Here is a 230,686-nt window from a genome sequence, read left to right on the forward strand (position 1 = left end):
TAAAATCAAAGAAAAAGCGAATCATATTATAAAAAATATAGATGAATATTAACGAAGAAATAAATATAATTTGGTTAAAACGAGATCTACGTTTACAAGATAATGAGGCGATTTTTAATGCCTTAAAAACAAACAAACGCACCTTATTTTTATATGTTTTTGAGAAATCTTTACTTGCCGATCCTCATTATTCAGAGCGTCATTGGAACTTTATAAAACAATCTATCAAAGATTTAAATGAAGATTTAATAGAGTTTAACACAAAAGTATTGTGTGTAACATCAGAAGTGGTAACAACGTGTAATCAACTCTTGAACTATTATAAAATTGATACGGTTTTTTCGCATCAAGAAACAGGATTATTAATTACATACACCCGAGATAAAGATTTTACAAGATATTGTAGAAACAATTCAATAAATTGGATAGAAAACAATAATAACGGAGTGCTAAGAGGTTTATTAAATAGAAATGATTGGTTTGATAAATGGGATGAATACATGTATCAAACTCCTTTTGAATATCGATTAGAAAGCCAAAACTTTTTGTCTATTGATGAAATTAAAAAACTAGAAAGAGCCTTTTTTGTAACGGATTTAGAAACAACTAAAGATAAGATTTTTCAAAAAGGAGGAACTAAAATGGCATGGAAATATGCCAATAGTTTTTTTGAAACACGGCATCAAAATTATATGTTTCACATTTCTAAACCAGCGCTGTCTCGAGAAAGTTCTAGTAGATTATCGCCTTATATAGCCTGGGGAAACATTTCTATTCGTCAAGTTTTTCAAAAAGCATTGGCCTATAAAAATGATTCAAATAAAAGACATTTAGGTGCTTTTATTTCGAGATTGCGCTGGCAAGCCCATTTTATTCAAAAGTTTGAAATGGAGCACACCATGGAAGAAGCAAGCGTAAATAAAGGTTACCATAAGCTAAAAAAAAGTGTTTCTAAAAAATATCAAATAGCTTGGAAAGAAGGGCAAACCGGTTTCCCTTTAGTAGATGCGAGTATGCGCTGTTTAAATGAAACAGGCTACTTAAACTTTAGAATGCGTTCGATGTTAGTTTCCTTTTTTACTCATATTTTATGGCAACCTTGGCAAGATGCTACCCATCATTTATCACAAAATTTTTTAGATTTTGAACCTGGTATTCATTTTCCGCAAATGCAAATGCAAGCAGCCGAAACGGGTATTAATAACATCAGAATTTACAATCCTACAAAAAACAGTATTGAGCATGATGCCGATGCTACTTTTATCAAAAAATGGGTTCCTGAATTGGCACAACTTTCTACACCATTCATTCATGAACCCTATTTAATGACTCCGCTAGATCAGCAGTTTAGCAATTTTGAATTAGGTACAGATTACCCAAAGCCTATTGTAGATATTAAGTTAACGCGAAAGAAAGCAAGCGATATTCTCTACAAAATGAGACAAGATCCTGAGGTGCTTTTAGAAAATAAAAGAATCTTAAACAAGCATACAATTTCTGACAGGAATAAAATGTTAAGAAACGAATAGTATTGCTGCCACTTAACGCTCATTGATGTATCTCATAATCTTTTGTTAATTATTGTTTATACTTATAACAGATAAGCTAAACAAAATTTCTTTTTTGTATCTTTGAATATGATTTTTAACACAACACACGCAAACAAAGATGCCAAAGTCACCATTACTGACTTAGTAGGTGAATCTTACTCTTTTATAGAAGCTATAAAGATGAAAGGAGTTGGCTCTAAAAGAATGGTAATTGAGGATGTTAGCCCTGGTTTTAAAAATATTTTAAATAGTGTTTCTGATATTAATTATGGTAATATAGAAATCAGAAAAAAAGGGATTATCGTTCATATTACAAAAGGATTAAAAAATTATAGTTGGGCACTACCTTTTTATCAACTGCATATCTATAAAACCAACGGATACAGTATTCACGGTCAAGGAAACTTTGTTAGATTTAAAGCGAATAAATTACTGAAAGAAAACAAAAAGTTTCTCGACAAACTATTAGATTTAAAAATAGAGAATGAAACCAACTATTCATTTTATGACGCTTTAAATTAAATTTATTTATGGAGAAATTAGATAGTATCGCTGTAGATAGAATTATAGAAATGGCTTGGGAAGACAGAACCACTTTCGAATCGATTCAGTTTCAATTTGGTTTAAAAGAGCAAGAAGTCATCGATTTGATGAGAAAAGAAATGAAGCGCAGCAGCTTTAGAATGTGGAGAGAACGAGTACAAGGAAGAAAAACAAAACATGAAAAACTAAGAACTTTTGAAAAAGGAAGATTTAAATGTTCAAGGCAAAAATCAATATCGAACAACGCTATTTCTAAACGGTAATCTAAAAACAAAGATCCACATAAAGAAGAAAAATATATAATTATAAATAACGCCAAAAAATTAAAGTATGGAATTAGTAAATAGGGCATTAGAGTTTGAGACTAGAAAAAAGAGATTTCCAACCACTAGCGATCGTATTATGGCTGCTAGAGAAGCAAAAGAATTGATTTTAAGTTTAAATGAAATCTATAAAAAAAATAAAGATGCTAAAATCATGGACATCATGAAGCGTTTAACCGTTATAAAACAACGAATTGAAAAGCGTTTAAAGGGAAAACCACTCACTGCATAATATATGCATATTTTTCTTGGAATTCTAACTTTTATAATTATATTCGAAAATTAGAAAAAATAGAGAAATAAAGAATGGAATTATTAGAAAGAGCGTTGGAATTTGAACATAGAAAATTTTCATTTAAAACAACGAGTGATAGAATTTTAGCATCTAGAGAAGTAAAAGCTCTAATTTTAGAGCTAAATGAAGTATATAAATTAGAAAAAGATCCAGAAATTATGGATCAAATGAAGCGTTTAACTGCTGTAAAGCAAAAAATTGAAAAACGCTTGAAAGGAAGACGATAAACACAAATATGAAGAAAATAGTAGTAATAGGAGGTAGTAAAGGAATTGGTAAAGCAATTATAACATCTTTAATCGAGGAAAATAAAGTAATCAACATCAGTAGATCAGATACTTTAGAACCTCATCAAAATCTTACTCATTTTTCTTTAGACATTCTTCTAGATGATTTACCTCAAATAGAAGAAATAGACAGTCTTATTTATTGCCCAGGAAGTATTAATTTAAAACCAATTGCAAGATTAAAACTAGAAGATTTCAGAAACGACTTCGAAATTAATGTAATTGGTGCTGTAAAAGCAATACAACATTTTTTACCTTCTCTTAAAAAAGGGAATAAGCCCTCTGTAATATTATTTAGTACCGTTGCGGCAAAATTAGGAATGCCTTTTCATGCAAGTGTTGCCGCTGCAAAATCTGCAGTTGAAGGACTTACAAAATCTTTAGGCGCAGAATTAGCACCTTCAATCCGTGTTAATGCCATTGCTCCTACGGTAACAAATACCGATTTAGCATCTAAATTATTAAGGAATGATAGAATGATAGAAAATATCACAGAACGTCATCCTTTAAAAAAATACTTACAACCTGAAGAAGTTGCAGACATGGCTACTTTTTTAATATCTGATAAAGCTGCATCAATTTCAGGTCAAATTTTTGAACTAGATTGCGGAATTGTAAGTTTTAAAATTTAACTAAAATTTTACCAATGACAAATCTTTACGATATAAAAATCAATAGCTTACAGGGTAAAGCTATTGATTTATCAGACTATAAAAATAAATACTTACTATTTGTAAATGTGGCTTCTAAATGTGGTTTTACACCGCAGTACAAAGAGTTAGAAACATTGCATAAAACCTATAAAGATACGCTAGTCGTTATTGGCGTTCCTTGCAATCAATTCGGAAAACAAGAACCTGGGACTTCTGATGAAATTGAAGAATTTTGTCAAGTAAATTACGGAGTTTCTTTCTTAATCACAGAAAAAGTGGATGTTAAAGGGCAAAATCAACATCCTTTATATACTTGGTTAACTTCTAAGAGTTTCAACAATAAAAAAAGTTCGTCCGTAAAATGGAACTTTCAAAAATATTTGGTTTCTCCTGAAGGAAAATTAATTGATTATTACTTTTCAATTACAAAACCACTAAGTTCTAAAATTACAAAACACTTAAAATAAAACAAATGTTTGGTCTATTTAAAAAGAAATCTGAAGTAGAAAAACTTCAAGAAAAATATAAAAAATTAATGGAAGAAGGTTTTAAACTCCAATCTATTAATAGAAGCGATAGTGATCAGAAATATTTAGAAGCCGACAATATTTTAAAAAAAATTGAGGCTTTAAACAAATCATAACGTAGTTATGAAAAATGGAAAACTCATTGTTCTATTTCTCATTATTAATTTTGGAGGATTAGCCATTGGAAATTGGCTAATGCAAAATGGCCCGATGACAGATTGGTACATCAATTTAAACAAAGCTCCTTGGACACCGCCAGGTTGGGTTTTTGGTGCGGCTTGGACGTTGATTATGATTTGTTTTTCTATCTATTTAACAAAACTATTTAGTGTAGAGAATACGAAAAAAATGAAAATTATTTTTCTAATTCAGTTTATATTAAATGTCAGTTGGAACTATCTTTTCTTTAATCAACACTTCGTTTTATTGGGGTTGATTGGTATTACTTTATTGACTTCACTCCTATTTATATACTTCTTTAAATGGAGTCATAACGTTAGCAATTACAAGTATTTATTAATACCCTACATGTTTTGGTTGTGCATTGCAACCTCTTTAAATCTCTATATTTTAGTGCATAATTAAAATGAAAATATACACACTTCATAAATCGCAAAAATTACCCATCACATTAGACCAAGCTTGGGAATTTTTATCAAATCCAAAAAATTTAAAAATAATTACACCCGATTATATGAGTTTTGATATCGTTTCCACGATTGATAGACCTCTTTATACAGGTCAGATTATTCAATATATTGTGACTCCCTTACTCGGAATTAAAACAAAATGGGTTTCAGAAATTACACACATAGAAGATAAAAAATATTTTGTTGATGAGCAGATGTATGGTCCTTATGCCCTTTGGCATCATAAGCATTTTATCAAAGAAATTGAGGGTGGCGTAGAAATGGAAGACATTATCGATTACAAAGTGCCCTTAGGAATTTTTGGGCAAATGGTGCATCCTTTTTTAGTAAAACCTAAATTAGAAGAAATCTTTGCTTACAGGCAAACAAAACTAGAAGCACTTTTTGGAGCATACAAAAAGTAATTAAAAATCTTATATTTTGCCACAGGTTCACGAATTTAAATCTTTAAAAAGATTTTTTAAGCTGTTAATTTGCGGCATCATTATATACAACCAGCAAACTAAAAAATAAAAACTATGAAAATTACTATAAATATTTTTTGGTTTAGACGAGATCTGCGCTTACATGATAATTGTGGTTTATATCATGCATTAACTTCAGATAAAAATGTACTTCCTATTTTTATTTTTGATGAAGACATTCTAAACAAACTTCCAAAAGATGATGCTAGAGTTACTTTTCTGCATCAAGAATTAGAAAACATACACAAACAACTTTTACACATCAATAGTGGCATCTCAATTTTTCATGGAAAGCCCCTGAACATTTTTAATGAATTATCAAAAAAATACCACATAGAAACTGTTTTCACAAATCATGATTACGAACCCTATGCCATTCAAAGAGATCTGGAAATTAAAGAATTTTTAACCTCAAAAAAAATAATTTTCAAAACCTATAAAGATCAGGTAATTTTTGAAAGAAATGAAATTGTAAAAAAAGATGGAACTGCCTATAAAGTATATACTCCGTTTTCAAAAAAATGGATAGAAGCGTTTCAATTTAAAGGAATTCAATTTTATCCTTCGGAAGATAATTTAGAGAATTTTATTAAAAATGAGCCTCATCCTATTTTAACTTTAGAAGAAATTGGTTTTACGGAATCTTCGATAAAGGTAGCATCTTACACCGTTTCTCCGAAACTGATTAATGCATACGAAGAAACCAGAAATTTCCCAGCAAAAGATGCTACATCAAAATTAGGTACGCATTTAAGATTTGGGACCGTTAGTGTTCGAGAAATGGTAGATAAAGCTTCGAAAAGCAACAATATCACTTTTTTAAAAGAACTTATTTGGCGTGAATTTTTCATGCAAATTTTATGGCATTTTCCGTATACCACAAAAAACAGTTTTAAACCTCAATATGATAGAATTATATGGAGAAATAATGAACAAGAGTTTAAAGCTTGGTGCCAAGGAAAAACAGGATATCCTTTAGTAGATGCGGGTATGAGAGAATTAAACCAAACTGGTTTTATGCACAATAGGGTTAGAATGTTGGTAGGTAGTTTTCTTTGCAAACACCTTTTAATTGACTGGAGATGGGGAGAAGCTTATTTTGCAGAAAAATTACACGATTATGAGCAATCTAGTAACGTTGGTAATTGGCAATGGGTGGCAGGCACAGGTGTGGATGCATCTCCTTATTTTAGAATTTTTAATCCTACTACACAAATTCAAAAGTTTGATAAAAGTTTAGAATACATTAAAAAATGGGTTCCAGAATTTCAAGAATTCACTTATTGTAAGGAAATTGTTGATCATAAATTTGCTCGAGAACGCTGTTTAAAAGTATACAAAGAGGCTGTGAAATAATTTCTGCCTTATTGTTTAAAAATAAGTCGTTTTTAATTTGCTCAACTTCAATTTTTATATTTTATTTGCACACCTTAAATAAAAGCCGATGTAGCTCAGCTGGCTAGAGCAGCTGATTTGTAATCAGCAGGTCGTGGGTTCGAGTCCCTCCATCGGCTCTTCTTTTTAAAAGTCTCAAAAAAATATTTTTTTTTGAGACTTTTTTCTTTTACCAAAAGCACGCACCTAATGGAGCATCCAAGCTATGGTTTCATTAAAAATTTTAAAATATATTTTCCAAAATATGGAAACCCGCAAAATAAAGATATTTAATCCATGTATATTGCGCATTTATTCCATTTTAGACCTATAATGCCACAATAAATCATTTCTTTTTTGCTTACTATTTTTAAAAAATAACCGTAACGAAAGCTGCGCTAGTTCTTTTTTAATTTCAATTTATCAAAAAATAATTCAATTTATTTACAAGGCGTAATAAATCTAAATTAACATGAAACGTGCAACAAGATTTTTAAAAAACCATTTAAAATAAGGCAACCAAAAATATCCCTTTCTTTTATCGAGCATTTTAAAAAAAAGGTGGCAAATAAAAGCAAACTATATAAATTAAGCTTGGTTACTCTGATGCTCTTAATGGCATAGAATTTATAAAAAATGTAATCCTGAATGAATTTTCAATGGTGTATATTTCTTACAATCATTAAACGTGCTTTGAATTGTTATAAATGTGTTTCTTCTTTTTAAAGATATTTTTTTAATCCTAACAACATAGAATTTCCATGATCAAAAATTTATTTTTAACAGTATTATTAGTCCTTTTTAATTTTAACTATTTCTCTTATACAAAAATTGAAAAGGAGAAAAATTACGTAAAAGTAGATCATCAGAAAAAAGTACATTATCAGAAATATAAAAGTGATTTAAAAATTCTGACATGGAATATTCAAAACCTCGGAAGAACCAAAAACAACCAAGAAATACATACAATGGCTCAAATCATCAAAAACTATGATATTGTTGGTATTCAAGAAATTACAGCTAAAGATCCCGCAGGTGCGCAAGCTGTAGCTAGAATAGCAGATGCCTTAAATAGGTTAGGAAATAAATGGGATTATACAATCAGCAACCCCACTAAAAGTCCCTCTAGTTATATCAGTGAACGTTATGCTTTTATTTGGAAAACTTCAAAATTAAAGCTTTTAAAAAAAGCTGCTCTAGATGCTAGTTTAGAAAATGTTATCGAAAGAGAACCTTATTTGGCGCAATTTGAAATCAAAAAAAATAAAAAAGTATTTTATTTTATCAATATTCATGCACGGGTTTACAGTAAAAATCCAGAAATGGAAATTGCTTATTTTAAGAAATATCCTAAAAAATTAAACACAGATGCTTTTATAATTCTAGGTGATTTTAACCTGAATGAAAAACATAATGTTTGGAATCCTTTATATAAAAAAGGATTCCAACCCGCTATCAAAAATACTGCAACAACCTTAAAACGAAAGTGCAAAAATGGTCAATATTTGAATCATCCGATAGATAATATTTACTTTAATAGTCATAAAATGAAACGGGTAAATTCAGGGATTATCGACTTTGTAAATGGATGTACAAATCTATATAATGCAAGATTCATCTCAGATCATTTGCCCGTTTTTTTAGAAGTTATGATTCCATAACCTCTCAACTTTATTTTTATAATACACACCTTTTTTCCGCTGATAGCATGTTTGAAGTTTACACAAAATGAATTCTTGAAATTTTTATTTGATGACAGATTGAAAATTATGCTCAGGAATGCTTCTTAAAAACATGCTTATTTATATCTAAATAAAACTATTAAAAACTAAGTTTCAGCCTTATGCAATCTAACTAATTTTATTTATCTTGCAGAGTTACTAAAATTATTGATAAAACTTTACTGTATCTATAATTTTTACTCAATTTGAATACATAAAATTAGAAATTCATGCCCAAGAAAGTTATAAAAGATATTTTACAAGGAACTTTAGACGATTCTGTGCAACAAATATCTGGGCAAGATGCTGCCTTTTTATATGCAGAATCTCCAACAAGTCCCATGCATATAGCAACCTTAACCATTGTAGATGGGGCTTTAAAATTTGAAGATTTTAAAGACATCGTTGCCTCTAAACTTCATTTAATTCCGAAATTTAGAAAACGCCTTTTAAATGTGCCCATGAATTTAGATTATCCGTATTGGGTTGATGATCCTAACTTTGATATTGATTTACACATTAATAGGCTCAAACTACCCGATCCTTCAGACTGGAGTACATTAAGAGAGATGACCTCATCAATTTTTAGCAATTCTTTAGATTTAAGAAGACCCTTGTGGTCTATTAGTTTTATTGAAGGTTTAGATGCTGTTTCTCAAGTACCAAAAGGATCTGTAGCCATTGTTACAAAAGTACATCATGTAATGATCGATGGCAGTTCTGGAGTAGGAATAATGGGACTTTTGTTTGATAAAAGCATTGAGGATAAAGACAAGGAAATAGCAAAACCAAAACCTTTTGAGCCAGAAGCATTGCCCGATGAACTAAGTCTGTTATTTAGAAGTTCACAAGCATTTTTTAAAGATCCTTTAAAAGCCCCAAAATTAATTGGTAACACGGCTTTTTCGTTTCTTAAAGGACAGGTAAAATGGAAATTAAATACTAAAAAATCAATTTCTAGAAGCAAGTATTCTGTTCCCAATACAATTTTCAATAAATCCGTTTCACCAAAAAGAACCTGGGGTACCGCTATTTTATCTTTCGAAAGAATTAACACCCTTCGTAAAATGATGAACGTTAGTATTAACGATATAATTTTAGCCATTTGCGCAGGAGGAATTCGAAAATATTTAGAAGAAAGAGAAAAATTACCAGTGCAACCTTTAGTAGCAAATGTGCCGATTTCTATTCGTAAAAAAGATGATAACCAATCTATGAATAATCAGATTTCTAACATGTTTGTTAGAATTGCAACGCATATAAAAGATCCTATTGAGCGTTTAGAATACATTCAAGAACAAACCAACGTAGGTAAAACAAAACACAAAGCTGTGGGTGCAAAAGCTCTTTCTAAAATGGCGGATGCGGTGCCTTTTGGTTTGGCAAATTTAGCCGCTGGCTTATATAGCAAATACAATATTAAGGAATTTCACAGACCTCCTTTTAATGTAACGATTACAAACGTTCCCGGACCACAAAAACCTTTATATTTAAGAGGTCATAAAATTCTATCCATATTTGGTTTAACTCCTGTTTTAGATGGTTTTGGCTTGATTATTGCAGCTTTTAGTTACAATGGTTTGGTTTCTTTAACCACCACTTCAGATGCGCGCACGATGCCAGATGCCGATAAATTTTCTAGATATATAAGAGAATCTGCCAACGAATTAGAGAAAGTTATTATAGAACGAGGACAACAAAAAAACACTGCTAAAGTGCAACAAATGAAGAGCACCACATTTTTTAATGCCTTAAAAAAGTATATAAATGAAGATGAAATTATACGAAAACAACATATTGGTTTGTATGATTTTCAATTAAATGCAGGAGATAGTGTCGTAAATTATCAACTTGATATTTCAGAAGAAACAACCAGTATTAGAAAGAAAAAAACAACAAAGCCTTTCGTAAAAATAGAAATTAAAGACGAAAATTTAAACAACCTTTACCAAAAGAAATTGCTGTTAGATGAGGTGATCATTCAAGGAAGAATAAAGATTACAGGAACTAAAAAGAACTCGGATAAATTCTTAAAATTATTCACAAAATTTCTTGAAAATAATTAATGAGTTTTGAAACGAATACATATCAATCTTTTGATGGTGAAACTATTTTTTATTACAAATGGCCTGCCAATAAAAAGAAATCTTTAAAAGGACTTGTTCAAATTTCTCATGGTGTTGGAGAGCATGCCGGTAGATATCAATCTATGGCTAAACTCCTTCAAAAAAAAGGATATGAAGTATATGCAAATGATCATCGCATTCATGGATTATCTGCAAAAAATGAAGATCATTTGGGTTTTTATGATGGTGATGATTATTTTTCTGATGCTATTGCTGATATGCGAAAGTTAACAGCAATTATCAAAAAAGAGCATCCGAATAAAAAAATAATCCTTTTTGGTCATAGCATGGGTTCCTTATTAAGTAGAGAATATGTTACGATGTATGGAGAAGATGTAGCCGCTTTAATTTTATCTGGAACTGCTAGTTTTTTTAGAGGTACAGGAGCCATTGGTTTAGTAAGTGCTCAATTTTTCAGCAAATTAAATGGAAGACATAGAAGTAACGAAATTTTAAAAAATCTGTTTTTTAATCAATTTAATAAAAAATTTAAACCCAATAGAACCAGAGTAGATTGGATTAGTAGAGATGAATATGAAGTAGATCTATTTGAAGCGGATCCTTTAAGAATTGAAGATTTTTCTTTGAGTGTTTTTTTAGATATTTTAAAAGGAAGTAAAAAAGTAAATACACCCTTAACTTTTAAAAATACCCCTCAAGATTTACCTATTTATATTTTTTCTGGTGATAAAGATCCTGTAGGAGAAATGGGAAAAGGCGTGAAAAAGGTGGCAGCAAACTATAAAAAAGCAGGCATTAAAAACCTTACTTTAAAATTATATGAAGGTGGCAGACATGAAATGCTGAACGAAGTGAATAAAAAAGAAGTTGAAAAAGATGTTTTAAATTGGTTACAAAAAACAATTCAAGCTTAAACTAAAATGGAAAAAAACAAAACATTATATAAAACTTTTACGGAGTTAGCCCTCAAAGTAGTTTTATCGAAAGGCATGGATTTGTCAGAAGCAAAAAAAGTGGTCATCCAGAAATTTGAAAATCATCCTTTTGAAAAAATGATTATTGGGCTTATAGATGATAAAGAATTGAATGAGAAGAATGTGAACACTCTATTATATGATTGTATTTCTGTTTGTGAAGATTTTGGCCCCGATAGAGATTATATAACCTTAGAGATTGTGCTTAGTCGCATAAATGACATTCCTACTCGAAAAAAAGGAACTAATGAAGTATCAGAAAAGGTATTAAAAAAATTCGTAGATTTTGTGGAGGTCATTAATAGAAGAATAGACGCTCCCCCACTTTTTAATATGGTTTTAGAAGGAAGATCTATTATTGAATGGATGTCAATTTTTAGTATTTATCCCATTATACCAAAACATAAAGCTAGTAAAAATAGACCTGTTTTATTAATGCCTCCTTATCTTGGAAACGATTTATCTACAACATTTGTTAGAAAATATTTAAAATCCGTAGGCTTTAAAACCTATAAATGGGATTTAGGAGTTAATACCATAAATTCAAAATCTTTGCCTAAACTCATTGAGAAATTAGACGATATTTACGAAAAACACCAAGAAAAAGTGAGTCTAGTTGGCTGGAGTGGTGGTGGTATTTTTGCAAAAATAATAGCCAATAGATATCCTGAAAAAGTAGAACAATTGGTTACCATTGGATCTCCTGTTTGGGGTGTAAAAAACATGAAAACACCACTCATAAAAATTTTAGAATTTTTACGTGGTAAACATCTAAAAGAAAGAAATGCAAAGTTTTTAAAAGAACTAGAAATGATTCCTGAAGTTCCTATCACCTGCATTTATACAAAAACTGATGGTTTATTACCTTGGAAACACTGTATGGAAGCTGAAACACTTAGAAATGACATTCAAAATATAGAAGTTTTTGGTAGTCATTGTGGTATGGGTGCAAATGCATCCGTTTTATTAACGGTTGCCAATTCATTAAATGCAAATATTACGGGCAAAAAACCTCAAGGATTTATACCAAAAATCGAATCTTTATTTTTTCCAGAATTCTGGGAGCAAAAAGGATTTTCAAAATTTACAAACCTTTTTTTAATGAAGTATGGAGCATAATTTAAAAAATATTATAGACAATCCTAAATTTCAAGAAGAATTAGCATCGATTGCCCAAGAGCATTCATTGGATGTTTTGGATGTTCAAAAAGAAGGTGCAGCATGCATTTCAGAATTGTATTCGCAACAGCATCCCATTGCAAATATGTTATCTATAAAAGGGTTTCAATTTATGATGTCTAAAGCGTACAATAACAAGATAGATATTGATCCGCAAGAAATAAAAAAGCTCATGAAATTAATGCGACAAAATTCAGTTGCATTTATTTTAACGCACAAAACCTATTTAGATACAGTTGTTTTAGTAACTACTTTAGCACGCTACGGAATGCCAATTCCGTATACTTTTGGTGGTATTAATTTGGCGTTTCCTGGATTTAAACAATTAGGAAAAAACTCAGGTTTAATTTTTATCCGAAGAAGTTTTAAAGATGATCTGGTATACAAGACCGCTTTAAGACATTATATTTCTTGTATCATAGAAAATGGCGATCATTTAACCTGGAATATCGAGGGAACTCGTTCAAGAACAGGTAAGATTGTGTATCCGCAAATGGGGATTTTAAAATACATCATGAAAGGTGCACAAGAAAGCACTAGAAATATAAAATATGTACCTGTTTCTATTGTTTATGATCTAATTCCTGATGTAAAACAAATGACGGAAGAAGGCAAAGGAAAAGAGAAAAAATCTGAAGACATCAAGGCTTTTTTAAACTATTTTAAAAAATTAGGACATGAATATGGTAAAGCCGCCATCCGTTTTGGAGAACCTGTGGAGCCTGGCGAACATCAAAATGCTATTATTCCAGATATTGAAGAAGATAGTTATTCTGATAAAAACACTTTACCTCGTTTTGCTTTTGAATTGATTCATAAAGCCAATATGATTACGCCTGTAACGACCGTTTCTTTAGTTTGCAACGTGTTGCTCAACAATTTTGCACTGACTAAAAAAGAGATTGAAACTGACGTCATTAAATTGATGAATTACATTGAGCAACGAAAAAAAGATGTTTTAATTGAGCGTGGAAAAAGTATTAGCGCCTCCGTTCAAAAAGCTTTAAACTTATTAAAAAGCTCTGGCATTGTTCAAAAAAATAAAGCAGGTTATAAAACCCAATATAGTTTGGCGCCAGCAGAATTTTTATCAGCAACTTATTATGCAAATATGGCTGCTGCACATTTGTATCATAGAGCGTTTATAGAAATGGCTTTGGTGAAAATTAAAGATAAAAAAACCAATAGAATTTTATCTTTTTGGGAGGAAATAATGCGTTTAAGAAATCTATTTAAATTCGAATTTTTCTACACGAACAAACCCCAATTTAGCTCTGAAATTGAAGCAGAATTAAATTTATTTGATAAAAACTGGAGGGCTATTATAAGTGATCCGGAAGGAGATATTGAAAACTTATTATTAAAACAAGAATTATTTGTTTCTAAAGGATTGTTGCTTATTTACCTAGAATCTAACAAAGTAGTGTGCCACACCTTAAGTACTTGGGATTTAGAGGATGAATTTTCGGACAGCGAATTTATAGAACTTTGTCTTTTTAAAGGAAAAGAATTGCATTGGCAAAATAGAATTAGCAGAGTAGACAGCGTTTCTAAACCCTTTTTAGTAAGCGCTTTACGATTGGCAAAAAATAGTAAACTTACACCTATTGATAAAAAAATCGATTTTAAAGAATTAGATGTTTGGATGCATTTATTAGACAACCTAACCGAGCGTCTTTACTTTTTACAAAAATTAGAATTGGTCAGAGTCAAAAAAAATGTCAATGAAAATTCTGATAAAAATGAAATGGTTCCGGGTGCAGAATTAGAAAGTATTTCTACAGAAATCTCAAAAGATGAAGAAGGACCACATATTGCTGCTTTTTTCGACTTAGACAGAACAATTATTAATGATTTTTCTGCAAAACAGTTTATTAAATCTCGTTTATTAAGCGGCAAATCGACGCCACAAGAATTACTCTCTCAATTTGCCACTGTTGTTGCCTATGCTATTGGTAATAGAGATTTTGAGACGCTTACTAAAATATCCGCTTTGGGCGTAAAAGGCATTAAAGAAAAGCAATTTATAGATTTAGGAGAAGAAATTTATCAAGAACATTTGGCTTCCACAATTTACCCCGAATCAAGAACATTAATTGCATCGCATTTAGAAAAAGGACATCAAGTGGTTATTATTTCTGCAGCCACTCGGTATCAAGTTACACCCGTTGCCAATGCATTAGGAATTAAAAACATTTTCTGTACCGAAATGGAAGTGCAGAAAGGAAAATTTACAGGCGTTATTTCAGAAATGTGTTGGTCGGAAGGAAAAGCAAGAGCCGGACGTACCTTTGCAAAATCAAATACTATTGACCTTTCTAAAAGTTTCTTTTACACGGATAGTATCGATGATTATCCTTTGTTAGAAATTATTGGAAAACCTATTGCCACAAATCCTGATAATAAGCTCTCTCAACTAGCGTTCGAAAACAATTGGCCAATTCTTCGTTTTAAAGAAAACACAAGAAAACCTCTAGTTAACGGGTTAAGAACCGGTTTAGCTGCTGCTAGTTTGTACCCATCTGCATTAAAAGGCATTCTTAAAGGTGTCTTATCCATGTCTCATAAAGAAGGGGTAAATACAACCATCTCAAGCATTGGAGATTTAGGTACTAAATTAGCCGGTTTAGATATTAATATCAAAGGAAAACACAATTTAAAAGACCATAGACCCGCAGTTTTTTGCTTTAACCATCAATCTTCTGCCGACTTTTTTATTATTTTAAAATTATTAAGAAAAGACGTTACAGGAATTGCTAAAAAAGAATTAGAAATGACTCCTTTCGGTCCAGTATTCAAAGCCATGGGAGCAATTTTTATTGATCGATCAAACAAAAATAAAGCCCTAGCATCTATGAAAAATGCTACTGAAATTCTTAAAAACGGTACTTCTGTTGCCATTGCTCCAGAAGGCACCAGAAGTGGCAGTAAAAAATTGGGTGAGTTTAAAAAAGGCGCCTTTCATTTAGCCATGAAAGCCGGAGTACCCATTGTACCAATCGTTATTAAAAATGCTTACATGGCGATGCCAAAAGGCAGTAAAATATTTAAACCTACCCATATAGAAGTGGTTGTTTTAGACCCTGTTGATACCTCAGAATGGAGACCAAAACATCTAAATTCTTATGTTGAAAAAGTAAGAAACTTATTTGTAAAAGAATTAGAAAATTAATAAAACGATACGTATGAAACTAAAAGTTGGATTATTAGGAGGTGGTTCTTGGGGAACAACAGTAGCGTCTTTAACAGCAAAAAATAGTTCGACCATAATTTGGGCTAGAGATGCACATACTGTCAAAGAAATCAACGAACAGCATACCAACGAAAAGTATTTGCCCAACGCAAAACTAACCCCTTCTTTAAAGGCATCAAACTCCATTAAAGAAACGGTTAAAGAGGCAGATGTAATTGTCATGGGAGTTCCTGCTCAAAGTTTTAGAAAAGTTTTAGAAGAAGCTAAACCACATATTAGGCCCTGGGTTCCTATTATTAATTTGGCAAAAGGATTAGAAATTAGTTCTAAAATGCGGATGACAGAAATTGTGAATGAAATAATGCCAGGACATCCTGCAGGGGTTTTAACAGGTCCTAATTTAGCAAAAGAAATTCATTTTGGAAATGCCGCTGCTGCCGTAATTGCTATGGTAGACAAAACCATTGCAACCGAATTACAAGCTGTTTTTAGCTCAGGTTTATTTCGAGTGTATACAAATTCTGATGTTATTGGTTGTGAATTAGGAGGTGCGTTAAAAAACATTATCGCAATTGCAACAGGAATGGGCGATGGTGCTGATGCAGGTGATAATACGCGAGCTGCCATTATTACAAGAGGATTGGCTGAATTAACAAGACTAGGCATTGCTATGGGCGGTAAAAAAAGCACGTTTTCCGGATTAGCAGGAATGGGCGATTTAGTGGCCACTTGTTCTAGCGCCAAAAGTAGAAATCATCATGTTGGTTTTCAATTAGGACGCGGAAAAAGTTTAGAGCAAATTATTGAAGAGATGAATGAAGTTGCCGAAGGTGTAAAAACGGCTAAAGTAGTCATGGAATTGGCAAAAGACTATAAGGTTGATATGCCAATATCAAAAGAAATTTATAAAGTTTTATACGAAGGTAACACGGTTAGCGATGCATTTAAAGGCTTAATAAGATACGAAATAGGTTCTGAACAAGAACCAGGATAAAATAAAATCATGACAAAAAAACAAGAACAAACAGCCTCTTTTATGGTTCGTTTTCATCAACAAATATTTGAAGAAAATGGCGAATCTAAAATTCAATGGCGTGGCAAAATTTCTCATGTACAAGAGGGCGATGAAAAACGGTTTTCAGATTTTAATGATGCGCTAAATTTTATGCAAACTAAATTAGCTGCATTAACCGAAGCCGCAACCGAGCACGAAACATCAGAAAAACAAGAGAGCATTATTGATAAAAGTCTTTCTATGTGGAAAACCATAAAAGATGTAGGACCAAAAGTTTTGAGAGATACACTGAAAGACCCCAAAAAACAATTTACACATTTACAAGATGAAATTCAGGATAAAATAAGTGTTTTTAGTGAAGAGATTTCAGAAAAAGTACATATCAACGAATGGAGAAATGCCTCAAGATCAGATTTTAATAAAATTCAGCATCAAATAGAAAGCCTATCCACGGAAATTAAAAAACTTTCTACAAAAATGGATACTCTCAATAAAAAGTAGTAATACTATGTCTAATTTCCTTCAACAATTAAAAGACTTACAAATCTTTCAAGAAAATGCACAAATTCGCATTGAAACGTTAGGTAATTTTTGTGTTTGGAGACATCAACAAAAAATAGACAGCAAAGAATGGGGACGAGATAAAACCATACAATTATTACAATATTTTGTTTCCAACAGACAAAGAAATGCACTTCATAAAGAAAAAATTATGGATGGTTTATGGGAAGATTGGAATGATCGTGATTTTAAAGTTGCCTTGCACGGTATTAACAAGACATTAGAACCAGAAAGAGCTTCTAGAACTGAACCTATGTATATTTTAAGACAAGGTGTTAGTTATCAAATTGATTTAGAAAAAGTATGGATTGATGTAGAAGTTTTAGAAAAATATATCATTATTGGTAATGAAACATATACAAATAATCATGAAATTGCAAAAATAGCCTATAAAACAGCCATCAATTTATACAAAGGTTCTTATTTACCCAATAGAATTTATGAAGATTGGACATCCGAGGAACGAGAAAAAACACAACTGTTAATTTTAGGAGCTTATATTACGTTGGCAGAAATTCTGATTGATAAAAATCCGTTAGAAAGCATCCGTTTAGCGCAAAAAGCACTCGCAATTGACGCTGCTTGGGAAGATGCTTATCGAATACAAATGAAAGCATACATTGCAAAAGGCAACAGACCACAAGCCATAAAAACTTATATGAAGTGTGAAGTTATTTTAGAAGAAGAATATGGAATTTCTCCTTTGCCAGAAACAAAAAAACTTTTGAAGCATATAGAGGCGATTCAATAAAAAAGATCTTTAAAGTTTTAAATGATGAACCTCCAAAAGACCTCTAAAGACCTCTAAAGACCTTAAAATGGCTGACTAAATTCGTTTTTATGTCCGTTATATTTCAGTAAAGAACAAAACTGTAACGCATATACTATAGTCTCACTCCTTATTGTATATGAAGAAAATATAGATTCAATTTATAAGCAATATCATCAATACGTACAATTAATCCTATTACAAAGTTCATTTTAAAGTTGTGTTCCTTTCAAAAGGAATTTATACCAATTCAGTATTGCAACCCATCTGCAACTGCTGTTTCTTATGTTTGTATCATAATTCAAAAAAAAAGTCAAAAAAGATGAAAACAATTACAAAACAGCACATAAAAAACAACGCATTAAAAATGAATCAAATGGCCTTAGAAACCACTGAAAAAGTAGTTCTTAAAAGCATTGATAAAGTAGAATAATTACAAAAATTTACATCAAAATCGATAAAAAAGACATTGAACTTTTCTGAAAAGCAACAAGAAAACATCTTTAATACATTAGAAAAAAATAAAAAAAATATTTCGAAAAGTCTGCATAAAACTTTCGGTTTTTTTAGCAAAAACTAACTTGTAACTCATTTGCAACTTGCATGTTGTAAGTTTGTACTATTAAAATTAAATAATTTAAAAAACACTATATATTATGGCAACTAAAAAGTCGAAATCAAAAAAAGAAGATACATTAGGAAAAGCAAAAGCAATCGTTAAAAAAATTAATAGCGATTTAATTGATGCTTCTTTCAATGCAATTGAAAGTACTGTAAAAACAGGTGAAAAATGGCAAAAACTAACTGCCAAATTAGTAAAAAAGACAGAACCCTTAACCAAACACCAAATAAAAATGGTTGTGGATACTGCCGAATCTATTAAAGGTCAGTTAGAAAACAGCACGGAGCGCTTAAAAACATTGGTAGGTTATGATCCAAAAATGCTAGATAATGCTAAGAAAATGGTTACTGAAAATCCTTTAGTTGAAAAAGCTGAAGAAATGAAAGAGAAATTTGAAAAAGAAGTATCAAGTAATAAATTAGTGAAGAAGGCAGAAAAAATGTCTAAAAAACTAAAAAAGAATATTTCTTCTACCCTTGACGAAGCAAAAGAAAAACTAGAAGATTATGCAGAAGACGCATTAGATTCTATCAATGAAAAATTAGATAAAAAAGCACCTAAAAAGGAAAAAAAGTCAAAAAAAACTAAGAAAGCTAAAAAATCTAATAAAAAGAAGGCAGTTAAAAAAGAAGAAATGCCTGCAGAAAAAGAAGCAATCATTGCGGATCAAGCAGAGGAAGCACCACAAAAAGCAGCAGTAACGGCAGAAACAACTGAAGAAACAATCGAAGAAACAATCGAAGAAACAATTCAAGTTCCTAAAACAGAAGTTAAAGACAATTTAAAAGTGATTAAAGGAGTTGGCCCAGTTTTAGAAAAATCATTAAATGATTTAAATATTACGGCTTATGATCAAATTGCAAAAATGACAATTGAAGATTTAACTAAGTTACTAAATGATGCCGGAATCAATGCGAAAATATATGATTTAGCAGGTTGGAAAGCGCAAGCAACACTAGCTTTAGAAGGAGATATGGAAGCTGTTAAAAATTGGGAGAAAAAATAAAAAATTCAATTATTAAAAAATACAATCATGAAAACAAAAAAAATAGAAACCAAGAAAATCACAGATAAAGTAAACACAGCCATGCACACTGCAAAAAAAACAATGGCAGACGCAAATGAGTATGCTTTACACACTACAGAAGAAATCGTTTCAGAAACCATAACCATCGCAAGTCAATGGCAAAAAGTAACAGAAAAAGCTTTAAAAGGTGGTGTTCAATTATTAGATAATCAGCAAAATTTAATTTTAGACACCTTAGAGATGTATAAAGATCATTTTGTAAAGGGTAAAAAAAGATTTAGCAAAATATTTGCATAACACTCCCCCTTATTTTAAAGAAAAACCAAGTTAAATTTTAACTTGGTTTTTTGTTTTTATACAGCTTGTTTTTCTTTGAACCACAAAAGGTTTCGTATTTTTGTTGCATAATACTCTAACATGAATAAACAGAAAAATAGTTCCAAAATAGACATTCTTACTCTTTACATGGATTTGGTTTCCGAACAGAAAATAAAACCATTGGATGTTGAAGATTTTTGTGAGCAAGTCCATTTAGACGAACATAATTTTTACCAACATTTTAAGTCCTTAAAGAAAGTAGAAAAAACTATTTTTAATGAACTTTTTAAAAATTCTTTAGAAGTATTAAATGAAAGCGAAGAATTTATTTCTTTTGATGGAAAAAATAAATTATTAAGTCTTTATTTCACATTTTTTGAAAACTTAACGCTCAATAGAGCTTATGTAGAAGTGGTTTTAAAAGGATGTAAAAATCAACTAAAATCATATAAGACACTCAGTACTTTAAAGAAAAGTTTTTTATTATTTGTAGATAGTTTAGAATTATCTGAAAGTATTTTACCGATCGACGGTTTAGAAAAAATACAAACAAATGCAATTAGTTATGCCGCTTGGATTCAGTTGCTGGCAACTATAAAATTTTGGTTAGATGATACGTCTGAATCTTTTGAAAAGACAGATATTTTTATAGAAAAATCAATCAACACCAGCTTTGAATTAATAGAAAATAAATTCCTTAAAAATGCTTTTGATTTTGGAAAATTTATATATACAGAAAAATTTCAAAAAAAGCACTAAACACTTATGAAAAAAGCCAGTAAAATTCCGATTACGAAAATTCAGCGTGCATCAAAGCTCGTAAAAACAGGTGCAAAAGTAGGTGTAAATTACCTAAAATATTATGGTGATAAAATTACCAATACTGAAGAACATGCAAGAGAAAAATTAAACAAATCGAATGCAGAAGACATTTACGAAAGCTTAAAAGATTTAAAAGGAAGTCCTTTAAAAGTTGCACAAATGTTAAGCATGGAAAAAAGTATCTTACCAAGAGCCTATGTAGAGAAATTTTCTTTGGCACAGTTTTCTGTCCCTCCTCTATCGGAAGCTTTGGTTTTAAAAACCTTTAAAAAGAGTTTTGGGAAATTCCCGTCAGAAATTTATGAAAAATTTGATGTAAAAGCATACAACGCAGCAAGTATTGGTCAAGTGCACAAAGCAGAAAAAGATGGCAAAAATTTAGCCGTTAAAATTCAATACCCTGGGGTTTCCGATAGTATAAAGTCTGATTTAGCCTTGTTAAAACCTTTTGTTATCAGAATGTTTAACATGAAAGGTAAAACATCGGATGAGTATTTCTTTGAAGTACAAGACAAATTACTTGAAGAAACCGATTATATATTAGAAATAGAACAAAGTCAGGAAATTGTAGACGCTTGTTCTCACATTCCAAATCTTATTTTCCCAAACTATTACCCAACCTTATCATCCAAACAAATTATTACTATGGATTGGATGACAGGAATTCATTTATCCGAATATACAGCAGCGAATACCAATCAAGAAGAGTCTAATAAAATAGGCCAAGCCTTATGGGATTTTTTTATGTTTCAAATTCATAATTTAAAGAAAGTACACGCAGATCCTCATCCAGGAAATTTTTTAGTCTCAGAAGATGGTAAGTTAATTGCCTTAGATTTTGGTTGTATGAAAACCATTCCTTTATCATTTTACACGCCCTATTTTGTCTTGGCAAAAAAGGAAACACTAGCCGATAAAAAGCTTTTTGAAGAAAAAATGTTCGAATTAGAAATTTTAAGAAAAGACGATAGTAAAGAAGAATATGAGTTTTTCAGCGATATGTTTCATGAAATGCTTTCTATTTTTACACAACCTTTTCATGTTGAAACCTTTGATTTTTCTGACGCCGAATTTTTTGGGAAAATAGCAGAATTTGGCGAGCGCTATTCTAAAAACACAGAATTAAGATCTTACAATGCCAGTAGAGGCTCAAAACATTTTATTTATATGAATAGAACATTTTTTGGCTTGTATAATTTGATGTTTGATTTAAAAGCAAAAGATATAAAAATTAATAATTTTATTAATTTGTAAAATCTTTATTACTTTAGTGGCATAATTACCAAAAATCAATCAATCTATATGTTAATTATTGGAATTGCAGGCGGAACAGGTAGTGGAAAAACAACTGTTGTAAATCAAATTGTTAAACAATTGCCATTCGATGAAGTATGCGTAATATCACAAGATTCATATTACAAAGAAACCACCAATCTTTCTTATGTAGAAAGAGCTAAAATAAATTTCGATCACCCAAGAGCCATTGATTTTGAGCTGTTGATAGAACATTTAAAAGCATTAAAAAAAGAAAAAGTAATTAAACAACCTGTATATTCGTTTGTAACACACAATAGAACTCAAGATTTTATAAAAACACACCCTCGAAAGGTAGTAATTGTAGAAGGAATCCTCATTTTTAATAGTGAAGAATTGCGGAATTTATTCGATATAAAAATCTTTGTGCATGCAGAAACAGATGAGCGATTAATACGAAGAGTGCGACGCGATATTACCGAAAGAGGAAGAGATATTGATGAAGTTTTAAACCGTTACCAATCAACATTAAAACCGATGCATCAGCAATTTATAGAGCCCACAAAAAACTTTGCCGATATTATCATTCCGAATGATAGACATAATACTGTTGCCATTGATATTGTACGAAGTGTTATAAATGAACGTCTGTAAATGAGCTCTTTAAAAAATTTAAAGAAAAGTCGAGTTTTTAAAATTCTTACAAATACGTTTGTAATGATTTTAATTCCGTTTATTGTATGGATGCTTTTTTTTGATGAAAATTCATTCTTAATTCATAGAAAATTTAATAAAGAAATCGAGGAATTAGAAAGTACCATTTCATTTTATAAAAATAAGATTGAACAAGATAAAGAAACCATCAAAAAATTAGAAGATTCCGCAGAATTAGAACGTTTTGCACGGGAAAAGTATTTGATGAAAAAAGAAAACGAAAATATTTATATTATTGAATTTGATACCCTAAAATAATGAGCAAATTTCTATTTGATGATTTCGAACCTATATCAGCTGCTGCTTGGAAACAAAAAATTCAAGCAGATTTAAAAGGTGCAGATTATAACAAAACGTTACTTTGGCAAACCGAAGAAGGAATTGTTGTAAAACCTTTTTACACCAAAGAAGACAGATCAAATGGCAAAATAAACGTACCAAAAAATGGGTTTAACATTTGTCAAACTCTTTTTATTGATGATGAAAAAATAGTAAATTCTTTAGCGGTAGATGCCCTAAAAAGAGGAGCTATGGCGCTTCATTTTAAAGCTGATAAAAAATTCGATTATCAAAAAATTTTAAAGAATATTGATATACAGAAAACAACACTTTATTTTCAGTTTTCTTTTTTAGATGCTGCTTTTCAAATAGAACTTTCAAAATTTTGTAATTCAGAAAATGTATTTTTTCAAACAGATATTATTGGCAATTTAGCGGAAAATGGCAATTGGTTCATTGGCCTTAAAGAAGACTTTAAACAACTAGAACCTGTTATAGAATCTACTAAAAATTGTATTTCAGTTTCTGGCGATTTATATCAAAATGCGGGCGCAACCATTGCACAAGAATTAGCATACACGCTAGCACATGCCAATGAATATCTTCATCATTTTGGAAAAGAGGTTGCCTCTAAAATTAGCTTTAAATTTTCAGTAGGCAGCAATTACTTTTTCGAAATTGCCAAATTAAGAGCTTTCAGAATCTTATGGGAAACGCTTTTAAACGAATATGAGTTAAAACATAGTGAAGCCCATATTTTTACACAACCAAGCTTACGGAATAAAACATTGTATGACTATAATGTTAATATGTTGCGAACAACTTCTGAATCGATGAGTGCAATTTTAGGGGGCTCCAATGCGGTTTCGTCTATTTCTTATGATGCAGTTTATCACAAATCGAACGAGTTTGGCGAACGAATTGCAAGAAATCAACTTTTAATACTAAAAGAGGAAAGTTATTTGCAAAAAGCTCAAAGTTTTGCAGAGGGTTCTTATTACATCGAAGCGATTACAAATCAATTGGCAGAAAAAGCTTTAGAAATTTTTAAACAAACAGAAAAAGCTGGAGGCTTTTTACATCAATTGAAAGCCGGCACTATTCAAAAGAAAATTATTGAAAGTGCATCAATCGAAGAAAAAAAATTAACTGCTAAAAAAATCGTTTTATTAGGCACCAATATGCAAACTAATAAAAATGACAAAATGCAACACGATATTGAGTTATTTCCTTTTGTAAAACAAAGAAATATAAAAACTTTAATTGTGCCCATTAACAGAAAACGCCTTTCTGAAAACATAGAAAAAGAACGATTAGCCCAAGAAAATGTCTAGAAAATCCTTTGAAAATATCAAACTTAAAAGCGCTACAAAAGAGCCCAAAAAAGCCTTTAAACATGAAGACTTTGTAGCAGGAATTGCCCCAAATTTAAGAGGTCCCTATTCTACAATGTATGTGAGAAGACCTTGGACAATTCGGCAATATGCCGGTTTTTCTACCGCTGAAGAAAGTAACGCTTTTTATAGAAGAAATTTAGAAGCAGGCCAAAAAGGATTGTCTGTTGCTTTTGATTTAGCAACGCACCGAGGCTATGATTCTGATCATGAACGTGTGCAAGGAGATGTTGGTAAAGCAGGGGTTGCTATCGATTCCGTAGAAGACATGAAAGTTTTGTTTGACCAAATTCCTCTTGATAAAATGTCGGTTTCTATGACCATGAATGGTGCCGTTTTACCCATTTTAGCCTTTTATATTGTGGCAGCAGAAGAACAAGGCGTTGCTGCTGAACAACTATCAGGAACGATTCAAAATGATATTTTGAAGGAATTCATGGTGCGGAACACCTACATCTATCCTCCTGCCCCATCGATGAAAATTATTGCAGATATTTTTGAGTATACTAGTGAAAATATGCCGAAATTTAATTCGATTTCTATTTCTGGATATCACATGCAAGAAGCAGGAGCTACGGCAGAAATTGAATTGGCATATACGCTTGCCGACGGTCTGGAATACATAAAAAAAGGAATTGAGGCAGGCATGGATATTGATACTTTTGCACCAAGATTATCTTTCTTTTGGGCTATTGGCATGGATCATTTTGCAGAAATTGCTAAAATGCGTGCTGCCAGAATGTTGTGGGCAAAAATAGTAAAACAATTCAACCCCAAAAACCCCAAATCTTTAGCGTTAAGAACACATTGTCAAACTAGTGGTTGGTCTTTAACAGAACAAGATCCGTTTAATAATGTAGCAAGAACCACCATAGAAGCTATGGCTGCGGCTTTTGGCGGTACTCAAAGTTTACACACCAATGCCCTAGACGAAGCGATTGCTTTGCCCACTGAATTCTCAGCAAGAATTGCGCGAAATACACAAATATATTTACAGGAAGAAACATACATTACGAAAACTGTAGATCCTTGGGCGGGAAGTTATCATGTAGAGCAATTAACCGAAGATATTGCCAACAAAGCATGGCAATTAATGAATGAAGTTGCTGAATTAGGAGGCATGACCAAAGCCATTGAAAAAGGGATTCCGAAAATGAGAATTGAGGAAGCTGCAGCTAAAAAACAAGCAAAAATTGATAGCGGAAGAGATGTCATTGTTGGCGTAAACAAATACCAACTAAAACAAGAAGATCCGTTACATATTTTAGAAGTGGATAATGAAGCGGTTAGAAAATCGCAAATTGAAAGATTAGAGAAGCTAAAATCTGAAAGAAATCATCAAGAAGTTAAAAAATGTTTAGTAGCTTTAACCAATGCTGCAAAATCTGGCAAAGAAAATCTTTTAAGTTTAGCGGTAAAAGCTGCGAAAAACAGAGCTACTTTAGGTGAAATTTCTGATGCTCTTGAAGTTGTATTTGACAGACACAAAGCAGTGCATAAAACCATTTCTGGCGTGTATAGTAAAGAAATTAAAGACGATAAATTATTTAAAAAAGCAGCAGAATTAGCAGATAAATTTGCTGAATTAGAAGGCAGGCGTCCAAGAATTATGATTGCCAAATTAGGTCAAGATGGTCATGATCGAGGGGCTAAAGTAGTTGCTACAGGGTATGCCGATTTAGGTTTTGATGTGGATATTGGGCCTCTTTTTCAAACACCACAAGAAGCCACCAAACAGGCTGTAGAAAATGATGTGCATATTTTAGGGATTTCTTCATTGGCAGCAGGTCATAAAACGTTAGTTCCGCAAGTAGTTGCAGAGCTAAAAAAACATGGTCGAGAAGATATTATGGTGATTGTAGGTGGCGTAATTCCTGCGCAAGATTATCAATATTTATTCGATGCTGGAGCTGTGGGTATTTATGGACCCGGAACAAAAATTGCGCAAGCCGCCATTGAATTGATTACTATTTTGATTGATAGTGTTGTGGAGTAAGTTGGTTTGTTTCTATTTTTTCTCACAACTTCGCCAACGCTGGATATAATGAACTTGTGCTCAACTTGATTGAGTATTAAAACTCGGTATATCCGTAACGAGTTGTTTTTCATTGAAAATGAGATTGAATTGTTGAATTAACTGCTTTTCTATGAGAATCTCACCCTAAAAACACACTAAATGTAATAATAGATAGTTTTAAATCTATCTATTTTAGATATATTTGCAATGTTAAGAAAATAATATAGCAATGTTAAACCTTATTCCGACAGTAAAAATCATTGAACGTCTTCGCTATGAAAATCCGTGGTGGATCACCAAAGAGATTCCGAATACATACAGCTCCATGTCTAAGAGGTTATATTTTGATCTGTTTTATCCATTTGTAATTGAAAGGAGTATAAACAGAGCTTTAGTCCTGATGGGACCTAGAAGGGTAGGAAAAACAATCATGTTATTTCATTGTATTGAAAACTTACTAGAAGAAGGAACAAATCCTCATAAACTATTCTTTATAGGGATTGACAACCCAATCTATGTTCATTTAAGTTTGGAGGATATTTTAACGCTCTGCAAAGATTCTTTGAACCTTGAAAATCTTGATGATTGTTATGTCTTTTTTGATGAAATACAATACTTGAAAGACTGGGAAAGGCACTTAAAAGTATTGGTTGACTCCTATCCTAACACCAAATTCATTGTTTCTGGCTCGGCAGCCGCAGCTTTAAAATGGCATAGTACGGAAAGTGGAGCTGGCAGATTTACTGATTTCCTTTTACCCCCATTGACATTTCAAGAATATATTCATTTAAAAAAATTAGATCATTTAATTTTTGAAGGTGATATTCAATACGGAAATAAGGATATAAAATATTGTCTAACTCACGATACAAAAGCATTGAATAAAGAATTCGTCCATTATTTAAATTTTGGAGGATATCCAGAGGTTGTTTTGTCAGAAAAAATACAAGGCGATATGGGTAGATATGTAAAAAGCGATATTGTAGACAAAGTTCTACTTAGAGACTTACCAAGCTTGTACGGAATCAAAGATGTACAAGAATTAAACAGATTTTTTACCTATATCGCGTATAATACTGGCAATGAATTTTCATACGAGACAATGTCTAGAGAAAGTGGTATTCAAAAAGATACGTTAAAAAAATACTTAGAATACTTAGAAGCTGCTTTTCTGATTAAGGTGTTAAACAAGGTCGGAGTGAATGCAAAAAGATTAAAAAGAATCACAAGTTTCAAAGTATATCTTACAAATCCTTCTCTACGTACTGCGCTATTTTCTCCAATAAGTGAAACAGACCAAGAAATGGGAAACATGGTGGAAACAGCTATTCTTTCACAATGGATGCATCTGGAGGAATTAGATTTAACCTATGCTAGATGGAAAGATGGTAGAAATGAAGGTGAAGTAGATCTTGTTTTAGTAGATGACAAAAGTTATAAGCCTGTTTGGGGAGTAGAAATAAAATGGAGTAATCGATATTTTGATAAACCTCAAGAATTGAAAAGTTTGATTAAATTTTGCGAAACGAATAAATTTGAATCAGCTGTTGTTACTTCAATTGATCAATTAGGAATGAAAGAAATACTAGGGTTAAAATTTACTTTTATACCTTCTTCAATCTATGCTTACAATATTGGAGAAATTACCCTAAAAATGAAAAATAAAAACTAATAACACGAAAGAATAACACGTTATATTGCACATAGTAACCTGCGGGATGCTTAGAAAGCATTTATTAACCTTTAGCAAAAACAAAAATTCCCCTATCTTTTAATTTTTTAAATATTGTTTTCATTTTCATTATATTTGGGAAAACAACTTCCCATGAAAAACATTCTCATTAAAAAGCTATCGCTAGTATTGTTATTTTTTGTCGTTTGTAATGTACAAAGTCAAAAACTTTCCAAAAACAAAAAAGCATTAATCCAATCCGTAGAAAAGCACAAACAAGCTCTTATTAAAATTAGTGATGCTATTTGGAGTGCTGCAGAAACCGCGTTTGAAGAAACAAAATCCGCAGAAATACTAGCCAGCTATGCAGAAAAACAAGGTTTTACGTTAGAAAGAGGCGTTGCAAATATCCCCACTGCTTTTGTAGCAACGTATGGTTCTGGTGCTCCTGTAATAAGTGTTCTTGGTGAATTTGATGCTTTGCCAAGTCTTTCTCAAGATACAAAACCCACAAAATCTCCACTCAAAGAAGGAAATCCTGGTCATGGTTGTGGACATAATTTATTTGGTGCTGGTAGTTTGGGTGCTGCTATAGCGATTAAAGAGTTAATTGAAGCTGGAAAAATAAAAGGAACTGTCAAGTTTTTTGGAACACCATCCGAAGAAAAATTCTTTGGTAAAATTTGGATGGTTGAAGCGGGACTTTGGGATGATGTTGATGTAAATATAAGCTGGCATCCTTTTGCAGTTACAGAAGCGGATGTACAAAGTACTTTAGCCTTAGTTGATTTTAAAGTCGAGTTTTTTGGTCAAGCTTCTCATGCGGCTGCAGATCCATGGAATGGTAGATCTGCTTCTGATGCTTTAGAATTATATACTTCAGGAATTAACTATTACAGAGAACACGTAAAACCGACGGTTAGAATGCATTACCACATTCAAGATGGAGGTCAAGTAGTAAATGTAGTTCCAGATTATTCAAGATTATGGGTAAGGGTAAGAGACACCAAACGTGAGGGTTTAATGCCTGTATATGAACGCGTCATGAAAATGGCGGAAGGAGCTGCAATCATGGCAAATGTTGATCATAAAGTATCATTAATTTCAGGAATTTATGAAGTTTTGGTAAATCGTGAAGGAGGAAAAATATTGCAAGAAAACTTAGAATTATTAGGTCCTATTACTTATTCTGAAGATGAAATTGCGTTTGGTAAAAAGATTCAAGAAGCTACCCAAAAACCATTAATTGGTATGGACAGTAAAATTACTTCTCTAAAAGAAACTTCAGAAAATCCTGGTGGAGGCTCTACAGATGTTGGTGATGTAAGTTGGAATGTACCCAACATCAACCTAAAAGTTACCGTTGCTCCAAAAGATACACCTTGGCATTCTTGGGCTGTTGTAGCTTGTGGTGGCATGAGTATTGGTCATAAAGGGATGATATACTCATCAAAAGCAATGTCTATGACCATGTTAGATTTATTTGAAAATCCTGATTTAGTTCAGAAAGTAAAAGATGAATATAAAGAACGTAAAGGAAATGTTGTGTATAAGCCTATTATTCCTGAAGGTTTGCCTCCAATTCCTACCCAAAAGAAATAAACTTTACAGTGAAACATGCAGTTCTTATGTCGATTTAAGTGATTGATATCGCTTAAATAAATTGAATAATTTTTTGATTCTTAGAGATTAAAAACTAATTATTGTAGCCTTCGTTAAGATCATTTTTTTTATAAAAATTCAGCAAAAAAAACGATTTATTGTGGTATTATATAACTAAAATAGGGTTCGCAATAATAACTATCAAATCCAAAATAAGGCACTTACTTTGGTGTGCTCAAAAGAAGCCCACTCTGCAAGATCAAATTTCTGAAATAAGCAATTTTTACTGCCGATTTTTGAAGTTATAAAAGCATCGTTTTCAATTAAAGCAGGATTTAAATATACTTAAACACAAAAAATCTAATTTCTAAAATCTATAGCTTTCATAATTTGAAATTATTGTCACAAAATAGGCCTTTTTCTTGGCTTATATCTAAAAAAATATTTTGAAGGCTATGTGTTACTTTTTAGCGGTCTAGAAAGAAAAAAAATATGATTTTCTATTGCTATAAATTAAAACAAAAACTGCTAATAGATATTTGGATCCGAATTTCTTAGTAAAACCCTTCCTCTTTTACATCCTAATTTTTAACAATTCTTAACAGGAAAAAACAACTGCTATGTACGGAATTTTGTTCCTTTTATCCTTAAATTTGCATCACTTTAAAAAGCAACAAATTAAGGATGAAAAAATTATTTAATTTCCTATATTCAACTCGTTTAATGGCCGTATTATTTATTCTTTTTGCAGCAGCAATGGGGGTGGCAACTTTTATAGAAAATGATTATGGTACACAAACTTCGAAAGCTTTAGTGTATAACTCCTGGTGGTTTGAAGCAATTATGGTTTTTTTCGTCATTAATTTTGTTGGAAATATCTTTAGATATCGCCTGCATAAAAAAGAGAAATGGCCTGTTTTAATGTTCCATTTATCGTTTATATTTATTATCCTCGGTGCCGCAGTAACCAGATATATGGGATATGAAGGGATTATGTTAATTAATGAAGGAGAGACCACAAATACCTTTTTATCGGAAACAACTTATGTAAATGTTATTGTTGATAATAATGAGCTTCAAAAAACCAAACATGAACCTATTTTATTAAGTGCTTGGGGTACAAACTCTTGGTCTTATGCTGATAATTTTAAAGGAAAAGAATATAAGGTTGAATTGGTAGATTATATTCCGTGGGCAGAGAAAAAATTAGTTGAAGATAAAAATGGTGTTGAATATTTATTTCTAGTAGAATCCTCAAGTGGGAATCGACATGAGCACTATATTAAAGCGGGAACTGTAGAGAATATTCACAATATTTTAGTAGGCTATGAAACTACAGACCAAAATGCATCGATTAATATTTTTAAACGAAATGGTTCTTTAAAAATTTTAGCAAAATCTCAAGGTAGTTTTCAAGTCATGGCAACGCAAGAAAAAGGTTCATTGGCAAAAGATAGCATTCAGGATTTTAAATTGCGTTCTTTATACAATGTTGCCGGATTACCTTTTGTAGTGCCTCAATATCCTAGTAAAGGAATTATGAAAACCATGAGTGGCCCCAAAGATGACCAGAAATTAGATGTGATTGTTTTGGATATCACTACCCAGGGTGAAACCAAAAAAGTGGAGCTGACCGGAGGGAAATTCAATAGTGATAATGCCAAAGAATTTACCGTTGATGGATTGAATTTTAGAATGTGGTATGGTGCTAAAACGCTAAACGCACCTTTTAGCATAAAGCTAAACGATTTTCAGTTAGAAAAATATCCTGGATCAGAAAGCGCTGCATCTTTTGCCAGTGAAATTACAGTAATTGATGGAGAAGAAAAGTTTGACTATCGAATTTTTATGAATCATATTTTAGATCATAAAGGCTATAAATTTTTTCAGGCAAGTTATGATTTATCTGGTGAAGTAGAACAAACGCACCTTTCTGTAAACCACGATTGGTGGGGAACTTTTATTACGTACTTAGGCTATTCTCTTTTATATACAGGGATGATTACCATCTTTTTTGCAAAATATACACGTTTTGATGCGCTCAAAAATTCATTAAGAAAAATCAGAAAAAAGAAACGAAGCCTGTCTATTTTAGCAGCTATCGCTATGTCTTCTTTGATTTATGGGCAAGATGCTAATCACGACCATAGTGATCCTAATCACACACATGAAACTACTGAAACTCAAAATAAGCAACAAAATAACAACCACACAGAAATAAGAATTACAGACCGCCAAATAGATTCTATTTTAAAATCAAATTTAGTTTCTTTAGAACACGCAGAAAGTTTTAACAAACTAGTGATTCAAGATGGTGGTGGTCGTATGAAACCTGCCCACACTTTTGCATCAGAATTGGTAAGAAAAGTAAGTCAGACAGAAACCTTACACGACATGAAACCTAGTCAGGTTTTATTATCAATCATAGAAAACCCAAGACTTTGGTATGAAGTACCAGCTGTTTATTTAGAGAAAAAAAACACACAAATAAGAAAAGAATTAGGGCTGCCAGAAACGGCAAAATATGCTCGTTTGTCAGATTTTTTCACAGACAGAGCTGCTTATAAAATAAGAGAACAAGTTGCTGAAGCTCAAAAGAAAAACGTTAAAAATAATTTTGAAAAAGATTTGATTAAAATCGACAGACGTGTTGGTTTATTGTATAGTGCTATTGCGGGCGGAATTTTAAAAATTTATCCCATTCCGAATGATGATAATAATACTTGGGTTTCACAACCAGAAACCTTAATGACAACAGGTTTTAAAGCACAAGATTCTATTTTTGTTCGAAAATCTTTACCACTTTATGTACAATTATTGCAAACTGCAAAAAGAACTAATGATTACACAAAAGCAGACCAAATTTTAGAAGGTATTAAAAAATATCAAAAGCAATTTGGCGCAGAAGTATACCCTACAGACAAACAAATAGCACTAGAAATAGCCTATAATAAATATAATGTATTTACAAAATTAGTTCGTTATTATGGTTTTGCAAGTTTGTTATTAATTGTTTTTGTAATTACACAAATATTCAGCACCAAAAAATGGATACATTATGTGGTAAAAACGCTCATTGGTTTAGTCATTGGGCTTTTTATTTTACATACTTTAGGGTTAATTAGCAGATGGTATATTAGTGGCAATGCACCTTGGAGTAATGCTTACGAATCTATTATTTATGTGGGTTGGGCTACCATGCTATTTGGTTTTTACCTGGGTAGAAAATCTGCGTTAACCATTGCTGCTACTACGTTTGTAACCTCCATAATTTTGTTTACGGCAAGTATGAATTGGTTAGATCCAGAGATTGCCAACTTACAACCTGTTTTAAACTCATGGTGGTTAATGGTGCACGTTTCTATTATTGTAGCCAGTTACGGCCCGTTAACCTTAGGAATGATTCTTGGTATTTTTGCACTTTTCTTAATCCTATTTACTACTGAAAAGAACAAAAATAAAATGGATATCAACATTAAAGAAATCACCATAATTAATGAAATGGCAGTTACTGTTGGTCTCGTAATGCTTACCATCGGTAACTTTTTAGGAGGTATGTGGGCCAATGAAAGTTGGGGACGTTATTGGGGATGGGATCCTAAAGAAACTTGGGCATTAATCTCTATTATGATTTATGCTTTTGTATTGCATATGCGCTTAATTCCTGGTTTACGTGGACGATATACCTTTAACCTATGGACCATCATTGCCTATTTTTCAATTATGATGACGTATTTCGGAGTTAATTTCTACTTATCAGGATTGCATTCTTATGCCAGCGGAGATAAAGTAATTACGCCATCTGCCGTCTATTATTCTATTGCTTTTGTAGCTATTTTAGGTACCTTTTCTTGGATAAAATTTAAAAAATATTATAAAAAGTAATTGCTCAACACAAAATTTCAAAAAAGAAATTTCACTCGAAGTGACAGCAAAATTTAGAAAGAAAATGTACTTTTGCATTTCAACTTTAAAAAAGACTTCATGTTTCATAAAAATATAAAATTAATTCTAGCAGGCCTAATTACAGTTTGGGCTGTGTATCAATTTAGTCAAGGAAATATTATGAACGGAATTTCCATTTTGCTTTTAGCGGGAATCTTTGTCTTATTATATTTTAAAAATGAATTTATTTTACTTGCTTTTTTACAATTGCGAAAACAAAATTTTGACGGCGCTAAAAAATGGTTATCCTACATAAAAAAACCAGAGGATGCTCTAATTGTAAAGCAACAAGGGTATTATAATTATTTACACGGAATTATGTTAAGTCAGACAAACATGACGCAAGCTGAAAAGTTTTTGCGCAAGGCAGTACGATTAGGACTTTCTATGGATCATGATTTGGCAATGGCAAAATTACAATTGGCAGGAATTGCCATGACCAAAAGACGCAAGCGTGAAGCTACTAATTTAATGACAGAAGCAAAAAAACTAGATAAAAATGGCATGCTAAAAGAACAAATTCAAATGATGAAACAGCAGATGAAAAAAATCTAGTACTTTGTTCTTTATTGATATAAAAAAAATCCGCTTTCAGCGGATTTTTTAGTTTCTATATTTATATATTTTACCAAATCTTGCCAAAGACACAATATAGTTTACCCTCCTGTATCATTTTAAAAATTACGAGTATTATTTTAACTTTGTTAACGATAAATCTTCGTTATATTGTACAATAAATAACCCTTTATTTTCGGAAATACGCTCACTATTTCTATAATCAAATTTTGTTTCTACCCGCATAGACATCCCTTCATTTAAAGTGGATTTCAAATCATTGCCCGAAGCCAATCTTATTAAAACATCATAGGTAATATCAAATCCTTTTGTTGCGTAAAATGACGGTAAAGCTTTGTTTCTTTTTAGGTATTGTTTTCTAAAAACTCTCGAGTTTAAAGCAGTCTCATCCACAAAATCGTTGCTTACATAGGTAAAACCTATTTTAGCCAGCTTTCTATTGTCTATTTTATCATAGATGGCCCCTTTATCAAAAGTAAAAACTTTTACAGAAGTTTCTTCTGGCAAACTAATTAAACTATTGATTACATCAGAGACAATTACATTATTATCCGTTGCAATCACTACCCAATTTTTGGTATTTGGTGTTAGAATTTTTAAAAATCGATCTTTCTCTATATACCCTTCTTCCGGTGATAAAACGTGCACTGTCTTTACAATTGTATCTGCCTCTATTTTTGCCTCTAAAGCCTTTTTTATAAGTTTGCTCGTTTGTATATTTTCTGATTGATCATCACTCACAATGATCACGTTGCCACTTCCAAAATTCTCATTGATATATCTTTCTAGCTCTTCTCTAAAAACTTTTTTATCTGGTGAAGTCTTTACAATATTTGAAGCTGAAAATTCAGATTGACTTTTAGAATACACAGGGAAAACAACCGGAATAGTAACGTTTGCCGCTACCGTCTTTAATTCCTCTGAATACAAGGGTCCAATAACAACATCGTTATTGTTTAAATCATTTTCTGAAACAATATTCATAATATCATTTGTATTTCTATCTCCAGTATCAAAAACATTCAATTCGATAGACACCCCCTGTTTTCGTAGGGAATCTATCGCTAATTCTGCCCCTAAATAGAAATCTGTTGCAATATTCACCAAAGTAGCATTTCTTGTAAAAATTTCTTTTAAAGTAAGCGTATCACTGCTATATTTATAGGTTTTAAAAGGCAATAATAAAGCTGCTTTTAAGTTTGTATTTGGGGCAATATAATCACTATAAAAAAGTTCATCGGTGCTAATTTTAGCAGGAATTTTCTTAATTTTTAAAATCATTCCTAATTTTAAACCTAGTGATAATTCAGGATTTAAGAGTAATAATTCTCCTCTAGAAACTCCAAGTTTTTTATTCAGACCATAAAAAGTATCTCCTTTTTTAACTTCGTACACAACAAACTTTTCTTTTAACTCCTCTAAAAGACGCTCTGACTCATCTAATTCATTGCTATCGGAAACTGAGTCTAAAACAGTTACTTTGGTTTTATTGGTACCCTTATCTCTATAATTTTTGAGTTTGTTTTGAGGAACAACAATAAAAGAATTTGGTATTGGATCCCCTGAAACATCAGGATTCAAACGAATTAAATCAGGCGTATTCATGTCTAACTTTTTAGCAATTTTACGCATTGTATCTCCTTGCTCTACCTTATATTGAATATATCTTTTTTGTTGACCACAAGAAACTGTGAACGTTAAAATACACAGAAAAATAAAAAATTTTAAATGCTTCATATATGCTATTCCCATTCTATAGTTGCAGGTGGTTTAGAGCTAATATCATACACAACTCGGTTGACACCTTTTACCTGATTTATTATTTTATTTGATGTTTTTTGCAAAAATTTATACGGTAAATCTACCCAATCTGCCGTCATTCCATCGGTACTTTCAACGGCTCTTAAAGCCACTACTTTTTCGTAGGTTCTTTCATCACCCATCACGCCTACAGAATTTACGGGTAACAACATAGCGCCCGCTTGCCAAACACCATCATATAAACCATCTTCTTTTAATCCGTTGATAAAAATAGCATCTACTTCTTGTAAAATACGTACTTTTTCTGCGGTAATATCTCCTAAGATTCTAATTCCTAAACCGGGCCCAGGAAAAGGATGACGTCCTAACAATTCTGGATCAATTCCTAGAGATGCCCCTACTCTTCGTACCTCGTCTTTAAAAATCATCCGTAAAGGTTCCACAATTTTCAGTTTCATAAAATCTGGCAAACCGCCCACATTATGATGACTTTTTATGGTTGCAGAAGGGCCGCCGTTTACCGAAACGGATTCAATAACATCGGGATAAATGGTACCTTGTGCCAACCATTTTACGTCTTCAATATGATGCGCTTCATCATCAAAAACTTCAATAAAAGCATTTCCGATGGCTTTTCTTTTCTTTTCTGGGTCTGTAATTCCTTCCAAAGCTTTCAAAAAACGTTCGGAAGCATCTACACCTTTCACGTTTAAACCCATCCCCTCATATTGTGCTAAGACGTTTTCAAACTCATTTTTGCGCAATAAACCATTGTTTACAAAAATACAGAATAAATTTTCTCCAATCGCTTTGTTTAATAAAACCGCTGCCACCGTAGAATCTACGCCACCAGAAAGTCCTAAAACAACTTTATCTTTTCCTACTTTTCTTCTTAGTTCATCCACGGTACTTTCCACGAAAGAATCTGGCGTCCAAGTTTGTGCCACTTTTGCGATATCAATTAAGAAATTTTCTAATAATTGTTTCCCATCTTTAGAATGATATACTTCTGGATGAAACTGAATCCCGAAAGTTTCTTCTCCTTCAATTTTATAGGCCGCATTTTCTACATCGGCAGTACTTGCTAGTAGAATTCCGTTTGTTGGTAAATGTTTTATGGTATCGGAATGGCTCATCCAAACTTGACTGCCTTCAGAAATATTTTTAAAGAAAACTTCATCACTCTTTATATAAGATAAATTTGCTCTTCCGTATTCTCTGGTATTCGAAGGTGCCACTTTTCCGCCAGAAAAATGAGCTAGATATTGCGCTCCATAACAAACGGAAAGTAACGGTTTTTTACCTCTGATTTTAGATAAATCTGGGTGTAATACCGATTCACCTCTTACAGAATTCGGACTTCCAGAAAGGATTACTGCCTTAAAATCTTCTAACTGTTCTGGTATTTTATGATACGGATGAATTTCGCAATAAATATTTAACTCTCTCACTCTCCTAGCAATTAATTGCGTGTATTGAGAACCAAAATCTAAAATAAGTACGTTGTGTTGTTGCATGCGCAAAAATAGTATTTCAGATTAAATTTTTAAGCCTGAAATTTATATTTTTTAAATAAATTAGAATTCGTAAGTATTCGAGAGAATTCGCAGCGCATATATCATTTAAAAATTTAAAAACTATGAATACCCTAATTTAACAAAATAAATCCATGACAACCCTAGCTTTTTGCAGCTTTTAAAATTAAAATTACTTCAAAAATCTCAGCATGCACATTTATATTATCAACCCCTTTATCATTTGAAATTGTAGTGTATTTCTGAACTCATTGGTGAACTTGCAAAGATAAACCCAGAACCGTGCACTTTCACTTTTCACCTTTTCAACTTTAATATTTATAAACAATAGCATTGATATTCATTCCTGCCCCCACAGACGCCAACATAATCACATCGCCTTTGTGAACCTCTTGATTTTTAATTTTCCCTTTTAAAACCAAATCTAATAAAGTAGGCACGGTGGCTACCGAACTATTTCCTAATTTATGAATGCTCATCGGCATAATTCCTTCAGGAACTGATTTTTTAAATAACCTATAAAAACGCTTTACAATGGCTTCATCCATTTTTTCATTGGCTTGATGGATAAATATTTTCTTCACATCTTCAATTTTAAGTCCGCTTTTATCTAGCGCCAGTTTCATGGCTTTCGGAACATTTGTAATGGCAAACTCATAAATTTTACGTCCATACATTTTAATATAGCGTATATTCTGATCTTTTTCTTTATTAAAAGAAGTTCCATAATGCAAGAAATAGGCCTCTTCTTTTGCAAACGTTTGTGTTGCATGACTTAAAATACCTGAATCTTTTTCGGTCGTTTTTTCAACAATACAAGCCCCCGCTCCATCACTAAAAATCATCGAATCTCGATCGTGTCTATCCACCACTCTAGAGAGCGTTTCTGCGCCAATAATTAAACATTTCTTGGCGATTCCTGCCTTGATAAAGACTTGTGCTTGGATGACACCTTCAATCCAACCAGGGCAACCAAATAAAAGGTCATACGCCACACAATTCGGGTTTTCAATTCCCAATCTATATTTAACTCTTGTGGCCAAACTGGGCAACATATCACCTTGAATGGCACCTTGTTTTACATCCCCAAAATTGTGTGCAAAAATAATATAATCTAATTCCTCTGGATTTATTTTGGCATCTTCAATAGCTTTTTGAGCAGCAAAAAAAGCCAAGTCTGAAGTGTTATATTCTTTAATTGCGTAGCGTCTTTCTTCTATCCCTGTAATTTCTTTGAATTTTTGAATAATAAATTCATTATCCGCAGACAAAGCAGTGCCGTCTGCGTCTAAAAAAATTTCTTCTAAAAAAGCAGCATTTTCCTTTTTTAAAGAAGGTATAAAAGTTCCTGTTCCCGTAATTTTTGAAGCGCTCATTTTTAAATTTTAATACGTTGATTTGATTAAAATTACAATTTTTGATTCAAAAAAGTATTTTAAAAACGGATTAAAACGAAAGTCAAAAACGTTCTTTGTCAATTTACTTTTTATATAGCTTCATTTTTAACTGCATGATTGTTGCGATAGACAGCGCTCTAGCTTTCATTCTCTCAGAATTTTCTCCTTTAAAAAAAGCATCAATTGTATTCGAAAAATACGATATCCAAATCGTAAAATGTTCTTTTTTAAACTTGACAAAAGCATTTTTATGCCAATGTTTTTGCATTACATTTTGTTGATACCGGTTTCCATCAAACAAAATATCCTCCCAAAAATCTGTGATAATTTCTAAATGATGTTCCAATTGATTTTCTTTGACAATTTCTTCAAAAAAAGGAATCATTTTTTCATCCATTAATAACAAATCGTAAAAATTTGTGATAACTACTTTAATGTCTTTTCTTGAGGAAATGTCTGGTTTCATTATATAATAGGTTTTTCTATAAAAACCTCTCGTAAAACTACGTTTTTTACTTTCAATCAAAATGCATTTTGATTTCAGTAATGCTCGAGGGGGAACATAAAATCTAGTTATAAATAAGAACTATCAAAAGAGAAAGGGAGCAAAGAATCTAAAGAGGCTGTTTTTATAATTTCACCAACCTCTCCCATAAACAAAACCGAAAAATGTTGTTTTTGTTTGATTTCATACTCCGACAAAGATTGTCTACAAGCTCCGCAAGGTCCCACAGGTTTATCCACTGTATGTATCGATGAACTTGCAGAAATAGCCAATTGTAAAATTTTGACATTCGGATACTCTGAACCTGCCTTCCAGATCGCAACCCGCTCTGCACACATTCCTGAAGGATACGCCGCATTTTCTTGATTATTTCCGGTTACAATTTCATTATTTTCTAATAACAAAGCAGCGCCAACATAAAATTTAGAATAGGGAGCATACGCTTTTTTTCTAGCTTCTACTGCTCTATTCATCAACATGCTATCTTCAGAAGAAAGCTCTGAAATATCGTTATAAACCATTGCTGGTGTTGCTATTTGAATTTTCCTCATGGTAAAGTCGTCAAAAAAAGCAGCCTTTTAAGACTGCTTATATATTTTTATAAATTTACTAAAAATTTATCACTTTTAATAATTATCATAAATTTCTCCTAAGTCAAAAGATAAAGAAAAACGGAGCGAATTTTCTAAAGGATTGTTCACATCCGAAGAATTCATTAAATAAGACAAATCTACATTTAGCGCATTCGTTTTAAAACCAGCTCCTAAGGTAAAATATTGCCTATTTCCTTTGTCTACACTTTCATGAAAATACCCACCTCTTAAGGCAAAAGCATTGTTGTATAAATATTCTGCACCAAGCGCATAGGTTACTTCACTTAATTCTTCACTAAATCCTCCTGGAGCATCACCAAAAGAGCTAAAAATTCCTTGAATCCAACCTTGATCTGCGTTCGCATCTGTGCCATCTTCCTGAATATCTGGCGTTGGCACTAATAGTTTTGTGAATTCAACATTGGTAGAAATAATATTATAATCATCTAAAATAAAATCAAAACCACCACCAAATTTCAAATTCGTAGGAATAAAGTCTTCCTCACCTGGGGTATACGAAACTTTAGGACCTACATTAGAAATATTGAAACCTATTCTATAGCGTCCATTAAAATTACCGTAATTTTCTTCATAAGACTGGTAATATCCAGAGACATCTACCGCAAAAGAATTGATGGGCTGCAAAGTATTTGCTGCCGTATTGTTAAACGCTAAATTAGAGCGGATATATTTTAAAGAAACCCCCATAGAAAAGGTTTCACTTAATTTTAAAGCATAAGAACCAGTGGCTACAAATTCATTTGGGTTAATGGTACCCAAAGAGGTTCCTGAATTGTCTGTTAAATCTATTTGCCCTAATGAAAAATACTTAAAATCTGCACCCCAAGCAGCGTTTTCACTAAACCTATTAATGTAAGAACCACTTCCTACAAAAATATCATCGGTTAAATTTCGTAACCACGGAGAATATGTTAATCCTGCTTTAATTTGGCGATCACTAAACGCAATTTTTGCTGGATTGTGAAATAATGAAAAAGCATCTGCTGAAGTCGCAACCCCCATATCCCCCATTCCTCCTGCTCTAGCATCGGGTACAATAAGTAAAAAAGGAGTCGCTGTGGTAATCGCGTTTGCCTGTGCATTTATTTTTAAACTTACAAAAGCACAAAGTGCTATAAAAAATCCTATTTTTTTCATTCTTTGTTATTCTAATTTATTTTACAAATATGCGCTTTTTATTGAAGTATTACTAATTTTTCGTACTTCTCTGAGACCAAATTATTGGCTGTAGAAGTTACTTTTAATTTATAAACATATACCCCTTTCCCAATCTTATTACCAAAATCATCTAAACCATTCCAAGTAATATTTCTTGATAAATTCCCTGTGGTCTGTACATTTTTATTGATGGTTTTTACTAATTTTCCAGAAACCGTAAATATTTGAACTTGCACCTCCAATGGCTCATTCGGCTTATTATGTTGAAACCAAAACTCGGTATAATTTACAAAAGGATTGGGATAATTTAAAACATTTTCTAAATTCAAAATAGCATCGCTGACCACCACAAAATTTAACGTGGTTTCTGAAGAGTTATTGTAAGTATCCCAAGCTTTAATTTTTAAGGTATGCGGGCCAACTTCTAAATCTCTTAATCGATACGTTACTTTACCTTTTGTAAAATCGTTTAATTCTGTTTGATAAAAATCATTTAAGATAATAGGGTTCGAGGTATCTCCATCTAAAATACCCACAATATCGTGATCTACCGCAGTGATAGAGGTATTAATTCCGTTTGAATCAGATAAAGAGGCAATTAAATTTGGAGAGGTATTTGTGTTCCCGCCATCGATAAAAGATTCATCATTCATAAACAATCGAATTTCGGGTCCCACGATATCTTCGGGTGCATTTTCATTAATTCCTCCTACAACAATATCAAAATTATAACCCGCCTTATCCGTTTCTCCATTTTCGGCGTAAAAACTTAATTTTCCTTTTCCGAAAGCCACTTTAATATCTTTTGGCACCACAAAATCAAAACTAAATTGTCCGTTTTCTACGGTAGATTTTCCCCTAAACAATTTACTATCTTGCGTATCAAAAGTCATCACAACGCCAAAACCATCATTATCTAGAGTATTTTTATCAATTAATTTATCGAAAACAGTGGTAGAAAGTGTCCCATTAAAATTGGTTAAAATAGCATCTAAATCATCGGTAACAACACCTTCAAACTTTACTTTAGACAAGGCTTTTATGGTATCTAGAGATTGTGTAATCGCAACATCATTCATTTTGGTAATCCGAACATTGGGTTTTGGAATTGCCAATTTCATTGCAGGATCTCCAAAATGGTAAATAAAGAATTTTTGTGTACTCGCAAATTGATTTTTAGCTATTTTTAAAGACTCGGCAATGGAATAATCTTCGTTATTAAAAGCCAATAAAACTCTAATTAACTGCTCGTTAAAACGTTGTCCTGTAGAAATAAAAACTTCTCTTGTTGTTGTGATCATGCTGGCAGCGCCACCTGTTTTGCTTTTAAAAGTAAGCTCTCCTGCGGTAATTCTATTCGGATTATCGAATCTAGAAAAATCGCAAGTCACAGTAATGAGCAATGGTAGCGTATTCGGATTCGTAAAAGATTGTATTTGTGGTACATCTAAAATTCTTTCTGATGCAAAACCATCTTCTCCTCCATGACCAAAATAATCAAAAACTAAAGTTCCTTTTTCAATGGCGTTTGTGATGGCTTTATTCACTTCCGGGTAGCGTTCTCCTCCCGAAGAATTTTGCTGCACAAAAGCATCTACATATATTTTATTGACATTAAAGATAGGTTTGTTATTTCTAATTTCATCAGCAATAGATTCTACGCCTTGCTCAATAACTTCTTCGCCCACAACATCAATATCGTCTGCTAATAAGGTAATGGTATTTCGCCAATCTCCAATCGCTTCTTTCTGGTAATAGGATAAAATTTTATCAACAACATTCGTTGCTTCAGAAATTGTAGAAACGGGAATTCTACTAGAAACAACATCAATGGTATGTGCACTAGACATCGTACCTTCATTGTCATCTAACATCACAAAAAAGTCGTCTGTAACCCAAGAACTTGCCAAATTAAAACTATTGGTAGATAATTTTACCGGAACAATGTTATTATTTCCTTGAATTCTGTCTTTGTAATCGTAAGAAGAATCACCAAAAAAACAAACATATTGTAGTTTTGTTTCTGCGGATGAATTTGTTGTATACACATGTTTTAAAAAGTCTCGAATTCCTGTAATATCCTTAGAACCCGAAGAAAACTCGTTATAAATTTCCTCTAATAAAACAACCTTTGTAGTGAATTTAGAATTTGTTTGATGGTAATCTGCCAATCTTTGTGCTTCACCAGAAAGTTCTGAATTTGTAATAACGATATAATTGATATCTTTTAAAGCATGTAAATCTTGATTTTTAATTTTGGAATTTTGCACCGTTTCTGGGATGTAAAAATTAGCATCATCTAGAATTATATATTCTTTTAATGTACCTCCCGTATCTGTAAACGAAAAATCATTGGTGGTTGCCTGGTTTGCGATACGCTGCGGTGCAATAGGATTGGAAACGTCCCAAACCTGAAAAGCTGTAGCACCGTTTTCTATTTGATAGGTTACGACACCTGGAGATGTTGCTTGTTCAAAGCTTCGAAACGAAAATTGAAAATCACGAAAACTTAACTGTTTTTTGCCAATAATTTCTATAAAATCTAAAAATGCATTTGCTGAAGGATTCCCATTATTATTATACGTAATAGAAACCGCAATATTTTCTGAGCTATTGAGTTGGTCTGCTGCGCGCTCTATGGCAAAGGCTTTGGTTAAAGAACTTGGGTTTACCGCAGGGTAATTGATAGAAAAAACCGCTTGGTTATTTACTTTCACTTCCATAGACGAAGAAACCACCGAATTAGAAACCCCTCGCACTTTGATCTTTATATTTTGATTCGCAACCGCATTCTGAAATGGTATGTTAAAATTTTGTGTGTTTTCTATATTAAAATCTTGATTAAAAAACCATTGCGTTCCTGCTGCCAGCATACTTTTTTCTTCTTTTTCATAAAAAGTAAAATCATCAAAAACCGTTATTTGTGGGGCAGTATTTCCGGTTACTAGCGGTTTTTGTTGAATTCTTTTTCCATCAACATCATTCACGGTGATAAAATAATAGGCTTTATCTGAATAAATATTTTGCCGATGTTTAGCGGTATTCCCAGATACATCAACCTCCCAATCATGCGGACCCTTGGCGTAAAACAGTATAAAATCATTTGCATCAAAAGAACCATCGCCCTCTCCTTCTATATAGATTGCATTTTCTTGTAAATCATCATATCTAAAATTGCTATTTAAAACAGGCAATAATTGCCCGCCATTGCCATAAACATGAATCTTTTTTGGATTTAATCCGTTGGTAGAAATCCCAATTTGTTGCAATAAGCTTCGATCTATTTTAAACACACCTGTAGTATCTATAGAGAATTGATACCAATTGCCAGAAGCCAGCACAGAACTAGTAACTTGGGCAGTGCTTACTTGTAAGAAAAATCCGAATAAGAATAGTAAAAACTGTTTTTTCATTATATCTTCAAATAACGCAAATAAAATTTAGATATTTTACGGTAAACAAATATAAAGTATACTAAAATAAAAATAGAATCGTTTTGAAACTAAGTAGAAAAACGGATCCGTTAAAAATTTATATTTTTCTTGTAAGAAAATATATTTGTTGTAAATTGCATCCTTATTTAAACACACATATCAATTTTAAATTACAGAATGAAAAAGATATTTAAAATAACTTTAGTAGCCTTAACCATTTTATTATTGGCAAACTGCAAGAGATCAAATAAAAGCACATCTAGCTTAACAGGTTTATCTTTTAATGACCCCAAAAATGGTAATTATATTAGAGGTAATTCCTTTAATGATCAAGAACCACCATTAGGTATGGTGGGGGTAGAAGGAGGTTCTTTTACAATGGGACAAGTACAAGATGATGTGATGTTTGATTGGAACACGACTCCTATAAAAATGCATGTACGTTCTTTTTATATGGATGAAGCTGAAGTTTCTAACTCTGAATATTTTTTATATGTACAATATATGAAAGATGTTTTTCCGCCATCAGAAGAAAAATACAAACATATTTATACTTCCGTTTTACCAGACACCTTGGTTTGGAGAAAAAGTCTAGGAAATACCGATATTTTATCAGAAAACTATCTTCGCCACCCAGCGTATGCAGATTATCCTGTTGTAGGTGTAAGTTGGTTACAAGCAAATGAATATTGTAAATGGCGTACCAATGCCGTCAACTTAAAAACATTGATTGACAAAGGGCATATTAAGAATATATTTGAAATGGATTCTATAAAACCTTTTTTTGATACAGATGTCTTTCTAACAGATGCTTCTAAATTGTTCGATGGAGATTCTACCGTATACAAAAAAGGCGTTGGAAGAACTATAAGAGCAAAAGGAGAAGCAAGAGCTGGTAAAGATGATTTTGAAGGTAGAAAAATAAGTAATGCCGATGGTATTTTAGCACAGCGTTTTAGGCTTCCTACCGAAGCTGAATGGGAATTTGCTGCCAAGGCGAATATTGAAAATAGAGAATACAATAATATTAGAGGTAGAAAAAAATATGCTTGGAATGGTAAATATTCGAGATCTAAAAGTAGAAGATTTAGAGGAGATCATCTCGCCAATTTTAAACAAGGACCTGGAGGTTATAGTGGTTTATCTGGCTGGAGTTCAGACGGTGCTGACATTCCTAATAAAATAAAGTCATATCCTCCTAATGCATTTGGTTTGTATGACATGTCTGGTAATGTTGCAGAATGGGTAGCCGATGTTTACAGACCTATTATTGATAGTGAAGCCAATGATTTTAATTATTTTAGAGGTAATATTTTTACAAAAAAGATGATTGACGCAGAAGGTAACGTGGTTATTGCTGCTAATGATGAAGAAGCGCAAGTAGAATATGATACCTTACCAAATGGTAAAATTATACCAAAGCAATTACCAAATACGATAAAATATATTCCTATTACCAAAGATGATACTACCTTAAGAAGAAATTTTATGGTCGCTGATAACTCTAATCTTGGAGATGGTGATTTAAACTCTTCTCGTTTTTATGAAATGGATGAAGATCAATTAGAGGAGAAAAACAGAATGTACAATTCTCCAAAAAAGCCAACGAAAGAAGTAGATCCTGAAACCGGTGCTGTTACTTTAGTGAATGATACCAAAGAAAGAACGACTTTAATCAGTAATCAAACGAGAGTTTATAAAGGTGGCTCATGGTCTGATAGAGAATATTGGTTAGATCCAGCTCAAAGAAGGTATTTACCAGAATATATGGCAACAAACTTTATTGGGTTTAGATGTGTATCTGACAAAGTTGGTCCTATGGGAACTGGCAAAAAAAATGCTCGAAGCTTAATTCGATAATATAAAATTTTACAGATTATAGCCTCATTATTTCTTGATAATGGGGCTTTTTTATAGGCAAAAAATGAAAATAGCAACGCTTTACCAACTTTATACATACCATTTAATGGTAGATACGGATACTAGAAAAATAAGAAAGAATACCTTATTTTTTGCCCTAAAGGGAGAGCATTTTAACGGGAATCAATTTGCAGAAAAAGCATTAGAGTTAGGAGCTTCGTATGCGATTGTAGATGAAGAAAAGTATACAACCCACACCAATATTATTTTGGTTGATAATGTATTACAAACACTGCAAGCATTAGCCAATTATCATAGAAAGCAATTAAACATTCCTATGATTGGTCTTACGGGTAGTAATGGAAAAACCACCACCAAAGAATTGATACAGCTTGTTTTGAGTAAAAAATATAACACGATTGCTACTCAAGGCAATTTAAACAATCATATCGGAGTGCCCCTAACCCTGCTCTCCATGAAACCAGAGCACGAAGTAGCTGTCGTAGAAATGGGCGCAAATCATCAAAAGGAAATTGAATTTTTATGTGGTATTTGTGAACCTGATTTTGGATACATCACAAATTTTGGAAAAGCACATTTAGAAGGTTTTGGGGGTGTTGAAGGGGTCATCAAAGGAAAAAGTGAACTCTATACGTTCTTACAGCAACATTCTAAGATTGCCTTTATCAACCCAGATGATCCCATTCAAGTTGAAAAAACCAAACACATACAATCTGTTTCTTTTAATACAGAATATATTCGATTTTTAGGAGTCAATCCATTTGTCGAAGTATCCTATAAAAACATGCGTATTCAGAGCAATTTAATTGGCGCATACAATTTTACCAATATTGCAGGGGCCATCACGATTGGTACCTATTTTAAAGTACCCCAAGAAGCCATTAAAGAAGCCATCGAAAATTATGTATCAACGAATAATCGTTCTCAAATCATTGAAACAAAAAAGAATACAATTATTTTAGATGCTTATAATGCAAATCCGTCAAGTATGCGGGCAGCCTTAGAAAGTTTTGCTGCTCTAAAATCCGACCCAAAAGTAATTATTTTGGGTGATATGTTCGAGCTTGGTAACGATGCTGCTTTTGAGCATCAAGAAATTGTGAACTTAGCGCATGCTTATAATTTTAAACATCAATATTTTGTGGGCGAAAATTTTTATCAAACAAAAACTACAGAAAATCGATTTAAAAATTATGAGGATTTCGAAGCATTTATAAAACAACATCCGATAGACAATGCCACAATTTTAGTAAAAGGTTCTAGAGGGATGCATTTAGAAAGAGTTCTAGCGCTTATTGATTAATCTTTTTTCTATGATATTCTAATAAATTATCAATAGGTCTTTGAATTACGTCTGTAACTTCTAAATGATTCTTTTTTGCTATTTTCTCTAAAATTTCTCTAAAGTAAAAAGCAATCGAGCCGATAAAGTATAATGGTGTTGCTGCTGTTTTTTTGAATGGTAAAATTCGGTACTTAAAGAATTCTTGAAAACCCTTTTCAATCATGCATTTGATGTATTCCTCTTCTTTAAAATCGAACATAAATTTTGCAAAAGAAGCTAAATACCTATTTGGATTCGCTGTTCGATATAAATTTTGCTTGATATCATCAACATCTAAATTAAAATCTTCCTCAAATTTTTTGGCAATATGTGGGGGCATTGTATTGTAAAAATAGGCTCTGAGTAAAAGCTTCCCAAAATAATTACCACTGGCTTCATCCATCAGCATATATCCCAAAGACGCCGTTTTCATGTGCACCTTTTCTCCGTCCCAATAGCAGCTGTTGGAGCCCGTTCCTAAAATACAGACAATTGCTGGATCTGCACCTGTAGCAGCATATACGGCACCTAACATGTCTTCTGCCACCTGTACTTTTGCATGGACAAAAATAGTCTGTAAAATATTTTTAAGAATTTCTAAAGGCTTCGGAGTGCCGCATCCAGCTCCATAGAAATAGATTTCCGTCACTTCATCTTTTACTTTGACCAACGGGAAAACGTGTACAATTCTATCTTCTAATTCCTCTTCAGGAATCACCGCAGGATTCAACCCTAACGTTCTTACCCTAAACGCCTCACTTTGATCCCTGTTGATCGCAATCCAATCTGCTTTGGTAGAACCTCCGTCTGCAATTAAAATCATAACTCCTATTTTAGTTTCAAAGATATCGCAAGAAAACTGGGTATACAAATCTATTCTTTACTGCAATTGTTTTCTCCTCAACATTTAGAAGATATTATTTGTCAGTTTGAGACCCAAGAAAAAAATTTTTACAAGCGTAGAAGATGACGTAAATTGGTTTTAAATATACTGAATTGCCAAATAATCGTAAAATATAAGTAACTTTAACCGACCTTTAAATCACTGAAAAACAATTATTTAATAAAAACGTCAATAATAATCCAGGTGTCAGTTCGAGTAATTTCAATTTTTCATTGAAATTGTATCGAGAACTCATCGGAATTGTATCGAGAACCTATATGCACAAAACAATCTTTTGATTTAGCATTCATAAAAATGAGACTGCTTCGTTATTAGCAAACGTAAGAGTACTAAACTTTGTGTGCGCTTCTTTATACGACTTCTCCTTTGGTCGAAGTGACAAGTTTGCAGGTTATATTGCTTGTTTATTTTTCTTTTATTCTAATTTCTTTTCCATTGATAAAAAGAAACAAAAATCTAGACTTACTTTTTCGCTATGCGAGTTACCTACAACCAAAATATATTTTGGTTTTGGTAGTCTTGAATTCTACAAGTGATTTCACTGTCGTGTCCAGACTTATTATTGAGTTCCCCAATCAAGTTGAGGACAAGCTTTGGACACTTAGCCGTTGCATCCCTTTTGAATTCCTACGAAAAATAAAATAGGTCGAGTTTAGATTTTAATTACCCTTTCTTTTAATAACAGAGCTAGGCTTGGAACGTCAAAAAACCCTAAACATCATTACGACAGAGGTATGATTGCAATCTTTTAAATTCCTTCTAAAAACAAAATTTTTTAGGTTTTAGATTCTGATTTTTAAAGTAAATCCAGGTGTCAGTTCGAGTGATTTCAATTTTTCATTGAAATTGTATCGAAAACATTTTAGAAGTAAAGAAATAAATAGAAATTAAAAGCTTCTCGATACAAAATTTCTGAAAAAGAAATTTCACTCGAAGTGACAATAGGTTTATATTGGAGTGTCTACCTTTGGTGTCAGTTCGAGTGATTTCAATTTTTCATTGAAATTGTATCGAGAACTCATTGAAATTGTATCGAGAACATTTTAGAAGTAAAGAAATAAATAGAAATTAAAAGCTTCTCGATACAAAATTTCCGAAAAAGAAATTTCACTCGAAGTGACAATAGGTTTATATTGGAGTGTCTACCTTTGGTGTCAGTTCGAGTGATTTCAATTTTTCATTGAAATTGTATCGAGAACTCATTGAAATTGTATCGAGAACATTTTAGAAGTAAAGAAATAAATAGAAATTAAAAGCTTCTCGATACAAAATTTCCGAAAAAGAAATTTCACTCGAAGTGACAATAGGTTTATATTGGAGTGTCTACCTTTGGTGTCAGTTCGAGTGATTTCAATTTTTCATTGAAATTGTATCGAGAACTCATTGAAATTGTATCGAGAACTCATTGAAATTGTATCGAGAACATTTTAGAAGTAAAGAAATAAATAGAAATTAAAAGCTTCTCGATACAAAATTTCCGAAAAAGAAATTTCACTCGAAGTGACAATAGGTTTATAATTTATTAAGAATGATTATATTCGATGTCAGTTCGAGTGATTTCAATTTTTCATTGAAATTGTATCGAGAACTCATTGAAATTGTATCGAGAACATTTTAGAAGTAAAGAAATAAATAGAAATTAAAAGCTTCTCGATACAAAATTTCTCAAAAAAAATTTCACTCGAAGTGACAATCGGTTTATTAAGACTGATTACACACCCTGTCAGTCCGATGTCAGTTCGAGACCCAAGAAAAAAAATTTTACAAGCGTAGAAGATGACGTAAATTGGTTTTAAATATACTGAATTGCAAAATAATCGTAAAAATACAAGTAACTTTAACCGACCTTTAAATAACTGAAAAACAATTTATTTAATAAAAACGTCAATGGTAGGTCGAAAATTGGAGTTTAATTTTCTAATTTATTGAAGGGAAATACGGGTAGCAATTTCATATTCATCAAAAAGGTTCTTTAAATTGATTACTCTGTTATACACTAAGACATAGCGTTCTTTTTTTATGTTTTTACTTTTTGCTTGACCAAAAAGTAACAAAAAGTCAAGACTTACTTTTATTTTACTTGAATTCTACAAGTGATTTCACTATCGTGTCCAGACCGCTGCGCTATTTGGACACTTAGCCGTTGCATCCCTTTTGAATTGCTACGAAAAATAAAATAGGTCGGGGTTTGGAGTTTAATTACCCCTTCTTTTAATAACAGTGCTAGGCTTGGAACGTCAAAAAACCCTAAACATCATTACGACAGAGGTATGATTGCAATCTTTTAAATTCCTTCTAAAAACAAAATTTTTTAGGTTTTAGATTCTGATTTTTAAAGTAAATCCAGGTGTCAGTTCGAGTGATTTCAATTTTTCATTGAAATTGTATCGAGAACTCATTGAAATTGTATCGAGAACATTTTAGAAGTAAAGAAGTAAATAGAAATTAAAAGCTTCTCGATACAAAATTTCTCAAAAAGAAATTTCACTCGAAGTGACAATAGGTTTATTAAGACTGATTACACACCCTGTCAGTTCGAGTGATTTCAATTTTTCATTGAAATTGTATCGAGAACTCATTGAAATTGTATCGAGAACATTTTAGAAGTAAAGAAATAAATAGAAATTAAAAGCTTCTCGATACAAAATTTCTGAAAAAGAAATTTCACTCGAAGTGACAATCGGTTTATTAAGACTGATTACACACCCTGTCAGTTCGAGACCCAAGAAAAAAATTTTTACAAGCGTAGAAGATGGCGTAAATTGGTTTTAAATATACTGAATTGCCAAATAATCGTAAAATACAAGTAACTTTAACCGACCTTTAAATCACTGAAAAACAATCATTTAATAAAAACGTCAATGGTAGGTCGAAAATTGGAGTTTAATTTTCTAATTTATTGAAGGGAAATACGGGTAGCAATTTCATATTCATCAAAAAGGTTCTTTAAATTGATTGCTCTGTTATACACTAAGACATAGCGTTCTTTTTTTATGTTTTTACTTTTTGCTTGACCAAAAAGTAACAAAAAGTCAAGACTTACTTTTATTTTACTTGAATTCTACAAGTGATTTCACTATCGTGTCCAGACCGCTGCGCTATTTGGACACTTAGCCGTTGCATCCCTTTTGAATTGCTACGAAAAATAAAATAGGTCGGGGTTTGGAGTTTAATTACCCCTTCTTTTAATAACAGTGCTAGGCTTGGAACGTCAAAAAACCCTAAACATCATTACGACAGAGGTATGATTGCAATCTTTTAAATTCCTTCTAAAAACAAAATTTTTTAGGTTTTAGATTCTGATTTTTAAAGTAAATCCAGGTGTCAGTTCGAGTGATTTCAATTTTTCATTGAAATTGTATCGAGAACTTGTTGAAATTGTATCGAGAACTCATTGAAATTGTATCGAGAACATTTTAGAAGTAAAGAAATAAATAGAAATTAAAAGCTTCTCGATACAAAATTTATGAAAAAGAAATTTCACTCGAAGTGACATTAGGTTTCGACTGCGGGCAACCTGACATCCAGGTCTAAAGGTTTTTTCCATAAACCGCTCCGTTTAAAGTGCGCTATGCTTTTATAGTATCCCAAGAAAAGTTGTAAATTTACAAGAAATTTCAAAACATGTTCTTTTTCAAGAAAAAGCAAATTCCATTACATCAATTTTTCCCTGAAGGATATGTCGATCTGCATTCCCATCTGCTTCCCGGTATTGACGACGGCGCTAAAAATATGGATGAAACCATCGCTTTGCTTCTGAAAATGTCTTCTTATGGGATCAAACATTTTATCACCACGCCCCATGTGTTGGGGAATGTGTACCCGAATACACCAAAAATTATACAGCAGCAATTACAATTGGTTCAGGATGAGTTATTTAAAAGAAATCTAACGGACCTTTCTATTACGGCAGCTGCCGAATATATGATAGATGAAAGATTTATGGAGATTTTAGAAAAAGAGCCCCTATTAACCCTTAAAGACAATTTAGTATTGGTAGAAATGTCTTACTACAGCCCGCCATTGCAGCTCTATGACGTACTCTTTCAATTACAACTAAAAGGATACAAGCCCATTTTAGCGCATCCTGAGCGCTATTTCTCCTACCATCACGACTTTCAAACTTATTACAAACTAAAGAATGCTGGATGTCTATTTCAATTAAATTTATTGTCCTTAACCGAGCATTATGGCAAATATGTTCAAAACATTGCTAAAAAATTACTTCAAGAAAATCTATATGATTTTGTAGGAAGTGACACGCACCATCTAAACCATTTAGAAGTATTACCCAAAATAGGAACTCAAAAGAATTTAAAACGTATTGAGCACTTATTATTGAATAACAAAAAGTTTCTGAAATAAGTAATAAAGAATTTCTTGAAACGAACTATTTAGATTCCCGTTACCCAATCTAGTTGAGCATAAATTTCACGGGAATGAAAATTTCAACGGAAACCCCAACGCGGCCCATCGAGGAATTCTTTCCGATTAAAATTTCGAATATATCGTATGGCTATTACTAATAAGTGAGTTTTATTAAAATATTCTTTTATACCAAGGTTTCTTGGTTTCCACTCCATAACCGTAACCATAACCAGCTCCATAACCATAACCATAACCATAGCCATAACCATAACCGTAGCCATACCCTTTTTTCGTATTGGTGTCGTTTAAAACCATGGTCATATTTGGTAGCTTTTTCTCTTCATAAAGCGTTTGAGCAAACTTTATAGCAGTCTTTTCTGAGTAATTCGCTCTTGACACATATATGGTCATATCTGAATCTTTAGCCAATAGCAAAGTATCTGAAACTAAATTTACAGGTGCTGTATCAATAATTACAAAATCATACTCCTTTTTAAGGGTATCTATCAATTCTTTTACCTTACTACTTAATAATAATTCTGCAGGGTTTGGTGGAATCACTCCCGAAGAAATAATATCCAACCCTTTAATATCTGGAGTGGAGAATTTAATATCATTGATAGAGACATCATTATTTGTAATATAATTAGTCACCCCTTTTCTTTCCGGAAGTCCTAAATATTTGGATATTTTCGGTGCTCTCAAGTCCAAACCTACTAAAATTACTTTTTTCTTCGATAAAGCAATCGCGGCAGCTACATTCAGTGCAATAAAAGACTTCCCTTCTCCACTGGTTGTAGAGGTTACTAAAATAGCTTTCCCCACACTTTCTGAGGCATCCGGTAATATAAAATCTAAATTGGTTCGAATCAATCTAAAAGATTCTGCCGCATCTGTTCTTGCATGTTCTTCTATCACCACTTTCGCATCGGTTTTAGAATGTGGAATTTCTCCGATAAAAGGAATATTGGATACATCTTCAATATCCTTTCGTGAATGTACCTTGCTATTTAACAAGCTTTGTATAAAAATAACACCAAAAGGAATTAAAAAACAGAACACCATTGCTCCTAATTTTATTTTTCTCCTATCCGGTGAAACCTCAGATCCATTGCTATAGGCATAATCAATAATTTTTGCGTTGGATACCGTAACCGCTAAGGATATGGCTGTTTCTTCCTTTTTGGTTAATAAGTAAGAATATAATTCTGAATAGATTAATTTCCTTCGTTCTATATCAATCATTTCCCTCTCGATAACAGGAATATCCGCAATTTTACTATTCGTCCTTTTTGCTTCCAACTCTAATTCATTCAATTGAATTTCCAATGATTTTTTTAAATTCCCAAGGCTCGCTAATAAATTTTTCTTTAGCGTTGTAATTTGAGTTTTTATTTCAATTAATCGAGGATTAAGAACTCCCGCTGTAATCTCTAAGTTATTTTTTTCCAACACCAATGCATTGTAACTCGAAATTGAGGCAGCTATGCCTGCATCTGTAAAGCCAAAATTATTGGGCAGAACCTCATTTTCTTGAGACTCTTTGGTTAGTTTTTTCTGAATCCAACTTGCCAAACTTAATTGACTTTCAAGTCCCATAATCATTTGATTGTTGCTCGCTAACGCACCAAGCACCATAGCGCCTTCTGATGATAATTCTGTAATCCCAAACTTTGTTTTATAATCCTTCACCTCATCTTGCGCAATCGCCAAATACTCTCCTACACTCCGCAATCGTTCCTCAATGAAAAGCTTTGTTTTTTCCGATACGATACTTTTATCTTTGATGGCATCTATATTATACTGATTTACCAATTCATCTAGAATAGCGATTGCCTTTTCTTTTTCTGTATCTGTTAACTCTAAACTCAAAATACTTGAGTTTTCACTTATTGAACTAATCTTTATTCTTTGCTTTAAACTATTAACAACCTTTGCTCTACTTCTTATTTTAATGGTCACAACTTGATCCATAAAAGAATTACTATAATTCTTCGTTTTCACCAATTTAAAGGTTCCAATACCCGCTGTTATTTGTTGATTGAATGTAGCATTCTTAACGGGTTCCAAATCAGGACTTAAAAATTGAATTTCATTAGTTTCTTTTAAAGAAACTAAAAAAGTAGTATCTCTATCGCGTGCATACCTATTTTGAATGAATTGCAGCCTAAAAGGTAGGTTTGTATAAAGCTGAGTTGTCTTTACCTTCCCTTCGCTAAAATAAGTAATATCCAATTGTAAGCTATCTACAACATATCCTATAATTTTTCGTGATTTTAATATTTCTATTTCATTAGCAGTATTGTTGGCAGAAGCACTTCCTATAATCCCTAAATCTCCAAAAGCCTTCAATTCGGTTGAAATTCCAGATTTATTATTATCCTTGATTAGGATGGAGGCAGAAGCCTTATATGTGGGGTTTTGATATCTTAGGTAAAGAGAAGACCCAGAATATGCAATGATTAAAGAGAGCACAAACCAAATCCAATGAACAATATATTTTTGTAATTCCTCTCTAAGGTTTATGAGCGTATTTGGCTCTTCATTACTCGCGATGTATTCTTTATTTTCTTGCATTTTTTTTATCTACTTAATTGATTAATTAAAAGCGCAAAAAGACTCACTATGGATAAATAAAAAGTCACATTTGAGTTTGCAGATGCCGATTGAATGCTCGCATAATTAGGTTCCACATACACCACATCATTTTGTTGCAAGTAATATACCGGAGAGGTAAATATATTTTTGGACAGTAAATCCACACGATATTGGATTTTCTGACCGTTTTCCTCTCGCTGCACCAAAATATTATTTCTTATTGCTGTAAGATTCAAATCTCCCGCTAAAGCGATGGCTTCCAAAATGGTGATTCTTTCATTGGGTACTGGATAACTTCCGGGTCCTTTTACATCACCTAAAACAGTTACCTTATAATTTGAAATTCGGATATTGATGTTTGGATTTAACACATAATCGGGTGCTAATTTATTTTTTAAAAATTGAATCAATTCATCTCGGGATAGCCCACCTACTTTTAATTTTCCTAATACCGGAAAATCGATTTCCCCATTCGTATCTACCAAATAATCTAGTTGCGAAGACCCTACTCCTAAGGAACCAACACCCGCTGTTATATTAAAAGGCGCCACTGCTGCTGTATTGATTGCGGTAATCGAAATCTGCAACAAATCATCAGGTTTAATGATGGTTTTATAACTATTAGAAACCTTTGCTTGGTCTATCTCATCATTTTGAAAATATATGATCTTTTTTTTAGAAACACAATTCGACAAGAAAACAATACTAAAAAAAACAACAAATACATTTTTTAAAAGACACTTCATACTTATTTTTTTGCGAAAATACTATAAAAAGTTGAGGGTTAACCAACTTTATCTAGCTTTTCGAATTTAGAATTATTAGAAAGAAACTCTGGAACCATTTCCTTCAACATTGTTACAATCTCTACGTTACTTAATTTATTTATTTTAAGGACCAACTCTTGAAGCAGTTCTAAAATTGCAGTGGTATTCACCTGTTGTGTTTTTGCAATCATAATCTTTTCGTGGTAGGTTTTTACAGTGTTTTCTCCTGCCGCCAAGAGTTCTTCATATAACTTTTCACCAGGCCGCAATCCTGTAATTTTAATATCAATATCTTCAGGGTATTTTAAGCCAGATAAAGAAATCATGCGCTTTGCCATCTCATAAATCTTTACCGACTTCCCCATGTCAAAAATATAAATTTCACCACCCACTCCCATCGTTCCTGCTTCTAAAACCAATCTACACGCCTCCGGTATGGTCATAAAATAGCGCGTAATGTCTTTATGAGTCACCGTTAAAGGGCCACCATGCTCAATTTGTCTTTTAAATAGCGGAATTACAGATCCATTAGAGCCTAAAACGTTTCCAAAGCGCGTCGTTGTAAACTTTGTGACTTCTTGATGTTTGCTGACACAACTAATATACATTTCTGCCACCCTTTTTGTTGCCCCCATTACATTGGTCGGGTTCACAGCCTTGTCTGTAGAGACCATCACAAAACGATCTACCTTGTATTGTATGGCTAAATCGGCAATATTTTTTGTTCCTAGAACATTCACTTTAACGGCTTCGTAAGGACTATCTTCCATTAAAGGCACATGCTTATACGCAGCCGCATGAAACACTTTTTCAGGACGGTACTCTTCGAATATTTCACGCATCCTATTTTTGTCTCTTACATCGGCTACTAAAGCCACAAAATCCGTCATGCCATTTTGAAACAACTCTTGTTGTAAATCATAGAGATCGGATTCTGCCTGATCTACCAAAATCAAGTGTTTTAAAGTGTATGATGCTAATTGTCTTGAAATTTCACTCCCTATAGAGCCAGCAGCTCCCGTTACTAAAATCACCTTGTCGTTTACTTCTTTTTTTACAATCGGATTGTCAATTAAAATTTGTTTTCGATCCAACAAATCATCAATATTTACTTGTTTTATTTGGTTTGCTTGTAAATTTCCATCAATCCATGTTGCCAATGGCGGTACAATCTTAATGGCAACCTTTAATTGTAAAAGCTTGTCCGTAATTTCTAATAATCGTCCTGCTTTTAATTTTTGAGTGGAGATAATTACCTCCGCAATATCATATTTTTCAATAAATTCTTTATCAATATTTTTAGAATCATAAATTCTAATACGATCAATCTTCTTATTAATTTTATTTGAATCGTCATCAATAAATCCTAAAACAGCATAGTTATTGTTTCGATCCCTGTTTAAGGCGCCATAGGTGATAATACCTGCTTCGCCTGCACCAAAAATTAAGACGTTTTTTATCACACCGATTTCTGTTGAAACAACTTCATAAAAAGCTTTAAAAACATATCGACTGAATATGAGTGTAAAAACACAGAGTAAATAATGAATTAAAAGGATTGATTTTGGAATGGTAAACCCTGGATATATTTTAAAAAGCTGGTTCACCAAGATGATGAAAATCATAGAAGTCGTAAAAATCGTTACCCCTAAAAACACGTTAAAGGCATCTCTAGTTCCTGTATGTCTTATAATCCCCTTATAAGATCCCACTGCTAGAAAACTGAAAAGCGCTACAACAAATACCAATGGTAGTTGAGTTATAAAACTTTCCATATTAAAGTTAAAACTAATATTGAATCGAATGGAGTATGCCAATACAAATGAAATACACACCAATAAAACATCAAAACATAGGACTAACCATTTTGAAGCGTACTTGTTTAAGGTTTTTAAGAAAAGTTTTCTTACCATTGTATTTTTTTGCAAACTTACAATAATTTTTGAATTGATGTCCGTATTCTTTCTCGGTCTGCATCTGATAAATTAGATCCTGATGGCAAACAAAGCCCATTTTGAAACAAATTCTCAGAAATATCGGTTCCGTAAAAAGCACATTCGCTAAAGATGGGTTGCAAATGCATGGGTTTCCAAAGTGGCCTAGACTCAATATTATCTTTTAACAATGCTATTCTTAATTTTTCGCTAGTAAAAGGAGCTGTTTCGGTCTCAAAAAGGATACAACTCAACCAATGGTTTGAAAAATAGTCATTTGTAGGCTCTTCAAAAACGCGTATGCCCTGAACATTTTTAAAAATATCTTTGTAAAATTGATGCATCTTTCTTCTTAAGGCGATATGAGCAGGCAACACCGCCATTTGTCCTCTACCAATGCCCGCTACAATATTACTCATTCTGTAATTATAACCAATTTGGGAGTGCTGATAATGGGGCGCCTCATCACGCGCTTGGGTTGCTAAAAAAATTGCTTTTTGTTTGGCTTCTATGGTATTACAAACAAGTGCCCCACCTCCTGAGGTAGTGATAATTTTGTTTCCATTAAAGGACAAAACCCCAAAATCACCAAAAGTACCGCAATTTTTACCTTTATAGGTAGCCCCTAAAGCTTCTGCCGCATCTTCTAGTATCGGAATTTCATATTTTTTTGAGATGGCTACAATTTCATCAACTTTTGCAGGCATCCCGTACAAATGCACCAAGATGATTGCTTTTGGCTTGTTCCCCAATGCCATTCGGTCTTTAATCGCTTCTTCTAAAAATACCGGACACATATTCCAAGTATCTTTTTCGCTATCGATAAAAATAGGAGTGGCTCCTTGGTATGCTATTGGGTTTGCAGAAGCAGAAAAAGTCATGCTTTGGCATAGCACCTCATCGCCTGCTTTTACACCCAACAAAATTAACCCTAAATGAATAGCAGCCGTGCCAGAAGACAAGGCACCTACTTCTTTTTCGGTCTGTAAAAACTGTTTTAAATCAGTCTCAAAACCAGTAACGTTAGGTCCTAAGGGTGCGATCCAGTTATGATCAAATGCTTCTTGAATATAGGTTAATTCATTGCCCCCCATATGTGGAGAGGAAAGCCAAATTTTAGATTGCTGCATTCGAATTATTTTTTTTTTTTTGCAAAGATACGATTTTGAATGAATTGAATTCTAATTTAAATAAAATATGATTTCAAGAGATAAAAATTTATCAAGAAATATATACTTATAAATTTTAATTTTTAGCTCATTTAAAATCAGTTGTTGCATAATTTATCCGTTGTCAGTTCGAGTGATTTCAATTTTTCATTGAAATTGTATCGAGAACTCATTGAAATTGTATCGAGAACATTTTAGAAGTAAGGAAGTAAATAGAAATTAAAAGCTTCTCGATACAAAATTTCTGAAAAAGAAATTTCACTCGAAGTGACAATAGGTTTATCAAGAATGATCATATTCGTTGTCAGTTCGAGACCCAAGAAAAAAATTTTTACAAGCGTAGAAGATGACGTAAATTGGTTTTAAATATACTGAATTGCAAAATAATCGTAAAAATACAAGTAACTTTAACCGACCTTTAAATCACTGAAAAACAATTATTTAATAAAAACATCAATGGTAGTGATTCCGATTTTTCATCGGAATTGTATCGAGAACTCATTGAAATTGTATCGAGAACCTATTATATTCTAAAAAACAATCTTTTGATTTAGCATATCCAAAAAAGAGATTGCTTCGTTATTAACAATGACGGTTCTAGGGGCAGCACGCCATTGCGAAAGAGGCACGATTGAAGCAATCTTTTAGTTTAAAAAACCCTAATAATGTTTTTACATAAACAAGTTAAAAGTATATTTTTCTTTTATTTTTCTTTTCTTTTCCATTGATGAAAAGAAACAAAAATCTAGGCTTACTTTTTCGCTATGCGAGTTACCTACAACCAAAATATATTTTGGTTTTGGTAGTCTTGAATTCTACAAGTGATTTCACTATCGTGTCCAGACCGCTGCGCTCTTTGGACACTTAGCCGTTGCATCCCTTTTGAATTCTACGAAAAATAAAATAAGTCGAAAATTGGAGTTTAATTTTCTAATTTATTGAAGGGAAATACGGGCAGCAATTTCATATTCATCAAAAAGGTTCTTTAAATTGATTGCTCTGTTATACACTAAGACATAGCGTTCTTTTTTTATGTTTTTACTTTTTGCTTGACCAAAAAGTAACAAAAAGTCAAGACTTACTTTTATTTTACTTGAATTCTACAAGTGATTTCACTATCGTGTCCAGACTTATTATTGAGTTCCCCAATCAAGTTGAGGACAAGCTTTGGACACTTAGCCGTTGCATCCCTTTTGAATTGCTACGAAAAATAAAATAGGTCGGGGTTTGGAGTTTAATTACCCTTTCTTTTAATAACAGTGCTAGGCTTGGAACGTCAAAAAAACCTAAACATCATTACGACAGAGGTATGATTGCAATCTTTTAAATTCCTTCTAAAAACAAAAGTATTTAGGTTTTAGATTCTGATTTTTAAAGTAAATCCAGATGTCAGTTCGAGTGATTTCAATTTTTCATTGAAATTGTATCGAGAACTCATTGAAATTGTATCGAGAGCATTTTAGAAGTAAGGAAGTAAATAGAAATTAAAAGCTTCTCGATACAAAATTTATATTCTCGATATAATTTATTCTTATTTTAATCGAATAAATCACTCGAATTGGAAGAAATTTCACTCGAAGTGACAATAGGTTTATTAAGAATGATCATATTCTTTGTCAGTTCGAGTGATTTCAATTTTTCATTGAAATTGTATCGAGCACCTATATACCAAAAAACAATCTTTTGATTTAGCATATCTAAAAACGGGATTACTTCGTTATTAGCAATGACGGCTCTAGGGGGGCAGCACGCCATTGCGAAAGAGGCACGATTGAAGCAATCTTTTAGTTTAAAAAACCCTAATAATGTTTTTACATAAACTAGTCAAAAATATATTTTTCTTTTATTCTTCTTTTCTTTTCCATTGATGAATACTGAATCTAGCTCAGCACAGGCTTCACCAAAAAGTCAAGACTTACTTTTATTTTTCTTAAATTCTACAAGTGATTTCACTATCGTGTCCAGACCGCTGCGCTCTTTGGTCACTTAGCCGTTGCATCCCTTTTGAATTCTTACGAAAAATAAAATAGGTCGAGTTTAGATTTCGATTTTTAAAGTAAATCCAAGTGTCAGTTCGAGTGATTTCAATTTTTCATTGAAATTGTATCGAGAACTCATTGAAATTGTATCGAGAACTCATCGGAATTGTATCGAGAACCTTTTAGAAGTAAGGAAGTAAATAGAAATTAAAAGCTTCTCGATACAAAATTTCTGAAAAAGAAATTTCACTCGAAGTGACAATAGGTTTATTAAGAATGATCATATTCTTTGTCAGTTCGAGTGATTCCGATTTTTCATCGGAATTGTATCGAGAACTCATTGAAATTGTATCGAGAACTCATCGGAATTGTATCGAGAACCTAGATAGCAAAAAACAATCTTTTGATTTAGCATACCTAAAAATGGGATTGCTTCGTTATTAGCAATGACGGTTCCAGGGACAGCACGTCATTGCGAAAGAGGCACGATTGAAGCAATCTTTTAGTTTAAAAAACCCTAATAATGTTTTTACATAAACTAGTCAAAAGTATATTTTTCTTTTATTCTTCTTTTCTTTTCCATTGATGAAAAGAAACAAAAATCTAGACTTAATTTTATTTTACTTGAATTCTACAAGCGATTTCACTTTCGTGTCCAGACCGCTGCGCTCTTTGGACACTTAGCCGTTGCATCTCTTTTGAATTCTTACGAAAAATAAAATAGGTCGGAGTTTGGAGTTTAAATTTATAATGTCATGGCGAAGAGGTGCGTCGTAGCAATCTTATAATAATCAAAAAGGTTTTGTAAATAGATGGCTCGATCCATCGATTAAATGTAATGTTCTTTTTTTTATTTTTACTTTTTGCTTGACCAAAAAGTAACAAAAAGTCAAGACTTACTTTTATTTTACTTGAATTCTACAAGTGATTTCACTATCGTGTCCAGACTTATTATTGAGTTCCCCAATCAAGTTGAGGACAAGCTTTGGACACTTAGCCGTTGCATCCCTTTTGAATTCCTACGAAAAATAAAATAGGTCGGGGTTTGGAGTTTAAATTTCTAATGTCATCGCGAAGAGGTGCGTCGTGGCAATCTTATAATAATCAAAAAGGTTTTGTAAATAGATGGCTCGATCCATTGATTAAATGTAATGTTCTTTTTTTATGTTTTTACTTTTTGCTTGACCAAAAAGTAACAAAAACTCAAGACTTACTTTTATTTTTCTTGAATTCTACAAGTGATTTCACTATCGTGTCCAGACTTATTATTGAGTTCCCCAATCAAGTTGAGGACAAGCTTTGGACACTTAGCCGTTGCATCCCTTTTGAATTCCTACGAAAAATAAAATAGGTCGGGGTTTGGTGTTTAAATTTATAATGTCATGGTGAAGAGGTGCGTCGTGGCAATCTTATAATAATCAAAAAGGATTTATCCATATTCGATCATCGCTTTCACGTATTATTCTTTTTTTATGTTTTTACTTTTTGCTTGACCAAAAAGTAACAAAAACTCAAGACTTACTTTTATTTTTCTTGAATTCTACAAGTGATTTCACTATCGTGTCCAGACCGCTGCGCTATTTGGACACTTAGCCGTTGCATCCCTTTTGAATTCCTACGAAAAATAAAATAGGTCGGGAATGCTAACCGTTACTAAACACATATATTTACCCCTAAGTAACTAATATTAAACTCTATAAATTATTTTAAGTCAGTAGTGAAAAGCTCATCTTTCCAATATTTTAAGCGCTCTATCAGATAGCTGTTCATTAAATTCACAGAACTCATGGAAGGAAAAGATACATTGTTCGCATCATTAGCGCCTTGCTTAACTTGAAAATTGGTGGGTGCGCCGATTGCGATGACCCCTGCTTTTTTGTATAGCATTAAGGCCCTTGGCAGGTGCATGGCATCTGAAACGACAATTACATTTTTTGTTGTTCCGAATTTAGTGACAAAGGCAGTGACCTCTTCAGATGTATTGGTAGGTGTGGGGAGTATTTCACAGTTTTCAGTGGGAACGCCTAATGCAATGGCAGCTCTTTTAACAACTGCTGCCTGTGATTCTAATCCCAATCTAGAATATCCTGAACTCACTATTTTATAGTTTTGTAGTGTTTTCGAAAGGCGCATTGCTTCTATTAAGCGTGCTAAAGTATTTTTGCTAAGCTGACTAGTTGGTGGTAACTTAGGATCTAAACTGTAACCTGATCCTAAAACATGCAAGTAGTAGGTTTCTTTTTTCTCTAGTTTGTTTGGATTGCAAATGGGTGTTTTCGCTTCGTAGTCTCTTACGAGCTTTGCTGGAAATGCCTTTGTGGAAACTACTAAAAATAAAATAGTTAAAAGATACCACCCCCACTTTGTTTTTTTAAAACTAAAATAATAAGTACTAATTGCTAATATAAAAAAGACAATCGCAAAGAAGTTTGATAATTGAATACTTGCTTTGAGTAGGGTTAACATTTTCTTCTTTTATATTTTAGCATGGTTTTTGTTCTTACTATTTTATTCATTGTTGTCCGATAAAAGATAACAAGACCGCTTTCGCTGTTAGAATCAAGAACAAAGACTTGATTTTAACTATCTGAAAAACAATTTTATTACGATTTTAATTTTTTCGATACATCATAAATTCTAAAGCGGTTTTAAAAGCAAGGTATACTACTTTAAAGGCTCTTGAAAATCAATACTATCAATACTTTAAAACACTTTAGCTAATTTTAATCGGACTACACTAATTTTATTTCAACTTATTTCAACCTTAATTACTACCATTAAAAGGAAGCATTGTGGTCTGTTTGTTCTGATTGACATCCTCTTTTTTTACGACTTTCATCACAGTCATACATAATATTTTTATATCCAACGGAAAACTCACATGCCGCACATAGTGCACATCTAAATCAAATTTTTCTGTCCATGAAATACTATTTCTTCCATTTATTTGCGCCCAGCCTGTTACTCCCGGAAGCACCTCATGTCGCTTTAATTGTTCTTCAGAGTACAACGGAATATATTTAAATAATAGTGGTCTAGGTCCAACCAAACTCATGTCTCCCTTCAACACATTTAACAATTGGGGTAACTCATCAATAGAGTATTTTCGAATGATGCTTCCCATTTTTGTAATTCTTTGATGATCTGGCAATAACTTTCCTTTTGTATCACGCTGGTCAGTCATGGTTTTAAACTTGATAATCTTAAACTTTCGCGTTTTATATCCAGGTCTTTCTTGGAAGAAAAAAACCTTTCCATTGTTTTGTTTCCAAAGGATACAATAGGTGATGATGATGATAGGAGAAACCAGTATAAATAGGACTGTACCTAAACTAAAGTCAAAAATTCTTTTAATAAACGAACGATACATTATTTTGAATTAGAAGTTGATGTCGATTTAGTAGTTGTTTTATTTCAAGATTATTCTTTTCGAACAATCAATTTTTCTTTGTACCTAAAAAAAACAGTTTCATTGTCATGAACTCTGTTGGTAATGACCATTCCTGCCATAATTTTATTATCGTTTCCTATTTTAATCGCCGGCAATACACAACTGTTCGTGCCTAATAAGTTACTATTTCCGATGGCTGCGGCTCCTCCAAGCACAACCTGTGGACTCAGAAAATTATGATCACCAATAGTTACATCATGACCGATGGTACATCTTGAGTTTATCACATTAAAGGCACCAATTACAGCCTTTGGTCCTACGGATGCATTGTGCGATATGACAGTACCTTCTCCAATTACCGCGGAATCAGAAATCAATGCAGAAGGATGAATCATGCCCGTAAACTTTGCCCCTTTTAATGTAAATTGGTCAAAAATTTTAATTCTAGTCGTAATAGTACCAATACCCATCAAATAATACACCTCAGGATCTACCTGATGATCGCTTATCTTTCCGAGAAAAGCATACGAATAGTTATAATGCGTATGTTGTTCGGCAACATCGTCTATTAAACCTTTAATATGATATTCTTTTTTTTCTAAATTCTTATTGATGTATTCAATATAATCTACCAATTCTGCAGCATGAGAACCACAACCGATAAGTATTATTTTTTTCATATTCCTATATTTTTAATAAAAGTATTCGTGCCAAATTTATTTATTTTTTTTCATTGTTGTCCGATAAAAGATAAAAAGACCGCTTTCGCTTTTAGAATCAAGAACAAAGACTTGAATGTAACTAACTGAAAAACAATATTATTACGATTTTAAATTTTCCCATACATCATAAATTCTAAAGCGGTTTTAATAGCAAGGTGTACTACTTTAAAAACTCTTGAAAATCAAGACTATCAATACTTTAAAACACTTTACCTAATTTTAATCGGACAACACTAATTTTTTTTCTTTAAAACAGAAAATTTGCCAATCAATTGAATGCTAATCTCTGCTATCCATTTAAAATTACTCTGATAAATCGTAGCATAAATACTGTTTTAATCCTATTTTTTAATCTTTGAAGCTCACATCTCTTTATAAGAGCAATAAAGTTCTATGAAACTTTTATTGTTTTCAAGACGCTATAAAATAAAATTAGCAGCGATATCAAATGAATTGCTGCTTTCTATCACATGACGAAAATAAAAAATTTCTTGAAACGAACTATCCTAGAGGCAGCCCCATAGAGTTACCTGCATGCCAGCAGGCAGGTTTCGCTCGTTTCATACTCAATTAGGTTGAGCATAAGCTTTGACCTAAAAAGCTCGAAAAACAAAATTCTATTAATTAGATTCCCGTTACCCAATCTAGTTGAGCATAAATTTCACGGGAATGACAATTTCAACGGAAACCCCGGCGCAGCCCATCGAGGAATTCTTTTCGATTATACAATCATGGCAATTGCCGTTGCTTGGTGCTTGGAATGTGCAATGCTTACCTGAACTTTAAATGAATCTGTAAACTGAGGGTTGACAATTGTGACCAGCGGTGCTCCGTTACTTGCATGCGTAATATGTACATCATGAATAGAGAGTACTTGAATTGCTGAAACCGCTTTCACCACGGCTTCTTTGGCACACCAAAACCCAGCTAAGGTTTGAGGTGGTTTCGATTTAGCATTCGCATATTGCCACTCATACAATGAAAACAAACGTTTTACTAATCGTGGCTTTCTTGCATACATTCTTTCAAATCTTGCGATTTCCTCGATATCAATGCCTATCATTTTTTAAATAAAAGTTCCAATTTATATCTTTTGCTACTATCGAAGGGCCATGCCCTGGATATAGGATCGCTTCCGAATCTATATGATTACGGATTTTCAATACACTTTGCGTTGCTTTTTCTTTATTCCCCGTTTTTAATTTTGTGACAATCGGAATGTGTGGAATTAAAGAATCGCCCGTAAAAATAGCATTTCCTATTTTAAATGTAAGGCAACCCTCATTATGACCCGGTGTTTCCAAAATTTGAAGGTTTAGATCCTCAAAAAGCTTGATACAACTCGATTCATCAATAATTTGTATGTTTTTACCTTTATACGTGATAGATGTTTGTTGATAAAAAGATAAATTCATTTTGCTATCGCGCAATGCCTCTTGAGTATATTTTGAACAAAAAACAATGCATTGTGGATATTGTTCTAAAATTGTGTGAATTCCGCAAACATGATCGTAATGCGCATGTGTTAAAAATATCGCTTTCATGCACTGATCATCTTCTATTGCTTGCAAAACATCTTCTGCATTTCCGATATCGATTAGATAACAATCTTTGTGATCATTCGCACTTTTGATTAAAAAAGTGTTTGAATTAAATTTTTTATTTACGAATGATTGCAGGATCATACTTATTTTATCAACTTGAAATAAAAGTTTCTTTAGTGTATAAAATTAAAAAAAATCACATTGCTGTGTATCCGCCATCCACAATCATATTGGTTCCTGTAATCCAGCGTGCACCGTCACTTAATAAAAAAGCACAGGCATTGGCTACATCCTCCGTTTTTCCTAATCCGATAGGATGTTTGCTTTTTATTTTATCGTATGCCTCTTGATTTTGGGCATATACAGCATTGGCACTCATCGGAGTTTCCACGACCCCCGGTGAAATACAATTAACTCTAATCTTTTTATTTGCTAATTCTAACGCTAAAGATTTTGTTCCTGCTATTAAGGCTCCTTTTGTAAGGCTATAGGTTGTTTTCCCTAACTCACCTACAACACCCATCACAGAGGCCAAAAAGACGATACTCATGCCTTCTGGGTTTGCAAATTTTTTCTTTGTGAGTAATTTTGTCATATGAATCGCAGCGAAAACATTGGTCTCGAAAAAAGGTTGTAATTTTTCAGGTGTAATATTGCGTAATGGCAGTGTTGTAGAGATTCCTGCTGCATGCACAATACCGTCTATTTTTAAATTTCCTAACAAATTTTGTAATGCTTCCGTGGTTTTGTCATACTCTGTTATATCGGTTGCTAAAATCAAAAAATCAGTATTTATGAGTTCAACACTTGTTTCTTGTAACCTTTCTTTAGAACGCCCTAAAAGGATGACAAAAGCTCCTAATTTATTTGCTGTGATGGCACATTGTTGACCAATTCCTGATGAGGCTCCTGTAATGATTATATTTTTACCAGAAAGACTGAATGGGTTTTCTTGCATTATAGTTCTACTACATTACTAATTACACAATCTTCTAATTGTATTTGTGCTGTTGCCCAAGACATCCCCACTCCAAAACCACACAACATTAATTTTTTAGGTCCTTTCAATTCATTTTGCAGCTGACTCACAATTGTTAAAGGAATGGAAACCGATGAAGTATTCCCAAACTGCGCAATGCACGAAGGTACTTTAGTGCTATCCAATTTTAATTTTTTTGCCAAGTAAGAATTCATATATTTATTCGCCTGATGAAATATGTTAAAATCAATAGACTCATTGGTATTGCCTGAAAACGCTAAAACCGACTTGAAATTTTTCGGAATTTCTTTTAACACAAAATTGAAGACATCTGCACCATTCATATAGCCTTGCTCGTCTGTCCTTTTATTACCGTATTCATCCACCACTTTTTCCGTTAATGTCTCTGCCGATGATGGGTTTCGATAGCCCCCTGCATCAATTTTTATTAAATCCGCCAAGGCCCCATCAGAGTTTAAAGAAAAATAACTTTTTCCAAATTTTTTATTTTGTTCTATGATGGCTGCCACGCCTCCATCACCAAAAAGAAAGGCGGTTTTTCTATCTTTAGGAGAATATACTCTTGAACGTGTTTCGCCGTCTAATAAAAGTGCTTTTCTAAAGCCTCCTGACTGCATTAAACCATAGACAACTGATAAACCATATACAAAAGCAGAGCACCCTAAACTGATATCAAAAGCGGCGACATGTTTGCCTAAGCCTAAGCGATGTTGTAAGGTAATCGCAGTGGCTGGCATTCGGTAATCAGGTGTTTGAGAAACAAAAATAAGCAGATCAATCTCCTGCTTCTCAATTTGTAAATCATTGATCAGTTGCTCTGCAGCTGCAAAACATAAATCTGAAGAACACATACCTGTTGGCGCAAACCTACGTTCTTTAATCCCGACCTTATCTACAATATCCTTTACATCTTCTGCGGGGAAAAATTCGGTATAGGCATAATTGTCAATCGTATTTTTGGGTACAGCGGCTGCCATACCCGAAATACCTATGTTTTCAAAAGAAATATTTGGCATACCCTATTTTTAATCTTTGGTTCTTTTTTGAATTTCTGTATATAAAGCCTGCAAGGTGGTGAGCTGTTGAAAAGTCTCATCTTCTATCACCACATCATACACATCGTCAATTTCTGCAATTAAAGATAAATGCGCTAGTGAATCCCATTCATCATATGCTCTAAAAACATCCTGCATTTCAATTGTTCTGTCCTCTATTTCTAGGACTTCTGTAATCATATCTATAAATTTTGTTTCCATATTTTTTTATTTTAATTGTTGATATCTTTTTTAACTTTATTTTTCAAAGCTAATATATAAAATGCTAAGTGATGAATATAATCTTATATTTTTGCAAGAAAAAACGCACTTTCTCTTTTTGAAATTCGTAAAAACTGATCATTAGATACATTTTTTTCTACACTTCGAAAATTAGCTAATGAAACTAGTTATAGAAAAGACTTCGCATTTTCTTTTGTAAATAGTAAAGAAGTTTTTAATGAATTACTAGCATAGTACTTATGTAATTCTTTTTCTGAATGCAATCTATTTATAAAATCTAATATATTCTGAATTTCATCAGGAGGAAATGATTCTCCGCACTTATTTCTTTTTATTAAATCTGCCAAAGCAGCTTCTTTGTTGCAAATTGCCAAAATGGGTTTGGCTACAGAAAACAAATTAAAAGTCTTACTCGGAATACTTATGTCTGTTGCTTCTTTTCCTAAAGTAACGACACCTATATCCGCAGCATTCATTGATTGAGGAATTTCTTGCGTAGGCATCCATGTTTGTAGTGTAATATTTGAAAGATTCGCATCGGTTATTTTCTGATCTAATAGATTATACTTATCACCACCACCGATGATCATAAAATGTATTTTAGGGTTTTTACATAACTTTGCTAACTCCACCATGATTTCTACGGGGTGTGATTTCCCTAAATTTCCTGAATACATTACAATGAACTTATCCTCCAATTTTCTTTCGATAATAAAGGGATTCACTGATTTTTCAATTGGCTTTAAAAATTCATTTTCTGTCCATATTGGAACCACTTTTATATTTTCTTCACTCGTATAGTTTAAAATTCTACTTTTCATTCCTTCCGTTAAAGTATATACTTTTTGCGCTTTTTTAAATACTTTTCTGTTTACCTTCTCCCAAACTTTTGTAACCTTAGATTCTTTTTTAAAGTAACTAAATTCCACCAATGCATCTGGGTAGATATCGTAGATTAAAAGTTTGTATTTATTAGAACATAACAAAGGAATAAAAGTAGTAAATGGAGGATTGGTTACTAAAAAAAGATCCGCATCTCTATACCTTGTTTTAATGAGCCAAACTGCCTTTAAAAAGCCCATACTCCAGGTCATCAATCTTTTAAAAGAAGATGATCTATCATAGGGTATCATTTTTTTCAGGATTACCTTTTGACCCAAGTTTTTTTCCCTTGGATTTAGGTATCCAGTGATTAAAATTCGTTCCTCATATATGTCATCAAAAGCTTCTAGAATATCAATCATTAAATAACCTGAAGACTGATTTACAAAAACAATTTGCTTTTTTTTGTGCATGCTATTTTTATTACAACTTACTAAAACATTGCTGTTTCATACCTAGTAAAGATTAAGAGTTTATGTATTTAACTTATTTCCAAGTTCAGACGAAGTAATAAATTCCACATCTGGCCACCGTTTAAGCACCTCTGTTAGCAGTATATCTAATTTTTCTAGACCTATCTTTCTGTTTTCAACATTCAATGCCCCTATGTAATTGATTCTATGACTGCATATTACTGCTGGTTTTTTCCATAAAAATGCATGATGAATATCATCTAAACAAGTAACTACCCAATCTTGATTCGGTACACTAGGTTCAAAAAATGCATTTCTTGTTAAATAAACTTGGTTGTATTTGTTTTTTTGCCCTAACCAATGGATATGCTTTTTAAAGAGGCCATTTCCTTGGGGCTCTTGTTGCATTTTTGAAGCTCCGATATACTTAATACCTGCCTTGGCTGTTGTTTCTTCTAAATCATTGTTAAAAAACCCATTAGGTGGCACAAAGAATTGCGCTTTGTATCCATGAATCTTTTCAAAAAGACTTAAACCGTCCAATATACTCTCCTTTTGAAAAGGTAAATCATCTTTCGTTTCTATATCAAATGCTGCTTGATAATTAATATTAAAAGGAGTGTTCGTTGTAAATCCCCAACATTTTTCTTGAAAACCTAAGAGTGTATCTTGATCTCCTTTACGGAGCATTCTTAACCAAACTTGAACATTTAAATGCTCCCGTGCATGAAACTCCGGATAAAATACTTTTTCATTTATGCCTTGTTTCCAAAGATGCAGAGCAGATGCTCTTTGGTACTTCTTTAAAGTTTCTGTAAAGAGTTCATAATGATATTCGTTAAAATTAGTGGCTTCTATTCTTTCAAAATCAGGATTAGTAACTACTGATACCGCTGTAAAAATAGCTGGATTTCCTAAATAATCTTTATGTTTGTTTAAAATATTAAACAACATTTCTAAATCATCAGCAGTTGCTAACGTGTCCGTTAAGTTATAAGTAGTTCGTTTGTCAGCACCTAAATTTACCCCTTTTGATTTCAGTTTTTCATAGGCTTTTAAAGAAGGCATTCGTATAGATCCCCAATCATCAGATTCGATAACCAAGTATTTTTTTTGAACAGACTTGCCAATACTATTCTTTAAATGCTGTCGAAGTTTATTTTTATACCCCATCATAAAATTCGTTCTACTCTGCTTGTGTTAAAGTTTTATGCCCCCCTTGAATCAAATGAATATCTTTTTGAAATAATTTCACATCTGCAGCCACCATTTCTTCTACTAACATTGGTAAATCATATTTAGGTTGCCATCCTAATTTTGTTTTAGATTTTGTTGGATCTCCAATTAATAAATCTACTTCTGTTGGACGAAAATATTTTGGATCAACTTTTACAATTTCAGTATTTATTTCAGGAAACACTATTTTTTCAGAATTAAAACTAGTCCCCATTGCTTTTTCGTATTTGGCCAAGTCAATAGACTCAAGAACTCCTATTTCATAAATACCTTCGCCAACAAATTTTATTTTAAAGCCAACTTCATCAAATGCCAATTTAATAAAATCACGCACTTTCGTTGTAATTCCTGTAGCAATGACATAATCTTCTGCATTGTCTTGTTGCAAAATTCGCCACATGGCCTCCACATAATCTTTTGCGTGTCCCCAATCACGCTTCGCATCCAGATTCCCCATGTACAAATCATTCTGTAAACCTAAGGCAATTTTAGCAACAGCTCTTGTAATTTTTCGAGTTACAAAAGTCTCTCCTCTTAAAGGAGATTCGTGATTGAACAAAATTCCGTTACAAGCAAACATATTATAGGCTTCTCTATAATTTACCGTAATCCAATAAGCATAAATTTTAGCTACAGCATACGGAGATCGTGGATAAAATGGCGTTGTTTCTGATTGAGGAACCGCTTGTACTAATCCATATAACTCCGAAGTAGAAGCTTGATATACTTTCGTTTTCTCTGTCATTCCTAACAATCGCACAGCTTCCAGAATTCTTAACGTGCCGATACCGTCGGCATTCGCTGTATATTCAGGAATTTCGAAACTTACTTGAACATGAGACATGGCGGCAAGGTTGTAGATCTCATCCGGTTGTGTTTCTTGAATAATCCTGGTAAGATTCATTGAATCTGTCAAGTCCCCAAAATGTAGCTTTAATCGAATGTCTTTTTGGTGTGGATCTTGGTATAAATGATCTATTCTATCCGTATTGAATAGAGAGGATCGTCGTTTAATACCGTGTACCATATATCCTTTTCCAAGCAATAGCTCGGCCAAATAAGCACCATCTTGTCCCGTAATTCCTGTTATTAATGCAGTTTTCATCAAATTAATTTTATAATTATATTTTTACTTCTTTCAAAGTTTTTTCGTTTTTTAAGAACCACTGATAGGTAGCTTCAATACCATCTTCTAATGTAATGGTAGCGCTCCATCCTTTATTTTTCATTTTAGACACATCCATTAATTTTCTTGGGGTTCCATCTGGTTTTGTATAGTCCCAAATAATTTTACCTTTATGCCCCACCGCTACTTGAATCTTTTCTGCTAATTCTTTTATCGTTAAATCAACACCAGTTCCTACATTATATAGATGTTCGCCTAAAGAGTTTTCTAAGGCATACACTACAGCGGCTGCCATATCATACACATGTAAAAATTCTCTCATGGGCGCACCAGAACCCCAAAGTGTTACAGGTTCATTCCCTTTTACTTTGGCCTCATGAAATTTCCGCATCATGGCAGGTAAAACATGAGAAGTTTGTAAATCAAAATTATCATTGGGACCATATAAATTTGTAGGCATTAAACTTACAAAATCTTTACCAAATTGTTTTCTGATAGCTTCACAAGCTTTTACACCTGAAATCTTTGCAATGGCATACCACTGATTCGTAGGCTCTAAAGGCGATGTAAGCAAACAATCTTCTTGCAGAGGCTGTGGTGCTGACTTAGGGTAAATGCAAGAGCTTCCTAAGAAAACAAACTTCGACACGCCATATTCCAAGGACGTTTGAATCAAGTTATTTTGAATTTGCATATTTTCCATCAAAAAAGTATAAGGAAAATTGTTATTTGCCAAAATTCCCCCAACACGAGCTGCTGCATCTACAACGATATCTGGTTTTTCTGTCTCAAAAAATAGTTGGACTGCTTTTTGACTCTTAAGGTCTAATTCGACGCTAGTTTTACCTATTAAATTTGTATACCCTTTTTGCACTAAAGCATTCCAAATTGCACCTCCTACCATTCCTCTGTGACCAGCAATGTATATTTTTTTATTTTTTTCTTTAAACATCCTATTCTAATTTAAAAACTAGTCTTTACGATCTCTTTTGTAGCTTTATTTATTTTTAATCATTTGTTCATAAAGATGAAGGTAATCTGAATAACGATCATCTTTATTGAATAATTGCACTGCTCTTTCTCTACATTTTTCTCGTGTATGATTTCGATTTTTTTTGGTACACCAATCTGTGACGGCTGCTTTCAGTGAACTTGTATCGCCTTTTGATATTATTTCACCTGTGTGTAGATCAATTGCTTCTGGACTTCCTCCGGTATTGTAAGTAATTACGGGAGTTCCGCAGGCTAATGCTTCAATGTTGGTGGTAGGGAAATTATCCTGATAGGTTGGATTTACAAAAACACTTGCCAAGCTATAATAAGTAGCTAATTCGGCTACACTTTCTGTTCTCATGATGCCCATCATATTTTTAGGCAAAACTTCTATTTGTTTTTGGGTTAAACCAATCAACAATATTTGATACGCATCAGATAGCTCGCCTGCAAGTTTTACAAAATCTGAGAGTCCTTTTCTTGCATCCCAAATGCTGGCAACACCCAACACAATTTTTTTGTTTTGTAACCTCAATTTTCCTCTTAAATAGTCCGTATTAGTTGCAGGACTGAATTGGTCTAAGTCAATACCATTGTGAATGCACATTGCTGGATGTCTCAAAAAAGATTGTTTCACCAAATCTTTTAGCCAATGAGATGGTGTTACAATTTGTAAATTTTCAATTTTGTTAAAAATACGCTTTTTATCGTTAAAATTCTTAAAAGAATTATCCAAACCAATTGATTTAGGGTACATTTTAGTTTTGGGGCATTTTTCACATTGTGTTTTCCATTTTTCACATCCCACGGAATCAAAATACGTGCAATGTCCTGTAAATGACCAACAATCGTGCAGCGTCCAAATAACTGGAATATTTTTCTGCGTTATGTAATTAAATAGAATTTTAATATTCAAATAGTATCCATGAATGTTGTGCAGACCAATAACGTCTGGACTTAATTTGTCAATTTCTTTTAATAATTCTTTAGTCGATTTTTTAGAACCAAAACCATGTCGGTCTGTCAGTAGCGTTAAAACTCCATGCCGATTTACATCTTTTTGGGTTCCTATTTTTATTTTAGTTGATTTACTTTCTTGGTTCCCTCTTCCAAAAGCGATGAAGCTTTCGTGTCCATTGTCTAAAAGTACACACCCTATGTCTTCTGTAATTCTACCTGTACTGCCAGAATTAATAGTGGTATTTATTTGAAGGATTTTCAAAATTAAATTTCATAATATTTCTTTATCAACTCAGCAATGTAAACAACTTGATCATCAGATAATTCAGGATAAATAGGAAGGCTTAAAATTCTATCTTGATAGTTACTTGCTACTGGAAAATCATTCTTAGAATACCCTAAATATTTATATGCATTCATATTTGGTAAGGCAATCGGGTAGTGTACAGCGGTTTGAACTCCATTTTTAAGTAAGAATTCTTGTAATTCATTTCGATTATCACATCTAATAACATAAAGATGAAATGAATGCAAAGTGTTTGGTCTTCTTTTAGGTATTGCAATTTCATCTATTCCTGATAGCAATTTAGAATATAAATCGGCTACTCGATTTCTTTGTTTAGTCCATTCTAAGATATGAGGTAATTTAACCGATAAAATAGCCGCTTGTATTCCGTCTAATCTACTATTTATCCCTTCAATATCGTGTTCATGCTTTTTTAAAGCACCATGTCTAGCAAACATTCTACATTTTAATGCTAAATTATCATCATTAGTAATTAAACAGCCTGCATCTCCATAAGCACCCAAATTTTTGCCTGGATAAAAACTAAAAGAACCAGCTAAACCGACTAATCCAGCTCTAATTCCTTTATATTCACTAAAATGTGATTGTGCACAATCTTCAAGAATAGGAATATTGAATTTTTTTGCAATTTCACTAATTTTATCCATATTACACATCTGACCATATAAATGAACAGGTATGATACATTTTGTATTAACAGTAATTTTTGATTCTAACAAATTTTCATCAATCGTATAATATACAGGATCAATATCAACAAAAACAGGTTTTGCTCCAGTTTGGGAAATTACTTCAGAAGATGAAATCCAGGAATTAGCTACAGTGATAACTTCATCCCCGATTCCAATCCCTAACATTTTAAGAACAATATAAAGAGAATCTGTACCATTAGCTGTTGAAATACAATGTTTAACTCCATAAGCTTTCGCAAAGGAATCTTCAAAACTTTTAACTCTAGATCCTCCAATGAATGAAGTTTCCTCAATTACCTGTTGTATCGCTAAGTCGATTTGTGGTTTTATCGTTTGATATTGCGCTTTTAAGTCTACAAAGGATATTTTCATAATATAATGCGTTTTTATTTTATTTTATTTTTTTTGCAGGATTACCCGCATATGTTCCGGGTATCGAAATGTCTTTTGTTACCACAGCTCCAGCTCCAATAACAACATTATCACAAATGTTAACTGGCAAAACTGTGGCATTACTTCCAATGCTTACTCTGTTACCAATACGTGTTTTTTTCCATTGGGTTTGGTCTCCTCCTGCTGGCCCACCGTTAGAAAACAAATCGTTGATGAACATAACTCCATGACCCACGAACGTATCGTTACCAATAGTTACTAATTCGCAAATAAAAGTATGAGATTGAACTTTTGTTCTGCTTCCTATAGTTACACTTTTTTGAATTTCTACAAAAGGGCCAATAAAAACATCATCGCCTATAGTACAACCATATAAATTAACTGGCTCTACATACTTTACATTAGACCCAAAATTAACATCTACAACTTTACTTTTAAAAATTTTAGGATACATTCTCTAATTATTTTTAGCTGCTTGGTAAATTTTATCTATAATTTCAACCGTCTTTAATCCTTCAAAAGAATTTGTTATAATGGAACCTCCATTACTCAAAACATCTACAACATTCTTGTAAACCTCATCGTGATTGGACATAGAACCCTGATAATGGCCATAATTATTAGCTGTATTTCCTTTTGGAAGATTTTCAAATTTAAAGTTTTCTATATTTTGATATTCAAGTTCATTTAGATATTGACCGCCAATTTTTACCGTTCCTTTTTCTCCAAAAATAGTAAGAGAACCTTCCATATTACCACCATAACTATTTACCGTATAATTAATACCGCCAATTGCTCCATTATAAAACTCTAAAGACACAACTCCTGTGTCTTCAAATTCTATAATTCCTTGGTGATGGTAATTGCTTATAAACGCATTTGCTTTTTTAACGTCTCCTATTAGCCAATAAAGAAGATCTATAAAATGACTAAATTGAGTATATAGCGTCCCCCCATCTATATCTTTTGTTCCTTTCCATGAATTTTCGTAGTAGTCTTCGTTTCTATTCCAGAAACAGTTTAATTGAACACTATATATTTTACCAAAACGTCCTTCGTCTATAGCTTTCTTTACTGCAGCTACAGGTGGGTTAAAACGATTTTGTTTTATAGCAAACAATCTCCTATTATTTCGTTCCGCAGCTTGTATCATTCTACCACAGTCATGAACATTTATTGCCATAGGTTTTTCACATAATACATGGTAACCTGAATCTAAAGCTTTAATGGTATGTTCTGCATGTAAACCATTAGGAGAACAAATAGATACAACGTCTGTATCCGTTTCATTTTTGAGCAATTCTTCTATAGAATTGTAGCTTTTGGCACTATATTGATTTCCTAATTTTTCAGCTTTTTCATACTCAATATCACATACTGCTGTTAATATCCCAAAATTGGAAATGTGTTCCGCATGCCTCTGGGCAATTCTGCCACAACCGACAATTGCAAATTTAACTTTTTCTTTCATTATAGTACTTCTTAAAAATTTTTAAATATTTATTTTTGATTAAATTCCATGAATAATTTTGAATTGTATATTCAGAAATAGAAAAATTTGCAATCGAATTAATTTTATACAATTCGTAATAGCTATGAACACATTCTTTTAATTCAAAATCTGTTTTAAATAATTCACCTCTTCCGTTATCAACCCGCTCTTCTAGGTTAGAAATAGATTCATAAATAATTACTGGTGTGCCACAAGCGGAGGTTTCAATTGTTGTAATGGATATTCCTCCTGGGAATATTGCAATATCTATATAATTATAAAAATTATTTAATTCTTTGGTCGTAAGAAATGGCATAAATTCTATTTCAAAAGATGAATTAGCTGCAATCTCCTTTAAATTATCACAATAATCATCCTCCCTAATACCCGCAATAATTAATTTTATATTTTCTCTTATTTCTAGTTTATCAAGTTCTTTTATTAGAAAATCAATTCTTTTAGAGGGTTCTATTTTCCCTGCATAACCAATGACCATTTTGTCCTCACTATTTTTTATATTCTCATCATAAAAATAGTTGTCTTGATCATAACCAAGGGGAATAATACTAAAAATTGTAGTAGGAAGCCCAAATCTTTTAGAAAGAATTTTGGGACCTATTTCTGAAAAAGTAATTACTTTCTTGATTTTATTTTTTAAGAATAAAAGATTTATTTTAAAAAATAAATAGTAGAGGTTTGCAAATCTACCTTCTTTCGAATGTGTTCTTGTATCTGTATGGTCATTGATGAATACTTTGGGTGCCTTTTTGCCTTTTAATAAAACCATCCAGAGAATTGTTATGGTACTAAAACTCCCTACAGCATTTAAATGCAATATATTAAAATCATTATTAAAAAGTAATTTCCAAAGTTTTAACGGGTTTTTATAAATAACTTTTTCATTTGGATTCCATGCTTTTAATCTATGTACTGAATAAAATTCACGAACTTTAAACCCAGCAGGATCTTGTGTTTTTAAATATTTTTTCCAAGATGCTAGATATTTGTCGGACGTAATAAATACAGTCTCATGATTTTCTTTATACAGTTCTTTTGCTAGATAATGCTCTGTGTAATAAAAATCTTCCTGAAAATTAGCATAAACTCTTCCTATTTTCATCAGTTGATATTTTTTTTATTCATGGTAATTATATTTTAAAAAATATAGTTATCAATTATATAACTTGCAATTGATAATGAAGCCGTTGCTCCGGGAGATGGCGCATTAATTACATGAATCTGATTTCCATTTTTTTCAATTTTAAAATCCATTATTAATTCACCTTCTTTATCCATTGCTTGAGCTCGAACACCCGCTGTACCTTTTTCAAACATATAGTCTTCAACACTTGGAATTAACTTTTTTGCTTTATTCACAAAATCTTTTTTAGATAATGAACTTTTGAATTCTCCCATAGTGAATCTAAAATTTTTGAAAATAAATTTTTGAAAACCTTTATAGAAGATAGTATCAGCCGTATCATTTAAATTGAAATCCCTATTAGAATATCCTTCTCTTTTTAATGCTAAAACGGCATTAGGCCCTACTTCTCTTTTGCCATTAGTAAGTCTTGTAAAATGAACACCTAAAAAAGGATACGTTGGATCTGGCACTGGATATACTAGGTGATTTATTAAACTTGTATATTCTTCTTTTATATTCATGTATTCACCTCTAAAAGGGACGATTTTTAATGGAGATTTTAATTTTGTGAATTTTTCGTAAGTTCTATCCGACTGTAAACCAGTACAATTTATAATATAGTCAAATTCATAACTATTATTATCCGTATTAATAATACTTTGATTTCCTGCTGTAATAATATGATTGACTTCAGTATTATAACTAATTTCACTCCCCGCATCACAAATCCCTTTTGCCATTGTACTCATTACTTGATGGTAATCTATGATTCCTTCTTCCGGTACCAGTAATGCCTTAGTTGCAAAAACATTAGGTTCTCGAACTTTTAATTCTTCTTTATTCAAATATTTAACTCCTAATAATCCATTTCTATTTCCTCTCTCTGCTAAATTATCTAAATATTTTGCTTCACTAGCATTAGACGCTACGACAACTTTACCACATATTTCATGATTTATTTGATTAATTTCACAAAATCTTATCATTTCTCTAATTCCATTAACCGCTAATTTGGCTTTTAAAGAACCTGGTTGATAATGCAATCCGCAATGAAGTACACCACTATTGTTTCCTGATTGATGTTTTCCAAACCCCTTTTCTTTTTCAAATAGGTGTACTTTAAATCCTGAGCGTTTATTAACCAACTGATATCCAGTAGCCAAACCTAATATACCACCACCAATAATTGCAATTTTTTTGTTATTTTTCACAAGTTTTTATTAAAAAAATTAATTTCGAATTGTAACTGCACAAAAGTAATTATTTCTTTTTTTCTATTACTTTTTGAATCAATTAAATATTTTTAAATAGTGTATTTAAAAATGAGATTAATACCTAAGTTCCATACTCAATTGTTTTATCTCTTCTACTAGCTTTGAATTTTCGTTATACAAGTCTTCCAAAGATAATTTTTCATGAGTTCTGGTATTAATTTTTGATTTGCTATTAATTACTTCTTTGCTTTCTTTTGAAAACTTATTTCATTAGATTCTAAAATCCTAATAATTTCGTCACTGAATTTTTCATCATGAACCAAATTTCCTGTGAATGTACTCGGTATAATATTCCAATATTTCATTACCTTAAAAAGTTAGAATTATTTTTTAAAACAATTAAAATTTCCTTACTGAAAAATCGCAAACTTGATAACCCTGTGAACAACCCTGATGATTTAGCAGCAAAACAGGTTTTTTTACCTGATGTACATTATATGATTGGTGTTTTCTAAATCCCTATAATTGGCCTAATGGGACCTAATCTCGGTCATATACTAAACACCTAGAGTTAAACCCATCTTTAAATAATCTTTCATGTCCAATTTTAAGACCGTGAGTTTTAAGCCAATTAGAGATAAAAGTTGTACCACTTCTTCCACAACCTATTATTAAAATAAAGTTACTATCACTTTTACTTGTGTCTTTATAAGATTATGCTTCTTTTTTTCGATGAAAACGACTTATTTTTTACTTTAATTTCATTTTTTAACTTTATTGATTACCTCTTCGTACTTATCAGTCATTCTCTGAATAGAGAATTTATTATTTGCATACTTTTCTGCATTATTTGCATAATAAGAAAATCTATTTGAAATTTCATGTATCCCATTAATAAGACTTATAACATCGGGGCTATCCAACTTCCATGCATTTGAACCATATGAAACAACAAAACCAACATTATTATGTTCAACGAGTTCTGATATAGCCCCAGTATCAAATCCTACAACAGGTGCACCGCACGATAATGCCTCAATTACAGTATTTGGACATGCTGGATGCACATCTAAAGAGACATAGATTGCCCCACTATATATATCGGGTAAAGACTCTTTTGAAACTGACCCCATGTAATTGGCTTTTTTATTTAATTTATTTCTTTCTACTTCAAATAATATATCACCATACAGAAAAACTCTTTCTTTAAAAACATCATATACCTCATTTATTAAGTCAATAGCATATGGTGAATAATCCAAATTACCTTCTAAAAAAACAATCTTCGGAATAAATGTGTCGTTGTATTTATGCTTACTTTTAAATACATTATGATCAACTCCATTATAAATAATACTGAATTTTTTGTGCTTTACAAATCCCTTTTTATCCCACCAATTTCTTACAAATTCTGATTGATAAATAATTTCATTCGCAAATAGGGCATGTATGATCTTATTTAAAAAATTAATCACCGTTGACGTTATCCAATTTTTAAATGTCCTTTGTTTGGTACCAGGTATTTTATGAAGCCAATTGATACCATCAAGTCTAAAAATGATTGGAACTTTTTTTAATTTATGCTTTAATAACCAAAATATTTTTTTTGTCCCTCCCACAATAAATATTAAATCAGGAGTAATGTTTGAGTCACTATATATTATATTGTAACCTCTTTCTTCCAATTCTTTTTCAAATCTCACTTGAAAACTTCCTGGTCCACCAGAACCTGGCCTATGTGGAAATGCAATATTCTTCATTTATCTTTGTCCTATTATTTTGGCAGGAACTCCTGCCATAATTGAATACTTCTCAACATTTTTTGTAACAACACTACCAGCTGCTATAACACTACCTTTACCAATTGTGACTCCTTTTAACACAGTAACATTAGCTGCAATCCAAACATCATCTTCTATAATTATGGGCGAAAAACTATATCCCTGCTTCCAAATCGGTATGTCTGGATCTTCATAATTATGATTTCCTGAATGTAAAACACATCTAGGTCCAACAATAACATTATCGCCTATAATAATTTCACCTCCTTTGAGATTAGCAGCTATCCAGGTCCCATCATTAAAACCTACAAAATTTCCAATTTTCACTGCTTGAGGTTGTTGAATCCTCGAAAAAACTGAAATCTTAAATGAGCTTCCTTTTGATTTTAGAAAAAACCCATAGTACCATCTCCTTAAATAAAACCCCATAAATCCAGGTATTAATGAAAAAATCATTTCAAAAAAGCGATAAATTTCTGCTTTAAATCTGTTCATAACTTCTTGTTTTACAAATATTACTATTTTGTTGAATTTTATTTTTCAACTTTAATAATTGCTTTCGCCAGACTTTTTACATCTGGATACCCCAATTCCCATGGATTTGAGCCATAGTTTACAACAGCTCTGCAAGAATCATCAATTAATTCAGGGATAGCTCCCGTATCGAAAGCAACCACAGGAGAACCTGTTGAAAGTGCCTCAATTACAGTATTTGGTCATGCTGGATTAATATCCAATGATATGTAAATTGAATTTGATAAAACTTGATTTACGTCAGACCTATTCAAGAAACCTTTATAATTTATATCACTATTTAATTTAAGTTGTTCTCTTTTATCTTCGAAATTTCCATACAACTCGATCTTGAAATCATTTGGTAAATAGTTACAAAGATCATTCATTAATTGAACTGCATAAGGAGAATAATCGATAGTACCTTCAAGAATAACGACTCTTTTATTTTTACCATATTTTTTGGCATCATTCCTTATTCCCTCTGGCATTTGGGTACCATTATGAATAATTGTCGTGTTTTTCTGTTTTCGACACCCTTTTTTAACCCAACAATCTTCCACAAATTTACTTTGATAAATTACAAAATCTGCAAAAAAAGCATGAATTAACTTATTGTTCCAATTTCTGTATTATTCTAATAAGTAATGTTTAAACTCTTTTCTTTTTTTTTCGATGTAACCAATTTAAACCATCTAACCTATTACGATAAGCACCCCTTTAAACTTCATTCTTAAAAGCCAGAAAATTTTACTTGTTCCGCCAACAATAAAAACTAAATCCGGCTTCTCTTCATCCTTTTTGTATTGAATTTGATACCCTAATTGGCTCAGGGCTTTTTCAAATCTGATTTGAAAACTACCAGGACCACCAGAACCAGGTCTATGTGGAAACATTATTTTATACATTAAAATATTTTATTTAACTGATTGATAACCAAATCCTCATTTAACTCATAAAATAACGGCAACCTAACTAAGCAATCTGTGTATCTGTCTGTTTCTGGCATGATTCTGCCATCGTGCTTCTGAGCATAAAATGGACTACTATGTAAGCTTAAATAATGAAAAACAGCTAAAATATTATTGCTTTTTAAATTTTCTATGATTGCTGATCTTTGTTCAATGTTTTCGCAAGTTAAATAAAACATATGGGCATTATTAGTTGCATATTCAGGGATTGCGGGCATTTTTATATTATTAAGGAGCGCCCAATCTTTTAGATTTTCGAAGTATGCATTCCAAATCTTTAATCTACGACTTTGAATATCCTCTAAATTTTCAATTTGGGCCCACAAAAATGCTGCAATCACTTCAGATGGAAGAAAAGAACTTCCAGTATCTACCCATGCATATTTATTTACTTCACCCCGAAAAAACTCAGCTCTGTTGGTACCCTTTTCCCAAATAATTTCGGCTCTATGAATAAACTTCTCGTAGTTTATAGTTAACATACCTCCTTCGCCTGAAATAATGTTTTTTGTTTCATGAAAAGAAAATGCTGCTAGATGGCCTATACTCCCTAATGCTCTTTTTACACCATCTTTACCTGTATAAAAACTATCAATGGCCTGGGCTGCATCTTCAATTACTAGTAAATTATATTTAGCAGCTAACTCCATAATTTTATCCATATCACAAGCAACACCTGCATAATGTACAGGAACAATTGCTTTTGTTTTTGGAGTTATTAAAGCTTCTATAGCATCCGCATTCATGTTTGGGTTATCCACATAAGAATCAGCAAAAACAATTTTAGCACCTTGCCGAACAAATGCAATTGCGGTAGAAACAAAAGTATAACTTGGCATGATGACCTCATCATCCAATTCGATATTAGTCAAAATAGCTGCCATTTCCAAAGCATCTGTGCAGGAAGTAGTGAGCAAAACTTTTTTGAAACCATATTTTTCTTCAAAAAACTGTTGACATTTTTTAGTAAAAATACCATTGCCGGAAATTTTTCCCGACTTTACAGCTTCGTAAATATAATGCGTTTCTTTACCCGTTAGATACGGTTTATTAAAAGGAATTGTCATTTAAAATTAAATTAAAAATTGGTTCATGAATAACTGAAACTATTACAAGTTGAATATAACGATACCGACTAATATAAGTATATAGTATTTGTAGCTGCTCTTCTTTATTTCTTCTTTCAAATAAAAAGATGAAAAAAGAGTTACTAAAACCATTGAAGATGGTAAAAAGACTAAAGTGTATTTTATATCTAAAAATTTAAAAACGTAAAGATTAATCAATGTTACCAAAACCATTAATGCGTAACCAATAACACTATGAAAATTAACAAAAATACTAAACTTATTTAAACTACTATTTTGAGAAGACTTCTTAAGAAATAATTGTGAAATTGCAGTTAACAGTACACCCAAAAAACCCAAAGCAAAGTATACCATATAAAATTATTTGTAATTGAAATATAATTTGTAAACCCCGAATAATATTAAAATAGTACCAATAATATTATATAAACTAATGCTTTCATCAAAAACAAAATAAGAAACTCCTAATAAAATAGGGTAATAAATCGTTTTAATGGCATAAGCAACATTCAGAGGGTTTGACTTTAATGCAAGTTGCCATAATAAGGCATGGATAAATAAACAACATATTGAGAAGAGATAAAAATAATTATGTATAATATTTAGTAAATTGTAGGCACCCATCGAAAGTGCGCCCAGCTTTAAAAAAATGGATGCAAAAGCATACACAAATACTGATAAAAAAATATATTTCATCTTAAAATCAACTTCTTAAAAATCATAATGTAAAATAATATCATCTATTTTTTTTTGCGGGGTTACCCACAAATATTTCATAATCACCTATATCCGATATAACATTACTTGCCATACCAACAATAGCATATTTCCCTATAACAACATCTTCTCTTATTGTGGCGTTCAGTCCAATATGTACCCCTTCTCCCATTTTTATTCTTGCCCCTAAAACGCTATGAGCCGCCAAGGTTGAATAGCTGCTCAAATATGTATCATGTCCTAAAAAAGAAGATGTATACATGTGACAAAAATCACCCACTATACTTCCCCCTGAAGTTGCAGAGTAAGGCAACATTAGACTTCCTGCACCTATTCTAGAACTAGGGTTTAAATAAGCTAATGGATGAACGCCCGAAGCATGAGCTTCCAATGGTATATTCAATTCCTTAAAAGCATTTACACGCTCATTTTTTTTCTTAACATTAAAATGAAAAGTATAATGTACATGACAACCTTTTTGAATATAATCTAATAGTTGCTCGCTTCTACCGATTATTTTATATTTACCTATATGGTCATCAATTTCAGATACATCGTTTAAGAACCCTAAAATATTCCATTGAGGCTTAACCTTATTTATATCCTCAAAAACACTTGACGCAATTTCTCCTGACCCAGTTGCACCAACAATTACAAGAGGCTTTAAAGCTTTAAGTTTTATCATTTATATTACTATTTTGTTTTGATTAAATCTTTTAATGGAACTTTTTGTTGCTCCTTCACTATTCTAATGAGATATTCACCGATAATACCGACTGCAAACAAATTAAAACCACCAAAGATAGTAATTAAAATTACAGTAGTAGCAAAACCTGGAATACTAAAGCCGTAGGCATATTTACCTATCAATATAAAAATAACATAAAAAAACGAAAATAATAAACCGACAAGACCAAGAATACCAATTAATTTGAGAGGCAATGAAGAATAATGTAATGTCGAGTCTAAAGACAGTCCAATAAGTTTAAATAAATTATAATTACTTTTATCATATTTACGTCTGTTGTGTTTAACTTCTATATTTTTAATATTAGAAGTTGCAGTAATGATTAAACTTGATATCGTTGGCTGTGCATTATAATTTTGAATAATAAATTCTTTAATTTCTTTGGTCATTATTTTATATGCAGACTTTGTCAAATTTTTTGGTTTATTTAAAAAAAACGTATCTATCTTATTGAGTAAAAAACTACCAATATTTCGCCATAAACCGTGCTTTTTGTCGGAATATTTAGGCACGGCAAAAATAGCATCAACCTTATCATCATTTTTCATCGCATTAATTAAGACTGGAATTTCTGAAGTTGGATGTTGTAAATCATCATCCATAGTCATAATCAAATCACCTTTGGCTTGCAAAAAGCCAACTAAAATAGCTATTTGTTGTCCATGATTTTTTCTTAAGTGAATTGCAGTAACAAAACTATATGTCTTTGACAGTTTTTCAAGTGTTCTAAAAGTTGGAAAGTTGGACGGACTATCATTTACAAATAATAACTCTATTTGCTCCTCCATCTCTTGTTGCAAAATATTTATTTTTTCAGTCAGTTCTTCCAAACTTTTCGAACTCTTGTAGCAAGGGATAACTATTGAAACCTTCATTTATTATGTTTTAAACTTATTAATTGATGTTTAAGGATTTTCTTTTTAGCTGCTAAAACCATGGGGGGGCCTATAAATATTCCATCTATAATAGCAACACCCTCGTCTCTTTCCTCTGCTTCCTTGGAAAGTTCTAAAACTCTCAGAGCATTTGTTACTTCATTTTCATTTGGTGAAAAATATTGATGTACCAATGGAAGTTCCTTTGGGTTTAACACCAACATGCCTTCAAACCCTAAATTCTTTGAAATTTTTAAATTTTTATCCAAATCAGTTAAATCATGCACTCGGATATGTACCGTATCGATTGGTAATATACCCGCAGCTCTTGCTCCCATGGCAATTAAGGTCCTTGGCACAAATAAGCTCGTATGTTCGTAATCATGAACACCTTCCAAATCTGCAATAAAATCCTCAGAGCCATATGCCACTGCTATTAATCTTTTAGACGAATTACAGATTTCTGTCACATGCATAGCTGCTGATGCTGTCTCAATCAAAGCTATAATTTTAAAAGTTCCGATTTTAATGTTCTTTTCATATTCAATAGTTTCCAAAAGCTTATCGAAAAAATAGATATCTTCTTTGGTTTTGGCTTTTGGATACATAAAGCCATGAACGCCCTCAATGGTTAATTGTGTAACGTCTTTTAACAATTGGCCACTTTCTCTATCATTTATCCGAGGAAAAATCAATTTATTTCTAAAAAATCCTTCACTAATATATTTGACGATATTATTTCTTGCTACCTGCTTGTTCCCCGCAGAATGAACAGAATCTTCTACATCTAATAAAAGCACATCTGCTTGAGATTTATCAGCACTTATCATTAATTTATGATTGTGACTTGGCACAAACATTAAACTGCGCATTAAGTATTTATTCATTTTTTTTTATTAAAATATTTCTTTTGAATGATAAGACTTCTATTCCTTTTTGATTAAAGGCGACCGTCTTTACTTTTACTACCCCTCTATCTAATTTTGTTTTAGAATCAATCTTCTCTAGAACATAGGTTTTAGCATAAATTGTATCATTAATAAAAACTGGGTTAAGATGTTTTACTTCAGCATATTCAAGATTTGCAATAGCCTTTCCGCTAATATCTGGTACTGTCATACCTACCACTAAGCTGAATACTAAAGTTCCAACGACTAAAATTTTTTGATGTTGTCTGCTTTCTGCATAATTGAGATTTAAATGAACAGGATGATGATTCATCGTTAGCAAACTAAAAAAATTATTATCACTTTCAAATATTGTTTTAGATAACGAATGGTTAATACATTCGCCTACAACAAAATCTTCATAAAAATTACCTAAATTACTTGGTTTCATTATTTAAAATATTTAATGCTTTTCTAACGTGTGGTTTTTCAATAATTTCACCATCAATAATAAATGGTTCAATATCTTCCGATGATCCAGCTGGCAAATGTGAAATAATCCGTTTTGCCCATTCAGTTTCTTCTTTTTGTGTTTGTTCAAAATATACATCAACCCATTTTTTTTGAATAGGATGTACAAGAAACTTACCGTCAAAACCAAGCTTATAAGTATTGTTTATAGATCTTTTGAACTCATCTTCATTTTTTATATTCATTGAAGCATAATCCAAACAATCTACACCATAAGCCTTTCCAATATTTAGAAGCTGTAATCTAATAAAATTAAAATTAGCAGAATCCTCTGAACTCTTCATAAATGTCAAATAATCATGTGTCCCTATCCCAATAGCTATAATACTACTAATAAGTTTTTTGTTTTTCAAAACAGATTTTAGTTCAATTAAAAACAAAGGATGCTCTACCAATAAAATAAAAGATAAATTAGCCTTAATTTTTGTAATTTCTACAAACTCATTTTTAGTTTTTAGCTTAGGAATTATGATGTTTTTTATACCAATTTTCACAAATGCATTTAAGTGATTTAAGGTAATTTTTTCATCATAACTATTTCTAATTGGCACTCTGTACCAATATTGCATGTAGTCAGGTACTTTTTTTAAAGCATCCATATAATACTCAATTTCATCGAATAGTATAGAATCCTCAAAATCAATTATCTTTATACAATCGTCAGAGATTGAATCAAGTTTATGAAGTTTTGTAGCTGGTATAAAAAAATAATCTTTCATTACTTAAGTCAATATTTTTATCAAATATACAACAAAAGCACTATTTCCCATTTCTTTCGTTCGCGTAAACAAATTATCTTTGCTAATATATTTCATTTTATATGCTACTTCCTTTATAAAAGCTATTTTGAGACCTGTTCTTTTCTCGACAGGTTTAACAAACTCTGCAGCTTCAGTTAGTGATTCGTGAGTTCAGGCGTCTAACTATGCAAAAGCCTTACTCATAACTTTTACTTTGAATCAGTAAGCTAGAAACAGATGGCATAGCATTACAGGTATTTACGATTACCTTGGCAAAATCATTAGTCATCAACCTAAAAGATGAGCCCACTAGGCCCTTTGGTTTTTCCTGAAAATAGGAAATCATCCTATTAATTACTTTGCTACCTATGTTGCGCCCAAAAACTATGTTCACCTTTGTAGCAAGGAACAACAATCGAAATATTTATTATCATATTTATCAAATTTACTTTTTGTTAAAATTATTCTTAAGGTAACTAAAATAGTTGCTTTTTGAGTTTTGATTGTCTAAATAGATTTGAACCTTTTCTTTTGCAAGAAACCCCATTCTCTAGCCAACTTCTTCAAGACACGCAATCTTTAAACCTGTTTTTATCATAATATAAAATTAATAAAAAAAAATCAAATGTTTTAACGCCTTTTGTAATATGAAAAACCATCTATTACGCCTAAATAATCTGCCGAAAATTCACTTTCCGCATTTATATTTTCCAGCGCTTCTTTATCAATTATTAAGAATGTAATTTCTTTATTACTCTTAATCACCTCTTTATAAGACAGTTCCTGCTGAATTATCTCATTAAAGTATTTAGATCGTATTAAATTTTTAGCCAAATAAGCTTTCTCAGCCATAGATTCCATTTTTATTTTATCTAATGAAAGTGTATGAGGGAAATAACCATTGACAAAAAATCTTAAATTATGCCCTGCAATAATGAATTTGGTATTCTTGCTTCTCATATCGCTGTAAAAATCATTGCTAGCTATCATTATACTTTCTTTTGATGATGATTTTTTATAAGCATCTATGATATTGTTTACATTACTAACCTTATTGTCTTCTGGATTGTTAGAAAATCTTCTGCCTAAAAATCCATAAATATTAATTATCAGCATCAAGCTCAGCACAATCGTAGTAAATACTTTTATATATGTTTTTTTAGAGCTTATTAGATATATAAATGCTAAAAAGATACAAAGTATATAAATTGGTAACATTATATTTTCATACAATTGGACACCATCTTTGTGATAACCCAACAGTCCAGCCCCATATGAGCTTATGACGAAAAACAACGTAAATAAAAATATTAAATCTTTTTTAGTCTTCAAGATATTTACTAAAGATTTTCTTTTTAAAAAAAGTAAAATTAATATCGGAGATACATAGAAAGATAATTTTATAAAGGTTAGTAATGGTGAAATAACATACATTAAATATTTTTTTATATTACTTCCAAAATGAGTTTGAATCATTTCAATAGTTGAAGGTATATCATAAACATTATTATCAATAGAACCTTTTTCAAAAGAATTTATCCATAAAAACACAAGTCCTATTGATATAAATAGAATAAAATTATCAAAAATTATTTTTTTATTTATTTGCTTTATAATAAAAATTTGCCATATCATAATACTAGGAATAATTGTAACTAATGTTGGCGGATATACAATACCAATAAATGCGCAAATTAAAATTATATTCTTATTTTTATTCTTTACATAATCCAATAATAAATAAGTGATGCCCGAAACCACGATAATTAACTTTAAAGCTATGCCAGAAGCAATACTCGGATTTGTCCAATATCCTAAATTTTCACCAGCTATATACTTAACAAGGGCAGAAAAAGTTCTCATAAAAGGAAAAACAAATAAAATCATCAACGGTATAAAATATTTAATTACACTACTTAACAACTTCACTTGACCAAATATCTTTTGCTGTAATTCATATATACCTAACAGCATAATTGCTGAGAAACAGGGTATTGTTACAAACATCAAGGTGTTTAAAAATGTATTGTTAATTATAATTGTAATTAACCCATTAAACCAAAGCTCAAAATAATGATAAAACTGATAGCTTAATTTACCTGATAAAGCACTACTAAGATCACTATTTTCAATTCCTGTGGTGGTTAAAATTTCTGAAACAGCAGCATAAAAAGAAAAGTCAGGATGTAAAGAAGAATAAACGTTATTTTCTGTAAGTAGTTGAAGGTTCAAAACAACAAATGAAATAGAAAAATAAAAGAGTCCTAGCACTAAAGTTTTTACAAAGCTATGCTCTAGTTTTTGTTTCGTAAAAGAGATTTGTTTATTGAATAACTTATCTCTAAAAAGTGCGTATATCAATAAAATAAAAGCGATCAACAAATAAGAGCGGAAATTAGATTGTACTAAAGCGAAAGTTGCAGTTATAGCAATAATAACAATTGCAATATTTTTAAATAAACTATTTTCCTTAGTAAATTTGGATAACATAAAACCAAAAATAATTAATATACTTATTAAGGATAACCCAATTAAAAAAAGTAAGAAAGTGGTATTCATTTTTATTTATTTATCTATTACGTTCAAGAATTTTTTGTACAATCATTAAAAATAAGGTTTTCTATGGTTTTTAGTTTTTTTGATCTCACTTAACAAATCTCATAATCCCCGTCTTATTTAAAAATTTAACATCAGGTAGCACTCTACGATTTGTTTTAAAATTTATTGAAAGACTATATTCTTTTCTATTGTTTTTAACTAAACTACAGTTATAGTTTATTCTATTTCAGCCTATGACAGCAGGCAAATGGTTATTAAATGCTCTTTCTCTGCCACTCAAGGTTATATTGATCTAATCTTTACAGGGTATTTAAGTGTTTCAAAAAAAGTCATTCCTTGGTAAATAGGCTAAACCATATTACTTATACTGTTGTTCTAAATAGCATAATTTCTTGTTTTTTTTCTAATTGATGTTGCAAATCAAAATTCATTACAATTACCCATTCTCCTAGAGACATACCTAAGACCACAAGTGATTGCATAATACTGCCTAAAATTCCTAGAAAGTTGGTAACCTTTCTCGTTTTGATCATTTTTCGGTATCTTTTCAATTTTGGACCAAGAATTGTCGGAACTGCAATGCTCAACTACTATGATTTCATAATCATCTGTAATATTTTTTACAGTTTTGTGAACTCCTTTTACAAGCTCCTCAACCATGTTTTCAGCTCTAGAAACAAGACTTACAATTGATATATGAATGATCTTTTAGAATTTTTATCTGTTCATAAGCGGTAAAGAATAAAGTAACAGCAATGTAAAAATATCCTATCATTATTTAATTACTCGCTTTAAATATTCAAAATAATCACCTTTTAAACTTGATATTCTATCGATGATGGTACTTGCCGACATCCATCCCATTCGAAATGCTATTTCCTCAAGGCAGGCAATTTTTAAACCTGTTCTTTTCTCTACAGCTTTCACAAACTCTGTAGCCTCTGTTAAGGCTTCATGAGTTCCTGTATCTAACCATGCGAATCCTCGTGAAAGCATTTGTAGTTGTAATGTCTTTTCTTCTAGATAGTATTGATTTACGGCAGTAATCTCTAACTCTCCTCTGTTAGAAGGCTTTACATTCGACGCAATATTAATAACGCTATTAGGATAAAAATACAACCCAACTACCGCATAGTTTGATTTTGGTTCCGTTGGTTTCTCTTCAATACTTAAAACCTTGCCTTCTAAATCAAATTCTGCCACGCCATAGCGTTCAGGATCTTCTACATAATATCCAAAAACAACTGCTTTATTTTCATTTTTTACTTTAGCAACTGAATTCATTAATAATTTTTGTAGTCCCGCTCCATAAAAAATATTATCTCCTAAAACTAAACAAACGTCGTCATTCCCTATAAATTCTTTTCCTATCATAAAGGCTTGTGCCAATCCATCAGGTGATGGCTGCTCTGCATATGAAAGTTGGATTCCAAACTGACTTCCATCACCCAACAATTTTCTGAAATTTGGCAAATCATGCGGTGTTGAGATGACCAATATTTCTTTTATCCCTGCTAACATCAGTACGGATAAGGGATAATAAATCATCGGTTTATCGTAAATTGGTAGTAATTGCTTAGATACTGCTAATGTAAGTGGATGTAACCTTGTACCTGAGCCGCCTGCAAGAATAATTCCTTTCATTTTGATGTTGTTGATTCGATTAGTTGTTTAATCATTTCTTTGCTTATTATTGTTTTTAACCACACATAGTCAAATATAGTTTTTTGTAAATGTAAAAAACTTTAATGAATCCGAGCATTTTTACGTCAAAAACTTCCTCAGCATTTATAAATTCTTGTACTTGCTGTTCTATGATCAAATAACGTGTACTACGATTATTTTTAAAAACAGCAACATACGTTTCTTTATTGATTTATTTTCTTAAAATAACAAGAAGAATTTAGTATAAATCCGAGATTGAAAATTCACTTTCATCTTGTAATTTAATTGCATCTAAAGATAGAAAATTTGGATTATAATTATTTAGTAGAGCTAAGGTTATGTAATGGAACTATAAAATTGATGTTTTTTCTGTTGTTAAAAAATTAAGTTTATATCCAACATTGTTATTAAAAACAATTTTAACAAAAAAAATACATTATAAAACTTACCAATGAAGTTTTATCACTATTACATTTTCGATTTTATGAATCAAGTATTATTCATTAAATCAGCCAATTCGTCTGAGCTCATAAATTCTACATCTGGCCATTTTTTGGTTACCAATTTCAACAAAGTTTTGAAGTATTTTAAATTTTGTTTTCTATTGTTTTCACTAAGTGAACCCATAAAATTGATTCGATGACTACCAATGATGGCTGGTTTATAGGTCTTAAAAGCCCAGTCAATTCTTTTCATACAGTCGTACACAACTGATTCACCATTACCTACTAATGACGGTTCAAAAAAAGCATTTCTAACTATATTAGACAGCCCACTTTTTGATTTTTTCCCAGTGTATCTAACACTCGTTTTAAACCAATCCCCAGTTAGATTAGGTGCAAATTGGTAAGGAATTCCTTGCAATGTTGAAACACCTGCTTCCATCAAGAAAGTTTCGTGCGCTTTATGCCATACATAGCAGGGTGCTATAAAAGTTTTGGATTCAAATCCGAAAGTATCTTGGAAGATTCTTTGTCCATCAATTATGATTTTTTTATGATTTTCAAGCTCATCAAGGCTTTCAAAATCAAGGGCAGCCATCACATTATTACGTTTGTTTATTTGTTCATTAAGTGAAATTCCAAACATCTTTTCATGAAAGGCACTTGTAAGTTCATTATGAGAATTTTCTAGTGCATGCAACCATTGCTTGATTGACAAATGTTCTCTACCATGCAATTGCGGTTGATAAATTTTATTTTCTATTCCTTGCTTTATCAAATGAATCATTTCATCATGACCGTCTCTATTTTTAAAAGTATCCGAAAACGATTCGAAAAAATAATGCTGGAAATTAGATTCTTTAATTTTTTGGAAATCTGGATTGGCAACAATTGTATTGGCAGTGATTTTTGCATAATTTCCATGAACATCTCTCACTGATACTAAAACCTCGAAAAGTGCGTGCAAATCATTTTGACTTTCGAGTATATCAAAGTTAAAGTAGGGGTCTCGTGATAAATTTGGTAGTTTCAACAAAAGTATTTCTCGAGCTTCTTTGCTATGTGTGCGGATACTTCCCCAATCATCAGATTCAATAACTACAATTTTTCTGTTGGTATGAAAGCCTCTTAGCTGCGATATATTCCTAAAAATAGTTTTAATCATGAAGTTATAATGTTATTTATATAAAATACTGTGGGATGTATCTTTTAGATTATTTTCGCTGGGTTTCCCATCACTTCAGAATCAGACGATACATCAAAGTTGACGTAAGCACTCAGAGCAATCAAAACATTGTCACTAATTGAAACGTTTCCTATAAGGATGGTATTCAATCCACACATTATTCCCTATTTTTGGAGTACCTGCCCTTTTACCTATTGCCGAACGAATGGTTACGCCATGTGCAATATTACAGTTTTTACCAATAATTGCATTTTTGCTGATGACTGTGGTACCAAAGTAACCAATATAGAAACCACCGCCTATTTTACCTCCGTTTTGAAAACCATATTTATAGGTATATCTCCTCATACATAGTTTCGCCAAAAAGCCAATCAGTGATTTCGTACCAAAGTGTTCTTTTAAACGTTTAAAAAACATGTATCGGAAACCTTGTGCTCTAAATCCTTGTAATAAAACTAATACTGAATATGGTTTTGGTTTATATCGAAATAAATCTTGTTTTATTATTGTAAGCATTAATTAATTTTATTAGAAGTAATAATTTTTTGTATATCTACTTTGCCAATTACCTTAGCGGGTACGCCTCCTAAAACTACGTCTGTCTCAAAACAAGATTTTGATACTGCTGCGTTGGCTGCAATAGCAACCCTATCTGCAATCTGTATGTCGCCATATACTTTTACTCCAGGTCCAAAATAAACGTGGTCTCCAATTTTAGGAGCTGCTTTACCACCACCTGATGCTCCTATATTGACACAAACATGCATCCTACAATATTTACCAATTCTAGCATTTGCATTGATTACAATGGTTCCATAATGTGGCAATTGAAAACCTTCGTCAACCACATTTTCAGGAATAGAAAACCCTAATTTTAATCCTAATTTATATTTTAAATATTTAACAGTAAAATACAAGCTTTTATAAATGGGGTTTTTTCTTTTACATTTTAGATATTCACATGTTCTTAAAAGCAACAAAAACCTTTGTGTTGGCTTGAAAGCTGTCTTTACATATAAAAAGAAAAAGTTGTAGTTTTTTTTGTAACCCTGCTCTACTTGTAAAAACCTAATGTAGTCTTTCTTATTTTGTATCATTATTCGTATTTAGGCCAATTAAACTGAGAATTATAAAAGAATTATATATCTCTTCAAAGAAAAGAACGCTCTTAGGATTCATTATTATTATCGTTTTTCTTACAAAATTTAGTAGTACTAAAATCAATAAAATGTTTTATATCGTTTTATAGACGTGTCTTATTTCAATGTAGCTAATATATTTTCTATTAGTTTTTTATAGATACGAACACTATCTAATTCATTTTTAATGAGTAATTCCATATTTAAATTATCGGCACTGTATGTTTCCCAATTTTTACAGACCTTGTATAGTATTTCAGGTAAATTATCTTCATTAAAATTTAATCCGATTTTATATTGATCGATCATTTCTGACGTTTCACCAACTAAATTATTCAGAATAAACAGATTGGATGCAACATAATCATTAAATTTAAAACTATGGGCTACAAATGATTCTTTTCTAAAACTATTTATTCCTATGTCACATACAGAAAGATACTTTAAATAATCTTTGTATGCCAACCTACCTGTAATTTTAATGTTCAGAGAGTTGTCAACTGTAAATTTTTCTATGAAACTCCTTTTCTCTCCTTCACCAACAAAGTACATACAATATTTAATATTCTTGTCATCAATATCTTGAATTGCTTTCAGCAACAAATCAAAATCATAACTATTGTCTAAACTCCCACCATAACAAATCCATATTTCATCAGCAGGTTTGTTCAATTGAAAATTACTTTTCTCAACAAGTTTTTTTGTTTGATCCTTGTTTACACCCAAGTAGGTATAAGACCAGGGTACCCCAGGATTAATATCATGTGCGGCTAATGCATACGCCTTGGATTCACCAGAAATATAGGTAGCCATTTTGTAAGATTGTTTAGTCATCCATCGCCAAGGATACAAAAAGAAATTGGTCATTGATTTGTATCGGGTTAAAGGAAGCAATGAATCTGGCCATAAATCTATGATATCAATTACAAAATTAATACTATGTTTTTTACAATAAAGAGCGCATATATATGCCGAACTCGAAGGTGGCATCAGACAAAGAATAAGATCAGGTTTATCAACCAAATTATTTAAATAGAGTCGAAGTTTATATGCAAATACCTGATGGCTATATACTCTTTTGTATGTCAAATTTTTGTCATAACTGGGCACATGGATATATTTGACAAAAAATGGATTATTTTCATCTATAGCTGTTCTTGATTTGTATTTCTTTTCTGAATGACAAAAATCAGTTGTAACAATTGACACTTTTTGAGAAAAAGCATTCGCTATTTTATGCAACCTACTGTAAGAATTACTTATCTCACCAAAGAGAGAAACAATGAGTATATGTTTATTCATGCTACCTTATCACATTGATTATAAAACACTTCTTAAAAAGTCCAAAATATTTGAAAAAACCATGTAACCTCAATGAATACAGCATATTTAGTTATTAAATTTTGGAATGTTCCGATAACTTTCATTACAGTATGAGAAGAGTTGCATCCAATTCTTCTGATATATTTCCAAACTATATTTTTCATTATAGATTTTCAAACCTGAATTTACTTTTTTCATTCTCATCTCGTCATTTTCAATATAAGTCTTTATTGCCTTCGCAATATTCTCGGGTGTTATAGGATTCAGAATAATAGCTTCATTATTCGAAATAGTGCTTGGAATCTCGCCAGCATTGGTGGTAATTAGGGCACAGCCTGACGCCAACGCTTCCAGTATAACTAATGGCTGGGCTTCATTTGGATATTGCGTAGGCAAAACGAAAATATGGCTAGCATTAAAAAGTTCCTGTTTTTTAGTCCCTTTTGCGCCCGGGATGTAACGAACTTTTATACTTGAATCTAGTACTTTATTGATGTCAACTATGGTTTCGGCTATCCATTTTTCTGATTCCTTGATTGTTTTAAATCGGGTACAATGCTTTGTCTTTATTAAAGGCCCGCAAAGAATGGCATTCATTTTTAATTTTGGGTCTGACTTCGATAATAATAAAAGAGCTTCCAAATACTCAGGATATCCCTTAGATTCAACCAGCAAACTCAAAAATAGTATTTCAACTGGTTTTGAAGAAATATCTCGATGTTTATTTAGAGTAAATTGCTGATTTACTGGTTCACTATCAATTGTATTAGGTATTATTTTAACCTTGTCTGCATGAATTCCAATTTCAACTAATTTTGACTTTTGAACATTTCCTACAACCGTAATAATTTTAGCTGAATTTAATATTTTTTTGAATAGCGCCGTTTTATTACTTGTATTGCTCCAACTAACAAATGAATGACCATTTAATGAAATGATTACAGAAAGTTTTCTCTTCATCATACGAACAGGTACATACCACCATAAAATTCTAAGAAATGAAAAATAACCTTGCCCTAAATTAATGTATAATGTAGCTCTTTTCGTAAATAATAAAGAGAAAATAGAGGGTATAGTTGAAAAGGTATTTAATATCCAATCAAAAATTAACAGCATTTTATTTTTAGTTGCTCGTTTCAGTGGGTATAAATAAATATCCTGAAATACATAATCCTTACCGGAAAGTAACTTTTTTATTAATATAGTAGAGGCTGTTTGCCCCGAAAAAGTAGCTACTTTAATATATGAAAAGTAAATTTTTTGCATATTTTAAACCTAATTGATGTTAAAAATTAGAACTAAATAAATTTTACAATTTAACTTTAATAATAATTCTTTAATACTTCCTTAATGAACCAAACTATTTATTAGACAAAACTTTAGACCAGGCTACATCATAAAATTCTGCAGCCACATCTTTAGTCAAAAATACTTTCATAGTATTTGTTGCCTTTTTTGACATCATTTCTCGCAACGCATCATCCTCTATTAATTTTTCTAACTTTCGCTCAAGTAAATTCTGATTGAAAATAATAAATAGAAAACCATTTATCTGAAGAATTTTTAGTAAATTTTATATTAGAAATCTTAGCAAAATTCTTCACTATAATTCTTTTTTTATTTGTTCTAGAATAGCTTTGTCAGAGAAAACAACTGCTCTTTCTTTAGATTTAGCAGTATAAGTAGCAAGATATGTTTTATCAATGATGTATTTTTCCATTCCATCCGCTATAGATTTAGGTGTTTGTTCTACCATCACACCAAATTCACCATAACCAACCACTTCCCTGCATCCGCTGCAATTAGTTACGAGCGTTGGCTTCCCTAACAACATCGCTTCGCACAAAGCCATCGGCATTGCCTCTGAAATTGACGTCATCATAAATACGTCCGTTTGTGCCATCAATGGATAAGGATTTTTTACAAAATCGTTCAGTGAAACATAGGTGCCTAAGCCTAATTCTTGAATTTGCTCTTGAAGCGTTTCTTTTAAAAACCCATTACCATATACATCAATTTTAAAGGCAAGCTGTTTGTCTTTTAATATTGCCGCGGCTTCTATTAATTTATCATACCCCTTAACAGGATAATAACGGCCAACCGCTATAAAGTGAAAAGGTTTATTTTTTGGTTGTAAAATTGTTGTATTTGCTTTTTCTTTTACAACGTTTTCATCAAGAAGATTATAAATAACAGGCATATTTTTATAAGAACCAAATAAACTGATGAATTCATTTTTGGCGTCTTCAGAAACAAAAACAATGCTATCTAATTGACTATATCGATTTTTAATCACTAAATTTCTATACGTTTTATTTTTATAAAATTTATAGAAATTTATATTAGACTTATACGAACCATGAACCCAGGAAATTATCTTTTTCACATTGGGAAAAAAGAAAAGTAAATCGGTACAATTACCATCTGTAAAAGAAATTGCGGTATCATAACTTTCCGAGATATTTTTTTCGACCCTTTTTTTAAAAAAATAGTTAAATCCAAATTTCTTTTGTGCATAAGCCAATATTCTGACGAGATTATTGTTCTTGAAAAGCGGCAGAACTATTATATTTTCCGGAATTTCGTTTTTATAGGCACCAATATAAGAAACTACAACTAATGTTATTTCAAAACATTTGTCCGTATTTAAATGATTTAAAATATTCACAAGCGTTCGTTCTGCGCCTCCACCATCAAGAGAAGGGATTAAAAAAAGAATCTTTTTTTTCATGCTTTTTACTCTTAAAATTCTAGATTCATCCTGTTTTTTTGCCACCAAACAACAGATTCTTTTTTTACAACTTTTACAGGAATACCGGCAATATCAGAAAACGGTTCATGAAAATTTTTATTTACAACTGCATTTGCATCAAAATAACATCTTATTTGCTGTGGTAATTTCACCAAAAATAACGGCACCGAGACATAAACAAACATTTTTTTTGATTTTTGATGTAACGCAACTTCCCACGTTAGTTCCAATATTTATATTATTATGCATCATAGAGTTTTTATCAATCTTTCAATTTACATTTATAACTATTGAACCAAAATGTGGCAAGAATAAATCCTTGTCACAAACATTTTGCAGGATTGTAATTCCTGTTTTTAGAGATATTTTTCTTTACACGTAGTAGCAATGTAGAAAAAAACTTGCACCAAACACTTTTTGAATTATACTAATATTTTGTTTTTTTTAAAAGTTTTAAAATAATGCTATTAGTTCTTTAACAAATATACTTTTGCAACTATCCTTTACTATTTAACTCATACAGCGCATAGGATTTATAATTATTAACCATTCTTTTCGGTTTTGATCAAATTTCCTAATTCATCTGAGCTCATAAACTCTATCGTTGGATAAATTCTCATAACTTCTGTAAGCAACGTTTCTAATAGATCTAAATTCATATTTCTATTACTTTCATCAATCGCTCCAATAAAATTTAGTCTATGCATTGAAATCACTACAGGTTTACGACAATTAAAAGCAATTTTAATAGCGTTTAGCGCATCACCAACGACATCAAAATTATTTTTAAAATTACTCGGTTCAAAGTATACATTTCTTGATAGATACATTAATTCTGATTTACTTTTTTTACCTAAAAAGTTGTTTTTTTTGTACCTGAAAGTACAATCATCATCTAATGGAATTCTTTGATGAACCATACCTTGTAAAAATTGAACCCCATTATTTCTTAAATTATGCTCAATGTCTGGATGCCAAGTATAAGTGGTTGGAATAAAAGATAAAGATTTATAGCCGAAAAAATTTTCAAACATTTCTAATCCTTCATTTAAAATCTGATTAAAACTTACTATATCGCTTTTTAATCCAGAATTTAATGCCCCCATATAATTTACTTTTATTGAAGAATCAACATCTGAAGTTAAACCATAAGTCCTCATTTTAAAAGCTAAATGGGTCAGCTCGTCATTCTTTTGGAGTTGATGCATCCACTTTTTGACATATAAATGTTCACGACCATGGAATTGGGGCTTAAAAATACCTGATTTTATTCCTTGTTCCCATAATTCATATGAATTCTGAGTTAAAGTCTTTCGTTTCAAAGTCTCCGTGAAGGGCTCATAAAAGTATTTTTCATATCCGAATTTTTCAATTTTTTCAAAATCAGGATTTGCCATAATAGTATTTGCGGTGAGTATGACATTACGATTATTTTTATCCTTAAAAGTCATTAAAAGCTCAAATAAAGCTTCCAAATCTTCTGCCGTCGCTAAACTATCGTATCTACAATAAGGATCTTTGTCTACACGTATACCTCTTTTAATAAATTCGTTATATATCTCTTTTGAAGGCATCCTAACGGCGCCCCAATCATCACTTTCAATAACAAGAATTTTACGGTTTGTATGATACCCTGGTAAATTTAATAAAGTCTTTTTTATTTTTTTTTGAAAATTTTGAAACATTTATTCTATTGATAACAATTAGCTTACGAAGAATAAAACATAATTTCTACAATTGATTATTTAAATTTGTATTTTAAGAAAATTATTTTATTTATAAATTACTTAATTTTTATTAATTATTTTTAGAGATCAGTAGTTAGTTACTTAGAACTAAATATAAATGTTTAACGTATGTCAGGTAGAGCGCAGTAGAAACCTACTTATAGGATTCGAATAGTTCTCGACTGCGCTCGAACTGACAAATGACATGTTATTAAACAACTTATTTTAAATTATTTAACTATTAAAATTTCTAAATATTTACCTACTGACCTCTGATTATTTTTTTAATTAAGGCTAATTATCTAAATCTCTTTAAAAGATCATAAAGAATTCTTAATTTTCTTTTTAAAATAGAGTGATAAAAACACTTACTCAAATTACAATAATTGGAGTTAAAAGATAATGGAACTGCTATTTTGGCAATTCTTTGAGATATAAAATCTTGAACAAAATGATTTAAATTTATACTATTTGAATCTTAAAAAGATGAGTAACTAGGGTTGTATGAATGCAAAAAAACAACGAACACCATTAAAAAATATGAAATTACTATTATTTTTTTACTTTAAAAATTAGTGTTGTCCGATTAAAATTAGCTAAAGTGTTTTAAAGTATTGATAGTATTGATTTCCAGGAGCTTTTAAAGTAGTACACCTTACTTTTAAAAACGCTTTAGAATTTATGATGTATCGAAAAATTTAAAATCGTAATAATATTGTTTTTCAGTTAGTTAAAATCAAGTCTTCGTTCTTGATTCTAACAGCGAAAGCGGTCCTTTTATCTTTTATTGGACAACAATGTTTAAAAATTGTCAATTTTTGTTTTCATTTTATTCGTTTCTATTGGTTATATAATCCGATACTGCTTCTAAAACAAGCTCAATTTCATGAGATTTCATATGAGCCCAAAGTTTAAAATTACTAAAATTTGATATTCTAATAGGCATCCAATTATCACTTTCAATGACTACAATTTTACGGTTTGTTTGCCAATCCGGTTTACTAACTAAATTGTTTGAATTTATTTTTTTATATGTTGGGTTTTAACTGTTTTTTAATAAAACACCCAATTCGGAAGATGTCATGAATTCGACTTCTGGCCATATTTTTATAATTTTGCATATTAAATCACTTAATAATTTTAAACTGATATCCCTTTGCTGTGAATTTAAACTTCCAACAAAATTTGCTCTATGAGAACTAATAACAGCAGGCTTATTATGCTTAAAAGCATCTGTAATTTGTTTTAGTGCAAAATTTATAGGATCATTATGTCTAGGAGAGCTGGGCTCAAAAATAACGTTTCTGGTAATAACAGTTAATCCTTCTTTAGTCGTCTTACCAATCCAAAAAAGCTTTTTATGATACCATTGAGGTTCTAGAGGGTTGTTGTGTAGTTTAGATAATCCTATGTAATCAATACCATTATGAACTAACTCTGAATTTAAGCTTAAATGATAGGGTCCGTCGGGCGGCAAAAAATATGTTGTTTTTTGATTAAATGTCTTATTAATAATTGAGATTCCTTCTGCAATATTATTTTTTAATTTTTTAATTTCATGATAGGAATTTATGTCAAAAGTTGATCTATATGATTTCATAGCATTTGGCACAAATAATCCTGAAAATCCCCAAACTTTATTTTCAAAACCTAAATGAGCAATTTTGTCATTGTTTTTCAAGTCATTCATCCATTGATTTACATTTAAATGTTCTCTACCATGAAAACCAATTTCGATCATTTTATTTTCCAAAGCTGTGTTATACAAATCAAATATTTCTTTCCCGTCATTTCTATTGTCTAGTGTCTCTAAAAATGTCTCATTATAAAAATTTTGAAAATTACTCTCCTTAATTTTTTTAAAGTCAGGATTAGATGGGTTCATTAAAAAAGTAAATTTTGGATTCTTATCATCTTTACCTTTGATTGCTTTTAATGTGTCAAATAAATTTTGTAAATCATTTGCAGATTCAAATGTGTCATAATTATGCATCCATAAATGAGGGTTAAAATTCTTAATAAATTTATCCCTAATATACTTGTTTTTAAATCTAAAACTACCCCAATCATCACTTTCAAATACGATAATTTTAGTTTTAGTTTTTTTTCCTAGTAAATTTCTATATTTCAACTATTTTAGTTTGAATAAGTTTTGTTAATAATTTATACTGAGCATTTTCTTCGTATTCCCCAAACGAATGGTAGTTTTTAACATTTTTATGGCCCTCTATTAGACCTGACACAACACCTTTTGAGCAAAATTTTAATAAATGATTATTATTCAAATTTATTTTAATTTTTCCTTCAAGTAAATTTTTTAAAAAAATAGTTAAACTATTTATATCAGTAAATGAATGCACTCCATCGATACTAAAATTAACTCGACCAAATAAAATAGCAGGTTTTTTTCTAATATATGATTCCAATGCAACGTTACCTGTAATTGTTGCAATGGCAATTGAATTATCAATTAATTTAAAACTATCAACTGAAATATTAACCATGGAAACCCCTTTTATATTGTTAATGGACTTATAATAGAACCTATTTCTTGCTTTAGGCTCAGATTTATTGGTAAACATAGAAGGATGTTCTTTCACTAACAGATTAATATTTTCAGGAAGTAACAATCTTAATGTTCTAATAGCAAATAACTGATCTGTAAAGCCATACCCGTCTGGTAATGTTGTTCTTTCAGGTTGGAAATGTAGGAAGAAGATGATATATTTTCCTTTGAAAGTATAACTATCTTTAGTTATTTTTTTGTGATAAAAAAAGTTTTGTGTTAAGGTATAAAAGCTGTGTGGTCTTTTTATGGTATCTTTTAAATTTTTAAAAGGATTGTAATACTTAAATATTCCTTTGCCTAGTCTATCTTTTTCATATTTTGGAATTGCAAACTCATAGTCTTTTGAGTTTATTTCAATAAATTTATTAATGTGAAACTCTACTTCATGTAAAGGTTCCAAAATTTCATTTTTGAATTGTAATTCTCTGAATCTAAGATAGCCTTTAGAAATTGAAAATAGCCATGGAAATATGTGTTTTTCTGTCGTAAATACATCAATATTCAAAAAATCAGCAGCTTTTGCCAACAACCACTCTACTGAGTGATGTGGCGTAGTTTTAAAACAGAGAAATGAAACATTGTTCTCTTTTAAAAAATGTAAAGTATTCATTGCTTTTTGGGAATAATAACTTATTCCATGTTGGATTCCCAATCCATATTTTGGCAAATAACCATCTCTATCTAATAGTCTAAAAGTAATTTCATCTTGAACGTAAAACCTATTAAAATCATAAAACTCTGAAGCACTGACACTTTCATGATTGTTTTCAAAATTAAAAATATCATTATACGAAATACACGTCAACTTTTCATAAGCCATTAATTCATTTTTAAACAAGGTCAATCTCTGTGGTTGTACTAATATGATAAATTTTATATTTCTATTCGCATTTATAAAATTCAACCAGTTTTTAAGTTTATTTATATCAGAAGAATCACACTCTAAAAGAATGGTTTGTCTTTTGTTTATTTCCATTATATTGAATTGATTTCTTGAGAGTTATTCGTTTTTTAAATGAGATTATGAACCATTAAAACAAAAAATCTAATTATTTTTAATCTTTATTTACAAAATTAGATATGCCCTAAATTAAGAATCTTTGGCCCTTGCGTTAAATAATCTGATTGTAATATTTCTATAACAACATCAATATTTTGCTGAGTTATGTTTTGACGGCCATAAGGAATTGCTTTTTGTCCCATTATACTTTGAATGTTGAATTTACGTGCTCCATTATTAAATTTCTTAAACTATCTACAGTTTCCCAATCTGTATTATGCCCTGAATTATAATTAAACCCCACAGGAACTAATTTTGCATTGAATTTTGTTAAAAATTCTTGAATACTAAAATTGGGAACAGATGGTAAAATGGTATAATATTTACCCAAATCATAGGTGTAAAATGAATCTGATGGGGTAATCATCTCTTCATGTATTTTTTCTCCTGATCTAATTCCAACAATTTCTAACTTGCACTCCGGCGCAACAGCTTGGGCTACATCTGTAATTTTATAGGAAGGTATTTTTGGGATAAAGATTTCACCTCCCCAAGCGTGCTCCATTGCATGCATTACCATGTCTACTCCTCCTTGTAAAGATATATTAAAACGAGTCATAGAAATATCTGTTATTGGTAATTTTCCTTCTTTCTTTTTATGCATAAAAAACGGAATTACAGAACCATTTGAACCCATTACATTTCCATAACTTACTACCGAAAACTTAATTGGATTAGTTCCTTTAATGTTATTTGCTACAACAAATAATTTATCTGATGTCAACTTTGTAGTCCCGTATAGATTGATAGGTGCGCATGCCTTATCAGTTGATAATGCAACAACATTTTCAACCCCTGATTCTAGCGCAGCGTGTATTACATTTTGAGCCCCCCCGATGTTTGTTTTTATACATTCATCTGGATTATATTCAGCCAAGTACAAATGCTTCATTGCGGCTGCATGAATTACATCGTCCACCCCTTGAAATGCTCTAACCATTCTTTCTTTATCTCTCACATCTCCTAAAAAAAACGTATTTGAGGGTATTTGTCAATTGGATATTCTTGAGCCATTACAAATTGTTTCTGCTCATCTCTTGATAAAATTATTATTTTTTTAACATTAGGATACGTTTTAAACATGTGAGCAGTTAATGCTTTTCCTAAAGAACCTGTTCCTCCCGTGATTAAAATTGTTTTATTGTTTAACATTATTATTCGTTTTTTAAAAAAACTTGAATTATTTTAAAAAAACAAGTCCCTAAAAATATGAAAGCTTGTTTTTAAATTTCATTAAAATTACAAATACAGTATTTAGATTGCATATAGAGCAAGGTTATTATTTTGTGTTTAACTTAAACCCAACAGATATAGAGTATTGGTTTCCCTATTTAAAACATCTATAAGTTTTTTTTGATTGTATTCTTGCACTACTTCAATCATTAGAAGTAGTAAAAACAATTTTAATATTGGTACTTCAACTTTAGAGATGAGTAGGCTTTTAATTCGCTTTTTCGCATCCTTAAGCACAAACTCTTCGTTACGAATTTATTGATATGTTCTAATCTTAGAGAGGATGTATCAACAGTAAATAAATTTAAAATACATTTTAAATCTTTATTAAGGTTTTTCGTTTTTCTAACATACTTGACTAATTGGTTTCCTTGGTTATCAAAAATAGATCTATTGTTACTTCGATATGGATAAACAAATACAGAAAGAAGATGTTAGGGTTTTCTCCATCAACACTCCCAGAAAATAATATATTTTATAAAAAAACCATTCTTTTATTTCCCTTTAAATGCAAAAAACGCCAAATATTATTTTGTCGACCAAAATGGTAGGCCGAGACCAATTTACTTAAGTGTTGTCGAACAAAGACAAAAATATTAATTGATTCCCAAAATTTCATTCCCATCACCTGAAGAACTTCCCTATAAATTAAATTTCTAATATCGATTAAACAAATACATACCAAAGCTTCTTTTATGCACCTTCAATTCCACTATTCTAGAAGCCCCCAATCAAGCCTATAAAACCACGAATGGAAACATTCATTTCCTCTACTATCCATGGAATAAAGGGTGCGAAAAATAAAAAAATACTCAATAGTTGGATTAATTCGGACACATTAAAAATTATTACAAAAATGAAAAGAGTTATTAAAACTCGTATAGCAAACAATTGATTTTTTACTTTATTTATTGAAGAATTAAAATACCCTCTTTGCCATAAGAGTAAAAGAGTAGCTAAAATAAAAACCATACCAACTGCGGCACTACGATTTTTCAAGGCATATAAAAACCAGGATAGATTGGATAATGAGACTGTCAATATTCCAGTGGAAAATAAACGTGATTCTAATTTGTTCATTCCTGAAAAGTAGGTACCAAATATAATTAATATAATAGCAATAACATTTACTCCCCATACCTGCAACCCTAACTTAGCATACTTTTTGTACCAATTAGTATTTCCGTATGCTTTTAAAACCTGCTCTGAAGTGGCCTTTTCCTCAACGGAGTATCCTTTTACTTTAGATTTTCCAATCTCTGTCTTTTCCATTTGATTGGTTACCGTTGATGGATTAACAAGCTGAGACGTAAAGGACAGAAAAAAAATCACAGAATAAATCCATTTCCAATTACCTAAAATCAACACTCCCCATGCCGGGAGCGCCATAGCCCAGTAACCAATATGAATGAATGGAGGAACAAACATGAGGAGTAGATATTTAATCTTTTTAGTTTGATAGTAACTTAAACATGCATAAAAGAGCACCCAAAATCCTACACCAGTTCGAATTTGATTAATTTGTTGCACTCCCATAAATAAAACAAAAACTAGTGCATACAAAAAAAACACCTTACTTCTTTTCCATGTTGGATATATTTCAAATAATCGAAAAAGGGAACCCACATAAAAATAAGCGAAAATAAAAGCCACCAATGTAAAAAATAATCCAGGTACCCGGAGGGCTCCTACAACAAAAGACAAAATATGGATAAAGGGTTCGTCTTGGACTCCGGGAGTCTGTTGAAATGTTAATTGCCGCCCAATCTCTTCTAAAAATTGGCCGAAACCCAAACCTATATAATGTTCAGAAACATTCTTACGATGCACATAACCATCAGTGCCAGGACTTAGAAAAATAAGTGAGCCAAAAAAAGTAATAAAAATAATTAATACCCACTTTTTGAGATTTCTATTCGACTGACGAAAGGCTGCAATAAGCAGTATAACAGGAGAAATGAACATTGAGAGTATGTATGAACTTATGCCTCTAACCATTATTTTTATCTTGAAGTTCTTGGAATAATAGTTCCCATTTCCGACCAACCCTCTTGATTGAAAATCTTTGGGAATTTTTCAAAGAATTGATGCGCATCCTTTTCAATTCAAATGGACTACTAACTAAATCAACCACTTTTCTACCCATTTCTTTCGTATCGAAAGGAGCAACTAACAACGCATCTTGTGAGTTATTCACTATCCATGAAACAGCAGCATACGAATTAAATGCCACTACGGGACATCCATAATTTTGCGCTTCAATAATCGTGTTTGGTAATCCTTCGTATGCGGATGGCATCATAAAGATGGAGGCCTTTTGATAATAGGTCTCTGGTTTTTTAAACCCGACTACCTCAACACGTTGTATTTTTAAATGATCTATATTTTCTTTCAATTGCTTCAAATAAGGTCCATCACCTACAATTACAAATTTCCAATCCGGCAGTTTTGGTGCAACTTCTGCCCAAAAGGGTAATAATAAATCGGAACGCTTTTGCGGAATATTTATCCGACCAACATGTAAGATGATTTTTTCTTTTCGATCCTCAGTGTATTCTATTCCTGGAAATGGATTAGGGATTGTTTTTACTTTTTCTATCTTGTAATCACCCACAAAATATTTTAATTCTTCTTGATTTGGAAGTGCCTCGGTAACAAAACTATCATAATCATCCAAAAACTTCTTCAAAATCCCTCTTTGTTTCCTTCTATGCGAATATTGAATAAAAAAATGCCCAAGAGGGTTATTCACTAGCCAGTTCAACGGTTTTGGAACCCTAGTTTTTAATATTTCAGATAGGTTATTTTTAAATGCAAAAAGGGAATTATGGAGACAGGCTATCGTATGAAAGCCTATTTCTTTCTTTAATTCTAACAGCCCCTTTCCTATTGGGTCTTCATACGGCATCTGATTGATTACAATATCCGGAGAGGTTTCATGTAAAAACTGTCTAAAAAATAACAAGTTTTCTTCATTTTTAGTGCCTCCAAAATGTTTTGAGGTAAAAAGTTCACCATGTTTTGAGCTAATATGCCCTTCAGACGCAAATGAAAAATAAGTGACTTCAAATCCCCTTTGAAGAAAGTGCTTCCCTAAGTTATAGGTGATTCTCTGCACTCCTCCTTCATTGGGATTAAAGGCAGGTGTCTGAATGATACAAATTTTCATATTTTTTTTTAAAGTGATTAGAAAAACTATTTTTTGTTACTACTTATAAACTCTTGGTTTTCGGAGGAGTTATTAAACCGATTCCGACTAAGCGCCAGTCCCACCAAACATAAAGCACATAACTGAAAAGTAAAACCAAAACGTTTTGCACTTTTAAGCTCTTTTTAAATACAAACCAATATAGCACAAAAGCCAGTGGTAAAAATATAAGAAATACTAGAGAGTTAAAGAACATTAATCAATTCTTTGTAAGATAAGTTAATAAGAATTTTGGTAACAATTTAACCAGTCGTCTTCTCATCAAGATTTTCTTTCCTTTTGGGGTATTAAAAAACTGCATGCGCTGACTTAGCACTTCTAGTTGTCGTTCACTAAGGGAAACAGATGGCTCTTCATTTTCTATATCTACACTTTTATGCTCTAGTAGTCGCAAGCATTCTTCTTGCGGTAAAAAAACATTGAGTTGGTCTAAACAGTTTTGCTGTTGGGCTAGTGATGAAGCAAAGGTGCTTAAAATATAACCTTGTAAAGCGCTATCTTTAGCTTTCTCTTGACTTGGTATCGCCTTTAAATCATTCACAAAATAATCGGTCACATTAGGATATAGTTTACTTAATTGATTCATCACCTTAACCTCAGATAAAGTGACGGATTCATTGACATTAGGTCTGGTTTGAAAATCTGGGACTTCAATTCCTAACCAATCTTTAAAAAAAGCTTGCTTTAAAAAATCACTGTTTTTTTGAAATTTTCTTAAGGTCCATTCAATGTTTTGATTGGCAGCAATGACTTGACTTAAATTTTCGAACAACTTAGGCGTTTCATAGACTTCGGTCACCCAGTGTTTATAATCCGGTATGCGACCGGATTTTGCACGATGCTTATAAGTGGATAGTGCATGGTCGACTAAATTTCTAAAAAATCCCATGGCTTTAATTTCGGTAAAACCAGCGGATTGCGCACAAGTTACTATTTGATGCAATCGCTTTGGGTTAGCCAATTGATGGATCAAAGCCTCTGCTGAAATGAATACGGATTTAGCATGATCATTCTTTGCTGTATCATACCATGCTTTTAATATTCTAGTAATTTTGGTATGCTCTTCGGACTTTATAGCCATTTCCAAACCATCGGCATTGCCTTTCGAAATCAAACCAGATTTCATCTCATGATCTTCTTTAGATTTTGGGAAATAAATACCCTTAGATTTCAAATAATCACGTTGATTCGCACAAATATATTGTAAATAAGAGCTTCCAGCTTTATAAATACCAAAATGTATATAGAGTGTCATGTAGTGGTTTCGTTGTTTTTCTGTTGGTTAGCGTTCTAGGAAACTAAAATTCCAAAAAATTAGTACCTTTAATTAAACTTTCAATTTTGTATACTTACCCGAAAGGGAGCAAAAGAGTTTTGGTAATTTGAGACTAGTAATTACCGGATTAGCGGATTTCAAGTTGCAGGTTTTAAGTTAAATATTAAATTTAAACATAAGCTGTTGTCAGTTCGAGACCCAAGAAAAAAATTTTTACAAGCGTAGAAGATGACGTAAATTGGTTATAAATATACTGAATTACCAAATAATCGTAAAATACAAGTAACTTTAACCGACCTTTAAATCACTGAAAAACAATTATTTAATAAAAACGTCAATGGTAGTGTTTTACAACAAAACAAGAAATCTGTGGTTTTGTAGGTTTTGCTATTAAAAACTATGTTTCAAAATTATTTATGTTTTCCCAAAACCCAGGCATATCGTCAAAAATAGTTTTAACTTTTTTAGAATACAGGGAATATATAGAGTAGGATTGATGACCAAATATAGAAGCATAGAATAATGCAGATGATAAATTGCCCAAAACAGTGCAATTCTTAGAATTTAAAAACACAGCTTCTAATATAATATCGTCACGCATAACCTCAACTTCAGCATTTGCTTTTCTGAGAGCCTTATACAGGTAATTCCCAGAATACTCTTTCAATCCAGGTCGTAATTTGATTACTATTTTTCTGTTATTAAATTGTGTTGCTAATTTTTCAATTGCTAAATCAATAGCTTTATGATAATAAGATAAATCCAAGCCCGTAAAGCGTTCATTTGCACCATCCACCCATAGCAATGCATTTTCATAATACAATCCTTTACTGAGCTGAGCGATTCTATCGTCATTTTTAAGCTCTAAAACTCTTTTTTGGTCTGTCTCAACCAAAGGAAAACCTTTTTTACTGAAGGTAAAATACTTAATACCCTTTATGTTTTGATAGTTATCATAAGCATAAGGTAAAGCAAGGAATCTATTAGTATAGCCTCTACTTGCCCATTTTAACCCATTTAATAAGTTTGACATGTATGTACCTTGTGTATTAACTCTTAATTTATTTTGTCTATTATCCCAAGTTAAAGTTTCTAAATCATTAGAATTCGCATAACTAGAGTTTCCTTCTTCTATAAAGTGAAATTCTCGACATCGAGTATGCGTCACTAAAATCTTTTGGTAATAGGACATCAAATCGATGTAAGCTATAAAATCTTGTCCATACAAATGTGAATTCAAATATGCATCGAAAGATTTAGGCACATTGAAGTATTTCAGTTTTTGCAGAGCATTTTTGTTTCTAGCTTCTGCAAAACTCGGAATGACTTTATAATCTTCAATCGGCACTTTATAATTAGAACTGATAACTATAACCTCGTCCTTACTAAGCCTAAGGTATTTTATTGTAGCATAAGCCGCAAAAAATGTAATCGGTGAATGCACCATAAATATATGTTTCATCAGAATAGTTTATAGTCGCTATTGGCTTTGATTTTTTCATTTCCATAGCCCATAAAATGAATACGATTAACTTGTGCCGCTTCATAATCATTTTTGGAATCACCAATCAATAAACAAGTGTTCGTATCATAACCATGTATTGTCAAAAGATTAGCAACTAAGTCATTTTTTGAGGTTGGTGAACCATGAATGGAATCAAAATACGTTGCAATATCCAGCGCTTTACAAATCTGTCGCAGTTCGTTTTGGTCAGAACCCGAGACGATATGCATATTGTAATTCTTTGCATTGGTTTTGATAAATTTCAGCGTTTCCTCTATCAATAAGTCGTGGTTGATGAGTAATTTCATCATGATTTCTGAAAACTTTTGCGCCCAGATGTTAACTTCAGCGTCGGTAATGGCTTCTCCACGGATGTCTTCAAAAAAATACCTAAACTTTACATATCTTGACAAGCCACCGTTATCTCTATGAAATTCCATCAGGTCATCAACTTCAGTTTGGGGGAAAGTTTTTAAAACTTCTTCAAAACCGCGGTCACGCAAAGCATTGGAATCCATAATTACTCCATCAAAATCCCATAATATCGTTTCTATTTTATTCACTTTCTTTCAGTTTTTTTAAAACACGTTCTACATCTTCCGGTAAATCTATAGCAATGGAATCTTTAGACAAAGGTATCATTCTAACTTCATATCCCAATTCTAAAAATCTTAGAATTTCGATATCTTCTTCAGCCTCAAGAGGTGTTTTTGTATTTTCAGCTACAAAAGCTTGTAATGCAGGCTTTGTAAATGCATAAATGCATATTTGACGCCAAGCCATTTTGAATTCCTCGCACTTATTTCCAGGTATTGGGGAACGTGACATGTAAAGCAAACGTCCATCTGGACGAAAAACCAATTTAGGAATACTTAGGCTTCTAAATTGTGATTCCTCCGTAATCAATGCATAACCATTGATAATATCACCCTGATACTTTTGAGTAGCTTCAATCGTATCTCTAATATCTTGGGGATTCATTAGTGGTTCATCACCTTGTACGTTGATGTAATAATCAGCTTCAATTTGTTCAGCAACTTCAGCCACACGATCAGTTCCGGTCAAACAGTTCTTTGACGTCATCATCACTTGCATGCCTTTAGCCTTGCAATGTGCTTCAATGCGTTGATCATCTGTTGCGACAATTATTTTTTCAGTTTGCACCGCTTTTTGGCACTGTCGATAAGTCCGTTCCAGCACACTTTGTCCATTTAAATCAATCAGGGGTTTACCCGGTAAACGACTTGAAGCATATCTTGCCGGAATTACTATGACATAATCCATTTGATTAAATTTTAGAATATACAGAGTCTTCTCTTAACTCTGAGTATTTTGTTGGTGTTAAGCTTAGTAATTGCATCTTATGCTCATCTTTTACCTTGGAGAACAAATACTGGTTTTCCAAAAACAATTCTTGTTCTTTTTCACCAATTTGATTGCCACTATAACCGTCATAGCCAGTGATGAAGATAGAATTTATTTTTAAAGCAAGTACACTTTGTAAAGCCAATGCTGTGTGCGAATCTTTATAAAGATCGGTGAACTCAACTTCACTAAGTTCAAAGGCTTTGTCAGTTAAGGAATTAGGGATGTAGGTTCCCATTTTTCTTGGATAAGGAGGTAAAATGCACTTCCCCTTTATATTTTTACCTTGAAAAACTTCTTCTAAACGATGTCCTTCATTACCAACTAAGCAGAAATACTGGTCATTTGGAACAGTTTTAAATGACAATGCATTTTTTGAACTGGCATGTATCACTATAATATCAGAATGTTTCATTAAAAAACGGTCTAAAGCCTCTGAATGATTGACCGCACTTGGACCGCCACCCACAATTAAAGCACCAGCATAAGCCTTTTCTTGATCAAAATCCAATTCTGGTAATTTAGTATTGTCTTCTTTGCCTTGGCTTTGGTTATTTAAGGCTCTGATGATACTGTTAAAAGAATAATAACGTTTGCTCACCCATTCCATGACTTGCTTCTGGGGCAAAGAATTCGCTCCAGACACCATATAAGGTAAGTTAGTGCCCCATTCATGATGCGCTTGAAGCTTAGTAAAATCATCTATCGTCTTGCTTAACTCATTGTAAGGAAAATCGAGTTTGCCTTTGGCATTCAATACTGTCAACAAAAGTTCAGTTTTTAAATTTCCTGCACCACGCCCCATACCGGTAACTGTCGCATCTACAATATCAATACCTTCATCAATGGCTGTCAGGGTGTTGGCGAGTGCCATTTCCAAATTATTATGACCATGGAACCCTAGTTTCACCTGTGTTTTGGAACGCACCATATTGATGGTGTCTTTGACGTCCTGTGGATACACTCCACCAAAAGAATCCACCATATAAAAATAATCAGCGACTTGATCTACTTGGGGGATGAGTTCTAAGAATTCTTTTTCATCTGCCCATGTGGACATGTACATCACATTAAAAGCCACTTCAAAGCCCCAGCGTTTGATTTCAGCCGCCAACTCCAATGCACGTTTAAAATTCTTAGGATCTATCGCCATACGTACCATATCTACCAAACCAACAATTGGGCCTAATAAAGCGTCTACATGTTCGGCGCGTACATCTTTTTCATTAAGAATAATAACCAATTTTTTATTGGATTTGGATTTTAAATGCTGTAAAACAGACACCGGGCAGTAGTAATACTCCCCCAGATAACTTTCCATGGGATTGGAACGATAGCCTACTTCCAAGTAATCTACCGGCAAATGATTAAAACTTTCTAAATAGGTATTGACCAATTCACTGTCAAAATCCCAATTGGTATAATAGCCGCCATCGCGGAGTGTGCAGTCTAAGATCTTCATAAAAATTATTTTATTAAATTATCCTTTTAAAGGATTGTGGTGTATAAATTAAAAAGTATTTAGGTGTTATTTTCAGGTTGGGTATTCAATTTTCTTTCTTCAATTAAAATTAAATTATCGAACACTTTTTTATGGTTCGTATTTTTAGCATGTTCCTTTAACTTTTTAAACCTAATTATTTTTTCATTTGTTTCTGGGTTTTTACTCAATTCTCTTAACCTTATTTTTCTTAAATCATCTTTTGTAACACTACTTTCCTGATCTCTTTTTACTGACATAATTTCTGTTGAATGATGTATTAAACCATTCATTGCGGCGATCAACAGGCTGGTTTGATGACCACCAGCTTGATTTTTAAAACAATCTATATGTTCTAATATAATTTGCCGTCTTACAACTATAGTGCAAAAAGCCATATAAAAAGTATCATTTTTAAAATCATCTAAGGTATTAAAGGTTTTTCTTTTAAGGAAATCGTGAGTCCTTTTTTGTTTCCAAAAATCATCTCTTTTAAATAAAAACAGATAAATAAATATAAATAATTTTGAAAAACCATATAATTTTATACCATTTACTATGATTGAGGTAAACCTTCTGAATGTTTTTTCATTTTTGATTAAAGTTGATTCAAATGAAGCTTCGTGAGTGCTCATTGAAATAGCACCATTATTCTCCAACAAATCTACTTGAGTTTGTAATTTAAATGGATTAGTCCAGTAATCATCTCCTTCACAGTAAGCTAAATATTTTCCATTTGCCTGTTCTACTATCCAAATAAAATTTTCCGCTACACCTTTATTTTTATCATGATTAAAATATCTTATTTTTATATTATCAGGAACATTTATCCCTTTAAGAATTTGAGTTATTGCTCCATCTGTATTATCTGTTGATTTGTCATTGGATATTATGAATTCCAAATCAAAATCACATTTCTGCTTGAGTACTCCTAGAATAGTATCCTTTATATATTTTTCATGGTTATAAGTAATGGTTATAATAGACACTAAAGGTGTAAAATTTTTCATTTGATCTAGTAAATTTTTATTGATACATTAGAATTAACCCTTTTCAATTATTACTTTTTTTAAGTTGTCTATGAAAATTAATAAATCTTTTTTATTCATTAATAAACTAATTATTGTAAACAAAATTAAGTAGGTGGCTATACCTATAATTAATAGAATGATCATACTAATTTTGTGAAGTAAAAATATTGAAGCCACATAAACTAAGAACATCACTATAAAATTTATTATAAAATGACTTTTTAATATTTTAAATATTTCTAAAATTCTTAAGTCAATTAACTTTCCTGCATAGTATAACTTAGGAAACATAAATAATATATAACCAATAAGCAAAAGACCAGCTACTGCTTCTATTGAATATAAAGAACCTATATAAAATGCTACAATATTATATAAACCATAAATTACGCTTAATCTGAAATACAGTTTTGTGGCACCATGAGCATAGAAAATAGAAGTAGTAAATACAAATACAGATTCAAATAATGTAAGTATACTTAGAATTTGCAGTGTTAAAACCATTGGTTTCCATTGCTCACCGAAAATACCAACTACAAATGGTTCTGATAATACGATAAGACCACCTATTAATGGGAATGTTATAAATGCGGTCATATTCATTGCATTTAATAATAAATTCTTAGATTGTTTCTTATCTTTTTTCAATGATAAGGAAGGAAACAATATTGAACCTATGATATTACTTATTTTTTGAATGGGCATATTTACAAAAAAAAATGCTCTTGAATAATAACCAAGAGCCTGAGAACCCAACAAACTACCTATAAAAAAATTATCTGCATTTCTTGTCAAATAATTAAATGATTTTGTTCCTAAAACAGGTAAACTATAATCAAAATGGCTTTTTAATATATCTTTTGAAAAATTAAATGATGGTCTATAATCACTAACAAAATATAGGTTTATAGTATAAATAATGGAAGCTGATAAATGCAATATTACTAATGACCACACTCCAAAATTACTAAATGCGGCAATTATAGTTAGAATTGATGACACCACTATACTAGTAATATTCGCCATAAATATTTTTTTGTATTGTAGGTGCTTTTTTAATAAAGGACCATGAACACCTGATAATGAAGAAAAAACAAATGTCAATGAAAATACTTTTATTAGATTATTTAATTCAGGCTCATCATAATAATCTGCTAAGAAGCCTGAGGAAAAAAAAAATATAATTGATAGTAGTAATCCAAAAACAAAATTAAACCAAAAAACAGTATCTTTATCATATTTGGTTAAATCCTTTTTATATATCAAAGATACTCCTAAACCACTATCTTTAAGCATCTTTAAAAATCCAGTAAAAACTGTAATCATACCAATAAGCCCAAATGCATCAGGGCTAAGTAATCTCATCAAAACTACACCTGTAATAACAGTAGAAGCCTGTGAAGCAATACTGTTTATGGCATTCCATTTTACACCATTAATTGTACTCTTATTTTTCAATATAATAAGTATTTTAAAATAAACATTTTATTGTGCTAATTAACTTTGCTACTATTAACTAATTTTCTTGCTGGATTACCAACAACAATTGTATTTGGTTCTACGTTTCTGGTTACAACTGCTCCCGCTCCGATAGTAGCTCCTTCTCCAATTATAAGTTTTGGAAGTATAACAGCTCTTGCTCCAATTTGAACATTGTCTTCTATTTTCACTTCTCCAAGAAGTACACATCCTGGAGACAATTCAACGAAATCTCCTATTTCTACATCGTGTGTAATTATAACATTATAATAAGCTAATAACGCTCTACCTATTTTAACCCCGTTCGATATTTTAACGCCAGACATTAAGATTGCATCATCTCCAATGTTTGTATATTTACCTTCATAAACATCTTTACTCCTAATACCAATTGAATCTCCTCCTAAATTTGAAAACTTTTCATATAACATTTTTCTAAGGTTAGGATTACCTAAACCTAAAATAAAACTATTATCTATTTTAAAAAGATTTTCTACCTCTTCTATAGTTCTAATTATTTTGTACTTACTAAAAAGAATGTTTTCATCGTCTAGGTTTACATCATCAAAAAAAAAGATATTAGCATCATAATTTTTTTCTTCTAAGATTTGTAAAATCTCTTTAGCAAGACCTTTTGCTCCAATAACTAACATTTTACTTCATTTTTATTAGTTTTATTATCTTTTCTATTTCGCTATGTTTTAAGTTGTAATACAAAGGTAAATACAAAATTCGCTTAGCTACATCTTTTTGCAACTCGCATTTTTACGCAGGGTACAATGGCCTCTAAAGTATTTCCTGCAGGATAAAAATACCCTCTTGGATAAATATTAGCCTCATATAATGTCTTTTCAATTTTTAGCAGTCACTCTTCAGTTTAAAAAATAATGGGAAAATGCGAATAATTGAGTTCACCCAATTTTAGTTCTTAAAAGCTTACAAATTCAAGTTTACTCAAAGCTTCTTTGTATTTAATATACTTTTCTCTACGGTATTCTAAAGCTTGGTCGTAATACTTTAAATTTGCTAAGCCTAAAGCATTATGAATGTTAGTTAATTTTCCGTTAAAGCCTTCTTCTACAATATCTTTAGCATCATTATACCCAAAAAAGTAGATTCTTTTTAACTTGTCATAAAGTACATCGTTAGTTATGATACATCCTCTACCTTCTGCCGTATTAAATAATTTTGTACCAGGTAAGCTTGTTTTAGAATAAGCCATGTTTTTTTAGCAATCTTAAAAATAACTTCAACGTCAGATGGGTTTCCAAATACGTTTATAGGCATAATTGCCAACGTTTTATCAGTAATTTTTTCTTCTATTTTTAGGGTCTATGCTTAACGTATCTGATTCTATATCGCAAAAAACAGGTTCGAAGCCTTCCCATAATATAGCACTTACAGTTACTATCCATGTAAAGGGGGTGGTAATAATTTCTCGCTTCATTTATATAGCTATTGTTCCATTTGGAACTGATAAAAAATGATTTACACCTGTTTTTTGGCATATTTCTTTTTCTAACTGCTGCATTAAAGGTTCGTTGTGAGTTAGTATACCTCATTCCCATACACCTTTCAATAATTCAGTAAATTCATGTAAGGGAGCAAGAGAGGGGTGCATGACAAAAATATTTGTTTTAAACATTCAAAAATATGATAGAAGTCTAAAGATGTTCTTAACTAACCAACTATTTACTAAGACTTATAAACTGAGTTTCCGTAGAGATAACTAATTTATCTTTCTTAACACCCTTCATGGAACCCCATACTAAACTACTCTCTGGAACATTCTTGGCTACAACAGACTCTGCCCTAATGATCAAATTGCTTCTAATCTTAATGTCCGGAAGTATTGTGGAATTAGCACCTATACTGCATAAATACTTAATCTCTACACCATCTAAAATCAATGCCATTGGTGAATCACAAAAATCTTCTATAACAACATAATGATGAATTTAAGCTCCTGTATTTACTAAAGTACCTTTCCTAATAGTCATATTATTTGAAATAAAAGTCTTTGGTACAATGTTCAACAACTCTTCAATGTAACATTATAGCCACCTATTATGGCTTAATCTGATATTATTGACCTTAAGTTAACACCAATTTATAATCCTTTATTATAAAGTACTAATCTAGATTTCGGAGAGACAGCAGCTAGAACAAAATCATTACCAATCTTATTGAAAATCTTACGAACCGATACCAAGTCCTTTAAAATCGCATACCCAAAAAATTTAGAATCTTGACTAGGAGTATCATCAAAAAAATAAATTGGCTGCTTATCTTTGAACGCTTGATCTACTATAAAACCCAATAAATCGTTACTGTGTCTAGAAGCCCCAGCTGCTATCAAACTCCATAGTTTTTAGATCTTAATAAAATTCTTGAGATAAAATCTTGTTCCACTTTAGAAAGGCCATAATACATAGGCAAGCACAAAATGCTTTTCGCTATTTTATTCGCAATAGGTAATTGATTTTTAACATCAACATAATTTAATGAGCTCAGCAAAGGATGAAAATACCTTCGCGGATAAATTTCATTTAAATTCAATTGCTTCACTGCACCTAAAGCCCGTTCCTCATTACTGAAAACTGCAGGATAATATGAGTAATTTGGGGAAGAGTCTTTGGTATCCAATTGTGTTTGAACATCAAGATTCACTAAAGCCTTATCGTAATATTCTTTTTGATTTTTCCTGCTTTCCAGTATTGTATCTGAATACTTTAGCACGGCTAAACCAGCCGCCGCATGAAATTCGCTATTCTTCCCATTTATTCCTACACCTGCAAAACTCTCCGGCCCATCGTGCCCAAAGTTCCTCATATAAGCCATTTTCTTAAGCAAGTCAGGATCTTTGGTTACAACTGCGCCACCCTCAACACAATGAATGAGTTTAGTAGCATGCATGCTAAGCGTACTGATATCTCCAAACTCTAATACACTCTTACCTTTGTATTGAGTACCAAAACAGTGTGAAGCATCATATATTATCTTTAAATCGTGCTTATCGGCTATCAGCTTAATAGCATCAATGTCACATGGGTTTCCAAAACAATGAGTGGCCAAAATAGCAGAAGTCTTTGGTGTGATAGCACTTTCTATCTTCTCTGGATCGATATTAAATGTATTCTTGTCTATATCAACGAAAATTGGCTTACAATTTTCCCAAACCAAACTGCTGGTTGTTGCGACATACGAAAATGGGGTTGTAATCACTTCTCCACTTAGACCAAGTGCCTTAATTGCTATTTGTAAAGCTATAGTGCCATTATTGGTTACCAGTAAATGATTCAATTTGAGCTTTTCTTTTAATCGAATCTCATATTCGTTCAAGAGCGGCCCATTATTGGTGAGCCATTTTCGCTCCCAAACTCCCTCAAGCAATTGAAATACCTCCTCTTTTGGAGGTAAGAACGGTTTTGTAACAGGTATCATATTAAAAATTTATTAAAAATTTTAACCAGAAAAATTTGGCTAGAAATTGGAATTACCTCGTCGTCATGATCACAAACAACGAGAGGACCAAGCAACAAGTTAAAACGATTATTCCAATAAATCCTTCTCCTCCGTTATTAAAATATTTTTGTTCATTTATATATTTTTATAATAGTTTTTATATCACTTCACAAATTCAACTATCTCTTTTTTAATGTTTGTGGTTGGTTTATCACTATAATCTCTGTAAATGGCACTTGCATCTGCCTAGGTTTGTTCTACATCTCCGGGCTGCACGGGCATTAATATCCTTTTAGCTTCTGTTCCTAAAGCTTTTTCAATTTCTGTTATATAATCATTTAGTTTTACAGAGCTTCCGTTTCGAATATTCTATAAATTGTAAAGACTTTTATTTGGATTTTCCTTTTCTATGGTATTGATTATACCTTCTACTATGTTATCAATATAAGTTAAGTATCTAAAGAGTTCACTTATATTGATGACTTTAATCGGTTACTTGTTTAAAATTACATCTGTAAATAGAAACATTGCCATATCAGGTCTTCCCCACGGTCCATAAACAGCAAAAAATCTTAATCCAATTGTTTCGACACCAAATAAATGGCTAAATATATGTGTCATGAGCTCATTACTCTTTTTAGTTGCAGCATACATACTAATTGGGTAATAAACATTTTCACTAGTTACAAAAGGTGTTTTTTCATTTAAACTATAGCCTCTCCAAATTTTAGTATAAATAAATGAGCTGTTCTTTCTGTAATACCAGAGCAAGCTCACATATAGCTAGCAGACAAACTCTTTGTGATTGTTGACATTTCAAAACAAAAGTAAGCTTTACGTAAAACAAATTTACCCTTATGGAATAATGTATTTGCTGTAGCTGGTTCTCGATGATTACACATGTTGAATTATCTTGAGAAATCAGCTTTTCTTTGACAGGCTTTATGGTTGCATTTTAAACATTTATAATCGGTTTTATCTTTTAAAGCTGATAGATATTCTTTACAATCCAGGTCGGTTTTGAACCGATTGGTGATCTCTAGAAAATTTTGCCCTTTAAAAATGTCGATAATATTACGTTTCTATTGGGGACCAAGGTGTGAATTTATCTGCCGACATTAATAAGATTATCTTATTTTGAGATTTTATTAACTATATTTTCAAAGTGATTATAAAATATATCAAAGTTATAATAATTATTTTTAAAGAGTTCTTGTCCTTTTTTGGCTATTTCTAAGTAGTCTCCATAATTCTTATCAACATCAAGTAATATATCCTTTAGATCACTCAAATCCCATTTTGTAGGTATGTAAGTTTCATTTTTAATATAAAAATTTGGGAAAGTTTCAAGATGATCCATATTGGGTTTTATTAAAATACATCCATTTATAAAAGCTTCCATGTCTCTATAGCAAATCTCTCCATAGCCAAATGGACTTATCATCGCTTTTGTATTTTGGACTTCTTTGATATACTTATTTTTATTTATCACTGATCCGGTAACAAAAGATTTTGGATTTTGATTATTTAATTTTTTAAGAGTTTCAACAACACCTTTCCTTTGCGGCACAGTTTGTCCCGCCATTTTCCCACGGTAAGAAGCTGTTATGCTTCTTCTTGCCATAGGTGAAATGAAGGTAGGATTATTAAAAAAAAATAACTTGAATTTATTAGGATTAAATAGAGGCCAATTGGCATAATCTTGATAACCTAAATTCCACCCCAAATTTATTTTATGCAGTTGATCCTTACTTATTCCATGGCAAGAGTTTTCTCCTTCTAACCAAATTCGATTAGGATGGTACGTATGTGTATAAATATCTTTGTCTTTATATAGTTGCCTTTTTAAAAACAGATCTACATCATTAATTACAGATAACTCTTTACTTCCAGGGGAGGCTGAAAGATCATAGTATACTATTTTTGAATCAAATTTTCTTAATCTATCCGTATCTCTTTTTACATCCTCTTTAAGGTTTTCAAAAAATATATTATTTGTTTCATATTTATTTCTATAAAATCTACTGCTGAGAATAACAATATCTCTTTTATTTTTAAAATTTGGTTTTGCTACAACATTCACATCTAGGCCCTTCTTCTTTAGTTCTTTTTTCCATTTAATAAGAGGATATGCCCAGCCTTGATTTTTATTTGGAATTATAAAGTCTATATTCATTTTTTTATTTTTTTAATAACTCATGTTACGCAAACAAATCCCCAAAAATGGAATTATGCAGCTTTAGTTGTTGATAAGTTTTTGAGTTCATTATAAGCAGCCTGTTGTGCTGCTAAATAGATTTGTGTTTTCATTGCAAAGTGATTTTTTCCTGTTCTTTGTTTCAGCCACTCCAACTTTATATACGCTATTATTGACAGGACAAAATGATTCGTTTGTGTTGCTGTTTTTTTAGTTGGAGATTTAGCAAAACCTGTGTTGCTTTTAATTGATTTATGATATTCTTCTACTGCCCACCGTTTTTTGTAGATTGTAGTTATTTGGTCATACGATACACTTAAATCACTACAAGCCAAGTACAACTCGCCGACTGTATCATTCTCGTTTTTGAAAACTTGCTTTGTAAGCAACAGCGGAAAGTCTAGTTTTTCAAACCAAACTTCCACGGTCTGCTGTCCTGGCTGTAATGTTTTAATATTTACGTATGTCTCATTTTGCTTATCTTCTAATGATAAGGCTACTTTTCGATTGCTTTTTAAGGCAATAATAAAATCGTTTTTCAATGTTTTTTTACAACAAATCATATTTTCTACCGAAGAAAACCAGCTATCAGCCAAAACATAATCAAAGTGTATTTTACTACTACATTCTTCCAGCATTTCTCTAAAAAGTTCATTTTTAGTTTTACTACTTTTACGCTTTTTCTTCCCTGTTTTTTTGTCGGTAACCCAAAGATCTTTCTTTATAAACTCTACGCCACATGGTATACGCATACCCCCAACTTCCACTAAAGCAGTTAGGAAATTAATCCCTTTTACAGACCTTCCAAATACATGGTCAAAATGCCAAGTGTTAAGCTCACTTTCAGCTGTATATTGTTTTTCTTGTATAGAATCATCAAAACTTAAAATGATAGTTTCTTTAGATTGAGTCAATTCTTCAACATAAGGTTTTGCTTTTTTCCATAGAAATTTACTGTCGTAAACACCTGTCCCTAATGCTCGTGTTATTTTGTCGTGTTTTATTGAAAGTAATGATGCCATTCCTGTTGCTGTCGTGTAAGAACTTGAACTTATCAAGTAATCTGTATATAAATCAACAAAATTATCCATCTTTTTTAGTATCTGAGTTATTAACAATATAATCTATAAATATCTTAAAAGCAAATTATTCTTGCGTAAGGTCAGTTAATAATAAAGATTTATTGAGTTCAGTAGTTAGGAACATATCATTTTTTCATTATATATGACTATTGATGCTTTTGTTGTATTGGATTTCACTTTCTGAAACGCCTAGTTTTTGCAGTCGCTCATGTTTTAAATGAACACCGTAATAATCATTAATATTATCTAATCTTACTACCTCATGGCCTAACTTTAGAAGTTTCTTAGATAAGTGATGCCCGATAAACATTGCTGCACCTGTAACTAATATTTTCATTTTCTATTTTATTTTAATAAAGCTTCCATAAAAGCTTAACTATTTTACCAAAAACCAATTGTTTAAAAGCCTTTCACGATTATACAACATCTCTTTTTGTGTTTTATGGTCATACACTGTTTTACCAGCATATTTGCAAATAGCTTGCCCAGCTGCCGTATCCCATTCCATTGTTGGTGCAAAACGTGGATATTCATCAGCCACACCTTCTGCCACCATACAAAGTTTTAAAGAGCTACCTTTAGAAAGAGTGACTACCTCCCCATGTTGCTTTTTGAGTTCTTCAATATAATCTTCTGTTTCTTTAGATAAATGAGATTTACTAGCGACTACTGTATATTTTTCTTTTTTTAAATCTAAAGGCAATGAGCTCGCTTTTTCCATAATTTTAGATACAGAAGAAAATTCGGTGATATTATTTAACTTAAATGCTCCAAAATCTTTTTCTGCAAAATATAATTCCTTCAGTACAGGTAAATAAATTACCCCTAAAATTGGAATTTGATTTTCCACAAGCGCAATGTTTACAGTAAACTCTCCGTTTCGTTTGATAAACTCTTTAGTGCCATCTATAGGGTCTAAAATCCATAATTGATTCCAACCTTTTCTTTCTTCATACGATATTTCTTTTCCTTCTTCAGAAAGAATCGGTATTCCGGTTTTTTCTAAGTAAGAAACTAGCACCCTGTGAGAGGCTTTGTCAGCTTTTGTTAAAGGAGAATTATCCCCTTTAATTTCAACTTCAAAATCATCTGATTGGTAAATGTCTAAAATTACTTTCGCAGCCTCTAAAGCTGCCTTAATACTTGTCTCTAATAATGAATTCATAGTCCTTTTATATGATCATACCAGCTCCAATGGTTTCATTTGTTTGCTCATTAATAATGATAATACTTCCGGTTTGTCTGTTTTTCTTATAAGCATCATAAAATAGTGGTTTCGAAGTTCTAATAGTTATACGCCCGATATCATTCATACCAATGCTGTCAAGATTTTCTATTCTATGAAGTGTGTTTATATCTATCTTATATTTTAATTCTTTAATTAAGCCAACACATTCATTAGTGGTATGTTTAATAACCACTTTTGATCTTAATTGTAAAGGAGCAGTGCTCATCCAAGTTACAATCAAATCGATATCTTGGCCCACTTCAGGGACATTATTTTCTCGAACAATCATGTCCCCTCTACTCACATCAATTTCATCGTCTAGAGTCATCGTTACCGACATCGGTGCAAATGCTTCTTGAATTTGTTCTCCGTTTAATTCGATTGTTTTGATGGTAGACATGAAACCAGAAGGCAATACTTTAATTTTATCACCTGGTTTAAAAACGCCTCCATCAATACGACCTGCAAAGCCTCTAAAATCTTGATGCTCATGTGTGTGAGGTCTAATCACAGACTGAATAGGAAAACGACAATCTACATGATTATAATCACTAGAAATATGGACTGTTTCTAAATGATACATTAAAGTGCTCCCTTCGTACCAATCCATTTTTTCTGAACGATTTACCACATTATCTCCGTTTAAGGCGGAAATAGGAATAAACTGAACATCAGCAATTGCTAGTTTTGAGGAAAAAGCCTTAAAATCTTGCACAATAGTATCATAAACTTCTTGGCTATACTCTACTAAATCCATTTTATTGATGCATACAATCGCATGTGGAATACGCAACAAAGAAGCAATAAAAGAATGGCGATGCGTTTGCTCTAACATTCCTTTTCGTGCATCAATTAAAATAATAGCAAGGTTGGCTGTAGAAGCCCCTGTAACCATATTTCTAGTATACTGGATGTGTCCTGGTGTATCTGCAATTATAAATTTTCTTTTGGGTGTTGCAAAATACCTGTAAGCTACATCGATGGTAATTCCTTGTTCCCGTTCTGATTTTAACCCATCTGTTAGCAGAGATAAGTCTACATAATCAAATCCTTTACTCTTACTCGAAGCTTCTACAGCATCTAATTGATCTTGAAAGATAGATTTACTGTCATATAACAAACGGCCTATTAAAGTACTTTTGCCATCATCTACACTTCCTGCAGTGGTAAATCGAAGCAATTCTATATCTTGATAATCCATGATTCTATCCTATTTTATTTTTAAAAGTAACCTTGTTTTTTACGATCTTCCATAGCTGTTTCCGCACGTTTATCATCTGCTCGACCTCCACGCTCGGTTGTTCTGGTTGTTGCAATCTCCTCAATAACTTTATCAAGAGTATCCGCTTCAGATTCTACTGCGCCTGTAATTGGCATATCACCACAAGTTCTATATCGAATGGTCATATTCACCACCTTCTCTCCTTCTTTTAATTTGATAAATTCAGAATTCGAGAGAATAACGCCATCTCTCACCACGCAATCACGTTGATGCGAGAAATAAAGCATTGGTAATTCAATATTCTCTAGCTTCATATATTCCCAAACATCCATTTCTGTCCAATTCGAAATTGGAAATATTCTAAAATGCTCCCCAAAATTCATACGTCCGTTAAAAAGATTCCATAATTCTGGTCGCTGGTTTTTGGGATCCCACTGACCAAACTCATCTCTATGAGAAAAAAAACGTTCTTTAGCTCGTGCCTTTTCTTCATCTCTTCGAGCCCCCCCCATCGCTGCATCTATTTTATGAGCTTCTAAAGTATCTAAAAGAGAAACAATTTGCAAGGCGTTACGAGAAGCATCGGCCCCCGTTTCTTCTTTAACGCGGCCTTTATCAATAGCTTCTTGTACCGAGCCTACAATCAATTTAACACCTAGTTTTTCAACAAGCTGATCACGAAATTCAATGGTTTCCGGAAAATTATGTCCTGTATCTACATGAATTAAAGGAAAAGGTATTTTTGCTGGATAAAAAGCTTTTTTTGCTAAATGGGTTAACAAAATTGAATCTTTTCCTCCTGAAAAAAGTAAAGCAGGATTTTCAAATTGGGCAGCTATTTCTCTTATGACAAAAATAGCTTCTGACTCCAATTCTCTAAGATGATTGATGATGTAGTTACTCATTTTTTAAAGTTAATTTTGTTAATATAAAATCTAAAATATTTTTTGCAGATTGCTCTATGGTAACATTATCTGTAATGATTTCTAGATCTGGATTTATAGGAGCTTGATATGGCGCTGTAAGACCTGTCATATTTTTAATCTCTCCTAATCTTGCTTTTTTATAGAGTCCTTTTACATCTCTCCTTTCGCACTCAGCTAAAGAAGTATTCACATAGATTTCAATGACATTTTCTGCTCCTAAAATTGCTTTAATGCTATCCCTATCTTTTATGTAGGGAGAAACAAAAGCTGCAAGCGTTACAATTCCGGCATCCACAAATAATTTCGAGATTTCCGCAATTCTTCTAATATTTTCTTTTCTGTCCTCTTCTGAAAACCCTAAACTTTTGTTAATACCAAGCCTAATATTATCACCATCTAAAGTATATGTTGAAATTTTTAATTGATGAAGCTCGTGCTCAATGATATTGGCTAAAGTAGACTTGCCAGAGCCAGAAAGTCCCGTAAACCAAATTAAGAAGGAATTATGTTGATGCAATTTTTGCCTATCTTTTCTTGATATTTGATAGTCTTGCTGAAATACATTACTCATATCTGATTCATTTTTTGCGCCATACCTCGTTTTTCTTTCATTCTTTTAAGTCTCTTATCCAGTCCAAAATTAATACGATACCATAATTTTTCATGAAGATAATATAAAATCATTTTAGTCCCCACTTCAGAACCACCTATTTTTAACCCGGCCAATGGGTTTCCCGAAATAATCCAACTTAAAATAATGGTATCTAACGTACCGATTGCTCTCCATGAAAATGTTTTGAAAATGTGTCGCTTATTACTTTCAATTATTTTAGATTTAAACCACAAACGTTCATGAAAATAATAAAGCAACATTTTAGTAATTAGTTCAAAACCACCTATTTTGAAAGCCATCGAAAAATCCCCTAAAATAAACCAAGAGAGTACAATCGTATCTATAGTTCCTAATATTCTCCAAGTGATTGTTTTTGCGAGGTGCCTTTTACTTAATTTAATCATATAATTACCATCAGGAATCTCTATCAGATTGTTTTAGGAAGCTATTTTTATTTATTCAAACAAATAGCATCGTACCTTATTTTTTTCAATTATGTATTCTTATTTGATGCGTATTTAGTTTTTTAGCAGTTACTTTATTAGAAGCTTTCTGCAATCTTATGAAGAAAATTTATACTACAATTTCTTTAATATGCTCAAAAGGTAGTGTGACTTCCGTAAAACTATTTAAAACATCTACTTGCACGATTACCTTTTGTTTTCCACTCGTTGCCATATATACTCCTTTTAAACCTTTAAAGGGTCCATCTACCACCTCTACTGCCGCATAATTAGCCAAACTACGAGGAGTTATTTTCTTGGCACCTTCGCTGTTCTTTGTTAAAATTTTTAAATTGTTTATTTCATCTTCCTGTACAATGGCGGGTTTGCCTAAATACCTTAAAACACCTACAACTCCTTGAATTTTAACAACATTTAATAAATCTTTAGGAGTTCCTTGCAAAAACACATAAGAAGATATTAAAGGCACTACTACTTTCTTTTTTCGATCGCTCCATTGTTTTATGGTGGTCATTAAAGGTAAAAAACTTTCATAACCTTGCTTTTGGAGCCTTTCATGCACCTGTTTTTCTGACCTGGAATTGGTGCGTAAAGCGTACCAAAATACTTTCAAATTTAAGATTTTTTTAATGTATACTTAAGAATATTTGCTGACAGCTTGCACGGCTTCGCCCTCTTGAGTCCCATTTTTAATGAGAACTCTAGGTATAATAGCAGCTTTTGAAATACGCAATAAAACTAAGTTTATAAAGTTTTTTCAAGTACGAGCAGAATAAACATCTTACTTAAAAAAGGACTTTCATCACTCTGAATTATTCCAGATTTTGGATGGCAAATATAGGGTTAATTCTGAATGAATAAAAAAGAATGCAACCCTTTTATTATTCGTTAATTATTTTTGAACAATTGCTACACAAAATGCTGTTTATTGCTATATTCTTTAACCTCATCTCCTTTGTATACTGTCCTAATTATTGCATTTTTTAATTTTGCAAATTTAAGATAAATACCTATTGAATAAAAGGGTGTTTTTCTCCTGTATGTACTTTTGTCAAATTCCTAATAGCATGCACAATTTTTATGGATGCTGTAGCGTCTTCAAGTCCAAATCCATTTCCTTTTAAAATTTCGGAATAACTCTTCGTATGCAAGTCCGTAAAGCCTTCACTAAACTCTAATTCTTGGTCATCAATTTTTATGGAACGAAAGGTTCTTTGCCCTTTTTCTTGAATTTCTGTAGGAAGCGAATTTTCATCAATCGACAAAAACCAACGCACTCTTGCTTTTTCAAATTCTAAATATCCTGCAGCTTTGTCTTTTTCTCTAAGATGCACGCTGTTTTCTTGGACCTCTCCAAAAATCCAAGAGAGCATATCATAAAAATGAACACCAATATTTGTAGCGATTCCTCCTGACTTGCTTTCATCACCTTTCCAAGAAATATCATACCATTTGCCTCTAGAAGTAATGTAGGTTAAATCTACATCATACTTTCCGTTTTTGTGGGCAGTTTCTATTTTCTTTTTTAGGGCGATGATACTTGGATGCAATCGTAATTGTAAAATAGTATATATTTTTTTACCGGACTCTTTTTCAATATCCTTTAAAGCATCTGCATTCCAAGGGTTCAGAACCAATGGTTTTTCACAAATGGCGTCCGCACCTCTTCTTAAAGCCATACGGATGTGTGCATCGTGTAAATAATTAGGGGTACAAATGCTTACATAGTCTAAATGTGTTCCTTGGCGTTTTAACTTTTCGATGTGCCTGTCAAAACGTTCAAATTCAACAAAAAAGTCTGCATTCGGAAAATACCGATCCATGACACCAACACTATCAAATTTATCTAAAGCCGTCAATAAAATATTATTGGTTTCTTTGATTGCCTGTAAATGCCTGGGTGCAATATATCCTGCAGCTCCTATTAATGCAAAGTTTTTCAATTATAATGTTTTAGTTTTCACCTCTGGTGCTAAAATATTCTTGACATCATAGACCACCGAATTGTCATGTTTAATTTGTGAAAAATCGATTTCCAAAAACTCTTTATGAGATACCGTCAATACAATCGCATCGAATTTTTCATTCGGCAATACTTTGGTTGAATTTAAATTGTACTCATGCATAACTTCGTCTTGATTTGCCCAAGGATCAAAAATAGTGACGTCCGTTCCATATTCTTTTAAGGCTGCAATGACATCTACTGCTTTTGTATTTCGTACATCTGGACAGTTTTCCTTAAAGGTAATACCCAGAACTAAAACTTTGGCATTTTTAATTCTGAGATCTTTAGAAATCATCAATTTAATGACTTCTGAAGCCACATACTGACCCATGCTATCGTTTAAGCGTCTTCCTGCTAATATAATTTCTGGGTGATAGCCATATTCCTGTGCTTTTTGTGCTAAATAATAAGGGTCTACCCCGATACAATGGCCACCAACCAAACCTGGTTTGAAAGGTAAAAAATTCCATTTGGTACCTGCTGCCTCTAAAACATCATGGGTATTAATATCCATCAGTGCAAATATTTTAGCCAATTCATTCACAAAAGCGATGTTGATATCTCTTTGCGAGTTTTCAATCACTTTTGCAGCCTCTGCTACTTTAATTGTTGGCGCTAAATGCGTACCCCCTGTAATGACTGATTTATATAAATCATCTACTTTTATCCCTATTTCAGGCGTTGAGCCTGAAGTAACTTTTAATATTTTTTCTACCGTATGTTCTTTGTCTCCTGGGTTGATGCGTTCTGGCGAATACCCCGCATAAAAATCTTGGTTAAAAACTAAATTAGAAACGCTTTCCAAAATCGGAATACATTCTTCTTCTGTTGCCCCAGGATATACGGTAGATTCATAAATAACGATATCGCCTTTTTTTAGCACTTTACCAACAGTTTCACTCGCCTTAATTAAAGGAGTTAATACCGGTCTGTTATTTTTGTCTACTGGTGTTGGTACTGTAATAATAAAGTAATTACAAGTACGGATATCTTCTAGAGAAGTAGAACATAAAAGTCCATTTTCATCTGTTAAGGCATCCACCAATACAGCTTGCAAAACTTTATCGGAAACCTCTAAAGTGGCATCTACTCCCGTCATTAATTCTTTTACGCGAGCTGTATTGATATCAAAACCTACCACCGGATATTTTGTTGCAAATAATCTTGCTAGTGGCAAACCTACGTAGCCTAAACCTATGATGGCGATACGGGGTTTGGTGGCAAGGGTTTGGTGATCGGGGCTTGGTGATGTTTGAGTAGTCACGTCTTTATTTTTTAATTTCTTTTCCATTTTTATTTACTATTCTTTTAGTAATTGGGGATTGGGAATTAGGGATTTCGGGGGATTGAGGCCTAATTTATAACTTACAATTTAATAATTAAACCTATTTTATTCGTTGATTAATTTTATTAATTAATGCTGTTAGCATTTTAGAGATACTTAACAACTGCTCTTTTGATTTACTTTTATCTGACATTAAATAACCTAGATTTTCTGAAATGATTAATTGAGTTTCAACTTCAGCCGCTGAAGCTCTTGCAATGTACAAAAATCTAGCAAACTCTTTATCTGAACTTCTAGCAGCTCCTTCTGCTATATTAGAAGGTATTGAAACTGAAGCTCTTCTTAACTGACTAACCAATCCATATATTTCGTTACTAGGAAATTGACTTGTTAACTTATAGATTTCTGTTACTAAATCAATTGACTTTTGCCAAACTAATAAATCTTTATGTGTTTTCATAACTATCACCTAATCCCTAATTCCCAATCACTATTAATTATTCCTAAAGATTCTTCCAATACCATTCAACTGCTTCCTTCAACCCTTTTTGCAAAGAAAACTGCGGATCATACTTTAATAATTCTTTTGCTTTGTCCACGCTTGCATGCGAATGGGGAATATCTCCCAATCGATTTGGTCCATATATGACTTCAATATCTTTAATTTTAGGATTGAATTCTGCCAGAAATTCTTTTAAATACCCCAATAAATCATTCAACGTATTCCGATCTCCGTAGGCAACATTATAAATTGTATTTACAGCCGTTTTATCGGCAACCAAACTTAATAAATTTGCTTGAATAACATTATCAATATACGTAAAGTCTCTTGAGTAGTTTCCATCACCATTGACGGTTGGAGCTTCTAAATTCATTAGTTGACTCACAAACTTTGGGATTACCGCTGCATAGGCGCCATTTGGATCTTGCTTTCTTCCGAAGACATTAAAGTAACGCAATCCAATCGTTTCTAAACCATAGGTTTTAGAAAAAACATCCGCGTATAACTCGTTTACATATTTAGTGACGGCATATGGAGATAAAGGTTTTCCTATAACGTCTTCTACCTTTGGCAAAGACTCAGAATCTCCATAGGTAGAAGAACTTGCCGCAAAAACAAAGCGTTTTACCTTGTTATCTCTAGAGGCAACCAACATATTTAAAAAACCACTTACATTTACTTCATTAGAAGTAATTGGATCTTTAATGGATCTAGGAACAGACCCCAAAGCAGCTTGGTGTAAAACAAAATCTACCCCTTTTGTTGCTAATAAACAATCTTGAAGATTTCTTATATCTCCGGTGATCAAAGTAAAATTTGGATTATTTACAATGGCAGCAAGGTTTTCTTTTCTACCGGTTGCAAAATTATCTAAACAAACAACCGTATTGTTCTTTTCCAATAATGCTTCACACAAATTAGAACCTATAAAACCTGCTCCACCAGTCACTAAAACTTTTTGATTGGATAATTGAATCTCCATATATCTTCTGCTTAATTTTTTTGCGAATTTACAAAAGCATTTATAAGTAACCAAAATTACTATCTATAATCGCATACTTGATTCAATACAAACGCATTTTTTTTTATAAATCAAGATTTTTTAACATAGATCATCACGAGGAGGTAGTAAGAACACTAAACTTTGTGTTTGCTGCTTTATGCGACTTCTCCTATGGTCGAAGTGACAAGAAATCCAGGTGTCAGTTCGAGTGATTCCGATTTTTCATCGGAATTGTATCGAGAACCTATATAGCAAAAAACAATCTTTTGATTTAGCATATCTAAAAATGGGATTACTTCGTTATTAGCGACATTTAGCCGTTGCATCCCTTTTGAATTTCTAATGTCATTGAGAGGAGGTACGACGTGGCAATCTCATAGGGTTGCTCTTCTTTTTTTATGTTTTTACTTTTTGCTTGACCCAACAGCAATAGAAAAACATATCTCCCTTATTTTGTTTCATTTTTTCTTTTCCATTGATGAAAAGAAACAAAAATCTAGACTTACTTTTATTTTACTTGAATTCTACAAGCGATTTCACTATCGTGTCCAGACCGCTGCGCTTTTTGGACACTTAGCCGTTGCATCTCTTTTGAATTCTTACGAAAAATAAAATAGGTCGGGGTTTAGAGTTTAAATTTATAACGTCATAGCGAGGAGATAGTAAGAGTACAAAACTTTGTGTGCGCTTCTTTATGCGACTTCTCCTATGGTCGAAGTGACTAGTTTGCAGGCTATATTGCTTGTTTATTTTTCTTGAATTCTACAAGTGATTTCACTATCGTGTCCAGACTTATTATTGAGTTCCCCAATCAAGTTGAGGACAAGCTTTGGACACTTAGCCGTTACACCCCTTTTGAATTCCTACGAAAAATAAAATAGGTCGGGGTTTAGAGTTTAAATTTATAACGTAATTGCGAAAGAGATACAATTGAAGCAATCTTTTAAATTTCTACGAAAAACAAAAGTATTTAGGTTTTAGATTCTGATTTTTAAAGTAAATCCAGGTGTCAGTTCGAGTGATTTCAATTTTTCATTGAAATTGTATCGAGAACTCATCGGAATTGTATCGAGAACCTATATGCACAAAACAATCTTTTGATTTAGCATTCATAAAAATGAGACTGCTTCGTTATTAGCAAACGTAAGAGTACTAAACTTTGTGTGCGCTTCTTTATAATACTTCTCCTTTGGTCGAAGTGACAAGTTTGCAGGTTATATTGCTTGTTTATTTTTCTTTTATTCTAATTTCTTTTCCATTGATGAATACTGAATCTAGTTCAGCACAGGCTTCACCAAAAATCTAGACTTACTTTTATTTTTCTCGAATTCTACAAGTGATTTCACTATCGTGTCCAGACTTATTATTGAGTTCCCCAATCAAGTTGAGGACAAGCTTTGGACAATTAGCCGTTATATCTCTTTTAAATAGCTACGAAAAATAAAATAGGTCGAGGTTTGAGAGTTTCTATTTATAACGTTATTGGGGGGTAATACGGAGTGGCAATCCCATAATAATTAAAAAGGTTTTGTAAATAGATGGCTCGGTCCATCGATTAAATGTAATGTTCTTTTTTTTATTTTTACTTTTTGCTTGACCAAAAAGTTACAAAAACTCAAGACTTACTTTTATTTTACTTGAATGCTACAAGCGATTTCACTATCGTGTCCAGACTTATTATTGAGTTCCCCAATCAAGTTGAGGACAAGCTTTGGACACTTAGCCGTTGCATCTCTTTTGAATTCCTACGAAAAATAAAATAGGTCGGGGTTTAGAATCTTTTAATAACAGTGCTAGGCTTGGAACGTCAAAAAACCCTAAACATCATTACGACAGAGGTATGATTGCAATCTTTTAAATCTCTACGAAAAACAAAAGTATTTAGGTTTTAGATTCTGATTTTTAAAGTAAATCCAGGTGTCAGTTCGAGTGATTTCAATTTTTCATTGAAATTGTATCGAGAACTCATCGGAATTGTATCGAGAACCTATATGCACAAAACATCCTTTTTTTTAGAATCCCTAAAAATGGGATTACTTCGTTATTAGCAATGACGGTTCTAGGGGCAGCACTTCATTGCGAAAGAGGCACGATTGAAGCAATCTTTTAGTTTAAAAAACCCTAATAATGTTTTTACATAAACTAGTTAAAAGTATATTTTTCTTTTATTCTTCTTTTCTTTTCCATTGATGAATACTGAATCTAGTTCAGCACAGGCTTCACCAAAAATCTAGACTTACTTTTATTTTTCTTGAATTCTACAAGTGATTTCACTATCGTGTCCAGACTTATTATTGAGTTCCCCAATCAAGTTGAGGACAAGCTTTGGACACTTAGCCGTTGCATCCCTTTTGAATTCTTACGAAAAATAAAATAGGTCGGGGTTTAGAATCTTTTAATAACAGTGCTAGGCTTGGAACGTCAAAAAACCCTAAACATCATTACGACAGAGGCATGATTGCAATCTTTTAAATTTTTACGAAAAACAAAAGTATTTAGGTTTTAGATTCTGATTTTTAAAGTAAATCTAGGTGTCAGTTCGAGACCCAAGAAAAAAATTTTTACAAGCGTAGAAGATGACGTAAATTGGTTTTAAATATACTGAATTGCAAAATAATCGTAAAAATACAAGTAACTTTAACCGACCTTTAAATCACTGAAAAACAATTATTTAATAAAAACTTCAATGGTAATTTATTGAAGGGAAATACGGGCAGCAATTTCATATTCATCAAAAAGGTTCTTTAAATTGATTGCTCTGTTATACACTAAGACATAGAGACATAGCGTTCTTTTTTTATGTTTTTACTTTTTGCTTGACCAAAAAGTAACAAAAAGTCAAGACTTACTTTTATTTTTCTTGAATTCTACAAGTGATTTCACTATCGTGTCCAGACTTATTATTGAGTTCCCCAATCAAGTTGAGGACAAGCTTTGGACACTTAGCCGTTGCATCCCTTTTGAATTCCTACGAAAAATAAAATAGGTCGGGGTTTAGAGTTTAAATTTATAAAGTAATTGCCAAAGAGTTACAATTGAAGCAATCTTTTAAATTTCTACGAAAAACAAAAATATTTAGGTTTTAGATTCTGATTTTTAAAGTAAATCCAGGTGTCAGTTCGAGTGATTTCAATTTTTTATTGAAACTGTATCGAGAACTCATCGGAATTGTATCGATAACCTATATGCACAAAACAATCTTTTGATTTAGCATTCATAAAAATGAGACTGCTTCGTTATTAGCAAACGTAAGAGTACTAAACTTTGTGTGCGCTTCTTTATACGACTTCTCCTTTGGTCGAAGTGACAAGTTTGCAGGTTATATTGCTTGTTTATTTTTCTTTTATTCTAATTTCTTTTCCATTGATGAAAAGAAACAAAAATCTAGACTTACTTTTTCGCTATGCTAGTTACCTACAACCAAAATATATTTTGGTTTTGGTAGTCTTGAATTCTACAAGTGATTTCACTATCGTGTCCAGACCGCTGCGCTCTTTGGACACTTAGCCGTTGCATCCCTTTTGAATTCCTACGAAAAATAAAATAGGTCGGGGTTTTAGAGTATAAATTTATAATGTCATCGCGAAGAGGTGCGTCGTGGCAATCTTATAATAATCAAAAAGGTTTTGTAAATAGGTGGCTCGGTCCATCGATTAAATGTAATCTAAAAATGGGCTATGCTTTGTTATTTACTTTTTTTATAAAGAAAAACATCATCATTTTCTTTTACAGTCATTTCAAAACAGCATTGGTATTCTACTTTTTATCCATTTTACAATCCAACTCAAAAACGGTTCCACCTTCAAAAATAAATTTTAAGAACTTAATTTTGATCTCCTAAAGCACAAAAAAAAGTTAGTCGAAATGAATTTCGACTAACTTTTTTTATTTCAGGTTTTCAGAAAACTATTTTTTAAAAATACTACACATTGCTAGTACTAAATCAAACTAGATTTCTATTTTTTACCTTTTAAATTTTCTTTCTCTTGTACTTCTTTGCGCAAACCACTGCTTGAAAATCGATGTTCCCTTTTATTGAAATACAATTCAATTCCTTTTTCTTCACAATATTTTCTACCTGTAAATTGTTTGCTAGCGTACTCATCACCGATAATTCGCACATCAATTTTAAACGAACGCAACACATCTTCTAGGTCTTGTTCTGTTGCATAAGGCACAATTTCATCAACAAACCTACATCCTTTTAATTGGATATATCGCTCTACAACAGATTGTACTGGACGATTTTTTTCTGGTCTATCTAAGGTTGGATCTGTTTGCAATGCACATATTAAATAATCACATTGACGTTTTGCGTCTTCTAACATTGTAATATGACCTGCATGTAACAAATCAAAAGCACTAAAGGTAATCCCTACTCTCATACTTATATCTTTTAATTTTTCTTTAATAACCAAGACGAAGATTGTATTTTTTCTCCTAATCCGTCAATTAATTCAATGCCTAATTCCTTACAAACCGGAACTTCTGGTATTGAATTATTGTCTTGGTCTCCCCCATTAGCAAACCCTAAATCATATTCTTGATGATGTTTCTCAAAAATACTTCGAATGGATTCACAGACCGTCCGATCAGTATCTACCGAAATCATTGCTTTATCAACAGCTTTTATATTCTGAACAATGAATAAACGCTCATCTTCTTTTTGAAACTCTTTAGACCCCTTTAAACCTCTTTGTAAATCGCTGTTTACAATAACAAACAACTCATCTGCTAGTGCCTTCGCATTATTGAAATATTCAATGTGACCTTTGTGAATTGGATTGAAATATCCTGAAACTATAACTGCTTTTTTCTTCATAAATCTTTCTTCAATTAATTCTACGTAAATGTAAACTTTTTTTTAAAATCCTGCAAATTTTAGATTTTATTCTTGGTAGCGCTTTTCTAATTGTAGTCATTAAGTTGTACTACCGAATACTTTTTACACACACAACATACAACAAAAGACTTTCTTTTTGCATTGATCATGATTTCTTTCATCTAATCTCACCTACTTCATGCTTTGTTTAAATCGCTATTTATTTAAAACCAAGGACTACATAAATTATTTCTTGTTAAATGGCCTTGCAACTATGTTTTTATGCGCTTATTGAAAAGACAATTCCTAATTGATTACCTACTAAATTTGGGACTTTTTTATAAAGCTACTTTTTTAATAAACCCTATCAATGTTATTTCCATTTTTATAGATGAGAGATATCCTATGCTAGAATGCACTCTTTTATTACTAAACCAATTAATATAGTCTTCAATGACCTCATATATTTAGTTTTTCTAGGCAAAATAAAGAGTTTCTTGAAACGAACTATCCTCGAAGCAGAGCTATAGGGTTACCTACCTCCCAGCAGGCAGGTTTTGCTCGTTTCATTTTGACCTAAAAAGGTCAAAAACCAAAATTCTATTATTTAGATTCCGGTTTTCACGGGAATGACAATTTCAACGGAAACCCCGACGCAGCCCATCGAGGAATTCTTTTCGATTAAAATCTATATAACCATTCATATTTAATTGTTTAAAAAAAACTCTCAGCGCCAGCGTTCCTTTTTTATCAAAAACTACGTTTTTATTATTAATCTCAAATGCTTTCTACTCATACTCTAGGGTATTTTAGGGTTAAAACATATTTTAACACATGCAAATTTATCAGCTCATAAGAATTATTATCTCGAAGGTAGACACTCCAATACTTGGTTAAAAGGAATAGAAATAGAAATAGAAATTAACAATAAAATTCACAAGAATAAGGTGATTGAAGAATTATATCTGAACAAAGAAAGGTTTGCTTTTTTGATTTATCTCCTCAAAGAGAACGCTTTATAACCTTTTCAACAATAATTAGAATGAATTATCCGGATTAATGAACTAAAAAAACAATATTTTTAAAAGCAAACTTTACTTCAACTCTATATTTTTTGTTTACATTTAAAAAAATTATTCAACCAACCAAATGAAATTTTTTTTACTTTTTATTGTTTTTTTTACAGCCCCTATCATTGCTCAAAATAATAGCAAAAGTTTATACAAAGCTTTTGATAAAGTTGTTGGTTTAAAAAACACCGACTTAAGTTATGGTTCGCTGTATTATGAAAAATATAGAACACTAGAAGACAATCATCCATTTTTTAACACGTCTAATTTTGTACTTGGAAATGTTACATATCAAAATCAAGAGTTTTTTGATGTATTGATAAAATATGATATTGCAGAAGATCATTTAATCCTTAATCTTTCAAGTACTTTTGAAAACAGGTCTATTATCCTAGAAAAACCTTTTGTTACTGGTTTCAGCATCGCAAACAAATCTTTTATTAACATTAAAGAATATGGTTTTTGTGAGATTCTTAAAAAAACAAGCTCAATAGAATTGCTAAAAAAAAATGTAAAAGAAAAAAAGAAAAAACTGAATACTTCTTACGTATATTATAAGTTTTTAGAAAACAATTTTTATCTGCTAAAATACAATGACACCTATCACAAAATAAATAATAAAAAAGATTTTTACACCTTATTTCCGAAGAACAAAAATACAATCACAACATTTTATAAAGTAAATAAAAATTTGAGAAAAAATAATTTAGACCAATTTTATGCTCTTTTAGTTACTGAGATTTCAACAAATTTAACCAACAAATAATTTATGAAAAAATACATTTCAATACTATTATTGTTGGTCTCTTTCCATGTCTTGAGTCAAGAAAAAATAACGATTACTTATAATAATCTGACCAAAAAAGAGGTCATTCTCGCGTTAGAAAAAAAAACAAATTATAAATTCTATTTTATTGATTCTTGGTTAGATGATTCCAAAATTAGCGGAGCGTTTAAAGCGGTTTCTATTGATGAAATTATAAAAAATATTGTAAGTGGCACTTCTTTAAATTACTATATTCAAAATGAAAAAGTAATCATAACAAAAGGAAATCTTTTGCGCAAAAGTTTGTACGATGAAAAAGAAATGAACACAAACACAAAAGAAATATACAATCCTATATATATCGAAGAAAATAGCAATAATAGCAATGACGTCATTAGTATTGGTAAAGAATCTTTACAATCTCAACAAAAAGAATATAAAGTAAGTGGAACGATAAAAAATAATGAAACCGGCAAACCTATAGAAGGACTTGTTATTTTAGAACGTTCAAAAAATATTTCTACGACAACTAACAAAGATGGATTTTTCAACATTAAACTTCCATACGGACAAAATACGATTGAAACACAATTATTGGGTTATGCAACTACCCTTAAAAAATTAGTTGTTTTTGGTGAAGGAGCTCTTAACTTTACCATTAGTGAGGAATCTGAAATGTTAAATGAACTGATTATTACCACCAAAAAAGAAAACAACATAAAAGAAGTTATTGCAGGCATCACTCAAATAAATATTGAAGACATAAAAAATATCCCACAGGTTTTAGGAGAAAGAGATATTTTAAAAGTGGCTACTACGCTACCCGGTATAAAATCTGCGGGTGAAGGTGCCGAAGGCGTAAATGTAAGAGGTGGCAAAGTAGATCAAAACTTATTTTTGTTAGACGAAAGCGTTATGTACAATCCTGCGCATTTTTTAGGCTTATTCTCTGCAATAAACCCTTTTACTACAAACGATTTAAAAGTATATAAAGGAAATATTCCGGCCGAATATGGCGGTAGAATTTCATCTGTTTTTGATATCAGCACCAAAGACGCAAGTACGGAAGAGTTTAAAGGCGAAGTTTCCCTTGGTGTAGTAACTAGTAATGTGAGTTTAGAAATACCGATTGTAAAAAATAAGTCTGGTTTACTTTTAGGCTTTAGAAGCACTTATTCTAATTGGATTTTAAAATCTTTAAACGATAAATCTCTAAATAATAGTAGCGCATCATTTTATGATGTTATTGCAAAGTACAATCATACATTTGATGAAAATAATTCATTGAGAATTACAGGGTATCATAGTAATGATAATTTTAGAATTGCTTCAGACACCACCAATACATATGGCAATACCTTGGCTTCGATAAATTGGTCTCATAAATTTAACGACAAAAATCATGGAAACTTGATCCTTTCATCGAGTAATTATTCTTTTAATATCAATTTTGAGAGCGAAGGCAATAATAACTTTGATTTAAAATATACGATTGATGAAATTGGCGCAAAACTAAAAATGAGGTATTCACATTCTAAACAACATACATTTGATTACGGAATTTCTTCAAAATTATACAATGTTGCTCCAGGAAGTTTAAATCCTACTGACCAGAATTCAATCGTAACTCCTTTATCAATTGATCAAGAAAAAGGTTTAGAGAGCGCTCTTTTTGTTTCTGATATTTTTGAAGTAAACAAAAAACTATCCTTAAATTTAGGAGTAAGATATTCTGTTTATCTCGGTTTAGGTGAAGCCACACAAAGATTTTATCCAGAAAACTCACCTTTAACTGATGCTACTTTACAAAGTACCCAAAAATATGGCAATAATGAAGTATATCAAACGTATCAAGGTTTTGAATACCGTTTATCCGGACGTTATTTTTTAAATCCTGAACTCTCTTTAAAAGCTAGTTTTAATAAAACGTTTCAATTTATTCATCGATTAAGCAATAATACATCAGCATCGCCAACGGATGCTTGGAAACTATCCGACGTAAACATTAAACCACAAGAAGCTATTCAAGCTTCTTTAGGAATCTTCAAAAATTTTGACGTCAATGAGTATGAATTAAGTCTAGAAGGTTATTATAAAGATTACCAAAATATGCTCGATTATAAAGTAGGCGCCAATTTCCTTTTAAATGAAAGAATTGAAACACAAGTGTTACAAGGTCCCGGAAAATCTTACGGAATAGAGTTTTTAGCAAAAAAGAATGTTGGGAAATTAAATGGATGGCTTGGCTATAGTTACTCAAGATCTTTCATACAATTAGACAGCCCTTTTAATGAAGACCGAATCAATAATGGTGAATTTTTTCCTACAAATTTCGATAAACCTCATGATGTAAATTTGATTGTTAATTATAAACTCACAAAAAGATTTAGTTTGTCTAGTAACTTTACCTATCAAACCGGAAGACCCATTACCTATCCTACAGGAAAATACATTTTTGAAGGAACGGAATATGTTTTATATAGCGATCGAAACAAATTTAGAATACCCGATTATTATCGATTAGACGTGGGTTTAAATATTGAAGGCAATCACAAAGTTAAAAAGTTTGCACACAGTTTCTGGAATATTTCAATATATAATGTCTTGGGAAGAAACAATCCTTTTGCTGTGTTTTTTGTCACCGAAAACGGAAATGTAAAAGCATATCAAAGTTCAATATTTGCCACACCTATTCCAACAATTACATATAACTTTAAATTTTAAATGATGAAGTTACTAAAATTAAACATCTCAAAACTAGTCTTGCTTTTCCTCTTTTTTAGTTGTGTAGAACCCGTTGATATTGAAACGATCACTTTTGAGAATTATTTAGTCGTTGAAGCTAGTATGACCAATGAATTAAAAAAACATACTGTTAAATTGTCTAGAACATTCGAAATTGATCAAAATAGCGAAAACAAAGAGACGGGAGCGAGTGTGGTTGTCAAAGATAACCAAGGTGTTAATTACCAATTTAATGAGATTTCTGCTGGTGAATATGAATCTGTAAACGCATTTTCCGCCGAAAACAATAAAGAATATTGGTTAGAAATTACCACTAAAACGGGTGATACATACACCTCTACAGCACAAAAACTAACACCAGAAGCACAGATAGAAAAATTAACAACCAGTGTTCAAACCTCTATCGAAGGTGTTCAAGGAGTAGAAATATCGGTTCAAAGTTTTAACCCAAACAACAATTCCCATTATTATCGCTATACGTACGAAGAGACCTACAAAATTTCTCCTCCATTTTGGTCTGATGAAGAACTGTCTATTGTCTCGGATAGAACGCCTTTTAGTGTTGAAGTTATCAAAAGAACCATCGATAATAAAGACTGTTATAAAACAATGAATTCTAGTCAATTAATTCTAACGGAAACAAAATCTTTAGCTGAAGATCGTGTTGATTTTCCCGTAAGATTTATTCTAGATACTAATTTTATCATCTCTAAAAGGTACAGTATTCTAGTAAAACAATATGTACAAACTTTTGAAGCTTATAATTATTTTAATACTTTAAAGAAATTATCTAGTTCCGAAAATGTATTCAATCAGGCGCAACCTGGTTTTATTTCAGGAAATATTGTTTCTGAAAATAATCAAAATGAAAAAGTTATTGGCTTTTTTGAAGTTTCTTCAGTCTCAGAAAAAAGATTGTTTTTTAATTATGAAGACATTTTTCCGAATCAATCTATAGATTTTCCTGAATCATGTGATTTCGCAGCTCCTATTCTTTTTGATTCATTTACGGGTGGTTCTCCGCTAGTATCTTTAATTAAAGACAATACGCATACCTATTATAGGGAAAACGATACTGGTTTAGAGTATTTAGAAGGAACTTATTTACTGGTTCCAAAAGTTTGCGGAGATTGTACCGTTTTGGGTTCCAATATTAAACCTACTTTTTGGGTAGATTAGAAAATATGATGATGAAAAAAATATATGTTCTTTGTTTTGTGTTTTTGGGAATACTAAATTCCAGCGGACAAAAAATGATTTTTAGTGAAATTGAAAAGTTTCCACAAGAAAAAATGTACGTGCATACAAACAGTAATTTCTTTTTAACTGGCGAACAGATTCTATATAAAATGTATTGTTTCAATAATACTTCTAATGAATTAAGTACCTTAAGTAAAATTGGGTATATTGAATTAATCGATAGTAATAATAAGAGCATTTACAAACAAAAAGTAACGCTTAAAAACGGTGAAGGAACTGGTGATGTATTCTTAAATTCATCCCTAAAATCAGGAACTTATAAATTAATTTCTTACACCCAGTGGATGCGGAATACGCAAACATTTTTTGAAGAAACAATCTTTATCATCAACCCTTTTTCAGAAAAAATAATGCCTTCTGATTCTTTGAAAAAAAATGATTTTAAATCATTTAAAACTACAACCACAAATTTAGTTAGCATCAATTTAAATAAAAAAGAATACGCTAAAAGAGAAAAAGTTGTTCTTGGTGTTCAAAATTTGATTTCAAGAAATTTATCTATTTCAGTCAGAAAAAAAGAAGCTAATTTTCTGGCTTCTAAAAACAATATTGTTCAGTTTTTTAATGAACAAAATAAAAGTAATGCGCGATCTCAAGGAAATTATTTACCCGAATTAAGAGGAGCTCTTTTTCATGGAAAAGTAACCTCAAAAAAAGTAGCTAATATTGAAAACTTAAAAATTGGGGTGTCTTTTATTGGCAATCCTAAAATTACAAAAATAGCGACAACGAATAAAAAAGGTGAATTTTATTTTACGGTAAACAAACCTTATCAAGCTGAAAATGTTATTCTAGAAATCCTTAAAACCAACAAAGAAGATTACGAGTTATCTTTAATGGAAGAGACTGAATTAGAAAAAAAATTCAAAGATTTTACGCAGCTATTTTTAACAGAAGATTTAAGAATACTCATTAAAGAAAGAAGTCTGCAAACACAGATTGAAAACGCCTATAATCAAGTAAAAAACGCAACATTTTATAAGACCAATCAAAATAAATTTATTTTTGATGAGCATGTAAATAAAGTCATCTATAATTTAGACGATTACACAAGATTTAAAACTGTAAAAGAAATTGCTATTGAAATCTTGCAAGATGTTTGGATCACTGAAAAAGACCAAGAGTATGCTTTTCATATGAGAGATATCAATTTAGAATACGATAAAGATTTAGAAACTCTTTTAATTGTTGATGGTTTTATAGTTCAGAATCATGGCGACTTTATTTTTTATGATGCTCTAAAAATAAAGTCTATTGAGGTGGTACAAGAAAAGTATTATTTCGGCGCAAAGGTGTATCAAGGCATTATAAATATATCTACATTTAATGATGTTTATGAACCTAATGTTCATTCTAATAATAAATTTTCTTTGTTAAAACCCATTCCGCAAAAAAAATATTTCTTTCCAGAGTATGATTCCGTTAAAAATGACCGAATTCCTGATATGAGAACTCAGTTATATTGGAATGCTAACATAAAAAATACTACCAAAGAAATATTATTTTACACTTCAGATATCTCAGGAACCTTTGAAATTATTCTTGAAGGGGTTACAACTACAGGTAAACCTATTTTTGAAAGAACCTCTTTCAGCGTAAAATAATTTAAAACCTAATGTTCTTTTGTGTATTTTTAGCACATGAATTTTTTAGCGCACTTATACCTTTCACAAAACAACACCAATATTATGATCGGTAATTTTATTGCAGATCATATTAGAGGGAATAATTATAAGGACTTTTCTAAAGAAATTCAGCAAGGTATTTTTATGCACAGAGAAATCGATACATTTACAGATGCGCATAAAATTGTAAGAAAAAGTAAGCGTCGTTTGCACCAACGTTACCGGCATTATGACGGTATAATTATCGATATTTTTTACGATTATTTTTTAGCAAAAAATTGGCGTAATTATTCTGCCATCCCGCTAGAGATATATACCCATTCGGTGTATACTTTATTTGATAGCATAAAATTAGAACTCCCTATAAAAGCACAAAATTTTATAACATATATGATTGAATACAACATCTTATTCAATTATCAATATAAAGAAGGAATTGCAAAAGTTTTAAACGGCATGAATGCTAGAACAAAAGGAAAATCTCAAATGCATTTAGCCATAGAGGATTTAAACCTTTTAGAAGAAGAATTGCAAGAAGATTTTATCCTTTTTTTTAAAGATTTACGTGCCTTTTGCTCCTTAAAATTACAAGAAATCAACTCAAAATAACATGAAAAAATTATCTATTCTCCTTACACTTTCTATCTTATGTATTCACTGCAAACCTTCATCCACAGAAGAAAAAATTATGGGTTTAGTCGCTGAAAAAGCCATCGTGGTTTCTGCTAGAGAGGAAGCTTCTAAAATTGGAATTGAAATTCTTAAAAAAGGCGGCAATGCTTTTGATGCTATGGTAGCTACAGAATTAGCTTTAGCGGTTTCTTACCCATACGCAGGCAACCTTGGCGGTGGCGGCTTTATGGTATACCGAAAAAACAACGGAGAAATTGGCGCTCTAGATTATAGAGAAAAAGCACCTTTGGCAGCCAGTAAAAACATGTATTTAGATGAAAATAATAAAATCATTAAAGGAAAAAGCACATTAGGTGCGATGGCTGTAGGAATACCAGGAACCGTAGCAGGTGTATTTGAAGTGCATAAAAAATTTGGTACCCTTTCTATAGAAGAAATTTTAAAACCCGTTATTGAACTGGCAAAACAAGGAGTTATTGTCACCAAAAAACAGGAAGAAAGAATAAAAAGATACCAGCCTTATTTTAAAAAAGCGAACAAATCTTTGATTCTTTTTGATAGTATCTGGAAAGAGAATGAAGTCATTACATATCCTGCTTTGGCAGCAACTCTAGAAAGAATTTCTAAAAATGGTAGGGATGAATTTTATAAAGGAGAAACTGCAAAACGATTGGTCCATTTTATCCAAGAAAACGGTGGTATTATAACACTAGGGGATTTAGCCAAATATGAGGCAAAATGGAGAACTCCCATTACTTTTAAGTATGATAATTTACGCGTTATTTCGATGTCTCCGCCATCAAGTGGAGGCGTTTGTCTAGCACAAATTATGAATGGTATAGAAGCTTATGATTTAAATACGTACGGTCATAATTCCACCAAAGCTATTCAAGTAATTACCGAAGCAGAAAGACGGGCTTATGCCGATAGAAGTTTTTTTCTAGGCGATCCAGATTTTGTTTCCATCCCCATAGACACTTTAATTTCTAAAGAATACAATAAAGGTAGAATGACCGATTTTTCTTTTGATAGCGCCACAAAATCAGCTGATATTTCTCACGGAAACATAGCAATTGTAGAAAGTGATGAAACCACACATTATTCTATTATCGATCAATTTGGAAACGCAGTATCTGTGACAACAACCTTAAATGGTGCCTATGGATCAAAACTCTATTGTGATGATTTAGGCTTCTTTTTAAACAACGAAATGGATGATTTTAGTAGCAAAGCTGGTGTACCAAATATGTTTGGTTTGATAGGCGCAAAAGCCAACGAAATTGCTCCTGAAAAACGAATGTTAAGTTCTATGACACCAACTATTGTAGAAAAAGATGGCAACCTTTGGATGGTTGTTGGCACACCGGGAGGTTCTACGATTATCACATCGGTTTTACAAACAATTTTAAATGTACACGAATTTAATTTCGGAATGCAAGAAGCAATCAATCAGCCAAGATTTCATCATCAATGGATGCCCGATGTCATTATGATGGAACCTAATAAGTTTGATAAAAAGACCACAAACGAATTAAAAAAATTAGGTTACAAAATCAATGAAAAAGACGCTCCTGTTATTGGCAAAGTTGAAGGTATTTTAGTCCTACCCAACGGAAAATTAGAAGGAGGCGCAGACCCAAGAGGAGACGATACTGCAGTGGGGTTTTAATGCAAGCAACAGACAAACTTTCAAACTTTTTGATTACAAACTTTTAGACTTTTAAACAATTAAACCTTCAAACCAAATGAATATACAACCCTTCCATTTAGCAATACCCGTTCAGAATTTAGAGAAATGCAGAACCTTCTATAGAGATATTTTAAAGTGTTCAGAAGGCAGAAGTACTGAAGATTGGGTAGATTTTAATTTCTTCGGACATCAATTAGTGATTCATCAAAAAGAAGATTTTAAAGCTGAACGTATTTCAAATCCTGTAGATGGTTATGATGTTCCTGTACCCCATTTTGGTGTTGTTCTGTCTTGGGAAGATTGGCATACTTTAGCCGACACCTTAAAAGCAGCCAACACGAAATTTGAGATAGCACCTTGCATTCGGTTTAAAGGAAAAGTAGGCGAACAAGCTACCATGTTTTTTAAAGACCCAGAAAATAATGCGTTAGAATTTAAAGCTTTTAAAGATATTGGTCAGTTGTTTGCAAAGTAAATGAACCACTTTAACCTTTTTAATTTATTCCGCTAAATTTCTTACCTTACGTTCATTAACTAAATCAACTTTACCATGAAAAAAATTTTCTTTATTTTTTCAATATTCATCGCTTATACTACCTGCGCGCAAAACACACGTTTATTAAGACAACCTACACTTTCTAAAACAGATATAGTTTTCTTACACGCTTCAGATTTATGGAAAGTTCCTTTAGAGGGCGGAAATGCGATTCGCTTAACTAGTGATGACGGCTATGAAACAGCTCCCCAATTCTCTCAAGACGGCAAATGGATTGCTTTTACAGCGCAATATGATGGCAATATAGATGTCTTTTTAGTCTCTGTAAATGGCGGCGAACCCAAAAGATTAACCTACCATCCATCAAGAGATGAGGTACAAAGTTGGACGCCCGATGGGAAAATTTTATTCCGTTCAGATAGAGCATCTAAACCTACACAAACTAGTAAATTTTATACGATTTCTACCCAAGGCGGAATGCCCGAAGCATTTGATATTCCGAGAGCGGCTTATGGAGAAATTTCTGAAGACAATGCATATATTGCCTACACGCCAATTACAAGTTGGGATGCCGAGTGGAGAAATTACAGAGGCGGACAAGCGATGCCCATATGGATTGTAGATTTAGAAACGAAAGAATTGATAAAAACACCACAAAAAGATGGAGAAAGACATGTAAGCCCTGTTTGGTATAAAGGTGATGTATATTACATTTCTGAAAGAGATTATACTGCCAACATTTGGTCTTACAATATAGCGACCAAAGAAGAACAACAAATTACCTTTCATAAAAAATTCGATGTTAAAAATATGGATGCCAATTCAAACGGAATTGTGTATGAGCAGGCAGGATTTCTTCATAGATTAAACCCAGAAACGAAGGAAACCAATCAAATTGTCATCAATGTAAAAGGTGATTTAAATTACTCTAGAACAAGATGGATGGATGTTAGCGGCAGAGATCTAACAAATCCGAATGTATCACCAAAAGGAAAAAGAGCCATTTTTGAACACAGAGGTGAAATCTTTACTGTACCCAAAGAAAACGGAACATGGAGAAACTTAACGAACTCTTCTGGCATTGCAGATCGTTCTCCTATTTGGTCGCCAAAAGGTGATAAAGTGGCATGGTTTTCTGATAAAAGCGGCGAATATCAAATGGTCATTGCAGATCAAGATGGCGCAAATCCAACCTCTATAAAACTACCAAACCCAACTTTTTATTTCCAGCCAGATTGGTCTCCAGATGGCAAACATCTTGCCTATACAGACACTAATTTTGTAATTTGGATTGTGAATTTAGAAACCAAAAAAATCACCAAAGTAGATGCTGATGGTTATGCACACCCCAACAGAACTATGAACCCTAAATGGTCTCCAGATAGTGATTGGATTGCCTATGCAAAACAAAATAACAACAACTTTAAATCTATTTTTGCCTATCAAATAAGTACAAAAAAGATCGTACAAATTACAGACCCAATCGCAGATGCCATTTCACCTGTTTGGGATGCGTCTGGTAAATATATTTACACATTAGCAAGCACAGATTATGGCCTACAAACGGGGTGGTTAGATATGAGTTCTTATGATCCAAGTGTCACAAGATCTCTTTATTGTGTTGTTTTAAGCGCTAAAGACCAAGCGCCTGTTTTACCTAAAACAGATGAAGAATCTGCCAAAAAAGAAGTGGTTAAAGATGATAAGAAAAATACTAAAGAAGATGAAAAATCAGCTAAGAAAACGCCAAAAGAAAGCAAAACAATTATTGATGAAAAAGGATTATTTGACCGAGCAGTGGTCTTAAAATTACCAGCAAGAAATTATGTAGCCTTATTAAAAGGACTAGAAAATAAGGTATTTATTGCGGAAGCCATTCCAAACGCTACAGGACTTACAGTTCATAATTATGATGTACTCAAAGAAAAACCAACAGTTTTCGCTACAGGTGTTTCTACCATGACTGCGTCTAACGATAGAAATTCCGTTTTACTTTTTAAAAATGGAAAATGGAGCTTAGAAAGCAGTAAAGCAGCAAAAGCGGGAAAAGAGACGCTAAAAACGAACATGAAAATAAAAGTAGATCCGAAAGCTGAAGCGCATCAAATTTTTAAAGAGGGTTGGCGTTATATGAGAGATTTTCTATATGTTGATAATGTTCATGGTGCCCCTTGGGATGACGTTTATAAATGGTATTCGCCTTGGATCAATGATGTAAAACACAGAACAGATTTAAATTATGTTGTCGATATGATGAGTGGTGAAGTTGCGATTGGTCATTCGTATGTTTCTGGCGGAGATTTACCCAACGTCGATAGAGTTCCTGTTGGTTTATTAGGTGCTGATTTAGAAAAAAACAAGGGCTTTTATCGATTTAAAAAAATATACTCTGGAGAGCGCTGGAATCCTTCTATTACAGCTCCTTTAGGTTTGCCAGGCATCAACGTGCATGAAGGTGATTATTTATTGGCAATTAACGGCGTTTCTCTAACATCCGCAATGAATCCTTATCAGCTATTAGAACAAACTGCGGGAAGAGAAATCTATATAAAAGTGAATGATATCCCTTCAGAAAAAAATGCAAAAACAGTTTTAATAAAACCAGTAGCTAGCGAAAGAGGGTTAAGATCTATTGACTGGGTTGAAGGAAATAGAAGAAAAGTTGACGCCCTTTCTAATGGAAAATTGGCGTATGTATATGTACCAAATACTAGCCAACCTGGTTTTACATCCTTCAATCGGTATTATTTTTCTCAACAAGACAAAAAAGGAGTTATTATTGATGAAAGAAATAATGGAGGTGGCTCTGCTGCTGATTATATGATCGATATTATGTCTCGAGAAGTGGTTGGTTATTTTAATAGTAAAAGTGAAAGTAGAAGACCTTGGACCACACCAATGGCAGGAATCTGGGGTCCAAAAGTGATGATTATTAATGAAAGAGCAGGTTCTGGAGGAGATTTGCTTCCATATATGTTTAAAGAGAAAAATTTAGGACCTTTAGTAGGCACAAGAACTTGGGGTGGACTAGTTGGAACCTGGGATACACCTCGTTTTATTGATGGAGGTAGAATGGTTGCGCCAAGAGGCGGATTTTATGATGTTGATGGAAATTGGGCGGTTGAAGGCGAAGGTGTTGCGCCAGATATTGAAGTGCATCAAACCCCAAAAGAAGTTTTACAAGGTAAAGATCCGCAATTAGAAAAAGCAGTTGAAGAAGCGTTAAGACTCTTAGCAGGAAACGAATTTAAATTACAACCAGAACCAAAAGCACCGATTCGTTCTAAAAGACCAAAGGGTTATAAAAAAGATCATTAAAAAAATGCTAATTCCCACTTTGGTGGGAATTATTTTTTACCCTTACCATGAAAATCATTGAAGTACATGTCGCATCAAAACAAAAGACACCAATTCGATTTCAGGAATATGGCGTTGGCATTTTTAATTCGGTTTCTACCAAATCTGCAATTAAAAAAGCCATAAAAAAAGAGCTCGTTTGTATTGACGGAGTCGTAGCTACAACATCCAAATACATTGCTGGTGGAGAAAAAATTGAATTGTATCAATCAGAACAACCAACAAGTTTTAAGAGATTAAAATTGAAGCTAGAAGTGCTGTTTGAAGATAAATATTTAGCCGCTATTTATAAACCTCCAGGCATTTTAGTGAGCGGAAATAAGTTCGTTACGATCACAAATGCATTGCCCCAAAACCTTGCAAAAAGCAACTTGCCTGATGCGGTAAACCCGCAACCTATTCACAGATTAGATTATCCTACTTCTGGAGTATTATTAATCGGAAAAACAAGTTCCGCAATTCAAGAATTGGGAAAATTATTTCAAAATAAGGAAATTCAAAAAACGTATTGTTCCATTACCATTGGAGCAATGCCAACTCGCGGAGAAATCCGTTTTCCTATCGATCAAAAGGAAGCTTTTACAACTTATAAAGTTTTACAAATTGTAAAATCAGAACGTTTTGGGTTTTTAAATTTGGTAAAATTAGCTCCCAAAACCGGAAGAAAACATCAATTAAGAAAACATTTATGCGCACTAGGAAATCCTATTTTAGGAGACCAACACTATTTTTTGGAAAATAAAATATTAAAAGGAAAGGGCTTGTATTTACATGCATATAAAATTTCATTTTTACATCCAATAACGAAAGAAAACACCGTTATTGTAAAAGAACTACCTGAAAAATTTAAACGCATTTTTACCGAAATTTCGAATTTATAATATCGTTATAAAACATCAAAATAAAGAATTTCTTGAAACGAACTATCCTCGAGAGGCAGAGCCATAGAGGTCTTCCCCTCGTTTCATTTTGACCTAAAAAAGTCAAAAAGCAAAATTCTATTATTTAGATTCCCGTTTTCACGGGAATGACAATTTCAACGGAAACCCCGACGCAGAGCATCGAGGAATTCTTTTCGATTAAAACCCTGCTTTTACATTATTCCTCTCAAAATAAATAAGTTCCTATAAAAAGTAATAAATTTGTTTTTTAATTTTTAAAATTCAAGATGAAGAAATTTTTTAAACTTTTAGGAATCCTTGTTTTATCATTAATCGTATCGGGGACTGTTTTTTATTTCGTGAAAAATGAAGCTTTACCAGAAGGTAAGAAAGGGAAAGAAGCCGATGCTTTGGCAATAAAAATGCTGAATGCCATAAACCATGAAGCCTTTGAAAATACGGAAGTCATAGAATGGAGTTTCAGAGGTACTAATTTTTACAAATGGCATAAAGAAAAAAATAGTGTAGAAGTTTCTTGGGGTGAAAATAAAGTGATTTTAAACACCAAACAACTAAATAAATCTGAAGTTTTTGTAAAAAATGAAAAAGTAGAGAATCCTGAAATTCTAAAAAAAGCTCATGATTATTTTAATAATGATTCCTTTTGGTTGGTAGCTCCTTATAAAATATTTGACGCTGGTACAGAAAGAAGCATTGTAAATCATGATGGCAAAGAGGCTTTATTAGTCACCTATACCTCCGGAGGCTCTACTCCTGGTGATTCTTATTTATGGATTTTAGATGAGAACTATATACCCACTTCTTACAAAATGTGGACCAGCATTATTCCTATTGGAGGCGTTTCTGCCACTTGGAGCGACTGGAAAAACACAGAATCTGGTATTAAATTACCCACAACACACACCCTTTCGTTATTTGGCATGCAAATACCAATGGGTACTGTTAAAGCCTACAATCCGAATGCAAATGCATTAGCCCATAAAATTTTAAAAGCAATTAATCATGAAGCCTATCAAAATACCACTTTTTTAGAGTGGAGTTTTGGCGGCAGAAGATCTTTTAAATGGGATAAAAAAAAGCATATTGCAGCTGTTTCTTGGGAATCTTTTCGGGTGAATTTACATACGAAAGATATTGATAAAAGTACCGTTTTTTTTGATGGCGAAAAGCAAGAAATTACCGATGAAAAAATTGTAAAAAGAGCTTGGGATATTTTTAACAACGATAGTTTTTGGCTAGTGGCACCGCATAAATTATTTGACAAAGATGTAATTAGAACCCTTCAAAAAGTGGATGGTAAAGATGCTTTACATGTAAAATATATGAGCGGAGGATCAACTCCTGGCGATTCTTACCTTTGGGAATTAGATTCAGCCTTTGTCCCTAAAAGCTGGAAAATGTATGTACCTAGCATGAAAATGAAGGGGGTTTCTGCTACTTGGGAAGATTGGATTACTACAGAAAGTGGTACATTATTGCCAACAAATCATACTTTTGAAAGCGGAGGAACATTAAGTATGGGTGAAGTTAAAGGATATAATTAATGAATTCAAAAATAATTGCAAACGGAATTTTAAGAGCAATTGCCATTATTATTGGGGTGCTCTTACTCTTATTTTTTTTATATAAAGTTCAATCTGTAATTGTATATATCATCATTGCCGCTATTTTATCTTTAATTGGGCGTCCATTCATTCTCTTTTTAAGAAATAAATTAAAATTCCCAAATAGCCTAGCAGTAGTAACTACGATGCTCTTCATGTTAAGCTTGTTAACCGGTTTGGTTGTTTTATTTATTCCGTTGGTTGTAGAACAAGGACGAAATTTATCACTTTTAGAAGTCGATGTACTACAAGCAAACATTCAAGAAATTTTTAAGCAGGCAATCCATTATTTTTCATCCAAAGGAATCGATGTTTTAAAAGAGGTGGAAAACATCAATTTTGCTTCTCCTTTTGAAACTATACCAAATTTATTCAACTCGATAATAGCTGCATTAGGCTACTTAAGTATCGGAGTATTTTCAGTGCTATTTATTTCTTTTTTTATGATGAAAGACAGCGGAATCTTAAAACAAGCGGTGTTAACTTTAATTCCTGATAACACGGAAAGTCGTTTTTCTCATTCTTTAGAAATCATTAATACGTTGCTGTCTCAATACTTTTTAGGTTTAATTTTACAAATCTCTATTTTGTTTGTGTTATACACTATAATTTTATTGAGTTTTGATATTTCTAATGCAGTGGTCATTGCATTTTTATGTGCATTGCTAAATTTAATACCTTATGTAGGTCCGATTATTGGCGCTATACTCGTGTTTTGTTTATCGATGATTAGTAATATTGGCTTAAACTTTCAGTCAGAAATTTTACCAACTTCTCTATGGATTTTGTTCTTTTATAGTTTGGCACAAATCGTTGATAATTTTATAAGTCAACCAATTATTTTTTCGAAAACCACAAAATCTCAGCCGTTAGAAATATTTTTAATCATTATTATTGGTGGCTTGCTTTTTGGTGTAATCGGAATGATGACTGCTGTACCGATATACACGGCTTTAAAAGTAATTTTAAAAGAATTTTTAGCCGATAATAAAATCGTAAAATCTTTAACTAAAAACATATAACTCCTTTTGAATTTTGATATTTTAAATGATGATGTACAACAATTCATTGCCGATAATTTAAAAATAGACATTACCAAACTAATTTTAAAAGGAAGTCCTTTTCCTACAATTTCTGTGCAAGAATTAGCCAATCAAATAGTAGCAAAACAAAAATCTGAAAAGAAACTATCTACTTGGTTTTCTGCCAAAAAGATGTATTATCCTCCAAAAATTAGTATCGAACAAACTTCCTCAGAAATAACAGCAAACTACAAATCAAAAATCATTTCAGGGGATACAATTATTGATATCACCGGTGGGTTTGGTGTAGATTGTTACTACTTTTCTAAAAAGTTTAAAAAAGTAGTTCACTGTGAAATAAATGAAGATTTATCAAACATTGTACACTATAACTACCAACAATTAAAAACCAACAATATTGAAGTTTTTTCAGGAAATGGCTTCGATTTTTTAAAAGAATCTAGCCAAGCTTTTGATTGTATTTATATAGATCCTTCACGACGACATGATGTAAAAGGAAAAGTTTTTTTATTAAAAGATTGCCAACCTTATATTCCACCAAAACTTAATTTTTTCTTTTCCAAAGCAACACACATCCTAATAAAAGTTTCGCCAATTTTAGACATCAGCAATACTATAAAAGACCTAAAAAATGTAAAAGAGGTACATATCGTGGCAATACATAATGATGTTAAAGAACTCCTCTTTTTATTAGAAAAAGACTATAATAGTGCGATTAAAATAAAAACAGTTAATTACAAAAAAGAAACGTTAGAAACTTTTGATTTCGATTATTTAGAGGAAGTAACCTCAGCATACTCAAAACCACTCACCTATTTATATGAACCCAATAGCGCAATCTTAAAGTCAGGAGGATTTCATCAAATTTCAAAAAAATTAAATATTTATAAATTACAAGAACATGCGCATTTATATACTTCAGATAAACTAATTCAATTTCCAGGTAGAACCTTTGAGATTAAAAATACGATTCCCTACGATAAGAAAAAACTTCTAAAACTTTTACCAGAAAAAAAAGCAAATATTACGACAAGAAATTTCCCTAAAACAGTTGCTCAATTTAGAAAAGAAACTAAAATAAAAGATGGTGGAGAATTATATATTTTTTTAACGACCGATCAAAACAAGAAGCCGCTTATCATTCTTTGTAACAAGCATAAATAAAGATTAAAACCTTTTGATATTGTAGGTTCAATTCTGTGAAAGCAAAATATGTGAAAACCTTTCTAGATATTTATGTATTTTATTTATCGCCGATGAAGATCCTAAATTTTAGCACTAGATTTATCTCAAGACTTTTTTTATCCCATTAGTTTTTGCTTAGCTTTGTAAAGAAAAATAACTTTTAGAGTGTATGCAAACAGCTAGTTATCAAGGTGTAAAAGTATCCTTAAAAAATCATGCTAAAATTGATGATTATCTGGTCATAGAAGCACCTCTTCAAATAAATATTAACGACGAACCTTATACGGTTGTGATGAGAACCCCTAATGATGATTTTGAATTAATTAGAGGTTTGTTATATGCAGAGGACATTTATAAAAAAAACGAAAATCTAGCATATACTATAGCAAAAGAATCATTTACAATACCAAGCATTATAAATGTAGTTATTAAAAAAGAAGATTTAAGAAAAGGGTACTTAAACAAACGAACGCTACTATCGGTATCTTCTTGTGGTATTTGTGGTAAAACAAAATTACAAGATTTAAAAGTTTATGGAAAAAAGCTACAAAACCACAACAGTATTTCTTCAAAAAACCTGCATCAGATGTACACCGTAATGAGTCGTTTTCAAGAAACTTTTAAAAAAACTGGAGGAAGCCATGCCGCAGCTATTTTTAATAAGGCCGAGGAGTTATTAACGCTTAAAGAAGATTTAGGCAGACATAATGCTGTAGATAAAACGGTGGGAGATTTACTTCAAAAAAATGAGTTAAAAAATGCCCATTATTTGTTAGTGAGTGGCAGAGTTTCTTATGAAATTGTTACCAAAGCTTTTATTGCAAAAATTAGGGTTATTGTTGCTATTTCTGCGTGCTCTTCATTGGCAGTAGATTTTGCTAAAGAATTCGGAATTTGCTTAATTGGTTTTACTAGAAATCAAAAAATGACCATTTATGCCAATCCAAATGTTATAAATATTGCCGAAAATGACTAAAAAAACTACAGCACAACCTCCAGAAAAATTAACAGGAATTAAACTTCAAAAAATTCCTACTTCGTCTGTTGGACCGAAAGCAATTGCCTCTGCTTTAAACCATATTAAAAACGAAGTTGGCATCGTTAAAGGAATTGGTTTGTTAAAAAACCTAAATCAAAAAGATGGTTTTGACTGCCCTGGATGTGCATGGCCAGATCCTGACGAAAAACGTGCTTTTTTAGCAGAATATTGCGAAAATGGTGCAAAAGCTGTTGCGGAAGAAGCGACCAAAAACAGAATTTCAGCCCCATTTTTCGCTACGTATTCAGTACAAGAATTAGCCAAACTATCTGATTATGAAATCGGTAAAAAAGGAAGAATTACACAACCTGTATATTTACCCGAAGGTGCAACGCATTACAAAGAAATTTCTTGGCAAGATGCATTTCAACTAATAGCAGACGAGTTAAACACTTTGAAATCTCCTGATGAAGCTATTTTTTATACTTCGGGCAGAACCAGCAATGAAGCTGCTTTTTTATATCAATTATTTGTACGTCAATTTGGCACCAATAATTTACCAGATTGTTCTAATATGTGTCATGAATCTAGTGGCGCAGCCCTTTCAGAAACTTTAGGAATTGGCAAAGGATCAGTAACTTTAGATGATTTTAACCATACGGATTTGATTATTGTTATCGGTCAAAACCCAGGCACAAATCATCCAAGAATGTTAACGGCTTTAAGTGAAGCCAAGAAAAAAGGAAGTAAAATTATGACGATAAATCCACTCCCTGAAGTGGGTTTAATGAATTACAAAGACCCACAGAATCCTTTAAAATGGATCGGTTCTGGTCAAGATTTAACCGATTTGTTTTTACAAGTAAAAATAAATGGTGACGTGGCTTTGCTGAAAATAATTTTAAAATTGATGCTAAAGCAAGAAGAAAACGTTCCTTATTCTGTTTTTGATTATGATTTTATCACAAAAAAAACCCAGGGTATTGATGCTTTATTAGACGATTTAGAAACCTACTCAATCGATTCTTTATTACCTCAAACAGGTATCCCTTTTGAAAAAATAAAAGAAGCCGCAGATTTAATTATCAACCATAAAAAAATAATTATTTGTTGGGCAATGGGCATTACCCAGCATAAAAATGCGGTTGATAATATCAGAGAAATTGTAAATATTTTACTATTAAAAGGTAGTATTGGTAAACAAGGAGCTGGCACCTGCCCTGTTCGCGGGCATTCTAATGTGCAAGGAGATAGAACGATGGGTATCTGGGAAAAAATGCCCGATACTTTTTTAGATACATTAGAGACTAATTTTAATTTTAAAGCACCAAGAAAACATGGATTTGATGTGGTAAATGCTATTGAAGCCATGCATACAAAAAAGGCAAAAGTGTTTTTTGGAATGGGTGGTAATTTTGTTTCAGCAACCCCGGATACAGAATTTACCGCAACGGCTTTAAAAAACTGCAATTTAACGGTTCACGTTTCTACAAAACTCAACCGAAGTCATGTAATTCATGGTAAAAAAGCATTAATATTACCTTGTTTAGGCAGATCTGAAAAAGATATTCAAAAAACTGGTGAGCAATTTGTTTCCGTAGAAAACTCTATGGGAGTTGTTCATAAATCTCAAGGACATTTAAAACCTTGCTCTGAAGATGTGTTAAGTGAAGCTGCCATCGTTGCTGGTTTGGCAAAGGCTACTTTAAAAAATTCATCTACAGATTGGAGCGAATTAATTTCTAATTATGACTTTATTCGGGATAAAATCGAAGCGACTATTGATGGTTTTGAAGAGTATAATAAAAGAGTAAGAATTAAAGGAGGCTTTTATTTACCCAACAAAACAAGAGACAATAATTTTGACGATACTGCCACTGGTCGAGCCAATTTTAGCATCAATAAACCCTCAGAAATTGTACTAACAGAACATCAATTTATAATGATGACAATAAGAACACACGATCAATATAACACTACTATTTATGGTTTAAATGATCGTTATAGAGGAGTTCTAAACGAACGCAGAGTTATTTTTATGAATGCTGAAGACATGAAAAAACTAGCTATAGAAAAACTAGATTTGGTTGATTTAACGAGCCATTTTAACGGAGAAAAAAGAGAAGCTCGTGGTTTTTTAGCAATTCCTTATAACATTCCAGCGCAATGCACTGCAACTTATTTTCCGGAAGCAAATGTGCTGGTGCCTTTAAAAAGCACAGCTACTATTAGCAATACTCCTACTTCCAAAACTGTCATAATTTCTATCAAAAAAAGATAATTTCATCCTATGAAAAAAAATTTATTTTTACTCGCTATACTATTTTCAGTCCAAATATTAAACGCTCAAAACAACCAAGTTCCTGAAAAGAAAATTCAAAAAGCATTTGCAAAAACAGATTTTCTATCGATTGAAATGCCAGATTTCAATGAAAAAAATATGGGTTTTAGTGGAATTCATTACAACCTTATGTTGAACAATTGGTCTTATGCTGGTTTGGGTATTTATGGATCTATAAGCGGCATCAGAGGAGGATTTTTCACTTTGGGTGTAAATGCCGGAATTAAGAAATATTTTGGTAAAGATTTCTATATCGATACAGGTTTCCATTTTGGCGGCGGAGGTGGCGCAGCGGCTCCAGATGGCGGTGGTGCTTTTATACTGCCTCATTTTAATCTAGGATACGATTTTAAAAATTTCTCTTTAAATTCTGGTTGGAGTTATGTTGATTTTTTTGACGGTGGCCTCATAAAAGGACATCAAATAAATGTAGGATTAGAAATTCCATTAAATTACGATTATGCTGATTATGGTGTTTCAGAAAACGAATATGATTTAGCTGCTTTAAAAAAGTCTGGTTGGAATATCAATTCAAAAAGAACATCACTCATGCTTCATTTTAACAATTTAAAGGTACAAGGTGATGAAACAAATAAGAATGTACAACGCTTAGGCAGAGCAACCATTCGATTGGCTGGTTTTGAATTCGCTAGTTATTTTTCTAAAAACTGGTTTACTTTCATTAAAGTTGATGGCGCTTATGATGGGATAAGAGCAGGGTATATGGATGTGTTTTTAGGCGGTGGCTATCACTTTGCTTTCAACAACAATCGAACAAATCTTCTTGCCAAATTTGGAGCAGGTGCAGGCGGCGGCGGCGGTGTAGAATCTAAGGGTGGTTTTTTAATTTATCCTGACATTTCTATAGAGCAGAGAATATTTAATGACATTTACCTTTCTATTAACAAAGGTTTTGTCATGTCACCAGATGCCACTTTTTACACTTCTTCCTTTGGTGTTGGTTTAAAATATTATGTAGAGAGAAACGGCATCATTTCAAAAGAAAAAAGTTTTAAATCCGGTAAATTTAAAGGTTTAGAGGTTATTACAAAACACGATATCTATGTAAAAGCAAAACGAGATGCAAATCCTTCAGAAGATATGCATCAGATATCACTTCAGATTAATTTAGATTTAAATAAAAATGTTTTTTTAGCAGGTCAAACTTCATTTGCTAATTTTGGAGGTGCAGGTGCGTATGCAGAAGGTATTGTTGGTTTGGGCACTAGGTCAAATGCTTTATTAAATGGTAAATTCTCACTTTTTGCACAAATATTAGGCGGTGCTGCTGGAGGTGGCGGCATTAGTACAGGGCAAGGTTTTATTATAAAACCAAGTACTGGCCTCAACTATAAACTAAATAAAAAGGTAAGTTTTAGAACTTCCGGTGGTTATGTAAAGGCTATGGGAGGAAATTTAAGTAGTGTGTTTGTAAACTTTGGAATAAAATATCATTTGTCATTTTTAAAAATGAAATGATAAAAAAGCTTATTTTTAAAGAATATAAATTCTCATGAAAAATGAAAGTCAAGTTTCTCCTATTTATTAGTTCGTTATTTATTTTAAACTCTCAGACCATCAAATCTCAAGGAATCTATATTACTCCTCGTCCTCAAGAAATAACTACAGGATATAATGCCTTGAAAATTAGCTCAGAAACGCAGATTATTTTTGATAACGAAAGCGAAAATAGTGCCCAGAAATTAACAGCGTATTTTAAAAAGGATTTTGATATAACTTTAAAAACGACCAATTATCAAGGTTTAAAAAAGAATTTTATCGCTTTTCAAGCGGATGAAAGCCTGTCTGATGAAGGTTATGAACTAAGCGTTTCTAAAGATAATATTATAATTTGTGCTAAAAATGATGCGGGTTGGTTCTATGCAATACAAACCTTAAAACAAATTTGTTCGTTTAGTTCTTATTATTCAAAATACGAAAAATATATCGAGATAAAAGAAATAAAGATTAAAGATGCTCCTAGATTTAAATGGAGATCTTTTATGTTAGATGAGGCAAGATACTTTAAAGGAATGGAACAGGTTAAAATGTTGTTAGATGAAATGGCATTTTTAAAAATGAATATTTTTCATTGGCATTTGGTTGATGATCAAGGTTGGCGTATTGAAATCAAAAAATATCCTAAACTAACCGAAATTGGTTCTAAAAGAAAAAGTACACAAATTGGTCCTTTGCAATGGGACAGTCCTATACAGTCTGCAGAACCTCATGAAGGTTTTTATACACAAGAGCAAATTAAAGAGATCATAGCCTATGCCAAAGAAAGACATATCACCGTGGTTCCTGAAATAGAAATGCCTGGTCATTCTACTGCTGCAATTGCTTCTTATCCTTGGTTAGGAACCTCAAAAAAAGAAATAGAAGTCCCTATTAAATTTGGTGTTGGTAAAGATGTCTATGATGTAACCGACCCTAGAGTTTATACATTTTTAACGGATGTTTTAGAGGAAGTAATGGCACTTTTCCCATCAAAAATAATTCATATTGGTGGTGATGAAGTAAAGTATAATCAGTGGAAATCGTCACCTTCTGTGAATGCATACATGAAGGAGAAACAATTAAAAACACCTGCTGATTTACAAGTTTATTTTACCAACAAAATCTCTAAATATTTACAAAGCAAGGGAAGAAGAATGATGGGTTGGAATGAAATTATGGGGCACAATCTGCATGCATACCAAGATCAAAAAGACACAAAAACTACTCAAAAATTAGCACAAGAAAGTATTATTCATTTTTGGAAAGGAGATGTACAGTTGGCAACCACCGCTGCTAGTAATGGTTATGAAATTGTAAATTCTCTTCATAATTTTACCTATTTGGATTATCGATATAAAAATTTACCCTTATCAAAAGCATATTCTTTTGACCCTATTCCTGAAAAATTAGATGAAAAATATCATGACAAAGTGATTGGTTTGGGCTGTCAAATGTGGGGAGAATGGATTCCTACAAACGGAGAAATGCATTACAAAGTTTTTCCAAGAATTGCCGCTTATGCAGAAGTTGGTTGGACAGAAAAAGAACATAAGAACTTTAGTTCTTTTAAAGGCGCTCTAAGAAACCTACAGAAAAGATGGACTGCCAAAGGAATCTACTTTGCACCGGATGAATTTGTAGAAAAAAAGAAATAAAATTTGAGAGAAATTACATCCATTGCACCAGGAAGAACCTGCTTGTTTGGCGATCATCAAGACTATTTAGGATTGCCTATTATTGCTTGCGCCATCAATCAACATATCACCTTAAAAGCAATAGAAAATAATACCAATTTCTTTCAAATTGATCTACCAGATATTCATCAAAAAAGAACGATTCCTTTAAATGATGTGGAGGCAACTTTAAAAAAAGGAGATCATTTTATTGCGGCTTTAAAAGTTTTAAAAAAATTAAATTGCATTCCAAATTGTGGCTTTGACATTCACATTACAGGAACCATTCCTATTAATTCAGGTACCTCTAGCTCCTCTGCCTTGGTCGTTGCTTGGGTTCAATTTTTAATAAAAGCCTTCGGACCACAAACCCTACTAACCGCTGAAACTATTTCTCAACTTGCTTTTGAAGCAGAAGTTACCGCGTTTAATGCACCCGGAGGAAAAATGGATCAATACAGCATCGGGTTGGGGAATATTATTTATTTAGAAACCGGCGACTATTTTTCTTATGAAGTTTTAAAAGCTCCTTTATCGGGGCTTATTATGGCTGCATCTGGAGTTCCTAAAGAAACCATCAGCTTGTTAAAAAAGTTAAAAACCAATTCTTGGAAAGCTATCCATGAAGTAAAGAAAAAAATTCCTAATTTTAAAATTGAAGAAGCTAATATTGAAAATTTACAACTATATTTAAATTGTGTTTCTGATGATTTAAGACCTTATTTAGAAGCTGCTATTGGTAATTTTGATGTAACCCAAAAAGCCTTGGTTGAGTTCAGAAAAGAAACTTTGGATATGGTTACCATTGGTCATTTAATGAACCAACATCATCATTATTTAAAAAACCTTTTAAAAATTACGGTCCCTAAAATTGATGCCATGATCGATGCCGCGCTAGATGCAGGTGCTTTAGGTGCAAAAATTGTAGGTTCAGGTGGTGGTGGAAGTATTGCCGTTTTATCACTTAAAAACAAGGAGAAAAAAATTATAAACGCTATTTTAGCCGCAGGTGCAATAGATGCATATACCGTTGCTATAGATACAGGCGCAAGGGTATTTGTAACCGAATAATTATGAACTATAAAATGCATAAAAATCTAATTATTTTAGCTGGCGGACTCTCTTCTAGGATGAAAAAATCCTTGCAATCAGATCATATTAGTGATGAACAAAATAGCCAAGCAAATGATAGAAGTAAGAGCTTAATTAGTGTGGGTAAAGAAAACCGACCTTTAATGGATTATCTTTTATACAACGCAAAAAAGGCAGGTTACCAAAACATCTACATTGTGATTAATGAAAAAGGAGGGTTGTTCAAAGAATATTATGGACAAAAATCTACCAACAATCATTTTAAAGGTCTTAACATTTCCTTTCCTATTCAATACATTCCTAAAGATAGGGTAAAACCTTTGGGCACTGCAGACGCTGTTTTTCAGGCAGTGGAACAATTTCCTGAATTAAACTCTCAACAATATACAGTTTGTAATAGTGATAATTTGTATTCGGAAGCCTCTTTAAGAGCGTTAAGAGAAACCAATCATTTAAATGCATTTATCTGTTATGATCGAGATGCTTTAAAATTTTCACTTGAAAAAATTTTTCGTTTTGCAATCATCAGTCTCAATGATAAAAATTATTTAAAAAACATCATTGAAAAACCAGCTATTGAATTTGCAGATAATTATAAGGACAATTTAGGAAAAATTAGAGTGAGTATGAATATTTTTAAATTTGATGGCAGCCTGATGTATCCCTATTTAAAAAATTGCCCAATACATGCAAAAAGAAATGAAAAAGAGTTGCCTACGGCTATTTTAAATTGTGTAAAAGATAATGCACAAGCATTTTTAGGAATTCCGATTTCTGAACATGTACCCGATTTAACCGCAAAAGAAGATATCATCCTCATTAAAGAATATCTTAGAAAACACTATCCAAATACATTAAATTGGTAAGCATTAAATTTCTATATTGCCATCATCCTAACCCATAACCATAAAATTTCATGATCGTTTTAAGTACTTTAGATTATGTTTTAATCATCTCCTTTTTTTTAATCACTTTATTTATCGGAATTTATGTCTCGAAAACATCCGGAAAAGATTCTACTGAATATTTTCTTTCGGGTAGAAATATGCCTTGGTGGTTGTTAGGTGTATCGATGGTAGCGACTACATTTTCTACAGACACGCCCAACTTTGTAACCGATATTGTGCGTAAAGATGGGGTCTCTGCAAACTGGATGTGGTGGGCTTTTTTAATCACCGGTTTATTAACTGTTTTTGTATATGCAAAACTTTGGCGAAAATCGAATGTAAAAACTGATATCGAATTTTATGAACTTCGTTATGGCGGAAAACCTGCACGATTTTTAAGAGGCTTTAGAGCTTTATATTTAGGGTTCCTTTTTAATGTTTTTGCCATGGCTGGTGTAACTTTAGCAGCTATAAAAATTGGGAGTATCATGCTAGGACTTGAACCCTGGGAAACCATCGTTTATGCCGGTACGGTTACCGTAATTTTTAGCGCATTAGGAGGCTTTAAAGGGGTTGTTTATACAGATTTTATTTTATTTTTTACAGCAATGGCGGGTTCTATTGGAGCGGCTTATTATTTGGTAAACTTGCCACAAATTGGTGGTATAGAAGCTTTAATTGCGCATAAAAACGTTGCTGATAAACTATCAATTTTACCAGACTTTAATGACACAGAAGCTCTTATAACGCTATTAATTATACCGTTAACGGTACAATGGTGGAGTTCTTGGTATCCTGGAGCAGAACCTGGTGGCGGCGGTTATATTGCTCAACGAATGTTGGCCGCAAAAGATGAAAATCATGCTATTGGCGCTACTTTTTTCTTTAATATTATGCACTATGCCCTAAGACCTTGGCCATGGATATTGGTCGCATTAGCATCTTTAATTATATTTCCAGATATTGCCAGTATTCAAGAAGCTTTCCCGAATATTACACAAGATAAATTAGGGAATGATTTAGCATATTCTGCCATGTTAACTAAATTACCAAGTGGTTTATTAGGCTTGGTTTTAGCCTCTTTAATAGCGGCTTATATGTCTACCATTTCTACACATTTAAATTGGGGATCTTCTTACATCGTTAATGATTTTTACAAACAGCATATAAAAAAAGAGGCTTCTGAAAAAGAATTGGTTTTGGTTGGTAGAATTTCTACAATTGTCTTAATGCTTTTTAGTGCATTATTTGCCCTATATCTTCAAAATGCAAAACAACTTTTTGATATTATCATTATGTTTGGCGCCGGTACCGGACTTATTTTTATTTTAAGATGGTTTTGGTGGCGGATAAATGCCTGGAGTGAAATTTCTGCCATGATTGTGTCTGGAGTCATTTCTTTAATTTTTTCTTCGGAAACTATTACTCAACTTTTTTTTAGTGAACAAGGTTTTTTTCCTGCTTGGGCAAAACTTCCAATTATTGTATTTAGTACCACTCTTCTCTGGCTTTTGGTAACTTTTATTACCCAACCTGAAAATCAAGAGGTACTCGTTCATTTTTATAAAAAAACGCAACCTGGTGGACCTGGATGGTCGCGTGTCTTAAAACAACTAAATACTGATGACCTAAAGGTTATTGACCTTCATAAAAAATGGAATGTACCTGCAGGTATTGTTGCCATGTTAATCGGTTGTATTTTGATATACGGTTGCCTATTTGCTTCTGGGTATTGGATATACAGAGCCTATAAGCACGCAATTATAGCCTCTATAGTCGTTGTGATCGCTGGTTTCTTTTTAATAAAAGTTTGGCGAAAAATAAAGGCAGATATTTTATAATACTATCTTAAATTTTTCTTTTAAAAATTGTTTTTGTATTACAATCATCTTCAAAAAAGCCTCATCAACAGTAAGCGTTCGGTAACTACATGTATTTTTTGCTTCAATTTTGAGGTAAAAATTTATATGCTATCCAATATCATTTTAGACTTATAATGCCGTAATAAATCGTTTCTCTTTCGCTTACTTTTTATGAAGAAAAATGACCGTAACGAAGGCTGCGCTTATTGTTTTTTAATTTCAATGAACCAAAAAATAATTCAATTTATTTAAACGGCATTATGCATATAAATTCATTGTTGTCCGATAAAAGATAAAAAGACCGCTTTCGCTGTTAGAATCAAGAACAAAGACTTGATTTTAACTAACTGAAAAACAATATTATTACGATTTTAAATTTTTCGATACATCATAAATTCTAAAGCGTTTTTAAAAGTAAGGTGTACTACTTTAAAAGCTCCTGAAAATCAATACTATCAATACTTTAAAACACTTTAGCTAATTTTAATCGGACAACACTAATATAAATTGGTATAATTTATAAACATATGTAAATAGAATTTACATAAATATCATTTAAATTTGAACGATAACTATACAATCCCCCAGCGCTAGAATATTCAATTGTTATTAAAAAGGCTTATTTTTACAATAAGTCTTTTTTTATGATAAAATTTACGATTCATTATTCCCTTCACTTTATAGTTCCTTTATTTTTTTCTTATTTCTTTTTTAGAGAAAAATGGAAAAAGGTTTATATCATTTTTCTATGCTCCATACTCATAGATTTAGACCATTTGTTGGCAACTCCTATTTTTGCCGAAAATAGATGTAGTATTAATTTTCACCCTTTGCATTCTTATATGGCTATGGCTGTATACTTTTTGGGATTGTTTTTTAAAAAGACAAGAATAATCTGCATGGCATTGCTGTTTCACTTACTCACAGACTTTATTGATTGCTACTTGTAAACCTATTATAAAGCAAGGTTATTTCAGCTGAAATATTCAATTTTATCACTAAAAAGAAGTATATAAAAGTAATTATAATACTTTTTAAAATAATATTAATTATTGGATGAACAGGGAATTTAAACATGTAAATATCCTGAATAGGAAAATCCCAAAAATTAAATAATACGTATAAAACCGCTACTATTAAAATCATTAAGAAGGATTTATTTGTAAATGGTGTTATCGAAAATTTACTTTTTACAAAATACAATTTGAATGTATTTGCAACTAAAATTACAATTAAAGAGGCCAAAGCCAAGCCATTTGTACCCAAATCTAACTCATAATAAAAAACTTTATTTAGAAAATAAACTGAAAAAGCCATTCCTAAACTGAGAGGTAATGTAATTTTATAGAATTTCGAATTATTAATAATGGCGCCATTATTTCCTAAGAATCCATTGTATAATTTAAGAATTGAAATCATTAATACGACCAAAGCCCCCCCGGCATATTCTTTAGGAAGCATGCTAAAGAGCTGATTTACATTGGTGTTAATGATTAAAAAGAAAAAGCCACTAATTAATAATAAGTTTATAGAACTCTTCTTGTATAAGATTGCAACTTCTTTATGATTTTCTTCATTTAAAGTTTTAGACGTTAACGGTTGTAAAATATTTAACATGGCTCTACTTGGTGCCTCAATAAAAGAACCAATAAAAACAGCTACAGAATAATAAGCTGCCTTTGCTAAAGATTCTTTACCCGGAATCATAAATTTATCTATATCCAAAATAATTGCTCCGGCACTGCCTGCTAAAATAATATAGAAAGAAAAACGGATTATTTCATTAAAATTTTCTGGTCTTTCTAAAGTAAATTTAGGAAAATATAAACTGAAAGCATAAAACATCATGACTAACATTCTTAAAAAATAAGCACCTGTTAAATAATAGATAAATTCAGCTTTGGTAATAAATTCAAGATAAACTGCAAACAGTAAAATCATTACCACAACTCTGTTCCATAATTCTTTTATGATGTTTCCAAAAACGGTTTGAAATTGCACTTTTGCCCAAGCATAAAAAACTTCAAAATAAGCCGTTGTAAAGGCGACCAAATAAATAACAAAGGTGTACTCTTTTATAATAGGATTTTCTACTGACAAATAATCACTAATTTCTTCGTAAAAAAAAGTCCCTAAAAAACCCATGGGAATTGCAATCAATAATGGCAAAAATAATACAGAGGATAAAAATTTATCTTTCTCTATTTTGGTGAAATAACTAGAGAAAAACTTCACGATAGCATGATGAATTCCGAGAGCAATTAAGGGCATTAATAAATTAGAAGTTGCCAATAAATAGGTAACCAAACCATAATATTCATCTTCTAGAAAACGAGTATATAAAAATAAGGTATTGATACCACCAAAGGCGAAACCCAAATAAATAAATATTGTATTTTTAAAAGATTGCTTTAATACAATTCCCATATTATGTCTGTAAACTTTTAATGATGATGGCCAACTCTTTGGTCAGTTGTTTTCTATGATATTTTTCTATATTTTTAGAATCTACCCCTAAAAAACCTTCTTTATAGCGATGATACATCGCTTCAATGGCTTCTTTAATTTTTAGTTCGTTGTTATAATCGAGCATAAAACCTGTGTTGGTTTGCTCTAAAATTTCCTCTAAATCTTTATTGTCTGGACTTATGGCGAATATAGGACGATTTGTTGTTAAATATTCAAATAATTTACCTGTTAAAATACCGTGAGCATTTTTAATATTCGGAATTAACAATAACAAAACTTGTGCTTTTTGTTGATATTCAATTGCTTTTTTATGAGAAACATACCCAAAAAACGCCGTATTTTCTGATAATTTATGAATTTGGATTTCATTTTTTACTTCATCAGAAATATCCCCAATAAAATTTAATTTTAAATCCTTTTTAAAATCAGCATTTTCTATACATATTTTCTGCAATGCACTAAAAAATAATTTTGGGTTGCTTTGTTTTGGCAACAATCCGATATAAGAAATACTAAATTTTTTATCTAGTGCTATCGCTTTAGAAACCAAAACCTCATTGTCAAAACCATTGGTAATAACCTCTACCCTTTTCGCTTGTTTTTCAAATTCGTTTTTTAAGGAATTACTTACTGTTAAGACACAATCTGCATTTTTTAAAATAGTACTTTCTAACTTTTTATTTCTTGTGATGGCAAATTGAGATTGTTTAAACTCTTTGTTATAATACAAATTAGACCAAGGGTCTCTAAAATCTGCCAACCATTTAACGTTCGTTTTCTGCTGCAATTGATGCGCAATTAAATGCATACTATGAGGTGGACCAGAGCTAATAAGTACATCCACTTTATTTTCTTTTAAAAAATTTTCTAGAAATTTAACAGAAGGCCGTACCCAAAAAATCTTCGGATCAGGAACAAAAAAATTACCTCTAATAAATGATAAAACTCCACTATTGGTACTATTAGAAACATCTTTTTTTTGTTGCTTTTTTTTCTTCCAAAAAAACAAATCGGTGGGTTCCCAAATAGGTTGTTTTAAAATCGTTATTCCTTCAGGTATTTCTTTTCTAAGACTGTCATCTTCTTTTGGGTACCTTGCATCATCAACCGTATACACGATAGGTTCAATGCCAAAATTTTGTAAATATTTAACAAACTTTAACCAACGTTGCACGCCAGAACCGCCTGCAGGAGGCCAATAATATGTAATGATGAGTACTTTCAATTTTGTAAATTATCGTATAAATGTAGTAGTTTTTTAGCCGTTTGCTCCCAAGAAAATTCATTTCTTACAAATTTCATTCCGTTTTCTCCTAGCCAATCTCTCAAAGAAGGATCCCTATATAGCTTTAAAACTTGTTTTGTAAAATCATCCACATTTTTTTCTTGATGTACCAAACCTGAATTTGTTTTTTCCACCAATCTTCTTTGAGCGATGGCATCACTCACTAATAGAGGTTTTCCAAAACTCATATATTGAAAAATCTTGTTTGCATACGCAACGTCATGTTGTAAATTTCTATGCAAAGGAGAAATACAAATAGCACTAGAAAGTATATAAGATTGAAAAAGAGAAACATTTTGCCATCCTTCAAAATCGACAAAACTTTCAATTTTTAACGCTTTAACTTGTTCTTTTAAAATAATATCTGTGGTGTTTTTTCCTACAATTACCAATTTTAAATTCGGTATGTAATCTTTTAATTTTTCTACGGATGAAATTGCAGTTTGCAAACCTCTTCTTATATGCGTATCTCCTAAATATAAAACAACAAACTTATTTTTATATTTTTCAATGATGGATGTATCGACCTTAAAATCTTCAAAAAATGATTTTCTAATGGTATTGGGTACAAGAACAAATTTATCTTTTTCTGAGGGTAGTCTATTTTGAAGAGTTTCTAAAAACTCTGGAGAAACGGATATTACCTTATCTGCTTTTAAAATAAATTCTTCTTCTTTTTCCTTCCATTTTTTAGGCGATATGATATACTTTCCAGGGAATTTTTGAAGATGAGGATATAGCTTCATTACCTCTGGCATATTATCATGCAAATCTAAAACAACTGGTAAATTATATTTTTTATTCGCGTTAAAAACAGCTTGTGCAATTCTAATATCATGAATGTGAATCACTTTAATCTTCGTTTCTTTTATAAATTGATGAATTTTTTTCTGCATCAAAAAGGTGTAAAAAGGAACTGTATAGGCTAAAGCAGATAATTTAAATTCCGGTAAATTAGAAGCGTATCTTTTTACTTGAATTCCGTTTATAATTTCTGATGTTTTCTCATCAGCATATTTTAAACAAAAAAGAAAAACTTCATGACCTGCATTTACCAAAGAAACGGCTTCATTTTCTACTCTAGGATCTGGAGGAAATGCAGCATCTAGAATCATTCCTATTTTCATGCTTGTTTTTTCTTCTTTTTTTCATCATATAAAAACCAGCCCACAGCAACTAATAATAAAAGTATGTAAGAACCTAAAGAAATTAAACCTCCTTTTTGTATCACTTTAGGTTCAAATTTGAATTCAATTGTGTGTTCTCCCGCAGGAATTTTCATGCCTCGTAAAACATAATTTACTCTATAATGAGGAGCTAATTTGCCATCAACATAAGCATTCCAACCATTTTTATAATAAATTTCTGAAAAAACAGCAAACTGCTCTTTTGTTGTTTTAGATTGATAGGTTAACGCTGTAACATCACATTTTAATAAATTGATAGTCGCCATTGAATCTTGTTCAAAATTAAATTCAATATTTTCTAAAAAACTACTTTTATCAATAACCGCTGTAGTTTTTGTTTGTAAAGAATCTAACATTTGCATTTCTTCATTTGCAGAATGTACCACTTTTACATTTTCTACAAACCAAACATTACCATTTATATCCGGATTTTGTTGTACTTGTAATTCACCATTTTTATCAGGCACTAAAAAATATTTGGTATTTAACATGTTTAAAACTTCCATGTTATTCTTTGCAATCTGATAATCGAATAACTCTTGATAACGCCCCATTTTTGCCGCATGATAACCTCCAATAGACTGATGAAAATAAGAAGTAGAACCATCTTGCATAGGATCTTGCGCAAAGTTGGCTACTCTAAAATGTGTTGTATCTTTTAAAATTAACCTATCGGCATTAGTAGCTGTAAATGGTTTTTCTACGCGTCTTGCTGGCTTAAAATCTGTTTCGTTAACATAGTTTTTATTCACTGATATTAAATCGAATAAAACAAAAATTAACAAACCAATAATTGCGAATTGTTGTTTTAATTTATTTTTTAAGAAAAACCATAAAACGCCTGCAGATAACAATACTAAGGCTAATGATCGCAAAGTATCTACTAGTAACATCGATTTTCTGTCGGCAATAACCGCATCTAAAACCCCATTAATAGCATACTCTTTTTCGATATTTAAATAGGTTGCATCTCTGATCCCTTCAAACGTAGAAAAACTATGTGCTAATAAGAAACCTGAAAGAATCAACCCTCCGAAAACCAATACCGTTTTTTTTAAGGATGCGAATTTTTCTTCGGACGTAATTTTAGAAGAGAAAAATTCTTTTAATCCTAAAACGCCTAAAATAGGCACGCACAACTCTGCAATAACTTGTATCGAAGAAACTGCTCTAAATTTATTATACAGCGGAATATAATCTATAAAAAAGTTTGTTAATCCTTCAAAATTACGCCCCCAACTTAATAAGATTGAAAATACTGTTGCGGCAACGAGCCATTGTTTTAGGCGTCCTTTCACAATAAAAATCCCTAAAAAAAATAAAAAGAAAACAACGGCACCTATATAGGCAGGCGCTTCAATAATAGTTTGATCTCCCCAATATGTAAGCGCTTGTTCTGTAAAATAATCGGCTCCTTTTTTACCCAATTTCGTTTCAATTACCTCATATAAATTAGACTGTTGCCCTAATTCTTCAACGGTTCCTCCGCCCATAAAACGCGGAATAAATAAATTAAAAGTTTCTAATTTGGCATAGCTAAATTGTGTTATATATTCTTTACTTAAACCCTTTACAACTTCTTTTGTGCTTCCATCAGGATTAATTGTGAGTTCAGATTTTCCTCGTGTACTAAAATCGGTGTATTCTTTCATGGCCATCAGCCTAGAAGCATTTGCACCAACTCCTAAAACAACGGCAGCTATAATAACTGCTGCTTGCCTTATAAAAATAGGTAAAACCTTTTCTTTAATGGCGTTTATAAGTTCTACAACTCCTAAAATCAACAAACAAAAACCCAAATAATAAGTCATTTGAATATGATTAGTATAAATTTCTAGTGCCATAGCGATACCAGTAACGATAAAACCCAAAACATATTTTTTCTGAAAAACCCATAAAACACCTGCTAAAACTAAAGGCATGTAAGCAATTGCATGGGCTTTTGAATTATGGCCTGGCACGAATATGATAATCAAATAGGTAGAAAACCCAAAAGACAGCGCTCCTAAAATTGCCAATCTCCATTCCACTTTTAATGCCATCATCAATACAAAAAAGCTTAAAAAATAAAGAAATGTATAATCCGCCGGTCTTGGCAAAAATCGAAGTGCTTTATCTAAAATTCTTACAAAATCATACGGGTAATATGCACTTATTTGATAGGCTGGCATGCCACTAAAAGAAGCTCCTGTCCAATAAGGTTCTGTATTTTTATCGGCTCTAAAATCATTAATTTCTTTGACCATGCCTCTAAACTGGGTAATATCTGATTGTGATATTTTTTGCCCTTTTAATACAGGATGAAAATAGATTAACGAGGCTAGTACAAAAACGGCGATTGCAATAGCATAGGGAAATATTTTTTTGAGTTTCAAGTGCTTAATTTAAAATTTGGAATTGTCTTTTTAATCGATAGAAGGTAGCTTTAAAAGTACATTTTTTTTGGATAATGTTAGTCTATTTCTTCAAAATCTACATATTCACCTACAGAGTTTTTAGTCTGCGATTTACTTCTTGGTGCTTTGTCAATAATCGTTTCTCCTTCTTTTACATTGCTTTTTGGTTGTTGCTTACCAAATTGCTCTTCTGCTTTTTTCTGCATCGTATCTGCCACTTTTTTCACTAAAAAAGGCGCTAATAATCTCATTATAAATTTAAAAGCGTAATAGAATAATATAATAAAAAATAAAGTTTTCAATAAACCCATAGAGCATTCATGTTAAAAATCAATCAAAAATAACAATTTGCTAACAATTGTAGCGTTAACAACGCTATAAAACTTTAACAAAGGTAAAAAAGTATGCAATCCTTTTAAAAACAGCATTTTTGTTCTATGTTTGTTTAGCGTATAAATTTTAATTTAAAATTCTTTTTTAAGCGATGAATAACCTGCTATTGAAAACATCTTTTTTCTTATTTTTTTTTACTTTTTCATCTATCTACAGTCAATATACAGAGGTTATCAACTCAAATAAACCAGGTTTTTCAGAGAGTCCGTATAGCGTAGGCACGGGAGTTTATCAATTAGAAAGTAATTTATTTTTTAGAAACACCTCTATAGAACCTACTTTTTCTATACCACAATCTTTTGGTTTAAACCTGTTCTTTAGAACTAGCTTTTTATTAGAAAAGCTAGAAGTAAATGCGCAAATAAGTTTACAGAGAGATCAAATAGCCTTTAAAAATATTTTTAACTCTCAATACACCGAAACAGGTCTTGGTATGGCGACCATTGGTGCAAAGTATTTAATCTTTCAACAAGAATATGAAGACAAAAGTAAAGAAATAAGAAGTTGGAAAAGAAGAAATGCCTTTGATAAAAAAAGATTGATTCCTTCTGTTGCTGTTTATGCTGGTATAAACACCGATTTTGTTAGCGACATCCATAAAACAGGAAGTATTTCTCCAAAAGCTGGGGTACTCTTGCAGCAAAACTTGAGGAATGATTTTAATTTAATTACCAATGTTTTCTATGACAAAATTGGTACAGAATTTTCAGAATTATCATATATAATTACAGGAACCTATAATTTTGACCGTCGATGGTCTGCTTTTTTAGAAAATCAAACTGTGTTTCAAAAAAATCAAAATAACACCAACTTAGGTACTGGTTTGGCTTTTTTATACAATAAAGACCTGCAAATTAATACTTCTATAAGATATTTAATAGAGGGTGAATCCAAAGGTTCTTATCTTGGCCTTGGGGCTTCTTATCGAATTGACAAACACAAAGACCCTTTCAAGGAATTAGACGAAAACGGAGAGGTAATTAAAGACCAACCTATTGCAGCGTATAATAAAAAACAACAAGGTTTTTTCGGCAGAATTCTTAGCGTTTTCAGTAAAAATAAAGACAATAAGAATAGTACAAAAAGACCTAAAAGAGCTAAAAGACCAAAATCTAGTAAGAAAAAAAATGGTTTCTTTAGTTTGTTTGACAAAAAGAAAAAGAAAGACAAAAAGAAAGACAAAAAGAAAAAGCAAAAAACAGAAACAGAAACAGAAACAGAAACAGAAACAGAAACAGAAATTAAAGAACTCAAAACGAAGTAAACAATCCTTAGAAATACTATTTTTGTGGTATGATTAGTATCAAAAAAATTACAACAAAAAAGGAGATGAAACAATTTGTTACATTTCCTTTTTCACTATACAAGAATAATCCTTATTGGGTACCGCCCATTATAAAAGATGAAATTGCCAATTTTAACCCCAAAAAAAACCCTGTATTTGAGAATGCTGATGCTCATTTTTTTTTAGCCTATCAAGACAAAAAAATTGTAGGTAGAGTAATCGCTATTATTAATTGGTATGAAGTTAACAAACAACAAATCAAAAAAATACGTTTTGGCTGGTTTGATGTTATTGATGATATTGAGGTTACAAAAGTATTGCTCGAAAAAGTAAATGAAATTGGACGCGCAAATAATTTAGAATATATAGAAGGGCCAGTTGGTTTTAATAATTTGGATAAAACAGGGGTTTTGATTGATGGATTCGATCATATAGGAACCATGATTACTTGGTACAATCATCCATATTATAAGGAGCATTTAGAACAATTGGGGTTTGTAAAAGAAAAAGAATATTTAGAAAATAAATTTAAATTTAGTAATGTTGATGGTTTTTATTTTAATAGAATAAGCAACATTATAAAAAATAGATATTCTTTAAAGGCTCTCGATTTCACAAAAACAAAAGATATTTTGCCGTATATAGATGAAATGTTTGAAGTTTTTAGTGCAGCGTATTCAAAACTATCAACATTTGTACCTATTTCTGATGCTCAAATTGCTTTTTTTAAGAAGAAATACATCAGTTTTATCAATCCAGAATACATTAAATTTGTGGTTGATAAAGAAAATAAATTAATAGCATTTGCTATTGTAATGCCATCTTTTTCAGAAGCATTGCAAAAATCTAAAGGAAAATTATTTCCTTTTGGTCTTTTCCATTTATTAAAAGCTAGGAAAAAAGCAAAAGATGTAACGTTCTATTTAATTGGTGTACATCCAGAATATCAAAATAAGGGTGTTCATGCTATTATTTTTGATCAATATTATAAAACATTTAAACCTTTAGGAATCGAGAACTGTATTAGAACTCCAGAATTAGAAGATAATGAAGCTATTCAAAAATTGTGGAAAGACTTTGACCCAGTAACACATAAAAGACGAAGAACGTATCGAAAAAGTATTCAGTGAGCAGTGAGCTGTGAGCAGTGAGCAGTGAGCAGTGAGCAGTGAGCAGTAAGCAGTAAGCAGTAAGCAGTAAGCAGTAAGCAGTAAGCAGTAAGTAAAAATAAAAGTTTTGAAATTGTAACAAGTTTTCGATACAAAATTTCTGAAAAAGAAATTTCACTCGAACTGATATATGCGTATTTCTCTTAAATTTTAAACTTTTTAAGCACAACAGTAAGCATCTTGAATCTTAAATTTTAAACCTTGAACCGTTAACACCATGCAACTATTTTATAACGCTGATATTGATTCAAACACCTCTACACTAACTTTTGATAAGATAGAAAGCCGCCATATTGTGCGTGTTTTAAGAAAAAAAGAAAGCGATATTCTACATATTACCAACGGAAAAGGTTTTTTGTTTGATGCAAAAATTATAATTGCCAGTGATAAAAAGTGCCTTGCAGAGATTATTAAGATTCAAGAAAAACCAAAACCTTGGTCTTATTATGTGCACATTGCCATTGCACCCACAAAAAATAACGACAGAATTGAATGGTTTTTAGAAAAAGCTACAGAAATTGGTATTGACGAAATTACACCCATTATTTGCAGTAATTCTGAGCGTAGAATCGTAAAATTAGAACGGTTTGAAAAAATCATTCAATCGGCAATGAAGCAATCTTTAAAATTTACGCTTCCTAAAATTAATGAACCCGTGAAGTTCAATGAATTTATAAATCAAGATTTTGAAGGCACAATTTGTATTGCGCATTGCGAGGAACAACATAAAAATTTGCTACAATCTATTGTAAAACCATTACAAAAAACAACCATTTTAATTGGTCCTGAAGGCGATTTTTCTTTGGATGAAATAAAAAAAGCGTTAAATAAAAAATGTATACCCATTTCTTTAGGAGAAAGTAGATTGCGCACGGAAACTGCGGGCTTAGTTGCTTTAAATACTATTTCTTTTATCAATCAATAAAATCATTTTTACTATATTGCTTAAAATTATCCTTCAATAATATATGAAGCAATTTATAACCATATGCATTCTTTCTATCTTTTTACAAAGTAACGCACAAGATGTCGCTATTTTAAAATATAATGGCGGCGGCGATTGGTATGCAAATCCTACTGCAATTCCTAATTTAGTAGCATTTACAAACCAAAATATAAAAACATCAATTTCTAAAAACCCAGAAAATGTTGCTGTCAATAGCGAAGATATTTTTAATTTTCCGATATTGTTTATGACAGGTCATGGAAACGTTTTCTTTTCTGATGAAGAAGCGACCAATTTAAAAAACTATTTAATTTCTGGAGGATTTTTACATATTTCTGATAATTATGGTTTGGATAAATTTATCAGAAGAGAACTCAAAAAAGTGTTTCCTACCTTAAAATTTAGAGAAATTCCAAGCAATCATGCTATTTACAATCAAACATTTAAATTTCCTGAAGGAATCCCAAAAATTCATGAACATGATAAAAAATCAGCACAAGGTTTTGGGTTATTTTACCAAGGAAGATTAATTATTTTTTACGATTATGAAACCGATTTAAGTGATGGTTGGGAAGATGAAATTATACACAACAACCCGAAAGAAGTTAGAGAAAAAGCCTTAAAAATGGGCGCAAATATAATTGAGTATGCTTTTACAAACTAATCCGAATATCAATATCGATGACATTAAAATAAACTTCGATTCTAGTGGCTTATGGGTCTTAAACATTGCTATTGCGATAATTATGTTTGGTGTTGCTTTGTCTATTACCATAGACGATTTTAAAAGACTGTTTAAAAACCCAAAAATAGTTTTTGTGGGCATTCTATCGCAATTTATCTTATTACCTGCCGCTACTTTTTTAGCCATTATACTCCTTGAACCTCACCCTAGCTTTGCCTTAGGAATGATGATGATTGCCGCATGTCCTGGTGGAAATGTTTCTAATTTTTTTAGTAAAATGGCTGGTGGAAATGCCGCGCTTTCTGTTAGCTTAACGGCTTTTGCAACCCTAATTTGTATTTTTATGACACCTTTTAATTTACAATTTTGGGGAAGTTTGTATGAGCCTACAAATATCATATTAAAATCAGTAGAACTCAATTGGGTAGATTTATTAAAACTCGTTTCCTTAATTTTAGGCATTCCGTTAGTCGCCGGAATGCTCATCAAAAATTATCATTCAGAAATGGCCATAAAAATAGAAAAAGTTTTAAAACCGATTTCTATGAGCGTTTTTATAATACTAATTTTTGTAGCCTTTTCTCAAAATTTAGATATTTTTATCAGCTATATCCATCATGTAATCTTCTTGGTGATTTTTCATAATATCTTTGCTTTTATATTAGGTTTTTATACTTCAAAGATTTTTGGACTCAATAAAAAAGATTGTAAAACTATTTCTATGGAAACAGGAATTCAAAATGGTGGTCTCGGACTTTTATTAATTTTTGGCTTCTTTGATGGTCTTGGTGGTATGGCTTTATTAGCCGCTTTTTGGGGGATTTGGGATGTTTTTTCTGGCATGGCTTTGGCTACTTTTTGGGGTAGAAAAAAACAAGCAGTATTGAAACAGCAAAAAATAGTATAATTTAAATATTTCAAACTACGCCGTTCAAATAATAAATACAAAATCTTTGCCATGGGCTGAAAAAAATTCTAAAGAGAAATCGGCATTTACAAGCCAGATAGGTTTGCGGAAGTCAAATAATTTCGGTTTTATAGCTTCATTTTTTTCAAAATTAACATTTATAATTCTTTGAGATTATGATAAACTAAAATGATTTTTTTCTTTACCTAAAAGTAAAAAATAAAGCATAGCTGCACAGTTACGATTTCATTTTAGTTAAAATAGAAATGAAAAAAGCACATGGTAATGCGATCATTTAAAAATGATAAATTGTAAAAGTTTTATTAAAATTACAACTAAAACATGAGTATTAAAAAAATTTGGTATGAAAGTGCAAGACTTTTTTTAAAGATTAGTTTGCATTTTTATGCGAAAAAAATAAAAGTTTATGGTAAAAATAATATCCCCAAAAAAGGAGCTGTTTTGTTTGCCATTAACCACCCTAATGCATTGATGGATCCTTTATTTGTGACCTCTAAAAATAAAAGAGAAAATCATTATTTAGTAAGAGCCGATGTTTTTAAAAAACCGCTTATAAAAAAAGCGCTGGCTACCTTAAATTTAATGCCTATTTATAGAATTCGAGATGGCAGAAAACAACTTTCTAACAATCAAGAAATTTTTGAGCAGTGTTTTGATATTCTTAAGAGAGAAGAAACTCTAATTATTTTTCCACAAGGAGGCCATTCTAGAGACAGAAATATAAAGCCTTTAAGTAAAGGATTTACAAGAATTGTTTTTGGAGCTTTAGAGAAAAATCCAACGTTAGAAATTAGCGTGATTCCCGTAGGGATTACTTATCAAAATTCATCATCTTTTCCCTCTAAAGTTTGTATTCATTTCGGTGAACATATTAATTCGAGAGAAATTCTGAGTAAAAATGAGAAACCAAAAGCGATTCATATTTTAAAAAATGAAGTTCGTATTCAACTAGAAAAATTAACGGTTCATATTCCGGATGATGAGAATTATGCGGCTACTCTAAATAAGTTAAATCAAGCTAATGTCGATTTTACAAATATTAATGCGGTAAATAAAATGATTGCTGAAAATAACTTCCCTAAAGCTAAAAAAAAACCAGTGAATATTTTAAAGCCCTTATATTATATTATTTTGCTGAATAGTATTTTTCCTTTAATCATTTGGAAAAAAATATCCAAAAGCATTGGTGAAATTGAATTTGTAGATACCATGAAATTTGCTACTAACGTTATCAGTTTCCCAATATTTTATACCTTGCAAGCTTTAGTTATTCGTTTTTTCTTTGGATGGAATATCGCAGTAATTTATTGGTTTCTTTCTTTTTTATTGGTCTTTTTATATACTAAATTTTCTGTTTTAAATACTGAAGACCAACTGCTGTAAAAATTTAAGTTTCGTATTTCTTTCATTGTTGTCCGATAAAAGATAAAAAGACCGCTTTCGCTGTTAGAATCAAGAACAAAGACTTGACTTTAACTAACTGAAAAACAATATTATTACGATTTTAAATTTTTCGATACATCATAAATTCTGAAGCGGTTGTAATAGCAAGGTGTACTACTTTAAAAAATCTTGAAAATCAAAACTATCAATACTTTAAAACAATTTAGCTAATTTTAATCGGACAACACTATTTCTTTAAAGAAGCATTTGATAGATCTCTAGAATTTTGTGACACATGGCGGCATTTCAAACCAGAATTGATATTAAAACAAGCACCCGCAAAAACACAATCAGCTTAAAGACCTAAATTTTAATGCATTTACTTTTAAAAAATCATTTTGACTAATCCATAATGGCATCTTGAATAATTTGCTGAATTTTGGTCCGAATATTTTCTTTAATTAAACCTCTATTATTCATGTGCGGATACACCCTATTCGACAAAAAAACATATACAATTTCACTTTTAGGATCTGCCCAAGCATAGGTTCCTGTAAAACCAGAATGACCAAAACTTGCATCAGAAACGCAACCACAAGTTGCTTCTATATCTGGGTTTAGCTGCGGCTTGTCAAAACCTAAACCTCTTCGCACATTTTTATCAGCATAATAACGGGTATTGAATTTATCGATGGTTTCTGCTTTTAAATACCGTCTACCTCCATAAAAACCTTTTTGTAAATACATTTGCATCATTTTTGCAACATCATTTGCATTCGCAAATAAACCTGCATGTCCTGCAATACCTCCCAACATGGCAGCTCCCATGTCATGCACATGACCATGTATTAATTGATTTCTAAAATAATCGTCTTTTTCGGAGGGAACGATCTCTGATTTTTTGAATTTTTGTAACGGCAAGTAGGTCATTCTATCCGCCCCTAACAAACTATAAAATTGCTGATCTACTAATTTATTTAGCGGCTTTTCATATGTTTTTTCTAATGCTTCTTTAAATAAATAATATCCTAAATCGCTATACTTATACCCTTCATTTTCTCTTTGATCTGCGTCGCGGATATATTTATAAATACTGTCTTTGTAAGACTTTTTAATAAACAGATTTTCAGCGACTTCAACATTGTATTTACTACTTCTTTTTGTTCTATAGAATATCGGTAAATTTTTATGCGTAATACTATCTTGTGTTTTTAAATAAAAAGGAATCCATGCTTTTAACTTACCAAAATGCGATAAAACTTCTTTCACAGAAACCCCTCCTTTATTAGTCTCTGCAAAACTTGGTAATATATCTTGTAAACTTGCCGTTAATGGTATTTTCTGATCTTCTTCTGCCTTCATAATTAAAGGCAAAGAAGCTAACATTTTTGTTAAAGAAGCTAAATCATAAATATCAGAATTTTTAACGGGTATCTCTTTTATTTCCGTGTGATAGCCATAACTTTTTTGAAAAACTACTTTTCCTTTTCTTGCCACTAAAACTTGAAACCCAGGTGCCATTTTTTCTTTCAAAACAGTTGTGGCAATAGAATCTATAAAAGATAATTTTTTTGAAGATAATTGCACTTCTTCAGGTATCGTATATTCTAATCTACTTAAGCTATACGATTCTATTCCGTGCCCAACCTTAAAGTTATCACCAATAGAAACTGGTAATTTTCCGTGCGCTTTAAGCGCTCCAAAAATAATTTCGGCCGAAATTTCTTGTGCTAATTTACTATTCTGATAAGAAACAAGGATACTTTCTATGTTCGTAAAACTTTTTAGTTGCAATAAACTATACGGACTTGTAAAAACATCTAAAATTACATTTTTTCCTCTAGCAATTTCTTGTAACCAAACGAGCTCTTTACTTTTAAATTTATAACTTTTCCAAGGATGCTCATTTGATTTATGAAAACCTATAATCACCTGGTTATAGGGTTTTAATTTCACTAATAAGCCATCTAAATTCTCATCAGAAATTACATCTACTTTTGTATAATTCTTGAGCATATTTACAAAATGATTTCCAGAATCATCACCTAATTTTACATAGGCTATTTTTTGATACTCTAGATTTGCTAACGGTATTGTATGCTTTTCATTTTTTACCAGAGTAATCGCATTTTTCACAAGCTCTCGGTGTAATAATTCGTCTTCAATTGTATTTAAATCTTCTTGTAAATTATCAGTTTCAATAGGTTTGTAATTATGTAAACCCATCCAGTATTTAGCTTTTAAAATCTTTTTAACAGAAAAATTTAGTCTTTCTTCAGTTAATGTTTTTAAAATTAGTGCTTGTTTTATCAAACGAATACTTGCTGGCACATCTTGCGGAATTAATAACATATCATTTCCTGCAATAATTGCTGCTAGATCTACTTCTGCGGATGTTGCATAATCTGTTGCCCCTTTCATATTTAAACCATCCGTAATGATCAATCCATTAAAACCTAACTCATGCTGCAATAAATCTGTAACGACACTTTTTGATAACGAAGTTGGTAAATTTGCATTCGATTCTAAACTGGGTATATTTAAATGTGCTGTCATTACACTTCCAATGCCTGCATCAAAAATTTTTCTGTAAGGGTATAATTCTATAGAATCTAGTCGTGCTTTATCAAAATTTAAAAGTGGTAAAGTATAATGAGAGTCTGATGCTGTATCTCCATGACCCGGAAAATGTTTGGCATTTGCCATCACGCTAAACTTTTGCAATCCTTGCGTAAATGAAATTGCTTTTTGAGTTACATTTTCTTTACTTTCTCCAAAAGAACGATTCCCGATTATAGGATTTTCTGGATTTACATTCACATCTACTACTGGCGCAAAATTTACATGAATTCCTAAACGCCTGCAATGTTTGCCTAAATGTTCCCCAAATCGTTTCACTAAAGAATCATTTTGAATAGCTCCTAAAGTCATGTTCCAAGGAAACTTGTAGGTGTTTTTCAAACGCATATCTAAACCCCATTCACCATCAAAGCCAATCATTAAAGGCACCTTAGAAAGTGCTTGGTATTTATTGTTAAGAATGGCTTGTTTTTGAGGAGTTCCTTGCATAAAAATTAAATTACCTACGTGATATTTTGTAATCATTTCAGTAATAAAGTCTTCGTGTTTTTGATCTAAATTAGAATAAGCTTGCACCATAAACAACTGTCCTATTTTTTCATCAATAGACATATTGGTTAAAATACTATCTACCCAAATTTCTTGAGCTTCAAAATCTTTAGTTCTTAAAGGATCTATAGTTTGGGCATTTATTTTAAAAATAAAGGCAATAAATACTATTAATAATAGCTCTTTTTTCATTTTATATTCTAAATATTTTTTGGGCGTTTTAACAGGCTTTCCATTATATCTTTTTAATTTTTGCCATTCCGAAGTCTATTTTTTATAAACTTTGGCAATCTCCTTATCGAAACAGATTGCTTCGTTCCTCGCAAAGACGCTTTTCTATTTGCAAATTAAAAAGGATGCCATTTCAATCCTTAACGCAGGCTTACTTATTAGGATACTTTCTTTTTAAATCAATTCTTATACCAAAAAGCGTTTGTGCCAACTTTCTTTTGCGGGTACTTCCCAATTATTTTCAAATTCTTGTTTGGTGTTTACCATATTGTTAAAAACAATTGTTTCTTCAGTAATTTTTTTCTCTTTTGCAAAATGCTGAAAATCTGATAATTTTAAAACATTAATGTTGTTATTATCTTTAAAAGTAATGTTCATTTTGTTCATTAAATCTAGTTGCAAATCTTTCTCTAATTCTTGTACAAAACGCACAGAACTATCAATAGAGCAACCGGATACATTGTTAAAACTTTCATCAACAGCTAAAACCAAAAACTGATTGTATTTAATGGTAAATGATCCTTTTAAATCATCTCCATGACGTGTCCAAGAATTGATAAAGTCAATCGCTTTTTCTGAAATAAATTCGACTTCTTGTGGTGTAAATTCTCTATCTGATTGATAAATCCAAACTCGTGAATTATCTGGTAAATTTTTATATTGGGTAAACATATTTGTTGAATGTTTATTTGTTTAAATGTGTAACTATTTAATTTGATAAAGTTAAAGAAATTGCAGGAACTAAACTTGAATTATCTTTATGTTTTGCTAATTATAAATTTCGCCAAGTTCCATTTATTTCTTCAATTTGTTAGTCCAATTTGTTAGTTCAATTCAAGCTATGAAAAAATACAATTGTTGAAATAAATAGCACAAAAAAGATAATTTTTCATGAATTTTAGATTTAAAAAACTTCTCGATACAAAATTCTTGAAAAAAAATTTCACTCGAAGTGACAACACTTTTTACCTCAAATTAAACTTCTGTTGCAAAGCTTGTAATTTTTCTTCATCTGTCATCGTTTCTTTTGGCGCAGACATTCTTACTTTAATATGCTTTAAGACCTTTTTAGTATACAACGGAAAATCTGCATTCTGTATCCAGTTATGATACCCAGGATTTTCTTTAAACACTTCTTCTACAGTTCTACCTCTATATTTTCCGAAAGAAAAAACTTCTTGTTTTTTATCATTCATCAATATAAAACCTGCAAAATCTGCCCTTTCACCATGTGTTGAGTATTCGCTTAAAGCATCAACAGTATTGCCAATATCATTGTATTTATCCACTTGTGCTAACAAAATTTCGTAGGTTGCGTTGGTGTCAGCTTCTGCTCCATGAGCGCCTTCTAATTCTTGTCCGCAATAAAATTGATATCCAGCTCCCAAAGTTCTTTGTTCCTTTTTATGAAAAATAACCTGTACATCAATTGCTTTTCTATCCTTCATGTCAAAATCGATTCCTACACGCATTAATTCTTCTGCTAGCAGCGGAATATCAAACCTATTAGAATTAAAACCGGCCAAATCACACCCTGCAATCATTTCATTTACTTGCAATGCTAATTCTTTAAAAGTTGGTTCTGTAGCTACTTTTTCATTGGTGATTCCGTGAACGGCAGTCGATTCCTCCGGAATCTCAACCTCAGGATTTACCAACCAAGTTTTGCTTTCTTTGTTGCCATTCGGAAATACTTTTAAAATTGATATTTCTACAATTCTATCTTTTGCAATGTTAACTCCTGTTGTTTCTAAATCGAAAAATACGATTGGTTTAATTAGTTTTAAATTCAAAATTTAATAGTTTAGGTTATCGTTCAGTTTTGAATATTGAATTCAACTTTTTGAACATTTATTTCGTTTTATATGAACCCCTCAACTGCGCTATAGGAGACAAATTAATTGAATTCTAACACACTAGAGAGCTATTCGTTATATAATTGTACTTTAAATTCTTCTGCCTGAGCATGCACCTCTGCTGGTAAACTTGGCTCTTTAAAGTTATTCTTTTTTAATTTCAATGAATCAAAAAATAATTCAATTTATTTACACGGACTTATACATATAAATTGATATTAGCACTCCGCATTTACCTTCTGCATTCATCGTTTCCTTCAAATCACTGAACTTTCTTCTTAGTTCTTTAGCTGCTTTTTTACATCATTTAAGACTTCTTTTGGCGCTAAATAATCAAGTTTAATTGCATGCGTTGCTTTGTATTTCTGTAAATTCATGATCAATTATCTCAAGGTTTAAAGATAGAAAAAATAGTGCCCTTACAACGAGTTTTATAGGATGATTTATCCATTGAAATGGTAATAAAATCATAAAATATTATTACCGAATCTTTCTCTATTTTAATTTAGTCTTGTCCGATTAAAATTAGCTAAAGTGTTTTAAAGTATTGATAGTCTTGATTTTCAAGAGTTTTTAAAGTAGTACACTTTGCTATTAAAACCGCTTTAGAATTTATGATGTATCGAAAAATTTAAAATCGTAATAATATTGTTTTTCAGTTAGTTACATTCAAGTCTTTGTTCTTGATTCTAACAGCGAAAGCGGTCTTTTTATCTTTTATCGAACAATAATGATTTTAATTCTAAAATTTCTTACTTTCGTTCACAAACTATTAGAGAAGTGCCCAAAAAAGGAAAAGCTAAAAATACTGTAAATAAGGCGAAGCATACCAGGTTAATGCGTCAAAAAATTAACAAAGTAAAATCAGAAAAAGAATTGACAAAAGAGCGTTTAAAGGCAATAATAAAAAAAGCTAATGAGCTTAAACAGTTGTAAATAATGAGTTTAAAATATTATATTGGGGTCATTATTTCTTTTCCTCTTTTACCCATCATGTACTTTCAGGGAAAAAATATTCGTAAAAATGTACCAAAACTTCCTGAAGCTAGAAATCCTAAAGGATACATAAAAACAGCCGCTGAAAAAACGCTAAAAATTATAGCAATTGGCGAAAGTACGATTGCTGGAGTTGGAGTAGATTTTCATGAAAACGGATTTATTGGATCTCTAGCGAAAGAGCTATCAGAAAAAACAAATAATTCAGTTTTATGGCACGTATATGCAAAAAGCGGGTATAGTGCTAGAATGGTTCGTAAAAAAATGATTCCAAAAATTGAAGATTCTAATGCCGATATTATCGTAATCGGATTAGGTGGAAATGATGCGTTTAAACTAAATTCTCCTGAGATTTGGATGTATAATATCAATCTAATCATTAAAGATTTGAAAAGAAAATTTCCTAAAACTCCTATTTATTTCACAAATATGCCTCCAATAAAAGAATTTCCTGCTTTTACAGGGATTATAAAATTCGTAATCGGGAACTTGGTTGAAATTTTAGGTAAAAGATTATCTAAAAAAGTAAGTACTAAAAAGAATGTACACTTTAATAACGAAATCATAAAATTTAAAACATGGCAAGAAAGATATCAAATAGAAGGCGATATAAATACTTTTTTTAGTGATGGTGTGCATCCTTCTAAATTAACGTATCAAATTTGGGGAAAGGATATGGCTACTTTTATTTTAAAAACACAAAAAATAAAACCATGAATAAAACAATGAATGGAAATCAAATAATTACTCTTTTCGACTTAACAAAACATCCTGAAGGCGGATATTACAAAGAGACTTACCGTAGTAAAGGTGAAATTTTATCAGAAAATTTAGGGAATAATTTTGAAGGCAATAGAAACTACTGCACCAGTATCTACTTTTTATTAACTTCAGATACGTTTTCTGCTTTTCATAAAATAAGTCAAGATGAAATTTGGCATTTTTACACAGGAACCGCATTAAAATTGCACCTCATTTCTCCGGATGGTAATTACAGCTTTGTACTGATTGGAAATAATTTTTTAAATGATGAAATTCCGCAATTTACAGTACCTGCACATTATTATTTTGCGGCAGAAGTAGTAGAAAAAGATTCCTTTTCTTTTGTAGGTTGTACAGTTTCTCCTGGTTTTGATTTTAGAGATTTTGTACTTCCTAGCTGTGAAGAACTATCTAAAGAATTCCCAGAACACACTAAAATCATTGCCCAATTAACACATCATTAAAAGTAATGAGTACATTCATTTCAATGTATAAATACATTGTGTAATGCTGGTTAGAATGATTCCGTTTTTCAAAGGAATTGTTTCCACAACTAATCTTGAATATTATAATTTTTATTCTTTATATCTTTGTTGAAATGCATAAAAAAATACTAATTATTGGTGGCGGAATTTCTGGAATCTATTTAGGATATCTTCTCAAAAAAGAAGGCTTTTCTATAAAAATTTTAGAAGCAAATGATAGAATTGGTGGAAGAATTTATACCAAAAATGTTCATCAAGCAAAAATTGAATTAGGCGCTACTTGGCTTTGGAAGTATAATGCTACATTATTACAACTTTGTAAAGATTTAGGAATTTCTTTGTTTGAGCAAAACATGCAAGGTGATGCTCTTTTTGAAGCTAAAATCGGCAATTTACCTCAACGTTTTCAATTGCCAAAAAATCAAGAAATTAGTTATCGCATTGTTGGCGGAACTGCAACGATTCTTCATAAATTGGCAAATTGTTTTTCTGAGAACGAATTAGAAATCAATCAAAAAGTGCTTGAAATTATTGATAATGAAGAATCCATTCAAGTCATTACAAACAATTCCGCGTTTAAGGCGGATGTTGTTATCTCTACAATACCGCCTCAACTATTGGTAAATACCATCCAATTTAAGACTCCTTTAAATGAAAATTTAGTAGAAATCGCAAATAAAACCCATACTTGGATGAAAGATTCTATAAAATTTGCAGTGGTCTACAAAAGTCCATTTTGGAAAGAAAAAGGATTGTCTGGTGTTGGTTTTAGCAATGTGGGACCCTTTACAGAAATGTATGATCATTCTGATTTTGAAAACAAGCATTTTGCTCTTTTAGGATTTTTAAATGGCAATTTATGGAATGAAACTAAAGAATATAGGGAAGAAAAAATAAAAGAACAACTCACTATTTTTTTTGGTGATGACGGAAAAAACTATCTTTCTTATCAAGAAAAAGTTTGGAAACAAGAAAACCTTTTGAATTTTGACAATAATCAATTTTTGAGTCCGCATGAAAATAATGGACATGCTATGTATCAACAAGAATTTTTAGGTGGCAAATTAATTGTTGCTGGTTCAGAAACTTCACCAAGTTACGGAGGCTATATGGAAGGTGCGATTTATCGAGGAAATCAAATTGCAAAACAATTAAAAAATAAATTTTTATAAACAAAAAACCTCAAGTTTTCGCTTGAGGCTTCTCGCTTTCAATAATCGTTATTTACTGATCAATAGAACCTAAAACACGTTTCATAAACGTATTTAATGCTTCTTTTTTAGGTGTGCCCTCTTTGACCATTTTATCAACCTCAAGCGCTCCATACATATTAGAAATCAACTCTCCGATAACATCCAATTCCTCGTCTTTTAAAGAGGGAACTTCTGTTAAGGCTTCTAAAGTTTCGATAGTTTCTAACAAGTAATCTTGATCGTTTTCGTCGATAAAATTAGTAAGGTGTTTTATTACAGGTAACTTCATTTTTACTTTTTTTAAATGTGATTCTAGAACAAGTTCAGAATTACAAATTTATTCAATTTCTGCCACCAATTCCTTTAACACATCAAACTTGTTTGTTTGTGTTTGATTTTTCTTTTCACCCCCTACAAAAGTTGCAAATGTTGGCAAATTACTAACATCTGCTAATTTTCTGCTTTCAGGAAATTTTTCAGCATCTACAATAACAAATTTAATTGCATCTTGTTCTGAAGCTAATTTTTTAAATTTCGGTTTCATAATTCTACAATTACCACACCAAGTCGCAGAATATTGCACCACTACTTTTTCGTTTTCACTTACAATTGCTTGTAAATTATCTTCCGTTAATTCTTGTACCATAATTTTATTTTTTTGTCATTACGAACAATCTAAGGCAATCTGCTCTTTTATCTGAAAAGGTTACTTCGCGATTGCTCGTAATGACTATTTTTATTTAGTGAGAAGCCAAATATGCAGCAGTTCCTTTTGCATTAGGAGACATGGCATCTTTACCTTCTTCCCAGTTTGCAGGACAAACTTCTCCATGAGATTGTACATGCGCATAAGCGTCGATTAAACGTAAAAATTCATTTACATTTCTACCTACTGGCATGTGGTTAATTCCCTCATGAAACACAGTTCCTTCCTCGTCTATTAAATAAGTAGCTCTGTAGGTTACATTATCTCCTTCAACTTGAACCGTTTGCGAAGCTTCATCAAATGTTTCGTTCGTAATATCTAAAATACCTAAAATTGATGATAAGTTTCTATTGCTATCTGCTAAAATTGGATAGGTTACACCTTCAATTCCGCCATTATCTTTAGAAGTACTTAACCATGCAAAATGCACTTCTGGAGTATCACAAGAAGCACCAATTACAACAGTATTTCTTTTTTCAAATTCACCTAAAGCTGCCTGAAAAGCGTGTAATTCTGTTGGACATACAAATGTAAAATCTTTTGGATACCAAAATAACAATACTTTCTTTTTGTTTTTTACTGCTTCTTCTAATACATTTAATTTAAACGTATCACCCATTTCATTCATTGCGTCTACATTTAAATTTGGAAATTTTTTACCAACTGCTGTTGCCATATTTTTTATTTTTAAAATTATTAATATTCAATTTTCTCCTGCAAATTTAAAAATGTAATTCACTTTAAAACCTAAAAGTTGATGGGAACTTTTTATGTTTGCATCAACTTTATTTATAGCTTATACATTTAAAAATAGATTTACACTATTAAAAATCTATGTCCAAAAAATTCCGTAAATTTAAAACAGCTATAAAATGGTTTTTAACAATATAAAAATAAGAACCAACGATAAATACAATTTAAATCAACGAATCATGCAAAAAAATAAGAACAGTAATACATGCCCATTTATGGGAGGAACTCAAAAACATGCAGCTGGTAGCGGAACAAAAAACCGAGATTGGTGGCCAAATGAATTAAAATTAAATATTCTTCGTCAAAACGCTACAAAATCTAACCCAATGGGAGAAGATTTTGATTATGCGGACGCTTTTAATAGCATTAATTATGATGAACTGAAACAAGATATTATTCATTTAATGACAGATTCTCAAGATTGGTGGCCAGCAGATTACGGTCATTACGGACCTTTTATGATCCGTATGGCTTGGCACAGCGCCGGTACTTATAGGGTTGGCGATGGTCGTGGAGGCGCAGGTTCTGGTTCGCAACGTTTTGCTCCATTAAATAGTTGGCCCGATAATGCCAATTTAGACAAAGCTCGTTTATTACTTTGGCCCGTTAAAAAGAAATATGGAGCTAAATTATCTTGGGCAGATTTAATGATTCTTGCTGGCAATTGTGCCATGGAATCTATGGGGTTTAAGACTTGCGGTTTTGCCGGCGGACGTCAAGATGTCTGGGAACCTGAACAAGATATTTATTGGGGTTCAGAAACGGAATGGTTAGGAAATGATGCAAGGTATGAAGATGGAAATTTAGAAAGTGATTTAGGTGCTGTTCACATGGGATTGATTTACGTAAATCCAGAAGGACCCAATGGAAGACCAGATCCGGTAGCCTCCGCAAAAGATATTAGAGAAACTTTTGGAAGAATGGCTATGAATGATGAAGAAACTGTTGCCTTAATTGCTGGAGGACATACTTTTGGAAAAGCGCATGGTGCCGCAAGCCCTAATGAATTTGTTGGAAAAGAACCTGCTGGTGCACCTATTGAAGAAATGAGTACTGGCTGGAAAAACAGGTATAAATCAGGAGTTTTAGATGATACCATTACCAGTGGAATTGAAGGTGCCTGGACACCAAACCCAACAAAATGGGATTATGATTATTTTGATGTGTTATTAAATTACGATTGGGAGCTAACAAAAAGTCCGGCTGGAGCACATCAATGGAAACCCTCTAATCCAAACGCTAGAAAAGCACCAAAAGCAGGAGACGCCAATAGCACACAAGATTTAATGATGACTACTGCAGACATGGCCTTAAAAATGGATGCTAAGTACCTAGAAATTTCTAAACATTTTCAGCAAGACCCTAAAGCTTTTGAAGATGCTTTTGCAAAAGCTTGGTTTAAATTAACGCATAGAGATATGGGACCGGTTTCTCGTTATTTAGGTTCAGATTTCCCTAAAGAAGAATTGATTTGGCAAGATCCAATTCCTGAAGGAACCCTGCTTTCATCCGCTGAAATTTCTACATTAAAAGAGGCTATTTCCAATTCATCTTTATCCATTTCTCAATTGGTAACCACTGCTTGGGCGGCGGCTTCAACATATAGAGGTTCAGATATGAGAGGTGGCGCAAATGGAGGAAGAATTCGATTACAACCACAAAAAAGTTGGGCGGTAAATAATCCTTATGAATTAAATAAAGTAATTACTGTTTTAGAAGAAATTCAAAAGAAATTTAATGGCGACGTATCTATGGCTGATTTAATTGTTTTAGGAGGTTCTGTTGGTATTGAAAAAGCTATAAAAAACGCAGGTTATGAAATTTCTGTTCCGTTTACTTCAGGACGAGGAGATGCTACCCAAGAGCAAACTGACTTAATTTCTTTTGGTTATTTAGAACCAAGAGCCGATGGTTTTAGAAATTTTATCAAAAAAGATTTAAAATTAGCTGCTGAAGAATTATTGATTGATAAAGCACAATTACTAACCCTCTCTATTCCCGAAATGACGGTTTTAATTGGAGGTTTAAGAGTTTTAGGAGCCAATTACAATAACTCTAAATATGGCGTATTTACAGATACTGTTGGTACACTTACCAATGATTTCTTTGTAAATATTTTAGACTTTAGCACTACTTGGAAAGCAACTTCTAGTGATGATACTCTATTTGAAGGAACTGATAGAACAACTGGTGAAATTAAGTTTAGAGGTACTAGAGCCGATTTAATTTTTGGTTCCAATACAGAACTGAGAGCTATTGCAGAATTTTATGCTGCCGATGATGCAAAAGAACGTTTTGTGAATGATTTTGTTACTGCATGGGTAAGAGTGATGAATCTAGACCGGTTTGATCTTAAAAAATAAATTTTCACAAAAAAAGGGAATCAATAATTATTGATTCCCTTTTTTTGTGTTTTAAATGAAACACTTTTACCAATTCCTTTTTTTTATCACCTAATTTAATATTACATTTAGGGGCTATGATAAAAGTAATAATAATTGACGATGAAATTAATGCACAAATTGTATTGAAAAATACAATTGAGAGATATTTTCCAAATAAGTTCTCTGTAATATCTTTATGTAATTCAGTAAAACAAGGAGTTAAATCTATTAAAGAACACAATCCAGATTTAGTGTTTTTAGATATTCAAATGCCTGGTGAAAATGGTTTCGAGCTGTTTAAATATTTTAAGGTTATAAATTTTGAAGTGATATTTACAACCGCTTATGAAAAATTCGCATTAAAAGCAATAAAATGTAGTGCACTAGATTATTTATTGAAGCCTATTAATCATTTAGATTTAGCAAGCTCTTTAAAACTTTTTGAAACGCGATATCAGCAAAATTCAGGACAAAAAAAATTGACCTTATTATTAGAGAATTTAAATTTAGACAATCAAAATTCTTATAAAATAGCTTTTCCAACTATTGATGGTTTTGAATTAATTCATTCTAATCAGATATTATACTGTAAAGCTGACAGTAATTATTGTTTGATTAAAAAAGTTGACGAGAGTATAATAATAGTTACAAAAACATTGAAATATGTAGAGGAATTAATGCCTGAAAAAAAATTCAAGCGTATCCATAAAACATATGTTTCAAATTTAAATTATTGAGGTCAGTAGTTAGGAACATATAATTTTACTTTGATATATTTTTTCAGCTTTCACCATTCTTATTATCAAATTATTAAAAATGTTCTTTTTGCTATTTGAGCGATTAATTCGATAACAAAACTCATCAAGATATCTTTCGATGTTAAAATCGCTTACTGATGAATAGGTAGTTCTTATCCATGATTTTACCTGATGAATCATCGTGTGTATTGCCATAAAATTCTTTCCTTGATTACTTTCTATTTGAGTAATATTATACTCTTCAATTAAAGGACGATAACCTCTCCACTTATCTGTGGTTATTTTTGCGTTTTTATCAATGTGTTTATCAAATATTGTTTTTAATTCTTTAGCTGAATAATTATCAATTTTCAGAGCATACATTCTTTTAATTTTACCCTTATCCGTTAATTCTACTGCGGTTACAATCTTTTTCTTCTTGCTATTATAACTCCTACCTACTTTTCCTTTTTCCTTTCCTCCAATCACAAATTCATCAATATGAACCGTTCCTTTCATAGGGTGATTTTCACTAGATTTCATTGCTTCTCTAACTTTATGCATAAATAATCTTGCTGTTTTTTCAGTAACTCCAAAGCGAACTCCCATGTAGCTGGCTGATAAACTTTTTGTGGTGGTTGACATTTCAAAACACATAAAAAAGGCTTTTCGTAAACCAAACTTCACTTTATGAAATAGCGTGTTTGCTGATGCAGTTTCTGTATGACTGCATTTGTTACAAGTTCTTGAAAAGTCCTTTCGGATTTGACTCTTTGTATGCTTACATTTTAAGCAATTAAAGCCTAATTCCCATTTAAAATTTGCCAGATATTCTTTACAATTTTCATCTGTTTTAAACCGATCACTAAACTCTAGAAGGTTTTTCCCTGTAAATAAATTCATAATTTGCCTATTTTATTGACTCCTAAGATATGAAATTATCTACTGACCTCAATTAAATTATATAGTCCGATACAATAAAGCCTTAAAGGAAGTTGAACTAACTAACGGAGAAAAATTACCAGTTTCATTTAGAAAAGAGGAAGAATTTGTTAAAACTATATTACACAAAGAATAATTTAATTTTTATTGTTTTACTGTGTTGTAATTTGAGTTACTCACAAATATTTCCTAGCAGAAACTATACTTCAGCTAAAGAGTTACCGAATAACGCTATTAGATCGTTATTTTTAGACAGTCAAAATTTTTTATGGATTGGAACTGAAAATGGAGTTGTTCATAAAGAGAATAAAAAGTTTACTCATTTTTTTGAAGAGAATGGCTTAGCTATGAATAATTGCTGGGCAATTGCAGAAGACTCCTCTAAAAAAATGTGGTTTGGTAGCTATGGAGCAGGTTTGAGTATATATGATGGTCAAAGTTTTATTGTGCTCTCCAAAGAAAATGGATTAGTTCATAATGAAATTACTAAATTATTGCATTTTAACAATAAAATGTATGTCGGCACAAGTGATGGTGTATCCGTTGTTGATATTAACAACTTTCAAATATTTTCTTCAAAATCTACCGAAAATAAACTTTTTAGAGTTTCATCATTTTTCGAGTATGATGCTAAAATTTACTGTACCACCTATAATTCAGGAACGTACCAGATTGTTCTGGATTCAGATAAAGTATCCCTTAAAAAAATTAATAACAATCAATATATTTATGCTGCTTTTAAGAGTAATGATAGTATTTACATTAGTAATAAGGAGTATTTTACAAAATCAAAATTAACATCTTTCATTTCTGATACAGCTACTTCGCCAACTTCTAAACAAGGCAACTCTATAATATGGGATTATTGTTTAACTTCAAAAAACAACATGTTTGCAGGCGCCTGGGGGATTTACAAAAATGATGGAGGTTTATACGAAATTGTAAATAATAAGTTTATTAATCGAAATTCAGATTTTAATATTTCAAGTAAAGAAATAGTATCTCTGGAGTTTGATTCAAAACTGAATAAACTTTATGTTGGGTCTAAAGATACTGGTCTATATGAAGTTGATATGTCTTCTGTCATAAAATTTATTCCATCTGCAGATATGGATATTTTAGATTATGCAACTTTCGGTGATACAAAAGCTTATTTGTATAAAGAAGTTTTAGTTTTGGAAGAAGGGACTAAAAAAATAAGATTAGATAAAAATATTTTAAAAAAATGGGAGGAAAATTTTCTTAGAAATACGAAAATGAGTTTACCTAAACATGAAGATTATTTTTATGAATTAGATTATAATACAAGCGCTAAAGATATTAAGTTTTATGATTTAAAATATTATAACCATGCCTTCTGGTTAAACACTACTATCGGCGTATTTTCAATCAAAAAAGACGGAACGTTTCTAAGATATTTACCTTTACATACGGAAGAATTTAATTTTACGGCTCAAGGCAATTTCATAGAAACCACTCCATATGAAGGAGTTCGAGTTTATACAGACTTAGATAAGTTTGACTACACCTATTTTAAAAAAGAAAAGAAGAACACGCCAACGATGATTGTAAACAGCCTAAAAAAAGGTGATAAAACCTATTTTTTATCAATTTTTTCAGGACTTTACATTTGGCATAACAACCATTTTACTTCTTATCTAAATAACAATATATGGTTAGAAAAAAAACTGAAGCACATAACAAGCATTGATAATAATATCGCAGTTTCAAATGAATCTGGAGATGTTTTTATTCTGAACGACGAACAAAGTTTTAATGTTATTAAAAAAATTGCGCGATCAAAAATTCAAGGAAATTCCATTTCCTTTTTAGAAAGTTATAATGGAAATTTATTCATAGGAACTGAGAAAGGGTTAACCATTTATAAGAATGACCGGTTTCTCTTTATTGATGAAGAGCAAGGCTTGAAACAACCAATTTTAAGTTCAAAACTTGAAGGTGACAATTTATTTATAGGCAGTAAACAAGGGTATTATACTATTAACCTTAATACGATTGAGCAAAAGAAACCTCTTGTTACAAAAATTAAAGTGAATCAATTTAAAATTAATAATGAAAACATACCCCTTGATAAAATAATTTCTAACGGTGAAGCGATACTAAATTATATTCAAAATACCGTTCTGTTAACCTTTTCAACGAATGCGCACCCATACCCAAATAAATTAGCATACCAGTATCAATTAAATTCTAACAGTGAATGGACCGAAATTTCAAGTTCTCCTGAAATTTTTCTACCCTACCTATCTCCCAAAAAGTATCAAGTTGAAGTAAAAGTATCAGATTTAAGTACAGGTCTCCATTATTCAGAAGTTATTTTAAATATTAGTATTCTACCTCCTTTCTGGAAAAACTGGTGGTTTATGAGTGCAATAATCTTCTTATTCTCAATTGGAACTTATCTTTTCTATAAACATAAAGTAAAGCAAAACAAAAAAATAGAAGTAGAAAAAGGATTCATTAAGAATCGTATTGAAGAAGTTAAAATGGAAGCGCTATTAGCTCAAATGAACCCTCATTTTATTTTTAATGCAATGAACTCCATTCAAAAATATATTTTGGAGAATGATCCAGATAGTGCTGTCTTATTTTTGGGAGAATTTTCAAAATTAATACGTAAAAACCTAGACCATTGTACACGTCCATATATTTTTATGTATGAAGAAATTGAATATTTAAACTCATACATTTATGTAGAAAATAAGCGCTTTAATAATAGTGTTTTAGTTGAATTAACGATAGATGAATCAATTGATACCTATTCCATGGAAATTCCTTCTATGATTATCCAACCTTTTATTGAGAATGTATTTGTTCATGCTTTTCCACCAAATGTTATAAATCCAAAATTGAATATTGATTTCAGTTTAACCCAAGAGAATATTTTGATTTGCACAATTAAAGACAACGGAGTAGGGATCTCAAAACCTTCAAAACAACTGCATAAATCAAAAGGAATTTTATTGATTAAAGAACGTTTAAAGTTACTAGGCTATAATGTTAAAGAAACCTTATGCATTACCGCTTCAGAAAAAGAAGGAACGAGCATTGTTATTTCTTTAAAAATTTAACGATAAAACAAAGAATCAATACGTTTACACATTACCTCTTTTTAGCTTTATAAAACTCCTTATTTTTAGGATTCGTTAGGAGGGAAAATGCTATGAAAAAGATTTTTTCACTTAATAAATTATTGACTACAACCCCAAGTTTATTTGAAAATGGCTTTATATAAAATTACTACCAAAAGGAAATTTGAAAATGGAAATTTATTGATTGACAAAGGGTTGTCAGTTCAAGTTTCATCGTTTGCAGTAAATCCATTGTATTATAATGAAGGAAATGATGTAAACAATGCTTTTCTAAGAATTTACGGAATAGACTTAAAACCACATGGGTTATTGAGTGCTACTTTTTTAGAGGTGGAGAAGGTTTGAAAAAAAAGCCAGTATAATTTAAGATTTTACTACAAAACGTAATTTTACTAAAATGGCTTTGTATAAAATAATCACAAATATAAAATCAAAAAAAAGGAAATTTATTGATTGCTAAAGGATTGCCAGTTCAAACTTCATCATTTGCTTAAAACCTTTTACATGAAAAAGAAAAAGTACATTAAGCATTTTAAGAGTTCAGAGTATTGATTTTAAAACAGAGGTGTATTTAAATCCAAGATATTCAATTATAAAAAGGTACAACTTATATGACTTTAACACAAAACCCCAGCAGATCCTATAGTAGATTAGAAATTGACTTAGTATTCAGAGAATTAAAAGCGACCATGCATAAAAAGGCATGTATTCGCGGCAACGGTATAGCATTATATCAAGATCTTTATACTGGGAAAACACTAAGAGGCGGAGATTCTTATGATTATGATCACATCCGTTCAGCAGAAGAAATTTACAACAAGTACAAATCTACTTTAACAGATGAACAAATTGCCTTAGTTGTCAATTGCCCTGAAAATGTTGGTGTTACTTTAACTTCAATTAATAAATCCAAAGGTAAAAAAAGAATGGAAGACTGGTTGTCTAATTCATCAAATACAATAACGTATAGTATTGATTTAAAGGTAACTTTATTAAATCTAAAAAAAGCTGATCAAGGGATTATAAAAATTGTAAAAAAATTAAAAATAAACTAACTAAAAACTAGAAATAATGAAATCAATTAAAGAATATTCTGTGCACTTTGAGTCTATAATTAAAGAAACAGTAAAACAAGTAACTGAAAGTAATTTATTAACGGATGAAATCATAAATAAAGGAAATCAACATGCTCAACAATTATTAGAAAGTATTCATCAAAATTTCACAATAAAAGTGCCAATAGTAGGGGATTTTAGCACAGGTAAAAGTTCTTTATTAAACGCTTTGATGAGTAAAGAAATATTACCTACAGGTATTAGACCCGAAACAGCAGTTTCATATGAGTTATACTACGCTCCAATAGAAGTAGCTGAATTATACAGAAATGGATCTGAAATTTCTAATTGTAAATTAGAAAGTATTAAAGGTTTGGATGTGAAACCAGGAGATATTGTTAAAGTATATGTAGATAATTTAAAAATTAAAACTTTATATAATGAAGGAATAACTTTAGTGGATATGCCTGGTTCTGATTCTGGGGTTGAAGCACATCAAAAAGCAATTCTAAGCTATTTAAAGGAAGGATCTGCCTTTATTACATTAGTAGATATTGAACAAGGAAGCATAAAAGGAAGCAACTTAAAATTTATGCAAGAAATTCTTAGCTACAACTTGAGTTCAGCGGTATTGGTAACAAAGTGTGATAAAAAAACGGTTACTGAACAGGATAAAATTAAAAATTTCATAATTGAGCAAGTTAAACGTTACGATAAGAGCAATTCTTCAGTTGGAATGGTATCAGCAATGGACTCTAATATCGGAGATTTTGAAAAGGTAATTTCTGATTTAGATAGTGCAAGTTTATTTTATGACCGTTTTCAACCACTAGTTTCTGCATTTATGAATCAATGGCAAGAATGGCTGCAATTAGAAGCAAATGTTATCTCTAAGAATAAAGAAGAATTGCAATTAAAATTAGCTAATCTAAAAGAAAGTGCTGAAAGAGCAAAAGAAGAAATATCATCTCAAAAAACAAGTCCTGAATTGGGTATGTTTGCTGTTGATGAAATTTTACAAAAAGTGAAAGATGCCCTAAAAAACAAAGCAAATACAATTGGTTCTTATATTCTACAAAATGATCAAGAAGGTGCAAACCGAGAAATTAGTGATACTGCTCGACCTATCCTTATTAATAGCCTGGAAGGCATCCAATCTAAATTGTCACATCAAATTTCCATAAACTTTGAGGATATAAATCAAAAATTAAAAGAGTTTGTAAGCACCTCTGATAAGACTTTGAATGTGGTTGATACAATTGGCACCACAATGAGCTCAATAAAAGATAAAATATCTAATACAAATAATTTAAACAAATATAGAGGAATAACAGCTATGATCGGTGTAACAACATCATTTATAGCCCCTTGGCTGGAAGTGATTATTATTTTTGCTCCAGATATTTTAAATGCACTCTTTGGTAAAAAAGACGAACAAGATAAATTAACTCAGGCAGTAAATGGTTTTGTGGATACTTCTATTCCTCAAATTATTAACAAATTAAGACCAGAAGTGGAAAAAGGAATTGAAGAACAAAGACAGATAATTCTTAAAAATATTGAGGAAGGACTTGCTCAAAAAGTAAAAGAAGTAGATGAACGTATTACATTAGAATATCAAAAAATTGCTACAAATGAAGAAGAAAAGAATGAAAAATTAGTAGCAATCAATCTTTTACAACAAAATTTAAGAGAACTAGCTTTATTTGATATAAAGAGTGTTAATTCTGAGTATGTAAGTTCATAACCTCAAATTAAATTCATAAAATAATGCTTGGTGGAATAAAAAATAGAATTAGTAAAAACACCACTTTAAAAGAGGTTTTTATAGAAGTAAACCCATACTTGTATTCGTCTAGTAAAGCGTTAAAACTAATTGCAGGGATAAATGAACCAAAACAAATTACAAATAGTAAAACGAATGTATTTAATGATTTAAACAACTATATATATAGTGATGACTTTGAGAATATTTGTAATGCTAATTTTAACTGCAAATTCGCTTATTACTTTCGCAATCAATACGAAGTAATGAAACAGGATGTCCTTTCCTCTAAAGATGAGGATTGGACAAAAATAGTTTTAGGGGGTGAATTTTCAGCAGGTAAATCAAGTTTTTTAAATTCATTACTTTGCGAAGAGGATGAGGTTGAATTTTTACCTGTTTCAGAAAAGCCTACGTCTGTAATTCCTACCTATATTTATTGTAGTAAAAAACAGAAAATGCAATATGTAATAGGAGAGAATAAACAGAATGGAAAAATGCTATTATCTCTTCATGCACTTTTAGCCTTAGGTCACGAATTTGAAAGAAAATATAAAATTAGTTTAGGGGCATTTTTGAATAAACTTATTATTCAACAACCAATAAAACACAATTTTTTAAATGATGTTATGTTTATCGATACTCCAGGTTACAATAAGGAAGATGGGGAGTCAAAAATAGATCAAAACACGGCGAAAAATGCTGTGAAAAATGGAGAAGTTTTATTTTGGTTGATTGATGTTGTTGCAGGGACGGTGAAAAAAGAGGATTTAGGTTTTATACGTGAAAATTTTAATAGAGATAAACCAAAAGTAATTATTTTTAATAAAGCTGATAAGGTATCTTCTAGTGAAATATTAAAAATTATTAAACAATCAGCTATAACTTTGAAGGCTAAAAATGATAATTCTATCATAGATATAGTCGCTTATTCTTCTCATGAAAAACAAATATTAAAATCTTATAGAAGTAATAAATCTTGGAAAGAAATTTTTGAGAAAGTAAAATCAAAAGCTCAGAAAAAGAAAGCTGAACAAGGTTTTAAAGAATCTTTACATGAACACAAAGAGTGGGTAACCATGGAAACAAATAATAAAGTTAAAGAACTAGACTTAAAAATTAAAGCCTGTAACAATAGTATTATCGATTATAATAATGAAAAAGACATTGATTTTACAAACACAAAACGTGAGATTAATTATTATTATCCTAAACGAGCATTTGAGCTTGATAACCTATGGACTAAGTTCCAAAATATATTAGAAAGGGAATTAGTTTGGATTGAAAAAGTAGGTTTTTTAAATAATAAAGAGAATTTAAATAGATTGAGAACCTCTTACAATGAATATAGTGCCTATAATCGTGAAGTTTCAGGAATTTCAAATCGATTATTTGAAGAAAAAATAAACAGCATAGACAAATATATAAGAGCAAAAGAAAAAGAAAAGACAGAAGTAATAAATCATCTAATAAAAGAGAGAGAACTCAACAAGAAAAGTATTCATAAATTAAATGACGACTCTAAAAAATTCCATGAAATGATTAATGATATTGAATTTTTATTGAAAAAATGTATTAGAAAACTAAATGAAAAAAAATCAGAAAGTAATTTTTCTCACTTGCGTAATATTGATGTTGTAAAAAAAACTAAAGATATTTTTGATTGCGTTACAAATAATGATTTTGATGGCTTTTTAGATTGTCTTTCTAGAAAAACTGAAATTAGTAAATTAAAAAATAATAAAGGTTACAATATACTTTCCTGGGCGGTATTGCATAAGAAATACGATATGGTTTCTGTATTAATGCCAAAAGCAAGACGTTTGATACAACGAAAAGAAAATCAAATTCTTTCTGCTTTAGAAATTGCAGAAGGAAATATGGACAAAATAATGATCAATCTTTTAACAAAATAAGCAATTTAATTTATAAATAATAATGGTAAAAAATAATATTTTTTCAGAACTAAATGATAAAATAACCAATTTAATAGATACTACAGAGGTTGATAGTTTGTATATAGATGGTATTTATAGATTAAAAGATGAATTGCCTAAAATAGTTCAAGCAGAAAAAGACTTAATATCGCAAGGTAAAACAATGCGTATTGGTATTATTGGTCAAGTTAAATCTGGGAAATCCTCATTTTTAAATGCGCTCCTTTTTAAAGGTAAAGATTTACTGCCAAAAGCATCTACTCCTATGACCGCGGGATTAACTGTAATTAGTTATGATAAAGTCCCTAAATTTAAAGTAGAGTATTACTCTAAAGATGATTGGAGCATTGTTGAAAATCAGGCAAGACAATACGACGCTATTTACAAAGAAGCTAAAAGTTCCGGTCAATTTGAAGATGAAAGAGATATAGTGGAAGCAACAAAAGAGAGAGCTGGAGATTTAATTTGTTCATCTCATGAGTTAGTTCAAAAATGCGGTGTTTCTGCTAAAAGATGTATAGGTAAAAAACCCTTAGAAGAAACCTTAAATTCTATTGATGATTTACAAGGACGCTTAAATCAATTTGTCGGAGCTAAAGGAGAGTTTACTTCTGTTACAAAAACGCTTTATTTGTATTTACCCGAAGAAGGGTTAAAAGGAGTTGAGATCGTTGATACACCAGGTGTAAATGACCCAATTGTTTCTAGAGAAGAACGAACTAATGAGTTTTTACGTTCTTGTCACGGAGTTTTTTTACTAAGTTATACAGGTCAGTTTTGTACAAATACAGATTTAACTTTTTTAAAAGAGCGTGTGTATGATCAAGGGATAAGTTCAGTAGTGGTTTTAGGTAGTAAATTTGACTCTGGATTGATTGATATTGCAAGGACTGCAGACGGTGATTTGGAATATGCTATTGATTATTTATCAGATTCACTAAAAGTTGGTTTGAAAGAAGCTTTTGAAAAGAAAAATTTGAGAAATGAACTTCCAAAACTTGATTGTACTTCAGGACTTTGCTATAGCTTATATCATAAGCCTAAAAATGAATGGGATGAAAACGAAGCTCATATAGCTAAATTATTAATTAAAAATTATCCAGATATCGGTGAAAATAGAGAATGGTTTAGCCTCCTTGGTAATATTGAAGAAATAAAAGAAAATTATATTGAAAAGGATTTTAAAAGTAATAAGGAACTCATAATTACCGATAGATACAAGGATTTCGTTGAAAATAACAGAACTAAAATATTAAACACTATTTCAGAAACTAAAAGTGATCTAGTAGATTACTCTAAAAAAATTAATTCGTTAAATAGTGATAACATTGTAAATCAGAAAAATCAACGTTTAAATGTCGAAAAATTTGGAAAAAAGTCATTAAATATTATCAATCGTTCAATAAAAAACTTGAATGCTTTTCCTAAAAAATTTTCAAACAAATTGACTTATGATAGTTTTAACCATGGAACTTATTTAGTGCCTAAAAAATTTAAAATAGAACAATATAGTGGTTATTGGCTCAAGCCAAACAGAAATTGTTCTGTTAGCCATGAAGTTGTTGATTCAATAAAATTAAAAGAGATTTTAACTAAATATTTAGATTCTAATTTAGAAAAGGCTTTCAACAAATGGAGTAAGTATTTTTCTAGTAAAGGGCCTTTTGTTAGCTCTCTTAAAAACACAATTACAGATCTCTTGAAAACAGATGATTTTAATGGTATAGATCCTGAAATTATACAAGAAGTGTTATTGGATTCTTTAACGGATATAGACCGATGCGCTGATTTATTTTCAAAAGTTAAAATTAAAGATTTTTACAATGACAGAATTAGTAGAATAAAGACATCTACTAGAACTTGGGGTGGATATTTTGAAAATAAAAGTGATAGTCCTGAACTTATAATTGACGGTCTAAATGCATCAGAGAGAGATAATTATTTTAATGACGTAAATAAAATCATAGAAGAATATAAAGCTGAAATTACGAAGGAAATATCAGTTCAGAAAGAAGATATTGGTAGAATATTAATAGAAATGAAACGTTTATTTAATGAGAATATTGGTCAGAAATTTGAAGAAGTAACTGCAAAATATGAACAAATTTTAAAAGATAAGGAATCACGTATAAATGATATCGATGCTAGTATTAGTAAATTAGAAGAAATTGAAGAAATATTTAATTAGAAAATGGAAAATAAAGAATTACTAGAATCATTAAATAGCGTAGCCGAAGTTCTAATAGCAAAAATTGAACAAAAAAAAATAAAAGAACCAGTAACTTCATTTATTAATACTAAAGAAGAAGTAAATATCGAAAATATAAATATTATTAAAATTATAATAGGTGGTTTGGTTACAGCAATTGTAGGATGTGGTATTGCCTATTTTACAAATGGTAATTTAATATTGTATTCATTTATTGGAGCTTTCATAGGTGTTATTTCATCATATTTTTCTCAAAAAAAGAAACAAAATTCAGAAACTGATTCTAACCAAACCTCTGTAGATTATGATCAATATAAAAATGTGATAATAAATGATATTCGTAATGTAAATAATGAAATTAGGGATGAGTGGGAAATAGCTATGCAACTTTTAAATGATAAACAATCTGCTCAAATAAATCAGATGCCCTGGCCATTAGAACAAAAACAATTAGCGCTAAACGAAACTCTTATTTATAAGTCTTTAATTATTTCAGATTACCATTATACAGATGCAATTGAAGATTTAGAGATTAATGAAAATTTTTCTAATAATATAAATCAATTATTCACAAAATGGAAAAATGGTATTATTGAAATAATTAATAATACTAAAAATGAACAATGGGAAACTTATTATTCAAAAATTTATATTAGTTAAAGTATATAAATGCAGCTTGAATCTTAAGTAACTGAGTAAAAAAATAAAACTTTACCCTTAAAAAGGTTTTACCAACCATTTTTGACCAATAAGCCAAAAAGAGATATAGCAGGTGCAATAGGTACAAAGATAATTTTCCCCAAAAATTTATTTACTCGCAAATAATTTAATATCATTTGCAGAAACTTCTTTTTCGCCTAAAATCATTAATCGCTCTACAACGTTTCTTAACTCTCTAATATTTCCTGTCCAATCATATTTTTTTAGAAGATGAATGGCTTCTGTTGAAAATACTTTTTTAGGAACTCCTTGTTCTTTTGATATTTTTTCAGTAAAGAAATCTACTAATAAAGGAATATCTTCTCGCCGCTCATTTAAAGCAGGAACTTTAATTAAAATAACGGCCAACCTATGATATAAATCTTCTCTAAAACGACCTGCAGCAATCTCTTTTTTTAAGTCTTTGTTTGTCGCCGCGATTACTCGAACATTTACTTTAATATCTTTATCCGAACCAACTCTAGATATTTTACTTTCTTGCAAAGCACGCAAAACTTTTGCTTGCGCAGATAAACTCATATCCCCAATTTCATCCAAGAAAATAGTACCGCCGTTGGCAGCTTCAAACTTTCCTGCTCTGTCTTTATTTGCTCCTGTAAAAGATCCTTTTACATGTCCAAACAATTCACTTTCTATTAATTCAGATGGAATTGCAGCACAATTTACTTCAATCATGGGGGCTTTAGAACGATCTGATTTTTCGTGCAACCAATGCGCAACAAGTTCTTTACCTGTGCCGTTTGGCCCCGTAATTAATACTCTTGCATCTGTTGCCGCAACTTTTTCGATAATTTCTTTGATGTGACTAATTTCAGCACTCTCACCAATCATCTCGTAATTCTTGCTAACTTTTTTCTTTAACCGTTTATTTTCTACGATCAATACTTTGGTATCTAAAGCATTTCTTACTGTATTTAAAAGACGATTTAAATCTGGTGGTTTCGATATGTAATCAAAAGCGCCTAAACGCATAGTGTTCACAGCCGTATCTAAATCTCCATGACCTGAAATCATGACAATTGGAATTTCTGGTTTTATCTTTTTGGCTTTCTGTAATACCTCTACACCATCCATTTTTGGCATTTTAATATCGCATAAAACCAAATCGTAATCATTATCTTTAATCATTTCTAGCCCCAACAAACCATCTTCTGCCTGTTCTACCTTGTACGCGTCATTTTCTTCAGAAATAATTTTTGATAAAACTCTTCTAATAGCCGCTTCATCTTCTATAATTAATATTTTTGACATACTTTTTATACTTGTTTTATAAGGTGAACATCTCTTTGAGGAAATGGTATGGTAATATTATTTTCTTTAAATGCCTTGTCTATTTCAAAACGGATATTACTTTGTGTAAAGCGCACTTCAAAACTATTGTTTAATGTAAATGCAATTCTAAAATTTAAAGAACTGTCTGCGAAATCAGTAAACAAAACCATCGGTTTCGGGTCTTTTAAAACAGTAGGTTGTGCCTCAGCAATCGCTACCAAAATTTTTTTTACTAACATTACATCCGAGCCATAAGCGACACCAACATCAACGTATTCTCTTGTTTCTGTTCCGTTTTCTGTCCAATTAAATAAAATATTGGTCAAATACAAATGATTAGGAATCACCAAAACTTTATTATCTACCGTAACCGCTCTGGTAGTTCTTAAACGTATATCTAAAACCCTGCCAACTTTTCCTTCTAGTTCAATAATATCTCCAACATGCACAGATTGATCTACTAGTATAAAAATCCCTGATAGAATATCTTGAAAAAGTGTCTGTAAAGCTAAACCTACACCTATTAAAAGTGCTGCGGATGCTGCAAAAATAGCAGTAACATTTACACCAGATGTATGCATGGCTATCAAAAAAATAATCAGAAAAACAAACCATCTCGTATAACTAAAAACACTTACGAATTTAAGCTTATCATTATCAGGCATTTTTCTTGTCACAAACCTCCTTATATATTTTAATAAAAAAGAAGTGATAATCAAGGCAACAATAACAAATAAAAGTCCCTTAATAGTAATACTTATTTCTTCGCTAAAGGTTAAAGAATAATCCAAAATTGAATTTGCTTCCTCTACAATAGAATCTGTAACTTGCCCTAATTTATCTTGCATTTATCATTTATATTTTAACCATTTATACAAATCTTTGTACGTATTTTTTTTACCATACATTAAAATACCTACTCTGTAAATTTTAGCTGCTAACCAAACCATAAACACAAAAGTAACCACTAATAACGACATCGATAATACCAATTCATACCAAGAAACTCCAAAAGGAACTCTCATTAACATGACAATTGGCGATGTTAAAGGAATGTGTGAAAACAGCACCGCTATAGAGCCATGAGGATCATTAATTACCGTTGCAAAACCTACATAAACCCCTAAAATTAAAGGCAACATAATGGGCAACATAAATTGTTGTGTATCTGTTTCGTTGTCTACTGCGGCACCGACTGCTGCAAAAAGTGAACTGTATAACATATATCCTCCTAAAAAGTAAAAGATAAATAAAACAAACATTTTTAAAATTGGTAGCCTTAAAATTTCTTGAACAATCAATTGCATTTTATCTCCTCCTGTAGCTTTTTTCGCCACTTCTAACTGTTCTGCGGATAATTGTGATGTTTGCATCTCTGTCATATCAATTCCGAAAATAGAGGACGCTGCTGTAAAAATTATAAATAATAAAACTCCCCAAATTAGGAATTGTAAAAGTCCTGCAGAAGCATTTCCAATAATTTTACCCAACATTAATTGAAAAGGTTTTACAGAAGAAACAATAATTTCTACAATTCTACTTGTTTTTTCTTCAATAACACTTCGCATTACAGAAGACCCATAAATGATTACAAACATCATGAGCATGTATCCTGCAATTGCGCCAACCCCAATTTTTAAGCCATTGATTAATTTTGATGATTCTTCGCCAGAAAAATTAAACATTTTAATACTCGACTGAATTTTAGAGGCATTAATTTTATCGATATCAATGCCAAAATAATTCAATTTTTCATTTCTTAATTTTCGTTCAACTTTAGCCTCTAATGAATTAATGATTGACATTCCTGGAGATTCTTTGGAATAAAACTCAATAGACTGTGCCAAGATTTCTAAACTATCTATTTTAGGAATGATTAAAGCGCCATAATAATCACCGTTTTCGACCTTTTTCTTTGTTTCTGCGATTCCTAAATTTGTAAAATCTTCGTATTGAATTGATTTTGTATCTTCAAAATCATCTTTTGAAAACAATGTTGAATTATCTACGTAAACAATTTTCTTTACTTTTTCGTCATTCTTTTTCATTAAAAAAAAGACCAAAGCACCAACACCAACCATTAATAACGGACTTAAAAAAGTCATCATTATAAATGATTTATTACGAACTTTTGCAATAAATTCTCGATAAATAATTAATTTTAACTTGCTCATTTTCTTAACTGTTTTTATGTACGGCTTCAATGAATATATCGTTTGCACTTGGTATCAATTCTAGAAAATGTTGCACCTGTCCTCTACTCGTTAAAAAAGATAACAATTCGTTAGACGAATTAGCATCTTTTAATTTTACGTTTAAGGTTAATTCCTTTCCTAATAATTTAAAATCTGCAGGTAAAACCTCAAAATTTTGTCTCAAAGAAGCTTCTACTTCTGCCGGGTTTTCTGTATGTAAACCCACTTGAAAGGTATTTGTTCTAAATTGCCTTTTAATTTCATTTAGTTTACCGTCCAAAATTTTATTTGATTTATCAATCAAAGCAATTTCATCGCACATTTCTTCCACGGATTCCATTCTATGCGTAGAAAAAATAATCGTTGCGCCTTCATCACGTAATTGTAAAATCTCTTTGGCAATTAATTGTGCATTTATAGGATCGAAACCAGAGAAAGGTTCATCAAAAATTAACAGTTTAGGATTGTGCATTACCGTTACAATAAACTGCACTTTTTGCGCCATCCCTTTAGAAAGCTCCTCTATCTTTTTGCCCCACCAAGCCATAATGTCAAACTTCTCAAACCAATATTGGAGTCGTTTTTTAGCTTCTGTTTTGCTTAACCCTTTTAATTGTGCTAAATACAAAGCTTGCTCCCCTACTTTCATAGATTTATACAAACCCCGCTCTTCTGGTAAATACCCAATATCTGCAGTATGTTTGGACGATAAAGGTTCTCCATCAATAAAAATAGTACCAGCATCGGGCATGGTAATTTGATTTATGATTCTTATTAACGAAGTTTTCCCGGCCCCATTTGGCCCTAACAAACCATATACACTGCCTTTCGGTATGTGGATAGAAACATCATTTAAGGCTCTAAAATCGCCATAATTCTTTACGATATTATTGATTTCTAATAAATTACTCATTGATTTAAAGCTGTTTTAATAAAGTTAAAAGCAAGACAAACTTACATATTTTAATTAGTAGGATAAAGATAAAATTTGTTACAATATAATTTTCTGTTAAAATTTACTATGCGTGCATAACTTTTTTCACATTTACTATGCGTGCATAATAAATTTTTATATATTTGGTGCCATGGATAAAAATAAATCGATAGACCATCAATTACGTGCTACTTGGCAAGCCGTTGCAAAGATGTATAACGAACAGGCTACAAATTACAATAGCACGATGTCTATGGCTTTTGTTTTATTAACTATTGATAAAGAAAAAGGAACGCCTAGTACCGCGTTGGGCCCTTTAATGGGCATGGAACCCACTAGCCTTTCTCGAATTTTAAAATCAATGGAACAAAAAGGAGCTATTTCTAGAGAAAAAAATCCTGATGATGGTAGAAGTGTTATTATAAAATTAACAGATTATGGTTTAGAGATGCGCAAATTTTCCAAAAATCATGTCTATCAATTTAATAATGTTGTTAGAAAATATGTGTCTGAAGATGAATTAGAGTCCTTTTTTAAAGTGATGATCACAATCAATAAATTAATTGCGGATAAGAAAATTTTCGAGTCTGTAAACCAAGATAAATAAGAAGTAGTAAATCAAATTATAAACAAATGACAAGAAGAATTAAAAAAGTAGCAATTATAGGATCGGGTATTATGGGTTCTGGTATTGCATGTCACTTTGCAAATATTGGTGTTGAAGTTCTTTTATTGGATATTGTTCCAAGAGAATTAAATGACAAAGAAAAAGCCAAAGGATTGACACTAGAGGACAAAGTAGTTCGAAATCGTTTAGTTAATGATGCTTTAGCAGCCTCTTTAAACTCTAAGCCGTCTCCTATTTATAGTAAGGAATTTGCCAATAGAATTACTACTGGTAATATGGATGATGATTTGCATTTAATTAAAAATGTAGATTGGATTATGGAAGTTGTCGTGGAGCGTTTAGATATTAAGCAACAAGTATTTGAAAAAATCGAAAAACACAGAACGCCAGGAACTCTAATTACTTCGAATACTTCAGGAATTCCAATCAAATTTATGAATAAAGGAAGAAGTGAAGATTTCCAAAAGCACTTCGCGGTAACACACTTCTTTAATCCACCAAGATATTTAAAACTTTTTGAAGTGGTTCCAGGACCAAACTGTACACAAGACGTCACAGATTTCTTAATGATGTATGGTGATAAATTTTTAGGTAAAACAGCTGTTTTAGCGAAAGATACTCCTGCTTTTATTGGCAATAGAATCGGAATTTTTGGAATCATGAGTTTATTTCATGTTGTTAAAGAAATGGGATTAACGATTGAAGAAGTTGATAAGTTAACAGGTCCAGTTATTGGCCGTCCAAAATCTGCAACCTTTAGAACCATTGATGTTGTTGGTTTAGATACACTTGTGCATACTGCCAATGGTGTAAAAGACAATTGTCCTGAAGATGAAATGAGAGATCAATTTGTAATTCCAGATTTTGTAAACCATATGATGGAAAACAACATGTTAGGTAGCAAAACCAAACAAGGTTTTTACAAAATGACCAAAGATGCTAAAGGAAATAAAAATATTCTTTCTTTAGATTTGAATACGCTAGAATATAGAGAAAAGAAATCAGCAAAATTTGCAACTTTAGAACTTACGAAAACGATTGATAATGTTGTTGATCGATTTAAAGTTTTAGTCTCTGGCAAAGATAAAGCTGGTGAATTTTATAGAAAGTCATTTGCAGCAATGTTTGCGTATGTTCAAAACAGAATTCCAGAAATTTCTGACGAATTGTACAGAATTGATGATGGTTTAAGAGCTGGTTTTGGTTGGGAACATGGACCTTTTCAAATTTGGGATGCCATAGGTGTTGCCAAAGGAGTAGAAATGATGAAAGCAGAAGGTCATGAAATCAATACATGGGTAACAGAAATGCTAGAAAATGGAGAAACTTCTTTTTATTCTGTAAAAGAAGGCGCGACTTATTATTACGACATTCCTGCAAAAAAGCAAGTTAAAAAACCAGGTCAAGATTCATTTATCATCTTAGACAATATCAGAAAATCAAACGAAGTTTGGAAAAATTCTGGTGCCGTAATTGAAGATTTAGGTGATGGAATTTTAAACTTAGAATTCCAATCTAAAATGAATACTATTGGTGGTGATGTTTTAGCAGCAATTAACAAAGCAATTGATTTAGCTGAAAAGAATTATCAAGGATTGGTTGTTGGTAATCAAGCAGCAAACTTTTCTGTGGGCGCCAATATCGGAATGATTTTTATGATGGCGGCAGAACAAGAATATGATGAGTTAAATATGGCAATCAAATATTTTCAAGATACCATGATGCGCATGCGTTATTCATCAATCCCAACGATTTCTGCTCCTCATGGAATGGCATTAGGTGGCGGCTGTGAAATTTCTTTACATGCAGATAAAGTAGTTGCTGCTGCAGAAACTTACATGGGATTAGTAGAATTTGGAGTCGGTGTAATTCCAGGTGGTGGTGGTTCTAAAGAAATGGCTTTAAGAGCATCCGATTTATTTCATAAAGGCGATGTTCAACTCAATGTTTTACAAGAACATTTCCTAACTATTGGTATGGCAAAAGTAGCAACTTCTGCCTATGAAGCATTCGATTTAGGTTTATTACAAAAAGGAAAAGATGTCGTTGTTGTAAACAAAGACCGTCAAATTGCGCAAGCAAAAAAGCATGCTCTTTTAATGGCAGAAGCAGGTTACACGCAACCTTTTAAACGAAATGATGTCTTAGTTTTAGGAAAGCAAGCTTTAGGAATGTTTTTAGTAGGAACAGATGCCATGGAAGATAGTAAATATATTTCTGCTCACGATCAAAAAATAGCGAACAAATTAGCCTATGTGATGGCAGGAGGAGATTTATCAGAACCTACAAAAGTTTCTGAACAATATCTTTTAGATCTTGAAAGAGAAGCTTTTTTAAGTTTATGTTCAGAACGTAAAACTTTAGAAAGAATTCAGCACATGTTAAAAACAGGAAAACCATTACGCAATTAAAATCCCATCCCAACCTTCCCAAAGGGAAGGAGACAGGATGTTAAAAATATAGAAATAAATTAAAATATATCTTCAACAGTTCACTTTCCTTTGGAAAGGGTTTGGGATAGGAAAACTAAATATTATGAAAACAGCATATATAGTAAAAGCATATAGAACAGCAGTTGGTAAAGCACCAAAAGGATTGTTCAGATTTAAAAGAGCCGATGAATTGGCAGCAGAAACGATTCAGTACATGATGAAGGAGTTGCCAGATTTTGACAAAAAAAGAATTGACGATGTCATTGTAGGTAACGCAATGCCTGAAGGCTCTCAAGGATTAAATATGGCAAGATTAATCTCTTTAATGGGGTTAGACATTGTTGATGTTCCTGGGGTAACTGTCAATCGTTTTTGTTCCTCTGGACTGGAAACAATCGGAATGGCCGTTGCAAAAATTCAATCCGGAATGGCAGATTGTATTATTGCTGGTGGTGCAGAAAGTATGAGTTCTGTTCCGATGACAGGTTTTAAACCAGAGTTAAATTATGACACTGTTGCCTCTGGTCATGAAGAATATTATTGGGGCATGGGAAATACGGCTGAAGCTGTTGCCAATGAATTTAAAATTTCTAGAGCAGATCAAGACGAGTTTGCTTTACATTCTCATTTAAAAGCTTTAAAAGCTCAAGAAGAAGGTCGTTTTCAATCTCAAATTGTGCCTATTCATGTAGAACAAACCTATGTGGATGCCCATGGTAAAAAAGCAAAAAAATCGTATACTGTAAGTAAAGATGAAGGTCCACGTCAAGGATCTAATCTAGCAGGTTTATCAAGATTACGTCCTGTTTTTGCTGCAAACGGAAGTGTAACCGCTGGTAACTCATCTCAAATGAGTGATGGTGCCGCTTTTGTGATGGTAATGGGAGAAGATATGGTGAAAGAATTAAATCTTGAACCTATTGCAAGAATGGTTAGTTATGCGGCTGCAGGTGTGCCACCAAGAATTATGGGAATTGGCCCGGTTGCTGCAATTCCAAAGGCTTTAAAACAAGCTGGCTTGCAACAAAATGATGTAAATCTTATTGAATTAAATGAAGCTTTTGCTTCTCAGTCATTAGCCGTAATTCGCGAATTAGGTTTAAATCCAGATATCATCAACGTAAATGGTGGTGCCATTGCTTTAGGACATCCTTTAGGTTGTACAGGAGCAAAATTATCGGTGCAATTATTTGATGAAATGCGCAAACGTGAAATGAAAAATAAATACGGAATGGTAACTATGTGTGTTGGAACAGGACAAGGTGCAGCAGGTATTTTTGAGTTTTTAAACTAAAAAAAGAAGTAAGAAAAAAGAGGAAAGAAAATAGATAAATGTGCGCTAAACAAAGACATAATTATAAAAATTTGAAAATTTGGAAACTCGGTTTAGAGATTACAAATGATGTTTCTGATATTTTATTAAAATTTCCAAAACACGAAAGATATGATTTGAGTTCACAAATAAGTAGATGCTCTGTTTCAATGCCAAGTAATATCGCAGAAGGTTCTTCAAGAACAGATAAATATTTTAGCCCCTTTCTTGATATATCATTAGGTTCTTCTTTCGAACTAGGAACACAATTATTAGTCGCAAATCATAGAAATTATACAAATAACGAAAATTTGAAAAAATTTGAAGAAAAAATAGAAGAGTTCCAAAGGATGACAATGGGATTTCAAAATAGCCTCAATTAAGGTCTATTTTCTATTTTCTTTCTTCTTTAATCTACAATTAAATGGAAACAACAGAAAAACAATTATTAAGAGGCGGTCAATTTCTTGTTAAAGAAACCAAATGTGAAGATATTTTTACTCCTGAAGATTTTTCAGAAGAGCAAATAATGATGAAAGAGGCTGTAAAGGAATTTACAGAACGTGAAATTATTGCACACAGAGATCGGTTTGAAGCAAAAGATTATGCGCTAACCGAAGAAGTAATGAAAAAAGCTGGTGAACTTGGCTTTTTAGGGGTTGCCGTTCCGGAAGAATATGGAGGAATGGGAATGGGTTTTGTTTCTACAATGATTACTTGTGAGTATATTTCAAGTGGAAATGGTTCCTTAAGTACAGCTTTTGGTGCGCACACCGGAATTGGTACAATGCCAATTACCCTATATGGTACAGAAGCGCAAAAACAAAAATATGTTCCTAAATTAGCTTCTGGCGAATGGATGGGAGCGTACTGTTTAACAGAGCCTGGTGCTGGTTCTGATGCAAATTCAGGAAAAACTACCGCTGAACTTTCTGAAGATGGAACATCTTATAAAATCAACGGTCAAAAAATGTGGATCTCTAATGCAGGTTTCTGTAATGTGATGATTGTTTTTGCACGTATTGAAAATGATAAAAATATTACAGGATTCATCGTTGAATATGATGCCGAAAATTCTAACGGAATTACTTTAGGCGAAGAAGAGCATAAATTAGGAATTCGTGCAAGTTCTACACGCCAAGTATTTTTTAATGACACCATAGTTTCTGCAGATAATATGTTGTCTATAAGAGGTGGTGGATTTAAAATTGCTGTAAATGCATTGAATGTGGGGCGTATTAAATTAGCAGCAGCATGTTTAGATTCTCAAAGAAGAATTTTAACAACTGCGCTACAATATGCAACAGAGCGTAAACAATTTAAAACACCTATTGCAGATTTTGGTGCTATTAAAGCAAAGTTAGCTGAAATGGCAACGAACACCTATGCAGGCGAATCTGCAAGTTATAGAGCTGCGAAAGATATTGAAGATAGAATAGAAATGAGAATGGCAAATGGAAATTCTCACCAAGAAGCAGAACTAAAAGGTGTAGAAGAATATGCCATTGAGTGTTCTATCTTAAAAGTAACTGTTTCTGAAGATGTACAAGCTTGTGCAGATGAAGGAATCCAAATTTTTGGTGGAATGGGCTTTTCTGAAGAAACACCTATGGAAGCTGCTTGGAGAGACGCTAGAATTGCCCGTATTTATGAAGGAACCAACGAAATTAACAGAATGCTTTCTGTAGGTATGTTAATTAAAAAAGCCATGAAAGGGCATGTTGATTTATTAGGACCTGCAACAGAAGTTGGAAATGAGTTGTTAGGAATCCCTTCTTTTGATACTCCAGACTACTCAGAATTATTTGCAGAAGAAAAAGAGATGATTGCCAAAATGAAAAAAGTTTTCTTAATGGTAGCTGGATCTGCAATTCAAAAATATGGTCCAGATTTAGAAGAACACCAACAATTACTTTTGGCTGCTGCTAACATTTTAAATGAAGTATATATGGCGGAATCTACTTTATTACGAGCAGAGAAAAATGCAAAACGTTTTGGAGAAGATGCGCAAGAAGGACAAATTGCCATGGCAAGATTGTACCTATATAATGCGGTAGAAATTATTTCTAAAAACGGAAGAGAAGGTATTATTTCTTTTGCTGAGGGCGATGAGCAACGTATGTTATTAATGGGATTAAAGCGTTTTACAAAATACGCCAACTACCCGAATGTTGTTGCGTTACGTAATTTAATTGCAGAAAAATTAAAAGCTGAAAACAAATATTGCTTTTAAAAAGAATCCCTAAAAAAATTAAAAACTTTTTAAAGTATTAAATTTTAGATGCTTATAATAAAAAAGGCCATTGATTACAATGGTCTTTTTTATTATCTTTGTATAAATTCCCTGATTTACATTAAAAATAAAAATGCAATGAAACTAAATTTATTTACTGTTGCGGCTTTCTTATTGTTATTAGGAAGTTGCAAAACACACAAACCGATCGAAATTGATAGCGACGAATTACTTGCCAACATTCAGATTTTATCTGATGATTCACTAGAAGGAAGAGCTTTTTCTACATTAGGAAATCAGCAAGCACAACAAATTATTCTTGATGAGTATACAGCACTAGGATTGGAACCTGTTTTGGGAAATAATTTCCTTCATGGATTTTCACATACTTTTAAGGGTAAAAAAAGGCAAGATGTATTTCCGATAAAAAATCCCAAAAAAGATTTTTCTAATGTAACAGATACCATTGCAAAAGGTGCTAATGTTATCGGTATGTTAAAAGGTCCATCCGATAAAAGTATCGTAATTAGTGCCCATTTCGATCATTTAGGAATTATAGATGGTAAAATATTTAATGGCGCAGATGATAATGCTTCTGGAACTGCAGCATTATTTACTATTATAAAATACTTTAAAAACAACCCCACAAAACATAATTTAATTTTTGCTGCTTTTGATGCCGAAGAAATAGGCTCTTTGGGTGCAGATTATTTCTTAAAAAACTATGCTGATAAATCAAATATTAGTTTGAATATCAATATGGATATGATTGCTCATAGTGAATATGACCCTGAATTATTTGCCTGTGGCTTGCATCATTATCCCGAATTAAGAAACCCTTTAGAAGACGTTAAATCTGATAAAGTACTTTTATTATTTGGTCATGATGACTCTAAAAATAAAGAACAAGCCGACTGGACTTTTTCTTCTGATCATAGAGTTTTTCACCGAGAAAAAATACCTTTTATTTATTTTGGTGTACCAGATCATAAAGACTATCATAGAGCTACAGATACTTTCGAAACTATCAATAAAGATTTTTATATAGAATCTGTAAAAGTTATTATACGGGCTATTGAAAATCTTGATGAATATTTAGCGAACTAAAGGTTTAAAAAAGATGATAATTTTGAATGCTTCTTTTTAAAATAGTAAAATCTATTCCTTAAAAAAGAACAATAGTTAAAAGTAAATCTAATTTTAAATCGCTAATCTCTTTTTTATCAATACTTTTGCACGCAATTTGAAAACATAGAGATGAAACGTATTAAAGAATATAAAAAACTTTTTCAAGTAGAAGGTAAAATAGATCTAAAGGAATTAAAAACCTCTTACCGAAGTTTAGTGAAAGAATGGCATCCTGATAAATTTCAGGATGAAGAAAAAAAAGCCGAAGCAGAAAATGTTAGTACCAGAATTATAGATGGATATCATTTTTTAGTAAGCATTGCTCCAGAAACAAAAGAAGCAAATTTAGAAGCTTACAAAACCACGATAACAGAGTTCCAAGTTGCAGATTGGCACCATAAAAGTATGTTGTTAGAAGTTACGTTTACAGACGGAAATACGTATGAATATTTTGGAGTTAGTAAAATACTTTTCGGAAAATTTGTAAACGCAAAATCTATGAATAACTTCGGAAAAAGAAATATATTTAATTCTTTCTTATATAGAAAATCTAAAAAAGCGTCTGTAATGGCATAAATACCTTGACGTAGAAATATTCTAAATTTATTGAAAAGAGATTGTTTTAAAAGCAATCTCTTTTTTATTTGCTGTAATTAAACTCCCTATTTTTTTGTACTTTAGTATACTTATAAAAATGAACAATGAAACGAATGATGCCTTTATACTCTGTACTTATCTTTAGCTTTGTGTTCTTTTTTTGTTCAAATCCTGAACAGAAAAAAGAAGTGATGCAACCCAAAGCATCTATGGAAAAAATTGAAAAACATCCAAATTTCAATAACTATTGGTATGCCGGAAAAGCAGAAATAACATCTTACCAACTTTCTCAAGTTCGTTATGGTGAAATTCATCAAGGAATTGCTGTAAACATTTTTGTTACAGAAGATTTTCTTCCAGAAAAACAAGTAAAAGCTGATGCACCTAGCAAAAAGAATATTCCGATTTTGAAACTGAATAGTACAAAAAAGTTTACTACCGGAATTTATCCTTATTCTCTAATGAATAGTACCTTCTCTCCTATCGACATCCGTCAGCAAGCGATTAAAATTTCTTTTTCGGCACAAGAATGGTGTGGAAATACTTTTGTGCAATTAAACAATACATCGAATTTTAAAATTGATTTTTATTCGTATTTTGAAAGTAACTCAGATCGGAACATTACCTTGAGTAAAGATATTTTAGAAAATGAAATTTGGACTCAAATCCGAATTTCGCCTACAAATTTACCTACCGGAAAATTGCAAATAATTCCTTCTTTTGAGTATTTATCTTTACATCACAAAAAGTTTACAGCTTATGAAGCGATTGCTGCTTTAGAAGTTACAGATCATTTTATAGTGTACTCGATAAAATATCCAATATTAAAAAGAACACTTATTATAAAAGCGACCAAAGAATTTCCATATACTATTGAATCTTGGGAAGAAACCATTTCTAGTCGAGGAAAAATGCTAACGACCAAAGCTGCGAAAATTAAAACGATACAATCTGCCTATTGGAGTAAAAATAGAGTTTCTGATATTGAGGAGCGGAAAGAATTAGGCTTAGAGTAACCAAAAGGCTAAAAAGCGATTATATAAAATATATAATCGCTTTTTTTATTCTGTAAAAGTGCCATTACTATTCCAAAGCTCCTAAGTATCGCTCTGCATCTAAAGCAGCCATGCAACCAGTACCTGCTGCGGTAACTGCTTGTCTGTATTCTTTATCCTGAATATCACCAGCAGCAAAAACGCCTGGTAAATTTGTTTTGGTTGTTTTTCCTTTTGTAATTAAATATCCAGTTTCATCCATCTCTAAAACACCTTTAAATAAATCTGAATTTGGCGTATGACCAATTGCGATAAAAACGCCTGTAATTGGCATGTTAAAAGTTTCTTTTGTTTGATTATCGATGGCTCTAATACCTTCCACAACTTTGTCTCCTAAAACCTCATCAATTTCAGTGTTGTATAAAACTTCAATATTTTTAGTTCTATTTACTCTATGTTGCATCGCTTTTGAAGCCCGCATGTAGTCTTTACGAACCAAAATGGTAACCTTGCTACAAATATTCGCTAAATAAGTAGCTTCTTCCGCAGCAGTATCTCCAGCCCCTACAACGACTACGTCTTGTCCTTTATAGAAAAAACCATCGCATGTTGCACATGCCGAAACACCTCCTCCAATTAAACGCTGTTCGCTTTCAATTCCCAAATATTTTGCTGATGCACCTGTAGAAATTATAATCGTTTGTGCTTCTATTTGTTTGTCTTCGTCCACAATAACTTTATGAACTCCACCAATTTTATCACTTAATTCTACCTTCGTCACCATTCCAAAACGCACATCCGTACCAAAACGTTCAGCTTGTTTCTTTAAATCTTCCATCATGGCAGGTCCATCAGTTCCTTCTGCATATCCAGGAAAATTATCAACCTCTGTTGTGGTTGTTAATTGCCCTCCCATTTGCATACCTGTATATACAACTGGTTTCATATCTGCTCTTGCCGCATAAATTGCTGCTGTATATCCTGCAGGACCTGAACCTATTATTAAACACTTTATTTTTTCTATATTTTCTGACATAATCCTCTAAAATTGAACAACAAATTTAATTTTTTAGATTTATTTACACTATTATTTCGAATGATAATTATAATAGATTGATAATAAAAACTTATTGAAACTGTATGTACTGTTTTCTAATTTTTAGATTCCATTTCTACCTCATTTACAGTGATCATTTTAAGATTTTTATTACCCCAAGCATTGGTAATATAATTCATAACATCTGCAACCTCATCATTTTCTAAACCCAATGGAGGCATTATTTGACGGTAAGTAACTCCGTTTACAACAATTTTACCTTTTACGCCATTTTTTATTGCCCGAATACTTTCTGCTCGCTTACTTAATAAATAATCAGAATTAGCCAATGGTGGAAAAACTCTTGGAATTCCTTGTCCGTTTGGTAAATGACAAGTAACACACATATCTATATAAATTTCTTTTCCTCTTTTTATACTTTCTATCAATTTTGAATCTTGATTGATTTTCTGATACTTTTGTTCTTTTTCTGTAAAAGAATAAATTATATAGCTTAAAAAAAATATCAATAGTACTTTTTTCATCTTATTTTATCATTAATTTAATAATTCCTACGCCCTCAATTCCAACAAATATGTAACCCTCAGGCCCTTGTTCTATTGAACGAACTCTACCTAATCCTTCTAAAATTTTTTGTTCTTTCACTACTTTTCCGTTCTGTAGGGTACAGTTAGCAATGTATTGAAACTTTAAAGAGCCTACCAACAAATTTCCTTTCCAATTCGGATATTTGTCTGAATTTACAAAAGCCATGCCGCTAGGAGCAATCGATGGGGTCCAGTAATGCAGAGGTTGCTCCATACCTTCCTTTTTGGTTATCCCTGTAAATTTAGACCCAGAGTAATTTACTCCATAACTTATTATGGGCCAGCCATAATTTTTCCCTTTATGGATGATATTAATTTCATCTCCTCCCTTAGGACCATGTTCATGTGACCAAATTTCATTGGTAAAAGGATTTATTTCCATTCCTTGCGGATTTCGATGACCATAACTATAAATCGCTGCTTTTGCATTCGACTCATTTACAAAAGGATTGTCATCAGGGATACTACCATCATCATTTAACCGATAAATTTTACCACAATCTCTTGTAATATCCTGTGGATTTTCATCTCTATTTCCGCGATCTCCAATACTAAAATAGACTCGATTCTGTGCATCAAAAACAATTCTAGAACCAAAATGTTGTCCTTTTCTACTATTTGGTTCCGCTTTATATAACACCTTTTTGTTGATGAGTGTATTGCTCTTTAATTCAGCACTCATTAAAGTTGTATTTGCACCACTTCCTGTTCCTTCTGATGAAGCGTATGTAAAATAAATAAGGTTATTTTCTGTAAAATTTGGATGTAATTCTATATCCATCAAACCTCCTTGACCACGCACTGTAACTTCTGGAAGTCCTGAAATTATGGTTTTTTTTCCATTTTTAAAATGAATCAATTTGCCTTCTTTTTCAGTAATTAAAATTGAATTATCCGGCAGAAACACAAAACCCCAAGGAATGCTTATATCTGAAACAATAACTTCATACGTTAGGTTGCCTTGCTTTTGAGCATATCCTAAGGAGGATAACCCAAAAAAAAGAAGAAATATTAAATTAGAAAACCTCATTTTTAACAGAAATTAAATTCACAAAAAAGACTAACGCAATATATAAATATTATGTTATATTTGCATTCCTAAAATGATCAATCATTTCGGGGTGTAGCGTAGCCCGGTCATCGCGCCTCGTTTGGGACGAGGAGGTCGCAGGTTCGAATCCTGCCACCCCGACAACTTTAGGTATCATATTAGTTCAAAACCTTGGTAATCTTGCGATTATCAAGGTTTTGTAGTTTTTAGGCAATCATAAAATTTGATTGATAAATATAAAACTCATTCAAAATCAGCAAATAAAGAATTTCTTGAAACGAACTATCCTCGAGCCAGCCCCATAGAGGTACCTGCCTGTATTCTATGATTAAACCAGCCAAGAAATGTTAAAGTTATCAACAATTTTAAGCAGCATATTTCATGGTGTCTATATAAGGCTCTTTTCTATTAACAACCGCGAATATTCTTGATACTAATTTGTTTCTTATTATATTTATTGTACTCATTTTATTCTTTCCTTCTGCTACTCTTTTTTCATAGTAAATTCTCATTTCAGCATTATGTTGGATACTTGTTTTTGCACACAAATCAAGAAGACTTTTTATTTTTTTATTTGCCAGATTACTCACTTTAGTTTTACCTCTTATACTAGTTCCAGATTGATTTTGAAATGGAGCAATACCAGAATAAGATGCAAATTTTCGATGGTTTTTGAACTTAGTAAAGTTAGCTGTGTATGCTATCATAAACAGAGCTGTCTGAGATCCGATACCTTTAATGGATGTTATTAGCTTATAATTATTTAGCATGCTTTGGTTACTCTTTAAAACATCCATCATTTCATGTTCTACTTCTTGAATTTGTTTAGTCAAGTAGCTAATCATTTTCTGCTGAGTGGATAGGAGTGTTTTATTATCTTTTTTAACAAGCACACGCTTTTGTTCTTTAAGCGAAGCTTTAAAACCAGCTCTTTGCTTTACTAACCTCTGGCGGAGAGAAAGAAGGTGCTTAAGGCTTTGTTCTTCCTTACACGAAAGCTTTGTAGGTGTAATCTCATCTCTCATTCGATAAGCATATTTTGCTATCTTTTTTGCATCTGCTTTATCGCTTTTACCTCTTGTCATTCCCATTGATTGTTTAATTTCAAGACCTGGAACTAGAAAAAAAGGAATGTGTTTTGATGCTAAATAAACGGATAAACCATCAGAGTAAAGTCCAGTGTGTTCAAACACAAAAATGATGTTCTCTTTTGGTAACTCAGAATTCTTGTAAGTCCAATCAACCAATTTTTTGTAGCCTTTTTTGTCATTTTGAAATTCACTTTCAATTTGACTGGAATGGATTCTTGCATCGAAAGTTAATTTGCTCATGTCGATGCCAACTGTGTCTTTAATATTCATAATTTTATAAAGTTTAAAATGGTTACCTTGACTAACACCTTTATAAGGTAAATTCTAGTATTCTATTTGGTCCTTGTAACCTGGTTAATAAAGAACGAGGACTAATACAGGCAATAGGTCATTAATCTAGCCGACAGAAAAGTTCACCCCGTTCTTTTTTATGTATTTAGTTATCAACAAAATTAGAGTTATTAACAAAGAAAAAAAGAAGCAAAAAAAGAAAGATCAATTCAATTATGATTTTTTTTAAGTTAATATTTTTGTTTTACAAATCTAAAGGCCGGCAGGCAGGTTTTGCTCGTTTCATTTTGACCTAAAAAGGTCAAAAACCAAAATTCTATTATTTAGATTCCCGTTTTCACGGGAATAACAATTTCAACGGAAACCCCGACGTAGAGCATCGAGGAATTCTTTTCGATTAACGGAACTATATTTCGCAAAATATATAATCAAAAATAGTGTTGTCCGATTAAAATTAGCTAAAGTGTTTTAAAGTATTGATAGTCTTGATTTTCAAGAGTTTTTAAAGTAGTACACCTTGCTATTAAAACCACTTTAGAATTTATGATGTATCGAAAAATTTAAAATCGTAATAATATTGTTTTTCAGTTAGTTACATTCAAGTCTTTGTTCTTGATTCTAACAGCGAAAGCGGTCTTTTTATCTTTTATCGGACAATAATTAATAATAATAATAATAATAGCTAAAAATTAGATAAGCATTTTTTTAGTGGATTTTCTAATAATCAAATCTGTGTCTAAAACAACATCTTTATAGCTGATAACTTTATTTTTCTTTTTATCTCTTATTTCTTTATAAAGGAGCTTGAAAGCCTTTTTACCCATCTCAAATCCAGGTTGATTAATTGTAGTTAAAGATGGAGAAATAACTGATGACATAAACCAATTACTAAAACCAATCACATTTATTTGATCAGGTACTTTAACACCTTGATTGTTAAATTCTGCTATAGCTCCTATTGCTACTAAGTCTGTATTAATAAAAATTCCATCAACATCATTATGATCTTTTAAAAGTTGATTTGCATAAAACTGACCTTCTTCAAAACTCATTTCATTTAATAGATAGATTAAACTTGGGTCATATATAATATCATTATCTATCAAAGCTTGTTTATAGCCTAGAAACCTGTCAATAGAATTTTGAGGCAATAAAGGACCTCTAAAATGAGCAATACGTTTACATCCAATTTTTATTAAATGTTCTGTAGCCTTATACGCTGCTTTTCTATCATCAATAATAACTTTAGAGCATCTTATAATTTTAGCAATTTTATCAAACATCACTAAAGGCGTATCTTGCTCAATAATTTCAGTTAAATGTTTATAATCTGCTGTAGCATTGGCTAAAGAAATTAAAATACCATCTACCCTTTTACTTAATAGTAAATCTAATTGTTTTTTTTCGAGCTCAAAAGATTCATTAGATTGTAGTGTAATTACTAAATATCCTTTTTTTTCTGCCTGTGAAATAATCCCTTTAATAACACTAGAAAAAAAGTGATGTACTATTTCTGGAATAATTAAACCAATAGTCTTTGATTCTTTTGTTCTTAAATTTACAGCAAAAGAGTTCGGCTTGTAATTTAACAAAGTAGCAGTTTCTCGAACTAATTTTCTAGTTTTTTTACTAACATCAGGATATTCTTTCAAGGCTTTAGATACCGTAGTGATAGAAATACCCAATTCTTCTGCTATTTGTTTTAGTGTGACCAAAATATTATATTTTTATAAAAATTAAACGTTGCTTTTTTACCTGATAAATATAGTCATTTATCTTTACCGAAAACGTTTTCGGTAAATCGAAAACGTTTTCGATTTATTTATTTGATAATTTAAAAACCAATAAAAATACATTTGATAAAAAATAATTAACTTTTTTATTAAATTCACACTTAAAATGAAGAAACAATTAAACTTTAAAAATTTGCTTTTGATGATACTTATGCTATCATCAACAGCTTTTGTTGCGCAATCAACAATTTCTGGTACCGTTAAAGACAACAGTGGTAACTTAATACCTGGAGTGAACCTTCTTTTAAAAGGAACTACTAAAGGTGCAAATACAGATTTTGATGGAAACTACGAAATTGCAAATGTAACTAATGGAACTTACACAATTGTGGCTTCTTACATTGGTTATGATAATTTTACCAAAGAAATTACGGTTAATGGCAATCTAAAATTAGATATTGTTATTAAGGAAAACGCACAATCACTAGATGAAATTATAGTTACCGGGGTTGTAAATCCGAAATCTAAATTAGAATCGAGTGTTTCTGTTTCTACTGTGGGTATTAAACAAATAGAGCAAGCATCTCCAAGATCTGCTGGTGAACTTTTTAGAAGTATACCTGGTATTCGTGCAGAATCTTCTGGTGGTGAAGGTAATGCAAACTTTAATGTACGTGGTGTGCCAGTTTCTTCTGGCGGTTCTAGATATTTACAATTGCAAGAAGACGGACTCCCTATCATGTTATTTGGAGATACTTCTTTTGGTAATGCAGATAACTTTTTACGTATCGATTCTAATATTGGAAGAGTTGAAGCTATTAGAGGTGGTTCTGCTTCTACGCAAACATCTAATGGCCCTGCTGGGATTATCAATATGATCAGCAAAACAGGAAGAACAGAAGGTGGAACTATAGGTGCAACTTATGGTTTAGATTTCCAAAATAGTAGATTAGATTTTGAATATGGAACTCCCATAGGAGAAGGATTATATTATCATATTGGTGGTTTTATGCGTGTTGGTGAAGGACCAAGAAATATCGGTTACCAAGGAAATAAAGGTGGGCAAATTAAAGCAAACCTTACTAAAGAATTTAAAAATGGTTATGTACGCACCTATTTTAAATATTTAAACGATAAATCTGTAATGTATATGCCAATGCCTGTAAGTTTAACGGGTTCAAATTCAAATCCTACTTTTGGAAACCTACCAGGTTTTGATATTACTTCTGATACGCCACATTCTGTAAATATTCAAAATACATATAGTGTTTATGATGGAAATCCTACACAAAATGATATGAGGAATGGTAACAACCCAGTAAGTGCTTCAGTTGGTGCTGAATTCTCTTTTGATTTGGGTGATGACTGGAAAATAAATGGTAAAGCAAGATATTCTAACAATTCTGGTCAATGGAATGCTCCATTTACTGCAAATGTAGGTACAGTAGCAGATATCGAAGCTTTAGTAAGAGGTGCTTCTGGAGCAACAGGTGCTTTAACTTTTCAAGATGGTACACCATTTAATCCTGCAAATGGATTAGCACAAGATATTAGATATTTTGATGTAACTATCGAAGATTTAAGCAACTTTTTTAGTGATGTAAAAGTTACAAAAGCAATTAATGACAATATTGGAGTTACAGTAGGTATGTTCTCTGCAACACAAAATACTAAAATAGGATGGCAATGGAGTTCTGCAATTTCTGAAGTTGCAGGCGATGGTCAAGCTAGATTAGGAGTTTTTGAAGGATTCTCTGAAGGTGGTGCTTATTCTTTTGGCCAGCCAGTTTGGGGTAACTGTTGCCAAAGAAAATACAATACTGTACATAATGTAAATTCTCCTTATGTAGGTGTTGATGCAGAAATTTCTGAAAAATTAAATTTTGATGGTAGTGTTCGTTTTGAAAACGTAAATGTAAACGGAACCATAAATTCCGGACAATTAAGTAACTTAGATGCCAATGGAAATTTAATTGGTTTTGATTACAATAGTGATGGTGTAATTAGCCCGTTTGAAGCTACAATACCAACCATAGCTGGTAATCCCGGACAAACAGTAAGCGATGATTATAATTTTGTTTCTTTCTCGGCTGGTTTAAATTATAAAATTAATGATGGAGCTGCTGTTTTTGGAAGATATAGTAAAGGTGCTTCTGGTAGAGCTGCAGATAGAAATACATATGGTGCAGATGGTTTAGGAGATGTACAGTTTGATGAAATTTCTCAATTTGAAGTGGGTTTAAAAAAGAGATTAGAGAATGGTGTTTTAAATGTTACAGGCTTTGTAAGTAATACCGATGAAGGTATTAGTAATGAATTAAACAGAACCGTAGGAAACCCTTTTAAAGCGCTCGGTTTAGAAGTAGAATCTGCATATGGATTTGGAGATTTTGGCATCAATGGTTCCGTTACGTATACGAAAGCAGAAATTGATGGAGGAGCAAATCAAGGAAATAAACCAAGAAGACAAGCAGATTTTGTTTACAATTTAGCACCAACATATTCTTTTGGTGCAAGCAAGCAACATCTTTTAGGAATCACCATACTAGGTACCTCTAAATCTTTTGCACAAGATGATAATGACTTAGTAATGCCAGGTTATGCGTACGTAAATGCAGTTGTAAGAGTTGGCTTAACTAAAGGATTATCTTTAAGTGTTAATGCTAATAATTTATTCGATACAATAGGTGTTACAGAAGTAGAAGGAAATGGAAACATAGCTGCTGGTTTGGCTGCTGCAAGAACAATTTCTGGTCGTTCAACTACTATGACGTTACAATATAATTTTTAAATAAAAAGTTTTTGATTTAGTATTAATTTGAATTGGAGATAGAGTCAATGAAAAATATATTGGCTCTATTTTATTAAATTAATTATCTAAAAAACTACCCTTAAAAAAGATAAAGTATTTGCTTAACTTCTCTTTTTAGGCAAAGTATAATTTCCCAATTCCAAAATACATTTTAAATGAAACATCTCATAATTGTCATTCTTTATTTAACGGCACTTCATAGCAATGCTCAAGAAGTGTTTCATCAAACTAAAAAATCAAAAAAAGAAAAAATGATTGTTTATGGCAGTGATAGTTGCCATAGTTGTTTAGCTACAAAAGCTTTTTTAAAAGAAAAAAACATTAAATTCACCTACTACGATATTGATATCAATAAAAAGAAAGAACAAGAGATGTTAGTAAAACTGCAAAAAGCTAATATTCCTATTTATACTTTAAGTTTACCTGTTATAGACAATAAAGGAGATGTTTTTTTAAACAAAGGCAACTTTAGAGAGTTTCTAAAAGTATTAGGCAAAAAAATCGAAAAAGATGAAAATTAAAAAACCTTCTTTAAGTTTCTGGCAAATCTTTAATATGAATGTTGGTTTTTTAGGCATTCAATTCAGTTTTGGTTTACAGCAAACAGCTGTTAATCCTATATTTTCATTTTTAGGCGCACACCATGAAGATTTACCATTATTAAACTTAGCTGGCCCTGTAACAGGATTAATAATTCAGCCAATAATTGGTGCAATCTCAGATAAAACTTGGTCTCCACGTTGGGGAAGAAGAAAACCATTTTTTTTAATTGGCGCTTTAATTGGTAGTTTATGCTTATTTGCTTTTCCCTTTAGCCCTACGCTATGGTTTGCGGTTGGTTTGTTATGGATTTTAGATGTTGGAAACAATATGGCCATGGAACCTTATCGTGCTTTTGTGGGTGATAAATTACCAAACAATCAATTAAGTTTTGGGTATCAAATGCAAAGTTTATTTGTTGGTGCAGGTATTGTATTAGCCAATGCATCTATTTTTCTTTTTCAAGATTGGTTTGGTACTTCAGAAACGGTAACAGAAACTGCAAGTTCTATTCCTAATTGGTTATATTATTCGTTTTTTATTGGTGCAGTTTTATCAGTATCAACAATCTTATGGTCTGTATTTAAAACACCAGAAATTCCACCATCCGAAGAAGAATTAGAAAGCATCAATAAACATAATGCCTTACCTCTTTTAGATAGAATAAAAACGCCGTTTCTAGAAATTACAGACGCCATAAAAGACATGCCTAAATTCATGTGGAAATTAGCTGCTGTTTATCTTTTTCAATGGTATGCCCTTTTTATTTATTGGCAATTTATATCGCCAATGTTTGAAGAAAGT

Annotated in this window: 194 protein-coding genes, 2 tRNA genes and 2 pseudogenes (2 of these 198 cut by a window edge); 87 read left to right on the plus strand and 111 right to left on the minus strand. The window is 31.7% G+C overall.

From position 1 onward, the window contains the following. The 33 genes from K8354_RS09325 to K8354_RS09485 form a co-directional block, all read left to right on the plus strand. Window positions 1-52: the end of a cryptochrome/photolyase family protein gene (locus K8354_RS09325; protein WP_223447545.1), read on the plus strand. It extends 1,481 nt beyond the left edge of the window; the window shows 52 of its 1,533 coding nt (coding positions 1,482-1,533); its start codon lies beyond the left edge, outside the window; its stop codon occupies window positions 50-52. Then, complete coding sequence (locus tag K8354_RS09330) at window positions 42-1,529, plus strand: cryptochrome/deoxyribodipyrimidine photo-lyase family protein (protein ID WP_223447548.1); 1,488 nt, start codon at window positions 42-44, stop codon at window positions 1,527-1,529. The genes K8354_RS09325 and K8354_RS09330 overlap by 11 nt, the downstream gene beginning before the upstream one ends. A gap of 108 nt (window positions 1,530-1,637) precedes the next feature. Then, entirely contained in the window at window positions 1,638-2,072 is a 435-nt protein-coding gene (locus K8354_RS09335) for a hypothetical protein (RefSeq protein WP_223447550.1), read from the plus strand. A gap of 8 nt (window positions 2,073-2,080) precedes the next feature. Beyond that, the gene (locus K8354_RS09340; protein ID WP_223447553.1) at window positions 2,081-2,356 is read left to right on the plus strand and encodes a TIGR03643 family protein; all 276 of its coding nucleotides are present in this window, start codon (window positions 2,081-2,083) and stop codon (window positions 2,354-2,356) included. A 67-nt stretch (window positions 2,357-2,423) separates the two neighbouring features. Beyond that, entirely contained in the window at window positions 2,424-2,648 is a 225-nt protein-coding gene (locus tag K8354_RS09345) for a hypothetical protein (protein ID WP_223447555.1), read from the plus strand. A gap of 74 nt (window positions 2,649-2,722) precedes the next feature. Continuing rightward, window positions 2,723-2,938 (plus strand): hypothetical protein, encoded by a 216-nt coding sequence (locus tag K8354_RS09350; protein WP_223447557.1) that lies wholly within the window; start codon window positions 2,723-2,725, stop codon window positions 2,936-2,938. An 8-nt stretch (window positions 2,939-2,946) separates the two neighbouring features. Further along, complete coding sequence (locus K8354_RS09355) at window positions 2,947-3,630, plus strand: SDR family NAD(P)-dependent oxidoreductase (RefSeq protein WP_223447558.1); 684 nt, start codon at window positions 2,947-2,949, stop codon at window positions 3,628-3,630. Window positions 3,631-3,644: 14 nt separating this feature from the next. Further along, complete coding sequence (locus tag K8354_RS09360; RefSeq protein WP_223447560.1) at window positions 3,645-4,118, plus strand: glutathione peroxidase; 474 nt, start codon at window positions 3,645-3,647, stop codon at window positions 4,116-4,118. Window positions 4,119-4,123: 5 nt separating this feature from the next. Further along, the gene (locus K8354_RS09365; RefSeq protein WP_223447562.1) at window positions 4,124-4,294 is read left to right on the plus strand and encodes a Lacal_2735 family protein; all 171 of its coding nucleotides are present in this window, start codon (window positions 4,124-4,126) and stop codon (window positions 4,292-4,294) included. Between the two features lie 7 nt (window positions 4,295-4,301). Continuing rightward, the gene (locus tag K8354_RS09370) at window positions 4,302-4,763 is read left to right on the plus strand and encodes a TspO/MBR family protein (protein ID WP_223447564.1); all 462 of its coding nucleotides are present in this window, start codon (window positions 4,302-4,304) and stop codon (window positions 4,761-4,763) included. A gap of 1 nt (window position 4,764) precedes the next feature. Next, window positions 4,765-5,232 carry an SRPBCC family protein gene (locus K8354_RS09375; protein ID WP_223447565.1) on the plus strand — a complete coding sequence of 156 codons (468 nt, stop codon included), beginning with the start codon at window positions 4,765-4,767 and terminating at the stop codon, window positions 5,230-5,232. A gap of 114 nt (window positions 5,233-5,346) precedes the next feature. Further along, window positions 5,347-6,648, plus strand: coding sequence for a cryptochrome/photolyase family protein (locus tag K8354_RS09380; protein ID WP_223447567.1), 1,302 nt, complete (start codon window positions 5,347-5,349; stop codon window positions 6,646-6,648). An 84-nt stretch (window positions 6,649-6,732) separates the two neighbouring features. Next, a tRNA-Thr gene (locus tag K8354_RS09385) sits at window positions 6,733-6,806 on the plus strand. A 621-nt stretch (window positions 6,807-7,427) separates the two neighbouring features. Further along, complete coding sequence (locus tag K8354_RS09390) at window positions 7,428-8,327, plus strand: endonuclease/exonuclease/phosphatase family protein (protein WP_223447569.1); 900 nt, start codon at window positions 7,428-7,430, stop codon at window positions 8,325-8,327. Window positions 8,328-8,617: 290 nt separating this feature from the next. Continuing rightward, entirely contained in the window at window positions 8,618-10,453 is a 1,836-nt protein-coding gene (locus K8354_RS09395; protein WP_223447571.1) for a WS/DGAT/MGAT family O-acyltransferase, read from the plus strand. Beyond that, complete coding sequence (locus tag K8354_RS09400; protein ID WP_223439095.1) at window positions 10,453-11,388, plus strand: alpha/beta hydrolase; 936 nt, start codon at window positions 10,453-10,455, stop codon at window positions 11,386-11,388. The genes K8354_RS09395 and K8354_RS09400 overlap by 1 nt, the downstream gene beginning before the upstream one ends. A 6-nt stretch (window positions 11,389-11,394) precedes the next feature. Continuing rightward, window positions 11,395-12,567, plus strand: coding sequence for an alpha/beta fold hydrolase (locus K8354_RS09405; RefSeq protein ID WP_223439097.1), 1,173 nt, complete (start codon window positions 11,395-11,397; stop codon window positions 12,565-12,567). Continuing rightward, window positions 12,557-15,799 carry an HAD-IB family hydrolase gene (locus K8354_RS09410; RefSeq protein WP_223439099.1) on the plus strand — a complete coding sequence of 1,081 codons (3,243 nt, stop codon included), beginning with the start codon at window positions 12,557-12,559 and terminating at the stop codon, window positions 15,797-15,799. The genes K8354_RS09405 and K8354_RS09410 overlap by 11 nt, the downstream gene beginning before the upstream one ends. A 13-nt stretch (window positions 15,800-15,812) precedes the next feature. Then, on the plus strand, window positions 15,813-16,814 hold the full coding sequence (locus K8354_RS09415) for an NAD(P)H-dependent glycerol-3-phosphate dehydrogenase (RefSeq protein WP_223439101.1): 1,002 nt from the start codon (window positions 15,813-15,815) through the stop codon (window positions 16,812-16,814). A gap of 9 nt (window positions 16,815-16,823) precedes the next feature. Then, the gene (locus tag K8354_RS09420; protein ID WP_223439103.1) at window positions 16,824-17,336 is read left to right on the plus strand and encodes a hypothetical protein; all 513 of its coding nucleotides are present in this window, start codon (window positions 16,824-16,826) and stop codon (window positions 17,334-17,336) included. 7 nt (window positions 17,337-17,343) lie between these two features. Then, on the plus strand, window positions 17,344-18,147 hold the full coding sequence (locus K8354_RS09425) for an AfsR/SARP family transcriptional regulator (RefSeq protein ID WP_223439105.1): 804 nt from the start codon (window positions 17,344-17,346) through the stop codon (window positions 18,145-18,147). 674 nt (window positions 18,148-18,821) lie between these two features. Continuing rightward, window positions 18,822-19,793: a helix-hairpin-helix domain-containing protein gene (locus K8354_RS09430; protein ID WP_223439107.1), complete on the plus strand. Its 972-nt coding sequence runs from the start codon at window positions 18,822-18,824 to the stop codon at window positions 19,791-19,793. Window positions 19,794-19,820: 27 nt separating this feature from the next. After that, a complete protein-coding gene (locus K8354_RS09435) occupies window positions 19,821-20,111 on the plus strand; it encodes a hypothetical protein (protein ID WP_223439108.1) in 291 nt (96 codons plus the stop codon). 120 nt (window positions 20,112-20,231) lie between these two features. Beyond that, window positions 20,232-20,891 carry a TetR family transcriptional regulator C-terminal domain-containing protein gene (locus K8354_RS09440; RefSeq protein ID WP_223439111.1) on the plus strand — a complete coding sequence of 220 codons (660 nt, stop codon included), beginning with the start codon at window positions 20,232-20,234 and terminating at the stop codon, window positions 20,889-20,891. A 6-nt stretch (window positions 20,892-20,897) separates the two neighbouring features. Then, window positions 20,898-22,208, plus strand: coding sequence for an ABC1 kinase family protein (locus tag K8354_RS09445; RefSeq protein WP_223439113.1), 1,311 nt, complete (start codon window positions 20,898-20,900; stop codon window positions 22,206-22,208). A 48-nt stretch (window positions 22,209-22,256) separates the two neighbouring features. Next, window positions 22,257-22,862 (plus strand): uridine kinase, encoded by a 606-nt coding sequence (gene udk, locus K8354_RS09450; protein WP_223439114.1) that lies wholly within the window; start codon window positions 22,257-22,259, stop codon window positions 22,860-22,862. After that, the gene (locus K8354_RS09455) at window positions 22,863-23,180 is read left to right on the plus strand and encodes an FtsB family cell division protein (protein WP_223439116.1); all 318 of its coding nucleotides are present in this window, start codon (window positions 22,863-22,865) and stop codon (window positions 23,178-23,180) included. It begins immediately after the preceding gene. Next, entirely contained in the window at window positions 23,180-24,535 is a 1,356-nt protein-coding gene (locus K8354_RS09460; protein WP_223439118.1) for a methylmalonyl-CoA mutase subunit beta, read from the plus strand. Before K8354_RS09455 ends, K8354_RS09460 begins: the two co-directional genes overlap by 1 nt. Further along, window positions 24,528-26,591: a methylmalonyl-CoA mutase gene (gene scpA, locus K8354_RS09465; protein WP_223439120.1), complete on the plus strand. Its 2,064-nt coding sequence runs from the start codon at window positions 24,528-24,530 to the stop codon at window positions 26,589-26,591. Before K8354_RS09460 ends, scpA begins: the two co-directional genes overlap by 8 nt. 250 nt (window positions 26,592-26,841) lie before the next feature. Continuing rightward, window positions 26,842-28,284, plus strand: a complete 1,443-nt coding sequence (locus K8354_RS09470) for an ATP-binding protein (RefSeq protein ID WP_223439122.1) — start codon at window positions 26,842-26,844, stop codon at window positions 28,282-28,284. 153 nt (window positions 28,285-28,437) lie between these two features. Next, window positions 28,438-29,886, plus strand: coding sequence for an amidohydrolase (locus K8354_RS09475; protein ID WP_223439123.1), 1,449 nt, complete (start codon window positions 28,438-28,440; stop codon window positions 29,884-29,886). 684 nt (window positions 29,887-30,570) lie between these two features. Further along, window positions 30,571-33,771 carry a cytochrome c biogenesis protein CcsA gene (locus tag K8354_RS09480; RefSeq protein WP_223439125.1) on the plus strand — a complete coding sequence of 1,067 codons (3,201 nt, stop codon included), beginning with the start codon at window positions 30,571-30,573 and terminating at the stop codon, window positions 33,769-33,771. 99 nt (window positions 33,772-33,870) lie between these two features. Further along, the gene (locus K8354_RS09485) at window positions 33,871-34,386 is read left to right on the plus strand and encodes a DUF2892 domain-containing protein (RefSeq protein ID WP_223439127.1); all 516 of its coding nucleotides are present in this window, start codon (window positions 33,871-33,873) and stop codon (window positions 34,384-34,386) included. Between the two features lie 135 nt (window positions 34,387-34,521). Here the strand turns inward: K8354_RS09485 and K8354_RS09490 are convergent, their stop codons facing one another. The 7 genes from K8354_RS09490 to porU form a co-directional block, all read right to left on the minus strand. Next, a complete protein-coding gene (locus K8354_RS09490) occupies window positions 34,522-36,144 on the minus strand; it encodes a LysM peptidoglycan-binding domain-containing protein (protein WP_223439129.1) in 1,623 nt (540 codons plus the stop codon). 5 nt (window positions 36,145-36,149) lie between these two features. Then, the gene (gene guaA, locus K8354_RS09495) at window positions 36,150-37,685 is read right to left on the minus strand and encodes a glutamine-hydrolyzing GMP synthase (RefSeq protein ID WP_223439131.1); all 1,536 of its coding nucleotides are present in this window, start codon (window positions 37,683-37,685) and stop codon (window positions 36,150-36,152) included. Window positions 37,686-38,014: 329 nt separating this feature from the next. Next, window positions 38,015-39,079 carry a 3-oxoacyl-ACP synthase III family protein gene (locus tag K8354_RS09500; protein WP_223439132.1) on the minus strand — a complete coding sequence of 355 codons (1,065 nt, stop codon included), beginning with the start codon at window positions 39,077-39,079 and terminating at the stop codon, window positions 38,015-38,017. A gap of 103 nt (window positions 39,080-39,182) precedes the next feature. Next, complete coding sequence (locus K8354_RS09505) at window positions 39,183-39,566, minus strand: group III truncated hemoglobin (protein ID WP_223439134.1); 384 nt, start codon at window positions 39,564-39,566, stop codon at window positions 39,183-39,185. A gap of 107 nt (window positions 39,567-39,673) precedes the next feature. Next, entirely contained in the window at window positions 39,674-40,156 is a 483-nt protein-coding gene (gene cdd / locus K8354_RS09510; RefSeq protein ID WP_223439136.1) for a cytidine deaminase, read from the minus strand. Window positions 40,157-40,231: 75 nt separating this feature from the next. Continuing rightward, a complete protein-coding gene (porV, locus tag K8354_RS09515) occupies window positions 40,232-41,356 on the minus strand; it encodes a type IX secretion system outer membrane channel protein PorV (protein ID WP_223439138.1) in 1,125 nt (374 codons plus the stop codon). A 38-nt stretch (window positions 41,357-41,394) separates the two neighbouring features. Beyond that, window positions 41,395-44,790, minus strand: coding sequence for a type IX secretion system sortase PorU (gene porU, locus K8354_RS09520; RefSeq protein ID WP_223439139.1), 3,396 nt, complete (start codon window positions 44,788-44,790; stop codon window positions 41,395-41,397). Window positions 44,791-44,988: 198 nt separating this feature from the next. Here porU and gldJ point away from each other — a divergent pair, with 198 nt between their 5' ends. Both gldJ and K8354_RS09530 read left to right on the plus strand, forming a co-directional pair. After that, complete coding sequence (gene gldJ / locus K8354_RS09525; RefSeq protein ID WP_223439140.1) at window positions 44,989-46,671, plus strand: gliding motility lipoprotein GldJ; 1,683 nt, start codon at window positions 44,989-44,991, stop codon at window positions 46,669-46,671. Window positions 46,672-46,735: 64 nt separating this feature from the next. After that, window positions 46,736-47,995 (plus strand): UDP-N-acetylmuramoyl-tripeptide--D-alanyl-D-alanine ligase, encoded by a 1,260-nt coding sequence (locus K8354_RS09530; protein ID WP_223439141.1) that lies wholly within the window; start codon window positions 46,736-46,738, stop codon window positions 47,993-47,995. On the opposite strand, the gene K8354_RS09535 is transcribed toward K8354_RS09530, so the two are convergent. Further along, window positions 47,985-48,839 carry an N-acetylglucosamine kinase gene (locus K8354_RS09535; RefSeq protein ID WP_223439142.1) on the minus strand — a complete coding sequence of 285 codons (855 nt, stop codon included), beginning with the start codon at window positions 48,837-48,839 and terminating at the stop codon, window positions 47,985-47,987. The genes K8354_RS09530 and K8354_RS09535 overlap by 11 nt on opposite strands. 3,705 nt (window positions 48,840-52,544) lie before the next feature. On the opposite strand from K8354_RS09535, the gene K8354_RS09540 reads away from it, so the two are divergent. After that, entirely contained in the window at window positions 52,545-53,285 is a 741-nt protein-coding gene (locus tag K8354_RS09540) for a tyrosine-protein phosphatase (RefSeq protein ID WP_223439143.1), read from the plus strand. A 174-nt stretch (window positions 53,286-53,459) separates the two neighbouring features. Here K8354_RS09540 and K8354_RS09545 read toward each other — a convergent pair whose 3' ends face one another. The 62 genes and pseudogenes from K8354_RS09545 to K8354_RS18825 form a co-directional block, all read right to left on the minus strand. Beyond that, a complete protein-coding gene (locus tag K8354_RS09545) occupies window positions 53,460-55,865 on the minus strand; it encodes a GumC family protein (RefSeq protein WP_223439144.1) in 2,406 nt (801 codons plus the stop codon). A gap of 5 nt (window positions 55,866-55,870) precedes the next feature. Continuing rightward, complete coding sequence (locus K8354_RS09550) at window positions 55,871-56,632, minus strand: polysaccharide biosynthesis/export family protein (RefSeq protein ID WP_223439146.1); 762 nt, start codon at window positions 56,630-56,632, stop codon at window positions 55,871-55,873. A gap of 38 nt (window positions 56,633-56,670) precedes the next feature. After that, the gene (locus tag K8354_RS09555; RefSeq protein ID WP_223439147.1) at window positions 56,671-58,566 is read right to left on the minus strand and encodes a polysaccharide biosynthesis protein; all 1,896 of its coding nucleotides are present in this window, start codon (window positions 58,564-58,566) and stop codon (window positions 56,671-56,673) included. 17 nt (window positions 58,567-58,583) lie between these two features. Beyond that, window positions 58,584-59,717 carry a DegT/DnrJ/EryC1/StrS family aminotransferase gene (locus K8354_RS09560; protein WP_223439149.1) on the minus strand — a complete coding sequence of 378 codons (1,134 nt, stop codon included), beginning with the start codon at window positions 59,715-59,717 and terminating at the stop codon, window positions 58,584-58,586. A gap of 3,719 nt (window positions 59,718-63,436) precedes the next feature. Beyond that, window positions 63,437-64,201, minus strand: a complete 765-nt coding sequence (locus K8354_RS09565; RefSeq protein WP_223439150.1) for a YdcF family protein — start codon at window positions 64,199-64,201, stop codon at window positions 63,437-63,439. A gap of 298 nt (window positions 64,202-64,499) precedes the next feature. Beyond that, window positions 64,500-65,105, minus strand: a complete 606-nt coding sequence (locus tag K8354_RS09570; RefSeq protein ID WP_223439151.1) for a sugar transferase — start codon at window positions 65,103-65,105, stop codon at window positions 64,500-64,502. Window positions 65,106-65,155: 50 nt separating this feature from the next. Beyond that, on the minus strand, window positions 65,156-65,806 hold the full coding sequence (locus K8354_RS09575; RefSeq protein ID WP_223439152.1) for an acetyltransferase: 651 nt from the start codon (window positions 65,804-65,806) through the stop codon (window positions 65,156-65,158). Window positions 65,807-66,569: 763 nt separating this feature from the next. Continuing rightward, the gene (gene acpS, locus K8354_RS09580; RefSeq protein WP_223439153.1) at window positions 66,570-66,911 is read right to left on the minus strand and encodes a holo-ACP synthase; all 342 of its coding nucleotides are present in this window, start codon (window positions 66,909-66,911) and stop codon (window positions 66,570-66,572) included. Then, window positions 66,898-67,533: an MBL fold metallo-hydrolase gene (locus K8354_RS09585; protein ID WP_223439154.1), complete on the minus strand. Its 636-nt coding sequence runs from the start codon at window positions 67,531-67,533 to the stop codon at window positions 66,898-66,900. The genes acpS and K8354_RS09585 overlap by 14 nt, the downstream gene beginning before the upstream one ends. 55 nt (window positions 67,534-67,588) lie before the next feature. Beyond that, on the minus strand, window positions 67,589-68,350 hold the full coding sequence (locus K8354_RS09590) for an SDR family NAD(P)-dependent oxidoreductase (RefSeq protein ID WP_223439155.1): 762 nt from the start codon (window positions 68,348-68,350) through the stop codon (window positions 67,589-67,591). Beyond that, window positions 68,350-69,408, minus strand: a complete 1,059-nt coding sequence (locus K8354_RS09595) for a 3-oxoacyl-ACP synthase III family protein (protein ID WP_223439157.1) — start codon at window positions 69,406-69,408, stop codon at window positions 68,350-68,352. Before K8354_RS09595 ends, K8354_RS09590 begins: the two co-directional genes overlap by 1 nt. A 9-nt stretch (window positions 69,409-69,417) precedes the next feature. Continuing rightward, entirely contained in the window at window positions 69,418-69,648 is a 231-nt protein-coding gene (locus tag K8354_RS09600; protein ID WP_223439158.1) for an acyl carrier protein, read from the minus strand. 188 nt (window positions 69,649-69,836) lie between these two features. Next, window positions 69,837-70,964: a glycosyltransferase family 4 protein gene (locus tag K8354_RS09605; RefSeq protein WP_223439159.1), complete on the minus strand. Its 1,128-nt coding sequence runs from the start codon at window positions 70,962-70,964 to the stop codon at window positions 69,837-69,839. Window positions 70,965-71,024: 60 nt separating this feature from the next. Further along, window positions 71,025-72,140: a polysaccharide deacetylase family protein gene (locus tag K8354_RS09610; protein WP_223439160.1), complete on the minus strand. Its 1,116-nt coding sequence runs from the start codon at window positions 72,138-72,140 to the stop codon at window positions 71,025-71,027. Between the two features lie 10 nt (window positions 72,141-72,150). Further along, complete coding sequence (gene gmd / locus K8354_RS09615) at window positions 72,151-73,308, minus strand: GDP-mannose 4,6-dehydratase (RefSeq protein WP_223439161.1); 1,158 nt, start codon at window positions 73,306-73,308, stop codon at window positions 72,151-72,153. A gap of 13 nt (window positions 73,309-73,321) precedes the next feature. Continuing rightward, the gene (locus tag K8354_RS09620; protein WP_223439162.1) at window positions 73,322-74,278 is read right to left on the minus strand and encodes a GDP-L-fucose synthase family protein; all 957 of its coding nucleotides are present in this window, start codon (window positions 74,276-74,278) and stop codon (window positions 73,322-73,324) included. Window positions 74,279-74,323: 45 nt separating this feature from the next. Continuing rightward, the gene (locus K8354_RS09625; RefSeq protein ID WP_223439163.1) at window positions 74,324-75,541 is read right to left on the minus strand and encodes a glycosyltransferase; all 1,218 of its coding nucleotides are present in this window, start codon (window positions 75,539-75,541) and stop codon (window positions 74,324-74,326) included. A 2-nt stretch (window positions 75,542-75,543) separates the two neighbouring features. Then, window positions 75,544-76,650 (minus strand): DegT/DnrJ/EryC1/StrS family aminotransferase, encoded by a 1,107-nt coding sequence (locus K8354_RS09630; protein ID WP_223439165.1) that lies wholly within the window; start codon window positions 76,648-76,650, stop codon window positions 75,544-75,546. A gap of 19 nt (window positions 76,651-76,669) precedes the next feature. Then, window positions 76,670-77,125: an acyltransferase gene (locus tag K8354_RS09635; protein WP_223439166.1), complete on the minus strand. Its 456-nt coding sequence runs from the start codon at window positions 77,123-77,125 to the stop codon at window positions 76,670-76,672. Window positions 77,126-77,128: 3 nt separating this feature from the next. Next, a complete protein-coding gene (locus K8354_RS09640) occupies window positions 77,129-78,142 on the minus strand; it encodes a Gfo/Idh/MocA family protein (protein ID WP_223439168.1) in 1,014 nt (337 codons plus the stop codon). After that, window positions 78,126-79,283 carry a glycosyltransferase family 4 protein gene (locus K8354_RS09645; RefSeq protein ID WP_223439170.1) on the minus strand — a complete coding sequence of 386 codons (1,158 nt, stop codon included), beginning with the start codon at window positions 79,281-79,283 and terminating at the stop codon, window positions 78,126-78,128. Before K8354_RS09645 ends, K8354_RS09640 begins: the two co-directional genes overlap by 17 nt. Window positions 79,284-79,318: 35 nt before the next feature. Then, entirely contained in the window at window positions 79,319-80,518 is a 1,200-nt protein-coding gene (gene lhgO, locus K8354_RS09650; RefSeq protein WP_223439171.1) for an L-2-hydroxyglutarate oxidase, read from the minus strand. Between the two features lie 764 nt (window positions 80,519-81,282). Beyond that, a complete protein-coding gene (locus K8354_RS09655) occupies window positions 81,283-82,281 on the minus strand; it encodes a glycosyltransferase family 4 protein (RefSeq protein ID WP_223439173.1) in 999 nt (332 codons plus the stop codon). Beyond that, window positions 82,282-82,797 (minus strand): acyltransferase, encoded by a 516-nt coding sequence (locus tag K8354_RS09660; protein ID WP_223439174.1) that lies wholly within the window; start codon window positions 82,795-82,797, stop codon window positions 82,282-82,284. It lies immediately after the preceding gene. Window positions 82,798-82,835: 38 nt separating this feature from the next. Further along, window positions 82,836-83,006 carry a hypothetical protein gene (locus K8354_RS09665; RefSeq protein ID WP_437440127.1) on the minus strand — a complete coding sequence of 57 codons (171 nt, stop codon included), beginning with the start codon at window positions 83,004-83,006 and terminating at the stop codon, window positions 82,836-82,838. 12 nt (window positions 83,007-83,018) lie between these two features. Further along, window positions 83,019-83,306, minus strand: a complete 288-nt coding sequence (locus K8354_RS09670) for a hypothetical protein (protein ID WP_223439178.1) — start codon at window positions 83,304-83,306, stop codon at window positions 83,019-83,021. Window positions 83,307-83,510: 204 nt separating this feature from the next. Further along, on the minus strand, window positions 83,511-83,723 hold the full coding sequence (locus K8354_RS09675) for a hypothetical protein (protein WP_223439180.1): 213 nt from the start codon (window positions 83,721-83,723) through the stop codon (window positions 83,511-83,513). Further along, window positions 83,723-84,853, minus strand: coding sequence for a dTDP-4-amino-4,6-dideoxygalactose transaminase (gene rffA / locus K8354_RS09680; protein ID WP_223439182.1), 1,131 nt, complete (start codon window positions 84,851-84,853; stop codon window positions 83,723-83,725). Before rffA ends, K8354_RS09675 begins: the two co-directional genes overlap by 1 nt. Window positions 84,854-85,234: 381 nt before the next feature. Beyond that, window positions 85,235-85,570, minus strand: coding sequence for a DMT family transporter (locus K8354_RS09685; RefSeq protein WP_223439184.1), 336 nt, complete (start codon window positions 85,568-85,570; stop codon window positions 85,235-85,237). Window positions 85,571-85,610: 40 nt separating this feature from the next. Further along, complete coding sequence (locus K8354_RS09690) at window positions 85,611-86,276, minus strand: LbetaH domain-containing protein (protein WP_223439186.1); 666 nt, start codon at window positions 86,274-86,276, stop codon at window positions 85,611-85,613. A gap of 8 nt (window positions 86,277-86,284) precedes the next feature. After that, window positions 86,285-87,214 (minus strand): glycosyltransferase, encoded by a 930-nt coding sequence (locus K8354_RS09695; protein ID WP_223439188.1) that lies wholly within the window; start codon window positions 87,212-87,214, stop codon window positions 86,285-86,287. Then, entirely contained in the window at window positions 87,211-88,101 is an 891-nt protein-coding gene (locus K8354_RS09700) for an HpcH/HpaI aldolase/citrate lyase family protein (protein ID WP_223439190.1), read from the minus strand. The genes K8354_RS09695 and K8354_RS09700 overlap by 4 nt, the downstream gene beginning before the upstream one ends. Beyond that, window positions 88,094-88,552 carry a MaoC family dehydratase gene (locus K8354_RS09705; RefSeq protein ID WP_223439192.1) on the minus strand — a complete coding sequence of 153 codons (459 nt, stop codon included), beginning with the start codon at window positions 88,550-88,552 and terminating at the stop codon, window positions 88,094-88,096. Before K8354_RS09705 ends, K8354_RS09700 begins: the two co-directional genes overlap by 8 nt. Next, complete coding sequence (locus tag K8354_RS09710) at window positions 88,539-89,351, minus strand: aldolase/citrate lyase family protein (RefSeq protein WP_223439194.1); 813 nt, start codon at window positions 89,349-89,351, stop codon at window positions 88,539-88,541. Before K8354_RS09710 ends, K8354_RS09705 begins: the two co-directional genes overlap by 14 nt. A gap of 651 nt (window positions 89,352-90,002) precedes the next feature. After that, window positions 90,003-91,931, minus strand: a complete 1,929-nt coding sequence (locus K8354_RS09715; RefSeq protein ID WP_223439196.1) for a M14 family metallopeptidase — start codon at window positions 91,929-91,931, stop codon at window positions 90,003-90,005. A 420-nt stretch (window positions 91,932-92,351) separates the two neighbouring features. Next, entirely contained in the window at window positions 92,352-92,591 is a 240-nt protein-coding gene (locus tag K8354_RS18820) for a glycosyltransferase (RefSeq protein WP_223439198.1), read from the minus strand. Window positions 92,592-92,705: 114 nt separating this feature from the next. Continuing rightward, on the minus strand, window positions 92,706-93,575 hold the full coding sequence (gene rfbA / locus K8354_RS09725; protein ID WP_223439200.1) for a glucose-1-phosphate thymidylyltransferase RfbA: 870 nt from the start codon (window positions 93,573-93,575) through the stop codon (window positions 92,706-92,708). A gap of 510 nt (window positions 93,576-94,085) precedes the next feature. After that, window positions 94,086-95,204 carry a polysaccharide (de)acetylase gene (locus K8354_RS09730; protein WP_223439202.1) on the minus strand — a complete coding sequence of 373 codons (1,119 nt, stop codon included), beginning with the start codon at window positions 95,202-95,204 and terminating at the stop codon, window positions 94,086-94,088. Between the two features lie 135 nt (window positions 95,205-95,339). Then, a complete protein-coding gene (locus K8354_RS09735; protein ID WP_223439204.1) occupies window positions 95,340-95,741 on the minus strand; it encodes an LbetaH domain-containing protein in 402 nt (133 codons plus the stop codon). Further along, window positions 95,741-96,322, minus strand: a complete 582-nt coding sequence (locus K8354_RS09740; RefSeq protein ID WP_223439206.1) for a serine O-acetyltransferase — start codon at window positions 96,320-96,322, stop codon at window positions 95,741-95,743. Before K8354_RS09740 ends, K8354_RS09735 begins: the two co-directional genes overlap by 1 nt. Window positions 96,323-96,481: 159 nt before the next feature. Further along, on the minus strand, window positions 96,482-97,666 hold the full coding sequence (locus K8354_RS09745) for a glycosyltransferase (RefSeq protein WP_223439208.1): 1,185 nt from the start codon (window positions 97,664-97,666) through the stop codon (window positions 96,482-96,484). An 87-nt stretch (window positions 97,667-97,753) separates the two neighbouring features. Further along, window positions 97,754-98,953 carry a glycosyltransferase family 4 protein gene (locus tag K8354_RS09750; protein WP_223439210.1) on the minus strand — a complete coding sequence of 400 codons (1,200 nt, stop codon included), beginning with the start codon at window positions 98,951-98,953 and terminating at the stop codon, window positions 97,754-97,756. Window positions 98,954-99,290: 337 nt separating this feature from the next. Beyond that, entirely contained in the window at window positions 99,291-100,418 is a 1,128-nt protein-coding gene (locus K8354_RS09755) for a glycosyltransferase (protein WP_223439212.1), read from the minus strand. 11 nt (window positions 100,419-100,429) lie between these two features. Continuing rightward, window positions 100,430-100,624, minus strand: coding sequence for a hypothetical protein (locus tag K8354_RS09760; protein ID WP_223439214.1), 195 nt, complete (start codon window positions 100,622-100,624; stop codon window positions 100,430-100,432). A 357-nt stretch (window positions 100,625-100,981) separates the two neighbouring features. Then, window positions 100,982-102,124 carry a polysaccharide (de)acetylase gene (locus tag K8354_RS09765; RefSeq protein WP_223439216.1) on the minus strand — a complete coding sequence of 381 codons (1,143 nt, stop codon included), beginning with the start codon at window positions 102,122-102,124 and terminating at the stop codon, window positions 100,982-100,984. Between the two features lie 1,084 nt (window positions 102,125-103,208). Further along, complete coding sequence (locus K8354_RS09770) at window positions 103,209-104,297, minus strand: hypothetical protein (RefSeq protein ID WP_223439218.1); 1,089 nt, start codon at window positions 104,295-104,297, stop codon at window positions 103,209-103,211. After that, on the minus strand, window positions 104,287-105,711 hold the full coding sequence (locus K8354_RS09775) for a capsular polysaccharide export protein, LipB/KpsS family (RefSeq protein WP_223439220.1): 1,425 nt from the start codon (window positions 105,709-105,711) through the stop codon (window positions 104,287-104,289). The genes K8354_RS09770 and K8354_RS09775 overlap by 11 nt, the downstream gene beginning before the upstream one ends. Before the next feature lie 98 nt (window positions 105,712-105,809). Next, window positions 105,810-105,938 (minus strand): hypothetical protein, encoded by a 129-nt coding sequence (locus K8354_RS18680; protein WP_302850504.1) that lies wholly within the window; start codon window positions 105,936-105,938, stop codon window positions 105,810-105,812. Further along, entirely contained in the window at window positions 105,938-106,753 is an 816-nt protein-coding gene (locus K8354_RS09780) for a polysaccharide biosynthesis protein (RefSeq protein ID WP_254713017.1), read from the minus strand. The genes K8354_RS18680 and K8354_RS09780 overlap by 1 nt, the downstream gene beginning before the upstream one ends. 5 nt (window positions 106,754-106,758) lie before the next feature. Continuing rightward, a complete protein-coding gene (locus K8354_RS18615) occupies window positions 106,759-106,947 on the minus strand; it encodes a polysaccharide biosynthesis protein (protein ID WP_254713018.1) in 189 nt (62 codons plus the stop codon). A 798-nt stretch (window positions 106,948-107,745) separates the two neighbouring features. Beyond that, window positions 107,746-108,993, minus strand: coding sequence for an EpsG family protein (locus K8354_RS09785; protein ID WP_223439222.1), 1,248 nt, complete (start codon window positions 108,991-108,993; stop codon window positions 107,746-107,748). A 25-nt stretch (window positions 108,994-109,018) separates the two neighbouring features. Continuing rightward, window positions 109,019-110,197, minus strand: coding sequence for a glycosyltransferase (locus K8354_RS09790; protein ID WP_223439224.1), 1,179 nt, complete (start codon window positions 110,195-110,197; stop codon window positions 109,019-109,021). Between the two features lie 238 nt (window positions 110,198-110,435). Then, window positions 110,436-111,491 carry a hypothetical protein gene (locus K8354_RS09795; protein ID WP_223439226.1) on the minus strand — a complete coding sequence of 352 codons (1,056 nt, stop codon included), beginning with the start codon at window positions 111,489-111,491 and terminating at the stop codon, window positions 110,436-110,438. Between the two features lie 418 nt (window positions 111,492-111,909). Next, window positions 111,910-112,974: a polysialyltransferase family glycosyltransferase gene (locus tag K8354_RS09800; RefSeq protein ID WP_223439228.1), complete on the minus strand. Its 1,065-nt coding sequence runs from the start codon at window positions 112,972-112,974 to the stop codon at window positions 111,910-111,912. Beyond that, window positions 112,974-113,579 (minus strand): HAD family hydrolase, encoded by a 606-nt coding sequence (locus K8354_RS09805; protein WP_223439230.1) that lies wholly within the window; start codon window positions 113,577-113,579, stop codon window positions 112,974-112,976. Before K8354_RS09805 ends, K8354_RS09800 begins: the two co-directional genes overlap by 1 nt. Next, a complete protein-coding gene (locus K8354_RS09810; protein ID WP_223439232.1) occupies window positions 113,572-114,300 on the minus strand; it encodes a 3-deoxy-manno-octulosonate cytidylyltransferase in 729 nt (242 codons plus the stop codon). Before K8354_RS09810 ends, K8354_RS09805 begins: the two co-directional genes overlap by 8 nt. 4 nt (window positions 114,301-114,304) lie before the next feature. Further along, window positions 114,305-115,843, minus strand: coding sequence for an aldolase catalytic domain-containing protein (locus K8354_RS09815; protein ID WP_223439234.1), 1,539 nt, complete (start codon window positions 115,841-115,843; stop codon window positions 114,305-114,307). A gap of 59 nt (window positions 115,844-115,902) precedes the next feature. Continuing rightward, window positions 115,903-116,871, minus strand: a complete 969-nt coding sequence (locus K8354_RS09820) for a glycosyltransferase family 2 protein (RefSeq protein ID WP_223439236.1) — start codon at window positions 116,869-116,871, stop codon at window positions 115,903-115,905. Between the two features lie 33 nt (window positions 116,872-116,904). Then, on the minus strand, window positions 116,905-118,350 hold the full coding sequence (locus K8354_RS09825) for a lipopolysaccharide biosynthesis protein (RefSeq protein ID WP_223439238.1): 1,446 nt from the start codon (window positions 118,348-118,350) through the stop codon (window positions 116,905-116,907). Window positions 118,351-118,385: 35 nt separating this feature from the next. Continuing rightward, window positions 118,386-119,024, minus strand: coding sequence for a NeuD/PglB/VioB family sugar acetyltransferase (locus K8354_RS09830; protein ID WP_223439240.1), 639 nt, complete (start codon window positions 119,022-119,024; stop codon window positions 118,386-118,388). Between the two features lie 275 nt (window positions 119,025-119,299). Beyond that, entirely contained in the window at window positions 119,300-119,593 is a 294-nt protein-coding gene (locus K8354_RS18620) for a DegT/DnrJ/EryC1/StrS family aminotransferase (RefSeq protein ID WP_254713019.1), read from the minus strand. After that, window positions 119,521-119,818 (minus strand): annotated as a pseudogene (locus tag K8354_RS18825) (DegT/DnrJ/EryC1/StrS family aminotransferase). The gene K8354_RS18620 and the pseudogene K8354_RS18825 overlap by 73 nt, the downstream one beginning before the upstream one ends. Before the next feature lie 308 nt (window positions 119,819-120,126). Between K8354_RS18825 and K8354_RS09840 the strand changes: the two are divergent. Next, window positions 120,127-120,321, plus strand: coding sequence for a hypothetical protein (locus tag K8354_RS09840; RefSeq protein WP_223439242.1), 195 nt, complete (start codon window positions 120,127-120,129; stop codon window positions 120,319-120,321). Between the two features lie 160 nt (window positions 120,322-120,481). Here the strand turns inward: K8354_RS09840 and K8354_RS09845 are convergent, their stop codons facing one another. The 20 genes and pseudogenes from K8354_RS09845 to K8354_RS18835 all read right to left on the minus strand — a co-directional run bounded on the left by K8354_RS09845 (window position 120,482) and on the right by K8354_RS18835 (window position 139,652). Further along, window positions 120,482-120,730, minus strand: coding sequence for a hypothetical protein (locus K8354_RS09845; RefSeq protein WP_223439244.1), 249 nt, complete (start codon window positions 120,728-120,730; stop codon window positions 120,482-120,484). After that, entirely contained in the window at window positions 120,727-121,815 is a 1,089-nt protein-coding gene (locus tag K8354_RS09850) for a DegT/DnrJ/EryC1/StrS family aminotransferase (RefSeq protein WP_223439246.1), read from the minus strand. Before K8354_RS09850 ends, K8354_RS09845 begins: the two co-directional genes overlap by 4 nt. A 513-nt stretch (window positions 121,816-122,328) precedes the next feature. Next, window positions 122,329-122,607, minus strand: a complete 279-nt coding sequence (locus tag K8354_RS18830; RefSeq protein ID WP_223439248.1) for an NAD-dependent epimerase/dehydratase family protein — start codon at window positions 122,605-122,607, stop codon at window positions 122,329-122,331. Then, window positions 122,547-122,906: pseudogene (locus K8354_RS09860) on the minus strand (IS1595 family transposase); the annotation flags it as partial. The gene K8354_RS18830 and the pseudogene K8354_RS09860, both read right to left, overlap by 61 nt. A gap of 62 nt (window positions 122,907-122,968) precedes the next feature. Further along, complete coding sequence (locus K8354_RS09865) at window positions 122,969-124,012, minus strand: hypothetical protein (RefSeq protein WP_223439250.1); 1,044 nt, start codon at window positions 124,010-124,012, stop codon at window positions 122,969-122,971. Between the two features lie 53 nt (window positions 124,013-124,065). Then, the gene (locus K8354_RS09870; protein WP_223439252.1) at window positions 124,066-125,124 is read right to left on the minus strand and encodes an IS701 family transposase; all 1,059 of its coding nucleotides are present in this window, start codon (window positions 125,122-125,124) and stop codon (window positions 124,066-124,068) included. 127 nt (window positions 125,125-125,251) lie between these two features. Beyond that, window positions 125,252-125,452, minus strand: a complete 201-nt coding sequence (locus tag K8354_RS09875) for an NAD-dependent epimerase/dehydratase family protein (protein ID WP_367890407.1) — start codon at window positions 125,450-125,452, stop codon at window positions 125,252-125,254. A 39-nt stretch (window positions 125,453-125,491) separates the two neighbouring features. Further along, window positions 125,492-126,280 (minus strand): 3'(2'),5'-bisphosphate nucleotidase CysQ, encoded by a 789-nt coding sequence (gene cysQ, locus K8354_RS09880; RefSeq protein ID WP_223439253.1) that lies wholly within the window; start codon window positions 126,278-126,280, stop codon window positions 125,492-125,494. A 7-nt stretch (window positions 126,281-126,287) separates the two neighbouring features. Continuing rightward, a complete protein-coding gene (locus tag K8354_RS09885; protein WP_223439255.1) occupies window positions 126,288-127,544 on the minus strand; it encodes a sulfate adenylyltransferase subunit 1 in 1,257 nt (418 codons plus the stop codon). Window positions 127,545-127,564: 20 nt separating this feature from the next. Next, window positions 127,565-128,470: a sulfate adenylyltransferase subunit CysD gene (gene cysD / locus K8354_RS09890; RefSeq protein WP_223439256.1), complete on the minus strand. Its 906-nt coding sequence runs from the start codon at window positions 128,468-128,470 to the stop codon at window positions 127,565-127,567. Then, window positions 128,463-129,062, minus strand: coding sequence for an adenylyl-sulfate kinase (gene cysC / locus K8354_RS09895; protein ID WP_223439257.1), 600 nt, complete (start codon window positions 129,060-129,062; stop codon window positions 128,463-128,465). The genes cysD and cysC overlap by 8 nt, the downstream gene beginning before the upstream one ends. Further along, entirely contained in the window at window positions 129,059-129,508 is a 450-nt protein-coding gene (locus tag K8354_RS09900) for a DUF2061 domain-containing protein (protein WP_223439258.1), read from the minus strand. Before K8354_RS09900 ends, cysC begins: the two co-directional genes overlap by 4 nt. 169 nt (window positions 129,509-129,677) lie before the next feature. Further along, window positions 129,678-130,181 carry a UpxY family transcription antiterminator gene (locus K8354_RS09905; protein WP_223439259.1) on the minus strand — a complete coding sequence of 168 codons (504 nt, stop codon included), beginning with the start codon at window positions 130,179-130,181 and terminating at the stop codon, window positions 129,678-129,680. A 397-nt stretch (window positions 130,182-130,578) separates the two neighbouring features. Continuing rightward, window positions 130,579-131,511, minus strand: coding sequence for a Gfo/Idh/MocA family oxidoreductase (locus K8354_RS09910; RefSeq protein WP_223439260.1), 933 nt, complete (start codon window positions 131,509-131,511; stop codon window positions 130,579-130,581). Continuing rightward, on the minus strand, window positions 131,512-132,864 hold the full coding sequence (locus tag K8354_RS09915) for a nucleotide sugar dehydrogenase (protein ID WP_223439261.1): 1,353 nt from the start codon (window positions 132,862-132,864) through the stop codon (window positions 131,512-131,514). It lies immediately after the preceding gene. Between the two features lie 94 nt (window positions 132,865-132,958). Then, on the minus strand, window positions 132,959-133,318 hold the full coding sequence (locus tag K8354_RS09920; RefSeq protein ID WP_223439263.1) for a four helix bundle protein: 360 nt from the start codon (window positions 133,316-133,318) through the stop codon (window positions 132,959-132,961). A 43-nt stretch (window positions 133,319-133,361) separates the two neighbouring features. Further along, entirely contained in the window at window positions 133,362-134,342 is a 981-nt protein-coding gene (locus tag K8354_RS09925; protein WP_223439264.1) for an SDR family oxidoreductase, read from the minus strand. 3,977 nt (window positions 134,343-138,319) lie between these two features. Further along, on the minus strand, window positions 138,320-138,748 hold the full coding sequence (locus K8354_RS09930; RefSeq protein WP_223439266.1) for an adenylyltransferase/cytidyltransferase family protein: 429 nt from the start codon (window positions 138,746-138,748) through the stop codon (window positions 138,320-138,322). A gap of 11 nt (window positions 138,749-138,759) precedes the next feature. Further along, on the minus strand, window positions 138,760-139,185 hold the full coding sequence (locus K8354_RS09935; RefSeq protein WP_223439268.1) for an adenylyltransferase/cytidyltransferase family protein: 426 nt from the start codon (window positions 139,183-139,185) through the stop codon (window positions 138,760-138,762). 338 nt (window positions 139,186-139,523) lie between these two features. Continuing rightward, window positions 139,524-139,652 (minus strand): IS3 family transposase, encoded by a 129-nt coding sequence (locus tag K8354_RS18835; RefSeq protein ID WP_223447655.1) that lies wholly within the window; start codon window positions 139,650-139,652, stop codon window positions 139,524-139,526. 682 nt (window positions 139,653-140,334) lie between these two features. On the opposite strand from K8354_RS18835, the gene K8354_RS09945 reads away from it, so the two are divergent. The 20 genes from K8354_RS09945 to K8354_RS10040 all read left to right on the plus strand — a co-directional run bounded on the left by K8354_RS09945 (window position 140,335) and on the right by K8354_RS10040 (window position 168,845). Beyond that, window positions 140,335-141,021, plus strand: a complete 687-nt coding sequence (locus K8354_RS09945) for a hypothetical protein (RefSeq protein WP_223439270.1) — start codon at window positions 140,335-140,337, stop codon at window positions 141,019-141,021. A 3-nt stretch (window positions 141,022-141,024) separates the two neighbouring features. Continuing rightward, on the plus strand, window positions 141,025-143,745 hold the full coding sequence (locus tag K8354_RS09950; RefSeq protein ID WP_223439272.1) for a TonB-dependent receptor: 2,721 nt from the start codon (window positions 141,025-141,027) through the stop codon (window positions 143,743-143,745). Further along, window positions 143,746-144,945 (plus strand): DUF4249 domain-containing protein, encoded by a 1,200-nt coding sequence (locus K8354_RS09955; protein WP_223439274.1) that lies wholly within the window; start codon window positions 143,746-143,748, stop codon window positions 144,943-144,945. 74 nt (window positions 144,946-145,019) lie between these two features. Beyond that, window positions 145,020-146,630: a hypothetical protein gene (locus K8354_RS09960; RefSeq protein ID WP_223439276.1), complete on the plus strand. Its 1,611-nt coding sequence runs from the start codon at window positions 145,020-145,022 to the stop codon at window positions 146,628-146,630. A 36-nt stretch (window positions 146,631-146,666) separates the two neighbouring features. Then, the gene (locus K8354_RS09965) at window positions 146,667-147,260 is read left to right on the plus strand and encodes an acyl carrier protein phosphodiesterase (RefSeq protein ID WP_437440111.1); all 594 of its coding nucleotides are present in this window, start codon (window positions 146,667-146,669) and stop codon (window positions 147,258-147,260) included. 1 nt (window position 147,261) lies between these two features. Further along, a complete protein-coding gene (gene ggt, locus K8354_RS09970; protein WP_223439278.1) occupies window positions 147,262-148,953 on the plus strand; it encodes a gamma-glutamyltransferase in 1,692 nt (563 codons plus the stop codon). 76 nt (window positions 148,954-149,029) lie between these two features. After that, window positions 149,030-149,449: a VOC family protein gene (locus tag K8354_RS09975; protein WP_223439280.1), complete on the plus strand. Its 420-nt coding sequence runs from the start codon at window positions 149,030-149,032 to the stop codon at window positions 149,447-149,449. Window positions 149,450-149,524: 75 nt separating this feature from the next. Beyond that, complete coding sequence (locus K8354_RS09980; protein WP_223439281.1) at window positions 149,525-152,788, plus strand: S41 family peptidase; 3,264 nt, start codon at window positions 149,525-149,527, stop codon at window positions 152,786-152,788. A gap of 47 nt (window positions 152,789-152,835) precedes the next feature. Next, on the plus strand, window positions 152,836-153,708 hold the full coding sequence (locus K8354_RS09985; protein ID WP_223439283.1) for an RluA family pseudouridine synthase: 873 nt from the start codon (window positions 152,836-152,838) through the stop codon (window positions 153,706-153,708). A gap of 287 nt (window positions 153,709-153,995) precedes the next feature. Then, on the plus strand, window positions 153,996-155,273 hold the full coding sequence (locus tag K8354_RS09990) for a hypothetical protein (RefSeq protein ID WP_223439285.1): 1,278 nt from the start codon (window positions 153,996-153,998) through the stop codon (window positions 155,271-155,273). After that, window positions 155,273-156,355, plus strand: a complete 1,083-nt coding sequence (locus K8354_RS09995; RefSeq protein ID WP_223439287.1) for an AI-2E family transporter — start codon at window positions 155,273-155,275, stop codon at window positions 156,353-156,355. Before K8354_RS09990 ends, K8354_RS09995 begins: the two co-directional genes overlap by 1 nt. Window positions 156,356-156,361: 6 nt before the next feature. Then, entirely contained in the window at window positions 156,362-157,540 is a 1,179-nt protein-coding gene (locus tag K8354_RS10000) for a class I SAM-dependent methyltransferase (protein ID WP_223439289.1), read from the plus strand. Between the two features lie 190 nt (window positions 157,541-157,730). Continuing rightward, window positions 157,731-158,537, plus strand: a complete 807-nt coding sequence (gene fdhD, locus K8354_RS10005; RefSeq protein ID WP_223439291.1) for a formate dehydrogenase accessory sulfurtransferase FdhD — start codon at window positions 157,731-157,733, stop codon at window positions 158,535-158,537. Then, window positions 158,530-160,821 carry an FdhF/YdeP family oxidoreductase gene (locus K8354_RS10010; RefSeq protein WP_223439293.1) on the plus strand — a complete coding sequence of 764 codons (2,292 nt, stop codon included), beginning with the start codon at window positions 158,530-158,532 and terminating at the stop codon, window positions 160,819-160,821. Before fdhD ends, K8354_RS10010 begins: the two co-directional genes overlap by 8 nt. 9 nt (window positions 160,822-160,830) lie before the next feature. Continuing rightward, window positions 160,831-162,360 (plus strand): hypothetical protein, encoded by a 1,530-nt coding sequence (locus K8354_RS10015; RefSeq protein ID WP_223439295.1) that lies wholly within the window; start codon window positions 160,831-160,833, stop codon window positions 162,358-162,360. A gap of 41 nt (window positions 162,361-162,401) precedes the next feature. Then, complete coding sequence (locus tag K8354_RS10020) at window positions 162,402-164,036, plus strand: beta-N-acetylhexosaminidase (protein ID WP_223439297.1); 1,635 nt, start codon at window positions 162,402-162,404, stop codon at window positions 164,034-164,036. A gap of 3 nt (window positions 164,037-164,039) precedes the next feature. Next, window positions 164,040-165,125 carry a mevalonate kinase family protein gene (locus tag K8354_RS10025; protein WP_223439299.1) on the plus strand — a complete coding sequence of 362 codons (1,086 nt, stop codon included), beginning with the start codon at window positions 164,040-164,042 and terminating at the stop codon, window positions 165,123-165,125. A gap of 2 nt (window positions 165,126-165,127) precedes the next feature. Beyond that, entirely contained in the window at window positions 165,128-166,012 is an 885-nt protein-coding gene (locus tag K8354_RS10030) for a sugar phosphate nucleotidyltransferase (protein WP_223439300.1), read from the plus strand. A gap of 50 nt (window positions 166,013-166,062) precedes the next feature. Next, window positions 166,063-167,874: a sodium:solute symporter family protein gene (locus K8354_RS10035; protein WP_223439301.1), complete on the plus strand. Its 1,812-nt coding sequence runs from the start codon at window positions 166,063-166,065 to the stop codon at window positions 167,872-167,874. A gap of 665 nt (window positions 167,875-168,539) precedes the next feature. Then, the gene (locus tag K8354_RS10040) at window positions 168,540-168,845 is read left to right on the plus strand and encodes a DUF6122 family protein (protein WP_223439302.1); all 306 of its coding nucleotides are present in this window, start codon (window positions 168,540-168,542) and stop codon (window positions 168,843-168,845) included. Here the strand turns inward: K8354_RS10040 and K8354_RS10045 are convergent. From K8354_RS10045 to K8354_RS10065, 5 genes are all read right to left on the minus strand, one after another. After that, window positions 168,826-170,322 (minus strand): lipopolysaccharide biosynthesis protein, encoded by a 1,497-nt coding sequence (locus K8354_RS10045; RefSeq protein WP_223439304.1) that lies wholly within the window; start codon window positions 170,320-170,322, stop codon window positions 168,826-168,828. The genes K8354_RS10040 and K8354_RS10045 overlap by 20 nt on opposite strands. Window position 170,323: 1 nt before the next feature. Beyond that, on the minus strand, window positions 170,324-171,589 hold the full coding sequence (locus tag K8354_RS10050) for a glycosyltransferase family 4 protein (RefSeq protein WP_223439306.1): 1,266 nt from the start codon (window positions 171,587-171,589) through the stop codon (window positions 170,324-170,326). Then, window positions 171,586-172,776, minus strand: coding sequence for a glycosyltransferase family 4 protein (locus tag K8354_RS10055; RefSeq protein WP_223439308.1), 1,191 nt, complete (start codon window positions 172,774-172,776; stop codon window positions 171,586-171,588). Before K8354_RS10055 ends, K8354_RS10050 begins: the two co-directional genes overlap by 4 nt. After that, the gene (locus tag K8354_RS10060; RefSeq protein ID WP_223447659.1) at window positions 172,773-175,220 is read right to left on the minus strand and encodes a YfhO family protein; all 2,448 of its coding nucleotides are present in this window, start codon (window positions 175,218-175,220) and stop codon (window positions 172,773-172,775) included. Before K8354_RS10060 ends, K8354_RS10055 begins: the two co-directional genes overlap by 4 nt. 68 nt (window positions 175,221-175,288) lie before the next feature. Continuing rightward, window positions 175,289-175,543, minus strand: coding sequence for a DUF4834 family protein (locus K8354_RS10065; RefSeq protein WP_223439310.1), 255 nt, complete (start codon window positions 175,541-175,543; stop codon window positions 175,289-175,291). Window positions 175,544-175,716: 173 nt separating this feature from the next. Between K8354_RS10065 and K8354_RS10070 the strand changes: the two genes are divergently transcribed. From K8354_RS10070 to K8354_RS10095, 6 genes are all read left to right on the plus strand, one after another. Then, complete coding sequence (locus K8354_RS10070; RefSeq protein WP_223439312.1) at window positions 175,717-176,889, plus strand: transporter; 1,173 nt, start codon at window positions 175,717-175,719, stop codon at window positions 176,887-176,889. Window positions 176,890-176,918: 29 nt separating this feature from the next. Beyond that, entirely contained in the window at window positions 176,919-178,040 is a 1,122-nt protein-coding gene (locus K8354_RS10075) for a GTP cyclohydrolase (RefSeq protein WP_223439314.1), read from the plus strand. A gap of 256 nt (window positions 178,041-178,296) precedes the next feature. Then, complete coding sequence (locus K8354_RS10080) at window positions 178,297-179,004, plus strand: 16S rRNA (uracil(1498)-N(3))-methyltransferase (protein WP_223439315.1); 708 nt, start codon at window positions 178,297-178,299, stop codon at window positions 179,002-179,004. 43 nt (window positions 179,005-179,047) lie between these two features. Continuing rightward, a complete protein-coding gene (locus K8354_RS10085) occupies window positions 179,048-179,689 on the plus strand; it encodes a DUF4159 domain-containing protein (protein WP_223439316.1) in 642 nt (213 codons plus the stop codon). Further along, complete coding sequence (locus tag K8354_RS10090) at window positions 179,673-180,617, plus strand: bile acid:sodium symporter family protein (protein WP_223439317.1); 945 nt, start codon at window positions 179,673-179,675, stop codon at window positions 180,615-180,617. The genes K8354_RS10085 and K8354_RS10090 overlap by 17 nt, the downstream gene beginning before the upstream one ends. Window positions 180,618-180,959: 342 nt before the next feature. After that, window positions 180,960-182,021 carry a 1-acyl-sn-glycerol-3-phosphate acyltransferase gene (locus K8354_RS10095; RefSeq protein WP_223439318.1) on the plus strand — a complete coding sequence of 354 codons (1,062 nt, stop codon included), beginning with the start codon at window positions 180,960-180,962 and terminating at the stop codon, window positions 182,019-182,021. Window positions 182,022-182,423: 402 nt separating this feature from the next. On the opposite strand, the gene K8354_RS10100 is transcribed toward K8354_RS10095, so the two are convergent. The 3 genes from K8354_RS10100 to K8354_RS10110 form a co-directional block, all read right to left on the minus strand. Beyond that, a complete protein-coding gene (locus tag K8354_RS10100; RefSeq protein ID WP_223439319.1) occupies window positions 182,424-185,342 on the minus strand; it encodes a serine hydrolase domain-containing protein in 2,919 nt (972 codons plus the stop codon). A 225-nt stretch (window positions 185,343-185,567) separates the two neighbouring features. Then, window positions 185,568-186,053: an ABC transporter ATPase gene (locus tag K8354_RS10105; protein ID WP_223439320.1), complete on the minus strand. Its 486-nt coding sequence runs from the start codon at window positions 186,051-186,053 to the stop codon at window positions 185,568-185,570. A 293-nt stretch (window positions 186,054-186,346) separates the two neighbouring features. Further along, entirely contained in the window at window positions 186,347-187,174 is an 828-nt protein-coding gene (locus K8354_RS10110; protein WP_223439321.1) for a 3'-5' exonuclease, read from the minus strand. A 1,002-nt stretch (window positions 187,175-188,176) separates the two neighbouring features. Between K8354_RS10110 and K8354_RS10115 the strand changes: the two genes are divergently transcribed. The 3 genes from K8354_RS10115 (at window position 188,177) to K8354_RS10125 (ending at window position 190,652) form a co-directional block, all read left to right on the plus strand. After that, a complete protein-coding gene (locus K8354_RS10115) occupies window positions 188,177-188,950 on the plus strand; it encodes an SGNH/GDSL hydrolase family protein (protein WP_223439323.1) in 774 nt (257 codons plus the stop codon). Next, window positions 188,947-189,459 carry a cupin domain-containing protein gene (locus K8354_RS10120; RefSeq protein WP_223439324.1) on the plus strand — a complete coding sequence of 171 codons (513 nt, stop codon included), beginning with the start codon at window positions 188,947-188,949 and terminating at the stop codon, window positions 189,457-189,459. Before K8354_RS10115 ends, K8354_RS10120 begins: the two co-directional genes overlap by 4 nt. 134 nt (window positions 189,460-189,593) lie before the next feature. Continuing rightward, window positions 189,594-190,652 (plus strand): flavin monoamine oxidase family protein, encoded by a 1,059-nt coding sequence (locus tag K8354_RS10125; protein WP_223439325.1) that lies wholly within the window; start codon window positions 189,594-189,596, stop codon window positions 190,650-190,652. Window positions 190,653-190,704: 52 nt separating this feature from the next. On the opposite strand, the gene K8354_RS10130 is transcribed toward K8354_RS10125, so the two are convergent. The 3 genes from K8354_RS10130 to K8354_RS10140 all read right to left on the minus strand — a co-directional run bounded on the left by K8354_RS10130 (window position 190,705) and on the right by K8354_RS10140 (window position 192,055). After that, window positions 190,705-190,962: a DUF6952 family protein gene (locus K8354_RS10130; RefSeq protein WP_223439326.1), complete on the minus strand. Its 258-nt coding sequence runs from the start codon at window positions 190,960-190,962 to the stop codon at window positions 190,705-190,707. 48 nt (window positions 190,963-191,010) lie between these two features. Further along, a complete protein-coding gene (locus K8354_RS10135) occupies window positions 191,011-191,319 on the minus strand; it encodes a thioredoxin family protein (protein ID WP_223439327.1) in 309 nt (102 codons plus the stop codon). Window positions 191,320-191,413: 94 nt separating this feature from the next. After that, complete coding sequence (locus K8354_RS10140; protein ID WP_223439328.1) at window positions 191,414-192,055, minus strand: peroxiredoxin; 642 nt, start codon at window positions 192,053-192,055, stop codon at window positions 191,414-191,416. Window positions 192,056-192,311: 256 nt separating this feature from the next. Between K8354_RS10140 and katG the strand changes: the two genes are divergently transcribed. After that, entirely contained in the window at window positions 192,312-194,495 is a 2,184-nt protein-coding gene (katG, locus tag K8354_RS10145) for a catalase/peroxidase HPI (protein ID WP_223439329.1), read from the plus strand. Between the two features lie 116 nt (window positions 194,496-194,611). After that, complete coding sequence (locus tag K8354_RS10150; protein ID WP_223439331.1) at window positions 194,612-195,253, plus strand: LytR/AlgR family response regulator transcription factor; 642 nt, start codon at window positions 194,612-194,614, stop codon at window positions 195,251-195,253. Window positions 195,254-195,262: 9 nt separating this feature from the next. Here K8354_RS10150 and K8354_RS10155 read toward each other — a convergent pair whose 3' ends face one another. Beyond that, window positions 195,263-196,156, minus strand: coding sequence for an IS1595 family transposase (locus tag K8354_RS10155; RefSeq protein WP_223439333.1), 894 nt, complete (start codon window positions 196,154-196,156; stop codon window positions 195,263-195,265). Between the two features lie 206 nt (window positions 196,157-196,362). Here K8354_RS10155 and K8354_RS10160 point away from each other — a divergent pair, with 206 nt between their 5' ends. The 7 genes from K8354_RS10160 (at window position 196,363) to K8354_RS10190 (ending at window position 206,934) form a co-directional block, all read left to right on the plus strand. Continuing rightward, complete coding sequence (locus K8354_RS10160; protein WP_223439335.1) at window positions 196,363-199,287, plus strand: sensor histidine kinase; 2,925 nt, start codon at window positions 196,363-196,365, stop codon at window positions 199,285-199,287. Window positions 199,288-199,437: 150 nt separating this feature from the next. Next, window positions 199,438-199,653: a DUF6140 family protein gene (locus K8354_RS10165; RefSeq protein WP_223439336.1), complete on the plus strand. Its 216-nt coding sequence runs from the start codon at window positions 199,438-199,440 to the stop codon at window positions 199,651-199,653. A 266-nt stretch (window positions 199,654-199,919) separates the two neighbouring features. Further along, window positions 199,920-200,363, plus strand: a complete 444-nt coding sequence (locus tag K8354_RS10170; protein ID WP_223439337.1) for a hypothetical protein — start codon at window positions 199,920-199,922, stop codon at window positions 200,361-200,363. Window positions 200,364-200,379: 16 nt separating this feature from the next. Next, a complete protein-coding gene (locus K8354_RS10175) occupies window positions 200,380-202,110 on the plus strand; it encodes a dynamin family protein (RefSeq protein WP_223439338.1) in 1,731 nt (576 codons plus the stop codon). A 23-nt stretch (window positions 202,111-202,133) separates the two neighbouring features. Then, window positions 202,134-204,044, plus strand: a complete 1,911-nt coding sequence (locus K8354_RS10180; protein WP_223439339.1) for a dynamin family protein — start codon at window positions 202,134-202,136, stop codon at window positions 204,042-204,044. A 22-nt stretch (window positions 204,045-204,066) separates the two neighbouring features. Continuing rightward, a complete protein-coding gene (locus K8354_RS10185) occupies window positions 204,067-206,253 on the plus strand; it encodes a dynamin family protein (protein ID WP_223439340.1) in 2,187 nt (728 codons plus the stop codon). 3 nt (window positions 206,254-206,256) lie between these two features. Continuing rightward, complete coding sequence (locus K8354_RS10190; RefSeq protein WP_223439341.1) at window positions 206,257-206,934, plus strand: hypothetical protein; 678 nt, start codon at window positions 206,257-206,259, stop codon at window positions 206,932-206,934. Window positions 206,935-207,081: 147 nt separating this feature from the next. Here the strand turns inward: K8354_RS10190 and K8354_RS10195 are convergent, their stop codons facing one another. From K8354_RS10195 to K8354_RS10210, 4 genes are read right to left on the minus strand one after another with little or no spacing between them, the layout of a single operon-like run. Next, window positions 207,082-208,245: a sigma-54-dependent transcriptional regulator gene (locus K8354_RS10195; protein WP_223439342.1), complete on the minus strand. Its 1,164-nt coding sequence runs from the start codon at window positions 208,243-208,245 to the stop codon at window positions 207,082-207,084. Window positions 208,246-208,250: 5 nt separating this feature from the next. Further along, window positions 208,251-209,114 (minus strand): mechanosensitive ion channel family protein, encoded by an 864-nt coding sequence (locus tag K8354_RS10200; RefSeq protein ID WP_223439343.1) that lies wholly within the window; start codon window positions 209,112-209,114, stop codon window positions 208,251-208,253. Between the two features lie 3 nt (window positions 209,115-209,117). Beyond that, window positions 209,118-210,440 carry an ABC transporter permease gene (locus tag K8354_RS10205; protein WP_223439344.1) on the minus strand — a complete coding sequence of 441 codons (1,323 nt, stop codon included), beginning with the start codon at window positions 210,438-210,440 and terminating at the stop codon, window positions 209,118-209,120. 4 nt (window positions 210,441-210,444) lie between these two features. Continuing rightward, a complete protein-coding gene (locus tag K8354_RS10210; protein ID WP_223439345.1) occupies window positions 210,445-211,374 on the minus strand; it encodes an ABC transporter ATP-binding protein in 930 nt (309 codons plus the stop codon). Between the two features lie 172 nt (window positions 211,375-211,546). Here K8354_RS10210 and K8354_RS10215 point away from each other — a divergent pair, with 172 nt between their 5' ends. The 8 genes from K8354_RS10215 to K8354_RS10250 all read left to right on the plus strand — a co-directional run bounded on the left by K8354_RS10215 (window position 211,547) and on the right by K8354_RS10250 (window position 220,741). Then, window positions 211,547-212,002, plus strand: coding sequence for a MarR family winged helix-turn-helix transcriptional regulator (locus K8354_RS10215; protein WP_223439346.1), 456 nt, complete (start codon window positions 211,547-211,549; stop codon window positions 212,000-212,002). Window positions 212,003-212,028: 26 nt separating this feature from the next. Further along, window positions 212,029-214,434, plus strand: a complete 2,406-nt coding sequence (locus K8354_RS10220) for a 3-hydroxyacyl-CoA dehydrogenase/enoyl-CoA hydratase family protein (RefSeq protein WP_223439347.1) — start codon at window positions 212,029-212,031, stop codon at window positions 214,432-214,434. Between the two features lie 124 nt (window positions 214,435-214,558). After that, window positions 214,559-215,749, plus strand: coding sequence for an acetyl-CoA C-acyltransferase (locus K8354_RS10225; protein ID WP_223439348.1), 1,191 nt, complete (start codon window positions 214,559-214,561; stop codon window positions 215,747-215,749). 38 nt (window positions 215,750-215,787) lie between these two features. After that, window positions 215,788-216,150, plus strand: a complete 363-nt coding sequence (locus tag K8354_RS10230) for a four helix bundle protein (protein WP_223439350.1) — start codon at window positions 215,788-215,790, stop codon at window positions 216,148-216,150. Between the two features lie 41 nt (window positions 216,151-216,191). Beyond that, complete coding sequence (locus K8354_RS10235) at window positions 216,192-218,000, plus strand: acyl-CoA dehydrogenase FadE (protein ID WP_223439351.1); 1,809 nt, start codon at window positions 216,192-216,194, stop codon at window positions 217,998-218,000. 138 nt (window positions 218,001-218,138) lie between these two features. After that, the gene (locus K8354_RS10240; RefSeq protein ID WP_223439353.1) at window positions 218,139-219,107 is read left to right on the plus strand and encodes a M20/M25/M40 family metallo-hydrolase; all 969 of its coding nucleotides are present in this window, start codon (window positions 218,139-218,141) and stop codon (window positions 219,105-219,107) included. A gap of 150 nt (window positions 219,108-219,257) precedes the next feature. Next, entirely contained in the window at window positions 219,258-219,704 is a 447-nt protein-coding gene (locus K8354_RS10245; RefSeq protein WP_223439355.1) for a KTSC domain-containing protein, read from the plus strand. 125 nt (window positions 219,705-219,829) lie between these two features. Further along, on the plus strand, window positions 219,830-220,741 hold the full coding sequence (locus K8354_RS10250; protein ID WP_223439356.1) for a septum formation inhibitor Maf: 912 nt from the start codon (window positions 219,830-219,832) through the stop codon (window positions 220,739-220,741). 67 nt (window positions 220,742-220,808) lie between these two features. Here K8354_RS10250 and trxB read toward each other — a convergent pair whose 3' ends face one another. The 3 genes from trxB to K8354_RS10265 all read right to left on the minus strand — a co-directional run bounded on the left by trxB (window position 220,809) and on the right by K8354_RS10265 (window position 223,394). Further along, window positions 220,809-221,756 carry a thioredoxin-disulfide reductase gene (trxB, locus tag K8354_RS10255; protein ID WP_223439357.1) on the minus strand — a complete coding sequence of 316 codons (948 nt, stop codon included), beginning with the start codon at window positions 221,754-221,756 and terminating at the stop codon, window positions 220,809-220,811. A 116-nt stretch (window positions 221,757-221,872) separates the two neighbouring features. After that, window positions 221,873-222,301, minus strand: a complete 429-nt coding sequence (locus K8354_RS10260; protein ID WP_223439358.1) for a c-type cytochrome — start codon at window positions 222,299-222,301, stop codon at window positions 221,873-221,875. Window position 222,302: 1 nt separating this feature from the next. After that, window positions 222,303-223,394: a PQQ-dependent sugar dehydrogenase gene (locus tag K8354_RS10265; protein WP_223439359.1), complete on the minus strand. Its 1,092-nt coding sequence runs from the start codon at window positions 223,392-223,394 to the stop codon at window positions 222,303-222,305. An 87-nt stretch (window positions 223,395-223,481) separates the two neighbouring features. Between K8354_RS10265 and K8354_RS10270 the strand changes: the two genes are divergently transcribed. Further along, window positions 223,482-223,556: transfer RNA gene (locus K8354_RS10270), tRNA-Pro, on the plus strand. Between the two features lie 224 nt (window positions 223,557-223,780). Here K8354_RS10270 and K8354_RS10275 read toward each other — a convergent pair. Further along, window positions 223,781-224,776, minus strand: coding sequence for an IS110 family RNA-guided transposase (locus tag K8354_RS10275; protein WP_223439360.1), 996 nt, complete (start codon window positions 224,774-224,776; stop codon window positions 223,781-223,783). Between the two features lie 710 nt (window positions 224,777-225,486). Next, a complete protein-coding gene (locus tag K8354_RS10280; RefSeq protein ID WP_223447661.1) occupies window positions 225,487-226,515 on the minus strand; it encodes a LacI family DNA-binding transcriptional regulator in 1,029 nt (342 codons plus the stop codon). 217 nt (window positions 226,516-226,732) lie between these two features. Between K8354_RS10280 and K8354_RS10285 the strand changes: the two genes are divergently transcribed. The 3 genes from K8354_RS10285 to K8354_RS10295 form a co-directional block, all read left to right on the plus strand. Next, a complete protein-coding gene (locus K8354_RS10285; RefSeq protein WP_223439361.1) occupies window positions 226,733-229,321 on the plus strand; it encodes a TonB-dependent receptor domain-containing protein in 2,589 nt (862 codons plus the stop codon). Between the two features lie 176 nt (window positions 229,322-229,497). Next, window positions 229,498-229,863 (plus strand): glutaredoxin family protein, encoded by a 366-nt coding sequence (locus K8354_RS10290; RefSeq protein WP_223439362.1) that lies wholly within the window; start codon window positions 229,498-229,500, stop codon window positions 229,861-229,863. Next, window positions 229,853-230,686: the 5' portion of an MFS transporter gene (locus K8354_RS10295; protein ID WP_223439363.1), read on the plus strand. It continues 483 nt past the right edge of the window; 834 of the gene's 1,317 nt are visible here — the first part of the coding sequence; it begins with the start codon at window positions 229,853-229,855; its stop codon lies off the right edge, out of view. The genes K8354_RS10290 and K8354_RS10295 overlap by 11 nt, the downstream gene beginning before the upstream one ends.

Source organism: Polaribacter litorisediminis (assembly GCF_019968605.1).
Classification (GTDB): Bacteria; Bacteroidota; Bacteroidia; order Flavobacteriales; family Flavobacteriaceae; genus Polaribacter; species Polaribacter litorisediminis.

Bases quoted from the DNA above. Each gene is read 5' to 3' on its own strand.
- K8354_RS09330 (WP_223447548.1), top strand. From the start codon at position 42: ATGAATATTAACGAAGAAATAAATATAATTTGGTTAAAACGAGATCTA.
- K8354_RS09335 (WP_223447550.1), top strand. From the start codon at position 1,638: ATGATTTTTAACACAACACACGCAAACAAAGATGCCAAAGTCACCATT.
- K8354_RS09340 (WP_223447553.1), top strand. From the start codon at position 2,081: ATGGAGAAATTAGATAGTATCGCTGTAGATAGAATTATAGAAATGGCT.
- K8354_RS09345 (WP_223447555.1), top strand. From the start codon at position 2,424: ATGGAATTAGTAAATAGGGCATTAGAGTTTGAGACTAGAAAAAAGAGA.
- K8354_RS09350 (WP_223447557.1), top strand. From the start codon at position 2,723: ATGGAATTATTAGAAAGAGCGTTGGAATTTGAACATAGAAAATTTTCA.
- K8354_RS09355 (WP_223447558.1), top strand. From the start codon at position 2,947: ATGAAGAAAATAGTAGTAATAGGAGGTAGTAAAGGAATTGGTAAAGCA.
- K8354_RS09360 (WP_223447560.1), top strand. From the start codon at position 3,645: ATGACAAATCTTTACGATATAAAAATCAATAGCTTACAGGGTAAAGCT.
- K8354_RS09365 (WP_223447562.1), top strand. From the start codon at position 4,124: ATGTTTGGTCTATTTAAAAAGAAATCTGAAGTAGAAAAACTTCAAGAA.
- K8354_RS09370 (WP_223447564.1), top strand. From the start codon at position 4,302: ATGAAAAATGGAAAACTCATTGTTCTATTTCTCATTATTAATTTTGGA.
- K8354_RS09375 (WP_223447565.1), top strand. From the start codon at position 4,765: ATGAAAATATACACACTTCATAAATCGCAAAAATTACCCATCACATTA.
- K8354_RS09380 (WP_223447567.1), top strand. From the start codon at position 5,347: ATGAAAATTACTATAAATATTTTTTGGTTTAGACGAGATCTGCGCTTA.
- K8354_RS09390 (WP_223447569.1), top strand. From the start codon at position 7,428: ATGATCAAAAATTTATTTTTAACAGTATTATTAGTCCTTTTTAATTTT.
- K8354_RS09395 (WP_223447571.1), top strand. From the start codon at position 8,618: ATGCCCAAGAAAGTTATAAAAGATATTTTACAAGGAACTTTAGACGAT.
- K8354_RS09400 (WP_223439095.1), top strand. From the start codon at position 10,453: ATGAGTTTTGAAACGAATACATATCAATCTTTTGATGGTGAAACTATT.
- K8354_RS09405 (WP_223439097.1), top strand. From the start codon at position 11,395: ATGGAAAAAAACAAAACATTATATAAAACTTTTACGGAGTTAGCCCTC.
- K8354_RS09410 (WP_223439099.1), top strand. From the start codon at position 12,557: ATGGAGCATAATTTAAAAAATATTATAGACAATCCTAAATTTCAAGAA.
- K8354_RS09415 (WP_223439101.1), top strand. From the start codon at position 15,813: ATGAAACTAAAAGTTGGATTATTAGGAGGTGGTTCTTGGGGAACAACA.
- K8354_RS09420 (WP_223439103.1), top strand. From the start codon at position 16,824: ATGACAAAAAAACAAGAACAAACAGCCTCTTTTATGGTTCGTTTTCAT.
- K8354_RS09425 (WP_223439105.1), top strand. From the start codon at position 17,344: ATGTCTAATTTCCTTCAACAATTAAAAGACTTACAAATCTTTCAAGAA.
- K8354_RS09430 (WP_223439107.1), top strand. From the start codon at position 18,822: ATGGCAACTAAAAAGTCGAAATCAAAAAAAGAAGATACATTAGGAAAA.
- K8354_RS09435 (WP_223439108.1), top strand. From the start codon at position 19,821: ATGAAAACAAAAAAAATAGAAACCAAGAAAATCACAGATAAAGTAAAC.
- K8354_RS09440 (WP_223439111.1), top strand. From the start codon at position 20,232: ATGAATAAACAGAAAAATAGTTCCAAAATAGACATTCTTACTCTTTAC.
- K8354_RS09445 (WP_223439113.1), top strand. From the start codon at position 20,898: ATGAAAAAAGCCAGTAAAATTCCGATTACGAAAATTCAGCGTGCATCA.
- udk (WP_223439114.1), top strand. From the start codon at position 22,257: ATGTTAATTATTGGAATTGCAGGCGGAACAGGTAGTGGAAAAACAACT.
- K8354_RS09455 (WP_223439116.1), top strand. From the start codon at position 22,863: ATGAGCTCTTTAAAAAATTTAAAGAAAAGTCGAGTTTTTAAAATTCTT.
- K8354_RS09460 (WP_223439118.1), top strand. From the start codon at position 23,180: ATGAGCAAATTTCTATTTGATGATTTCGAACCTATATCAGCTGCTGCT.
- scpA (WP_223439120.1), top strand. From the start codon at position 24,528: ATGTCTAGAAAATCCTTTGAAAATATCAAACTTAAAAGCGCTACAAAA.
- K8354_RS09470 (WP_223439122.1), top strand. From the start codon at position 26,842: ATGTTAAACCTTATTCCGACAGTAAAAATCATTGAACGTCTTCGCTAT.
- K8354_RS09475 (WP_223439123.1), top strand. From the start codon at position 28,438: ATGAAAAACATTCTCATTAAAAAGCTATCGCTAGTATTGTTATTTTTT.
- K8354_RS09480 (WP_223439125.1), top strand. From the start codon at position 30,571: ATGAAAAAATTATTTAATTTCCTATATTCAACTCGTTTAATGGCCGTA.
- K8354_RS09485 (WP_223439127.1), top strand. From the start codon at position 33,871: ATGTTTCATAAAAATATAAAATTAATTCTAGCAGGCCTAATTACAGTT.
- K8354_RS09490 (WP_223439129.1), bottom strand. From the start codon at position 36,144: ATGAAGCATTTAAAATTTTTTATTTTTCTGTGTATTTTAACGTTCACA.
- guaA (WP_223439131.1), bottom strand. From the start codon at position 37,685: ATGCAACAACACAACGTACTTATTTTAGATTTTGGTTCTCAATACACG.
- K8354_RS09500 (WP_223439132.1), bottom strand. From the start codon at position 39,079: ATGAGCGCTTCAAAAATTACGGGAACAGGAACTTTTATACCTTCTTTA.
- K8354_RS09505 (WP_223439134.1), bottom strand. From the start codon at position 39,566: ATGAAACCAGACATTTCCTCAAGAAAAGACATTAAAGTAGTTATCACA.
- cdd (WP_223439136.1), bottom strand. From the start codon at position 40,156: ATGAGGAAAATTCAAATAGCAACACCAGCAATGGTTTATAACGATATT.
- porV (WP_223439138.1), bottom strand. From the start codon at position 41,356: ATGAAAAAAATAGGATTTTTTATAGCACTTTGTGCTTTTGTAAGTTTA.
- porU (WP_223439139.1), bottom strand. From the start codon at position 44,790: ATGAAAAAACAGTTTTTACTATTCTTATTCGGATTTTTCTTACAAGTA.
- gldJ (WP_223439140.1), top strand. From the start codon at position 44,989: ATGAAAAAGATATTTAAAATAACTTTAGTAGCCTTAACCATTTTATTA.
- K8354_RS09530 (WP_223439141.1), top strand. From the start codon at position 46,736: ATGAAAATAGCAACGCTTTACCAACTTTATACATACCATTTAATGGTA.
- K8354_RS09535 (WP_223439142.1), bottom strand. From the start codon at position 48,839: ATGATTTTAATTGCAGACGGAGGTTCTACCAAAGCAGATTGGATTGCG.
- K8354_RS09540 (WP_223439143.1), top strand. From the start codon at position 52,545: ATGTTCTTTTTCAAGAAAAAGCAAATTCCATTACATCAATTTTTCCCT.
- K8354_RS09545 (WP_223439144.1), bottom strand. From the start codon at position 55,865: ATGCAAGAAAATAAAGAATACATCGCGAGTAATGAAGAGCCAAATACG.
- K8354_RS09550 (WP_223439146.1), bottom strand. From the start codon at position 56,632: ATGAAGTGTCTTTTAAAAAATGTATTTGTTGTTTTTTTTAGTATTGTT.
- K8354_RS09555 (WP_223439147.1), bottom strand. From the start codon at position 58,566: ATGGTAAGAAAACTTTTCTTAAAAACCTTAAACAAGTACGCTTCAAAA.
- K8354_RS09560 (WP_223439149.1), bottom strand. From the start codon at position 59,717: ATGCAGCAATCTAAAATTTGGCTTTCCTCTCCACATATGGGGGGCAAT.
- K8354_RS09565 (WP_223439150.1), bottom strand. From the start codon at position 64,201: ATGTTAACCCTACTCAAAGCAAGTATTCAATTATCAAACTTCTTTGCG.
- K8354_RS09570 (WP_223439151.1), bottom strand. From the start codon at position 65,105: ATGTATCGTTCGTTTATTAAAAGAATTTTTGACTTTAGTTTAGGTACA.
- K8354_RS09575 (WP_223439152.1), bottom strand. From the start codon at position 65,806: ATGAAAAAAATAATACTTATCGGTTGTGGTTCTCATGCTGCAGAATTG.
- acpS (WP_223439153.1), bottom strand. From the start codon at position 66,911: ATGATAGGCATTGATATCGAGGAAATCGCAAGATTTGAAAGAATGTAT.
- K8354_RS09585 (WP_223439154.1), bottom strand. From the start codon at position 67,533: ATGATCCTGCAATCATTCGTAAATAAAAAATTTAATTCAAACACTTTT.
- K8354_RS09590 (WP_223439155.1), bottom strand. From the start codon at position 68,350: ATGCAAGAAAACCCATTCAGTCTTTCTGGTAAAAATATAATCATTACA.
- K8354_RS09595 (WP_223439157.1), bottom strand. From the start codon at position 69,408: ATGCCAAATATTTCTTTTGAAAACATAGGTATTTCGGGTATGGCAGCC.
- K8354_RS09600 (WP_223439158.1), bottom strand. From the start codon at position 69,648: ATGGAAACAAAATTTATAGATATGATTACAGAAGTCCTAGAAATAGAG.
- K8354_RS09605 (WP_223439159.1), bottom strand. From the start codon at position 70,964: ATGCACAAAAAAAAGCAAATTGTTTTTGTAAATCAGTCTTCAGGTTAT.
- K8354_RS09610 (WP_223439160.1), bottom strand. From the start codon at position 72,140: ATGATGGGGTATAAAAATAAACTTCGACAGCATTTAAAGAATAGTATT.
- K8354_RS09620 (WP_223439162.1), bottom strand. From the start codon at position 74,278: ATGTTTAAAGAAAAAAATAAAAAAATATACATTGCTGGTCACAGAGGA.
- K8354_RS09630 (WP_223439165.1), bottom strand. From the start codon at position 76,650: ATGAAAATATCCTTTGTAGACTTAAAAGCGCAATATCAAACGATAAAA.
- K8354_RS09635 (WP_223439166.1), bottom strand. From the start codon at position 77,125: ATGTATCCTAAAATTTTTAAAAGTAAAGTTGTAGATGTTAATTTTGGG.
- K8354_RS09640 (WP_223439168.1), bottom strand. From the start codon at position 78,142: ATGAAAGAAAAAGTTAAATTTGCAATTGTCGGTTGTGGCAGAATTGCC.
- K8354_RS09645 (WP_223439170.1), bottom strand. From the start codon at position 79,283: ATGAAAATAGGAAGAGTTTATGCTAATTTTCAGGAAGATTTTTATTAC.
- K8354_RS09655 (WP_223439173.1), bottom strand. From the start codon at position 82,281: ATGAAGAATATTGCATTTCCACATAGGCCAGGTTCTGGTGGACCAGGA.
- K8354_RS09660 (WP_223439174.1), bottom strand. From the start codon at position 82,797: ATGAACAGATTTAAAGCAGAAATTTATCGCTTTTTTGAAATGATTTTT.
- K8354_RS09670 (WP_223439178.1), bottom strand. From the start codon at position 83,306: ATGCCAGAGGGAATAAGGAATGATGCCAAAAAATATGGTAAAAATAAA.
- K8354_RS09675 (WP_223439180.1), bottom strand. From the start codon at position 83,723: ATGTATAAAATAATGTTTCCACATAGACCTGGTTCTGGTGGTCCTGGT.
- rffA (WP_223439182.1), bottom strand. From the start codon at position 84,853: ATGACAATTCCTTTTAATAAACCGTATCTAACGGGTAAAGAAACGCAT.
- K8354_RS09685 (WP_223439184.1), bottom strand. From the start codon at position 85,570: ATGAAATATATTTTTTTATCAGTATTTGTGTATGCTTTTGCATCCATT.
- K8354_RS09690 (WP_223439186.1), bottom strand. From the start codon at position 86,276: ATGATAAAACTTAAAGCTTTAAAGCCTCTTGTAATTGTTGGTGCAACT.
- K8354_RS09695 (WP_223439188.1), bottom strand. From the start codon at position 87,214: ATGAAGGTTTCAATAGTTATCCCTTGCTACAAGAGTTCGAAAAGTTTG.
- K8354_RS09700 (WP_223439190.1), bottom strand. From the start codon at position 88,101: ATGAATAAATACTTAATGCGCAGTTTAATGTTTGTGCCAAGTCACAAT.
- K8354_RS09705 (WP_223439192.1), bottom strand. From the start codon at position 88,552: ATGAAACCAAGTAATTTAGGTAATTTTTATGAAGATTTTGTTGTAGGC.
- K8354_RS09710 (WP_223439194.1), bottom strand. From the start codon at position 89,351: ATGAAAGATTATTTTTTTATACCAGCTACAAAACTTCATAAACTTGAT.
- K8354_RS09715 (WP_223439196.1), bottom strand. From the start codon at position 91,931: ATGAATACCACTTTCTTACTTTTTTTAATTGGGTTATCCTTAATAAGT.
- K8354_RS18820 (WP_223439198.1), bottom strand. From the start codon at position 92,591: ATGGTTGAGGAGCTTGTAAAAGGAGTTCACAAAACTGTAAAAAATATT.
- rfbA (WP_223439200.1), bottom strand. From the start codon at position 93,575: ATGAAAGGAATTATTCTTGCAGGCGGCTCAGGTACAAGGTTACATCCA.
- K8354_RS09730 (WP_223439202.1), bottom strand. From the start codon at position 95,204: ATGATTAAAACTATTTTTAGGAATATATCGCAGCTAAGAGGCTTTCAT.
- K8354_RS09735 (WP_223439204.1), bottom strand. From the start codon at position 95,741: ATGCTTACAATAATAAAACAAGATTTATTTCGATATAAACCAAAACCA.
- K8354_RS09740 (WP_223439206.1), bottom strand. From the start codon at position 96,322: ATGATACAAAATAAGAAAGACTACATTAGGTTTTTACAAGTAGAGCAG.
- K8354_RS09745 (WP_223439208.1), bottom strand. From the start codon at position 97,666: ATGAATAAACATATACTCATTGTTTCTCTCTTTGGTGAGATAAGTAAT.
- K8354_RS09750 (WP_223439210.1), bottom strand. From the start codon at position 98,953: ATGCAAAAAATTTACTTTTCATATATTAAAGTAGCTACTTTTTCGGGG.
- K8354_RS09755 (WP_223439212.1), bottom strand. From the start codon at position 100,418: ATGAAAAAAAAGATTCTTTTTTTAATCCCTTCTCTTGATGGTGGAGGC.
- K8354_RS09760 (WP_223439214.1), bottom strand. From the start codon at position 100,624: ATGTTTGTTTATGTCTCGGTGCCGTTATTTTTGGTGAAATTACCACAG.
- K8354_RS09765 (WP_223439216.1), bottom strand. From the start codon at position 102,124: ATGTTTCAAAATTTTCAAAAAAAAATAAAAAAGACTTTATTAAATTTA.
- K8354_RS09775 (WP_223439220.1), bottom strand. From the start codon at position 105,711: ATGGAAATAAACAAAAGACAAACCATTCTTTTAGAGTGTGATTCTTCT.
- K8354_RS18680 (WP_302850504.1), bottom strand. From the start codon at position 105,938: ATGGGACAAAAAGCAATTCCTTATGGCCGTCAAAACATAACTCAGCAA.
- K8354_RS18615 (WP_254713018.1), bottom strand. From the start codon at position 106,947: ATGTTAAACAATAAAACAATTTTAATCACGGGAGGAACAGGTTCTTTA.
- K8354_RS09785 (WP_223439222.1), bottom strand. From the start codon at position 108,993: ATGTTCATTTCTCCTGTTATACTGCTTATTGCAGCCTTTCGTCAGTCG.
- K8354_RS09790 (WP_223439224.1), bottom strand. From the start codon at position 110,197: ATGAAAATTTGTATCATTCAGACACCTGCCTTTAATCCCAATGAAGGA.
- K8354_RS09795 (WP_223439226.1), bottom strand. From the start codon at position 111,491: ATGACACTCTATATACATTTTGGTATTTATAAAGCTGGAAGCTCTTAT.
- K8354_RS09800 (WP_223439228.1), bottom strand. From the start codon at position 112,974: ATGAAACATATATTTATGGTGCATTCACCGATTACATTTTTTGCGGCT.
- K8354_RS09810 (WP_223439232.1), bottom strand. From the start codon at position 114,300: ATGGATTATGTCATAGTAATTCCGGCAAGATATGCTTCAAGTCGTTTA.
- K8354_RS09815 (WP_223439234.1), bottom strand. From the start codon at position 115,843: ATGAAGATCTTAGACTGCACACTCCGCGATGGCGGCTATTATACCAAT.
- K8354_RS09820 (WP_223439236.1), bottom strand. From the start codon at position 116,871: ATGAAAAATTTTACACCTTTAGTGTCTATTATAACCATTACTTATAAC.
- K8354_RS09830 (WP_223439240.1), bottom strand. From the start codon at position 119,024: ATGTTAGTTATTGGAGCAAAAGGTCTTGCTAAAGAGATTTTACAAATC.
- K8354_RS18620 (WP_254713019.1), bottom strand. From the start codon at position 119,593: ATGGCTTATTCTAAAACAAGCTTACCTGGTACAAAATTATTTAATACG.
- K8354_RS09840 (WP_223439242.1), top strand. From the start codon at position 120,127: ATGGAACCCCATACTAAACTACTCTCTGGAACATTCTTGGCTACAACA.
- K8354_RS09850 (WP_223439246.1), bottom strand. From the start codon at position 121,815: ATGATACCTGTTACAAAACCGTTCTTACCTCCAAAAGAGGAGGTATTT.
- K8354_RS09865 (WP_223439250.1), bottom strand. From the start codon at position 124,012: ATGAATATAGACTTTATAATTCCAAATAAAAATCAAGGCTGGGCATAT.
- K8354_RS09870 (WP_223439252.1), bottom strand. From the start codon at position 125,124: ATGGATAATTTTGTTGATTTATATACAGATTACTTGATAAGTTCAAGT.
- K8354_RS09875 (WP_367890407.1), bottom strand. From the start codon at position 125,452: ATGAAAATATTAGTTACAGGTGCAGCAATGTTTATCGGGCATCACTTA.
- cysQ (WP_223439253.1), bottom strand. From the start codon at position 126,280: ATGAATTCATTATTAGAGACAAGTATTAAGGCAGCTTTAGAGGCTGCG.
- K8354_RS09885 (WP_223439255.1), bottom strand. From the start codon at position 127,544: ATGGATTATCAAGATATAGAATTGCTTCGATTTACCACTGCAGGAAGT.
- cysD (WP_223439256.1), bottom strand. From the start codon at position 128,470: ATGAGTAACTACATCATCAATCATCTTAGAGAATTGGAGTCAGAAGCT.
- cysC (WP_223439257.1), bottom strand. From the start codon at position 129,062: ATGAGTAATGTATTTCAGCAAGACTATCAAATATCAAGAAAAGATAGG.
- K8354_RS09900 (WP_223439258.1), bottom strand. From the start codon at position 129,508: ATGATTAAATTAAGTAAAAGGCACCTCGCAAAAACAATCACTTGGAGA.
- K8354_RS09915 (WP_223439261.1), bottom strand. From the start codon at position 132,864: ATGGAAAAGAAATTAAAAAATAAAGACGTGACTACTCAAACATCACCA.
- K8354_RS09920 (WP_223439263.1), bottom strand. From the start codon at position 133,318: ATGAAAACACATAAAGATTTATTAGTTTGGCAAAAGTCAATTGATTTA.
- K8354_RS09925 (WP_223439264.1), bottom strand. From the start codon at position 134,342: ATGGAGATTCAATTATCCAATCAAAAAGTTTTAGTGACTGGTGGAGCA.
- K8354_RS09930 (WP_223439266.1), bottom strand. From the start codon at position 138,748: ATGAGAGTAGGGATTACCTTTAGTGCTTTTGATTTGTTACATGCAGGT.
- K8354_RS09935 (WP_223439268.1), bottom strand. From the start codon at position 139,185: ATGAAGAAAAAAGCAGTTATAGTTTCAGGATATTTCAATCCAATTCAC.
- K8354_RS09945 (WP_223439270.1), top strand. From the start codon at position 140,335: ATGAAATTTTTTTTACTTTTTATTGTTTTTTTTACAGCCCCTATCATT.
- K8354_RS09950 (WP_223439272.1), top strand. From the start codon at position 141,025: ATGAAAAAATACATTTCAATACTATTATTGTTGGTCTCTTTCCATGTC.
- K8354_RS09955 (WP_223439274.1), top strand. From the start codon at position 143,746: ATGATGAAGTTACTAAAATTAAACATCTCAAAACTAGTCTTGCTTTTC.
- K8354_RS09960 (WP_223439276.1), top strand. From the start codon at position 145,020: ATGATTTTTAGTGAAATTGAAAAGTTTCCACAAGAAAAAATGTACGTG.
- K8354_RS09965 (WP_437440111.1), top strand. From the start codon at position 146,667: ATGAATTTTTTAGCGCACTTATACCTTTCACAAAACAACACCAATATT.
- ggt (WP_223439278.1), top strand. From the start codon at position 147,262: ATGAAAAAATTATCTATTCTCCTTACACTTTCTATCTTATGTATTCAC.
- K8354_RS09975 (WP_223439280.1), top strand. From the start codon at position 149,030: ATGAATATACAACCCTTCCATTTAGCAATACCCGTTCAGAATTTAGAG.
- K8354_RS09980 (WP_223439281.1), top strand. From the start codon at position 149,525: ATGAAAAAAATTTTCTTTATTTTTTCAATATTCATCGCTTATACTACC.
- K8354_RS09985 (WP_223439283.1), top strand. From the start codon at position 152,836: ATGAAAATCATTGAAGTACATGTCGCATCAAAACAAAAGACACCAATT.
- K8354_RS09990 (WP_223439285.1), top strand. From the start codon at position 153,996: ATGAAGAAATTTTTTAAACTTTTAGGAATCCTTGTTTTATCATTAATC.
- K8354_RS09995 (WP_223439287.1), top strand. From the start codon at position 155,273: ATGAATTCAAAAATAATTGCAAACGGAATTTTAAGAGCAATTGCCATT.
- fdhD (WP_223439291.1), top strand. From the start codon at position 157,731: ATGCAAACAGCTAGTTATCAAGGTGTAAAAGTATCCTTAAAAAATCAT.
- K8354_RS10010 (WP_223439293.1), top strand. From the start codon at position 158,530: ATGACTAAAAAAACTACAGCACAACCTCCAGAAAAATTAACAGGAATT.
- K8354_RS10015 (WP_223439295.1), top strand. From the start codon at position 160,831: ATGAAAAAAAATTTATTTTTACTCGCTATACTATTTTCAGTCCAAATA.
- K8354_RS10020 (WP_223439297.1), top strand. From the start codon at position 162,402: ATGAAAGTCAAGTTTCTCCTATTTATTAGTTCGTTATTTATTTTAAAC.
- K8354_RS10030 (WP_223439300.1), top strand. From the start codon at position 165,128: ATGAACTATAAAATGCATAAAAATCTAATTATTTTAGCTGGCGGACTC.
- K8354_RS10035 (WP_223439301.1), top strand. From the start codon at position 166,063: ATGATCGTTTTAAGTACTTTAGATTATGTTTTAATCATCTCCTTTTTT.
- K8354_RS10040 (WP_223439302.1), top strand. From the start codon at position 168,540: ATGATAAAATTTACGATTCATTATTCCCTTCACTTTATAGTTCCTTTA.
- K8354_RS10045 (WP_223439304.1), bottom strand. From the start codon at position 170,322: ATGGGAATTGTATTAAAGCAATCTTTTAAAAATACAATATTTATTTAT.
- K8354_RS10055 (WP_223439308.1), bottom strand. From the start codon at position 172,776: ATGAAAATAGGAATGATTCTAGATGCTGCATTTCCTCCAGATCCTAGA.
- K8354_RS10065 (WP_223439310.1), bottom strand. From the start codon at position 175,543: ATGGGTTTATTGAAAACTTTATTTTTTATTATATTATTCTATTACGCT.
- K8354_RS10070 (WP_223439312.1), top strand. From the start codon at position 175,717: ATGAATAACCTGCTATTGAAAACATCTTTTTTCTTATTTTTTTTTACT.
- K8354_RS10075 (WP_223439314.1), top strand. From the start codon at position 176,919: ATGATTAGTATCAAAAAAATTACAACAAAAAAGGAGATGAAACAATTT.
- K8354_RS10080 (WP_223439315.1), top strand. From the start codon at position 178,297: ATGCAACTATTTTATAACGCTGATATTGATTCAAACACCTCTACACTA.
- K8354_RS10085 (WP_223439316.1), top strand. From the start codon at position 179,048: ATGAAGCAATTTATAACCATATGCATTCTTTCTATCTTTTTACAAAGT.
- K8354_RS10090 (WP_223439317.1), top strand. From the start codon at position 179,673: ATGCTTTTACAAACTAATCCGAATATCAATATCGATGACATTAAAATA.
- K8354_RS10095 (WP_223439318.1), top strand. From the start codon at position 180,960: ATGAGTATTAAAAAAATTTGGTATGAAAGTGCAAGACTTTTTTTAAAG.
- K8354_RS10100 (WP_223439319.1), bottom strand. From the start codon at position 185,342: ATGAAAAAAGAGCTATTATTAATAGTATTTATTGCCTTTATTTTTAAA.
- K8354_RS10105 (WP_223439320.1), bottom strand. From the start codon at position 186,053: ATGTTTACCCAATATAAAAATTTACCAGATAATTCACGAGTTTGGATT.
- K8354_RS10115 (WP_223439323.1), top strand. From the start codon at position 188,177: ATGAGTTTAAAATATTATATTGGGGTCATTATTTCTTTTCCTCTTTTA.
- K8354_RS10120 (WP_223439324.1), top strand. From the start codon at position 188,947: ATGAATAAAACAATGAATGGAAATCAAATAATTACTCTTTTCGACTTA.
- K8354_RS10125 (WP_223439325.1), top strand. From the start codon at position 189,594: ATGCATAAAAAAATACTAATTATTGGTGGCGGAATTTCTGGAATCTAT.
- K8354_RS10130 (WP_223439326.1), bottom strand. From the start codon at position 190,962: ATGAAGTTACCTGTAATAAAACACCTTACTAATTTTATCGACGAAAAC.
- K8354_RS10135 (WP_223439327.1), bottom strand. From the start codon at position 191,319: ATGGTACAAGAATTAACGGAAGATAATTTACAAGCAATTGTAAGTGAA.
- K8354_RS10140 (WP_223439328.1), bottom strand. From the start codon at position 192,055: ATGGCAACAGCAGTTGGTAAAAAATTTCCAAATTTAAATGTAGACGCA.
- katG (WP_223439329.1), top strand. From the start codon at position 192,312: ATGCAAAAAAATAAGAACAGTAATACATGCCCATTTATGGGAGGAACT.
- K8354_RS10150 (WP_223439331.1), top strand. From the start codon at position 194,612: ATGATAAAAGTAATAATAATTGACGATGAAATTAATGCACAAATTGTA.
- K8354_RS10155 (WP_223439333.1), bottom strand. From the start codon at position 196,156: ATGAATTTATTTACAGGGAAAAACCTTCTAGAGTTTAGTGATCGGTTT.
- K8354_RS10165 (WP_223439336.1), top strand. From the start codon at position 199,438: ATGGCTTTATATAAAATTACTACCAAAAGGAAATTTGAAAATGGAAAT.
- K8354_RS10170 (WP_223439337.1), top strand. From the start codon at position 199,920: ATGACTTTAACACAAAACCCCAGCAGATCCTATAGTAGATTAGAAATT.
- K8354_RS10175 (WP_223439338.1), top strand. From the start codon at position 200,380: ATGAAATCAATTAAAGAATATTCTGTGCACTTTGAGTCTATAATTAAA.
- K8354_RS10180 (WP_223439339.1), top strand. From the start codon at position 202,134: ATGCTTGGTGGAATAAAAAATAGAATTAGTAAAAACACCACTTTAAAA.
- K8354_RS10185 (WP_223439340.1), top strand. From the start codon at position 204,067: ATGGTAAAAAATAATATTTTTTCAGAACTAAATGATAAAATAACCAAT.
- K8354_RS10190 (WP_223439341.1), top strand. From the start codon at position 206,257: ATGGAAAATAAAGAATTACTAGAATCATTAAATAGCGTAGCCGAAGTT.
- K8354_RS10195 (WP_223439342.1), bottom strand. From the start codon at position 208,245: ATGTCAAAAATATTAATTATAGAAGATGAAGCGGCTATTAGAAGAGTT.
- K8354_RS10200 (WP_223439343.1), bottom strand. From the start codon at position 209,114: ATGCAAGATAAATTAGGGCAAGTTACAGATTCTATTGTAGAGGAAGCA.
- K8354_RS10205 (WP_223439344.1), bottom strand. From the start codon at position 210,440: ATGAGCAAGTTAAAATTAATTATTTATCGAGAATTTATTGCAAAAGTT.
- K8354_RS10210 (WP_223439345.1), bottom strand. From the start codon at position 211,374: ATGAGTAATTTATTAGAAATCAATAATATCGTAAAGAATTATGGCGAT.
- K8354_RS10215 (WP_223439346.1), top strand. From the start codon at position 211,547: ATGGATAAAAATAAATCGATAGACCATCAATTACGTGCTACTTGGCAA.
- K8354_RS10220 (WP_223439347.1), top strand. From the start codon at position 212,029: ATGACAAGAAGAATTAAAAAAGTAGCAATTATAGGATCGGGTATTATG.
- K8354_RS10225 (WP_223439348.1), top strand. From the start codon at position 214,559: ATGAAAACAGCATATATAGTAAAAGCATATAGAACAGCAGTTGGTAAA.
- K8354_RS10230 (WP_223439350.1), top strand. From the start codon at position 215,788: ATGTGCGCTAAACAAAGACATAATTATAAAAATTTGAAAATTTGGAAA.
- K8354_RS10235 (WP_223439351.1), top strand. From the start codon at position 216,192: ATGGAAACAACAGAAAAACAATTATTAAGAGGCGGTCAATTTCTTGTT.
- K8354_RS10240 (WP_223439353.1), top strand. From the start codon at position 218,139: ATGAAACTAAATTTATTTACTGTTGCGGCTTTCTTATTGTTATTAGGA.
- K8354_RS10245 (WP_223439355.1), top strand. From the start codon at position 219,258: ATGAAACGTATTAAAGAATATAAAAAACTTTTTCAAGTAGAAGGTAAA.
- K8354_RS10250 (WP_223439356.1), top strand. From the start codon at position 219,830: ATGAAACGAATGATGCCTTTATACTCTGTACTTATCTTTAGCTTTGTG.
- trxB (WP_223439357.1), bottom strand. From the start codon at position 221,756: ATGTCAGAAAATATAGAAAAAATAAAGTGTTTAATAATAGGTTCAGGT.
- K8354_RS10260 (WP_223439358.1), bottom strand. From the start codon at position 222,301: ATGAAAAAAGTACTATTGATATTTTTTTTAAGCTATATAATTTATTCT.
- K8354_RS10265 (WP_223439359.1), bottom strand. From the start codon at position 223,394: ATGAGGTTTTCTAATTTAATATTTCTTCTTTTTTTTGGGTTATCCTCC.
- K8354_RS10275 (WP_223439360.1), bottom strand. From the start codon at position 224,776: ATGAATATTAAAGACACAGTTGGCATCGACATGAGCAAATTAACTTTC.
- K8354_RS10285 (WP_223439361.1), top strand. From the start codon at position 226,733: ATGATACTTATGCTATCATCAACAGCTTTTGTTGCGCAATCAACAATT.
- K8354_RS10290 (WP_223439362.1), top strand. From the start codon at position 229,498: ATGAAACATCTCATAATTGTCATTCTTTATTTAACGGCACTTCATAGC.